Raw genomic sequence first — 227,186 nt, 5'->3', positions numbered from 1 at the left:
GCCACCCCGCCCGACCTCGGCTTTAGCAGGTGCCGGTACGGCGCATCCTGGCGGGCATGCTTTTCAGGCGTGAACCGTGTGCCCTCGACGAAATTCATCATCGCCACCGGGATATCGCGGAACTTGAGGCACGCACGCCTGACCGCTTCGGTATCGCGCCGCGCCAGCTCGGGATTGCGCGCTACCTGGCGGTGGGTGTAGCGGCCCATGAACGGGAAATCCAGCGCCCACCAGGCCAAGCCCAGCACCGGCACCCAGAACAGCTGCCGCTTGAGGAAGAAGCGCAGCAGCGGGATCCGCCGGTTGAACACCTTCTGCAGCACCAGGATGTCCACCCAGCTCTGGTGATTGGCCAGCACCAGATAGTGGCCGTCGACCTGCAGCCCCGGTGGGACCTGTACCTGGAAGCGGGTAGGCGTGAACCAGCCGAGCATGAGGGTGTTGACCCCGATCCAGCTTTCCGCCAATCCGGTCAGGAGCCGGTCGCACATCCGCTTCAGGCGCTTGCCCGGAAGCACTGCCTTCAGCAGCGCCGCAACGAACAATGGCACCGCGTGCACCAGCGTGTTGATTACAACCAGCGGCAGCACCACGGCCACCCGCAGCCAAATGAGCAATGACACCGGCGAATGGCCCCTGTGCAGTGAAGGACGGAAGCGTACCAAAACCGGCCACGCGGAACGCCCTGGCCCCGCCCGTTACAATGGGCACTCACTCAAATCCGAGGATACCCTTGGCCAAACCAAACTACTCATTCGAAAAACGCCAGCGCGAACTCGCGAAAAAGAAGAAAAAGGAAGCAAAGGCCGCGAAAAAGCAGTCTGATCGCGAAGCGGAAAACCCCGCCGACACGCCTGAGACCAACCAGTCCCGATAAGTCTGTTCGGGAAGGGAACGGGTCGCCAAATGTTGCGAACGGGCCGTTAAAGGTGGCCCATCTCCGCGCAGTGTTACCATCGAACACGGGCTCTTCGCCCCTCTTCATGGAACCCACCTTGCCCGGTTACGACACCAAGATCCTTACGGTCCCGATCGGTGACCACTCCTACCTCGTGCGCGTGCTGAGCGACAACCAGCAGTTCTCGGATCCGGACGGCCACGGCGACAAGCTTGGCATCTCGTCCGCACAGTGGAGCCTGTTCGGTCTGGTGTGGCCGGTAGGGCGTCTGCTGGCCGAGGCCATGGACACGGCGGATATCGCCGGCAAGCGCATTCTGGAACTGGGCTGCGGGATCGGGCTGTCCAGCCTGGTACTGCAACGCCGCGGCGCTGACGTGGTCGCTTCCGATATCCATCCGCTGGCCGAGCCTTTCCTGGCCTATAACTCGGCGCTCAACGAACTGCCTTCGGTGCACTTCCGCCAGCTTGACTGGGTGGAACCGCTGCCGAGCCTGGGCAAGTTCGACATGTTCATCGGCAGCGACGTGCTCTACGAACAGGAGCACTCCGCCCTGCTGGCCGGTGTCATCGAGCGCCACGCCAACGACCGCGCCGAAGTGGTATTGACCGACGCCCACCGCGGCCACGTGTCCGCCTTCACCCGGCAACTGTCCGCGCTGGGCTTCCAGGGCGAAGAGGAAATCCACGAGCTGGAAGACCAGAGCGGCAACGCCATCCGGGCCCGTTTACTGCGCTACCGCCGCGAAGCGCCGCCGCCGACCGGACACCTTGCCTGACTCGCCCCACTGCAGCGCCTGCGATGCAGTCTGCTGCCGCCTGACCGTGGTGCTGCAGCCGGGCGACAGCGTGCCCGCCCACCTCACCACGCAGGCGGATGACGGGCTGCAGGTGATGGCACGTGATGAGGAAGGCTGGTGCGTAGCCATCGACCCGGCCCGCATGCAGTGCCGGATCTATGACACCCGCCCCGAGAACTGCCGCCGCTTCGCCATGGCCGGCAACGATTGCCGCCAGGTCCGCGCCGACTACACGCGGCAGGGCGAGCAGGGCATCCCGCTGGTCATGTACTGAGAGGATGTACTGAGCGCGCGGCCTCAGGTGCAACCGCCGCAACAGGTGCTGCCGCCGGACACGTGCACGTCCGCCACGCCGAAATCGATGACGACCGCGCCCGGCTCCTTCTGCCGGTACTCCACCACCAGCGCGTCGCCGAAGCGTTCGCGCAGCTGTGCGATCAGCGGCAGCGGATCATGGTCGTTGACGAAGCGCATGCCCTCGCCCGGCTGCAATGCGTCCATCGCGCCGAAGATCGCCGCGTGGCGGAAGCGTTTGGCGATGCCGCGCGCGTCGAAGGGATGAATCTGGAGGGAAAGGGTGTCGATGGCTGCCATGGTGTTCCTGCTGGTTGGTGACCCGGCCAGCATCGCCCGGCCAGAGCGGCCGCACCTTGACCTGGGTCATCCACCCTGCACTTGGCAGCGCGGATAATGTCTCCGGGCTCCCGCGACGCCAGCCCGGCCGTCCCCCACCCCCTGTCCTGCAAGGAGCCGTACCATGCCTGTCCGATATACCAGCGTTTCCCGTTCCATCCTCGACGCCATCCATGACACCCCGCTGCTGGAGCTCGAGGAAGGAATTTTCGCCAAGTGCGAGTTCCTCAATCCCTCCGGCTCGATCAAGGCGCGGATCGCCACCTACATCATCGAGCGTGCAGAAAAGGAGGGTCTGATCAAGCCCGGCGACACCATCGTGGAGGCCACCAGCGGCAACACCGGCAATGCGTTCTCCATGGTGGCCGCGGTCAAGGGCTACCGCATGATCGTGGTCATGCCGGAAGGCCTGACCAGCGAGCGCGTGGCGATCTCGCGCGCGTACGGTGCCGAGGTGCTGCTGAGCGGCAACTTCCATGTCAACGAGGCGTTGGAGCGCGCCCGCGAGCTGGGCCAGCAGCCCGGGTTCTTCTTCCCGGGGCAGTTCGAATCGGAATGGAACGTGCAGGAGAACCGGGAGATCCTGGGCCCGGAGATCCTCGCCCAGCTGCCGCAGGGGCGCACGCCCGATGCGTTCGTGCACGGCGTGGGCACCGGCGGCACGCTGATTGGCGTCGGCCAGGCTTTCAAGGCGGCCAACCCCGATGTGCGCCTGTTCGCCATGGAGCCGTCCGAATCACGCACCCTGCTCTGCGGCGAGGTGGACCTGCACGGCATCGAAGGCATCTCCGATGGCTTCGTGCCCGGCATCTTCGCCCGCCACCGCGACCTGGTCAGCGACTTCCTCAGCGTCTCCAGCACCGATGCAGTGGCTGAAATGCGCAAGATCGCCCGTACCCGCGGCCTGCTGTGCGGACCCAGTTCCGGCGCACACCTGATCGCCGCCCGCCGCATCCGCGAACAGTTCCCCGAGCTGAAGACGGTGGTGACCATACTGGCCGACAAGGGCGAGAAGTACCTGCACGATTTCTACATGCAGCAGGACGGCGAGCCGGACTCCCCTCCCCTGCACTGACCGCCCCGTAGCCCCGGAGCCGGCGCCTGAACGGACCGCGCTCCCGGGCGCGCTGCCTACACGAATCAATCATGATGCGGCTGACAACATCGCCGCATGACCCAGATTCAGGATCACGCGCCAGGCGCGCTGTACTTCAATCCCGGCCATCCTCCCGTACCCACCGCACGGGCACGGGAGTGGGACATCGCGGTCAGCGATGGGCCGGTGATTGCCACTGCCATCCACGACGGCCACGGCCTGCGGCCTTCGTTGCGCCCGCTCGTGGCCTTGCCGGCGGCCGAGCGGCTGCGCGAGGAGGACCCGCTCACCGGTGTGTTCACCGAGGTAGGCGACGTACGCATCCAGGTACCGGCATCCCGTTTCGAGACCGACCTCAACCGTCCACGCGAGGGCGCCGTGTACGCGCGACCGGAAGACTGCTGGGGACTGGAGGTGTGGCGGACGTCCATGCCGGAAGAAGAAATTGAACGCTCCCTTGCCGCCTGGGACCGCTTCTACAACATGTTCGCCGAACTGGTGGATCGGCTGCTGGAGCGCTGGCAAGCGCTGCTGCTGGTCGACCTGCACAGCTACAACCATCGCCGCGATGGCGTCGACGGCCCCCATGCGCCCCAGCAGGGCAACCCCGATATAGAACTCGGCATCACTACCGCCGATCCGGACCGGTGGGGCAATGTGGTCGCACGGTTTTCCGAAGCGCTGCGCGCCCAGCCGGTCAGCGGCCGCAACCCCGACGTGCGAGCCAACGTACGCTTTCCCACGGGCGGCCACTTCCCCGAATGGGTCTATGCCCGCTGGGGTGCGCGGGTCTGCACCATCTCGCCCGAGTTCAAGAAGATCTTCATGGACGAGTGGACCGGCCAGGCCGACGTTGCCGCCCTGTATGACCTGCGCGCCGGCCTGCAAGCGGCGGTGGATGCCGTGCGTCCCAGCTTCCAGGCCCGCACATGAGCAGCGCCGCTTTGAGCAACCTCGCCTCCACGCAGCCGCTGCCGCCGGTCGCAGCCGAGGTGGACACCTCGCTGGCCGCCATCGATGCCGAACTCGACTGGCTGCTGGCGCTGACGCCGCTGGGCACGGATGCGCTCTGGGAAGCGTTCGAAGCCGCTGATCGCACCCGCGTGCCCGCGCTGCGCTATGCCGAACCCGTCCTTGACCTGGAAACCATGCGCAAGCGACTCGGCGAGCTGCCGGTTGAAAAGATCGAGTCCCCGCTGCTGGCCGGCGTGCTGCGCGAAAAACAGCGCGAACTTGAACGCATGATCGAACTGGTCCGCCTGCGCGGCACCGACGGGTTCGTGACCGCCAGCATCGATCTGTTCGGCGGCGTGGAAGCGGGCCTGCTGGAACTGGCCGAGCAGATCCTGGCCGATGTCGGTCCCAGTGAGCGGCTCACCGCGGATTGCGGCGTGGACGCCGTAGTGGCCGCGGTTGAAGACGAGGTGGCCTGGTATCGCGAACGGGCGCCGGACTTCGCGCTTGAAATCACCGTCGACGCCGATGTCGGCTCGCTGATGATGGTCTCGCACGGACGCCTGTACCTGGACGCCGACCTGCGCCTGCCCGGCGCGCGGGTGCAGCCGCTGGTGCAGCACGAAATCGGCACCCACATCGTCACCCGCTACAACGGCCTGCGCCAACCCATGCGCCAGTTGGCCGTGGGCCTGGCGAATTACGATCCGCTGCAGGAAGGCCTCGGCGTGCTGGCCGAGTACCTCGCCGGCTACCTGCCCGGCGAGCGCCTGCGCGTGCTGGCCGCCCGGGTGGTGGCGGCAGACCTGGCCATCCACGGCGAAGACATCCCGGTCATCTTCGCGCGCCTGCATGACACCCACGGCTTTGCCACCGATGACGCCTTCGACATCGCCGTGCGGGCGCTGCGCGGTGGCGGCCTGACCAAGGACGCGGTGTACCTGCGCGGCCTGTGCGACCTGCTCGACCACCTGCGCGCTGGTGGCGAATTCGAGTCGTTGTTCCGCGGCAAATTCGCCCTGTCACACCTGGTGGTGCTGGACCAGCTGGCAGAGGCCGGCTGGGCCGAACCGCCCGCATTGCTGCCGCGCTACGCCAGCGCCGACGGCTTTGAACAGATCCTCGACCGCTGCCGCAACATCCCGGTGCAGCGCCTCTTCCAATCCCACCCCACCCCGCCCCGGGAGCTGTGTGCATGAGCAACAAACCCCTCAAGCTCGGATTCGTCGTCAACGACGTCGCCACCGAGCAGGACAACTACACCACCATCCGCCTGGCGCGCACCGCGCTCAGGCTCGGCCACAGCGTGGCGCTGATCGGCCTGGACGGCTTCATCTACGACGCCAATGACACCGTGCGCGCGCTCGCCCATGTGCCGCGCATTGACGAGTACCCGGACGACGCCGCGCTGCTGGCCGAGATCCACGGCGGCGACGCCGCCACCGAACGCATCAACGTCGAGGAACTGGACGTGCTGATGCTGCGCAGCGATCCGGCCGAAGAAGTCGAGGATCGTCCGTGGGCACCCAACAGCGCGCTGCTCTTCGCGCAGCTGGTGACCCGGCGCGGGGTCATCGTGCTCAACGATCCCGCCAACCTCACCAACGCGTCCAACAAGACCTATTTCCAGCACTTTCCCAAAGAAGTCCGCCCGGCCACCTGCATCACCTGTAACGCCGACGAGATCAAGTCCTTCATTGCCGCCCACGACGGGCGCGGGGTCATCAAGCCGCTCCAGGGATCGGGCGGCCAGGGCGTGTTCGTGGTTGATGGCCACAGCGGCGCGAACCTCAACCAGATGATCGAAGCGGTCATCCGCGACGGTTACGCCATTGCCCAGGAATACCTGCCCAAGGCTGCCGACGGGGACCTGCGCCTGCTGACCCTCAACGGCCGTCCGCTGCAGGTGGATGGGCAATACGCCTGCATCCGCCGCTACAACGACAGTGGCGACGCGCGCAGCAACATCAGCGCCGGCGGAAAGTTCGAGCTGATGACGCCGGACGCGGACGCGCTGCGCGCGGCGGAGATCGTCGCCCCCAAGCTGATCCGCGACGGCATGTATTTCGCCGGCCTGGACATCGTCGGCGACAAGCTCATGGAAGTGAACGTGGATACGCCAGGCGGGCTCAACATGGCCGAAGACCTGGCCGGGGTCGATTTCAGCGGCCACATCATCGCCGACCTGGCCCGCAAGGTGCGCCTGCGTCGCCAATACAACGGCACCCTGACCAACCTTGAACTGGCAATGCTTTAGGAGCCGATGATGAAAAGCCATGAACCTGCCACCGTTCCTTCGGTGGACCTGCAGCGCTACCTGGGCACCTGGCATGAAATCGCGCGCCTGCCGATGCGCCACGAGCCGCGGGACTACCGCAACATCACCGCAACCTATTCGCTCAATGACAACGGCAAGGTCAAGGTAGTCAACCGCGCCGTCGATGGCGAAGGCGAGCCTCGCGGCCCCTGATCGCGAGGCCTATACCTACCTCGGCACCAATCGAAGGCCCTCCGGTAGGAGCGCGCCATGGCCGTTGTGCAGGATCAGCCGGTTACCAGCATTACTTTGCCGGTGTGTCGACCGCTCTCAAGGTAGGCGTGGGCGGCGGCGGCTTCCCGCAGCGGGAAGCTGCGGTCCACCACGGCGCGCACCTTGCCCGCTTCCACCCAGGGCCACACCACGCGTTCCACCTCGGCGGCGAGGCGGGCCTTCTCGTCGGCGCTGCGCGGGCGCAGCAGCGATCCGGTGATGACCGCCTGCTTGCGCATCACCGTGAATGCCGGCACCAGCAGATCATTGCCGCCCTGGGCGGCGATATAGACGATGCGCCCGCCGGTGTTGAGCGCCTTCAGGGTCGGCTCCAGGAACGGGCCGCCCACCATGTCCAACGCGACGTCCACGCCGCCGGCCTCGCGGGCCACCTCAGCAAAATCCTCGTTGGTGCTGTCGATGGCGATGTCCGCACCAAGCGCCCGCGCCGCCTCCGCCTTGTCCGCACCGCGGCCGGTGGCGATCACCCGCGCGCCAGCGGCCTTGGCCATCTGGATCGCGGCCACTCCGATGCCCGATGTCGCCCCGTGCACGAGCAGGGTCTCCCCGGCCTGAAGGCGGCCATGCTCAAAAACATTCGCATAGACCGTGAACAGCGTTTCCGGAAGCGCCGCGGCCTGCAATGGCTCCAGTCCCGACGGCATAGGCAGCACATGGCGTGCATCCACGGCCACGTATTCCGCATAGCCTCCGCCACCCAGCAGCGCGCAGACCCGGTCGCCCGCCTGCCAGCGGCCAGCGCCGTGCACCACTTCACCGGACACTTCCAGCCCCAAAGTTTGCGGCGCACCGGGCGGCGGCGCGTAGTTGCCGTCGCGCTGGACGATGTCGGGCCTGTTGACCCCGGCCGCCAGCACCCGGATCAGGATCTCCCCCGCCCGCGGCACCGGTCTGGCGACCTGCACCGGATGCAGCGCATCGGCAGGTCCCTTGCCGCCGCGAATGGCAATCGCCGTCATCAACTCGTTCATAAGCCTCTCCTGTGTCCCCCCATCATAGAAGCCACCTCGGGAATCTGGCGTACCCAAGCGCCGCGGGAACAGCCAGCACGCCTGGGCGCGCTCCTGCAATCGGGGTAGACATTAGTCCCGATTGGGACTAATGTTGGATCCATGACCGTTTCTGCTACCAAAGCGCCCCCGGTGCCAAACCGCGACCTCGCCGGTCCGGCGCTGCGGGCGTTCTTCAACATCACGCGGCTCTGGGGCTTGAGCACCGAGCAGGAGCGCCTTCTGCTTGGCAGTCCCGGCCGCTCCACCTTCTTCCGCTGGAAGCGTGATCTGGACGGCGCCCTGCCGCGCGATTCGCTGGAACGCATCAGCTACCTGCTCGGCATCTGGAAGGCACTGCAGGTGCTGTTCGCCAACCCGGCGCAGGCCGATGCCTGGGTCAAGCGCGCCAACCAGGCCCCGCTGTTCGGCGGACGCAGCGCGCTGGAGCGCATGCTCGGCGGCCAGGTATCGGACCTGTTCGTGGTTCGCCAGTACCTGGATGCCCAGCGCGGATGAATACGGCCGCCCTGCCCCGGCGCACGCGGGTGTCGTGGCGGCCCAGCTGGCGCATCGTGCCCAGCCGCTTCCCGCCGGTAGGCCTGTTCGACCGCATCGCTTCGCCGGACGATCTGGACGCCCTGTTCGAACTGGAAGGCATGACCAACCCGCGCCTGCGCCAGGAGCTGGGCGAGCTGTCGCTGGTGCCGCCGGAGCGGCGCATCAGCGGGCCGGGCACCACGCCGATCATGGCCGCCTTCACCCACCCCAGCCCGGACGGTTCACGCTTCTCCGATGGCACCTGGGGCGTGTACTACGCTGCCCGCGAGCGGGAAACGGCGATTGCCGAAACCGTGTTCCACCGCGCCCGGTTCCTGGCATTCACCGGTGAGCCGGCCTGCACCCTGCAGATGCGCTGCTACCTGGCCAATGTGAAAGGCATTTTCCACGACCTCCGCCGCGGCTGGCCGGAACTGCATGACCCGGACAGCTACGCTGCGAGCCAGGCGGCCGCGCGCCGCTGGCATGCCACGGGCAGCAACGGGATCGTGTACGACAGCGTGCGCCACCATGGCGGACAGTGCCTGGCGGTGTTCTACCCGGACCTCATTGCGCCGGCCGTGCAGGGCCCGCACCTGCACTACCACTGGGACGGCGAGCGCATCAGCCACTACAGCGTGGTCAACGAGGTCGTCGCCCTGCAGGACGACGCCTGACAGCCCCTCGGGTCAGGACTGCACGCGCACCCCGTCGGCGACGATCCGGTATTCCACCGGCTCGGCCGGGGCGCCGCTGCCGCTGTCGCCGGTGAAGTGCTCCACCTGCTCCGGGGTCAATTCCTTGCGCTCCAGCACCCCGTGCACCACGGCGCTGCCAGTGGTGTCCTTGGGCAGGAAGAAGGCGTGGTTGCCAAACATCACCCGGGCGGCCTGGCCTTCATGCTCGAGCATCATCCAGCAGCCCTTGGTCTGGCAGACCTCGGTGATGCGGCCGCTGAAGCTCTGTGGCTCACCTGCGTGGGCATCAAAGTCGGCGATGGCCGCGGAGACCAGCACCGCGGGGCCATCGGTGAAAGGCTCACCGTAAACAGCCGGCTCCGCCGCATGGGCGGACAGCGCAACAGCGGCAAGCAGGACGGCAGCAAACATGCGCATGGGGACTCCGTTGTGTTCTGGCAGAGCGGCAAAGATAGCGCAGCAGTCGCACCTGCGGTCATTGCTGCAGACCAATCCCGTTGCCAAACCATCAAGCGCGATCGCTGCGCAGGCCGCGATGCAGTGCGGCCACTTCCTCCTCAAGGAAGCCGGGCACGTCCGGCACCCGAACATCCGAGGGTTTGTTGCCATCCACTGCCAGTGCGGCCTGCCCCAACGCATCCCGCAGGGCCTGCAGCCCGCCCTGGCCGAACATGGACCGCGCTGCCTCGCGCCCGGCCTCCTCGTCCAGGCGCTCGACGGCCCAGCACGATGTCAACACCCGGAACGCCAATTCCTCCGTGGCCGCAATCGCCGGCCACAGCCGCTCAACCTCGCGACGCGGCTGGCGCGACGCGGTGGCCCCCTGCCGGTAGGCTTCCAGCAACACGAAACACCGGTGTTGCAGCTCGCGCCGTGCGTCACGCGCGGCATCACCAGCCACCGCGCCGTTGGCCAGCTGCGCGGCCACCGTTTCAATCGCGGTGAAGCTTCGCCTCAGCTGCTCGGGAATCAGCGCGGCCGAAGCCCGCGGCCAGGTCAGCTGGAACACCACCAGCGCCACCGCGCATCCCACCGCGGTATCCACGCCGCGCGCCAACAGGAAACTGCCCAGGTCAGGCACCGGCACCCCGCCCGTAGCCAGGGTCAGCGCCGCAGCGGTGATGAAGATCGCCGCGAGCGCGTAGTTGCGCAGGATCATCATCTCCACCGTGAACTGCAGCACCATGATCATGGCCACCAGCCACAGCCCTTCCGGATAGCGCCACAGCAGCGCCCCCGCCAGCAGCAGACCGATCCAGGTGCCCACCACGCGCTCGACGCTGCGCTGGACCATGTCCAGCCATTCCCGCCCCTGGTGCAGCATCAGCACTGCCGCCGCCACTGCCCAGTAGGCGCGATCCAGACCCAACAGCACGCCGATGCCACCGGCCGCCACTGCGGCCACGCCGACCCGCGCCACCACCAGCATCGACATGGACCGCAGCCGCAGGGATTCACGCAGCAGCGCCCGGGCATCCATGTGGCCAAGCGGTGCACGGGCCCGCTTGGCCACCAGCTCTGCCGGCGGCTCGCGCTCCAGTTCGCCCAGCTGGCGGGCCTGCACCGGCGCATCGTCGGGCAACGGCCTGTCTTCCGCCGCCGCTTCCATCGCGCTTGAGAACAGGCTGTTCAACGCACGCGTGCGCTGGCGCAATCCAGCCAGTGACGTGTCGGCCCCCGCATGCGCAGGCTGGAAACTCACCAGGGCATTCCAGGCATCGCTGAGCGCTTGCGCCGCCACTTGGCGCGCACCGCCTTCGCGGCCCGATCCGACCGCTTCCATATAGCCCGCCACCGAACGCGCCGCCGCCTTCACCGCCCGCTCCTCCGGTCCGCGCGGGCGCAGCAGCGCGCCACTCATATGCGCCAGCCAGGCGAACGCGCCGCCGCTGAGCACAAGCACGAACGCTTCAGCCGGATTGATGTGATCGGCAGGCATTGCCGTGGCCGCGGCGCCAGCCATCATGAACATGTACGCACCCGGCGGACCGATCCTCAGCGCATTGCCCAGCCAGGTGGAGAGCATCGCAATCAGCACCACCGTAGGCACCACCGCCCAGGGCACCGCCGACACCGCGTTGCCGACCCCCACCACCAGCGCGAACGCCAGCGCGATGATCCCCAGCTCCACCGCCCGGCTGCGGTAGGGCCGTCCGCGTCCATACAGCGCGGTGAAGCCGCCGGTTGCCGCCATCATCCCCGCGGAGATATCGCCAAGCAGCCAGCCCACCAGCACCGGAACACCCATGCACAGTCCCGAGCGGACCGCGAACGCCAACCGCGGCCGCGCCAGGGGACGCACGGTGACCATGCTGCGCAGCATGCCGCCGGACGTGGATTCATCCACGGTCGATGTCCTGGGCTCTCCCGTCATTCCCCCATCATGCAGCAGACCGGCGCGGCAACGTATCGCATCAGATGTCGATCACGACCTTGCCGAAGTGTTGACCGCTCTCCTGGTGCCGGAACGCGGCCACCAGCTCATCCAGCGGGAAGTGCCGGTCAAGGACCGGACGCACACCGCTGACTTCCAGCGCGCGCACCATGTCCTGCTGCTGGCGGCGGCTGCCCACCACCAGTGCTTCCAGCCGCAGGTGCCGTGCCAAGGCCAGGCCCAGCGGCAGCTGGCCCTCGGCGCCCGTGAGCACGCCGATCAGCGAGACGTGCCCGCCCACGCGGGCCGCCAGCATCGACTGCATCAGCGTATCCGGGCCGCCCACCTCGATCACGTGGTCCACGCCGCGGCCGTCCGTCATGCGGCGCACGGTCTGGCCCCATTCCTGGTCTTCGCGGTAGTTGATCAACTCGTCCGCACCCATCCCGCGCAGCCGCTCCAGCTTGGCGTCACTGGAGGAGGTGGCGATCACCCGGGCGCCGGCCATCTTCGCCAGCTGCAGCGCGAAGATCGATACGCCGCCGGTGCCTTGCACCAGCACGGTTTCGCCCGGCTTCAGGCGCCCGTTCTCGAACAGGGCGCGCCAGGCGGTGAGGCCGGAGGTGGTCAACGTTGCCGCCTCGGCGTGGCTCCAGCCTTCAGGGGCAAGGGTGAAGGCGGTTGCGGGCCTGGTCACCTGCTCGCGGGCATAGCCGTCGATACCATCACCCGGCACGCGGCCGAAACCTTCCGCCTGCGGCTCGCCATCCAGCCAGTCGGGGAAGAAGGTGCTGACCACGTGGTCACCGATGGCGAACTCCGTCACCCCATCGCCCACCGCGGTCACCTCACCGGCGCCGTCCGACATCGGGATGCGCCGCTCCTTCGGCCCCGTCACCCCGCTTACCACCAGGTAGTCGTGGAAGTTCAGCGAACTGGCGCGCAGGCGCACGGTGATCTCGCCCGGACCGGGTGGCACGGGCTCGCTGGTGCCGATGGATACGTGATCGAAGCCGCCACCGGCGGCAACGTGGATGGTCTTGATACTCATATATTGATCCTTGCAGTCATGTGTTTGTCGCCCGCTCGCGATCGGCCGCCGCCAGCGCCAGGATGCCCGCCTCGGCGAACGTGACCAGCGGGCGGGCGGCACGTTCCAGCGACTTCACCGATTTCGTCCCTTCCACCAGCCCGTCGATCCGGTTCATGCCGGAGAACGATGACATCATCAGCGTGATCGCGTAATAGAAGCCGGCGCGGATGGTCTTCGGCGACACATCCGGCAACGCTTCCCGCAGTGCGCGCATGAAGGCGCGCACGGTGCGCTGCATGTACTGGTCGAGCACCTGGTAATCACGCTCGGACTGGCTGGTCAGCGCTACAAGTCGCGCATAGTTCAACCAGCTGCGATCGCCGTGGGACAGCTCGAAATAGGGGTGGATGAAGGCACGCAACACACCGCCCACCGTCACCGGCCCGCCTGCCCCGCGCAGCTGTTCCAGCGCCTGTTCGCGCCGCTGCACGATCACGTCCAGACGGCGGTCGATCACCGCCTGGAACAGCTTTTCCTTGGAGCCGAAGTGATAGGACAGCAAGTTCAGCCGGACGCCTGCCAGTTCGGTGATGGCGCGGGTGGAAACGGCGTCGTAGCCGTGTTCGGCGAACAGTGCTTCCGCCGCATCCATGATGCGCTCGGGCGTGGTCACGCTTGGAGGGGACATGGGCTGGCCACTGCGGTTCTGCGGGGTGCCCGAGCGTAGGTCATTTGACCAAATAGGTCAATCGACCTATCCTGTTGATGTCGCCACGCCACACAGCAGGAGAGCCGCATGTCACCCAACGAAGTCTTTCTGGTATCCGCCAAGCGCACCCCGATCGGGTCGCTGCTCGGGCAGTTTTCGCATGTCCCCACCGTTGAACTGGGCGCAACCGCAATCCGTGCCGCGCTGGACGCGATCAAGCTCGATCCGGGCGAAGTGGACGAGGTCTACATGGGCAACGTGCTCACCGCCGGCGAAGGCCAGGCGCCCGCACGGCAGGCGGCCATGGCCGCGGGCATCCCCCTCAAGGCCGGTGCCACCACCATCAACAAGGTCTGCGGCTCCGGCCTGAAGGCCATCATGATCGCCCGCGACGGCATCCTTGCCGGCTCGGCGGACGTGGTGGTGGCCGGCGGCATGGAGAACATGACCCTGGCTCCGCATCTGGCACAGGTCCGTGGTGGCGTGCGTTTGGGTGATGCCGGTCTGGTCGATCACCTGATGCGCGACGGCCTGAACAACCCCGACGGCCGCGTGCTGGGCACCTTCTCCCAGGCGACCGCCGACGAGTACGGCTTCACCCGCGAGCAGCAGGACGAGTACGCCCGCGGCACCGTGCTGCGCACCCGCGAAGCCGTCCAGGCCGGCCGGCTGCAAGCCGAACTCACTCCGGTCGAGTACACCGACCGCAAGGGCGAGCGGCGTGTAATCGACACCGATGAAATGCCTGCCAGCATCGACCTGGACAAGCTGTCCTCGCTCAGGCCCGCCTTCAGTCCCGACGGCAGCATCACCGCCGCCAGCGCCTCGCGCTTCTGCGACGGTGCGGCCGCCACGGTGCTGATGAGCGCGGCTGCGGTGAAACGCCTGGGCGTCACGCCCCTGGTACGGGTGGTGGCGCACGCTACCCACTCCCAGGAGCCCGAACGGTTCACCACCGCCCCGGTGGGCGCGCTGCGCAAGCTTCTGCAGAAGACCGGCTGGAAGGTGGACGACGTGGACCTGTTCGAGATCAACGAAGCCATGGCCGCAGTGCCGATGGCGGTCATGAAGGACCTGGGCGTGCCGGCGGAGAAGATCAACGTCAACGGCGGCACCTTGGCAATCGGCCATCCGATCGGCGCCAGCGGCGCGCGCATTACCGCCACCCTTGTCCACGCCATGCAGGACCGCAAGGCCAAACGCGGCATCGCCACCCTGTGCATCGGCGGTGGCGAGGCCGTGGCCGTAGCCTTCGAATCAGTGGCTTGACCGGAGCCCGCCTCGTGACCACCCGCCGCCAATTCCTGCAGGGCTCGCTGGCCACCGCCGGCCTCGCCACCGCCGCCGGCGCATTGACCGGCGGCCCGGGCCTGGCTGCCATGCTGGGCCCGGGCGGCACCCGGCTCAGGCTGGAAACCGTGCTGTTTGAGCCCTCGCGCACACACAGCGCCAGCTTCGCGGCAGCCGCGGTGCGCCTGGGCCTTCCCACCCTTGGCATCGGCCACGACATCACCCCGGTCTGGCAGCAGCTGCTGCAGCTGTGGCGCACCGCGCCACGGCCTATCGGTGGGCTCACCAGCCTCACCCCGCTGCTACTGCTGGAACAGTCGGCCCGCGACCACGGGCTGCGGGTCGTATTCCGCAGCGAGCATCGCCCCGACGGGCGCGGCACCGTCACCCACTCGCTGCGGGGCGCCGAAGACATCCTGCACGCCTTCGATGCGGGCGTTGCCCACGGCGCCGACTACGGCGCCTGCATGGCCCACGCCATGGTCCGCTGCCCCGGTCACGGCGGTCGCCCACAGACCGCCCGACTGCAGAGCACCACCACCGCGAACAGGCGCGCCGACGCGGCCCCCCTGCATGCCTGGGTCATGGCGCCCCGCCCTGCATTCAAACAAGGATCCACCACATGAAACTTCCCCCTGACGTCAGCCAGGCCGACTTCGATGCCGCCATCGCAGAGTTCCGCAAGATTGTCGGCGAGGAGTGGGTATTTACCAGCGACGAGGACATCGCGCTGTATCGCGACGCCTACTCGCCCGTTTGGGACGAGGAGAGCGAACCGGTGCCATCCGGTGCCGTTGCGCCTGCCTCGACCGAAGAAGTGCAGGCCGTGGTGCGCATCGCCAATCGATACAAGCTGCCGTTGTTCCCCATTTCCACCGGCAAGAACCTTGGCTACGGCGGTTCGGCGCCCAACATGACCGGCACCTTCATCGTCGACCTCAAGCGCATGAACCGCGTCATCGAGGTCGACGACCGCAGGAACTTCTGCATCGTCGAGCCGGGCGTGTCGTACTTCGACCTGTACAAGCACATCCAGGAGCACGGCAAGCGGCTGATGATGGACGTGCCCGACCCGGGCTGGGGCAGCCCGCTCGGCAACGCGCTCGACCACGGCGTCGGCTACACATGGATGAACTACCGCGACCACTTCGGCTCGCACTGCGGCATGGAAGTGGTGTTGCCCGACGGCGAGATCATGCGCACCGGCATGGCCGCGGTTCCCGGGGCAGAGACCTGGGGCGAGAACAAGTACGGCTTCGGCGCCTACGTCGACGGCCTGTTTGCCCAGGCGAACTTCGGCATCGTCACGAAGATGGGCTTCTGGATGCAGCCGGCGCCCGACCATTACCTATGCACCATGGTCAAGGTGCCCCGATACCGCGACCTGATCCCGCTGATCGATGGCGTCAACCGCATGGAGGACCAGGGCCTGATCGGCCATCCGCGCTACAGCTGTCCCATGGATCCGCTGTGCATGCAGATCGAGCCGGAGGTCTACAAGCCCACGCCCGAGCTGATGGAACTGGTCACCCAGCCGGGCGGGGCCAGCGTGGAGGAATACGAGGCCTACGCCGACAAGCACGGGCTCGAATACTGGAATGTCCTGCTCAACTTCTATGGGCCGAAGGACACCGTCGAGGCCAGCTGGGCCTACGCGCAAAAGCTGTTTGGCGACATCCCCGGCGTGCAGTTCGAGCAAATCGAAAGCTACGCGGATCCGCTGCGCAACGAGGCGGCCACGTCCGGTGTCCGGCACAAGGTGGCGATCGGCGTGCCCGACATGTCCATCTTTTCGATCGGCGCCCGCTCCGACGCGATGCCCGAGCCTGGCGATGGCCATGTGTGGTTCTCCCCCATCATTGCCCGCTCCGGCGAGTCCTTCATACGCGCCCACGAAGTCTTCCGCAAAGCCGCACAGGAGCTGAAGATCACCTCGGCGCCCATCGGGGTCACCAACGTGCCGCAGACCTGGCAGTACCGCACCTACGTGTATCTATTCCCGGTGTTCGTCTCGCGCTCGGACAAGGCCCACAACAGCAAGGCCGTGCAGGACTTCTACGACCTGATCCGCATTGCCGCCGACCACGGGTGGACCGAGTACCGCACCGCGCCAGTGTTCCAGGACGCGGTGGCCGGAACCTACTCTTACAACAACAACATGCTGCTGCGCTTCCAGGAACAGCTGAAGGACGCGGCCGACCCGGAGGGCATCATCGCGCCCGGCCGGGGCGGGATCTGGCCGCGCCGCTATCGGGAGGGCGCGAAATGAGGACGCCTATGGTCACCCTAGCGCTGTTGTTGGCGGCGATGCTTTCCCTGGCCGCGTGTGCGGACAGTGACACCGCCAACGCGCCGCAGCCGGAGGCAGCGGCACCCGGCACACCCAAGACCGACATCGCCCCTGCTGCCGTCGCCACCGCCGCCGGTTCCCAACCGGCACCTCCTGCCAAGCAGGTTCCCGAGCACCTCCGTGGGGGCCAGCAGCTGTACGAGTACTGGTGCGCGGCCTGCCACGCCCGCGGTCCAGGACATCCGGGCACGCAGGCTCTGGAAGCGCGCTATGGCGACGCAATGCCCGGCACACTCGAGGACCGCACCAACCTCACGCCGGAATTCGTCGCGATCATCGTCCGCAACGGCATCTCGGTGATGCCGTTCTTCCGCAAGACCGAGATCAACGACGAGGAGTTGGCCGCCATCGGCGCCTACCTCTCGCACAACCCATCCGAGTAACCGGCCGCAAGGCCAGCAGGAGTAAATAATGATCCTGAAAGACAAAACCGCAATCGTCACCGGCGCAGGCTCCGGCCTGGGCCGCGGCATCGCCCTCAAGCTGGCGCAGGAAGGCGCCAACATCGTCATCGCAGACATTGACGACAAGGGTGGCAACCAAACCCTTGAGGCCATCACTGCAGCCGGCGGCAAGGCCACCCTGGTGGTGGGCGACGTGTCCGATCCCGAATACCACGTCGATCTGATCGCCCGCACCAAGGAGGCTTACGGCCGCCTGGACATCGCGGTCAACAACGCCGGCATCAGCCACGAGTTCCTTCCGGTCGCCGAACAGCCGATCGAGGTCTGGGACCGGGTGATCCGCATCAACCTGTCGGGCGTGTTCTACGGCGCCAGGGTGCAGATCCCGGCGATGCTCGAAAGCGGCGGCGGCGTGCTGGTGAACATGTCCAGCATTGCCGGCGCGATCGGCTTCCCCGGCCTGTCTCCCTACACCGCCGCCAAGCACGGCGTGGTCGGCCTGACCAAGAACATTGCCGTGGACTACGCGACGCAGGGCATCCGTGCCAACGCGGTCGGACCGGGCTTCATCAAGACCGAGCTGATCGACTTCGTCCCCGCCGAGCAGCGCGCCACCCTGGAAGAGGTACATGCCATGGGCCGGTTGGGTGAAGTGGAGGAAGTCGCCGAACTGGTCCTGTTCCTCGCCAGCCCGAACTCGAGCTTTATCACCGGCGCCTACTACCCCGTTGACGGCGGCATGCTCGCACGCTGAGCCTGCCTCTGGAGGAATCCATGATCCTGAAAGACAAACCCGCGATCGTCACCGGTTCGGGCTCCGGCCTGGGCCGCGGCATCGCCCTCAAGCTGGCGCAGGAAGGCGCCAATATCGTCATTGCAGACATCGACGAAAAGGGCGGAAACCAGACGCTGGAGGCCATCCGCGCCGCGGGTGGCAAGGCCATCTTCTTTCCCGGCGACGTGTCCGACCCCGAGTACCACGCCGGGCTGATCGCCCGCACCATTGAAGAGTTCGGCCGGCTGGACATCGCCGTCAACAATGCTGGTATCAGCCACGAGTTCCTGCCGACCGCCGAACAGCCGATCGAGGTCTGGGACCGGGTGATCCGCATCAACCTGTCGGGCATCTTCTACGGCGCGCGGCTGCAGATCCCGGCCATGCTGGAAAACGGCGGCGGGGTGATGGTCAACATGGCCAGCGTTGCCGGCGCGGCCGGCGTGCCCGGCCTCTCGCCCTACACCGCGGCCAAGCACGGCGTGGTCGGCCTGACCAAGAACATCGCGCTGGAATACGCCACCCAGGGCATCCGCGCCAACGCGGTTGGCCCCACCTACATCAACACCGACCTGATCGACTACGTGCCCGAGGAGCAGCGCCGCGAGCTCGCCAACGTGCCGCCCATGGGCCGCCTGGGCGAGGTGGAAGAAGTGGCCGAACTGGTGCTGTTCCTGGCCAGCCCGCGCTCGAGCTTCATCACCGGCGGCTACTACCCCATCGACGGCGGCGTGCTGGCGCGCTGAATGGCGCCATAACTGTCATCACCCTGTCATACGGGCAAGGTAGAGGGCCGCCCGTCGTAACACTAGTCTGAAGGGCCACCTTGCTTCGATGTGCCCATGCTGCTTCGTATCATCATCGTGCTCGCCGCCTGCCTCCTGGCGGCTGGTTTTTCCTCCTGGCCGGGAACGTCCGCCGCGCTCGCCACACAGCTGGTCGCGCCGGGCGGCACGTCGCCGCTGCTGCCACCCGGGCCGATCGACGCTGCGCTCGGGCGTCTGCCGGACCGCGAGGGGTACGTCACCAACCGCGACGGCGTTGACATGTTCTGGCGCGTGATCGACCCCGGCGCCTATGACCTGCAGCTGTCATGGCCGGAGGGCGACACCGTCGCCGACACCTTTCCCACCCTCGACTTCGACGTCCCCACCTCGCCCGCGGCAACGCCACGCGGCACCGTGGTGCTGCTGCACGGCTGGATGATGCACGGCGACTCAATGCTCCCTTGGGCACTGCGCCTGGGCGAAGCCGGCTACCGCACGGTCGCCATCGACCTGCGCAATCACGGCCGGTCGGGCCAGGCGCCTTCGGGTTACGGAACGCGTGAGGCGGACGACGTGGCCGACGTGGTGGCCGCATTGCGCCAGCGCGGTGAAATCGTCGGTCCGCTGCACCTGCTGGGCGTGTCGTATGGCGCCGCGACCGCGCTCTTCGCCGGCGCCAACCCGCAGATCGGTGCCGACAGCGTGGTTGCCATGGAGTCGTTCGCCGTGGCCGACGAGGCCATCCGCGACATGGTGCCGTACATGCTCACCGACGCGCCTGCCCCTCCCTCCGCCTGGTTCACCCGGCAGTGGATGAAGTGGCAGTTGAACGATGCCGCTCTCGACGCGGCCATCCTGCAGGCCGGCACCACGCTCGATCTGCCACTGGGCGGAGTCAGCGTCGTTGCTGCGCTCGCCAACGTCCCCTGCCCGCTGCTGGTGCATGGCGATGCTGATCGTCACGTCCCGGTCGAACACGGGCGCACCCTGGCCGCCTCGGCCCCGCACGCCCGCTATCTCGAGCTGCCGGGCGAAGACCACCTCAGCCTGCCGATGCAGCTCGACGCCCTGGCACCCGCCGTACTGGACTGGTTCGAACAACCGCACTGCCAGGCGGCAACGCGAACCGCATCCGTGCGCTGAGCCTTCGCAGCATCCGCGCTTCCCCGCTGGCCTGTTGATCCGCCGGACCACGTAATCTCCGGCGAACCAGACGCCGGTAGCAAGCCGATGAAGCGGTGTCCCTGTATGGCGATGACCGCCACCCCGATGACGACGGTCCGGCGCGGTTCCGCCGGGACTGCTCGGTGACCGGGGACGAGACCATCCCCATCCAGTTCATCGGCGTCTGGGACACGGTGGGCGCGCTCGGCATCCCGGTGCGCGGCCTGCGTTCGCTGACCGCCCACAAGTACCGCTTCCACGATGTCGAACTGAGCGGGTCGGTGCGCAACGCCGCCCATGCGCTCGCCATCGACGAGCGGCGGGCACCGTTTGAAGCCGCCCGCTGGGCGTTCAAGCCCAAGCCGGTCCGCTGCGCCCCGATCCGCTCGGCATGCTGCACAACTCCAAGACCGGGCTGTACCGCCTGACCGCGCCGGCAACGACCGCGTCATCGGCCTGGCCGCGCGCACGGATACCCAGCCTGACGAGGACACCATCCAGACCGACCCCACTCAGTCGCTCCACTCCAGCGTGCTGCAACGCTGGGACGCGGATCCGTCGTACCGGCCGAGAAACCTGCGCGACTACTTCAAGCTGGTAAACGCCCCCCGCGGCGGGCAGCTCTAGCCATCACTGGAACACCGGATCCAGCAGGCGGAACGTGCCGGCATCGGCATCCATTTCCACGTTGCCGCCCACCGGCACGATGAACTGTTGGCGGATGTGGCCGATCATCGCGCCGCGGTAAGCGGGAATGCCCAGCGGCCGGATGTGGTCATCGAGGATCTGCTCCAGCGTCAGCGAACCGTGTCCGCGCCCGGGAGTGCAGTCGGTGCACTCTCCGAAAATGAAGCCGGCGATCCGGTCCAGCGCACCCATCAGCTTCAATGTGCTGAACATGCGGTCCACCCGGTAGGGCGCTTCCGACACGTCCTCCAGGAACAGGATCTTGCCGTCGAAGTCCGGCATGTAAGGCGAGCCTGCCAACGCGGTCAGTACGGTCAGGTTGCCGCCAACCAACTCGCCCCGCGCCTTGCCACCGGCAATGGTGACGGTCCGGTTGCGGCGCTGCACCAGCTCATCGCCCGGATCATCAACATTGCGGTACTGCATCAGCTCGCGATCGAAGAACAGCCGCCGGAACTGGTCCGCGTTGAAACGGTTCCAGCTGCCCGATCCGTTCGGGCCGTGGAAGGTCACCAGCCCGGTCTTCGCCTGGATCGCGCAGTGCAATGCAGTCACGTCTGAGTAGCCCAGCAGCGCCTTGGGATTGGCACGGATCACGTCGTAGTCCAGCAGCGGCAGCAGGCGTGCTCCGCCTGAGCCGCCGCGTACGCATACCACTGCCCTGACCTCGCGATCGGCGAACATGGTGTTGATGTCGTCCGCGCGCCCGGCATCCAGCCCCGCCAGATGCCCGCGCCGGTCGCCATAGTGGCGGCCGGTCTTGACCCGGAAGCCCAGCGCCTCCAACACCTCCTGGGCCAGCTGCAGATTGAATGAATCGTCCACCGCCGACGAAGGGCTCACCAGCCCGACCGTGTCCCCGGGATTGAGCGCCACCGGCAACAATCGCCCGCCGCCGGGCACCGATGGCGTGCCTTGTGCTGCCGCCATTCCTCCCGTGCCCAGCGCTGGCAGCAATGCCGCAATCGCCGCACGCCCAATGAACTGACGCCTGTCCATCCACAACCCCCTGAAAGTCGATCACGCAGCCTAGCAATCGGCGCCGGCATCAACAACGCGCCGGTCCAGCAACGCCGGCAACCGTGACGGGATCGACCAGCCCGCGCAGCCAATCCGCACCGCCGCCTGCGCCACGCTATCCGCCCGCCCGTCGCCTGCCGGCCGGAATGGTCAGCATGATCGCCACGATCGCCGCCAGAACCATGGCCAGGTTGCAGGCCAGGGCGACGAACGCGGCCTCGCGCAGGGCGAGGTTGTCCTGGCGTCCGGCGAACGTGGTCAGCGCCTGCAGCCAGGGGACCCCGCCACCATCGCCCGACAGCGCGGTGAAGACAGCTGCGGAAATCGCCACTCCGAACGCCGCCCCCAGCGAGGACGCCATCTTGTAGATCCCCGCGCCTGCCCCGCCCTGCTCGGGTGGCAGGTTGGACATCGCCGCATCGGTGGACGGCGTGGCATAGAACGCCAGCCCCAGGCCGAACAGGGTGAAACCCACCAGCGCCAGTCCCCGGTAATGCTGCAGATACAGCTGGGTCGGCATCAGCAGCACGATCCCCAGCGCGGTGATCGAACAGCCCCACAGCATCGGCCGGCGCGGGCCGAAACGCTGCAGCAGCTTCTCGCCCACACGGATGAAGCCGATGATCGCCGCCGCATAGCCCAACGTCAGCAGGCCGGCCTGCTGCGCATCCATGCCACCGCCCCTCTGTACCAGCTGCAGTGACACCACCAGCGTGCCCGCGGCCCCGTTGACGAGGAAATTCGACAGTGTCGCACCGGTGTAGGTGCGGTTGCGGAACAGGTCGAAATCAACAAACGCATGCTGCGAGCGGCGCTCCACCACAAAAAACACCGCGCCCGCCACGCCCCCCGCCGCCATCAGGCCCAGCGCAGCCGGCGATGCCCAGCCCAGCGCGCTGCCCTGGATCACCAGCACCTGCAGCGCCAACAGCGCCACCATGAAGGCCAGCACTCCCGGCAGGTCGAACTTCCAGTCCTTCCGGACCGGCGCCCGACTTTCCGGCGTGCCGCGCAGCAGCCACAACCCGGCCACGCTCACCAGCACCGCCATCCAGAAGATCGAGCGCCAGCCGAAGTTCTCCGCCATCAGCCCGCCTACCAGCGAGCACAGCCCGGCACCGCCCCAGGTGCCGATGGACCACATCGATATCGCCCGCTGGCGCCCGGCGCCGTCCCAGCCGGCCTTCAGCAGCGCCAGGCTGGCCGGCATGATGCAAGCGGCCGACAGCCCCTGCAGCGCCCGCCCGCCCAGCAGCACCGGTGCGGCCAGGGAGCCGGCCGGCGTCATCGCCACCATCAGCGAGCCGGCGATGCCCAGCCCAAAGCCGATGCGCGTGATCCGCACCCGCCCCACCCGGTCGGCCAGCCCGCCCATCACCACCACGAAGATCCCCGCGAACAGCGACGTCAGCGCGACCGAAATGTTCATCGTGCCGGTGGCCAAGCCCAGGTCGGCCTGCAGCACCGGCGCGATGTTGAGCACCGTCTGGGCGAACAGCCAGAACGACATCACCCCCAGCACCAGCCCCGTCAACAGGCGATCGTCGCCCACCAGCGGCGCCGGCGCCGGGCCGTACATGGGCGCGGCAAAGGCGCTCATGCGCAGTCAGCCAGCGGATTCATCGTGCGCTCCCCATCTGGATGGAAATCGGCAGACCGGCTGGCATGGAACCGCAACCGGTCCAGACCAGCCGAGCATACCGGGGGAAAGCGTCGCGGGAGCATCAATGTGCCCACGTATTTCGCTCGCCTCAGCGGGCCCTGGCGAACAGCGCCGCCGACACCAGCCACGGCAGGGCGAAACAGGCAGGCACCTGGGCCAAGTCCAGCGTCGGGCATTCTGGTGCGGGACCTGCCAGCGACTGTACGGCGCCCCCTGAGGCCTGCAGGCAAAGGACTTCCCCAAGGTAAACAAGCGCATACTGCTGCACAGCAACTGCATTCGCAGTTCAGCGCCCCTGGCGCGCGGGAGGTTCCAATGAGCAAGAGCCTGAACCAGAAAAAAGATCAGAAGAAGAAACCGGCCAAGTCCATGAAAGAGAAGAAGGCCGACAAGCGCGAGAAGAAGCAGGCCAAGCCTTTCGCCCCGGTCTGATTCATGATTTGGCGTTGAACCCGGGCATCGCCGAGAACGCCCTCGCTTCGCCGGTCAGCGGGTCATCAAAGGCCAGCGAGCGGGCGAACAGCTGCAGCGGCCGGGCATGGTCATCCGCACCCTCTTCCTGCAGCTCCGGATAGAACCGGTCGTTGAGGATCGGCGCCCCCAACGCCGCCATGTGCACGCGCAGCTGGTGCTTGCGCCCGGTCACCGGCTGCAGGCGATAGCTCCAGGCCTGCGGCCCCCGCTCCAGCACATCGACCACGGTCTCGCTGTTGGCTTCCCCTGGCACTTCGCACACACGGAAAAATGGCTCGCCTCGCTCCAGCCGGCTGCGGTGTACGTACGGAAACTCCAGTCCGGGCAACGGCGGTGCCACCGCCAGGTATTCCCTGTGGACACGCCGTTCGCGAAACAGCGCCTGGTACTGCGAGCGCGTTTCAGGGTTGGCCGAAAACATCACCAGCCCCGCGGTGTCGCGGTCGATCCGGTGCAGCGGCACCAGGGCGTGGTTGTCGAAACGCTCTACCAGCCGGGTCAGCAATGTTTCCCGCACCCAGGCGCCGGTGGGCGCCACCGGCAGGAAATGGGGCTTCATCGCCACCACCAGGTGCGCATCGACATGCACTACGGCCTCGGCGAAGGGAACGGGCGGCTCGTTCTCCACTTCGCGGAAATAGTGGATCACTGCCCCCACCCGGTAGCGGGCGCCAATCTCCAGCGCGCGGCCTTCCGCATCCAGCACCCGGCCCCGCGCGAAGCGGTCGCGCCAGGTCTCCGGTGCGACCCTGGGAAAGTGCGCACACAGAGCATCAAACACGGTGGCCCACGGCCCGGGTGGCAGCTGGAACCGGCTGGCAGGAACACCGTCGAAGATGGGACGTGGGGCGGACTTCACGCTGAACAGCTTATCCCTGCGACATGCGCCCCGTCGCGCGCCCGGCGCCCGTTTCGTCCAGACTGTGCGTCCGTCGCTGGGCCGTGCCCGCCGCGACCCACTTCGGGGACCCCGTGAGAACTCCAGCAAGCCTGCTGACGCTGATTGAAGAAGGCGTCATCGACGAAGTCATCCGCCCGCTCAAGAGCGGCAAGGAAGCCGCGGTGTACCTGGTGCACTCCGGCGGCGAGGTCCGCTGCGCCAAGGTGTACAAGGACATGGCGCAGCGCAGCTTCCAGAAGCGTGCGCAGTATCAGGAAGGCCGCAAGTCACGCGGCAGCCGCGAGACCCGCGCCGTGGCCAGTGGCAGCCGCTACGGCCGCCGCCAGCAGGAAGCGGAATGGAAGAACGCCGAGGTCGACGCCCTCTATCAGCTGCGCGACGCCGGCGTGCGCGTACCGGAACCACACGGCTTCTTCCACGGCGTGCTGCTGATGGAGCTGGTCAGCGACGCGGGCGGATTTCCCGCACCGCGACTTGGCGAGGTGGACCTCAGTGAAGAGCAGGCCCGCGAATTCCATGCCGTCCTGGTGCGCCAGGTGGTGCAGATGCTGTGCTGCGGGCTGATCCACGGCGACCTGTCCGAGTACAACATCCTGGTCGATCCTGACGGGCCGGTGCTGATCGATTTCCCGCAGGTGGTCAACGCCGCCGGCAACAACTCCGCCCGCACGATGCTGCTGCGCGATGTCAACAATCTCACGGCCAGCCTCGGCCGCTGGGCACCCGAGCTGCTCGACACCTGGTATGGCGAAGAGATGTGGGCGCTGTTCGAGGCCGGCCAGCTGCAACCGGATACACCCCTGACCGGCCGCTTCACCTTCGACGAGAGCACCATTGACCTGGACGGCGTACGCGACGCGATCAACGATGCGCGCGAGCTGGCCCTGATCCGCCAGCAGGGCCGCGAGGCGGCGCTGGAAGAAGACTAGCGTTCGCCGGGGCGGTCATCAGCGATGGCACCGCCGCGACGCTCGACGAAGAAGTCGATCGGCTTGTAGCTGAAATTGTTGGACTGACCGGCCGAACATGCCGTCATGGCCACCACCATCGGCATCTCCGCGCGCAGCCGCACGAAATCCCCGGGCTTGCTCATCGGGGGCCGCACCGCGATCTGCCCGGTCTCGCCATCCACGGTGACGTGCATGAAGATGTTGAACGCGATCGGCACCCGGTCCACGCCGATTCCCCACGGCGCCAAGGCGGCAGCCAGGTTGCCCTCGCAGCCGGGACGCCCTTCCTTCTCGTCGTAGAGCAGCTCGAACATCCGCTTCGAGCACGGCGTCAGGGTGAAGTCGTGGCGACCGCAGGTGTCCTCCAGGATGGTGAACATCGGCCGGCTGCGGTTGGAATACAGCACGTCGCCGGTGGTCAGCCACAGCTTCGACGCGTAGTCGATCGAGCGCCCGGAGGAAAGGTATTCGGCCAGGTCGTCGCGCGCGAACGCGGTGAGATCACTCACCTGCTGGCCCATCGGATCGATCACCACCAGCTCGTCGCCGGCCTCCAGCTCCACCGCCCGGCCGGAGCACGGGTCAATGCGTTCAACCACCGTCTGCTTCATTGCGTCTTCCTTACCCGCAGCGGGCACTGCCAACCCTGTTCAACCGCCCGGCCACTGTACTGCAGCGCCTCGCTGGCCTGGCCGAAGTCGGCCAGGTTGGGATTGATCGAGCCTTGCAGCGCGGTGTCACGCTTGCGGATGGCCGTCTGCATCCTGGCGTAGCGACCATCGGCACGCAGTCGGGTGAACTGGCGGTGCGAGTTGAACACCAGCGCCGGGAAGCCGAACCGGCGGGCCTGCCGCGACGCACCCGGATGCAGGCCGATCACGAAGAATGGATGACCGGCCAGGCTCAGGCTGAAGTGCGGGCTCGCCGGATCGTTGCTCACATCCCCGGCCCACTTGGCACCCCGACGCACATCCAGATCGTGCAGCCGCTGCAGCTGCGACCACAGCAGGGCTTCGAAGCGCTGTTCATCTGTATCCGTGGGCCCGTCAAACACGGCCACGAAGGAATACAGCGTGTATTTGTCCGGCTCCGCCCTGTCCAGCATCCTCGCGAACGCGCCCAGACCTTCCAACAGCGGCGCGTCATTGCTGGCGTCGCCCAGGCGTCCGCATTCACGGATGCGTATTGAATCGCGCGAGAGCGCGGTCTTCGCGCCTACGCAGGGGAAAGCGTTATCGGCAATGAAGTCGCGCAGCATAACTGCGCGCGCGCCCGTGACCGGACAGGTGGCAGCGGGTGCATCGTCAAATGCATATGCATGCGTTTCGGCGGATGGTCGGGCTCTGGCAAGGGATCCCATTGAACGTCCTGCTCTGATTCGTCGAGCAGAACGGTACGGGCCCCGTCGAGAAGCCTGCGTGTAGGAGCTGAACGGCAGCTTCAGGGCAGCAGCGCGGTCCACTCCGGGGTGTCGAACTTTTCCCGCGCAAGCTTCACGGCGCGGCCCATCTCATCCGGGTGCAGCGAGGCCTGCTCCAGTCCGCCGTGACGGCTGCGAAACGTCTCGATCATCCGCTGGATCACCTCGGCCCGCGGCAGGCCGGTCTGGCTGCGCAGCGGATCCACGCGCTTGAGCGCGCTCTTGGTGCCCTTGTCGGACAGCTTCTCGCGGCCGATGCGCAGCACGTCCAGCATTTTCACCGCATCGATGTCATAGGCCATGGTCACGTGGTGCAGCACCGTCCCGCGGCGCCTGGCCTGGGCCGCACCGGCAATCTTGCCCGCGGGCGAGGTGATGTCGTTCAGCGGCACGTACCACGCTTTTACCCCCAGCCCGGCCAGGGCCTCGATCACCCACTCATCCATGTATGCATAGGCCTGCTCGAAATCCATGCCATGCACCAGCGACTCCGGTGCCACCACCGAATAGGTGATGGTGTTGCCCGGCTCGATGAACATGGCCCCGCCTCCGCTGATCCGGCGTACCACCTGGATCCCGTAGCGTTGCGCGGCTTCCATGTCCACCTCGTTGCGCAGCGACTGGAACCGGCCCATGACCACCGCCGAAGCGCCCCACTCCCACACCCTCAGCGTGGGTGGGCTGCGGCCGGCGGCCACTTCGTCCAGCATCACATCGTCCAGCGCCATGTGCAGTGCCGGCGCCTGCGGCTCCATGTGCACCAGGCGCCAATCGTGGTCCTGCCATTGCGTGCGGCTCATGCCTGGCCTCCGGTGCCCGCCGTGGTGTCTCCCAGCGCGCGGCGCACTGCCACCGCCACGCCTTCAGCGGTGATCCCGAACACTTGCGTGTCCGGGCCCAATGCCGCTTCAACGGCTGCGGTCAGCTCCGCCTGGCCCGTCTCGACCGGGAGGCCTTCGAGCGCCGCATCAATGGCGTCACGCGCACCGGGCGGCTCGAGGAAGAAATCCCCGCTCACCTGCACCGCAGTCATCCGCCCGGCGTCGATCACCAGGTCCACCACCACCAGCTTGCCGCCCGGCACCTTGTACTCGCCGTGGGCCGTCATGTCTGTCTTGTCCATCGGCGCAGTTTATCCGCAACGCCCGCGGCCCGGTGCGTCCGGCCGGCTTCGCGCCCTTCAGCATCCCGGCCTGCCGCGCGCCCATGGCGGCCCCAATGGGCAACAGGCAACCCACGCCCCTGCCCGATGGCAGGTGTCCGGCATCGGCCGCTTCGCCTAGGATGGCCCGGAATCCGCACCATCCCACCTGCCTTGAACCCTACCCACATCCAGCTCGTCGCCAGCGCCCTGTTCGCCGTGGCGATCATCCACACCTTCAGCACCAAGTACTTCCAGCGCCTTGCCCAGCGCCAGCCGGCCCACTCGGGCATCTGGCATCTGTTGGCCGAAGTGGAGGTGGTGTTCGGCTTCTGGGCCATGGTGTTCGTGGTGACCATGATGGCCATGGCGGGGCCGGCGGAAGCCACCACTTACGTCAATTCGCGCAACTTCACCGAGCCCATGTTTGTGTTCGCGATCATGGTGATCGCCGGCACCCGACCCATCGTCTGGCTGGCCAGCCAGCTGGTGGACGGCCTGGCGCGACTGCTGCCGTGGCGCAACGGACTGGAGTTCTGTTTCAGCGTGCTGGCGCTGGTGCCGCTGCTGGGTTCGTTCATTACCGAGCCGGCGGCCATGACCCTGGCCGCGATGCTGCTGGCCAGGCGTGTCTACCCGCTGAACATCTCGGACAGGGCGAAGTACGCCCTGCTGGGCACGCTGTTCGTCAATATCTCGATCGGCGGCGTGCTGACCCCGTTCGCTGCGCCGCCGGTGCTGATGGTGGCCGGCAAGTGGAACTGGGACCTGGCCTTCATGATGGTCAACTTCGGCTGGAAGGCCGCCCTGGCGGTGGTGATCAACGCCGCCCTGGTGGTGTTCGTATTCCGCAAGGAGCTGGGCCAGCTGCCATCCGGCGAAGACGGCACCCCCGGCCAAACCATGCCGATGTGGGTCGTTGCCCTGCACGTACTGTTCCTGCTGGGGCTGGTGGTATTCGCGCACCACCCGGCGATGTTCATGGGCGTCTTCCTGCTGTTCATGGGCACGGCCACTGCCTACAAGCAGTACCAGGACCGGCTGATCCTGCGCGAAGGCCTGCTGGTGGCATTCTTCCTCGCCGGGCTGGTGGTCCTCGGCGGCCAGCAGCAATGGTGGCTGCAGCCGCTGCTGCTGGACATGAGCCCCGACGCCGTGTTCTACGGCGCCGCCGCGCTCACCGCCATCACCGACAACGCCGCGCTCACCTACCTCGGTTCACTGGTGGAAGGGCTGAGCGACGAGTTCAAGTACATGCTGGTGGCCGGCGCCGTGGCAGGTGGCGGCCTGACCGTGATCGCCAACGCGCCCAACCCGGCCGGCATGTCGATCGTGCGCCGCTACTTCAAGGACCAGACCGTCAGCCCGCTCGGCCTGCTGGCCGCTGCGCTGCCGCCCACGCTCATCGCGATGGCGGCGTTCCGGCTGCTGTAAGCGCGGCGGGAACGAACCGCTCCGGGCTCAGGCCCCGCGCACGCGCGCCGTCAGCCCCTTCAGGAAAGCGCGCAGCAGCTGATCACCACAGGCACGGTAATTCTTGTGGCTTGGACTGCGAAACAGCGCCGACAGCTCCGGCTTGGACAGCGGGAAGCCGGCATCGGCGAACAGCTGGTGCATTTCGGCATCGTGCAGTTCGAACGCGACCCGCAGCTTCTTCAGCACCACGTTGTTGCTGACCCGCTTCTCCACCGGTCGCGCCGGCCGGCTGTCATCCCGGCCCCGCAGATGCACGATCAATCCGTCCAGGAAGTGCGCCAGCACCGCATCGTTGCAGTCCACATACCCCGGCTCCTCGTCCTTGAGCAGGAAGGCGCGCACCTCGTCCTTGTCCAGGGCAAGCCCCGGATCCACAAGGTGGGCAATTTCCACCACCTTCTGGTCGCTCAGGTCGAGCATGTAGCGGATGCTGCGCAGTACGTCGTTGTTGATCATGGTTTCTCGCGCCCGGGCGCCGTTGGGGGTGTGCATCATCGCTTCCATCCGCCCGCAATCCAAACCGCCACCGGCGGATCCCGGCCTGCCGCCATGGTCCGGGGCCACGGCGACTACAATTGCGCCTTTCCTTTTTGGCGCGCCCATGGCACCCAACTCCAAAATCTACAAAGCCGAGCTCCAGGTCACCGACATGGACCGGCAGTATTACGCCAGCCACAACCTCACCCTGGCCCAGCATCCGTCGGAAACCCCGGAGCGACTGATGGTGCGGCTGATCGCATTCGCCCTGTACGCCGATGAGCGACTGGAGTTCGGCCGCGGGCTGAGCGACACCGACGAGGCCGATCTGTGGCAGCGCGACTACACCGGCGAGATCGAGCGCTGGATTGATCTGGGCCAGCCCGATGAAACCCGGATCCGCAAGGCCTGCGCCCGTGCACGCCAGGTGGTGGTCGTGAACTACAGCGGCAACTCCGCTGCAATCTGGTGGACGAAGATCGAATCGTCGCTGTCACGGCTGAAGAACCTCACGGTGCTGGACCTTTCACCCGCGGATATCGAAGCCGCCATCGCCCTGCTGGAGCGCAGCATGCGCCTGACAGCAATGATCCAGGACGGCGAGCTGCAGCTGATGAGCAGTGAGATCAACGTGGCGATGACGCCAGAGGTACGGACCACGGGCTGACGGCCGGCAGGGTCATCGCCGGCGTCTCCGGTTAACCTTTCCGCATGACCGACTCATTGCCAACGTCCCCGCGGATCTGGGTGGATGCCGATGCCTGCCCCGGGCCCGTCAAGGACATGCTGTTCCGCGCCGCCGAGCGCGCGCAGGTAGCCGTCACCCTCATTGCCAACCAGTGGCTGCGCACCCCCGGTTCGCGCTACATCCGCGCGCTCCAGGTACAGGGCGGCTTTGACGCCGCGGACGATGCCATCGTCGAACGCGCCAGCGCCGGCGACCTGGTGGTCACCCAGGACATCCCGCTCGCTGCCCGCGTCCTGGAAAAAGGCGCCGAAGCCGTCAATCCCCACGGCGAGCGCTTCACCGCCGACAACATCGCCGAGCGCCTCTCCATCCGGAACTTCATGGAAGAACTGCGCGGCGCGGGCGTGCAGACCGGCGGCCACGGCGCCTTCAGCGCACGGGACCGGCAGGCCTTCGCGAACCAGCTGGACGGGTGGCTGGCGCGGCGCGGATAGCCACTCGGCCCAGAAGCCCACCCGCACAAACCGGTCAGGTACAGTTCCCCCCGTATCCCCCAGCTGACAACCCCACATGCACCTGCCCGACAACGAATTCGATCCCGACGACAACTTCGCCATCGGCCACGTTCCACACGTCGATATCGACGAGGACGCTGCCACCGAAACGCTGGTCTGGCAGTTCCTGCTGCTCATCAACCCCGGCGATGAGGAGACGGCGCTGCACCAGTTCTCCACCTACCAGGAGGCAGCCGCCAACGCCGACGGCGAGGAGTTCGAGCCGGCCTGGGCGCTGAAGGACATCATCGACTGGAAATCCGGATTCCAGGTCCGCACCGGCGAAACCGCCACTCTGGTGGAAAGCATCACCGAGCTTGTCTCGCGCTGGAACCTCGAACTCGACTGGGGCGTCGACGACCCGGACGACGATGACTTCCTCGCCGAGGCCACCCTCTTCAACCTGCTGCAGGCCGCCTACGAGGCGCTGCGCACATACGGCTACACCTTATGGGTGTGGGAAGCCGACTCCGACACCATCGCGGGCTGGATCACCCTGACCCGCGACAACGAGGCAATGCGCACCATCGCGCCGGCGCTGGGCATCAAGCTGGGATAGGCCGCTACACTGCTGCTCCCCTTTTTTGCGGCAGCCCCCATGTCCTCTCCTTACGCCCGGCCCGCCGCCGTGGAGCCGGCAACGATCCTGCTGCACAAGCCGGCCGGCTACGACACCATCAGTGGCCCCAACCCCGCGGCAGTGCTGGTGCAGCCCGACAGCCGCTGGGATGAGGATGCTTCCGGGGTACGCCTGCTGCAGCGCCACTTCAATCGCCTGACGCCGCTGATGCCGTTGGACGCCGAGGCCAGCGGCCTGATGGTGCTGACCCAGGACGGCCGTGTCTGGCGCCGGCTGAGCGAGGACCGCGACGACATCGAGCAGGAGTTCATCGTGGAGGTCGCCGGCGACATCGCGCCCTACGGCATGCACCGGCTCAACCATGGCCTCAGCTACGGCGGCCGCCCGCTGCCGCCCTGCAAGGTCAGCTGGCAGAACGAGATCCGCCTGCGCTTTGCCATCAAGGGCGTCCAGGGTGGGCAGCTGCGCGACATGTGCGCGCAGGTGGGGCTGGAAGTGGTCGCCATCCGCAGGATCCGGATTGGCCGGATACCACTGGCGAAAATGCCGCCCGGCGCCTGGCGCTACCTGCCGGTGGGCGAGCGCTTCTGAATCGTATGAATGGCCGCGGGTTGCGTTCACCGGCCACAACGGGCAAGCTTGTCCGCGCTGAGTTACAAGGTCACCAATCGAATCGTGGCCTGATGTTGTAGATTCTGTACCACTACACCGTTCACCCGCTTCTTCCTTGCAGCCAGCTTCTTGCCGCCACGCGGCTCTCAATCTTTTGCTCCAAGGAGAAACAACATGTCCGACAAACAGACCGGTACCGTGAAGTGGTTCAATGACGAGAAGGGCTTCGGCTTCATCACGCCGGAAAGCGGCCCCGACCTCTTCGTCCATTACAACTCGATCCAGTCCACGGGCTTCAAGAGCCTGCAGGAAGGCCAGCAGGTGTCCTTCGTGGCCGTCCAGGGCCAGAAAGGCATGCAGGCAGATCAGGTTGAAGTGATCTGACTCCAGGCAACGCCTGTTGACAGAAAAGCCCGGCTCACGCCGGGCTTTTTTCGTTTTGGCGCTGTGCACCGGCCTCAGATGGCCATCGCACCGGCTCCGTACGATAGGCTGGAACAGAAGCAACCCGTACACACTAAGGAGCGGGCTTTGAAAATCCAGTTGAATACCGACAACCACATCGACGGCACCGACGCACTGGAAGAGCGCGTCAACGCGATGATCGAGCAGCACCTTGGCCGCTACTTCCCCCGCCTGAGCCGGATCGAGGTGTTCCTCTCCGACACCAACTCGTTCAAGGGTGGCCCGGCCGACAAGCGCTGCGCCATCGAGGCACGGTTGAAGAACGACGATCCGCTCGGTGCCACCGAGGATGCCGAGGACATGGAGAAGGCCATCCGTGGCGCCTGCAACAAGATCAAGGCGCTGCTGGACACCCGCATCGAGAAGCAGCGCGGGTACTGACCGGGATCCATGCCTCAAAACACCGACAGGCCGGTCATCCGCGTAAAGCGGTGCAGCGCGTAGCGGCCGAGCTGCGAGTTGCCCTTTTCGTCCAGCCCCGGTGACCACACGCACAACCCCATCACGTGCGGCACCACGGCCACGATGCCGCCGCTGACCCCGCTCTTGGCGGGCAGCCCCACGTAGAACGCAAAATCGCCAGCCGCATCGTACGTGCCGGCCGTCATCATCATCGCGTTGATACGCGTGGCGCCCTCCGCGCTGGTCACCTGCTCGCCCGAGCAGGTGCACCGGCCCGCATCGGCCAGGTATTGGACGCTCCGGGCCAGGTCCACGCAATGCATCCGCAGCGAGCACTGCAGATAGTAGAAATCCAGCACGTCCTGCGGGTCGTTGTGCAGGTTGTCGTAGCTGCGGATGAAGTTGGCCAGCGCCACGTTGCGATAGCCGCTTTCGCGCTCGGAGCTCGCCAACTCCTCGTCCTCGCCAACGTCGGCATCTCCCGATCGCGCGCGCATGAACTCCAGCAGCGTTTTCTCCGGCTCATCGTAGTTGGACAGGATCACATCCGCCGACACCAGCGCACCGGCGTTCATGAACGGATTGCGGGGAATCCCCTGCTCGTGCTCAAGCTGGATCAGCGAGTTGAACGGATCACCAGACGGCTCGCGGTCCACGCGCTCCCACAGTTCATCGCCAATCGCTTTCAAGGCCAAGGTCAGGGTGTGGACCTTGGAAATACTCTGGATCGAGATTCGCTCGCGCGAATCCCCCACCTCATGGATCGTGCCGTCCAGCAGCGCCAACGCCATGCCGAAGCGGTCCTTGGGCACGTTGGCCAGCGAGGGAATGTAGTCCGCCACCTCGCCCTCGCCGAACCGCTGGCGCACCTCCTCGTTGATGGTGCCGAGGATGTCCTCGAAATCGAACCGGCTGACGTCGTAGGGATTGGGTGGGGGTTTGTGCATGCGCGGGTCCGCCTGGAATGGATGGCCCCACCCTATGCATCAGCCGGTCACCAACGCGTGGAGGTTGCTGACCGCGCCGTGCGGGAGCAGCCTACAGCGCGGACAGCGCTGCCCGGGCCAGCTCGATCGTCTGCTCCTCGCGCTGCGGCAGGATTTCCGCCATCCAGGCGTTGCTGGCCGCCATCAGTCCTGCGGCCCCGGAAAAGTCGTCCGGGAACGGCATCGATTCACCGTGGTAGGCGGTGACGCTGAACTGCAGGTTGCCATAGAGGACGTTGAGGTCTCCGGTGCCGACCTGCATGCGCGCCTGGTCGCCGACCCCGGGGACGTCGCGGAACCGGATTCCCGATGACGAACTGCCGCCCGCCGCACCCAACAGCACTTCGGCCGCGGCGGCGCCATCATCCCCAGTCCTGCCCGCGCCCTCGTTCTCGCGGATCTGCTCGCGCAGGGAGTCCATCGCCTCGTCGACCTCGGCCCCGCTCATTCCTGCGGTGGCGCTGGCGAAATACTTCGCCGCATCGGCGGCGTTTTCCGAAACCCGACTCACGTGGATGGTGGCATCCATGACTTGGCCATCGCTCTTCCACTCGTACAGGCACATGCCCATCGCTGCGTGCTGATCGATCTCGTCCACCGGCAGCCCGAACACGGTCGCCATGGTGTCCGCGGTGATCACGCTGCACGGTGTGTCCCGCAGCGAAGGATCGAACTTCGCCGTGGCGCTCGCCGACCCGCCCTGCCCACCGCCACCGGCGGCACTCGCCCCATCCCCGCCACACCCGGCCAGCATCAATGCCAGCGCCGCTGCCGAAGCGGCCGGAAAGAGGAGACGCGCCGCGGCCGTGTGGCCTGTGGGACGAAAAGATACCTGCATGACGTGAATCTCCTGGCACGATCGTTCGCGCGTTCAATGGGTATGGCTGGGGTGTCTGGCTCCCCCGGTATACGCCGAGCGACCGGGAGACCGGACACGGGCAGATGCGGAAGGCGCAGTCCGCGAAATCTCTGCTTGCGCTTCTTCGCCACAAGGGCCAAGCTGTGCGCGCTGAGTTTCAAGGTCACCCCACGAATCGTGGCCTGACGTCGTAGATTGCGTTCCACTACACCGGATACCCGCTTTTCCTCCTTGCAGCCAGCTTCTGCCGCCACGTGCGGCCCTCAATCTATTTGCTCCAAGGAGTTACAAAAATGTCCGAGAAACAGACCGGTACCGTGAAGTGGTTCAACGACGCCAAGGGCTTCGGGTTCATCACCCCGGAAAGCGGCCCTGACCTGTTCGTGCACTTCAACTCGATCCAGTCCTCAGGCTTCAAGAGCCTGCAGGAAGGCCAGCAGGTGTCCTTCGTGGCCGTCCAGGGCCAGAAAGGCATGCAGGCCGACCAGGTCGAAGTGATCTAAGACAGGCCAACGCCTGTTGCAGGAAAAGCCCGGCTCCGGCCGGGCTTTTTGCGTTTTGGGGGCTATCTCATGGATCGTGCCGTCCAGCCACGCCAGCGCCGCTCATAGCGCGGCAAAGAACCGAAGCATGTGCGCGGACGCATCCGGGCCTTGCGGATCGGCGTAGGTGCCGGCCGTGTCACCGCCAGCCCAGGCGTGGCCGGCGCCGTGGATGACCCAGTGCTCGGCGGCGATGCGCGCGTCGGCATTGCGGTGCACCGTGCGGGTAAAGCTGCGCCCGCCCGAGGCGATGTCGCGTTCAACGGTGGTGGACCGGGTCGCGGCATCCAGCCCCCCGCCACTGGCCAGGCTCTGCTCGATCACGCCGTGGCCATTGTCGGGATGCACGGTGGCGTCGCTGTCACCGTGAAAGACGATCGCCGGCACGCTCCGGGTGCCGCTGGCGGATGTGCACCGACCTGGTCCACCGCCCTTGCGCATGGCTGCGAATGCCGAAGGCATGTCGCTGGCCAGCCCGGTCGGCAGGCCGGAGTGCACTCCGATGGCGGCGTAGACATCCGGGTACGTGCTGGCCAGCACCGCGGCCATCGCCCCACCTGCTGACAAGCCCGCCACGTAGACGCGACCGGCATCGAGCCGGTGCGTGGCTACAAGCTGCCGGGTCAGTGCGGCCAGGATCTCCGGCTCGCCCTTGCCGCGCTGCTGGTCGCTGCCGCGGAACCAGTTCCAGCAGCGATTCTGGTTGCGTAGCGCAGACTGCGCGGGCCAGGCCACGACGTAGCCGTGCTCGTCCGCAAGCAGGTTCATGCGCGTGCCGCGGGCAAAGTCCTCCGGCGTCTGCGTGCAGCCATGCAGCATCACCAGCAGGGGCGCACCGGCGGTGTTCAGGCCCTCCGGAATGTGCAGCCGGTACTCCAGCTCGCCAGCATCACAGGAAAACCGACAGCGGGTATCACTGGCATCGCCAGCACCAGGGGCCCGGAATGGTGCCTCTGCGGGGGACGCCTCACCGTCATCGATCACCCGGAACTCGCCTTCAATACATGGCCCATTGGCGGCTGCATCACCAGTTCCGCTGCCCGCAGGGTGCGGCGACGCCTGGCCAGCGACGCCGCCAAGCGCTTGTTGAAGGGTGCGTGTCGCGGCCTGCAGGTCGCCGGTCTGCATCAAGCGCATCGCTTCGTGCATAACGTCTTTACGGGAAGTCATGGGGGATCCTGTTCAACGGATGCGGCCGGCCAGCGCGGCCTTGACCTTGGGGCTGGCCTGGAGCGCGCCGAGCACGGTGATCGATTCGATCGTCTCCAACGCCAGCTCCGGCGTAACGTCATCGGCGATCCGCACCAGTCCCAGAGCCTGGATCCGCAGGCGCTCTCCCGCGGCGCGCGCGGCCTCCAGCTCACGGCGGCCGTACTCCTGCAGCCCCATCACCAGGGTCCGGCGGGCGACCGTATGCCGCAGCACCTCCCCATGGGAAGCGAGCTGGTTGCGGATGGCGGTGCGGATGAGATCGGTGCGGTTGGAGTAGAAGCCTTCCTGCACCAGCAGGTCGATCTGGCCCAAATCGACCACCCCGAGGTTGATGGTGATCTTCTCGCTGTCGGCAACGGCACGCGGTCGTGGATCTGACATGTAATTGGCGTCCTGGATGATGAGCGGCATCCTAGCACCATCCATATGGATGGTTTATGAGTGCCGGCGATCACGTTATGCTTGCCGCTGACTCCCGGGGAGGCACGCACCATGCAAGGACCCAAGACCGCGGGGCTCGTAGCCCTGCTCACCGTGGCACTGGCCGGCGGATGCACCCCAGCGAACGATTCCGAACCCGCCAACGCAGTTGAACCGCAGCCGACGGCCATCACCGCCACCTCGACGGCAGATGATGCGCAACCTGCCGCGCTCACTGATGCCAACCTGGAAGCCTATGCCCGCGCACTTGCCAAGCAGGCCGAGATCATCCGCCGACCGGGTCGCGGCACGCACTACGGCGTCACCGTCAGCATCTACGACAGCGAAGGCGAGTCGGGCGATGTGCTGGAAGCAGCCGGCATGACGGTGGAGGAGTTCCACGCGGTGGACCGGCTGGTGGAGCCGGTGTTCACGACCCTCAACTTCCAGGGAGAAATCGGCCCGCCGCGCTCGATCAACCTGGAGGAAGCCTCGCCCGAGTGGAAGGAGCGCCTGGCGGGCGACCCCTTTACCAGCCTGCCGCCGGAATCAGCCGCCGCCCTGCGCCGCCACATGGATACGCTGGTACCGCTGTGGAGCGATATCGTGGGAATGACGGCGCAACACGGGCAATAACGTTTACCCGGCTCTACTGATCAGCCTTCCAGCACCCAGGCCAACGCTTCATCACGCTGCTTCGGCTTGAACACGCGGTAGCTCACGAACGGCAGTAGCGCACTCTCGATCCGCGTGCCCGCGCGCACCCAGGCCTGATCGGCCACCACCGCCACCCGCCCGAAGCTTCGCAGCTTGCCAAACAGCGGCATCGCCCGGGCGATATGAGAACCCAGCCCGGACACCTCGATCGCATCGAGGGAACGGGTTTCCACGAACACATGCACCTTGTCGTGGGCCGCCAGGCTGCCTTCCAGACGGTCCATCACCGCGGCCAGGTCGGCGCCGGTGACCTTGTATTCGACCGACACGGCAATAACGTCGTCAGGGCTCTGGATGAACTTGAGCATTGGGAACCTCCGCCTCTGCCGGGCTGTGGCTGAGTGCCCAGTCTACGACTTTGACACCACCCCAACGCCTTCTACGGCGCGGCATCAGGAAGACCGCGACCCACTGCCTTGTGATGCGGCGACGCAATTCCACCATTCACTCATCAGGTCAGCCATCTCGGAAACATTTGTGAGCTGCACGTTCAGGACAGCGCGAGATCGCAGCGATATCAACCCCGGCTCGGCTGGTTTTTCTAGTAAGTCCGAAAAAGATTCATCCGCGCTTTGCAATCGAGGATCGGTCTCTCTACCACCTTGGCAACAAAGGCACAATTCTCGTCAACGTACATGCTCCAGCGCGGATTATCCGATGACGCATTCGCCAATTTCTCCCTAGTATCGCCGGGATCAAATCCAGCACGGACCAGTGAATTTATTACTGTGTAGTAATCGAACCTGACCCCAGCCCCCAAAACCATCTCTATTTCTGTGATGCGATCATCTGTCAGCGAGGCCAAGCATGACAGCTCCTCAATGGGAGCTTCCTGCCCATACATTTCAACGTTTCCCAGCGGGCCACACTGACTGTCGCGAAACAAGATCCACGTTCTTTGCACGGACCTCAGCCCCTTCTTCTCTACGGTTCCGAGAGAGGCTAGCGCAGCTATGTATATTTCATTCAATTTGGAGTCGGAATCGGCGTATGTTGTCGCGGCACAGCTGATCAAGTCAGCCTGGCCACTATTATCGCAATCCGGCAATTCTTTCGACGAAACGGCAATCGGAAAGGCTCCTAAAATTAGAATCGCGAAGAAGCCCTTAAGCTTATTTCTTATTTCCAGCATTTGCATTTCACTCCCTCTTCAAAAAGCACTGCCTCCCGCTCCCTTCTCTTAATAAGCCCACCGAGATTCCTGCCTTCCCACACTCTCTTCATGGACCGGATTAGGCCGGGGACCTCCTCAGGCGCGCCGCTCCGCAACGCGTCTTGAATCTGTCCCATCTCAATCCTGGACGCTTTTCTCAAGCTCCCAGCGCCCCGATTGAACACCAATGAAAGCAGCGCCCCTTGGCAATGGGGATGTAAATTTATAACCTCTGGATATATATTGACTGTCTCTTGCGCATACCTTCTCTTCAGATCAAATGCGAAATTCAATGCACTTTCTCTAGATATTGAAATACCAGCCACGCTAGGCAACTGATCCGTTGCCTTTTCCTTAGTTAGCCCTGCCAACGCTGCCAGCGCTTCCACATCTTCTGGGGAGTAGTAGGACGCCAAATCAGATCTTATTCTTTCCGCCAGCTGATGACCCAAATCATACCCGTATCCAATGGTGACCCCGCTTGATGTGTTAGCTGCGGCGGGAACATAGGGAGTTTCCTCGTACCGCTCGTCTGAGAGCATCTCAAGGAATGATCGCTTAGACATAAGGAAAGTGCCCTTGCTTGTTTCCGCTTCATAGCTTTCCACGACGCATTCTTCAGGACACGACGACCCGAAGTTCTCGATAAAACCCACCGGATGGAAATGATGCACCACCGACTTGGGAGGAAACCCATGCCGCCCCGCAACATCCGGCCAAATAGCCAGATCACCGATACGCCCCTTCTCATGCTCCCAATCCTTGCGTAGCGTCTCGTCTTCAATCAGCTCATCGATCCTGCTCCAACGGTCCGACGGATCCGACCATTCGCTGGGATAGCGGATCACAAGGCGCGAAATTGCATCTGCCAGCCACTCGGTCTTCAGGGCGTTGCGCAGCTCCAGCGGGGTTATTTCCCGGTTGCCGTCGCTGTCGATGGCGCGACCCAAGGCGGCAAACAATGGGCTCTGTTCAATGTTGCGGGCGGCATTGTCGAACTCGTCGCGTTCCTGCGGCTGTGCACGTCCGCTGGCGGCCAGCTCGCGAGCGAACAGTTCCCGAGGCTCCAGCTCGGCGACATCGAAAATCTCGAAGCCGGGCCAGGCCCAAGGGGAACAGATCTCCACGTTGGCGTGTCCGCTCTCCCGCACCCAGCCGCGGGTCAGCTCTCCTGACGACGTGGGGGCATCAACCTGGAACCATCGCGTGCCATCGGCCTCTTTGAGCGACTCTTCTATTGCGGCGACGGGAATCACCCGGGAATACCCCACCGCCTCTCCTCCGGCATTGGCGGCCTGCAGGGGAAATTGCGACCAGGCACGGCCGGGCGGCGTGACCAGCGCCTGTTGGTCGGCGGTGCCGCGACTGACCCAAACTTCGCTCCCAGTCGGTGTCAGCAGCTTTCGGCGCGGATACGTGGCCTTATCGGTCAGGGCGTTGTACGCGCCCAGCGTGATCTCATTACCCTCTGCATTCACGGCGGCAATGAAGATCCTGCCGTCTCCGTAGGTGCGGGTGGCAACGTTGAAGTCCGCGGGCCGCTGGTCAACGATGGCCACCGTGCCCTTTCTGCCGATGACCCACCGGCCGTCACCATCACCAATTTGAACGACCGCCTCATCAGCCGCCAGCTCGATGTCCGGCGCGGAAGGCTGGACCAGGCGGGCACCCGGCCTGACATGCAGCAGGGTCTTCTGGCGTGCATCAAGCTGGGCGTCCCGGGACCGGCTTTGGGCAATGAAGCCCTCCAGGTCTTCGTGGGTGAACACGTCCACCTGGGCCAGCGGACGCCCAGTAGAGCATTGCGCCAGCGCATCCATGTCCAGATAGCGCTGGTATTCCCCCAGGTGCCCAACAATATCGCCAGCCTTGATCCCGACCGGCTCGGGCGGGATATAGACGCCGCCCTTGGCGTGAGGCTCACTGACCGGGTCGAGCCCTTCCCTTGAAGAGTCCGTCCCTTTGTAGACGTACATTCCGACCACATCGTCGGGATAGGTGGCCCCTCCTATGACCTCGGTGATCCGGTAGTAGCTGCTCCGCGCCGGGTTGGCCTCCCCAAGCTTCAGCTTGACCCCGCGCGGCGCGAACCCGGTGATCCGATGGTTGGCATCACGGATATTCATGCCGGTTCTACCGGACTCGGGAATGAACGGGTTCCGGCCACGATCACTGTCCACGGCGCGCTCTCCCACCAGATACACGGAGCCGTCCCAGAAGGCCGGTCGCTTGAGATCCGCGTCGGCTTTATAGGCGTTCCAGTTCCTAATGTGCATGTACAGGCTGAAAAACAGCAGGGATGGCTGGGCATCTGCTGCCGGGGTGCCCTCGCCATTTGCGCCGGCAGCCTGGGGCGCAGGCGGCAACTGCAACCGGTGCCTGACCAGCACGAATCCACGGGAATAAGTGGCGGCCGCGCAGCTGTCGTACTTGACTGTCGGGTAGTCCTCATCGATCCGGTAGGCGATCACCTGGCCGTCAGCGATGCAGCGTATGCCCCCATCCTGGGCCAGGCTTCTCCCCGTCTCCGCCCCGAAGTGGATCCCACCGTGCCATTGGCCGTTGTAGCCAATCGGGAAAAAGCCGTCTTCGGCTTGCGACAGCGCCTGGAAGTAGTCCTTTGCGTTGGCCTCGGCCGTTTGCGACTGGCCATTACCAGGGGCACCTGGTTTGGGAAAAGGAAAAAGCGTCCGGCTCAGCGGAGCCGGATGTTGCGAAGTGTCTGACATGAGGCGTCCTTGCCGATCATCCTGAGAAATCAAGCATCCGTTTTGGATTCAGCTTCACAATGCCGTCCGGAAGCGACATGCGGTGATCCCCGCCCGCCCCACCCTTGAACGGCCCCTGCGCCGCCTTCACCGTGAAATTCCCCGGGCACTCGAAGGTGATGTCCCCACCCTCCAGCGTCACCCTCGCCTGCCCGGCCTGCAGCACGATCTTCTCCTTGGCCAGCACATCGATGCGGTCATCCGTGGCGGTGACGGTGACGGACTGGTCTGCGAGCACCTCCAGCTCACCGGTATGCGCCTGCAGGCTGACCGGGCCGTTGGCGGCGATGGCGCGGATCGGGCCCGCGTGGGCGTAAAGGGCAACGTGCTGGCCGCTGACATTGGAGAAGGTCTGGCCGGCAGCAAGATGGGCATCCTGCTGGACGGTCAGGTGCAGTGCGCCGCCGGCAAAAGCGACGGCGCTCTTCTGGGTGGCGAAGGCGATGGATTCGGGCGACTCGGCGATCAGCTTCGCATCGGCGAAGCGCTCCACCGGGTCTTCACCCGGCTCGCGGCTGCCGGGGGCGGGCTTCATGGCGCTCTGGCCACCGACGCTGCCGCTGTAGCGGCCCTGCTCTTCCGGGTCGATGGCTTCGCGCAGGGCGGTCAGCTGTTCGTTGGCGCTGAACCCGGGCACCTGTTGCTGCTCCAGGGTCTCGTGCAGGGCTTCGGCGGTGCGCTCGGCACCCTTCAGCTGGGAAACGGCTTCACCGATATCCAGCTGGGTCGAGGCGCCTTCCGGCCGGGCGGTGGTGGAGAGCAGCAGGCCCTGGCCGGCGTGGACGTTGCCCCAGCCTTCGGTGGCCAGCTCAACGCCCTCCCCGCGCAACCCACCGCGGCTGCTGCCCTGGTGGCCAATCAGGTAGCCCAGCTCCAGCCGGCTGTCAGCCAGGCTGGTATGCAGGCGCGTGCGCAGCTGGCCGGGGGTATCGTCGATCACCCATTGTTGGGTGCCGGCGCCGTCGTGCGACTGTGTATGCAAGCCGCTGAGGGTGCCGGGATGGTTGTCGGCGCTATCTATACCGCCACCAAACGGCGGTGCAACCTCGCCGTTGTAGAGCTGGCCGGTGATGCGCGGCTGATCGATGTCGCCGTGGGCGAACTCCACCAGCACCTCCGCGCCGATGCGTGGCAGGAAGTGGCTACCCCAGTTTGGGCCGGCGATCCACTCGGCCACGGGCACCCAGGTGCCGCTGGTGTGGTCGCCGGGCGCGTGGCCGGGGTGGCTGCTTGCGGTGTCGGTCAGGCCGCCGGAGTTCGGGGCCGGGCCGCGCTGCCAGGCAAACTGGATACGCACCTGATGGTCGCGGTTGGGCGTCACCGCAGCATCGGGCAGGCCCACCACCCGCGCGGTCTGCGGGCCATGCGCCGTCGGGCGTGAACGCGGCAGGGGCGCAATCGGCACGCCGGCCGGAGCGGCCACAAAACGGTTGCGGTAGCTGCCCTGCTCCAGATCCGACGCGACCAGCAAAGCGGTGATGCCGGCGCCCAGGTTGTTCACGCCCACATGCACCACGTTGAGCGGTACGAAGCCGGCCCCCTCGTGCACGCTGTGCTGCACCAGCGAGTAGCCCACCCCCGCGGCCAGATCGCGCACGCTGCCGCTGCCCCCGTAGAGATCCTGCGCCAGCCGCAGCGCGTCCAGCCGGTGGCCGGCTTCGGCCTGGGCATGCGCATTGTCTTCAAAGCGGCCGTCACCCGACTGGGTGAATACCTCCAGCACCGGCAAGGTTCCGGCATCTGCCTCGGCCACGCCCGTGGTGCTCGCCAGCCGTTCGCTGTGCCAGCTGCCGACCTGGTTGCGGTTGGGCACCAGCTGGCGCCGGCGGGCAAACGCACTGATGGCGTCGTCGCGCTCGGTGGCATCGATGCGGTGGAACCGCAGCGCGCGACCCTCCGGCACCTCGGCCTGCTGGTCGAAGATCACCAGCGTATGGCCCGCTTCCGTATCGTCCTCGCCGTCCGCCTGGGCATGCTCGTAACGCCACGCCAGCCCAGCCTCGGACAGCAGGCGGGTAGCAAACTCCCAGTCGCTCTCACGGTACTGGGTGGTGATCGCGCGCACCGGCATGTGTCGGGTGACGTCGAAGCGCCAGTCAGCCTGCGGGTAGTCGGCAAACAGCTGCTCCAGCACCCCATGCAGATCAAGGTCCTGGAACACCAAGGCATTGCGGCGATGGGTGAGCAGCGCAGTCCACGGCTCGATCAGCAGCCGGTAGCGCGCCAAGCCGCCGTCGCCGCCCAGCGGTGCGACTGCGGTACACAGCCCGTGCCAGCGGCGCTTCTGCCCGCCGGCGCGGGTGAGCAGGAGCGTCAGCGGCTTGCCAAGCAGCTCATCGGGATCAAGGAATGCGCTGGTGGCCAGCACGTCAACCTCGAAGCGAAACGGCGCACACACCGCCTCGCTGCCTTCAAAGCGCTCGACTACCAACCCCTCGACCGGGGCATCCAGCTGGATCAGCCGTGCGTGCTGGGAGGGTGTGGCCAGGGCGGTAAGCGCCTGCTGGGCCATGGACCCAATGTCCGGGTACGTCCTTTGTACGGCCATCGGTGCATCCTGCAATCCGGAATGACAGACGGAAAGCGTGGGAGACGGGCAACGTCCTGTCAACCTCGCTGGGCGCGGGATCAATCTGTACACGCCGGCGGTCGCGGCCAGTCCGGGCAACGGAATACGCACCGCTTCACGCTCCCGCCCGCGCCAGGTCGGCATGCTGATCCGTCCCGGCCACGGCTCCAAAGTGGAGGACAACATGAACCGCTTGCATTACCAGGCCGCGCACTCGCCGCAGCCCCTCTCACCCGATCAGATCCCGGGCCAGGTGCCGAACCCAGGCCGGGATCCGGTACCCGACCAGCCCGTCGACCCGGTACCCGACCAGCCGATTGACCCGACGATTCCGCCGATCCGCGACCCGGTCCCACCCGACGCTCCAGACGACCACCCCATCCGCGATCCCGATCCGCATCCGCGGGACCCACCCCGGCGCTGAACCCTGCGTTCGACAATGGACGCCAGCGAACAGCTCCCCCCGGCGCCATGGGCTGCCACGGCCGATGACCTGGCCAACAGGCTCCGGACCGATCCCGAGGCCGGCCTGGACACGGCCGAAGCCACCCGGCGACTGGCCCTGCACGGCCCCAACGTGTTGGCCGGCACGCCCCCGGTGCCGGCCTGGCAACGCCTCCTGGCACAGTTCCGCGACCCGCTGGTCTTCCTGCTGATCATCGCCATCGTGATCTCGGCCGTGGCCTGGTGGGCGGAGGGCGCAACGGGCTGGCCGGTGGATGCGCTGGTGATCGCAGTAATCGTGGTGCTCAACGCCGTGCTGGGCTTCGTGCAGGAAGCCAAAGCGTCCAGCGCGGTGGCGGCGCTGGCGAAGATGACCCAGGTCACCTCGTCGGTGCTGCGCGACGGTATCGTGCAGCGCATCCCCAGCCGCGAGCTGGTGCCCGGCGATGTGCTGCTGCTGGCCGAAGGTGATGCCGTCGGCGCCGACGCGCGCCTGTTCCAGGTCGCCGTGCTGAGCGTGCAGGAGGCCTCGCTCACCGGCGAAAGCGCGCCGGTCACCAAGACCACTGCAGTGCTGCCCGCCGACACCACGCTGGCCGAACGCAGTTCGATGGCATTCAAGGGCACCTCGGTCGGCCAGGGCACCGGCCGCGGGCTGGTCACCGCCACCGGCATGGCCACGGAAATGGGCAGCATCGCCGGCATGCTCGATGCTTCAGAAAAGCAGCAGACCCCGCTGCAGCGCGAAGTCGGGCGCCTGAGCCGGATGCTGGGCATCGGCATGGTGGTGGTGGCCATGGTGGTGATGGCCACGCTGTTCGTGGTCGCCGACATCAACAACCTGCAGGGCGCGGTCACCGTCCTGCTGCTGGGCGTGGCGCTGGCGGTGGCGGCCGTGCCCGAGGGCCTGCCCGCGATCCTGTCGCTGGTGCTGGCGCTGGGCGTGCAGCGCATGGCGAAGCGGCGGGCGATCGTGAAGCGCCTGTCGTCGGTGGAAACGCTGGGCTCCGCCTCGGTGATCTGCACCGACAAGACCGGCACCCTGACCCGATCGGAAATGACCATCCAGCGGGTGGCAACCGCCTCCGGCATGGTCCACATCACCGGCGTGGGCTACGTGCCCGAGGGCGGGATGGTCGCCGACGGTGGTGCGGAGCCCTCCCCGGAACAGCGCGCCGAAGGCGCCCTGGTGCTGAGCGGCGGCAGCCTGGCCAACAACGCACAGCTGCGCCGCGGCGAAGACGGCACCTGGGAGATCCAGGGCGACCCGACCGAAGCCGCCTTCCTGGTCGCTGAACGCAAGCTCGGCCTGCACGAGCACCGCAGCAGCCGCTTCGACCAGGTGCGCGAGATCCCCTTCTCGTCCGAGCGCAAGATGATGTCGACCATCGAGATCGACCACGCGCAGGGCGACGCCCGGAGATTGATCGCCAAGGGCGCGCCCGACGTGCTGCTCGAGCGCTGCACCCATGTGCGGGTCGGCACGGAGGTGCTGGCACTGGACCCGGAGATGCGCACGCGCATCCTCGGCGACGTGGCGGCGATGGCCGGCGACGCGCTGCGCACGATTGGCGTCGCCGACCGCTCGCTGGCCCCGGGCGAAGAGGATGCCGCGGACGAGGAACTCGAGCGCGGGCTCGCCTGGGTCGGCACCGTTGGCATCATCGACCCGCCGCGCGAAGAGGCGGCGGTGGCCATCGCCGAGGCGCAGCGCGCCGGCATCCGCGTGGTGATGATCACCGGCGACCACCCCGATACCGCTGCGCGCATCGCTGTCGAGCTGGGCATCAGCGGCGACGGAGGCGCCCTGTCCGGCAACGACCTCGATGCGCTGGACGACGCCGGATTCGTCGACGCGGTGCGCCGCACTTCGGTGTTCGCGCGCGTCGCGCCGCGCCACAAACTGCGCATCGTCGACGCGCTGCAGGCCCGGGGCAACGTGGTGGCGATGACCGGCGACGGCATCAACGACGCGCCGGCGTTGAAATCGGCCGACATCGGCGTGGCAATGGGCATCACCGGCACCCAGGTGAGCAAGGAGGCGGCGGACATGATCCTGACCGACGACAACTTCGCCACCATCGTCGAGGCCGCCCGCGAAGGCCGCGGCATCTTCGACAACATCCGCAAGTTCCTGCGCTATCTGCTGTCGTCCAACATGGGCGAGGTCCTCACCGTGTTCCTGGGCGTGGTGCTGTCCGGCGTGATCGGCTTGGGCGGGGCCGACGACGCCCTGGTGCTGCCGCTGCTGGCAACCCAGATCCTGTGGATCAACCTGGTCACCGATACCGGACCGGCGTTGGCGATGGGCGTGGATCCGACCTCGGACAACGTCATGGCGCGCCCCCCGCGGCGCATGACCGATCGTGTGATCAACGGACGCATGTGGTCGGGCGTGCTACAGATCGGCCTGGTAATGGCGGTGGCCACTCTGCTGACGCTGGACATGTACCTGCCCGGCGGCATGATCCAGGGCGACCGCAGCCTGGACAACGCGCGCACCGCCGCCTTCACCACCCTGGTGTTCGCCCAGCTGTTCAACTGTTTCAACGCGCGCTCGGACACCACCAGTGCCTTCCACGCGCTGTTCACCAACGCCTGGTTGTGGGCAGCCATCGCCCTGTCGGCGCTGTTGCAGGTGGCGGTGGTTCACCTGCCCGCGCTCAACACCGCCTTCGGAACCGTGCCGCTTGATGGCGGCCAGTGGCTGGGATGTTTCGCCATGGGAAGCGCTGTGCTCTGGTATGACGAACTGCGCAAGCTGGTGCTGCGAAGCAGGGATGCGCGCGTAGCGGCCACCGGTAAGCGTTGATCAAGTGAAGCCGCGCCACGCGCCAACGCCGACAACCTGGTCGTCACCCTGCACATTGCCGGCAGGGTCCGCTCAGTCGTCCAAAATGCTCGTGATCAGGCCCGTCGCCAGCTGCACGAGGTAATAGGTGTCATCTTCCCGGTAGGGACGCACCCACTGGTACCCCTCCGGCGGTGGTGCCAGGTCGTAATACTGGTAATCGCGCACGTAGTAGCGGTCGGCCAGATACTCGCGCGGAACATACTCGCCACGCGCCCAACGGCGGTACCTGCGCTCATCCTTGCGCCACTCGCGTTCGGCCTCACGGCGGTCCTTGGCCGCCTCCCGCATCGCCTTGCGACGATCCTTTTCATACTCGCGCCGATCCTTCTCGTATTCGCGGATGGCTTCGCGGCGATCCTTCTCGTACTCGCGCTGCGCCTCCGCGTGTGCCTTGCGCATCTCTTTGCGAGGATCGTCGGCAAAAGCGCTGCCGGACAAGGCGAAGGTCGCCAGCGCACCTGCAATCAACAGCGTCTTCATGGCGTGCTCCAGGAAAGGGACAAGTCGACCTTAAGCGGCGGCGCCTGAACGGAACTGGAGCCCACCGCGGCGGATCATTAGCAACCCGATTACGCGCAGCTAACGGCCGGCGCGGTAGACCTTGTCTCCCGTCAACGCAACCACGAGGGCTACGTCATGAAGATCGTCACCAGCCTGAGCTTCCAAGGCCAATGCCGGGAAGCGTTCGAGTTCTACGCCCGTGTCCTGGGCGGAAAGATCACCGCCGCGTTCCCCTACGGCGAAGGCCCGTCGGACATGGAAGTGCCGGAGAAAATGAAGGACTGGATGATGCACTGCTGGCTGGAAGTCGGCGACCAGGCGCTGATGGGCGCCGACATGGACCTGGAATGGGCCCCCAACATCGAAAAACCCAAGAACGGCTTCGACGTCACCCTGCATACCGATGACATCGATCAAGCACGGCGCTGGTACCAGCAGCTCGCCGAAGGGGGCCGCGAGGCGATGCCCTTCGCCGAGACCTTCTGGTCGCCCGGCTATGGCGCCCTGGTGGACCGGTTCGGGGTGCCGTGGATGGTGAATACCATTCCGCAAGAGGGATGGCAGCCGGAGGAGATCATCGAGTAGATCCTCTCCAGCGCGCTTGCCAGGGCGTACGGGTCGAACACCTGTTCCACGCTGCTTTCCCTCTCCCCAGGCGACATCGCCGCGAACTGCTCCACTTCCGCCAGGGTCGGCTCAACCAGCGCGAAGGTGACCCGGAAACGGTAAGGAGGCTGCAGTCCAAGCGCGGCAGCCGCCGCGGCCATGTCAGGCTCGGGGATCCGGACCTGGAGCCGCTGGTCTACAGCCCGCCTACCGTACTCATTGCGCCAAAGGACCTGGCCGGGCGCGCCGGCCTTATCCAGCATCAGCACCGTCAGCTCATACCTGTGCGCATAGGAGCCGGATGTTCTCACGTGCACGTCAAAATCCCTGCCGTTCCCGTTGCGGAACCACCGCACGTCGGCCAACCGCTTGACGTCGGCAATGACTACCTCCGGATCGCCCGCCATCACCTCGCGCACGCGCTGTTCGCAGTTCTCGCGCGTGATCGCGGAGCCATCGAAGAACAGCGACTTGCGCTCCCTGACCTCCTCGCAGAGTGATTCATCCCTGTACTCGCGTGCCAGGGAGTACAGGCAGGTGGAACGCTTGTACGTCGTCTTCATCCCGGGCGGATTGAACAGCATCCCCGTCGAATATTCAGCCGGATCAATGCGCCGACAGCGCTCCACCTCGCTCGCCTTCACATCACATGCGTTGCAGCTGAACCCGGCCGCATCACCGGCGCCGGCCGCCAGCATCAACAAGAAAAGCATCGGTCGCACGGTCATCCCACGCTGGTCCGTCATCCACTGCCTCCTGGAACGCCCCCGGATTGAAGTCGCCGGCGAACCCGGGCGCATCAAGGGTCCCGTTTGAGCAGCGACGCCAGGCCGGCAAACGGCGTGGATGTTGACGCGGCAGGCGCGTCCTCTGCGTTGCCGGCGCCCACGCCGGTGTGATCAATCTGGCGCGAGTGCTCGTTGTCGTGGCAGTACACGCACAGCAGCTCCCAGTTGCTGCCGTCGGCCGGGTTGTCGTCGTGGTTGTGGTTGCGGTGGTGGACCGTCAGCTCGCGCAGATTGGCCCGGGTGAACTCCCGCGCGCAGCGGCCGCAGATCCACGGGTACATCTTCAGAGCGCGCTCGCGGTAACCCTTGGCGCGCTCGTCGGCGCTGCGCCGGGCTTCGGCGACGATGCGGTCGAGCTTGGCGTGATTGGGGGTGGTCATGGCGCAAGTCCAACTCCAGCAGCAGACAGCATATGCCTTGAAGCAGTCACCGCCCAATGCCCGTACGCACCCCGATTACGTAAGGCTAACGGCCAGACCAACTACGGTCGTCCGGCGAGCCCGCTTGGTATCTCAATTGGTCGTCGGAGCGCCCTGGACGAAGTCATAGCCGTTCTGCCAGGCGTCCTTGATGGAGACATCTCCGTTCGGGCCCTGGTACGTCCCGTTGGGCTCGGTCCGGTTCGGCAGCACGTTATCGCTCATGTGTTCGTAGAGTTCCTCGCCCAGCTCCGACAGGTCCACGCCGTGATCCTTCATCTCCTGGATCGCCTCCGCGATGTGCCCGTTCCTGATCATCTCCTTGATGTCGTTCTTCACCGTGGCCGAGGCACCGGAAATATCCAGCGCCTTTGACAGGACGGCCCCGATCGGGCCGGCCTTCGACAGGCCCTTGCCGACGCCGAAGTCAATCAGCTTGAACAGCGGGTCCATGATCTCGGCAGCCTTGTCCGCATCGTCCTTGACGCGGGTCAGGCCCGAATCAAGCGCCTCGAAGAACACACCGGTCATCTGGCCGAAGGCAGCTGCCATGGCACCCCGGTTGCGGCCGTACTTGTCCTCGAATGCGGCATCATCCAGGTTCGCCAGGTCGTCGCCGATCTCCATGAACCGGCCGTCGATATGACGCAACAGGCCCTCGGCGCTGTCGGGCAGCGGCGGCGTGAACAGCGTCATCTCCAGCACCTTGGAGTACTCGTTACGGGTGGTGCTGCCCAGGTCCTCGCCATGCGGGCCACCGTCGGCATTCAACGCCCTGTCCAGGAAGTCATCGTGCTCCTTGCTGGCCAGCACGGCGAGTTCTTCCTTGAACTGCACGTCATCGGTGAACTTGTCGAAGACATCCTGATTGGTCAGCGCGCTTGCGGTAGCGTCGAACAGGGCCTTCTGGAGCTGGGGCGGATAGTCGGGAACGGCCACCTGCGCGTGGTAGTAAACCGTCACGTCGTTCGCATTGGCGAGGATTTCTGACATCCCGCCAATGGTCACCAAGCTGTGGGTGTCACCGTCGCCGTAGTACTTCTGTATATCGAGAGCTTCGAACTGCCCCTTCATGGCCATTTCGACGAAGCTGTCGAGTTCCTGCTGGTCCATGTTGCCGAGGATCCGCGCCTGGTCATCCACCGGCATGCTCGCCAGCACGTGCGACGCGATCGCCACGGAGTTGTCGTTGCCCTCGGCCATCGCCGCGTTGAAGAACAGCTCCTGCACCTCCGGGGAGCTCTTGGCGAACAGATCGGACACCAGCGTCGGCCCGAACATGTTGCCGTCGCTGGTGTCGAGATCCAGGCTCTTGTACAGAGCGGTCATGTCCGCCTGGGTGAGATTGCCGTTCTTTTCCAGCGTCTCCAGTGCGGTGCGCAGATTGTCGACGGTGTTCTGGTAATAGCCGAGGGCATCGGCGTTGCCGCTCATGACCATGCCACCCTGGTCGTACGGATTCGCGGTTGCAGTGATCGAGAGCCGCATCAGGTCAGCCACCCGGTCTTCCCCGAGCGCACCGAAATACTCGGCCAACCACTCCGGGTCGTCCTTGTGGGCCTCGATCTGCTGGTTGAAGAACTGGGCCTGCGCTGCCTGGTCGCCGCCACCCCAGCGCTGCATGTGGATCATCGAAGCCGCGGCATCGCTACCCGAGGCCTCCGTGTCGCCTGCTGCGTAATTGCCAGCCTCGAAGACCGCATCGGACTTCTCGTCGAGCCGCGCGGCGGCGTCAAAGACGGGCCCACTGTTCTGCAGGTCGCTGGGCAGCGCCGGGGGCGCTTTCGCCGGCAGGTTCAGAGGGGACAGCAGGGAGGTGACACCGGTATGAAGGGTGATCGACATCGCGAAAGACCTCGTGGGCGGGCTGTCCCCACGGTATCCGCGGGCCGGGCGCCCCGAAAGCTGGGGCGAACCCTAAGGACCGCCGCCAGCGGACACATGTTCGGGGTGCCCGTTTCCCTCACAACTCAATACGGTGGCGCCCGACGCACCTTCTGCAAACGCGCGGCCTCGGCCCACCACGTCAGGTCATCCGCGAAGCGGGCAAAGCTGCGTTCGAGCGATTTGCCCGCCGCTTCCACAGGTTGGCCCTGGTCGTCCAAGGTCTTTGCAATCGGTCCGACTTCCACCGTGCTTGAGATCACCACCATGCCCATTTCCGACAGGGTGCCGTGCCAGGCGGCATTCGCGCGCGCACCGCCCAGGCGCCCGGCTGAATAGCTGACGATACCGGCGGGACGCCAGAACCACTCCTCCAGGAAGTGGTCGGTCAGGTTCTTCAGGCCCGGCTGCATGCCCCAGTTGTACTCGCCGGTGACGAACACGAAGCCATCGGCGCCGCGGATCTTGCCGGCCAGCGCTTCCATTGCCTCCGGTGCCTTGCCCTCCGGATATTCCTTGTACATGCGGTCCAGCATCGGCAGGTCGACCGCCCTGGCATCGATCAACTCGGCGTCGATGCCGCGCGCCTGAAGCGTGCGCACGCAATAGTTGGCCAGGCGAATGCCCATGCGGTCGGAACGATACGAGCCGTAGAACACCAGGATGCGTTGGGACATGAGCTTGCCTTCGAGGGGTGCGGTTTCTGCGCTGGATCATCACCAACCTGAGCTTCCAGGGCCAATGCCTGGAACCCGCAAGGTTGAACAGCGCAGGCTGTTGTTTAACTCTAGCCTCATAGAGTTAAACAAGTACGTTCGTTCCCGCACCCCCATCAAGGATTCATGCGTGCATGGAGGAGTTGGAAGCGTCAATGCTTCAATACACGCCGCGGGAGGATGAGCAGTGGACGCTCTCGCCGGTGGCGCAAATTGCCATCGCCCACGCCCAGTTCGGGACCATCCACCCCTTCGTGGACGGCAACGGCCGCGTCGGACGCCTGCTTATGCCAGTCATGTTGGCAGCAGAAGGCTATCCTGACAGAACCGAAGCAACGCAGGAATCGCGTATTTCATGCCGCGAAAATCCTCGCGCGGTTGGAGCGCGATTAGCCGGTTCCCTACTGAGGACTACCCAGCTCGTGTCTCAGCGGTCGGCGTTGCCGCCCGCTTCCACGATCAGGGCCGTTGTACGGACGTCGGTTACGCCCTCGATATCGCGCACGATCTGCGTTGCGCGATCGATCTGCATCTGCTCATCAACCTGTCCTGAAAGGGTGACGACGCCGTTAACAGTCTCGACCTCGATATCCAGGCCGGACACGTCGGAGTCGGCAAGCAGCGAGGACTTGACCTTGGTTGTGATCCAGGTGTCATCGACCGGCTGGTCGGAATCCGGGCCATCGCCCATGCGGTCAGCCGTGGTGCGATCCTCGACGGCTTCGCCAAAGGTCGTGTCCCGATCCGCGGGGGTCCCGGGCGCCGCGTCGCCGGTGGAGGGCATCGGCTGCGCGTCGCGCTCGGCGGGAGTCTCCATGCCTGTGCGGTCATCCACGTCGCGGTTGTCTGTGCAGCCCACAGAAAACGCCAGTGCAGACGTCAAGGCAATCGCGAGCGGCACGCGGGTCATCAGTGGCTTCATGTCTGGTGCTCCAACTGGGGGAGCAGGTAGTGTGAAACGGCCTCTGTACATGAGGCGTGACAGGCTCTGAGCCCGTTCAGCCATTGTTTTCCGAGCGCTTCAAGCCGGGGAGTAACCGCGTCCCGCCAGGCCTGCGCTCAGACCACTCGTCAGCGCTTTCCCTTCCCTTTTCCGCCGCGCTGGCCGGCACCCACGCAGTTGCTGACGCGCGGGAGAAGGCCGGCAGCTTCGCGGACACCTTTGGCGGCGGTGTTCGAGATCAGGCGGTGAGTTCGCCGCGCACTACGGTTGCGATGGTGCACGAGTTCGGCTTGGTCAGGAATACAGCGCCGCGTAGCCCTCGCGATCGACCTGGCTCAGGCCCATCCGGTCAAACTGCTCCCACATGCCCTGCCAGCGCGCAGCCTCGCGCCGCACCGGACCCACCAGGCGCGGGCAGGTGTCGGCGATGATCGCGTCCATCAGTTCCGTCGGCTGCGTGCCGCTGTAGCGGTACCAGAGCTCCGCGGCCTGCGCCGGATCATCGCGGCACAAGCTGGCGCCCTGCCCGACCAGCCCGACCACCGTCTCCACCACCTCCCCGTGCCGCGCCAGGAAGCCCGCGGAGGTGAACAGCTCCAGCGCCGAGAAGTTGTGCAGGCCCACCTCTCCGGTGGTGATGAAGTCCGCATCCAGCCCCGCCAGTTTCGCCTCCACGCCCTCGAAGTTGGCGAAGCACAGCCAGGCACCGTCGAAGCCGGCGCGCAGGTTGGCCAGGTGTTCGAAACCGGCCTCCTCGATCCGCACCTGGGCGGGATCGAACGCCGCGCCCCGGGCCGCGCACCAGCGCGACAGGATCTCCACCGCGATCGCATCGGTCACCCCGCCCGCGACCGGCGACGCCAGCCGCACCGCTTCGCCCCGCAGCAGGCGCTCGCCGGCTGCGCGCTGCAGCAGGATGCCGCCGTCCGTCTCGAAAAAGCAGCCCAGCGCCTTCAGGCCCGGGCGGTGCGCATCGATCATGTGCAGCGGCTCGTTGCAGGCAAAGGCCACCTTGCCCGCAACCGTCTCGGCCAAGCCGTCGTAATGGTCATCCGGAACCAGCAGCTCCAAGTCCAGACCCACATCGCGGTACCAGCCAAGCTCGATCCCCGCGATCAGCGGCAGGTGGTCGGGGTTGAGGAACCATTCAAGCGACAGCTGGAGTTTCATCGAGGGCATCAGTGCGGTTTGAAAGGGGGACGGATTGTCGCATGCAGCCCCAGTTGCGCGGGTGGAGAAGCAGCGGGGCTACTGAGCCCCCGCTGTCTGCAACAGCCTTGGGCAGCCCAGACTCCCCTGCCTGCGCTGCCTGCTTGATCTCACGCTTCGCTGAAGTTGAACCCGTATTGACGGTGATGGCGCAGCGTCAGCAGATGGATGCAGTCCCGATGGATGGCATACAACGCCAGATAATCGTCGAAGATGTACTCGCGCAGCTCGATGTCATCGCCCAACAGCTCGCGTACCGTTGACCATGCGGCGATCACTTCGGGCGCTTCAGGATGACGTGCGATGAACTCGCGCCCGATGCGCGGCGACTGCACCAATAAATCTGGCAAGACGTCATAGGCCTGGCCCAGCAGCTCCTGCGCTGCGGCGTCCGCGCCAACGCTGAGCAGGTACTCCACCGCCTCGTCCAGCCTTCTCTCGTACGCCGCAGCCAGGACGACTCGCATGCGTCAAGCGTCCGTCTTGCGTGCGGCTTTGGCCGCGTCCAGCCGCGTCTGCGAGCGCGCCCTGGCCTCTTCCATCGGGATGCCCGGGTTGCCCTTGCGGATACCCTGCAAGCCGGCGGCCACATCGTTCAGCAGGCCCAACTGGGCGTTGGCTCGCGCCAGCTTTTCGCGCTCCAACCGGTGGTAGTAGTCCAGCTTTCTGGCATCCACCAGCGCCACGTAGCTCTCGCCATTGCGGGTGATGATCTTTTCGTGGCCGGCCCGGACCTCCTCGGCCAGCCGGGTCAGGTCGGCCCGGGCCTTGTTGAAGGGTACGATGTCCTGCGAGGTGATTGCCATGGATAGCTCCGGTTAAACATGCACGAATACATTATTCTATCCCCTTATGCTTTGCCATCCAGACCTCACATCTCCGGAGTTGTCGCTTCCAGAATCCGCCGTGTCTGCTCGCGACGAGCCTCCCGGCCCTCATCGCGGTTCCGCATCGACTGCTGCGCTGCCCGGTGTTGCCGGCGAACATCATCTGGAATGACATCCATCTGACGCTGCCTCCGCATAAAGGCATGCTCGCCCGGTTGAAGCTGGCAGTTACGGCTGAGCGTCTGCATTTCGGCGCCCGAGTTCTTCAGCATCGAATCTGTCCTGCATCCAAGGCTGGCTGGCTGCCGCGGTAACGCTGCAGCCGGATTGGCACGCCGTCCAACCTTCGGCCAAGGGAACGTTCCGTTTGAGAGCAAATCTGGGCCGCCGCCTGACCTATGCTCGCCCGCCCAAGATCTACTACCACCACTGGCCCGTTACGCCCATCGGTAACACCCATTACCCGGACCCCAGCGACCCGCTGGCGCGATGGGTTCTGGCGGCGCGATTGGGATTGCTCCGAGGCGGCTTGTTCACGCCTGGCGATTTCTGATGCCACTTCTTCATACGCCGCCTCCATCTCGGTGACTAGCTGTTCAACGGGAACATCAAGTTCACGCGACACCAGATGGGATTGAACCTGGTACGAGTACCACGGGTAGATCAGGGCCACTGCGATGAAGACTACAAGACCGGTTACAAACCGCGTTTGCGCTGGGTCAACTTCACCCAAGGGGCTGCGGCGATGGCGGTCCCGGCGAAACCGGACGTTGCCCCAATCCCGACGGCCTTCATTTTCATCCATGTGCAGCCCCTATCTGCTCGAACATGAGCAAACCAACGATATCCGTGTGGCACTGGACCGATTCTAGCCAACATAAGTCGGCCGGACGGAGCGTCATACGGACGTCCGGCAAGCCTGCTACAGATCGCAGTTGGGCGACAACCGCACATCCCACCGCTGTGCTGCCCCCTGCATCCGAGCCAACATGGTGTCCAAGCTGCCCCACACCGGCAGGTCGCTGTCAGCGTCCTTCGGCTGCCTCAAGCAGACAAACTCATGGAACGCATGGTCCAGATCGGAAGGACCGTCTTCCACCGCCTCCCAATGCTCCATGCAAAGCGACGGCACACCGACCTGCTCGGCGACGAACTGACCATCGACCTCAAGGCAAAGCCGGACCTTGGCGTCCGCCTGCTCGTCCCAGCCCGTCAACCTCAGCTGGCCAAAGGTCTTGAAGTTGCCGCCATCGCGGTACATGTATTCAAAGATGCTGGTGCCGCCGCTCATTGCGTTCCTCCTTGCAGTTCGGCAACCCACACTAAGAACCGTGGGTCGCATCGGCTGCGATTCCAGTCAGAGCCCCAACGCGCTAACCTGGACCCGTTCGGATCAGGGGGAGCACATGGCAACTGGAACGCACTGGAGTCGTGAGGAAGTTGAAGCCTGCGTGGCCGACCACCTCAGAATGTTGACGCTAGAGCTCAACGGCCAGCGGTACAGCAAGACCGCACATGCCAATGCCCTCATGCGCCTGCTGAGTGGACGCAGTCGGCAGTCGGTGGAGTTCAAGCACGCCAACATCAGCGCAGTGATGGTTGAACTCGGCTATCCGTACATTGATGGCTATAAGCCGCGGGCCAACTACCAAGCGATGCTGCTCGAGGTCGTTGAAGAGCAGCTCGCACAGAACCCTGATATCCACACGGCCGTTGAGGCGGCTGTAATACGTCCTGCTGCGAGTGTGGAAGTGGAAGACCACATGAGCATCTGGGTACCGAGACCGAAAGTGGCACGGCTTAGGCAGGACCCACCCGACTACAAGCCCAACTTCTCCCCCGCTAAACGCGACTACCTCGCGCAGGAAGCGCGTAACCGCTCTCTTGGTCAAGCCGGGGAGCTTTTCACTGTCGAAATCGAAGCCCGACGGCTCCATGATCTAGGCAAGAAGAGCCTTGCCAATCGCGTAGAACACGTGGCCCGTACCCAAGGCGACGGGCTGGGCTATGACGTTCTTTCGTTCGAGCCTGACGGCCGTGAGCGCCTGATAGAAGTTAAGACCACCACGTTCGGCCAGCTGACCCCGTTCTACGTCACCCGGAACGAGGTAGCGCGCTCTGAGGTGGATTCTGAGGCTTACCACTTGTACCGCGTGTTCGATTTCCGAAATCGTCCGCGAGTGTTCGCGGTCCCCGGCGCCATCCCGGCTTCCTGCGACCTCCAAGTGGCTTCCTACTTGGCGCGGGTGATCAGCTAGCTGGGCTAGCTTACCGATTCACTCTGGGCATGAGACCCCTAAGGCCTATGCTTTAGCGGGCTGGCCTGTGCAGACCGTCGACTCATTCAGACCTGTCAACTTCCTTCCGAGCAGGGAATAATTTAATATACCCACCTCACAAGGCTTGACATTTCCCACGCCTCGTGACCCCACTATTGAGAACGCACCAACTATGCGCACGGCTGTCTCCCTTTTTACTGGCTGTGGAGGATCTGACACGGGTCTCGTAGCCGCTGGATTCGAGGTGTTGATGGCTAATGACATTCTTGCTTATGCAGCTGATGTTTACAAAGCTAATCTACCCGAGACTGATTACAAGCTCTGCAGTATCGAAGATGTTAAAAGCTTTCCCGCGGCTGACCTACTGGTCGGATGCTATCCGTGCCAAGGGTACAGTCAGGGCGGCGCACGCGAATCAGGTCGCGACATCAATTATTTGTTTGAAGAGTTTGGTCGCGCGCTCAGAACCATCCGGCCTAAGGCGTTCATTGTCGAGAACGTTTCAGGGCTAATACGTAGCGACAACAAGTCCCTGTTTAATCATCAGCTGCGAAACTTTCGACAAGCACGATACCGCGTGGATTGGAAATTAATGAACGCCGCCGACTTTGGTGTCGCACAAGAGCGCAGGCGAATCATAATTGTAGGAATTCGAAGCGATCTTGGCGTCAGGTATCAGTTCCCTGATGCAACTCACGGCCCTGGCACGAACGAAAGCTATACCACGATTCGTAAAGCACTCGCCGGACTGCCCGAGTGGCCTGAAGGAGAGTTCAACACCGAACCCTTCCACTGGTACTACATGTCGAGGAACCGCCGGCGAGGATGGGACGAATTGTCGAAGACCATTGTGAGCCGTTCACGACACATGCCACTGCATCCATGCAGTCCGGAGCTACGGCGCCTCGGACCCGACAAGTTTGAATTTTCATCTGACTTACCCGCCCGACGGTTCAGCTACCGGGAAGCGGCACTATTACAGGGCTTTGCCGCGGACATGAAGTTCCCTGAAACTTTCGGCATGCATTCTCGATACAAAGTCATCGGAAATGCCGTGCCCCCACCTCTTTTCGAAGCCGTCGCAAAAGCTTTGCCTGAAATTTGGTGATCATTAAACACTATTTGGAATCAAGCCGACAATTTTTAGCAGACTATCCTTCAGTTCATCCAGATCGCCATCTTTAACCAGCTTCTCAGCAACTAGAGACAACCTAATCCTATCGAAAACAAGCAACCCCCCTCTCCGGGAAGTTTCCCTGAGCGTCTCGTTCCCTAAAACAAATGGGGTAGTAAAAGCTTTGACAGGTGGAACAAGCCAAGCCGGATTGAACCATTTACGTATTTGATCAAGATTAGGCTCGTTGAGCTTGGTATCCCAGTCATTCCCGCACGCACATTGCCCAATAACGTAGAGATGTCCAGGTCTTGAGTCCAGCATGTTGGCCGTAACTATGAAGTCCACAGTCTCATCTTTGGTCACCGTGTAAGGAGGGTCTTCATCCAAGCCAGGCTCTGGACCCCACACCCACTCATGAGACCCCAGCTGCATGGAAGCAAGGGCCTCTTTAAATCTCGACTTTGGTGTCCGGGGCCAGCCCACGTGAATATTTTTAGCGAAACTTCCGAAATACGCAGCTACCAGATGACTTACGGATCTCTCGAAAGTTCTCGGCAGTGCCGTGTAAGGCTTTTTTACTATGGTGGGAGCCATTGTTATGGTAAGACAGAACTCATAGAAATAGCTTGCACTTTCTTCATAGACAATCTGATTGCCGACCACCCTAAACGGGTAAAAATCCCCCATAATTTCTTTTCTGCGCTGTATCTCTTCCGCTGCACCGCCAACAAGCTCTTCCTGCACTAAGTCGCGTTGATGCCACGCCGCCCTATCACCATAGGAGCTCGCCACAATCTCAGCATGGTCGTCTAGCTCCCCTGAGACAATTTCATCGAAGGCGGCATCATCAAAAACAGAAGATACCCCGCGAATAGCTGAGTATTCAATCTGATCGGCATCAGCTGAAATTGATGGCTCACGCGTGCGCAAAGCATAAGGCGTAGCCACAATTAATCACCGGCCTCCAAACCAGGCAAATCTAAATTTATTGATGAAGCCACTGATGCGACTTGAAGCTTCTTAAGAAGTGAGATGCTCAAGCTCGCCGTCTTCTCAGCAGGGGAGATCATGCTAGCGGCAACTTCGCGTGCGACCTCAACCTCATCCATTCTAGCCACTAGATCTCTAAGCACCTCTCGGACATTCGCAATCCCTAAGCGTAGCCTCTCATCAATATCCTGTGTAGCTGACCGAATCTCATCTACATTCTTCCCTTGTTCAACCAAGGTAAGAGTTTCTGGATTAACTAACATCGAAGCCAGAGTGCCAAGTTGGCGCGAATCATTTACAGCCGAGTTTCGGCCGATTTTTTTGTCGCCAAACATCGCTCTCATTAACACCCCACCCCTTTTAAGGTTAGAGTGTTCCAATGGGTTCGGCCTCGCGGTTCCGGATGCGATCTCAAGATAACGTTGGGTTGCCGCGTAACCAAGTATCGTATAAACCCATGAGAATGGATAATCGGTGACGCTCCCGCGCCCGCTCCGTAGGCTGTCACTTGGTCGGAACTCCCCCTCTTCCACTAGTTGATTTACAAGATAAAAACCTTGCAGGAGTCTTTCAATAGTCCGGTGCTGGTCTCCGATCATAACCGCAATATCGCGCACGGGAAGACCATGTTGGTCGACAACGTCAGCGACCCATGCCGCCTTCGCAAAAGAATCCCAGCTTTTTGAAGACGAGATGTGACGGACACCCAGATATGAAAGCAGTTCACGCTTAGAACCTTCACCGCTGAACACAATTACTGGAACAGGATCTAAAGCGGGGCGCCCTCGCAAACCCCATGCTTTAATGAAAGAGCTTGCTTTTTCCTTTTGTCGGTACGCGCGATCATCTCCGCTGAGCATCAAACAGGCTGCCAAGCGCCGATTTCCTTCGGCAACGACCAAGCCTTCTTTAGTGTCCCGAACCACTAACGGCTCAGCTTCAAAGTACCCATTCACAGACAGCGAACTCAACAAATCGTCGACACCAAAGGTGTTTACGATGTGATCCAAAACGTCGGCCTGATCCCGCACTTCGTTAGACAAGCCGCCGAATCTAGGATTATCAACGTCTAACAAGAGGTCGCGCAGTTGTGCATTAATTTTTTTGGGGCCGATTTTTCTTGTTTCGCTATTCGAACTCGGCGTAGACTTCTCTGCACTCTTAGCCACAAGACCTCCGATCTAATGCTTCAAAAATAATTGGTCCGCCCAACCCTCAAGTTAACTTGTTTCTCACATATTCCGCCGACACTCCCCACCCACGTCATACAGCGCATGGCTGACCTGCCCCAGTGAGTAGGTCTTGACCGCCTCCACCAGCGCCTCGAACACGTTGCGCCTCTCCCGCGCAATCTTCTGAAGATACCCCAATCCATGCCCGTTGCCACGCTCGGTGGCTGCGGCTGCATCGTCTTCCACCACGTGTTGGTGGTCGTCTCCCCTTCCGACACCAGCGGATTTCGGTTCGCCTGCCACAGCCCGACGCTCTTGATCTACTGCCCCTTCTCCCCTTCCGTTGAGCGGATCAGCTCAATCTCGGTAGCCCCTTCGCTTTCGCCGCCCTTGCCCAGGAAGGTGTTCACGCCCACCAGCGGCAGGCTGCCGTCGTGCTTCTTGTGCTCGTAGTACAGGCTCTCTTCTTGAATTTTGCCGCGCCCGCCGTCAGCCCCCCACGGGAAGCGTGACCTCAAACGAGCTCCCCAGCCCCTCACCATCGCTGCTAGCCACCACCGTCCCGCCATGCGCCTCGACCAGCTCGCGCACGATGGCCAGGCCGATGCCGAGGCCGCCGGGGCGCTGCACGGCGGCGGCGGCGTCCTGGTAGAACATGTCGAAGATATGAAGCAGTGTGTCGGCCGTCATGCCGATGCCGGTGTCGTGGATGCGGACCGTGAGTTCGCCGGGGGTCTGGGCCGCGGCCAGGTGGATGCGGCCGCCCTCCGGGGTGTACTTGGAGGCGTTGTGGAGCAGGTTGGTGAATACCTGCACCAGGCGGGTGTGGTCGGCGTGCAGGGGCATGGCATCGTCCGGCGGCAGTTCGACCACCAGCTGCTGCAGCCGGGATTCGATCGCCGGGCGGCAGGCGTCCACGGCGGTCTCCAACACCAGTGCAAGCCCGGTGTCCGCGCGCTCCAGGCTGAGCTTGCCACTGGCCATCCGCGATCCGTCCAGTAGATCGTCAACCAGGCGGGCGATGTGGACGACCTCTTCTTCGATGATGTCGCGCAGCTTGGTGAACCGGCTCAGGTCCCCGCGTGCCTCGCCCAACATTTCGGCCGCCAGCCTGATGGGCGAGAGTGGATTGCGCAGCTCGTGCGCGGCCGTCGCCATCGAGGTGAGCGCCTGCGCATGCGCCTGCTGTGCCTGCGCTTCCTGGGCCTGTGCATGCAGGGCGGATGTCACCAGCTGACTGTTGGCTTGCTGCAGGTCATCGCTGCGCGCCCGGGAGGCGTCCTGGCGGGTACGCCGGATGGCTGCGGCGTTCTCGGCGACGGCCTGGGCCCGCATTGCCGCCTGGACCAGTTTTTCATTGGCTTGGAGCACGTCGCTCTCGCTGCGCAGTGGCGTGCGGCCGCGCAGGGCGGCGAGTTCGGCCTGCAGTCCCGCAACCTCCGCGCGCAGCTTCACGGCGTCGGCCTCCAGCGCGGCCAGCGCCTGCTTCTTCGAGGCCGCGGGCACGTTCATACCTGCGCCGCGCCCGGTGACCCGGTCCCGGCCACGCGCGTGGGGCGGCCGCCGAGCAGGCCTTCGTGACTGGCCAGGCGCTCACCCAGCTGCAGACCCTGGGCATCGATGTCGAACAGTCGCAGGTCGTGCGAGTGCGCGCTGCCGCGGACCTTGACCACGGCGAGCACGCGCGCCAGCCGGCTCTCCACTTCGATGTAGCGCTGCACGATGATCGCATCGGTGAGGAAGGCGGTGCCGTAGGGGCTGAAGCTTAGTTCGTTGTAGCGATCCTCGAGCTCGGAGGTCATCAGTACCGTGGCGCCGGTGTCCGCAAGCGCGGACACCAGCCGCGACAGCGACTCGCGGAAGTCGTCGCGGAAGGCTGGCGCAATCGCAAGTTCGAAGCCCGACAGCGAATCGATCACCACGCGCGTCGCCTTCAACCGCTGCACTTCCTCGATCAGCAGCGTGGCGATCTCGTCGACCGACAGCGTCGTCGCGCGCGAATCGATGACCCCGACCCGCCCCTCCTCGATCAGGCCCGAGATGACCGCCCCCCGCGATTGCCGGGAACGCTGCTCGAAGGCCGCGATCACGCCGGTCTCTCCCTGGCGCGCGCCCTCGGCCAGGAATGCCGCGGCGAGGATGCTCTTGCCCGAGCCCGAGGGCCCGGCGACCAGCAGCGAATACCCGCGCGGCAGGCCGCCGCCCAGCATGTCGTCCAGGCCGGGCACGCCCACGCTGCGACGGTCCTGCAGCGGCGGGATCGTTCCGGTGACCAGCTCCGGCGCGACCAGCGGTGGGGGGAACACCTGCAGCCCGGCCTGGGTCATGCGGAACGTATGCAGTCCGGGTACGGTCGGCTGCCCGCGCATCTTCACGATCTCGAGCTTGCGCACCACGGAGTTGCGCTGCGCGCTCTGGCGCAGCCAGATCAGGCCGTCGGCTATGGTGAAGATCGGGTTGGGGTCGTTGTCGCTGAAATACTCCCCGAGCAGGAATGTAGTCGCCTCCCAGCTGGTCAGCAGGATCCCCAGCCGCTGGATGAATTCCTGCAGGGTCAAGAATGAGTCACCGTTGCCCTGCCCGGCCAGGATCACCGAGCGGAACGAATCCACGAACACGAAGCCGGGCGCGTGGGTGCGCACCTCCTGGACGATGCGCGCGAGCACCTTGTCCAGGTCGCCATTGGCGGCGTCGTCGGCGAGGTTGACGAAGCGGATCGATGAATTGATCCGTTCCGGATCGAAGAAGTCGAACTGCTGCTGGTAGCGCAGCATCTTCAGCGCGGGCTCACCGAGCACTGTGAAGTACAGCGCCGGCCGCTCCGGCGTGGCCATCGCGAACATCATCTGGTGCGCGAGCGTGGTCTTGCCCGTGCCCGGCGAGCCGGCGATGAGGTTGAAGGAGAACTCCGGAATGCCGCCCCCAAGGATGACATCGAGGCCTTTGACGCCGGTGGACAAGCGTCGGATGGTGGCGGGATGGCGGGTCATGGAGCGGTGTCCTGTCGGGTGAGGCCGGCGGACGGGACGTCCCAGACTGGCTGCAGCAATCGCTTGGTGAGCGATGCGCCAATCAAAGTGACCAGCAGGCGGTCGAAAGTTTTGAAGAGGGTGGTGATCGCGGCGATCGCATCGTCCGGCGATTGTCCGCCGACGGCGCGCGCCAGCAGGGGAAAAGCCCGGGGGCCGCTGTCCGCGTCCACGCTCCGCGCCTGTTCCAGCCACCGATGCTGCGCCGCTGCCACGTGCAGCGCGCGGTCGTACAGCGCGGACATGCCGCCCTGCCCGATGATGGGAACGAGCGCGCGCGTTACTTCGGCCCAGAGCGCGACCGTCCGCTCGCCGATGGCGTCGATGCCATGCCCTTCGGCGACGATGCGGCTCAGCACGCTGTCCACCTGGTGCACTTGGACTGGCATTGGCCACCTGATGCCCGCGTATGCGGGTCGCTTGCATGCTACGGCATGCCCGACAGGGGCACAAAGCCGGCGAACCGGCCCCGTGCATGGATCCGGCGCTTACATGTTGCGGCGATACTCCCCGCCCACGTCATAAAGCGCATGGCTGATCTGCCCCAGGCTGTGCGTCTTCACCGCCTCCACCAGCGACTCGAACACGTTGCGGCGCTCACGGGCGGTTTTCTGCAGATACCCCAATCCGTGACCGTTGCCGCGTTCGGTGGCGGCGGCTGCGTCGTCTTCCACCACATGGTGATGGTCGGTCTCGCCTTCCGGCGCCAGCGGGTTGCGGTTCTGCTGCCACAGGCCCACGTTCTCGATCTGCTGGCCCTTCTCGCTTTCGGTCGAGCGGATCAGCTCGATCTCGGTGGCCACTTCGCTTTCGCCGTCCTTGCCCAGGAAGGTGTTCACGCCCACCAGCGGCAGGCTGCCGTCGTGCTTCTTGTGTTCGTAGTACAGGCTCTCTTCCTGGATCTTGCCGCGCTGGTACATGGTGTCCATGGCGCCAAGCACGCCGCCGCGCTCGCTGATGGCTTCGAACTCCTTGTAGACGGCCTCTTCCACCATGTCGGTCAGGTAATCGACGGCGAAGCTGCCCTGCCAGGGGTTCTCGATGAAGTTCAGCCCCAGCTCCTTGTTGATGATCATCTGGATCGCCACGGCGCGGCGTACGCTCTCTTCGGTGGGCGTGGTGATGGCCTCGTCGTAGGCGTTGGTGTGCAGGCTGTTGGCGTTGTCGAACAGGGCGTACAGGGCCTGCAGGGTGGTGCGGATGTCGTTGAACTGGATTTCCTGCGCGTGCAGTGACCGGCCGCTGGTCTGGATGTGGTACTTCATCATCTGGCTGCGCTCATTGGCGCCATAGCGCTCGCGCATGGCGCGGGCCCAGATGCGGCGGGCCACGCGACCGATGACGGTGTACTCCGGGTCCATGCCGTTGGAGAAGAAGAAGCTCAGGTTGGGCGCGAAGTCGTCGATCTTCATGCCGCGCGCCAGGTAGTACTCCACGATGGTGAAGCCGTTGGAGAGGGTGAAGGCGAGCTGGCTGATCGGGTTCGCCCCGGCCTCGGCGATGTGATAGCCGGAGATCGACACCGAGTAGAAGTTGCGGACCTTGTTGTCCACGAAGTACTGCTGGATGTCGCCCATCATGCGCAGGGCGAACTCGGTGCTGAAGATGCAGGTGTTCTGGGCCTGGTCTTCCTTGAGGATGTCGGCCTGCACGGTGCCGCGCACGGTGGCGAGGGTTTCCGCCTTGATGCGGGCGTAGGTCTCCGCGTCCACCAGCTGGTCACCAGTCATGCCGAGGAAGGCCAGGCCGAGGCCGTCGTTGCTGGGCGGCAGTTCGCCGTTGTATTGCGGACGCTCGCTGCCTTCGAAGAATTTGTCGATCTTCTGCTGCGCCTCGGTCCAGCGCGCGTCGTCGGCCTTCAGGTACTTCTCCACCTGCTGGTCGATGGCGGTGTTCATGAACATCGCCAGGATCATCGGCGCGGGGCCGTTGATGGTCATGCTGACGCTGGTGGTGGGCGAGCACAGGTCGAAGCCGGAGTACAGCTTCTTCATGTCGTCGAGCGTGGGCACGTTGACGCCGGAGTTGCCGATCTTGCCGTAGATGTCCGGGCGCGGGGCCGGGTCTTCGCCGTACAGGGTGACGGAGTCGAACGCGGTCGAAAGGCGCGCGGCGGGCTGGCCCACGGACAGGTAATGGAAGCGGCGGTTGGTGCGCTCGGGCGTGCCCTCGCCGGCGAACATGCGGATGGGGTCTTCACCGGTGCGGCGGTAGGGGTACACGCCGCCGGTGTAGGGGTAGTAGCCGGGCAGGTTTTCCTTGCCGAGGAAGGTCAGCAGCTCGCCCCAGCTTTTGTAGCTGGGCGCGGCGATCTTGGGGATCGGCTGGTGGCTGAGGGATTCGCGGTAGTTCTCGACCTTGATGACCTTGTTGCGGACCTGGTATTCGGTGGTGTCGTCGGTGATGGATTTGAGGCGGGTTGGCCAGTCGCGCAGGTTGCGGAGGTTGTCGGGGGTGAGGGATTGGACGGCGTCGTTGTAGCGTTGGCGCAGGGTCAGGAGCGAGCGGTCGGGGGGTCCCGCGGCTTCGCGCGCATGGCGCGCTCCTACAGGGGCGGTGGTATCCGCCGAGGCAGGAGCAAGGAGGTCGTCGGGGTCGTAGAGGGCCAGCTGCTTGGGGAGGTTGGGGTCTTCGAGTTCCTTGAGGGACTGCCAGAAGGATTGGGCGCGGTCGGCGGCTTCGGCCTGCTTTTCGATGGAGGCGTTGATCGCCCTGCCCTGCTCGGCGATCTCGGCCAGGTAGCGCACGCGGGCGCCGGGGATCAGCACGGTGGCGCGCGGCTCCTTCAGGCTGGTGTCGATATCGGGCTGGAAGTTGCAGCGGCCGGCGGCTTCGGCCACGGCGGCCTTTTCCGGCAGCTTCTCGCGCAGCAGGCGGCACAGGTTGGCGAACATCCAGCTGATGCCGGGGTCGTTGAACTGGCTGGCGATGGTGGGATACACCGGCACGTCCTCATCGGCCATCTGGAAGGCGACGCGGTTGCGCTTCCACTGTTTGCGCACGTCGCGCAGCGCATCTTCGGCGCCGCGCTTGTCGTACTTGTTCAGCGCAATGAGCTCGGCGAAATCCAGCATGTCGATCTTTTCCAGCTGGCTGGCCGCGCCGTAGTCGCTGGTCATCACGTACATGGGGAAGTCGACCAGATCGACGATTTCCGAGTCGCTCTGGCCGATGCCGGCGGTTTCCACGATCACCAGGTCGTAGCCCAGGCTCTTGAGGAAGGCGATGCAGTCCTGCAGCACGGCGTTGGTGGCCACGTGCTGGCGGCGGGTGGCCATGGAGCGCATGTACACGCGGTGGCTGCGCAGCGAGTTCATGCGGATGCGGTCGCCCAGCAGCGCGCCGCCGGTGCGGCGACGGGTGGGATCAACCGAGATCACCGCCATGCGCATCTGCGGGAAGTTGGCCAGGAAGCGGTTGAGCAGCTCGTCGGTGACGCTGGATTTGCCGGCGCCGCCGGTGCCGGTGATGCCGATCACCGGGGCGGTCTGTTCGGCAGCGGCCCACTGCTTGCGCAGCATGGCCAGCTCGGCTTCGGAGTGCAGGCCGTCTTCCAGCGCGCTCAGCACGCGGCCGATGGCGATCTCGTCTTCCATCGCCGGCTTGGTGCTGGCGGGGGCGCGGGATTCGTCGGCGCGGGCAGCGCGGGCGTTGGACACGCGCTGTACGACATCCTCGATCATTTCCACCAGGCCCAGTTTCATGCCGTCGTTGGGGTGGTAGATGCGCTCGACGCCGTAGTCTTCCAGCTCGCGGATCTCCTCCGGGGTGATGGTGCCGCCACCGCCGCCCACCACGCGGATATGGCCGGCATCGCGCTCGCGCAGCATGTCGACCATGTACTTCATGTATTCCACGTGCCCGCCCTGGTAGCTGGAGAGCGCAATCGCGTCGGCGTCTTCCTGCAGGGCCGCCCGCACCACGTCTTCCACCGAGCGGTTGTGGCCCAGGTGGATCACCTCCGCACCCTGCGCCTGGATCAGGCGGCGCATGATGTTGATGGCGGCGTCGTGGCCGTCGAACAGGCTGGCGGCGGTGACGAAGCGCAGCGGAGTGGCCTCGGGCCGGGCGTCCGGAAGGGTCTGGGAGGCGGGTACGCTCATGGTGCAGGTCCAGAAAAATCGGGAATCCCCGATTGTATCGCGCCCCTGACGCCCCGCTCCCGTAGGAGCGTGCCACGCGCGCGAAACCGCGTGAATCATGGCGACGCAGCGTTGCCTCGGCTTCGACCCCCTGTAGGAGCGCGCCATGCGCGCGAAACCGCGTGAATCATGGCTGTGCGGCGATGCTTCGGCTTCGACCCCCCCGTAGGAGCGCGCCATGCGCGCGAAACCGCGTGAATCATGGCTGTGCGGCGATGCTTCGGCCGCCGCGCCGGGTCCGAGGCCTCGCGGCGCGATCAACGTCACGCGGTTTCGCGCGCATGGCGCGCTCCTACACGGAGTTGGCGGTACAGTCTGGAGTCTCGCATTCGAGGATCGGCCATGAAGCATCTCCGCCACTTGTTGGCCGCCGGCATTGCCGCGGCCCTGCTTTCTGCTTGCGGTAACACCGGCAACGACGACGTCGTAACAGTTCCCACCGACGCGCCGCCCGCGGCTACCCAGCCGGCCGAGACTGCGGCCCCGGTTGCCGACCGCGAAGCCCCGGTACGGGCAACCGAAGAAGCATTCCAGATCGAGGAACTGGCCGATTTCGACGCCCCGTGGGCGATGACATTCCTGCCGGACGGCCGCCTGCTGGTGACCGAAATGGCCGGCACCCTGCACCTGTTCGACCCCGACAGCGCCTCGACCGGCGAAATCACCGGCGTGCCCGCGGTCCAGCATGTGGCCCAGGGCGGCCTGGGCGACGTGGCGCTGCACCCGGGCTACGCCGACAACGGGCTGATCTACATCAGCTTCGTGGAAGCTGGCGATGGCGGGTTGATGGGCGCGGCGGTGGCGCGCGCGCGGCTGGCGCTGGACGATGCCGGCGGCGGCACGCTTGAAGACCTGGAGGTGATCTGGCGCCAGGAGCCGAAGAAGAGCGGCGACGGCCACTTCGGCTACCGCATCGCGTTCGATGACGACGGCATGCTGTGGGTGAGCTCAAGCGAGCGCAAGGAATTCGACCCGGCGCAGGACATGTCCGCCAACCTGGGCAAGATCGTGCGCCTGAACGACGACGGCACCCCGGCCGATGGCAACCCGTTCGCCGACCAGGGCGGCGTGGCCGCGCAGGTGTGGACGCTGGGCCACCGCAACATCCTCGGGCTGGCCTTCGACGCCGATGGCCGCCTATGGGCGCACGAAATGGGCCCCAAGGGCGGCGATGAGCTCAACCTGATCGTGAAGGGCGAGAACTACGGCTACCCGGAGGTCTCCAACGGCGTCCATTACGACGACACCGACATTCCGAACCACGACACCCGACCGGAATTCCGGGCACCGGTGATCACCTGGACCCCGGTGATTTCGCCGGCTGGCTTCGTCATCTACGACGGGGGCATGTTCACCGACTGGCAGGGCAGCGGCTTCATTGGCGGCCTGTCATCGATGTCGCTGGTACGCGTGGAGTTCGACGGCGACAGCGCCCGCGAGGCCGAGCGCTTTGACATGCAGCGGCGGATCCGCGAGGTGGAACAGGGTCCGGACGGGGCGCTGTGGCTGCTGGAGGACGGCACCCGCGAAGGCGGCGGCAAGCTGCTGAAGCTGACGCCGACGCAACCGGAAGCCTGATTTTCCAAGCGGGATTCTCCTGGTAGGAGCGCGCCACGCGCGCGAAGCCGCGTGAATCACGGCGACACCACGAGGTTTCGGCCCCAGCGCCCGGCCCGAAGCCCCACCGTGAGGCTTCGGCTCCCGCACCGGGTCCGAAGCCTCGCGGCGCGATTGATGTCACGCGGCTTCGCGCGCATGGCGCGCTCCTACAGGGGTTCCCGAAGCCTCGCGGCGCGATCAATGTCACGCGGTTTCGCGCGCGTGGCGCGCTCCTACGGGGGTTCCCGAAGCCTCGCGGCGCGGATTGGTGTCACGCGGTTTCGCGCGCGTGGCGTGCTCCTACTGGGTGGCCTTCCAGTAGCCGGTGGCGCGGATCCAGTCCTTCGGGACGTTCCGCTGCTCGGTCAGGGAAATCCGCATGCGACGGGCGCGGGCGGATTCGCAGGCGATCCACCAGAAGGTGTCGCCTTCGGGCGCAAGACCCGCGAGGGCCTCTTCCAGCAGGGTGCTGCTGGCCGGGGTAGCGCCGTTGCGGGGCAGCCAGGTGATATCGGCGTCCGCCTGGGTAACAAGCTGCTGGCGGTCGGCGTCTTCCGGGATCTCGATCAGGGCGGTGGCCTTTTGCCCGGCCGGCATTTCTTCCAGCCAACGGGCGATGGCGGGCAGCGCGCTTTCATCGGCCACCATCACGTAATGCTCGAAGTCAGGCGCCACCACGAACGAGCCGCGCGGGCCGCCGAATGCCAGCGGGTCACCGGGCTTTGCATTGCCCGCCCAGTTGCTGGCCGCGCCGTCGCCATGCAGCACGAAATCGATCGCCAGGGTACCGGCCGCCGTGTCGTAGTGGCGCGGGGTGTAGTCACGCGCGGGCGAAGGCGTCTTGCCCTCCGGGAACACCGGACCGTTGGGGCCGGCTGTAGGGGTGACGAATTCGCCTTCCGCGTTGGGGAAGAACACCTTGATGTGATCATCCGGAGACGCGCTGTGGAAGCCTTCCAGTTCCGGGCCGCCTACGACGATGCGGCGCATGTGCGGGGTGAGGTCGATCACCTCGCGCACTTCAACGCGGCGGAACACGAGGGGATGGCGAACGGTGCGGCTTTCGTGCTGGGTCATGGGGTGGGATCCATAGTGGAGATGTCGGTGGCGGCGCGGCGCAGGATCGCGGCGACGGCGGTGGTGCGGGCGCTGTCCCACTGCCCTTCGTGGCGGGACAGGGCCTGCTTGAGCGCCTCCATGCCGTCCCGCACCGGGGGGGGAACACCGACCTTGAGCAGGACCCGGGCGCTGTGCTCGGTGCGCAGGCGTGCCTGGACGATGGCTTCGGCGTTGGCGTCGATCCACGCCCGGCCCTGGGCGGTGAGCTCATGCAGCCGGCGCACGCCGTCCCTGCGGCTGCTCACCAGGCCGTCGGCCTGCAGCTGGGACAACGTGGGATACAGGGCGCCGGCGCTGGGCTGATAGTGGCCGCGGAAAATCCCGGAGATCAGCTGGATCAGCTCGTAACCGTGCCGGGGCCGGGATTGCAGCAGGCCCAGCAGCAGCAGGCGCAGGTCGCCGTGGGCGAGCACATGCGGCGTGCGCTGGCGCCGGGGACGCGGCTGGCTGGCGGCTTTGTCGAGCGTGGTTTGTGGCATAGGCAGGCGCTGGGGAGCGGCCGGAAACCGCGGCAGGCACAAAAAGATACATCTTTTAATGGCAAAAAGCTATATCTAATTGCCCGCCATGCGCCCTTGCCCGGCTTGTCCGCCACGCGGAACCGCTTGGAGAACGGCGCGCTCCCCGGCAATCCCCCCGGGGAGCGCGCCGTGGCCATCGTCAACCTATCGGCTGATCTTCTTGAAGGCGGTGAAGCCGAGGATGAAGAGCACGACCGCGATGATGATGGCGGCCCAGAACAGGAATTTGGCGATGCCCATGGCGGCGCCGGCCATGCCGGTGAAGCCGACGGCACCGGCGATCAGGCCGATGATGGCGAAAATGATGGCCCACTTGATCATGCGAAAGCTCCCTGGTGACGGACCGACCTGCGCGGCCGGCAACGGTTTCCAGTGTCGCGACAGGGATGTGGGCTGCAGGTGATGGCGGGCGCGTGGGGTGGAGTATCGCGGGCGTGGGGGCGCGGCCCCGGACTACGCGGTGCGCTGGCGGACCGCTTCGAACAGGGCGATGCCGGTGGCGACCGAGACGTTGAGGCTCTCGAAGCCACCGGGCATGGGAATGTTGACCAGGTGGTCGCAATGCTCGCGGGTGAGGCGGCGCATGCCGTCGCCCTCGCCGCCCAGCACCAGGGCCACGTTGCCGGTCAGGTCGGCCTTGTAGATGGCGGTGGTGGCATCGCCGGCCAGGCCGTGGATCCAGACGCCCTGCTTCTGCAGCTCGCGCAGGGTGCGGGCCAGGTTGGTCACCCGCACCACGGGGATGGTGTCGGCGGCGCCGGCGGAGGTCTTGCGCACGGTGGCGTTGACCTGCACGGCCTTGTCCTTGGGGATCACCACGGCGGTGGCGCCGGCGGCGGCGGCGCTGCGCAGGCAGGCGCCGAGGTTGTGCGGGTCCTGGATGCCGTCGAGCACCAGCACCAGCGCCTTGCCTTCGGCGGCTTCCACCAGCTCGCTTAGATCATTCTCGTCCCAGGTCTTCGCTGCCGCATAGCGTGCGGCAACGCCCTGGTGACGCAGGCCGCCGGCCACGCCATCCAGCGCCTGCTGGGTGACGCGGCGCACGTCGATGTCCTTGCGCTGGGCGTCGGATTCGATCTCGGCGATGCGCGGGTTCTTGGCACCGGCCTCGACCAGCACTTCGCGTACGTGTTCGGCGTCGTGTTCGATGGCGGCGGCAACGGCATTGATGCCGGCGATCCAGGCGTTCTGTTTGCTCATCCGCGAATTGTATCCCCATGTAGGAGCGCGCCACGCGCGCGTGGCGCGCTCCTACGGACGGGGCCGAGGCACAGCGGTGTTGGAACGATAGGCAGGCCAAGGCCGACGCGGGAGCCCGCGTCGGCCTCAGGTCAGTACGCTTTTTTCTGGCGCTTGGCGGGCTTGCCGCGTTCTACCAGGTCCTTGGGCGGCTTCGGGCCCTTCTTGCCCTGCGGCTCGCCCTCTTCCACCAGGGCGAAGTCGATCTTGCGCTCCTCCAGGCTGGCCTTGAGCACGCGCACGCGGGCGCGGTCGCCGAGGCGGTATTCGCGGCCGCGGCGGTCGCCGCTGAGGGTGCGGCGGATCGGATCGAAGCGGTAGAAGTCGTGCGGCAGCTGGGTCACGTGGACCAGGCCGTTGACCTTGGATTCGTCCAGCTCGATGAACAGTCCGAAGCTGGTGACGCCGCTGATCACGCCGTCAAACTCGCCGCCCACGTGCTCTTCCATCCACGCCGCGCGGTAACGATCGTCGACCTCGCGCGAGGCCTCGTCGGCACGCCGACCCTTCTCCGAGCTCTGCAGCGCCAGGCCGACCATTTCGCGATTGGTGTACTTGAAGCTGTGCGGCTTCTTGCCCGACAGCGCGTGCTTGATGGCCCGGTGCACCAGCAGGTCCGGGTAGCGGCGGATCGGCGAGGTGAAGTGAGCGTAGTGGTCCAGCGCCAGGCCGAAGTGACCGATGTTCTCCACCGAGTACACCGCCAGGCTCTGACTGCGCAGCAGCACGGATTCCAGCAGCGTGCCCTCGGGGCGCTCGCGCACGCGGTTGAGCAGCGCGGTGAAATCCTTCGGCCGCACCTTGGCCCACGTCGGCAGGCGCAGCTGGAATTCCTTGAGGAACTCCAGCAGGTCCAGGTACTTGGATTCGGGCGGCTTGTCGTGGATGCGGTATGGGGCCGGAATCTCGGTGTCGAGCAGGAACTTCGCCGCCTCCACGTTGGCTGCGATCATGCATTCCTCGATCAGCTTGTGGGCATCGTTGCGCACCAGCATGCCGGCCCGCACCACCTCGCCGGTGTTGTCCAGCTCGAAGCGCACCTCGGAGGTCTCGAATTCAATCGCGCCACGCTTCTGCCGCGCGCGCGCCAGCACCTTGTACAGCTTGTGCAGGTCACGTACCTGAGGCAGTACCGCACCCAGATCCTTCTGCGTCTGCGGATCTTCCTCGCCCACCGCGTCCCAGACCTGGGTGTAGGTCAGGCGCGCGTGCGAGTGCATCACCGCCTCGTAGAACTCGGACTCGTGCACGGTGCCGTCGCGGCCAACGCGCATGTCGCACACGAAGCACAGCCGGTCGACCTTGGGCTTGAGCGAGCAGATGCCGTTGGACAGGGTCTCGGGCAGCATCGGGATCACGAAGCCGGGGAAGTACACGCTGGTGGCGCGCAGCTGGGCTTCATCGTCCAGCGGCTGCTCCGGACGCACGTAGTGCGACACATCGGCGATGGCCACGATCAGGCGGAAGCCGTCACGATCGGCCTCACACCACACGGCATCGTCGAAGTCCTTGGCGTCCTCGCCGTCGATGGTCACCAGCGGCAGGTTGCGGATATCCCGCCGGCCACTGATATCGGCCTGGGACACTTCCACCGGCACCGCCGCGGCTTCGTCCAGGACTTCCTGCGGGAACTCATAGGGAAGGCCGTGGCCGTGGATGGCGGCTTCGACCACCAGCGACGGCTTGAGCACATCGCCCAGCACCGACAGCACGCGCCCGATCGGCGGGCGATGGGTATCCGGGGCATGCATGATTTCGCATACCACCAACTGGCCGTTTTCTGCGTTGTTGCGCTGATCCTGCGGGATCTGCACGTTGCGCAGGATCCGCTTGTCATCCGGCACGACAAAGCCGATGCCGGACTCCACATTGAAACGGCCGAGCAGGCGCGTGGCGCGACGCTCGAGCACTTCCACGATCACGCCTTCGCGGCGCCCGCGCGAGTCCACGCCGGACACGCTGGCCATCACCCGATCGCCGTGCATTGCCTTGCGCATTTCATACGGCGGCAGGAACAGGTCGTCGCCCGCGCCGGTGTCGGGACGCATGAAGCCGAAGCCGTCGGGGTTGGCAATCACCGTGCCGGCGATCAGCTCAACTTCACCGGCAGGCACGTGGCCGCCGCGGCGGTTACGCAGCAGCTGGCCATCGCGAACCATGGCGCCGAGGCGCTTTTCCAGCGCGTCGAAGCGGTCCGGCGCGGTGAGCCCGAGGATGTCGGCGATCTCCTCCGACTTGCGCGGGCCGTCGGCATCGGAAAGCGCTTGCAGGATCGCCTCGCGGCTGGGGATGGGGTTGGCATAACGGCCGGCCTCGCGCTCGGCGTGGGGGTCGTGAAAACCGCCTTTACCGCCGCGCGGCTGCGCAGCCGCCTGGGCTTTGCCGGAGCCGCCAGTTGCCGGCTTGCCGCCGGGGCCGGTGGCCGCGGACTCGGGCATCCAGGGCGGAAGCTTCTTGCCGCCGGAGCGCTTGGCGCCCGCCTTGGAACGTGGACCGCCGCCGGCGCTGCCGGGGGATTTGGTGCCGCGGCCGCTGCCGCGCTTGCTTGGTGGTTTTGACATTGGGCGGATGTTACACGTGAGCCGTTCAGGCCGGGGTGATCGCGTGTTGACATGAAGCCGGACAAGTGCCCACAAAAAAAGCCCCGCTTTCGCGAGGCTTTGTAATTTGTCGGGACCGGTAGTGCCCCGAAGTTTGACTCGTTGGTGCCCAGAAGAGGACTCGAACCTCCACAGGGTTGCCCCCGCTAGCACCTGAAGCTAGTGCGTCTACCAATTCCGCCACCTGGGCGAGTCAAGCCATGTATATTGCCGCCGCTTTCAGGGGTTGTCAACGCTTGAATGGCGGATCGAACCCGGGTCGTCGGTGAACAGCCCATCCACGCCTGCAGCAGTGAACGCAGCTGCTTCTGCACGGGCTCCCGCCATGCAGCGTGTGGCCGGCCCACCCTCGCAACGCAGCGCCGGTGGCAGGAAGTGATTCTCCGGCCGCAGCGTCCACACATGCACCGCCAACCCGGCGGCGTGGGCAGCCGGAACCAGCGGTGTGGGATCGGCCAGCGCGCCTTCTGCGGTCACCGGCAGCACGTAGCGCAGGTGCGGGGCCAGCACATCGGCGTAGGCGGCAATTTCCGCCAGGCCTTGGGGAGTGAGCATGCTCAGGTATGGCACCGGCATGCCCGCCTCCACCAGATCCTGTGGCGAGGAATCCGGTGCCCCCAGCAGCTGCACCAGGAACACGTTGTCCAGGCCGGCGGCATCCAGCAGCGCGCGCAGGCGCTTGAGATTGCCGACTTCAAACGACTGCACGCCGAACGGCGCGCGGCGCGCGTATTCGTGGCGGGCCAGCGTTTCCATCAGCGCCGCTTCCGGATCCAGCCCGCGGGCGTGCAGGTGGGTGGAATGCTTGATCTCCGGGACGATGCCGATGATGCGTCCGTGGCGGTTTGACGCCTCTGCGGCCAGTTCCACGATCTCGTCCAGCGTGGGCACGGTGTAGCGCCCATCGTGCGCGCTGCCGCGCAGTTCCGGCAGCCGCTCCACGGCGCGCAGCTGGCGCAGCTCTTCAAGGTCGAAGTCCTCGGCAAACCAGCCGTCCATCTCCGCCCCGTCCACGCTGCGGCGGGCGCGGCGGTCGGCGAACTCCGGGCGGCTGGTCACGTCGGTGGTGTCGCCCAGCCCGCTTTCGTGCCGCGACACCAGCACGCCGTCGCGGGTCATGACCAGGTCGGGCTCGATGAAGTCCGCACCGTCCTCGATCGCCCGCGCGTAAGCCGCGAGCGTGTGCTCGGGCAGCAGCGCGCTGGCGCCGCGGTGGGCGATGACGGCCGGACCGCCCTCGCCCGCCCGGATCGCAGCGTGCACGGTGGGATCCAGGCGGCTGGGATCATGCTCGGCGTGGGCGATCGACATGGCCACCAAGCATAGCGCCGCCAGTCCCACGCGCAGCTCAGAAACGGTACGCAAAGCGGACTCCGTAAGTGCGCGGGGCGCCCGGGATGTAGGTGGGGATGCCGAACAGCGCGCCGGTGTTGCCTGCATCGATCAGGTACTCCTCGTCGGCCAGGTTCTGGGCATAGGCCTGCAGGTCCCAGCCGTTGGCCAGGGCCACGCCGAGGTTGAGGTTCAACAGCCCGTACGCATCCTGTTCGATGCCCGGGGTGTTGTCATCCTCGAAGTAGACCTGCGAGCGCCAGGTGTAGCTGGGGCGCAGGTAGGCGCTGTGGCCGGCGCCAAACGGCACGCGCCAGTCCACGCCCAGGGCCACGGTGTGCTCAGGGGTGAGGCGGAAGCGGTTGCCGGCCAGCGCCTGCGGGTTGCCGTTGTCGTCGACGGCGTTGAAGCCGGCGTCGATCCAGCCGTAGTTGAAGAAGCCGCTGAAGGTATCGGTGAAGCGGTTGATGAGTGCCACTTCGACGCCCACGGCATGGGCGTTGCCGCCGTCGGCGGTGATGAAGAACGGCGGCGGGTTGGGGTTCTCCACCTGCGCCTGGAAGTTGCTGTAGTCGTAGTAGAAGGCGGCCGCGTCGTAGAGGAAGCGGCCGCTGTTGGCTTCGCCCTTCAGGCCCAGTTCGTAGCTCCACACGATCTCGGCATCGATCACCTCGGCGCCGTCGCCATCCACCTGGACCACGCTGGGCCGGCGCCCGCGCGACACGCTGGCATAGCCGTTGAGCTGGTCGCTGAAGCGATAGCTGGCTACGGCGCGGCCGACCACCGAGCTGAAATCGTCCGACGCGCTGATGCGCCCGGCCGTGGGCGCGAACATGGCGTTGGGGAACGCGACGCTGTCCGGGAAGCTGGGCAGGAACAAGCCCATCACGCTCGGCGCGCCGTGGAAATCGGATTGATAGCCCGAGGTGACCTTTTCTTGCGTGTAGCGCATGCCCAGGGTCAGATCCAGGCGGTCGCTGACCGACCAGGTGCCATCGGCGAATACCTCCAGCGCGCGCACGTCGCCGTGGTTGGAGTATTCCTCGGTATGCATGGGCTTGAGCGGCAGGACCGGCGGCAGGCCGAGCATCTGCTGCAGCGCCGGCGGCACTTCGATGAAGGCGAGGCTGGTGTTGGGCGTGCCGTCCGGGTTGAGCACCGGCACCACCGGCAGGCCGCCTCCGGTCATCCCGGATACCAGCGGCGAGAGCAGCGCGTAGAGGCTGCGCTCGTCGGTACTCAGGGGCACGCGCTGCGAGTTGGATTCATCGAACCAGCTGCCGCCGAGGAAGCCGCGGAAATTGCCGCCACCGTCGTAGTTGAAGCGCACTTCCTGGCTGAACTGACGGCCCTCGGCGATCTCGGCGAACTCCAGCAGGTAGGCCTGGGAACCGTCGCCATCGAACTCTTCGTGTGAATCGAAATCGCGCCAACCGGTGATGGTCGACAGGGTCCAGTCGTCGTTGAGGTGGAAGTCGCCAAGCAGGGTCGCGCCGCGGACGGTGCGGTCCAGGCCCAGATCCTCACCGCGGGTGAGGTCGGCGGGCGAGTTGTAGAAGTCGGTGCTGCCGCCGCGGGTAGGAATGTTGCCGCTGCGGAACGCGGTGCCCGGCGGGGTGTCTTTCTGGTAGTTGAGGATCAGGTCCAGCCCGGACCACTGGCCCAGGTCCAGCCGGAAGGCGGCACGCACGGCCTGGGTATCGCGGCCGTTGAGGTCGCCGCCGGAGAGGTTGTCGACGGCGCCGTCGCGGGCGTGGTGGAACACCGCCACCCGGCCGTACAGGCTGTCTTCGACCAGCGGCGTATTGATGTGCCCGCTGAAGTAGGTCTCGCCCAGGTTGCCGAAGCCACCGCGGACCGAGCCGCCGAACTCGTTGCGGGCCTTGTTCTGGATCAGGTGCACCGCGCCGATCTGCGCGCCACGCCCGAACAGCGTGCCCTGCGGACCGCGCAGCACTTCCACCCGCTCCATGTCGAACATTTCCACTACCGAGCCGCGCGAACGGCTGATGGAGACTCCATCCTGGAACACCGATACCCGCGGCTCGACCGTGGCATCGCCGCTGTCGGAGGTGATACCGCGGATCACAAAGCCCGGGTTGTTGGGGCTCTGCACCTGGGTCTGCAGGCCGGGCACGTAGCCGCCCAGCTGCTCGAAGCCGTCGATGCCCATGTTTTCCATGAACTCGCCGGAGAACGCGGTGATCGCGATCGGCACGTCCTGCACCTGCTGCTCGCGCTTCTGCGCGGTGACCACCATGCGGTCCAGCAGAACGGCCTCGCCCTGCGGGGCCGGATCCTGTGCGTGGCTGGTGCCGGCGACGGCCGCCAGGGCCAACGCCAGCGGCAGCGCCCTGCGGGCCGGCCAGCCCGCGCCAGGCGCGCACCGGGAATGGAGTGGATGGCGCACGACGGCGCCCACGCGTGAAGTTCGCAGCATCGCTTTTTGCCCTGTTTGGACGGATCCCCGCGACGCCGGTGTTCCGGCGCCTGTCCCGGGAGCCTCCCACCCGCGGGTTGCAGGGTGATGACGCCGCCGCCGTAGCGCGATGAGCGCAAGGGGCGCGGGGACAACCGCTGATGCGGTGACCCCGGCAGGCGCGATCAGCGGGCGGCCATTTCCCGCAGCCGCACGGGATCACGCAGCTCGATATGGTGGGGATGCTCGAAATAGAGCGTCCCCTCCTGTTTCAGGCGGCTGAAACTGCGGCTCACGGTTTCAATGGTCAGCCCGAGATGGTCCGCGATGTCGGCCCGGGTCATGGGCAGGTCCACGTGGTTCTCGCGGCCACCACGGCGAGACTGGCGTGAGCTGAGGTCCAGCAGGAACACCGACAGCCGCTCCACCGGCGTCATCCGCGCCAGGGTCATCTGGTACGAGCGGGTGACATCCAGCTCGCCGCAGGCGCGATCGAACAGGTTCTTCTCGAATTCCGGATAGCGCTCGCACAGGCTGCGCACGCCGGCGTTGCTGAAGGCGCACAGGGTGGATTCGGTCACCGCCTCCACCGTGCCGCGGTAGTGCGTGGCGTTGCTGAATCCGATGAAATCCCCTGGTAGCAGGAATGCAGCCACGAACCGCCGGCCATCCGGAAGCAGGCGCGTGTTGCGCATCATTCCGCTGACCACGGTGTGCACTTCCTTGCGCGGATCACCCTCGCGGGCCAGGACGCCCCCCGCAGGCAGGCGGATCTGGCCGCCCATCTCCTCCAGCGTCTGGGCCTCCTCCACCGGGATGACCGAACAGGCTGCAAGCTCGCGGGCGACGCAGCCGGCGCAGTCGCCACGCATGCGTTTGCGATGCACACAGCCGCTGGAGCGGTCAACGGTGACCGGCTCAGCGGATGGCGCTTCTGGACTGGGCTGGCTGGAGGTCATCGGGGTGCTCCTGAACAGCGGCCATGATACAGGGCCACCTCCGGACCGCGTCATTTTCCGGGATCCGTCGACCGTCGACTTGCGGCCGCCCTTGGGATGTAATCCCAGGCTGGTCCAGGCCGGTGGCTGCCGATGCGGTTCAACCCTGTTTTCGTTTCCTTCCCCGCTGCGGCAGTCGTTGTTTTTGCATTGGCAACGACCGCTCCTGTTTCTCAGGCTTCCGGCCTCTCCGCCACGAACACCTGGCCGGCCACCCTGGAAGCCGACGTACGGGCCTTCCATGCAGCGCTCGGGGATCGCCATCCGGGGCCGGTTGACCCGGAAAACCCGGATTTCCGCCGGCATCTGGACGAAGCACTGGAGCAAACGCTGGAACGGGTTCCGGACGTCCGCGACTACGGCGCTTACTGGTGGGCGCTGCGCGAATTCCGGGCCTCGTTCAACGATGGTCACGTGCAGCTGGGTCAAACCGGGACGGCGCCGCCGCTGACCATGCGCTGGCCGGGTTTCCTGGCCGGCCAGCGCGACGGCCACCACGAGGTGATGGTGCGCCTGGACGAAGCCGGCCTTCCGGTTGAAGGTGCGCGCCTGGTTGATTGCGAAGGTGTCGCCGCCAACGACATGGCCGAAGCAAGGCTGGGCCGGTTTTACGGCCGCTGGCAGCTTGCCGCCCAGCGCAAGGCACTGTCCGGACGGCTGTTCCTGGACCAGGGCAACCCGTGGCTGGCATCCCCGCGGGAGTGCCGGTTCGAACGCAATGGACAGGTCGATACGGTGCAGCTGCAGTGGCGGGCGCTGGGAGAAGGTGAGGCATCGACGATGCTGGCTGCGATGCGCGGCGCGCCGCCGTCAAAGACCGGAATCCGCCGCGTGGACGATGGCAACCTGCTGTGGATCTCCATGGCCGGCTTCAATGCGGATCCCGCATCGGAGGACCACGTCCTGCTGACAGCGCTGCTCGGGCAGCTGGAGGACGGCGCCCTGGTGTCCGCGGCACAGCGCGTGGTGCTGGACGTGCGCGGCAACAGCGGTGGTTCCTCGCACTGGAGCCGGGAGATCGCCTCGCGGATGTGGGGCGACGCGGCGATGGAAGCGGTCGCGGGCGGCTCGCATGCGGTCGACTGGCGGGTGTCGGAACGCAACCTGGCGGACATCCGCAGCTTTCGGGACATGCTGCTGGCGCAGGAGTCCCCGGATCCGGAGATGCTGCGCTGGAGCGGGATCATCCTGGACGGAATGACCGCGGCCCTGGAACGGGGCGAGGCGCTGTGGCGCCAGCCGAAAGCAGTCGACGAACCGGCGGACGAACCGGCGCCCGACCGCCCGCGCCGCCTGCGCGCGAACGCGGAGGTGATCGTGCTGACCGATTCGTCCTGCGCTTCGGCCTGCCTGGATGCACTTGACCTGTGGCTGCCCCTGGGCGCCATCCACGCCGGCGCCGAAACCTCGGCGGACACGGTGTACATGGAGGTCGGCGGCCAGAAGCTGCCCAGCGGCCTGTCGCGGATCGGCCTGCCGATGAAGGTCTACCGGGGTCGCCCCCGCGGCATCAACCAGCCCTATGTGCCCGTCTACCCGTTTCCGGGCCCGATGGGTGAGGCCGCCCTCGAGGCCTGGATCCGCTCCCTGCCTTCATCCGGCACAGGCTCCTGAGCCGCTGGCCGTGGCGTCGGTCAGGTGCTGCATCCGAAGCCCCACCGGACGAAGGAATTCACGCGGTTTCGCGCGCATGGCGCACTCCTACACGGGGTTGGTTATCGGCGTTGCCCGAACCCCCGTAGAATTCACCTCCCCCCATCCGTGCAGTCACGATGACCGATCCAGTCCGCACCTCCTTCCACGGCTTCGAGCAGATTCCGCTGCGCGAGTACGCCGAGCGCGCCTATCTCGACTACTCCATGTACGTGGTGCTCGACCGCGCCCTGCCCTTCATCGGCGACGGCCTGAAGCCGGTGCAGCGGCGGATCATCTTCGCCATGAGCGAGCTGAGCCTGGGCGCCGGGTCGAAGCCGAAGAAGTCGGCGCGGACCATTGGTGACGTAATCGGCAAGTACCACCCGCACGGCGACAGCGCCGCCTACGAGGCGATGGTGCTGATGGCCCAGCCGTTCTCCTACCGCTACCCGCTGGTGGACGGCCAGGGCAACTTCGGCTCCAGCGACGATCCGAAATCGTTCGCGGCCATGCGCTACACCGAGTCGCGCCTGACCCCGATCGCGGAGATGCTGCTGTCCGAGCTGGGCCACGGCACGGTGGACTGGACCCCGAACTTCGACGGCACCCTGCAGGAGCCGGGCTGGATGCCGGCCCGCCTGCCGCACCTGCTGCTCAACGGCACCACCGGCATTGCGGTCGGCATGGCCACCGACGTGCCGCCGCACAACCTGCGCGAGGTGGTCTCGGCCTGTATCCGCCTGCTGGATGATCCCGATGCCACCGTCGCCGACCTGTGCGAGCACGTGCGCGGCCCGGACTACCCCACCACCGCGGAGATCATCACCCCGCTGGCCGATCTGCAGTCCATCTACGAGACCGGCATCGGCTCCATCCGGGCCCGGGGTACGTGGGTGAAGGAAGGCCAGAACATCGTGGTGGACGCCCTGCCCCACCAGGTGTCACCGAGCAAGGTAATCGAGCAGATTGCCGCGCAGATGCGGGCCAAGAAGCTGCCGTGGCTGGAAGACATCCGCGACGAGTCCGACCATGCCAACCCGACCCGGGTGGTGCTGGTGCCGCGCTCGAACCGGGTGGACGCCGAGCAGCTGATGGGCCACCTGTTCGCCACCACCGATCTTGAGCGCAACTATCGCGCGAACTTCAACGTGATCGGCCTGGATGGCCGCCCGCAGGTGAAAAACCTGCGCATGCTGCTGACCGAATGGCTGCAGTTCCGCACGGTCACGGTGACCCGGCGCCTGGAGCACCGGCTGGAAAAGGTGGAGCGCCGCCTGCACCTGCTGGAGGGCCTGCTTGCCGCGTTCCTCAACCTGGACGAGGTGATCCACATCATCCGCACCGAGGATGAGCCCAAGCCGGTGCTGAAGGCGCGCTTCGAGCTGAGCGACGACCAGGTGGATTACATCCTGGAAACCAGGCTGCGCCAGCTGGCACGGCTTGAGGAAATGAAGATCCGCGGCGAGCAGGATGAGCTGGCCAAGGAGCGCGATCAGCTGGCCACCACCCTGGGCAGCAAAGCCAAGCTGAAGGCGCTGATCAAGAAAGAGCTGCTGGCCGATGCTGAGAAGCACGGCGACGACCGTCGCTCGCCGCTGGTGGCGCGCGGCGCCGCCCAGGCGCTGGACGAGACCGATCTGGTGCCCAACGAGCCGGTCACCATCGTCATGAGCAGGAAGGGCTGGGTGCGCGCGGCCAAGGGCCACGAGGTGGATCCGGCGTCCATGTCCTACCGCGAGGGCGACCAGCTGCAGGCTGCCGCGCGCGGGCGCAGCAACCAGGCAGTGGCGTTCCTGGATTCCAACGGGCGCAGCTATTCCACGCTGGCCCACACGCTGCCGTCGGCACGTGGCAATGGCGAACCGCTGACCGGGCGTTTTTCACCGGCAGCCGGCGCTTCGTTCCAGGCGCTGGTCAGCGGCGAAGCGGATGCCCGCTTCGTGCTGGCCTCTTCGCTCGGCTACGGCTTTGTCACCCGGTTTGCGAACCTGGTGGGCCGGCAGAAAGCCGGTAAAGCGATGCTGACGGTTTCCGAAGGCGCCGCCGTGCTGCAACCGATGGCGGTGGACGATGTGGAAACGGACCGGATCGTGGCCGTGACCAGCGCCGGTCACCTGCTGGCGTTCGCCGTGGCGGAGCTGCCGGAACTGGAGCGGGGCCGCGGCAACAAGATCATCGACATTCCACGTGCCAAACGCGGAACCGAACAGGTGATTGCGGTGGCCGTAGTGCCACCCACGGGCACGCTGCAGGTCCATTCCCGCCAGCGCATCATGAGCCTGTCATTCAAGGACCTTGAGACCTACCTCGGCACCCGCGCCTCCCGCGGCGGCCTGCTGCCGCGCGGCTGGCAGAATGTGGAAGGCCTGTCCGTGGAGGCCTGAGTGTCTATGGATGCCTGATTTCGCATCCACTGATGGCCGCCTCTTCTGTAGGAGCGCGCCATGCGCGCGAAGCCGCGTGACATTGGGCATTGGGACGTGGCTTCGGCCACCTCGCAACGACCGACGCCCGCCATGCCGCCACGATTCACGCGGCTTCGCGCGCATGGCGCGCTCCTACAACGGAGGTGTGGATTTTGGAACCTGATTTCTGGCACGAACGCTGGCAGGACGGGCGGATCGGCTTCCACCAGGATCGGCCGCTGCCGCTGCTGTGCAAGCACTGGCCGACGCTGGAATTGGCCCCCGGTAGCCGGGTGTTCGTGCCGCTGTGCGGCAAGTCCGTGGACATGGCCTGGCTGGCCGAACGCGGCCATCGGGTGCTGGGCGTGGAGTTGTCGGAGCTGGCGGTACGGCAGTTCTTCGACGAACGCGGGCTGACGCCTGCGACGCGCGAAAGCAGCTTCGGGATCCACTACAGCGCCGGTCCGTACGAACTGATCTACGGCGACGCGTTCGCCCTTGACGCTGAAGTGCTGGCCGATTGCTCAGCGGTGTACGACCGCGCCGCCCTGATCGCCCTGCCGCCGGACATGCGCGCGCGTTATGCCGATACGGCCTGGCGCCGCCTGCCAACCAGCTGCGACGGGCTGCTCATCACCTTGGAATATCCGCAGGGGCAGAAGGACGGCCCGCCTTTCTCAGTCGAGGAAGCGGAGGTACGCCGGCTGCTGGAGCGGGAATGGGATGTTTCCATGCTTGAGCGGCGCGACATCCTCGCCGATGAACCCCGCTTCCACGAGGCCGGCGTCACCGCCCTCCACACCACCGTCTACCGCACGCGCCGTCGCTGACGGTCGGCGTCGTGGCCGCCCCGCCCCCAAGCCGACATATGTAGGAGCGCGCCATGCGCGCGAAACCGCGTGACATTGGGCGTCGGGGTGGGCGTCGGTCGTTGCGAGGTGGCCGAAGCCACGTTCCAATGCCCAATGTCACGCGGCTTCGCGCGCATGGCGCGCTCCTACGGGCAACCCAGCTCCCGGCAGGCCGCCACGCCGGGCGATCACTCGTGGCCGGAGTCGTCGCCCATGCGCTTCTGCTGGTAGTTCTGCATGCCGACCATCTCGATCAGGCGCAACTGCTTTTCCAGCCAGTACGTGTGGTCTTCCTCGGTGTCGACCTGCTGCTTGACCAGGATTTCGCGGGTCACGTAATCACTATGCTTCTCGCACAGGGCAATGCCCTTGGCGAGGTTCTCGCGCACGCTGTATTCCAGGTCCAGGTCCTTGCGCAGCATTTCCTCGAGGGTCCCGCCCGGCTCGATCGGATCCGGGCGCATGTCCGGCTCGCCTTCCAGGAACAGGATCCGGCGCAGGATCGCATCCGCGTGCTCGGTTTCCTCTTCCATCTCGTGGTTGATGCGCTCGTAGAGCTCATTCAGCCCCAGGTCTTCGTAGCGGCGCGAGTGCAGGAAATACTGGTCGCGCGCGGCCAGCTCGCCGCGCAGCAGGAAGTTGAGGTAGTCGACGACTTCAGAATTACCCTTCATCGCGGGCTCCTTGGGATGTGGCGGGGGACCCACAGTATGCCGCTCCTCCGGCGCCGGTGCCGGGATGAGAAGCAGTTGCCTTTCGTCTCCCGTGCGCCGCTCAGCCGGCCATCACCCCCACGATCACCGCGTTGGCGATGTCGATGAAAAACCCGCACACCAGCGGCACGATCACGAACGCCCGCGGCGCGGCGCCGTATTCGCGGGTCACTGCGGTCATGTTGGCCATGGCGGTCGCGGTGGAGCCCAGCGCGATGCCGCCGAACGCCGCGCTGACCACCGCCGACTCGTAATCCCCGCCCATCGCCTTGAACACCACGAACACCGAGAACAGCACCACCAGGGTGATCTGCACCAGCATGGCCACCGTCATGAAGCCCAGAAGAGGCTCGAGCACCCAGAGCTGCAGCCCCATCAGCGCCATCACCAGGAACAGCCCCAGGCTGATGTCGGAGATCAGCGCGATCCCGGGCTGCATCGTCTCCAGCTTCCACATGCGCCGGCCATTGGGCGCGAACAGGTCGCCCAGCAGCCGCAGCAGGATGCCGGCCATAAGCGCGCCGACGAACCCCGGCAGCAGCATCCCCGCCTCGCTGATCAGGTGGCTGATGCCGTGGCCCAGCATCAGCGCGATGTTCAGCCAGAACAGCGCCAGCAGCACGCCGGTGTAGTCCAGGGTCGCGCGCGATTCGTCGCCGTAGAGCGTGCCGACCTCCAGGTCCGCATCGGCCGAAGGCATCACCGGGTGGCGCTTGATCAGCCAGCCGGCGATCGGCCCGCCGACCACGCAGGCGGCAATCATGCCGACCATGTTCGAGGCCAGCCCGATCTCGCCGGCATTGGCGATGCCCAGTTCCTCGACGAAGTGCGGGGTCCAGGCGACGGTGGTCCCCACTCCGCCGGTGAGCGAGATCGAGCCCACCATCAGCCCGGCCCGCAGGTCCATGCCGAACAGTCCCGCCAGCCCCATGCCCACCAGGTTCTGGAACACGATGTAGAAGCCGGCCAGTGCCAGCAGCACCACCAGCTTCCAGCCACCCTTGCGCAGCGAGGCGACGTTGGAGTTCAGCCCCAGGGCGGCGAAGAAGTACATCAGGAACATGTCGCGCGCGCCGAGCTCGAAGTTCACCTCCATGCCCATGCCGTAGTACAGCGCACACACCACCGCTGCGCACAGCACCCCGCCCACCACCGGCTCGGGGATGCTGTAGCGGCGCAGGGTAGCGACGCGGGCCGACAGGCCCTTGCCGACGAACAGCAGCAGGATCGCCAGGGTCACGCTTGGCAGCGCCTCCACCATGGTGACCTGCGGCAAGGCGGCGATGCCCGGGATGCGGGCCACGGCACTTTCGATCATGCGGCGTGCGTATATCGTTGTGGTGGAGGGATCCCCGACTGTACTGCAGGCCACCTGCGTGATCGCTGCATCCTGGCGGTGTAAGGTGCGCGCTCCTCCTTCAGCCGGTCCGCTCCATGCGCAAGTGGTTGCCACGAATCGCCGTCCTGTTGACTGCCCTGGTGCTGCTGGCATTGCTGGTGGTCTGGCTCGGTCTGCGCGCCAGCCTGCCAACGCTTGATGGCGAGCACGCCCTGCCCGGCCTCGCCGCCCCGGTGCAGGTGCAGCGCGACGCATTGGGCATCGTGACCATCGATGCCTCCAGCTCCACCGATGCCGCGCGCGCGCTCGGCTATGTGCATGCGCAGGAGCGCTGGTTCGAGATGGACCTGCTGCGGCGCAGCTCCGCCGGCGAACTGTCGGCGCTGTTCGGCCCGCTCGCACTGGATGCCGACCGCAAGGCGCGGCGCCACCGGCTGCGGGCGCGGATCGAAGCGGACCTGGATGCCATCGCCGGCGAGCACATGCCCCAGCTGCAGGCCTACGCCGATGGCGCCAATGCCGGCCTGGCCGGGCTCGGCACGCGGCCCTGGCCCTACCTGCTGCTGCGCCAGCAGCCGGAACCGTGGACGCCGGTGGATTCGATCCTGGCCGGCTATGCGATGTACTTCGACCTGCAGGGCGGCACCAACCGGCGCGAACTGCTGTGGTGGAAAATGGCTCCGCACCTGCCCCCGGCGCTGCGGCAACTGCTGGCCCACGACGGCAGCGAATGGGACGCGCCGCTGATGGGCCAGGCGCGCGGCAACGCGGTGTTGCCCGGTCCGGGCGAAGTGGACCTGCGCAGGCTGCCCGTTCCCGACGCGGACGCGCCCGCCGCCCTGTCCGACACCGGCACGCCGGGCAGCAACAACTTCGCCGTGGGCGGTGCGCTGACCGCCGATGGCCGCGCCATCGTTGCCGATGACATGCACCTGGGCCTGGGCGCGCCCAACATCTGGTTCCGGGCGCGGCTGCGCTGGCCGGATGAGCACGCGTCGCAAGGTCAGGTGGACGTGTCCGGCTTCACCCTGCCGGGCCTGCCGGCGGTGATCGTGGGCAGCAATGGTCACGTGGCGTGGGGCTTCACCAACAGCTATGGCGACTACATGGACTGGCGGCTGGACACCCCGTGCGCCAACGGGGAGCCTGCCGAGGACTGCGAGCCGGTGACGCGACACCTGGAGACCATCACCGTGTCGGGTGGCGATGAAGTGACGCTGGAGGTTCGCGAAACGGCGTGGGGTCCGGTGATGGAAACGCTGGATGACGGCCGCACGCTCAGCCTGCGCTGGGTGGCGCACCTGCCGGGCGCCATCAACCTCGGCCTGGTGGAACTGGCCAAGGCCGGTGATCTGGATGAAGCGCTGGCTGCGGCGGATCGTATCGCCGTTCCCACCCAGAACCTGGTGATTGGCGACAGTAACGGCCGCATCGCCTGGCGCCTGCTGGGACCGCTGCCGGTACGTGATGCCGGGTGTCCGCAACGCCTGCCGCTTTCAACGGGCACCTCCATGGATGGCATCGCTTCGGCGGCCTGCAGCCCATGGAACATCGCCACGGACCGATCCCCTTCCATCGTGGAGCCGGCCGATCACCGGCTGTGGACCGCCAACGCGCGGGTAGTGGACGGCGGGGCACTGGCCCTGGTGGGCGACGGCGGCTACGCCTTCGGCGCCCGCCAGCAGCAGATCCGCGACCTGCTGCTGGCCGGCGACACGTTCACCGAACAGGACCTGCTGGCGATCCAACTGGACATGCGGGCGCTGGTACTTGATCGCTGGTGGCGCCTGCTGGACGGACTGCCGCCGCACGATGACGCGCCCGCCCTGCTTGAGCTGGCCACCGCGGCTTCGGGCTGGAACGCGCGTGCGGAAATTAATTCGGTCAGCTACCGGATCGTGCGTGCGTGGCGCCTGGCCGTACACGCGCGCATTGCCGATGCCCTGACCGCCCCCGCGCAGGTGGCGCTGGGCGACGACTTCACCATGCCCGACCTGCCGCAGCTGGAGGGGATCGCCTGGCCACTGGTGACGGAGCGGCCGATGCACCTGCTTTCTCCGCGCTTCGTCAGCTGGCACGCGTTGTTCGAAGACGCCGCGCGCGAGGTGCGTGACGGGGTGGCGGCGCTGGGCCCGCTGGACAAGCGCAGCTGGGGTGAGCGCAATACCGCGCGCATCTGCCATCCCCTGGCTACTGCGGTACCGCTGGTCGGTCGGCGGATGCTGTGCATGCCCGCCGAGCCGCTGCCCGGCGACGGCATGATGCCGCGGGTGCAGGGGCCGTCGTTCGGCGCCTCGCAGCGGATGGTGGTGGCACCGGGGCACGAGGAAGACGGCATCGCCCACATGCCCGGTGGCCAGAGCGGCCATCCCCTGTCGCCGTTCTGGGGCGCCGGCCACGAAGACTGGGTCCACGGCCGCCCCACCCCGTTCCTCCCCGGTCCCGCCGAATACACCCTGACCCTGCACCCGTAGATCGGCCCTACGCGGCCGACGCGGGGAATGTACGGGGCCCGGACGAAATCGCGAATCCACGGGTCATCGGCGAAACACCGATCCGCGGACTCCCCCCGTAGGAGCGCGCCACGCGCGCGAAACCGCGTGACATCAATCCGCGCCGCGTGGCGCCGGTCAGATCACCCGGTCCGACGCTTCCCCGCGACCCCGGATTCACGCGGCTTCGCGCGCACGGCGCGCTCCTACATTAAACAGGCGTCGCGGACATTCAACAGGCGCGGCGGACATCTAATACGCGGCGGCGTGGACACCGGCGATGGCGCGCCCTGAAGGATCGGCAGAGCCATCAAAGGCGGCATCCCACGCGATCGCGGTGCTGCTGGAACACGCAATGGACTTACCGCCGGGGACCGTTTCCGCCGCGGCGCGGGTCGGGAAGCACTGCTCGAACAGGGTCCGATACCAGTACGCCTCCTTGCTCGCCGGCGGATTGACCGGGAAGCGCCGGTGCGCGGCGGCCAGTTCGCGGTCGCTGACCTGGGCCTCGGCATGCGCCTTCAACCCATCGATCCAACCGTAGCCGACGCCGTCGCTGAACTGCTCCTTCTGCCGCCACAGGATCTCCGGCGGCAGATAGCCCTCGAACGCCTGCCGCAGCAACCCCTTCTCCATCCGCTGCGGACCGTTCGACTGCCGGTGCACCATCTTCTGCGCCGCTTCCATGCGCATGGCGACGTCGAGGAATTCGATATCCAGGAACGGCACCCTTGCCTCCACGCCCCAGGCCATCATCGACTTGTTGGCACGCAGGCAATCATAGTTGTGCAGGGCGTCGAGCTTGCGCACCGTTTCTTCGTGGAACTGGCGCGCGTCGGGCGCCTTGTGGAAATAGAGGTACCCGCCGAAGGCCTCGTCACTGCCCTCGCCCGAGAGCACCATCTTCACTCCCATCGCCTTGATCCGCCGCGCCAGCAGGTACATCGGCGTGGAGGCGCGGATGCTGGTGACGTCGTAGGTTTCGATGTGGCGGATCACGTCGGGCAGCGCGTCCAGACCTTGCTGGAAGGTGTATTCGAAGCCGTGGTGCACGGTATCGATTGACTTGGCAGCCACCTCCGCCGCCGCGAGGTCGGGCGAGCCCTCCAGGCCAATCGCGAACGAATGCAGGCGCGGCCACCAGGCCTCGGAGCGGTCGTTGTCCTCGATCCTTCTGCGGGCAAACCGCGAGGCCACGGCCGCCACAAGCGACGAATCCAGACCGCCGGAAAGCAGCACCCCATAGGGTACGTCGCTCATCAGCTGCCGGTGCACGGCGGCCTCGAACGCTTCGCGCAGCTCGTCCGGCGAGACGTGCACGCCCTGCACGGCGCCGTAGTCGCGCCAGGGGCGATCGTAGTAGCGGCACAGTTCACCGCTGGCGCTGTCGTACCAGTGACCGGGTGGGAACTGGGCCACATCGGCGCAGGTATCCACCAGCGCCTTCATCTCCGACGCCACGCGCAGCCGGCCTTCGCGGTCATGTCCCCAGTACAGCGGCACCACGCCGATCGGGTCGCGGGCAATGATCGCCCGCCCCCGCTCCCGATCCCACAGGGCGAAGGCAAAGATGCCGTTGAGGCGGTCGATGAACGCGCCGGGCTCGCTTTCGCGGTAAAGCGCGTTGATCACCTCGCAGTCGGAAGCGGTCTGGAAGGAATAGTCCGCGCGCAGCTCGGCCTTGAGTTCGCGGTGGTTATAAACCTCACCGTTCACCGCCAGCACCAGGTTGCCGTCGGCGGATTTCAGCGGCTGCGCCCCACCCGCCGGATCCACGATGGCCAGCCGCTCGTGGACCAGGATCGCGCCCTCATCCACATGCACCCCGCTCCAGTCGGGACCGCGATGGCGCTGGCGTGCCGAGCATTCCAGCGCGTGCCGGCGCAGGCCGGCGATGTCGTCGCCCGGCTGCAGGTCGAATATCGAGAAGATCGAACACATTGAGATGGGGTCCTTGGCTATTGAGGGATACGCATAGCCCTCCCGGCTCAGGACAGACGCCGCGTTTTGCAGGTATGAAAAGCCCGCATCGGCGGCCGATGCGGGTGTCCTGATGTCCGGACGTGCCCCAATCCAGCATGTCGCCCCGGGATCCCTCACCGCCGGCGGCGCCTCTTCGTAGGAGCGCGCCATGCGCGCGAAGCCGCGTGACGTTGATCAGGGTGACGCTGCACCGGACATGTCGTTCTGCCCGAAGCTGACCCGCGAACCGCAATTCACGCGGCTTCGCGCGCATGGCGCGCTCCTACCGAGGCTTGCGTTCGCTCGTCACGGTGGCATCTCCATGTTGGCAGCGCAGGTGCCGGACCTACAGGAGGCGGCTAATCAGTGCCTGGTAGAGATCCGGCAGGGCTTCGAGGTCAGCGACGCGGATGTTTTCGTCGACCTGGTGGATGCTGGCGTTGATCGGGCCGATTTCGATGCATTGGGCGCCCAGGGGGGCGATAAAGCGGGCGTCGGAGGTGCCGCCGCCGGTGCTTTCCTCGGGCGCGGCACCGGCGAACTCCGTCAGCACTTCACGTGCGGCGGCGCGCAGCGGGCCTTCCGGGGTGAAGAACGGTTCGCCGCTGCGGTGCCAGCGCAGATCGTGGTCCAGGCCGCGGGCCGCCAGCAGCGCTTCGACTTCCGCCTCCAGCCGCGCCGCGTCCCAATGCGGGTTGTAGCGCAGGTTGAACGTGGCCTGCAGCTCACCCGGAATGACGTTGTCGGCGCCGGTGCCGGCGTGCACGTCGCTGATCTGCAGGCTGGTGGGCGGGAAGGTCTCGTAGCCGGCGTCCCATTCGCGTGCGGCCAGTTCGGCCAGCGCCGGGGCGGCCTGATGGATGGGGTTGCGGGCCTTGTCCGGATACGCGACATGACCCTGCACGCCGCGCACGGTGAGGTAGCCGGTCAGCGAGCCGCGCCGGCCGACCCGCATCAGGTCGCCCAGCTTCTCCTGCGAGGACGGCTCGCCGGTGATGCACCAGTCGATGCGCTGGCCGCGCTCGCGGAAGGTTTCGGCCACGCGGCGCACGCCGTCGATGGCTTCGCCCTCCTCGTCGGAAGTGAGCAGCAGGGCCAGGGTGCCCTTGTGGTCCGGGTGCGCAGCGACGAAACGCTCGGCAGCAACCACGAACGCGGCCACGCCGCTCTTCATGTCGGCGGCGCCGCGGCCGTAGAGCACACCGTCGCGGATTTCCGGTTTGAAGGGATCGCTGGTCCAGGCCTCTACCGGTCCCGTTGGCACGACGTCGGTGTGGCCGAGCAGCACGAGGACCGGGCCCCCGCCGCTGCCGTGGGTGGCCCAGAGGTTGTCGACTTGGCCGTAGCGCAGGTGTTCGCAGGCGAAGCCGGCGCGCTGCAGACGGTCGGCGATCAGGGGCTGGCAGCCGGCGTCGTCCGGCGTCACCGACGGACGGGAAATGAGGTCTTTCAGCAGTTCGAGGACGTCAGACATGTACAGGTTCCTTGTAGGAGCGCGCCATGCGCGCGATGCCGCGTGACACATGGCCCGGCGCGGGGCTTCCGTAACCGGGGTGGATCCGGAGACACCCCGCGACGCTTGAATTCACGCGGCTTCGCGCGCATGGCGCGCTCCTACGGGGGAGACGCCGGAGGTCGCACGTGGTGCGCTGGTCAGGTGATGTTGAAGCGCTCCTTGAAGCCGTTGTCGGAGAAGCGCTGGGTGACGTTGCCGTCGTCGGTCACTACTACCGGGCGGCGGATCAGCTGCGGGTACTCGCGCAGCAGCAGCTTCCACTCGGCATCGCTGGATGCGCCCTTGCGGTTGTCGGGCAGCTCGCGCCAGGTGGTGGATGACTTGTTGATCATGGCTTCGAAGCCGCCAAGCTTTCCGGCCCATTCGACCAGCACTTCCGGCGTGGGCTTGTTCTCACGGTAGTCGACGAATTCATGCTCCACGCCGAAACGGTCCAGCCACTTGCGTGCCTTGCGGCAGGTGTCGCAGTTCTTCAATCCGTAGATCGTTGTCACAGGTTTCTCCGGCAGTTCGATACCCCATTGTAGGAGGGTGTGGCTGCTGTCCTTGCCTGCCGCCCTGGGGGAAACTATGCGCATGACCACCTCTCTCAAGCTGTACCAGCGCCTGGTCAAGGCGGATCGTTCGAACCAGGAGCAGGGGCAGCAGTTGGCCACCGCCCGCAACGGCCTGCGCCAAGTGGCCGCCAGCACCCTGCAGGCCGTTGGCGACCAGGTGGTCAATGCAAAGACCGTGCTGCCGTGGCTGTTCGCATCGCTGGGCGTGCCTGCGGTGCTGATCGGCCTGCTGGTGCCGATCCGCGAGTCGGGTTCCATGCTCCCGCAGGCAGCGCTCACGCCGTGGATCAAGCGCCTGCGACCGCGGCGCTCGGCCTGGATCGCCGGCGCGGTTGGCCAGGCGATTGCGACCGCGCTGATGGCGTTCGCGGCGGCGGCGATGAAGGGGACCGCGGCGGGGGTGTTGATCCTGGGCGCGCTGGCGCTGTTCGCGCTGTCACGCTCGCTCTGCTCGCTGGCCGGCAAGGACGTCATGGGCGACACCGTGCCCAGGGGCGAACGCGGCCAGATCAACGGCGTCAGCACGATGCTGTCCGGCGCGCTTGCGGTCACTCTTGGCCTGGCGATCCGCATGTTTGGCGGCGACGACATCTCTCCGCTGGTGCTGGCGGCGCTTCTGGCCGTGGCCGCACTGGCGTGGGTGCTGGCCGCGGTGGTCTACGCAGGCGTGCGCGAGCCGGACGCCGCGGTGCCGGACACGGCCGATGACGGGCATGCGGGCTGGGTCCGTGCATCCTGGCGGCTGCTGCGCGAGGACCGGCCATTCCGCCGTTTCGTCTTCGCCCGCACCCTGCTGCTGGTCTCCGCGCTCAGCCCGCCGTTCGTGGTGGCGATGGCCGCGGGCGTTGGCGGCGTTGGGTTGGGAGGGCTGGGGCCGTTCGTGATCGCCCAGGGACTGGCCAGCCTGGTAGGCGGCAAGCCGTTCGGCAGGCTGGCAGATCGGTCATCGCGGCAATTGATGAGCTGGGGCGCCGGCATTGCTTCGGCCGTGCTGCTGGTGTTCCTGGCGGTGCTGGCGGTACCGGGCATGCGCGCGCAGTGGTGGCTGTATCCGGTGGTGTACCTGCTGCTGGTCCTGGTCCATACCGCGGTACGGGTGGCGCGCAAGACCTATGTGGTGGACATGGCCGAAGGCGATCGCCGCACCGAGTACGTGGCCGTTGCCAATACCTCCATGGGCGCGCTGCTGCTGGTGATCGGCGGGCTGTCGGGAGCCCTGGCCGCGCTGGGGCCGGAGGTTGCGCTGGTGTTCCTGGCGGTGCTGGGGCTGGCCGGCGTGCTGGTGGGGCGCAGTTTGCCGGAGGTCAGCCGCGCAGCTACGCGAGCCCGCGGAGCAGTTCGTTGACGGAGGTCTTGGCGCGGGTGCGGTCGTCGACCTGCTTGACGATGACTGCGCAGTAGAGGGAATGGCTGCCGTCTTCGGCCGGCAGGGAGCCGGCGACGACCACGCTGCCGGGCGGCACGTAGCCATAGCTGACCTCGCCGGTGGCGCGGTTGTAGATGCGGGTGCTCTGGCCGAGGAACACGCCCATGCCGATCACGCTGTTGCGGCCCACGACCACGCCTTCCACCACTTCCGAGCGCGCGCCGATGAAGCAGCTGTCCTCGATGATCGTCGGCGAAGCCTGCAGCGGTTCAAGCACGCCGCCGATGCCCGCGCCACCGGAGATGTGGCAGTGCTCGCCGATCTGGGCACAGGAGCCCACGGTGGCCCAGGTATCAACCATGGTGCCTTCGCCCACATAGGCGCCGATGTTGATGAAGCTCGGCATCAGCACCACGTCGCGCCCCAGGTGGCTGCCGCGACGGGCCACGGCGCCGGGCACCACGCGCACGCCCAGTTTGCGGAACCCGGCCTCGTCGAAGCCGGCGAAACGCGCCTCGATCTTGTCCCAGAACGGCGCGGGCCAGGATTCAACCAGGGACATCTCGTTGATGCGGAAATACAGCAGCACCGCCTTCTTCAGCCACTCGTTGACCTGCCAGCCGTGCGTGCCCTCGCCGGGTTCGGCAACCCGCAGGTAGCCGGCTTCCAGACCCACAAGGGCGTGCTCCACCGCAGGCCGCACGCTGCCGTCGATCTCCTCGGGGATCAGCGCGGTGCGCCGGGTGAATGCGGACTCGATGGTATGGCGGATGCCGGAGACGGTGTCGTCGGAAAAGTCGTAATGGGTCATGGGGGTCGTCTGGAATGTCAATCGAGGGGGAAGCCACTCCCGCGGGGCGGGAACGGCGGCTGTGTCGGGGGCAGGTCAGGCGGTGGCGTCTCCATCCAGGCTGGCCAGCAGCGCTTCGCGCAGCGCATGGCGGCGGGCTTCGTCCAGCGGCCGGTTCTGCTCGTCAGTGAGCTTGAACACGTCTTCGACCCGCTCGCCGAAAGTGGCGATGCGGGCGTCATGCACGCGCAGGCGCTGCTCGCGCAGCACGTGGGCTACGCCGGCCAGCAGACCGGGCCGGTCGGTGCAGACGAGGCTGAAGATGGTCTGGCTGCCGTCTGCGGTCTGGTCGAAGGCGATCTGCGGAACGATCCGGAAATGACGCAGGTGGCGCGGCTGGTTGCGCCGCGCGGGGCGCACATCCAGCGAACCGGCCAGCACCGTCGCCAGCTTGCGCTCGATCGCGGCCGGCTCGGGCATGAAGCGCGGATCGGTGGGCAGCACCTGGAACGTATCGAAGATGGTGCCATGCGGACCGTCCAGCGCGCGCGCCTGCTGGATGGCCAGGCCGCAGCGGTCCAGGGTGATGGCAATCGCGGTGAACAGGCCGTCGCGGTCGGGCGAGTGCACGAACACTTCCAGCGCCTGGGCGCCCTCGGCCAGGCGCCGCACCTTGATCACCGTGTCGCCCGGCCGGGTACCGCTCAGCGCCTTCGCCTGCCAGGCGGCCTGGTCCGGACGGCCGCGCAGGAACACCGCCTCCGGCATGCGCTCGAACAACGCATCGGCGCCTTCCATGCCCACGCCGTGCGCGGCCAGCAGCTCGCGGGCGTGGTCACGGGTTTCAGAGATGCGCTCGACGGCCGCCACCGGGTTTTCCAGCCCGCGCCGAAGCGCAAGGCGCGTGGCGGTACGCAGATCGGTCAGCAGCCGATCCTTCCACGCGTTCCACAACCGCGGCGAGGTACCGGCGATATCGGCGCAGGTAAGCAGATAGAGGTAATCCAGCCGTTCCCGGTCGGCTACTTCGGTAGCGAAGGCGTGGATGACCTGGGGATCGGAAATATCCAGCTTCTGCGCCGTGGTGGACATCAGCAGGTGCCGGCGCACCAGCCACTCCACCAGTGAAGCGTCCGCTTCGCCGAGGCCATGACCGAGGCAGAATTCGCGCGCGTCGACCGCGCCCAGTTCCGAATGATCGCCACCGCGGCCCTTGGCGATGTCGTGGAACAGGCCGGCCAGCAGCAGCAGTTCCGGCTTGCGCAGGTGCGGCCAGACCGCGTGTGCGGCGGTGAAGCGCGGGTCCGGCTCTTCCGCCGCAAACCCGGCGATATTGCGCAACACCGCCAGGGTGTGCTGATCGACGGTGTAGACGTGGAACAGGTCGAACTGCATGCGCCCGGTAACCTGGGCGTATTCCGGGATCCAGGCACCGAGTACGCCCAGTCGCGACAGACGCTCCAGGGTGCGCACCGGCGCGGGCCCGCGCAACAGCTTCAGGAACCGCTTGCGAAGGCCCGTTTTCGCATCGCGCCAGGTGGGCAGCGCGTGCAGAGATTCGGCCAGCGAGCGCTCGGTCTGCGAGTGCAGGCCGCGCACCTCCGGCAGCCCGGCCCAGACCGAGAACAGGTCGAACACCCGGCCCATGTCGTTGCCCGGCCAGACCTCGTCCCGGGCGGCCAGGTAACCGCGGCGGGTGGCGAACTCGTCGTCCAGCACCACCAGGTCGCCCTCGCCTTCCAGATGCTCCTCGAAGCGCTGGATCAGCCGTTCGCTGATCCGCAGCACCACCGCCGCGCTGCGGTAGAACTGCTGCATCATCTTTTCGACCAGCGCGTTATCGGCCTCATCCACGTGCGCCAGTCGCGCCGCCAGTGCTTTCTGGTGGTCGAAGCGCAGCCGCTCCTCGGCCTTGCCGGAGACCAGATGCAGACCGAAACGCAGCCGTGACAGCGTGCGCCGCTCGCGCTCCAGGGTGGCGTGTTCGTCCACGCCCAGCAGGCCCAGGGTGATCAGCTGCTCCATGCTGTGCGCATCCAGCACCCGCCGCGCCAGCCAGCGCAGCGTCTGCACATCGCGCAGGCCGCCAGGGCCGTCCTTGAGATTGGGCTCGAGGTTGTCGGCGGTGTCGCCGTAGCGGGCGTGGCGGCTTCGCTGCTCGGCCAGTTTGCCCGCGTAGTAGTCGGCCGCCGGCCAGGTGCGTTCGATCGAGATCGCATCGTTCAGCCGCCGCACTTCGACCAGGTTGGCCAGCAGCGGGCGCGCTTCCTGCAGCGAGGTCTGCACGGTGATGTCGGTGGCCGCCATGCCGGTGCACTCTTCCGCACTGCGCACCGCGTGTCCTACCGGCAGGCCGGCGTCCCAAAGCAGCGCAAACAGGCGCGCCAGCTCCTCGCGGCAGTCCATCGGCGAGCCGTCTTCGACCAGCGCAAGCAGATCGATATCCGATCCTGGGAACAGCTCCCCGCGGCCGTAACCGCCCACCGCGAACAGCGCCAGCGGCGCTTCGGCCGGGATGCAGCGGGCCCAGGCCTGGCGCACGTAGGCATCCACGGCGTTGACCCGCCCGGCCAGCAGGCGGTCGATGTCTTCACCGGAGTCGAACCGGCGGGCCAGCTCCGCATCGTGCTCGGCCAGCGAGGCGCGCGCCTCGGCGGCCCAGGCGGCGTCATCCACCTGCCTGCCGCCGTTGCCCGTGTGCGCAGGCGCGGCGGTCATCACCGTCAGAGGAAGGCTTCGTTGTCGTCGCCGGGGATGCGGGTGAGCACATCCACCCCGTCCGCGGTCACGGCGACCATGTGCTCCCACTGGGCCGAGAGCTTGCGGTCCTTGGTCACCACGGTCCAGCCGTCGGGCAGCAGCCGGGTGTGGCGCTTGCCCTCGTTGATCATCGGCTCGATGGTGAAGGTCATGCCTTCCTTCAGCACCAGGCCCTCGCCCGGGTTGCCGTAGTGCAGCACCTGTGGATCGTCGTGATAGACCTTGCCGATGCCGTGGCCGCAGTATTCGCGCACCACCGAGAACCGCTCGGCCTCGGCCACCTGCTGGATGGCGTGGCCCACGTCGCCCAGGGTCGCGCCCGGACGCACCGCGTGGATGCCGGCGAACATCGCCTTGCGAGTGGTATCCACCAGCCGGCGCGCCATCACCGAGGGCTCGCCTACGTAGTACATGCGGCTGGTATCGCCGTGCCAGCCGTCCTTGATCACGGTGACGTCGATATTGATGATGTCGCCGTCCTTGAGCACCTTCGGCCCGGGGATGCCGTGGCAGATCACATTGTTGGCTGAAATGCACGTGGCCTTCGGATAGCCGCGGTAGCCGACGTTGGCAGGCGTGGTGCCCTGCACGTTCACGATGTGCTCGTGGCAGATGCGGTCCAGCTCTTCCGTGCTCACACCGGGCTTCACGTGCGGCGCGATCATCTGCAGCACCTCGGCCGCCAGGCGGCCGGCCACGCGCATCTTCTCGATTTCTTCGGGGGTCTTGAGATTGATGGTCATTGGGACATTATCGCCGATCACGGAGCCCGTCTGGCGGGGGTGCCGTTCCAGGGCCTCCAGCGCCCCCAGCCGGCTCCCCATGCCTTCGGCCCCCGGGCCCGGGAAAGATTGCGCGAGGCGCCTTTTCCGCTATAATTGCCCGCTGGATTGTGCTTTATGGACAATTCCGCCCACGCCGGGCGTCACCGGTGAATACACACCCGCTGCAAACCCCCGTGCCGGGGTGCCCTCACTGGAGGGTTCGGACACGGAGGCAGCGGGGAGGCCCAACCCCGGAACCTTTCGCCCGCCCTGCGGGCGGACCGCCCATTCCCAACAGCCGCGGCGGCCCGGTTCCCCATCAGGAGTTCAAGCAATGCCCCAGATCACCATGCGCCAGATGCTGGAGGCCGGCGTTCACTTCGGCCACCAGACCCGCTACTGGAACCCCAAGATGGCTCCGTACATCTTTGGCGCCCGCGGCAAGATCCACATCATCAACCTCGAAAAGACCATGCCGCTGTTCAGCGACGCGATGAACTTCATCTCGTCGATCGCCCAGAAGCGCGGCATCGTGCTGTTCGTGGGCACCAAGCGCAGCGCGCGCGAAGCCATCAAGGAAGAAGCCGAGCGTTGCGGCATGCCGTTCATGACCCAGCGCTGGCTCGGCGGCACGCTGACCAACTTCGTCACCGTGAAGAAGTCGGTCGCCCGCCTGAAGGAGCTGGAAGCGTTCGAGACCGACGGCACCTTCGAGAAGCTGGTCAAGCACGAAGTGCTGGCCCTGCGCCGCGAACGCGACAAGCTGGAAGCTTCGCTGGGCGGTATCCAGGACATGCCGCGCCTGCCGGACGCGCTGTTCGTGATCGACATCGGCCACGAGAGCATCGCCATCAGCGAAGCGCGCAAGCTGGGCATCCCGGTGATTGCCGTGGTTGACACCAACTACGATCCGTCGCTGGTGGACTACGCCATCCCGGGCAACGACGACGCCATCCGCGCCGTGCAGCTGTACGGCCGCGCCGCCGCCGACGCCGTGCTGGAAGGCAAGGCTGCCGCGCCGAGCGCCGCCAGCGTGCGCGAAGAGGAATTCACCGAAGCCGCTGCACCGGCAAAGAAGGCCCCGAAGAAGAAGGCCGCTGCCGCTGAAGAGGCACCGGCGGAAGAGTCCACCAAGGAAGAGGCCGCACCGGCGGAGCAGCCCGTAGAAGCCAAGGCTGAAGCCGAAGCTGAAGCTCCCAAGGCCGAATAAGCGCCCTACTCCACCCATTTTCAGAGGACCCCCATGGAAATCACCGCATCACTGGTCAAGGAACTGCGCGAACGCACCGGCGCCGGCATGATGGAGTGCAAGAAGGCGCTCACCGAAACCAACGGCGACATCGACGCCGCCGCCGAAGCCCTGCGCAAGTCGGGCCTGGCCGCTGCTGACAAGAAGGCCAGCCGCGTGGCTGCCGAAGGCCGCATCGCCACCGCCCAGGAGGGCGGCAAGGCGGCGCTGGTCGAGATCAACTGCGAAACCGACTTCGTGGCCAAGGACGAGAACTTCCTCGCCTTCGCCGATGCCGTGGCCAAGGCCGCGCTGTCGGTGGACGGCGACGATGTCGAAGCCCTGAAGGACGTCAAGTTGGCGTCGGGCCAGACGGTCGAGGAAGCCCGTGCCTCGCTGATCGCCAAGATCGGCGAGAACGTCCAGGTGCGTCGCATTGCCCGCGTCGAGAGCAGCAACAACGTGGCCACCTACGTGCACGGCGGCCGCATTGGCGTCGTGGTCGAAGTCCAGGGCGGCGATGCCGATCTGGCCCGCGGCCTGGCCATGCACGTTGCCGCGATGAACCCCCCGCACAACAAGGCCGCCGACGTTCCCGCCTCCTTCATCGAGAAGGAAAAGGAAATCGAGATGGCCAAGATGTCGGACAAGGACCGCGCCAAGCCGGCCGAGATCCTGGAAAAGATCATCAGCGGCAAGATCAACAAGATCGTCAACGAAGTCACCCTGTACGGCCAGCCGTACGTGCTGGACACCAACGTGACGGTTGAAAAGGCCCTCAAGGCCGCTGGCGCCGACGTGATCGGCTTCCAGCGCCTGGAAGTTGGCGAAGGCATCGAGAAGGTGGTGGAAGACTACGCCGCCGAAGTGATGAAGCAGGCCGGCCTGGCCTGATCCAACGCTGTAAACGCTGTACTTGAAGGGCCGCGCACTCCGCGGCCCTTTTTGTTGTCCCACACGATAGAATCTTCGCGTTTGCCTGCCCCCCGCCCCGGAGTACACCTCATGTCCCAACTCGCCTTTCGCCGTGTCCTGCTCAAACTTTCCGGCGAGGCCCTGATGGGAGAAGAGGATTACGGGATTGATCCCAAGGTCATCGGCCGCCTTGCCCGCGAGGTCATGGAAGTGCAGCAGGCCGGTGCCGAAATCGCACTGGTGATCGGCGGAGGCAACATCTTCCGCGGCGCGGGCCTGGCCGCCAGCGGCATGGACCGGGTCACGGGCGATCACATGGGCATGCTGGCCACGGTCATCAACGCCCTGGCCATGCAGGACGCGCTTGAACAGCTCGGCGGCAGCGTGCGCGTGATGAGCGCCCTCAAGGTCAATGACATCTGCGAGGACTACATCCGCCGCCGCGCCATCCGCCACCTGGAAAAAGGCCGGATCGCGATCTTCGCCGCCGGTACCGGCAACCCGTTCTTCACCACCGACTCCGGTGCTGCGCTGCGCGCGATCGAGATCGGTGCCGACCTGCTGCTCAAGGCCACCAAGGTGGATGGCGTGTACGACGCCGACCCGGCCAAGCACCCCGATGCCAAGCGCTTCGACACCCTCACCTACGACGAGGTGCTGGCCCGCGACCTGCAGGTGATGGACACCGCCGCCTTCGCCCTGTGCCGCGACAGCGACATGCCGCTGCGCATCTTCGACATGGGCCAGCCCGGCCAGCTGCTGCGCATTCTCAAGGGCGAACAGATCGGCACGCTGGTGAAGGGCCGCAGCTGAAGCCCTTCGCACCCCTGCTGCAGCTATAATCCGGCGGTTACCCGTCACGAGATGGAGCCGTCGATGCTCAACGAAATCAAGAAAGATGCGCAGACTCGCATGAACAAGAGCATCGAGTCGCTGCGCCACGATCTGTCCAAGATCCGCACTGGCCGCGCCTCAACCGCCCTCCTTGACCAGCTGAAGGTCAACTACTACGGATCGGACATGCCGCTGTCGCAGGTGGCTACCGTAGCCGTCAGCGATGCCCGCACCCTGACCATCACCCCTTGGGAAAAGCAGATGGTCGGCCCGGTGGAAAAGGCGATCCTGGCCTCCGACCTGGGCCTTAACCCGAACACCTCCGGCACCACCATCCGCATCAACCTGCCCGCGCTGACCGAAGAGCGCCGTCGCGAGCTGGCCAAGGTGGTGAACAACGAAGGCGAGAACTCGAAGATCGCGATCCGCAACGTCCGCCGCGATGCCAACCAGCAGACCAAGGACCTGCTGAAGGAAAAGGAGATCAGCGAGGACGACGAGCGCCGCAGCGAGGAAGAGATCCAGAAGATCACCGATCAGGCGATCAAGGGCGTGGACGAAGTCGTCAAGGCCAAGGAAGAGGAACTGATGGCGGTCTGAGTGGTTGTCGAAACCACTGTGTCCATGCAGGTTCCCAATCCTCCCGCAGTCCCCAGCCACGTCGCCATCATCATGGATGGCAATGGCCGCTGGGCCGCACGTCGCCGGCGGCCGCGAATGATCGGCCACCGCGCCGGCGCGCGCGCAGTCAACGTGTGCATCGACTTCTGCCTGGAGCACGGCATCCGGGCGCTGACCCTGTTCGCGTTTTCCAGCGAGAACTGGGGCCGGCCCGCGGAAGAGGTCGGCGCGCTGATGAAGCTGTTCCTCAACGCGCTGGAACGCGAGGTCATCGAGCTGGAGCGGCGCGGGGTGCAGGTGCGCTTCATTGGCGAGCGCACCCGATTCAACGCCGCCATCCAGCAGCGCATGCAGGAAGCTGAAGCGCGCACCGCCCACAACCATCGCCTGCACCTGAATGTGGCTGCGAGCTATGGCGGACGCCAGGACATCGCCTCCGCTGCCCGCTCCCTGGCCGAGGATGTGGCTGCTGGGCGCCTGCAGCCCGGGCAGATCGACGAAGCCGCCATCGGCGCGCGCATGTCGCTGGCTGACCTGCCGCCCCCTGACCTGTTCATCCGCACCGGCGGCGAGCTGCGGGTCAGCAATTTCCTGCTCTGGCAGCTGGCATATACCGAGCTGTGGTTCACCGACACCTTGTGGCCTGATTTCGACGCTGCCACCCTGCAGCGGGCGCTGGACGACTACGCGGCGCGCGAGCGCCGCTACGGCCTGACCGCCGAGCAGATCGTCGCCAGGCAGGCCCTACCCGATACGAAGGACGCTTCTTCCGCATGACCAGGACCCGTGTAATCGCCGCCCTCGTGATGGCGCCGCTGGCAATCGCCGCAGTCCTGCTGCTGCCCACCCAGTGGCTGGTGGCATTGGCGGCCGTCGCCCTGCTGGGTGGACTGTGGGAATGGCTGCGCCTGGCCGGGGTGGATGACGGGATTGCCCGCGGCACCCTGCTGATCGCCAACCTGCTGCTGATTCTGGCCCTGGTCTGGGCCTCGGCCAGCGATCCCAATGGCTCGATGGTGCTGCTCAAGCTGTTCTGCGTGGCCGCGGTCATCGGGTGGCTGCTGGTGGCGATCTGGCTGCGCCATCCCGGGTTTGCCTCTGCGCCGGATGCGCGCTCGCGGGTCATCAAGCTGGCCGCCGGCACCCTGGTCATGGTGCCGGCCTGGTGTGCGGTTGGGCTGATCCACGCCGGCGAGCCGAACGGCAACCGCTGGCTGCTGCTTGCGCTGGCGATTGTCTGGGCGGCCGATACCGGCGCCTACTTCGCCGGCCGCAGCTTCGGCGGCAAGGTCTTCAAGGACCGCCGGCTGGCGCCACGCATCAGTCCCAACAAGACCATCGAAGGCCTGATCGGCGGCCTGGTGCTGGCGGTGCTGACGGGCGTGGCTTTCGCCCCGCTGGCCGGCGCTTCCACCGGCCAACTGCCGGCCGTGGCCCTGGTGGCGCTGTTGGCGGCCGGGTTCTCGGTAGTCGGTGACCTGTTCGAAAGCCTGCTCAAGCGCCATGCGGGGGTGAAGGATTCCGGCAACCTGATTCCCGGCCACGGCGGCCTGCTTGATCGCATGGACGGTGTGCTGGCAGCACTTCCGGTCTTTGCCGTGGGCCAGATCTGGCTGGGATTCTGAGCATGACGATGGCCAGCCTCCGCTCAATTGCCGTGCTTGGCGCCACCGGTTCGATCGGCGCATCCGCCCTGGACGTGATCGCCCGGCATCCGCAGCGGATGCGGGCTTCGATACTGGCCGCGGGCAGCAACGTGGACGCGCTGGTGGCACTGTGCGTTGAGCATCGCCCTGACCACGCGGTGATCGCGGATACGGCCCGCTTTGACGCCCTGAGAGATGGCCTGAGCGCCGCTGGGCTCTCCACCGTTGCCCACGCGGGCGGCCAGGCGCTTTCCGACCTGGTCGCCAGCGACGCCTGTGACACCGTGGTGGCCGCGATTGTTGGCGCCGCCGGGCTGGATTCCACCCTGGCAGCCGCAAGGGCCGGTAAGCGGCTGCTGCTGGCCAACAAGGAATCACTGGTGCTCGCCGGCGAACTGGTGATGGCCGCCGCACGCGAAGCCGGTGCCAGCGTGATTCCCATCGACAGCGAACACAGCGCTATTTTCCAGTGTCTGCCCGATGGGCGGATGCATCCGGGCGTGCGCGCGATCACCCTCACCGCTTCGGGCGGGCCGTTCCGCGGCCGCAGCCGGGCCGAGCTGGAAAGGGTTACGCCGGAGCAGGCCATCGCTCATCCCAAGTGGTCGATGGGCCCGAAGATTTCGGTGGACTCGGCCACGCTGATGAACAAGGGCCTGGAATTGATCGAGGCCCACCATCTGTTCGGCCTGCCGGCAGAGCGCATGGACGTGCTGGTGCACCCGCAGAGTCTGGTCCACGCGCTGGTGGAGTTCGACGACGGCTCCACCCTGGCGCAGATGGGGCTGCCGGATATGCGCACCGCGCTGGCGGTGGGCCTGGCCTGGCCGGAACGGATCGATTCAGGCGTCGGCAGGCTGGACCTGCTGGCCCAGGGCAAACTGGAATTCGAAGCGCCGGACGAGGCCACGTTCCCGTGCCTGGGCCTGGCCCGGCAGGCTCTGGAGAGCGGGGGCACCGCGCCGGCCACTCTCAATGCGGCCAATGAGGTTGCGGTATCGGCCTTCCTGGAGCGCAGGATCGGTTTCCTCGACATCGCCGCAGTGGTCACCGATGCGCTGACGGCGCTGCCCCGCGCACCGGCAGCCTCGCTGGAGGCCCTGTGCAATGCCGATGAACAGGCGCGCCGGGTCGCACACGCCGCCCTGCCCCGGTACGCTCCACCCTCGCCATGATCATTTCCCCCTCCAGCCACCCTGCTGAACGCGTGACTCTTCGCCCATGACTTCATTTTTCGGCTCCGTCTGGTGGCTGATCGTCAGCCTGGGCGTACTCGTGACCTTCCACGAGTTCGGCCATTACTGGGTCGCCCGGCGCAACGGGGTCAAGGTGCTGCGTTTTTCCATTGGCTTCGGCAGGCCGCTGTGGTCACGCCGCGGCCGCGACGGCACCGAATACGTGATCGCCGCCATCCCGCTGGGCGGCTACGTGAAGATGCTGGACGAGCGCGAGACGCCCGTTCCTGAAGAGGAAGCTTCGCAGGCGTTCAACCGCAAGTCGGTGTGGCAGCGCATTGCCATCGTCATTGCAGGCCCGGCGGCCAACCTGATCCTGTGCGTCGTCCTGCTGTGGGCGATGTTCGTGGTCGGCCGGCCCGACTACATGCCCGTGGCCGGCGTGGCCCAGGGGCTGGCCGCTGAAGCCGGCCTGGAGCGTGGCGACAGCATCCAGAGCGTGGGTGGGCGCCAGACGCCGACCTGGAACGAGGTGCAGCTCGCCCTGCTGCCCGCGGCGCTGGACCGCAGCGACGTGCAGCTGGAAGTGATCGACACCCATGGCAACCAGCGCACCCGCATTCTGCCCCTGTCACGCCTGCCGGCCGACATGGACGACCGCCACCTGCTGCCGTCGATCGGCCTGCTGCCCCGGCATCTGCTGCTGCCCGCGGTCATCGGCGGGATCCAGCCGGGTGCGCCAGCCGACGGACTGCTGGTCGAAGGCGACCGCATCACCGCCTTCGACTCGCACCGGATCGAAACCTTCGAGCAGATCGGCCCGCTGGTCCAGGAGCTGGGCGCGCAGGGCGGAAGCGCGATGGTGGAGGTTGAGCGCGAAGGCGAGCGGTTGGCGCTGGAGCTGACGCCTGAGCTGATGGAGGACCCGGAGCGCGGTGATTTCTGGGCGCTGGGCATCCATTCCGACCGCGGCCAGGTCCCGCCGAAGGACGCCATGCAGCGCTACGGCCCTGTCGCAGCGGTGCCGGCGGCGCTGCGCGAGACCGCGCACCTGACCGGCCAGCTGGTGGGTATGCTCGGGCGCGCGTTCAGCGGCCGGGTCGCGATCGAGAACACCGTGGCCGGGCCGATCACCATCGCCCGGGCCACCAACGCCTACGCCAGCCAGGGCGTGGCGTGGTACCTGACCATCCTTGCCCTGCTGTCGCTGAGCCTGGCCATCCTCAACCTGCTGCCGATCCCGCTGCTGGATGGCGGCCACCTCCTGTATTACCTTATCGAGTTGGTCAAGGGCAGCCCGTTAAGCGATCGTGCCATGGTCGCCGGGCAGTATGTTGGGCTCGCGCTGCTTGCCAGCCTGATGGGACTGGCGTTCTACAACGACATCCTGCAACTGGTCCAACGCTGACTTTCCTCCATTCAACGCCAACGCCGCGCCATCCAGGCAGCTGCGAGGCGCATTCAAGACGGACGTAATAGATGACGCGAAATCCCAGCCGCCACCTGCTCGCCCTCGCCCTTGCGGCGGCGATCGTGTCCCCTGCCGGGGCCCAGCAGACAGCAGAAGCGCCGCCATCCGTCCAAAGCCCGGCGGCCGGTGCATTCATTGCCAGCGACATCCGCGTGGATGGCCTGCAGCGCATCGGCGCCGGTACGGTATTCACCTACCTGCCGATTGAACGCGGCGACCAGGTCGACCAGACCCGCGTGGGCGAAGCCATCCGCGCGCTCTACCGCACCGGCTTCTTCGAGGACGTGCGCATGGGCCGCCAGGGCGACATCCTGGTGATCACGGTCACCGAGCGTCCGGCAATCAACCGCCTGACCCTGACCGGCAACAAGGACATCAAGACCGAAGACCTGATGCAAGGTCTGTCCGAAATCGGCCTGGCCGAAGGCGACACCTTCGACCGCCTGGCCCTGGATCGGGTGACCCAGGAGCTGACCCGCCAGTACAACAACCGCGGCAAGTACAACGTCCAGGTCACGCCCACGGTGTCCAACCTGGACCGCAACCGGGTGGACGTGACGATCAACGTCGACGAAGGTTCCGCGGCCAAGATCCGCCACATCAATATCGTCGGCAACGAGACCTACGACCAGGACACCCTGCGCGAAAACTGGGAGTCCGGCACCAGCAACTGGCTGAGCTGGTACCGCCGTGACGACCAGTATTCGCGTGAAAAGCTGGATGGTGACCGCGAGAAACTGCACAACTTCTACCTCGACCGCGGCCACCTGGACTTCAGCGAAGACAGCATCGAAGTGGCGATCAGCCCCGATCGCCAGGACATGTACATCACCTCCGGCATCACCGAGGGCGAGGTGTACACCGTGTCCGGAGTGGAAGTGGTCGGCGATACCGTCCTGCCGAAGGAAGATATCGAGTCGCGCCTGTTCATCCGCGAGGGACAGACCTTCTCGCGCGCCCTGCTGGAGCTGAGCTCGGACGCGATCATCGCCACCCTGAGCAACATCGGCTACGCCTTCGCCCAAGTGAACCCGATCCCCGAGGTCAACCGCGAGGACCGCACCGCCAAGATCGCCATGCAGGTGGTTCCGGGTCCGCGGGTGAACGTGCGCCGGATCGTATTCCGCGGCAACACCCGCACCTCCGATGAAGTCCTGCGCCGTGAGATGCGCCAGTTCGAAGGGTCCTGGTATTCGCAGGCGGCCATCGACCGTTCGCGCATCCGCCTGCAGCGTCTGGGCTTCTTCGAAACGGGCAGCGTCAGCGTGGAAACCGAACCGGTGCCGGGCAGCCCGGACGAGGTCGACGTGGTCTTCAGCGTGGCCGAAACCGCCTCGGGCAGCTTCGTGTTCGGCCTGGGGTATTCGCAGCTCGCCGGCGTGACCACCTCGATCCAGCTGTCGCAGAACAACTTCCTGGGCCGCGGCAACCGGGTCTCGATCGAGGCCAGCCGCAACCTGTACCTGCAGCGCTACGCGTTCTCCTACGTCAACCCCTACTTCACCGATGAGGGGCTGTCGATGGGCTACAACCTGTGGTGGCGCGAATTCGACAACTCCGAATTCAACACCGCCCAGTACTCCTCCACCAGCGCCGCCGGCCAGGTGTTCTTCGGCGTGCCGATCACCGAGCACGACAGCTTCTCGCTGCTGTTCGGCCTGGACCGCAACGAGATCTTTACCTGGCGCGGTGCCACCCCGGATTCGATCGTCGACTACGTCGACGCGTTCGGTTCGCGCACCTTCCACGCCTGGCGTACCGAGGTGGGCTGGGCCCGCGACACGCGCAACGATTTCCTGCAGCCCACGCGCGGTACCTACCAGCGCGTAGCCGCGGAAATCACCCTGCCCGGCTCGACCGCCGAGTACTACAAGCTCAGCTATGAATTCTCCAAGTACTGGCCGCTCAGTCGCGCCCTGGTGCTGAACACCCGCGCCGAAGTCGGCTACGGCGACAGCTACGGCAGCGATGTGACGCGCGATGTGTGTTACATCCCGGCGCCGGCCCCGACCCAGGACAATCCGTGGCCGCAGCCGCCGCCGCCAACCGATCCGTGTACGCCTGATGCGGACGATTACCTGCGCACGATCAGCGCCAGCGGCCTGCCGTTCTACGAGAATTTCTACGCCGGTGGTACCCGTTCGGTCCGCGGCTTCCGTGACAACACCCTGGGCCCGCGCGAGTCGGTGGCCGGAAGCAATTTCCTGCAGCCCCTGGGCGGTGCGCTGAAGACCGTCGGTTCGCTGGAGATGTACTTCCCCACCCTGCTCGATTCCCCAGCGGCGCGGATTTCCGCGTTCGTCGACTTCGGCAACGTGTACACCGATCTTGATGCCTTCGAGGCCAAGGACTTCCGTGTCTCGGCAGGTGTCGCGCTGATGTGGCGCGCACCGGTAGGCCCGATTTCGATCAGCTATGCCTATCCGCTGCGCAAGCAGGACGATGTGTTCGGTGGCGCTGGCGACCTGATCCGCCGCGGCGACGAGGTCGAGCGCCTGCAGTTCACCTTCGGTGGCGCGTTCTGATATCGCGCCGCCGTACGCAGGAGCAAGCATGGGCAAGCAGGGATACACGGCGGCGGAAATTGCCGCGCATACCGGGCTGGAACTTCGTGGAGACGACCGTGGGGACGACGCTGTCCGCATCGAGGGGGTCGCCTCGCTTGGTGCTGCGCAGCCGCACCAGCTGAGCTTCCTGGCCAATCCGCGCTATCGCGCGCAGCTCGAGCACAGCCGGGCCGGCGTGGTGATCCTGCAGCCGGAGCAGGCGGAGTCCTTCGCCGGCACCGCGCTGCTGGCGGCCGACCCGTACGTGGCCTATGCGCGCGCCGCGGCGCTGTTCGAACTGCGTGAAGCAACGGACCCCGGCGTCCATCCGACCGCCGTGGTGGATCCGTCCGCCAAGGTGGATCCGGGCGCCCACATCGGGCCGCACAGCTTTATTGGCGCGCGCACCACAATCGGGCCTGGCGCCGTGATCGGTCCCGGCTGCGTGGTGGGCGAGGACTGCGAAGTCGGCGCCGGCACGGAGCTGGTGGCGCGGGTCAGCCTGGTCAGGCGGGTGCGGATCGGTGCCCGCTGCGTGGTCCACCCCGGCGCCGTGATCGGCGCCGACGGCTTCGGCCTGGCCATGGAACAGGGCCAGTGGATCAAGGTACCGCAGCTGGGCGGGGTGCGGATTGGCGACGACTGCGAGATCGGTGCCAATACCACCATCGACCGCGGCGCCATCGACGACACCGTGCTGGAAGACAACGTACGCCTGGACAACCTGATCCAGATCGCCCACAACGTGCACGTGGGTGCACACACGGCCATGGCCGGCTGCGTGGGCGTGGCGGGTAGCACCAGGATCGGCCGCTACTGCATGCTGGCCGGCCAGGTCGGCGTGGCCGGGCATCTGGAGATCTGCGACCGGGTCACGGTGATGGCCAAGAGCATGATCTCGCATTCGATCACTGAACCGGGCGAGTATGCTTCCGGGATACCGGCGACGCCGGCACGCGAGTGGCGGCGGACTGCGGTACGCATCCGCCAGCTCGACACGCTTGCACAGCGCATCGCCGCCATTGAAAAGGGAAAAGAATGACCAAGGCTCCACCATCGCTGCCTCTGGACAGCAACGCCATCCGCGAGCTGCTGCCGCACCGCTACCCGTTCCTGCTGGTTGATCGGGTAGTGGAGGTGGAGCCGGGCCGCCGGGTGCTGTGCTTCAAGAATGTCAGCAGCAATGAAGGTTTTTTCCAGGGCCACTTCCCCAACCACCCGGTCATGCCGGGCGTGCTGGTGATCGAGGCCCTTGCGCAGGCCGGCGGGCTGCTGAGCCATCTCAGCCGCGACGAGGTCATCACCGACCGTATTTCCTACCTGGTGAAGGTGGACAAGGCCCGGTTCACCCACATGGTGGTCCCGGGCGACCGGCTGGATCTTGAAGTGGAGATCCGCCGCGAGATCCGCAACATGACCCTGTACGCCGGCACCGCCAGCGTGGACGGCCGCGAAGTCGCCTGCGCCGAGATCCTCTGTGCGGAGGTCGAGGCCTGACATGTCCGTTGCGGTACAGGTGCATCCGGCCGCCAGCGTGGATCCGTCCGCAAAGCTGGGGACCGGGGTTGAGGTGGGTGCCTTCACCCTGATCGGGCCGGAGGTCGAGATCGGCGACGGCACCCGCATCGGCTCGCACTGCAGCATCCTTGGCCCTACCCGGATCGGACGTGAGAACGTTTTCCACGGCCACGTGGCGATCGGCGGCGACCCCCAGGACAAGAAGTTCGCCGGGGAGACGGTGCGGCTGGAGATCGGCGATCGCAACGTGATCCGCGAATTCGCCACCATCAATCGGGGCACCGGCGGTGGCGGAGGCGTGACCCGGGTGGGCGATGACAACTGGCTGCTGGCCTACACCCACATTGCCCACGACTGCATCGTGGGCAGCCACTGCGTGTTCTCCAACAACGCCACCCTCGCCGGCCACGTTGAAATTGGCGATCACGTGATCCTCAGCGGGTTCGTCGGAGTCCACCAGTTCTGCCGGGTGGGCATGCATGCCTTCATCGGCATGGGCGCCTTCATCAACGGTGACGTGCCGCCATTCGTGATGGTGGCCCAGGAAGGTTACGGACGGCCACGCGGTATCAACAGCGAAGGCCTGAAGCGGCGCGGGTTTGATTCCGACCGCACCGCCGCGATCAAGCGCGCCTACCGCGCCCTGTACATGTCCGGTAGCGACCTGGCCCAGGCCCGGACCCGCCTGTCCGAGATGGCTGGCGAAAGCGAGGATGTGCGCGCGATGCTTGAGTTCATCGAGTCCGGCCAGCGCGCCCTGCTGCGATGAAGGCGCGTTTCGCCCTGGTGGCGGGCGAAGCCTCGGGCGACCTGCTGGGTGCCGGGCTGATCGCCGAGCTTTCGCAACGGTTTCCGGATGCCCTGTTTGCCGGCGTCGGCGGCGACGCCATGCGTCGTGCCGGCCTGGACGCCTGGCACGATTCGTCCGAACTGGCGGTCATGGGCCTGAGCGAGGTGCTCTCGCACCTGCCGCGCCTGCTGTCCCTGCGTCGCAGCCTGCACCGGCGGATGCGCACCTGGCAGCCGGACGCATTCATCGGCATCGATGCACCTGATTTCAACCTCGGTCTTGAACGCCGCCTCAAGCGTGACGGGCTGCGAACCGCGCACTACGTCAGCCCTTCGATCTGGGCCTGGCGCCGGGGCCGCGCACGCACGATCGGGCGCAGCGCCGACCGGGTGCTGTGCCTGTTTCCGATGGAGCCGGAAATCTATGCCGCGCACGGGGTGGACGCGCGTTTCGTGGGCCATCCGATGGCCGATGAAATGCCCCTCAACCCGGATCGTCGCGCCGCCCGCCAGCGGTTGGGTCTGGCCGGCGAAGGAACCGTGCTGGCGGTATTGCCGGGGTCCAGGCTGGGCGAAGTCGAACGACTGGGCGAGGTGTTCCTGCAGGCAGCCGCCTTGGTCGCCGCCCAGGTCCCGGGCCTGCGGATCGTGATCCCGGCCGCCAATCCCGGTTGCCGGCAGGCGCTGGAGGCGCAGGTGGCCGCCGCGAAGCTGCCCCCCGGTGCGGTCCTGCTGCTGGACGGGCAGTCCCGCGAAGCGATGGTGGCTGCGGACGTGGTGCTGCTGGCCTCCGGCACGGCCACGCTGGAAGCCATGCTGGCCAAGCGGCCGATGGTGGTGGGCTACCGGGTGGCCCGCGGCACCCAGGTGCTGGTGCGCGCCACCGGCCTGCTCAAGACCGACCGCTTTTCCCTGCCGAATGTACTGGCCGGCGAGACCCTGGTGCCCGAGCTGATCCAGGAGGACTGCACGCCGGACAAGCTCGCCCGGGCCGTCCTGGCCTGGCTGCGCGATCCGGCCGCGGTGGCGGCGCTGGAGCCGCGCTTCCGCGAGATCCACATGACCCTGCGCCGCGACGCTTCAGCGCGCGCGGCAGACGTTGTCGAGGCCCTGGTGGCGCGCCGATGAGCCTGCTGGTGGCCGGCGTTGACGAGGCGGGGCGCGGGCCACTCGCCGGCCCGGTCGTGGTCGCGGCGGTGATCCTGCGTCCGAATCACGGCATGGAAGGTCTGGATGACTCCAAGCGGCTGTCCGAGAAGCGCCGGGAAGCGCTGTACCCGCAGATTGTCGAATCCGCGCTGGCGTGGCGGGTGGAGTTCGTGGATATCGACGAAATCGACACCCTCAACATCCTCCAGGCCACGCTCATCGGCATGTGCCGGGCCCTGCGCGCGCTCTCCCCTGCGGCCCAGCTGGCCCGCATCGATGGCAACCAGCTGCCCCGTGACCTCCCGTGCCCGGCCGAGGCGGTGATTGGAGGCGATGCGCTGGAGCCATCGATCATGGCGGCGTCGATCCTGGCCAAGGTGTCCCGTGATCGGGCCATGCGCCAGCTGCATGAGCAGTTTCCCCAGTACGGCTTTGACCGGCACAAAGGCTACCCGAGTCCCCAGCACCTTGCGGCATTGCAGGCCCACGGCCCCTGTCCGCACCACCGGCGCAGCTACGCGCCTGTGCAGCTGTCGCTCATGCCGGAGCTTCGGGTCCGCTGATTTCCCCGGCCCCGCTGCCGAAGCCGCTATCTTCCAGCAACGATCCCGACCGCCTCGAACGCAGCTGGAAACACAACCGCAGCCCGTTGCAGGCGGTGATGTCAACCCTTGTCGACATCGGCCCGGACACCTACGCTGACCGGGCCGTGTCAGTCCGCTTTGTCCATCTCCACCTGCACAGCGAGTATTCGCTGGTTGATTCGACGATCCGCATTCCGGAGCTCGTCGAGCGTTGTGCTGCGCTGGGACAACCCGCTGTCGCAGTCACCGATCGCAACAATCTGTTCTCGCTGGTGGAGTTCCATTCCAGGGCGGAAGCCGCTGGCGTCAAGCCGATCGCCGGCGCCGATGTGATGGTGGCCAGCGGCACCGAGCCCGCATGGCCGGTGACCCTGCTGTGCCGCAGCCGGGAAGGCTATCTCAACCTGTCGCGCCTGCTCAGCCGCGGCTGGCTGGAAGGCCACCGCCATGACGGCGTGATCGTACGGCCGGAGTGGCTGCTGGAGCAGACCGGAGACCTGTTCGCCCTGGTTGGTCGCCACAGCGAGGCCGGGCGCCTGGCCGCCGCCGGCAAGCATGATTCCGCCCTTGAGTGGCTCGGCGAATGGCAGCAGGCCTTCGACGACCGCCTGCACCTGGAGCTGACCCGCACCGGGCGCGAGGGCGAGGAGCCGTTCAACGATTTCGCCCTGCACGCGGCCAGCGACCGCGGCCTGCCGATCATCGCCTCCAACGATGTGCGCTTCCTGGACGCCAACGGCTTTGATGCGCACGAGGCGCGCAGCTGCATCGCCACCGGCCGCGTGCTGGACGATCCGCGCCGCCCGCGCAACTACAGTCCCGAGCAGTACCTGAAATCGGCCGATGAGATGGCCGAGCTGTTCGCCGACCTGCCGGACGCGCTGGACAACACGGTGACCCTGGCCCAGCGCTGCAACTTCGAGCTGAGCCTGGGCAAGTACTACCTGCCAGCCTTCCCGGTGCCCGACGACCACACCCTGGAAAGCTGGATGCGCAGCCAGGCGCGCGAAGGGCTGGACCAGCGGCTGGCCAGCAATCCGATGGCCGAAGGCCACACCCGGGAGACGTATCTCGAGCGCCTCGACATCGAGCTGGGCGTCATCATCGAGATGGGCTTCCCCGGCTACTTCCTGATCGTGGCCGACTTCATCAACTGGGCCAAGGAACAGGGCATCCCGGTGGGTCCGGGCCGTGGTTCGGGCGCCGGCTCGCTGGTGGCCTGGGCGCTGGGCATCACCGATCTGGACCCGCTGCCCTACGACCTGCTGTTCGAACGCTTCCTCAACCCGGAACGCGTGTCGATGCCGGACTTCGACATCGACTTCTGCATGGACCGGCGCGACGAGGTGATCGATTACGTCGCCCGCAAGTACGGCCGCGACCGGGTCAGCCAGATCATCACCTACGGCACCATGGCCGCCAAGGCGGTGGTGCGCGACGTGGGCCGCGTGCTGGGCTACCCGTACGGCATGGTCGACGGCATCGCCAAGCTGGTGCCGATGACCCTGGGCGTGTCGCTGTCGGACGCGCTGGGCCGCACCGACAAGGGCCGCAAGGACGAGAACTGGCGTTCTGACGAACTGATTGCGCGCTACAACGACGAGGAGGACATACGCGACCTGCTCGACCTGGCGCTGCAGCTGGAAAACCTGACCCGCAACGCCGGCAAGCACGCCGGCGGCGTGGTGATCGCGCCGCGGCCGCTGAGCGACTTCTGCCCGCTGTTCGCCGAACACGACGAAGACGGACGCGGCAAGAACCCGGTTACCCAGTTCGACAAGGACGACGTGGAAGCGGTGGGCCTGGTGAAGTTCGACTTCCTGGGCCTGCGCACGCTGACCATCATCGACTGGGCGGTGAAGGCGATCAACGCGCGCCGCGAGACCTCGGGCGAAGAGTTGCTGGACATCTCGACCCTGCCGCTGGACGACGCGCCGACCTACGAGCTGTTTGCCCGCGGCGGCACGGTGGCGGTGTTCCAGTTCGAGTCGCGCGGCATGCGCGAGCTGCTCAAGCGCGCCCAGCCGGACCGGTTCGAGGACATCATCGCCCTGGCGGCGCTGTTCCGCCCCGGTCCACTGAACTCTGGGATGGACAAGGACTGGGTCGACCGCAAGCACGGCAATGCCGAGGTCACCTATCCGCACCCCGCACTGGAGCCGGTGCTCAGCCCCACCTACGGGGTGATCGTGTACCAGGAACAGGTGATGCAGATCGCCCAGGTCCTGGCCGGCTACTCGCTGGGCGGCGCCGACCTGCTGCGCCGGGCGATGGGCAAGAAGAACGCCACGGAGATGGCCAAGGAGCGCGCCAAGTTCGAGGCCGGCTCCGCCGCCAACGGCGTCGACCCGAAGGTCGCCACTTCGATCTTCGACCTGATGGAGCAGTTCGCCGAATACGGCTTCAACAAGTCGCACTCGGCGGCCTACGCGCTGGTGGCCTATCAGACCGCGTGGCTGAAGGTGCACTATCCGGCCGAATTCATGGCCGCAGTGCTGTCTTCGGACATGGACAACACGGAAAAGGTGGTGGGCTTCCTGGAAGAAGCCCGCGCACTGGGGCTGGAGGTCATGCCACCCGACGTCAACGCCTCCGCCCACATGTTCCAGGCCATCGACGCCAGGACCATCCGCTACGGCCTGGGCGCGGTGAAGGGCGTGGGCCGCGGCGTGTGCGAGGCCATCGCCGCCGCACGCGCCGGCGGCGAGCCATTCCGCGACATGCTGGATTTCTGCACCCGCGTGGATGCAGGCCGGCTCAACCGCCGCACCCTGGAAGCGCTGTCCCTGTCAGGGGCCCTGGATGCGCTGGACAGCAACCGCGCCTCGCTGATGCTGCAGGTGCCCGAAGCGCTCAAGGCCACCGAGCAGCTGGCACGCGAACGCAGTGCGGGGCAGGTATCGCTGTTTGGCGGCGGCGGAGACGACCACGCGCCGGCGCTGGAAATCAATCTGCCCCAAGCTGAGCCCTGGCCGCTGGGCCAGGTGCTCGCTGGCGAGCGCGACACCCTGGGCCACTACCTGAGTGGGCACCCGGTTGATCCGCACCGCGAAGAGCTGGAGGCGCTGGTCGGTACCGACCTGGGCAAGCTGGATGCGCTGTGGGCCACGCGTCCGGAAGGCCGCGGCGGCTGGCGGCCGGAAGTCACCGTGGTGGTGGCCGGTCTGGTCACCGGCATGCGCAAGCGCGGTGATTCGCAGGCTTTTGTACAGATCGAAGACGGCCGCGGCCGCCTGGAGTGTGCGTTCTTCTCCGAGGCGCTGCAGGAATACGCATCCTTGCTGACCCGCGACCGGATCCTGATCGTGGAGGGCGGGCTGCGCGAGGACGAATTCAGCGGCGGGTTCTCGCTGCGTGCCCAGCGCTGCTGGGATTTCCAGCAGATATGCCCGCAGATTTCCCGCCGCCTGGCGCTGCGCCTGGATCTGCGTGTGGCGGGGGTGCTCGACCGGCTGGAGAAGCTGCTCCAGCCCCAGCGTCCAGGCCAGACCCCGCTGCGCTGCGAGGTGCTGCTGGCCAGCGGTGCCTGCGGCGTGATCGACCTGAACGGCGAATCCAGCGTGCGCGTTGAAACCGACCTGCTAGGACAGCTGCGCGCTGATCCGGGCGTGCGCGCAGTCCGGGTGACCCTGGACCGGCCGTGGATCGACTGAGCCCGTCGCTGCACGGCACACACGCCACGGTACGGTGTCGCGACACCCGGTCGGATAGACTGTTGCGATCGTTTTACGGCCCGGTTACAGATGAATCCGAACTACCTCGATTTCGAACAGCCCATCGCCGACCTGGAAAGCAAAATCCAGGAACTGCGCCAAGCCAGCACCGGTCCGGAGGTCAACATCGACTCCGAACTGCGCACCCTGCAGGACAAGCTGCGCCGCCGCACCGCGCAGATCTTCCGCGACCTGAATCCATGGCAGGTGTCCCAGCTGGCACGTCATCCCGCTCGGCCCTACACCAGCGATTACATCCGCGTGATGTGCGATGAATTCGAAGAGCTGGCCGGCGACCGCGCCTATGCCGATGACCCGGCGATCATCGGCGGACTGGGCCGGATCGACGGCCGCCCGGTGATGATCATCGGCCATGAAAAAGGCCGCGACACCCGCGCCAAGGTGCGCCGCAACTTCGGCATGCCGCGCCCCGAGGGCTACCGCAAGGCGCTGCGTCTGATGAAGATGGCGGAACGCTTCAAGCTGCCGCTGCTGACCTTCATCGACACCCCGGGCGCCTATCCCGGCATCGGCGCGGAAGAGCGCGGCCAGTCCGAGGCCATTGCCCGCAACCTGATCGAAATGGCCGAGCTGTCAGTGCCGATCCTGTGCACCGTGATCGGTGAAGGCGGCTCCGGCGGTGCCCTGGCGATTGGCGTTGGCGACCGCACCCTGATGCTGGAATACAGCACCTACTCGGTGATCTCACCCGAGGGTTGCGCCTCGATCCTGTGGAAGGACGCCGACAAGAAACGCGAGGCCGCCGAACAGCTGGGTCTGACCGCAAAGCGTCTGCTCGGGCTGGGACTGGTGGACAAGGTGGTACGCGAACCGATTGGCGGCGCCCACCGCAACCCCGGCCAGACTGCCATCCGGCTCAAGGCGGTGCTGCTCAACCAGCTGGATGAGCTGGAAGCGTTTCCGGCCGCCCAGCTGCTGGAGCGGCGCTACCAGCGCCTGCGCGGCTACGGCGCCTACGAGGGGCGCTGAGCACACGCCCATGCTGTCGCCCCCACCCGTCGCCGGCCCGGTCCTGGTGGGTTACAGCGGCGGCATGGATTCCACGGTGCTGCTGCACCTGCTGGCCGCTGACAGCGCCACCCGGGCCCGGGGGCTGCGTGCGATCCATGTGCACCACGGCCTGCAGGCCCAGGCCGATGACTGGGCGGACCACTGCCGCGCAACCTGCGCAGCGCTTGATCTGCCTCTGACCATTGCCCGGGTCACGGTTGACCGCAACTCCGGCCAAGGCCTGGAAGCCGCCGCCCGCCAGGTCCGCTACCAGGCGTTCGAGGCCGCACTTGGCAAGGGTGGCATCCTCGCCCTGGCGCATCATCGCGATGACCAGGCCGAAACCTTCCTGCTGCGCGCCCTGCGCGGCTCCGGCGTGGAGGGCCTGCGAGCCATGCCCGCGTGGCGCAGGATCGGCCGCGGCTGGCTGTGGCGCCCGCTGCTTGAACATCCCCAGGCACAGTTGCTCGACTACGCCCGCGCCCACCGTTTGCACTGGGCGGACGACCCCAGCAACGCTGCCGGCGACCACGATCGCAACCATCTGCGCCTGCATGTGCTGCCCCTGCTGCGCCAGCGCTGGCCCCATGCCGCTGCCGCCCTGGCCCGCAGCGCAACGCTCGCGGGGGAGGCGGCAAGCCTGTTGGCCGGGGAAGACCAGGCAGGCCTGTCGGAGGTTTCCACCGCCGATCCCCAGGTGATCGGGGCCGACGCCCTGCTGCGCCACCCGCGCGAACGACGCGCCCGCATCCTGCGCGCCTGGCTGGCGCTGCTCGACCTGCCTCCCCTGCCTGCGCAAGGCGTGGCCCACCTTGAATCGGATCTGCTGTCAGCGCGCGCCGACGCCACGCCGGCCTTCGCATGGTCAGGTGCGCGGATCCGACGCTGGCGCAATCTGCTGCACGCCAGTGCGGAAGACTCTGCCCTGCCCTCCAACTACCGGGTCGGGTGGGACGGCCTTGAACCGCTGCACCTTCCCACCGGTGATCTCCTGCGCCTGGAGCGGATCGCTTCCGCCAGCGACCCAGGGGAAGAAGTCTGGCAGATGCAGGTCCACGCCCGCCAGGGCGGCGAGCGCATCGTCCTGCCCGGCCGCACCCATTCGCACGCGCTCAAGCACGTGCTGCAGGAACTGGACATCGCGCCCTGGGTGCGCGAGCGCCTGCCCCTGCTTTCAGCAAAAGACGGCAGCTTACTGGCCGCCGCCGATGTGGCGCTTTCCAGCAGCTTCAAGCAACAGCTTGGCCACGCCGGACTGCGGCTCACCTGGCAGCGCCAAGCCGTCAGCGGTTGAGCCGCGCGCGCTGGATGTCCTGCCCTGCCCCGTTTTACGTATGTTCCAGTAGAGGGCCGACACAGGCTCCTGCCGCCCACAGGCGTTCCACCCCTTGTACATGGCCAGGATCGGCCGGACGGGCCACGATACCCGGGTGCCTCTCCGCCCGGAGCATCGCGGCGCAACTTCCACCCGCAACCGGCCGCCCGCATGAATGATCGGTATCCGCTACCCGAAGCCGCAACGGCCTCCAAGGCTCCCCGCGGCCCTCACTCTGCTAAGTTATCCAACCCTTCCGCAGCACCCGGGTTGTCAGTGGCAGACGCCGATACAGCAGACACCGCGGCCGATGTCCGCGCCACGCCGCCTCCGGCGTTCAGTCCAGCCTCCGAATCATTCATGGACCCGGGCAACCCCATGGTCGAGTTCGGCCACCTGACCCACGTAGGCCTGCGCAGGGATCTGAATGAGGACACCTATTACGGTGACAGCGACCTGGGCCTGTGGCTGGTGGCCGATGGCATGGGCGGGCATGAATATGGCGAGGTTGCCAGCGCGCTGGCACGTGAAACCATCGTGCGCGAGATCCGCCAGGGCACACCACTGGAACAGGCGATCCGGATCGCGGATGAGGAGATCATCCGCGCTTCCCGCCAGCGTCACGACACCCTGCCCATGGGCACCACCGTGGTGGCTGCGCGGGTGCGCCAGAACCGCTTTGAAGTTGCCTGGGTGGGCGATAGTCGCGTGTACCTGTGGCACGGCGGCCGGCTGACCCAGCTCTCGCAGGACCACAGCTACGTCCAGGAACTGATCAGGCAGGGCACCATCAGCGTGGACCAGGCCCGGGACCATCCGCACCGGAACGTGGTGACCCAGGCCCTGGGCATCACCGACCCGAAGGCGCTGAACGTGGAAACCATGACCGGGGAATTGCTGCCTGGCATGCAGCTGCTGCTGTGCAGCGACGGCCTGACCGAAGAAGTGGACGATCCCAGCATTGCCCGAGTGCTGTCACACACCGAATGCAGCGCCCAGGAATGCGTTGACGGGCTGGTCGCAGCAGCCCTGGACAACGGCGGGTCGGACAATGTGACCGTGGTGCTGGTGCGGCGCAGCTGAGCGACGCACCCGGCCCGCCAGCACCTGGCCAGCGAGACCATCTCAGGCCGGTTCGGCCTCGCGCTCGACCATCTGGTCCGGTGTCTGCCAAAGATTGCGACCGGCGCGGGCGCTGATCGCTTCCACCCGGGCTGCATGCAGGGCCAGCTCCTCTTCCGTTGGCACCACCCGCGGCCTGGGGCCGGCTGGCGGCGCCGAACCCAGTGAAGCCACCGCCGCAGCCGGCTCGAACGCGGCAAAGCCGATCTCCCTCTGGCCCGCGGTCAGCGCCAGATACACCTCCGCCAGCAGCTGGGCGTCCAGCAGCGCGCCGTGCAGCTGCCTGTGGGCGTTGTCCACGCCCAGGCGCCGGCACAGGGCGTCGAGCGAGTTGCGCTGGCCGGGGTAGCGCTGGCGCGCAAGCTCCAGCGAGTCCAGCACCATGACCCGATCGGTCATGCAGCCGTGGCTGGCTCCCAGCCGGCCCAGCTCGGAATCAAGGAACCCGATATCGAACGCGGCGTTGTGGATCACCAGCTCGGCGCCATCCACGAAGGCGAGGAATTCGTCGACCACGTCTTCGAACAGGGGCTTGTCGGCCAGGAACTCGAGCGTGAGCCCGGTGACTTCCTGCGCCCCCTGCTCGAACTCACACCTGGGGTTGATGTACTGGTGCCACGTGCGCCCGGTGGGTCGGCGCTCGATCAGCTCGACGCAGCCGATCTCCACCACCCGGTTGCCCTTTCTCCACTCCAGGCCGGTGGTTTCCGTATCAAGGACGATCTGGCGGATGGATTCGGAACTGGTTGATTCTGTATTGGACATTGGATGACCCGGAGTCTTTCGCTCTATTGGATTGCGGCTGCGAGGTTGGCCTTGCAGCGTTCCGCCTGGTCGCGGGCCAGGGTATCGACGCGCTCGTTGTCAGGATCGCCGGAATGGCCCTTGACCCAGCGCCAGTCGATTTCGTGGCGTTGCGCGGCCGAATGCAGGCGCTGCCACAGGTCCTGGTTCTTGACCGGGGCGCCGGCAGCGGTGCGCCAGTTGCGGCGCAGCCAGTTCGGCATCCACTCGGTGATGCCCTTGCGCACGTATTGCGAATCGGTGTGGAGCACCACGTCACAGGGCTCGGACAGCGCTTCCAGCGCGCGGATCGCGGCCATCAGCTCCATGCGGTTGTTGGTGCTCTCGTCTTCCCCGCCTGCCAGCTCCTTTTCCCTCTGGCCATAGCGCAGCAGCGCGGCCCAGCCGCCCGGCCCGGGATTGCCCAGGCAGGCGCCATCGGTGTGGATCTGGACTTGTTTGAGGGTACTCATCCTGTACTCAATCCTTGCTGGAAATGGAGCTGGCGTACGCCGCCGGGCGTAGGCGTCAGCGGCATGGCGCGCTTTTCCGCACGCAGCGCATAGGCCGCGCGCAGGCCAGGTCCGCTGCCTGCCCCGGGGCGCGCCTGGATGCGCCAGATCGGGCCCACTCCCTGGGAGACCGGATCGGGCTCCAGCCCCACCCGACGCAGGCACCGACGCCAGGTCAGCGGTTCACTGGCGGGCAGACCGGCACCTTGCCAGCGCAGCCGATAGGGAGACAGCGGGTTCAGCGCGAACAGGTGCAGGCGCCCGCCCTCCACCAGCACCCTGGCGCATTCACCCAGGAGCTCCGCAAGCCCCTCTCCGGCAGGCACGTGCTGCAGCACCACCGTGGCGACCGATTCACTGGCCAGCGGAAGCGGCAGGCGACAGCGCACCTGGCCTTCCCAATCGCCGCCATTGGCCACCAGGCACAGGCCGCGACCGGGGCCGTCGGTCTTGACCGGACCCGGCGAAAACCACAGCCACGGCAGCGCCGGCCGCTCCGACAGCGTGCGTCGGATCAGCGGGATTTCGCTTTCGATCAGCGCCTGGCCGGGCTCGGAATCAAACCAGGAGCGGCGGGCGGCGGGTTGACCTGCTGGTAAATTCGCGGGCATGGTCCCCATTCTACTGGGTGCCGGGGAGCCGGTTCGCGATGCAAGCCACCCCTCTGAGGGCTTTGACCGACAACTACATCTGGACCATGGACGGGCTGGACGGGCACATGCTCGTGGTGGATCCCGGGGAGGCCGGTCCGGTGCTGGAAGAAGCCGCACGCAGCGGCCGGACGCCGGCCGCGATTCTGCTGACCCACCATCACCACGACCACGTTGGCGGCGTGCCGGCCCTGCTGGAGCGCTGGCCGGGGCTGCCGGTCTACGCTCCGGATGATGAGCGGATTCCCGACGCGACCATCCGGGTGGGCGATGGGGACACGATCCAACCCGGTCCGTGGCGCTTCGAAGTGATCACCGTACCGGGCCACACGCGCAGCCATATCGCCTTCCACGGCCACCGCACGTTGTTCTCCGGAGACACGTTATTCAGCCTGGGTTGCGGGCGCCTGTTCGAGGGTAGCCCGGCACAGATGCTCCAGTCGCTGGATCGCCTGGCCGCCTTGCCGCCGCAGACACTGGTCTGCTGCGGGCATGAATACACGCGCAGCAATGCCGCTTTCGCCTTGGCAGTAGAGCCGGGGAATGCGGAGCTGCGCGAACGCAGTGAGGAAGTCGAGCGCATGCGCGCCCAGGATCAGCCCACATTGCCGTCTACCCTCGCCCAGGAACTGGCCTGCAACCCGTTCCTGCGCATCGACGTGCCGCAGGTGCGCGCTGCCCTTGCCGGCCGGGTGGGCGCCGGCCAGGCCGAAGACCGCGTGGCCCTGTTTGCTGCGCTGCGTGCCTGGAAGGACACCTTCAGCGGATGACTGCCAGACGGACCCCTTATGCACGCCGGCTTGGTGCAGGAGTGCTTGCTGCCGCGCTGCTCGGCGCTCTTTGTGCGCTGCCTGCCTGGGCCGCCAGCACCCACGGCGCGGCCATGGGCTTGCAGATGCCGGCCATTGCCGGTTCCACCGGACACACAGCCGACGCCCTGCAGCCCATCACCCGCAGCGGACGGGACATCTACACCCAGTTCCGCGACGGGCTGTCGGACCAGGAATGCGCGGTGGACTCCAGCGACCGCTGGCGACAGCATTTCTCCCATGTCCCGCGTGATCTTGCCGAACGCCCGGAACGACTGCTGCCGCTGTTCGGCTACGTCGTCGATGCGTTACGCGAGTACCACCTGCCCACCGAATACGCGCTGATCCCGTTCGTCGAGAGCGGCTACCGGCCCGGCGCGCGCAGTCCATCCGGGCCGACCGGCCTGTGGCAGTTCATCACTGCCACCGCCCGCAACCACGAGGTCACGATCCGGCCCGGGTACGACGGCCGGCTCTCGCCGGTGGAGTCGACCACCGCCGCGGTGCGCTACCTGCGCACCCTGCATGGCATGTTCGCCGGCGACTGGCGGCTGGCCGTCATGGGCTACAACGCCGGTGAATACCGGATCTTCGGCGCACTGCGCAACGCCGGCCAGCGGGCCATGGATGCCGAACCCGAGAAGCTGTCCGTGCCACCCATCACCCGCGCCTACGTACGCAAGCTGCAGGCCCTGGCGTGCCTGCTGGTGGAGGCCGGAGAGCGCGAGGAGTGGCTGGAAGCGATCGACCAGACGGTGCCGGTGCTGACCGCCGCCTCGTTGCCGGCCAATGTGCGCCAGCTGGACACCTGGGCCAACCGCAGGGGCCTGGATCCCGCGCTGGTCAGGCACTTCAACCCGGTCTTTGCCAACGGCAACGTGGCCAGCGGCAACCGCGGCCAGTCGGTGCTGGCACCAGCCCCCGCCGAGCACGCCCTGGTTGCGCTGCGGGTGGATCCGGCGCCGATCACCCGGCTGCCCGAGGTGGCACCCGGCCGCCGGGCCAAGGAGGACGGCCCGATCTTCCTCGCTGATGCCAGCGACCTGGTCGAGGACGAGACAACTGGGGCCACCATGCCGCCGGCAATTACCCGGTCCGTGCCCCGGGTGCACACGGTGGCACGGGGCGAGTCGATCTGGCGCATCGCCCGTCACTATGGGCTGGGCGCGGCACAGTTGCTGCTGCGCAACGGGCTTGAGGCCAGCAGCGTGATCCAGCCCGGCATGGTGCTGCAGATCGACGAAGGCCGCCCCGGTGAACAGCCGCACATGGCAAACTAGTACGGTTGTTCAACCGCGAGATCACTATCCATGGGTTTTCTGAAAGGCAAGCGCGCCCTGATCACGGGCATCGCAAGTCAGCGTTCGATCGCCAATGGCATCGCCGAGGCGATGCACCGGGAAGGGGCCGAGCTGGCCTTCACTTACCAGAATGACAAGCTCAAAACGCGCGTGGAGGACGTCGCCTCGCGCCTGGGTGGCGGGCCTTCGTTCCCGCTTGATGTCACCGATGATGGCCAGATTGATGCCCTTTTCACCGACCTGGGCAAGCATTGGACCGACGGCTTCGACATCCTCGTCCACGCCATCGCATTCGCCCCGCGCGAAGCCATCGCAGGCGAGTTCCTGGACGGGCTTTCGCGCGAAGCGTTCGCGACGGCCCATGACATTTCCGCGTACTCCTTCGCGGCCCTGGCCAAGGGCGCCCGACCGCTGATGCAGGGCCGCAATGGCTCCATGCTCACGCTGACCTACCTGGGCGCCGTGCGTACACTGCCCAGCTACAACGTGATGGGTGTGGCCAAGGCCAGCCTGGAAGCGACCATGCGCTACCTGGCCTACAACCTGGGGCCCGAGGGCATCCGCGTGAACGCCATCTCGGCCGGGCCGATCAAGACCCTTGCCGCAGCCGGCATCGGCGGCTTCCGCAAGATCCTGGGCCACGTGGAAGCCGAGGCACCGCTGCGGCGCACGGTGAGCATCGAGGACGTTGGTAACGTTGCTGCGTTCCTGAGCTCGGACCTGGCAGCCGGGGTCACCGGCGAGGTCACCTACGTGGACGGCGGCTACAACATCGTCAGCATGACCGGAATCGAATGAGCTGGACGGGGCCATGCCCCTGACACTCCTGCAATAAAAAAGACCCGGGCTCGCACCCGGGTCTTTTTTTGCCTCCTGCGCCAGCAGGCGCGGGAGGCCGTTACGTGACCGCCCCGCTCAGAGCTGGGATTCGATCACCGTCACTTTCATCTGCTGGCGCAGGGCTCGCAGCACCGACTCCGCCGCATCGTTGCCGGCAGCCACCTGCAGTTGCTGGGCCAGCATGGCGCGCTCCTGCTCACTGGCGTCCTCGGGATTGCCCGGGTTCACCGCGGTCACTTCAAACACCACGATATGGCCGTCATCCAGCACCACCTTGCCGGGAGTGGTGCCACCCTCTGCCGGCGCTTCGGCGGAGAAGTAGGCTTCAACCGCGGCTGGATGCGGCACCGGCGTACCACGCGGCACGCCAGGCACTTCCTGCACGGCCAGCTCTTCTTCCTCGGCAATCCCGCTCAGCGAGGCACCCTGGCGCATGCGCTCGATCATGCCGTCAGCCTGGGCGATGGCGCGGTTGGTGGCGCGGTCCACGCGGATCGCGGTAATCACCTCGTCGCGGACCTCCTCCAGCGGGCGGGCGCGCTCAGGGGAATGTCCAGTCACGCGGATCAGGACGCTGTGGTTTGGGCCGATATCGATCGGATCGCTGACCGTCTGGTCCTCGATCAGGCTTTCCGTGAACGCAGCGCGCTGCAGCGCCGGATGGGCAATTACGCCCTCTCCTTCGCCACGGGCGAACGGCCCGGCCTGCTTCACCTCGAACCCGCCGATCGCCGCTGCGGGCGCCAGTGAGTTCGGATCGCGGTAGGCCTGATCCACCACGGTCCCCACCAGATTGCTGTAGGCACGCTCGCGTGCGCTGCCCGACAACTCCTCCAGCAGCTGGTCGCGCACGTCTTCAAACGCGACCGTGTCGCCGCCGCCCTGCACTTCGCGCAGCTGCAATACGTGCCAGCCGAAGTCGGTCCTGACCGGTCCGTGCACGTCGCCCGGCTCCATTTCGAACAGCGCCTGCTCGAACTCGGGCACCATTTCACCCGGCTGCACCCAACCCAGGTCACCGCCCATTTCGGCCGAACCGAAGTCCGCCGAATGCTCGCGGGCCAGCGCAGCGAAGTCCGCATCCGCAGCCGCGGCCTGCTCGGCCAGCTCGCGCGCCCGGGCTTCCGCTGCCTGCGACTCCGCGGTTGTGGCGTCGGCCGGCACTTCAATCAGGATGTGCGATGCCAGACGCTGTTCATCGCCAGCAAAGCGCGCGCGCTCGCTCGCAAAATGAGCCCGCAATTCTTCTTCCGTCGGCTCATCTTCGATCGCCAGGCCCGCGGCCTGCATTTCGATGTATTCGATGGTGACCGTCTCGGGCGCGCGATACTCGGCGCTGTTGGCCTGGTACCAGGCCTGGATCTCCTCGTCGCCAACCTCTTCCGCGTCGGGCTCGGGCGCCGGGATCACCGCAAAAGACACATCGCGGCGCTCGCCAAGCAGTACCAGCAACCGGTCGATCCTGGCCCGGGTCACGAATGCCGACTCGGCTACCTGCACCGGGATCAGCGACTGCTGCAGGCTCTCGCGGACCAGATTCTCGAATTGGGCCGGGCTCTGCGCCGGTACCTGCGACTGCAGTGCCACCTGGTAACGCTGCAGGTCGAACCGGCCATCCACCTGGAATGCGGGGATCTGCTGGATCTGCGCAGCGACCTGCGCATTGCCGACCGCAATGCCACGGCTGTCGGCAGTCAGCCTCAGCACGGTCTGGTCGATCAGCCCCTCAAGCACCTGGCGACGGCTCTCGATGGATTCGAAGCTGCGCGGATCATACGCGTCGCCCAGCTGGATGCGGCGCTGCTGCCGCTCCTGTTCGAATGCCCGCCGGAAGTCTTCGGCCTCGATAGTTTCGCTGCTCCACACCAGCTTGCGGACCGGCCACAGGTCGGGAGCGCCGCGCCACCACGAAGGCGGGGCTTCCACCTTGGCCGCGTAACTGGCGCCGCTCTGGAACAGGTACTGCTCCATCCCGAAGAAGGCGAACGGAATTGCCAGCAGGATCACGATTCCAATCGCGATCCAACCGGTCATCTTGTCTCTGAGTGCTTGCAGCATTGTATGTACAGACCCTGGAGGTAGCCGCGCATTTTAAACCGGATTGCACCACCGCAGGCGCTGGGCTGCTGGAGGGCACGATCATGCGCTGTGGATGAAAATCCTTAAAAGCAAAAACCCCTGCCGAAGCAGGGGTTTTTGGGTCGTAAATGGCGGAGCGGACGGGACTCGAACCCGCGACCTCCGGCGTGACAGGCCAGCATTCTAACCAACTGAACTACCGCTCCGCACTTGAAACCTTTTGAAGCCTGGCGTGGTGGGTGCTGAGGGTTTCGAACCCCCGACCCTCGCCTTGTAAGGGCGACGCTCTACCACTGAGCTAAGCACCCCGACTAAGACGATTAGTTTACAGCGTCTTTCAGAGCTTTGCCAGCCTTGAATGCAGGATTCTTTGCGGCCGGGATCTGGATCTCTTCGCCGGTGCGCGGGTTGCGGCCGGTACGTGCAGCGCGGTCGCGCACTTCGAAGGTGCCGAAGCCGGCGATGGCAACGCTGTCGCCGCGGCCGAGGGTGCTGGTAATGGTATCGAACACCGTATCCACGGCGCTGGTCGCGTCGGCGCGGGTAAGGCCAGCCTTGGCGGCCACGGCTTCGATGATGTCACTCTTCTTCGTCATGTCTTTCGTAACTCCTGATGCGACCCGGGTCGCGTTGATTTCGAACGGCCAAACGCTCGATGCGGAGCGGCCAACCCGCTGGATGAAGCCGCTGACAGGTGACTTTATACCAGTGCGCGCCATCGGCACGCAACCGAAAAATCCCACAACCGCGCCACTTTCAGCCTCCCTGCCACAGCCTCGCGCATGCGTCAATGCTTGCTGACGGGTGCCCTTTCACGCGCTTTTGCCGGCTTGGCGATCACGCCTTCCGCCGCCTTTGCCGCTCGCTGCGGCAGCGGTCGTTCCAACGCAATGTCGAGCACTTCCTCGATCCACTTCACCGGAATGATCTCCAGGTCTTCGGTCACGTTTTTCGGCAGATCAGTCAGGTCCTTGCGGTTGTCCTCGGGAATGATGACCGTACGGATGCCTCCGCGCAGGGCCGCCAGCAGCTTCTCTTTCAGCCCGCCGATCTCGGTCACCTTGCCACGCAGGGTGATCTCACCGGTCATGGCCACATCCGAGCGCACCGGGATCTTGGCCAGCATGGAGACCAGCGCCGTGGTGATGGCAATGCCTGCGCTCGGACCATCCTTCGGGGTCGCGCCATCCGGCACGTGCACGTGGATGTCGCGCTTCTGCAGCCATTCAATGTCAACGTCGATCTGATCCGCGCGCGCGCGCACGATGGAGTGCGCAGCGGATGCGGATTCCTTCATCACGTCGCCCAGCTGGCCGGTGAGGATCAGGTTGCCCTTGCCCTGCATGTGGGTAGCTTCGATCTGCAGCAGATCGCCGCCCACCTCGGTCCAGGCCAGGCCGGTGACCATGCCGACCTCGTTGTCCTGCTCTGCGCGGCCAAAGTCGAAGCGGCGCACGCCCAAGTACTTCTCCAGGTTCTTCGAAGTGACGCTGATCGCCTTGACCTTCTTCTTCGGACCGGCCAGCGCAATTTCCTTGACCACCTTGCGGCAGATCTTGGCGATCTCGCGCTCCAGGTTGCGCACGCCGGACTCGCGCGTGTAGTAGCGCACGATGTCGCGGATCGCACCTTCGGCAATCTTCAGCTCCTCTTCCTTCAGGCCGTTGGCCTTGAACTGCTTGCGCAGCAGGTAGCGCATCGCAATGTTGAGCTTCTCTTCCTCGGTGTAGCCGGGGATGCGGATCACTTCCATACGATCCAGCAGCGGGCCGGGGATGTTGAGCGAGTTGGCGGTGGCGATGAACATCACCTCCGACAGGTCCAGGTCCACCTCCAGGTAGTGATCGTTGAAGGCGTCGTTCTGCTCCGGGTCCAGCACCTCCAGCAGTGCCGAGGACGGATCGCCGCGGAAGTCCATCGACATCTTGTCGATCTCATCGAGCACGAACAGCGGGTTCTTGGTGCCGGCCTTGGTGAGGTTCTGCACGATGCGGCCCGGCATCGAACCCACGTAGGTGCGGCGGTGACCGCGGATCTCGGCCTCGTCGCGCACACCACCCAGGCTCATGCGCACGAACTTGCGGTTCGTGGCCTTGGCGATCGACTGGCCAAGCGAGGTCTTGCCCACGCCCGGCGGGCCGACCAGGCACAGGATCGCGCCCTTCATGTTCTTCACCCGGGTCTGCACGGCCAGGTATTCGAGGATCCTTTCCTTCACCTTCTCAAGGCCGTAGTGGTCGGCGTCCAGCACTTCCTGGGCTACGTTGAGGTCCTTGCGCACGCGGCTGCGCTTCTTCCACGGCACGCCGAGCACCCATTCCAGGTAGTTGCGCACCACCGCGGCCTCGGCCGACATGGGCGACATCTGCTTGAGCTTGTTGAACTCGCTCTTCGCCTTGGCCTCGACCTCCTTGGGCATGCCGGCCTCGGCAATCTTGCGGGCGATCTCTTCCATGTCGTTGGGCGCGTCGTCGATCTCGCCCAGCTCCTTCTGGATCGCCTTCATCTGCTCGTTGAGGTAGTACTCGCGCTGGCTCTTCTCCATCTGCCCCTTCACGCGGCCGCGGATGCGCTTTTCCATCTGCTGCACGTCGATCTCACCGTCCACCAGGCCCACCAAGGCCTCCAGGCGGTCACCGATCTCTGCTGTCTCCAGCAGCTTCTGCTTGTCGGCCAGGCGCACGCCCAGGTGCGCGGCGATCGTGTCGGCCAGGCGTCCCGGCTCGTCGATGCCCGAGACCGTCTGCAGCAGCTCCGGCGGCAGCTTGCGGCTGGTTTTCACATACTGCTCGAACAGGGTCATGAGCGAACGGGCAACCGCCTCGATCTCACGCGCCTCGCGCCCGTCGCTCGTCTCGATTTCGACGCCCTGTCCCACCAGGCTGCCATCGCGCTCGGTCACCTCGCTGATCGCAGCGCGGGACACGCCTTCCACCAGCACCTTGATGGTGCCGTCGGGCAGCTTCAGCAGTTGCAGCACCTGCGCCAGGGTGCCGGTGGCGTACACGTCGTCGGCGGCGGGGTCGTCCACATCGGCCGACTTCTGCGCCACCAACAGGATGCGCTTGTCGCCTTCCATGGCCATGTCCAGCGCACGGATGGACTTGTCCCGGCCAACGAACAGCGGGATCACCATGTGCGGAAACACCACGACGTCGCGCAGCGGCAGCACCGGCAGTTCAAGGATTTCGGTAGTGGGAGTGCTCATCAGGGCTCCGGAAATTCATGTTCAGGGCCGGCTTCATCCGGCATGCCTTCCGTTATGGGGCCCCCAGGGTAAGGATGCAAGCACCCCGCGCCCGTTCCTTCACCAACTGATCTGCCCTCTCTGGACTGTGTCCGGAAGGATCGAAACGCGAATACCACTTCGCTCCCCGCGGAGGTTGTCAGCGAACTTCGGACTATCGCGATCTTCCAGCGCTGGCCGGCTGTCCCGACCTGCACTTCTCCCATGGGTAGCTGCCCAGCTCTTCATTCCATTGGACGGGAACAATGGGATCCTCTTCCCGGCCGGAGAGGCAGAAATAGGCGCGGAAGCGCATGTTGTCCCGGCGCTCCCCCACGTCTGTATTCAGGAAAACCTCGTATCGCTTACCGGCCTGCAAAGCCTTGGCCTCAACGTCGGTGGCCATGTCTGGTTCGAGCCCGTACTCCAGGCACCCCCCCTGGGACAAGGCCGCTCCGTCCGGGGATCCGGCACTCGCCATCCATACGATTCTTGCCTCCGAGCCATCCGCATGAATCTCTGAAACGGAAATCAACGCCACGCGCAGGAGCTCCCTGTCGCCTGTTGGAACCTCGGCCGGCGAAAAACACGGCACGCCCTGCCTGTTCTCAACCTTCGCATCCCACATCTTCAGGCTGGCCTGGCAAGCCGTCGGCATGCTCAACACAATCAGCGCAGAGAGTATCCATTTCCAAGACCCGGAAAAGCTTTTTGTCATGGCAGGTTCCGCCTGTCGCTGGGACGCTCGATAAATTCAGCCAGTACCTGTTCGAACAATGCCAAGGCCTGGGGGTCGTTTCTGTGATTGGCCTCCGCGAGCATGCCAGGCAGGCCCTTGAACTTCAGGACGTAATAGTCAGCAAGGATGTTTCCCTGCGCCTCCATGTTGAAGTCGCCGAGCTTTTTACCGGGCTCAAGCTTGTACCTGTAGGAGAGTCCCATTCTCAGGGCTCCCCGCCACTTCACGGGATACCCGAGCTGATGCTGCCAAACGTGCGTCATTTCGTGCATGAGCCACATCTGATCGGAAAGAGTGGACGACGAAAAGTCTTCCTTGAAGTACTTCGGATTGAAGTAGATGTGCCCATTCGGAGCCATCGCCGTGTCGTCCGGCTGCAGTCCGAACCACAGGTATTCCTGGTTGTGGATCCGGACTTTTGAATAATCGATGGCGTCGCCAAATACCAGACGCGACATCGCGATCTCCCCCTGGGTCAGTCCCCGCGCCTCACCTTTGGGAGTCGTCACCTGGTGAACCGAAACTCCAAACCCTTCCGCACTGGTCGTCACTCCTTCCAATGCGATCTCGAGCGGATCCAATGACTCCGGGCAGTGATGGGCATGCGCGGGGCAGCACACCACATCTTCCGGATTCAAAACGACCTTGACGATCCGCTGTGGCGTTTGCGTGACCACGCGGGCCGTGTTCCCGGCATCATCCGTCCGCCCTTCAAGACAGGATCCATCCTCCAGGTGAAGGGCATAGGCGGTACCGCACAGCGCCCGCCCAGACCCGTCAACGAGACACAGCCCCTGATCGAACTCACCCACCGGGGCACTCGTCGCAGTCTCCTCAGCGGCATTGCGCAGTTTCGCAACTGCTGCTGCAACGCCTGCAACCGCCGCTGAAGATGCCAGCCCACCCGTTCCGCTCGCTCCCCCTCCACCCGCATCCACAAACACCCGCACCTGCTGCGCCGACAGCACCTTGCAGCCACAGGCCAGCGAGCTGCCGTGCAGGGCCACGGGCTGGCCGTCCACGATCAGGGTGGAGTCGCCGTCAACTATGGGAAAGGCGCCCTTGTGACTTGGGCAGGTGGCCTGGTCGTTGACCCGGGCCACGGGAATGCCGTCGATATCGGTGAACGGCGAGCCGGTGATGACGCTGCCGCCGCTGCTGGTCGGGTCCCCGACCACGATCCAGTTCCTTGCCATCATGCGCTCCTTGCACGATCGGCGGGCCCTGTGCCCGCCGTGGGAATCCTTCCTGCTATTCGGCCGAGGCCACCTTCTGCGAAGGCGGGTTCTGGTAGATGAGGTACGGCTCGGACTTGTGCTCGATCACCGACTCGTCCACTACCACCTTGCTCACGTTCTCAAGTGACGGCAGCTCGTACATGGTGTCCAGCAGCACCGATTCGACGATGGTGCGCAGCCCGCGCGCACCGGTCTTGCGCTTGATCGCCTTGCGCGCGATGGCGGCCAGGGCGTCCTCGCGGAACTCCAGTTCCGCGCCTTCCATCTCGAACAGCTTCTTGAACTGTTTGGTGATGGCGTTCTTCGGCTCGGTGAGGATCTTGATCAGTGCTTCCTCATCCAGTTCCTCGAGCGTGGCGACCACCGGCAGGCGGCCGACGAACTCGGGGATCAGGCCGAACTTGATCAGGTCTTCGGGCTCCACGTCGGCCAACACCTTGCCGGTGTCGGCCTTGCGCTCGCTGCTCCTGACCTTGGCCGAGAAACCGATGCCGCCACCGTCGCTGGTGCGCTGCTGGATGATCTTGTCCAGGCCGGCGAATGCGCCACCCACGATGAACAGGATGTTGCTGGTATCGACCTGCAGGAACTCCTGCTGCGGATGCTTGCGCCCACCCTGCGGCGGTACGCTGGCCATGGTGCCCTCGATCAGCTTGAGCAGCGCCTGCTGCACGCCTTCGCCGGACACGTCGCGGGTGATCGATGGGTTCTCGCTCTTGCGCGAGATCTTGTCGATCTCGTCGATGTACACGATGCCCTGCTGCGCCTTCTCGACGTCGTAGTCGCACTTCTGCAGCAGCTTCTGGATGATGTTCTCAACGTCCTCACCCACGTAACCGGCTTCGGTCAGCGTGGTGGCGTCGGCCATGGTGAACGGCACGTTGAGCATGCGGGCCAGGGTCTCGGCCAGCAGCGTCTTGCCCGAACCGGTGGGGCCGACCAGCAGGATGTTGGACTTGGCCAGTTCGACCTCGTCACTCTTCTGCCTGCTTTCGATGCGCTTGTAGTGGTTGTAGACAGCCACCGCCAAGGTGCGCTTTGCCCGCTTCTGGCCGATCACGTATTCGTCCAGCACCTCGAGGATTTCCTTCGGCTTGGGCAGCGAGCTGCGCGCCGACTGGGCCTTTTCCTCAAGCTCCTCGCGGATGATGTCGTTGCACAGCTCCACGCACTCATCACAGATGAACACGCTGGGGCCCGCAATCAGCTTGCGCACCTCGTGCTGGCTCTTTCCACAGAAAGAACAGTAGAGGATCTTGCTGCTGTCGCCGGAACGGCCCTGGGAGTCATTGCTCATGCGTTGCTTACCCGCTGGTACGGCGCCCTGTGGCGCTGGATCGATTTGAGAATAGCATAGCGATTACGCCACGCCAGCGCCGCACCGGCGCGCGGAAACCTGTTGTTTGCCGGTGCTTTACGCGTAGCACTGCCAGTACGCAGACAGACAGCTGGAGACATCTCAGCCAGGCTGGATGGTCTCTTCGGGACGACGCTCGAGCACTTCGTCGACCAGGCCGTACTCGCGCGCGCCCTCGGCGCTCTTGAAGTTGTCGCGCTCGGTATCGGCCGAGATGGTATCCATGCTCTGCCCGGTGTGGCGCGAGAGGATCTCGTTCAAGCGCTGCTTGAGCGAGAGGATCTCGCGGGCATGGATCTCGATGTCGGTGGCCTGGCCCTGGAAGCCGCCCAGCGGCTGGTGGATCATGATCCTGGAGTTCGGCAACGCGTAGCGCTTGCCCTTGGCACCGGCCGCCAGCAGCAGCGCGCCCATGCTGGCCGCCTGGCCGACGCAGATGGTGCTTACGTCCGGCTTGATGAACTGCATGGTGTCGTAGATCGCCAGCCCGGCGGTGACGATGCCGCCCGGCGAGTTGATGTACAGGCTGATGTCCTTCTCAGGATTCTCGGCCTCCAGGAACAGCAGCTGGGCGACGATCACGTTGGCCACGTGATCATCAACCGGACCAACCAGGAAGATCACCCGCTCCTTGAGCAAACGCGAATAGATGTCGTACGCGCGCTCTCCGCGGCTGGTCTGTTCGACCACCATCGGGACGAGGTTGAGGGCCTTGGGCTGGTTGATCATGCTGTCTGGTATCCGGCTTGGAAAGGCGGGGTTACCGCCGTGAAAGGAACGGTCACGCCTGCGGCGCGATCGCTTCCTGGAAGGTCAATTTCTCGTCGGTGTGCTGGGCGCGCTCGGCGATCCAGTCGATCACCTGCTCTTCCATCACCCGGTTCTGCAATCCTGTCATGAGTTGGGGGTCGTTGCGGTACAACTCAATGACCTGCTCCGGTTCCTCGTAGGTGGAAGCGATCAGGCGCAGGGTTTCATTCAGGCGCTTGGGGTCAAGCATCAGCTTGTTGGTGCGGGCGACTTCGCCTACCAGCAGGCCCATCAGAACGCGCCGACGCGCCACTTCCATGAACTGCTTGTGCGCGTCCGCTTCCAGGTCAGGCTCCTGGCGACCCTGGCGGCGGGCCTGCTGCAGCGCGTCCTCGGCCAGGGCACGGGCCTCGTTTTCAACCAGGCGCGGAGGCAGGTCCACATGCTCCCAGGTGGCCACCAGCTGCTCGCCAACTTCGCGGCGCAGGCGGCTCATCAGGGCGCCCTTGAGCTCGCGCTCCAGGTTGGTGCGGATTTCGGTGCGGAACTGCTCCAGTTCGCCCTTCTTCACACCGAAGCTCTTGATGAAGTCGGCATCGACCTCGGGCAGCATCTCTTCCGACACCCGCTCCACCTTCAGGTGGGCCTGGGCCATCTTGCCGGCCAGTTGCGACACGCGCCAGTCGGCCGGGAACTCGACCTCGACGGTCTTTTCCTCACCGGCGGACATGCCCACCAGCGCCTCTTCCAGCGCCGGCAGCATCGCACCCGAACCGATCACCAGCGTGCCCTTTTCGGAGCCTTCCGCCGGCAGGCGTTCGTCGCCGGCCTGCGACCAGGTCTCGATGTCCACCGCGTCACCCTCGGCGGCCGGACGGGTCACCGCGGTCCAGCTCCTGCGCTGCTGGCGCAGGTTGTCGATCATGCGGTCGATATCTTCGTCGGCGACTTCACCGGTATGACGGACCACGGACAGCTTGGAGACGTCGATCTCGCCGAAGTCCGGAACGACTTCGAAGGTGGCCACATAGGAGAACTCATCATCCCCTTCGGCGGGCTCGATGCGCGGGCTCCCGGCCACGCGCAGCTCATTGGCACGGATGGCGCCATCAAACTGCTCGCGCAGCAGGCGGTCCAGTACCTCGGCACGGACCTGCGCGCCAAAGCGCTGCTTGATCACGCTGGTAGGCACCTTGCCCGGCCGGAAGCCCTTGATGCGGGCGGTGCCGGCCATTTCGCGCAGGCGGCCGCCAACATCGCTTTCCAACTGTTCTGCCGGAACCTGGAAAGTCATCCGGCGCTCGAGATTGCCGGTGGATTCGACCGAAACTTGCATAACCACTCCTGCACCGCGGCCCTGGGCCGGGAATTTCATCGTTGTTGGGGTACCGGAACCGGGGTGGCGTAGCTCAGCCCGGGGTCCAGCGGAACGGGATATTGTGGCGGATTCGGGGGGCGGACGCTACAGGGTGGCGGGATCCGCGCGACTCGCGGAGGCCGGTCCACCCGCGCCTGGATGCGCCGTTCCTGCCTTGGGGATGGTGCGAAAGGGGGGACTCGAACCCCCACGGGGACTACCCGCCAGAACCTAAATCTGGTGCGTCTACCAATTCCGCCACTTTCGCGATCACGTGCCGATTCTACCTTCGCCACAACGAAAAACGCCCGGCTGTGCCGGGCGCCTTCGGAACTGGTGGGCCGTGATGGATTCGAACCATCGACCAGCGGATTAAGAGTCCGATGCTCTACCAACTGAGCTAACGGCCCGGGTAAATCGGGTGGCGCAGTGTAACGGCGCATTTCCCGGATGGCAATCGAAAAACACCGATGCCATGAAAAACTGGGGTGGCTGAGGGGATTCGAACCCCCGACCCCCGGAATCACAATCCGGTGCTCTAACCATCTGAGCTACAGCCACCACATCTGAAACACTTTACGAACCGCTTCGCGCCGCTGGATTGGCGCGCCCGGCAGGACTCGAACCTGCAACCACCGGCTTAGAAGGCCGGTGCTCTATCCGGTTGAGCTACGGGCGCCCGCGCCGGAATTGTCGCATCGACTCCCGTCCGTGGCGACCGGTGGTCGGGGTAGAGGGATTCGAACCCCCGACATCCTGCTCCCAAAGCAGGCGCGCTACCAGACTGCGCTATACCCCGGCGATGCCGAACGGTCCATTCCTGAATGTGCCGGCGACTTGCATCGTCGGCTCGGGAACCGCGTATTGTCCGGGGCGTGCGGGCCGGTGTCAATCAAGTTCCCGCCCTGTCCTGTTATGGGCGCCGCCATCAGGAATCCACCCCTTCACGTGTATCCTCTGCGCCAGCATCCATTCGAACAAATCAAAGAGGTATCCATGCGTAGCGGAAATCCCGCCCTCAAGGAATCCACATTCCTGGACCTGGGCAGCGGCACTGTCGTATCCCGTCCTGACCAGGTGATGACCCTCAACGGCACCGCCAACAAGACCGGCCTGCTGTTGCTGCTCGCCCTGCTCACCGCTGCCTGGGCATGGAGCCAGGCGTTGACCCCGACCGGCGAGCCCGCTCCGGGTCTCGGACTGTACATGTGGGGCGGCCTCATCGGCGGCTTCGTGCTGGCCCTGGTCACGGTGTTCAAGAAGGAATGGGCGCCGGTCACCGCGCCGCTGTACGCACTGGTCGAGGGCTTTTTCCTCGGCGCGATCTCGGCGATGTTCAACCACATGTACGAAGGCATTGTGATGCAGGCGGTGATGCTCACCTTCGCCACCCTGTTCGTCATGCTCTTCGCCTACCGCTCGGGGCTGATCAAGCCCACCGAGAAGTTCAAGATGGGCGTGGTGGCGGCCACCGGCGGGATCATGCTGGTGTACCTGGCCTCGATCGTGCTGGGCCTGTTCGGCATCAACATTCCGATGATCCACGAGTCGGGACTGATCGGGATCGGCTTCAGCCTGTTCGTGGTGGTGATCGCGGCTCTGAACCTGGTGCTGGACTTCGACCTGATCGAAACCGGGGTGGAACGCGGCGCGCCCAAATACATGGAGTGGTACGGCGCCTTCGCCCTGATGGTCACCCTGGTGTGGCTGTACATCGAGTTCCTGCGCCTGCTGGCCAAGCTGAACTCACGCAACTGACGGACTTCGCAGGCTTCATGAAAAAAGGGCGCCCCGGTGGCGCCCTTTTTTCGTCGCCGCACGGTAGGAGCGCGCCACCGCGTGACGTTGAGCGCCGCGGTGGCGCGCCGGTCCCGGCGTAGCGTCCGAAGCTTCTTCTTGCCGATAGGATTCACGCGGCTTCGCGCGCGTGGCGCGCTCCTACGGGATGCCGCGCTCCTGTGGAGTGGGGGCCGGCTTCGTCGGCCATAGCATGAATCCGATCGCCACCACCGCGAGGATCCAGCAGTAATAGACCTTCCCGGCCAGCGCCAGCGGCGAGACCGCCGCCAGCGAGGCCGCCAGCAGGATCTGCGCGCCGTACGGCAACACCCCCTGCATCACGCAGGCAAAGATATCCAGCACGCTCGCCGAGCGACGTGGGCTGATCCCGTGCTGCTCGGCGATATCCTTCGCAACGCTGCCGCTGATCAGGATCGCCACGGTGTTGTTGGCGGTGAACGCATCGGTGGTGGCCGACAGCGCCGCGATGCTGAACTCCCCCGTCCGCCGGCCGCGATGGCCGCGGGCGATGCGCGAGATCATCTGCGTCAGCCAGGCCAGCCCGCCGCTGGCTTTCATCAACGCGCTCAACCCGCCGATCAGCAGCGACAGCAGCAGGATCTCCACCATGCTGTCAAAGCCCATCCAGATATCGCCCACGTAGGCCACCGCGTCGTAGCCATCTCCCAGCACCAGCCCGAACACGCCTGCCAGCGCCAGGCCGATCGCCAGCACCACGAGCACGTCCAGGCCGGCCACCGCCAGCACCAGCACCACCAGATAAGGCAGCGCCAACCATGGCGAAATCCCCGCGCCCACATGCTCCACCGGAGCCGCATCCCCCATGAACAGCAGCAGGCCCATGGTGGCCAGCGCAGCTGGCATCGCGATCCGGAAGTTCTCCCGGAACTTGTCGCGCATCTGTGCACCCTGGGTGCGGGTCGCGGCGATGGTGGTATCCGAGATCACCGACAGGTTGTCCCCGAACATCGCCCCTCCGATCACCGCACCCACGACCAGCGCCCGATCGAACCCCGCAGCATCGGCCACGCCCAGTGCAATGGGCACCACCGCTGCGACGGTGCCCATCGAGGAGCCGATTGCAAGGGAGATGAAGCAGGCCAGCAGGAACAGGCCAGGCATGACCAGCGAAGCCGGCAATGCCCCCAGACCGAGCGCCACGACCGCATCCACCGCACCAATCGCATTGGATACATAGGCAAACGCCCCTGCCAGCAGGTAGATCAGGCACATCAGCACGATGTTGGAATCGCCCATGCCTTGCAGCAGCACTTCCACCGCCTTGATCCCGCGGAAGTGCGCCAGGCAGGCGGCCAGCGCCAGCGCCGGCAGGATCGCCACCGGCGCACGCAGCTGGTAGAAGCCCATCGGCTCGCCCTGGGCGGTGAAGTACAGGCCGGCTCCGAAAAACAGGGCCAGAAACAGCAGCAGCGGCGTGAGCGCCAGCGCGCTTGCGCGGGTGGTCATGGACAGGCGTTCCCCAAAGCGAAGGCACCGATTGTGATCGGCTTGGCCGCGCGCGTCACTGACCGCGCCGGGACACTCGCGTGCGAAAAATGGAACGTCGCCCCAACCGTGCCGGAGCGCAGCAGGCGTTCCGGCACGGCAGCATCAGGCTCAGAGCCGGCTGACGATGGCCTTGGCGTAGCCCATGGTGGTGCCGGTGCCGCCCAGGTCCGCGGTCAGCGAATCCTTGGCCTGCAGGGTGGCCACCATGGCCTGGCGCAGGCGCTCGGCCTGGTCGGGCATGCCCAGATGGTCAAGCATCTGTGCTGCGCCCAGCAGCAGCGCGCCCGGGTTGGCCTTGCCCTGCCCGGCGATGTCCGGGGCGGTGCCGTGCACGGCCTCGAAAATGGCAACCTCATGGCCGATGTTCGCGCCCGGGGTCAGGCCCAGGCCACCGATCAGACCGGCACACAGGTCGGAAACGATGTCGCCGAACAGGTTGGTGGTGACGATGACGTCGAACTGCTCCGGGCGCATCACCAGCTGCATGCAGGCGTTGTCGACGATCATCTCGCTGCACTCGATGTCCGGGTACTCGGCGGCCACCTCGCGCGCCACCTTCAGGAACAGGCCCGAAGTGGTCTTGAGGATGTTGGCCTTGTGCACCACGGTGACCTTCTTGCGGCCGGTGCTGCGGGCCAGTTCAAAGGCGTAGCGGACGATGCGGTCGGAACCCTTGCGGGTGACCTTCGAGGTCAGGGTCGCGGTCTCGCCGTCCTCGGTGATCTGCTGGCCTTCACCGATGTAGGCGCCTTCGGTGTTCTCACGCACGGTGATCAGATCAACCTCACCCGGGAAGCGGGCAAGGGTATTGGGGTAGCTCTTGGCCGGACGCACGTTGGCGTACAGGTCGAAATGGCGGCGCAGGGCGACGTTGATCGAGCTGAAGCCCTCGCCGACCGGCGTGGTCAGCGGGCTCTTGAGCGCAACCTTGTTGCGCTGGATCGACTCCAGGGTGGCCGCAGGCAGCAGTTCGCCGTGCTTTTCCATCGCGGCCAAGCCGGCGTCGGCCTCTTCATAGCTCAGGCCGAGATCCATCGCGTCGAGCACAAACAAGGTGGCATCCATGATTTCCGGGCCGATGCCGTCGCCGCGGATCACCGTGATTTTCTGGGACATTGGGGGGGATTTCCGTGCAGAAAGGCACCGCAGCGAGCCCACGGCGCGTGATTGAAAGTGAGCCGCCAATTATGCCGGAACGCCCGGACGCCTGCAGTGCGGGCCGGCTCAGTCGTGCGAATGTCCCGCAGGAGCCTCCGCCTCACCGCGTTCCAGCTGGTCAAGGAAGTCCACCGCGCGCCGCAGGTGCGGGATCACGATGGAGCCACCCACCACCAGGCCGATCGAGAAGGTTTCGAACAGCTCCTGGCGGGTGGCGCCAGCACCACGGCACTGGGCCACGTGATAGCTGATGCAGTCATCGCAGCGCAGCACCAGCGAAGCCACCAGGCCCAGCAGCTCCTTGGTCTTCACATCCAGCGCGCCGTCGGCATAGGCCTGGGTGTCCAGGGCGAAGAACCGGCGCACCACCTGGTTGGGCTCGTCCAGGATGCGCTTGTTCATGCGCTCACGGAAGGCGGTGAACTCGGCGACGCGGTCGCCCTCGGTCTCCGCGCTCATGCACCGTCCTGCGGCACATCGCCGGACAGCAGCGCGTCCAGCTTGCCGGCGCGGTGCAGCGCAATCATGTCGTCATAGCCGCCCACGTGGGCCTGGCCGAAAAAGATCTGCGGCACCGAGGTACGACCGGTCCGTTCGACCATGCGCTCGCGCTCGGCCGGGTCCTGGTCGATCCGCACCTCGGTCCACTCAAGGCCGCGTCCCTTGAGGAACTGCTTGGCCGCATTGCAGTAGGCGCAGATGGCGCTGGTATAGAGGGTGATGGGGGGCTGGGCGGCGGTCTGGGCGTTGTCCAAGGCAGGCTCCGGAAACTTGATACGGCGAAAGATGTCCAAAGTGTGGGTATGACCGGACGGTTTTTCCAGTGCGGGCTCGTACACTGCCGGCGCAGAGCCCCTCGCCGCGCCCTTGCAGATGAAGATTAACGGGTGATTCACTCGCTGCCCGGCCACGGGCGTCATCCTCCCTCAGTACCTTGAACCCCGGATCCGATTCGAACATAGATGCGCGCTTTCCTGATCGCCACCCTCCTCACCCTGGTCTTCGCCGGCAGCCATGCCGCGGCGCAGGACAACAGGCTGCCTGATATCGGCTCCTCGGCCGGCACGGTGCTCAGCCCCTCGCAGCAGGAGGAATATGGCGAAATGCTGCTGGCCCAGCTGCGCCACTACGACATGGTGCTGGAGGACCCGCTGGTCGATCACTGGCTGCGCACCACCGGCAACCGCCTGGCTTCGGCCAGCGACCAGCCGCGCCAGTCGTTCACCTTCTTCATGATGCGCGACCGCTCGATCAACGCCTTCGCCACCCTGGGCGGCTATATCGGCGTCAACGTCGGGCTGGTACTCACCGCGGAAACCGAAGATGAAGTGGCCGCGGTGATGTCGCACGAGATCGTCCACGTCACCCAGAACCACGTCCTGCGCAGCGTTGAGCGCGCGCAGCGCGACAGCATGCCGATGCTGTTGGCGATGCTTGGGGCGATTGCGCTGGCCGCCAGCACCGACAGCAGCTCTTCGGGCGATGCCGGCATGGCGGCGATCGCCTCGATCCAGGGCCTGGCCCTGCAGCGGCAGATCGATTACACCCGCTCCAACGAATCCGAAGCCGATCGCATCGGCATGCGCACCCTGGCCCGCAGCGGTTACGACGTGGACTCCATGGCCACCATGTTCGAGCGCATGCAGGCCGTTTCGCGCGTCAACCAGGGCACCGAACGCGAGCGCCTGCCGGACTACCTGCGTACCCACCCGGTCACCACCACCCGTATCGCCGAAGCGCGCCAGCGCGCGGAACAGTACGCAGGCCGCGGCAGCGTGGTGGCCACCACCTCCACGCCGGATGCGGTACTGACCGAACGCATCCGGATTCCCAGCGGCGACGTCACTGCGCCGGCGCCAGGACGTCCCAGCAATCCCCTGCTGCCAGGCAACATGCAGCTGCCCGCACTGCACCTGGGTGCGGCGGACCCGGTCATCTTCGGCTGGGCACGCGAGCGCATGCGCGTACTCAGTGCCAACACCATCCGCCAGGCCATTACCGAATATGAGGCTATGCGCCGCGCCGAGCCGCTCACCGACGCCCAGCGCTACGGCCTGGCCCTGGCGCGCATGCGCGCGGGCGAGGCCGCTCGCGCTGCCACCGAGTTCGCTGCCCTGCTGCAGGATCACCCGGGTGATCGCTGGCTGTCCCTTGGCTTGGCCGAGGCGCTGGCCAAATCGGGGCGTCTGGACGAAGCCGACGAGCGCTTTGAAAACATGGTCCGGCGCCTGCCCAACGACCGTGCCGTGGCCCTGGCCTATGCCGCCGTGCTGGTGGAGCGCGATACCCCGGAGGCCGGCGTCCGCGCCCAGGCGCTGTTGCGGCCCCTGCTGCGCTCGGCCGCGGACGATCCGGTGTTCCAGCGTACTTTCGCCCGCATCAGTGAGATCGCCGGCGATATGGTCCGGGCTGGCGAAGCCTGGGCCGAAGCCGCCTACCTGAGCGGCCGCGCCGAGCAGGCACTGGTCCAGCTCAACAACCTGCGCCAGCGCGATGACCTGGACTACTACGCACGGGCCCGGATCGACGCACGGATCGCCGCCATCACGCCGACGGTACTGGAACTGCAGCGCCAGGGGATTCGCGACGACGACCTGCGCCGCCGCTGATCCTCTGGACCCCAATGTCATGATGCGGTCACAAATCTGTCGTCTAATCCAGACTACGGTCAAGCAGGCAGGTTGTGACAAAACACATGCAGAAACGGATCCTGATCGTCGACGACGAGCCCGCCATCCGCGAGATGGTGGCTTTCGCTTTGCGCAAAGGCGAATACGAGCCGGTCCATGCGGGTGACGCCCGCCAGGCGCAGTCCGCAATCGCCGACAAGGTCCCCGACCTGATCCTGCTTGACTGGATGCTGCCCGGCACCAGCGGCCTTGAGCTGGCCCGGCGCTGGCGCCGCGACGAGCTGACCCGGGAGGTGCCCATCATCATGCTCACTGCCCGCGGTGAGGAAGACGACCGGGTTGGCGGACTGGAAGCCGGCGTGGACGACTATGTGGTCAAGCCTTTCTCCGCCCGCGAGCTGCTGGCCCGGATCCGCGCGGTCATGCGCCGCTCGCGCGAAGACGACGAGGATGGCAGCGTCAGCCTGGGCGGCCTGCGTATCGATGGCGCTGCCCACCGGGTATTTGCCAACGAGGAGCCGATCAACATCGGCCCTACGGAATTCCGCCTGCTGCACTTCTTCATGACCCACCCCGAGCGGGTCTACTCGCGCGCGCAGCTGCTTGATCACGTCTGGGGTGGCAGCGTGTACGTTGAGGAGCGCACCGTCGACGTGCATATCCGCCGCCTGCGCAAGACCCTGGAGCCGAGCGGCCTGTCGGGCATGGTGCAGACCGTGCGAGGCGCCGGTTACCGCTTCTCGACCGCTGTGTGATTCACCGCCTGGGCGCCTAGACTGATGGAGATGTCCGCCCATGCGCACCCTCCCTTGAGCAGGACCCTGGCCCGGCCGCTGGTCGTGCTGGCCGTTGCGTTGGCCCTGGGCCTTGTGCTCGGCCATCCCTGGCCGGCGCTGGCGATTGCCGCGCTGGGCCTGCTGGCCTGGCAGCAGCTGCGGTTGCGGCGGCTGGTGCGGCGCCTGGCTTCCCGCCAGCGCGTGGCCCTGGACCACGGCACCGACGCGTGGAGCGACCTGCAGCAGCTGCTGCACCGCAACCAGGATGAACAGCGCCATCGCGCCCAGCGGCTGGTGGAAATGCTGCGCGCCTACCGCGCCGCCGCGGCCGCCCTGCCCGACGCGGTGGTGGTGCTGGAGCGCAACACCCAGCGCGTGCAGTGGTTCAACGAAGCCGCCAGCGACCTGCTCGGCCTGCACTATCCCGAAGACATCCAGGCGCCACTCGGGGAACGCTTGCGGCCGCTGCCAATCGCCCACTGGCTGGCGGCCGGCCGCAACGCCGAGCCGTTGCTCGACGCGCCCTCCCCGGTCAGCCCTGGCATACGCCTGAGCCTGCGCCTGATCCCCTATTCCGACGAGCTGTGGCTGCTGGTGGCGCGCGACGTGACCAAGCTGATGCATCTGGAACACATCCGCCGCGACTTCGTGGCCAACGTTTCCCACGAACTGCGCACGCCACTGACCGTCATCCACGGCTACCTGGAGATGCTCGACCCTTCCGAACAGCCGGAGTGGGCGCCCATCCTGGTCGAGATGCAGCGCCAGTCGCAGCGCATGACCCAGCTGGTGGAAGACCTGCTCACCCTGTCGCGGCTCGAGTCACAGGACTCGATCAACGATGAGGTGGTTGCGCTGGATTCAACCCTGGCCACCCTGCGGCGCGAAGCCGAGGCACTCGGCAAGGGCCGGCACGTGATCAGCGTTGAAGACCGCGCGGGCGTGGACCTGCTCGGTTCACCGCGTGAGCTTCACAGCGCGTTCTCCAATCTGGTGTCCAACGCGGTGCGCTATACGCCTGCGGACGGGAGCATTTCGATCGTCATTGACCTGGATGAGGAAGGCGGGGTGATGCTGTCGGTGCGCGACAGCGGCTACGGCATCCCCGAATCACACCTGGAACGCCTGACCGAGCGCTTCTACCGTGTGTCCAGCAGTCGCTCGCGCGACCTGGGCGGCACCGGCCTGGGCCTGGCGATCGTCAAACACGTATTGCAGCTGCATCAGGCCCGGCTCGAGATCTCCAGCGAAGTCGGACAGGGCAGCCTGTTCACCTGCCGCTTCCCCGCGGGGCGCACCCTGCAGCGGACGGCGCCCGAGGATATCGACCCATGACTCCGCGCAACCCTGCATCCCGGCGCAAGGGCACGGCGTCGGCCCGTGACCCGGGGCGACGATCCGCACAGCCCGCCCAGGGGCCGGTCACCGAAGAGCAGGATCCGCTGGCCGATCCCGCGCTGTACCTGAATCGCGAACTGGCGCAGCTGGATTTCAACTTCCGGGTCCTGGCCCAGGCGCAGGACGAAAGCGTGCCGCTGCTGGAGCGGCTGCGTTTCCTGTGCATCTCCTGCACCAACCTGGACGAGTTCTTTGAAATCCGTGCCGCTGCCGTGCGTCACGCCGGCGAGCTTGGCCTGCCGGCGGGCACCGACGGCCTCGCCCCGGCCAATGCGCTGCGCCGCATCCATGAGCGCGCCTCGGAGCTGGTAGACGAACAATACGCATGCTGGAACGACGAGCTGCGCCCTGCGCTGACGGACGTGGGCGTGCGCATCATCGCCCGCAGTGAGTGGAACGCGCGCCACAGGCGCTGGCTGGCGGCGTACTTCCACAGCGAGATCATGCCCGTGCTCTCGCCGCTGGGGCTGGATCCAGCGCACCCCTTTCCGCGCATCCTCAACAAGTCGCTGAACGTGGTGGTCGTGCTGAAAGGCAAGGACGCGTTCGGCCGCATCGGCAACCTGGCCATCGTGCGCGCGCCGCGGTCACTGCCGCGCATCATCAAGCTGCCACCGCGTGTTTCGGGCGGTGAAGACGACTTCGTATTCCTGTCAGCGGTGCTGTCCGAGTTCGTCCACCACCTGTTTCCCGGCATGGAAGTCAAGGGTGCCTACCAGTTCCGGGTGACCCGCAACTCCGAGCTGATCATGGACGAGGACGAGGTGGAAAACCTCGCCCTGGCCCTGCGCGAGGAGCTGGCCGGCCGCGGCTACCAGCGACCCATGCGGCTGGAAATCGCCTCCGACTGCCCGCGACCGATCGTGCGCATCCTGCTGGAGAACTTCGGCCTGCCGGACAATGCGGTGTACCGCATCAAGGGCCCGGTCAACCTGAGCCGCGTGGTGCAGGTGTATGACCTGGTGCAGCGCCCGGAACTGAAGTATCCGGCGTTCCAGCCGCGCCAGCTGCCAGGCAGCGACGCCATGTTCGACCTGATCGCCGACGAGGACGTGCTGCTCCACCACCCGTTCGACAGCTTCAATCCGGTGCTGGAACTGATCAAACAGGCGGCCGAAGATCCGAACGTGCTGGCGATCAAGCAGACCCTTTACCGCACCGGCAAGGATTCTCCGATTGTCGAACACCTGGTCCAGGCTGCTCGCAACGGCAAGGACGTGACCGTGGTGGTGGAGCTGCTGGCGCGCTTTGATGAAGAAGCCAACCTGGGCCTGGCCGGACGCCTGCAGGAGGCCGGCGTACAGGTGGTCTACGGCGTGGTCGGCTTCAAGACCCACGCCAAGATGCTGCTGATCGTGCGCCGGGAAGGCCGCAAACTGCGCCGTTACGTGCATCTTGGCACCGGCAACTATCACCCGGCCAACGCCCGCGGCTATACCGACCTGGGGCTGATGACCGACCACCCCGGCATCGGCAGTGACGTGCATCAGATCTTCATGCAGCTGTCGGGGCTGGCACCTGCGATCGAGCTGCAGCACATGCTGCAATCGCCCTTCACCCTGCATCCCGGGGTACTGGACCGGATCGGGCGTGAAACGGAACATGCGCGTGCCGGCAGGCCTGCCCGCATCATCGCCAAGATGAACGCCCTCAACGAGCCGCGCGTGATCCGGGCGCTGTATGCCGCTTCGCAGGCGGGCGTACGGATCACCCTGATGGTACGCGGAGCCTGCACCCTGCGTCCCGGCGTGCCCGGCGTCTCCGACAATATCCGGGTGATTTCGATCGTCGGCCGTTTCCTTGAACACCATCGGGCGTACTGGTTTGCCAACGACGGCGACCCGGAGCTGTTCTGCGCCAGCGCCGACTGGCTGGAGCGCAACCTGCTGCGCCGGGTGGAGGCCTGTTTCCCGATCCTCTCTCCAGTCCTGGTGCAAAGGATTCACGAAGAAGTGCTGGACAACTACCTGGCCGACAACCTCGACGCCTGGGAACTGCAGGCCGATGGCAGCTACCGCAGGCTGGAACCGGAAGAAGGAGCCGCGCCCCACTCGGCGCAGATCTGGCTGCTGGAGAAAATCTGCGGATGAAGACCACCCGCTCCCTGGTGCTGCCCGGCGCGATCGCCCAGTCCATCCAGGAGGGCGACACCCTGGCCGCGATCGACATGGGCTCCAACAGCTTCCACATGATCGTGGCGCGGGTCACCCTGGGCCAACTGCGGGTGGTGGACCGCCTGCGCGAAACCGTGCGCCTGGGCGAAGGCCTGTACGGCAAGGGCCGGCTGCAGGTGGACGTGCGCGATCGCGCCCTGACCTGCCTGGAACGCTTCGGCCAGAGGATCCGCCGCGTTCCGCCACACCACGTGCGCGCCCTGGCGACCAACGCGGTGCGCCGCATGGCGGTGCCGCGGGACTTCCTGGTCCCGGCCGAATATGCACTGGGCCATGCGATCGAAGTGATTTCCGGACGCGAGGAAGCCCGCCTGATCTACCAGGGCGTATCCCACGTGCAGCCGCCCAAGCCGGGCGAGCGGCGGATGGTGATCGACATCGGCGGTGGTTCGACCGAGTGCATCATCGGCCGCGGCCTGGAGACGTTGGAGCGCGAGAGCCTGCAGGTCGGATGCATCTCCAGCACCCAGCGGTTCTTCCCCACCGGCAAGCTCACCCGGGAAAAATGGCAGAGCGCATTCAACGAGGTCGCGGCGGAGTTCCAGCAGTTTGCCTCGACCTTCCGCAGCATCGGCTGGCAGGAAACCCTGGGCTCGTCCGGTACCAACAAGGCCATCGGCGGAATATGCGCGGCCATGGGCCTGACCAAGGGCGCGGTGACGGCGGAGGCGCTGCCCGTCGTGCGCGACCGGCTGATCGACGCCGGGCATATCGATGCGCTGGACCTGCCGGGTCTGTCGGAGGATCGCCGCCCGGTCATCGCCGGCGGCCTGCTGGCACTGGAAGCGGCGTTCGCCGTGCTTGGACTGGAGCGCATGGCAATCAGCAAGGCCGCCATGCGCGAGGGCGTGCTGTACGACATGTTGGGCCGCGGCGGTGAACATGATCCACGCGAAGCGGCGATCCAGGCCCTCACCCAGCGTTACGGCATCGACGAAACCCAGGCAGCGCGCGTCCACGCCACTTCGCTGCGGCTATTTGACCAGGTGGCGGAAGAATGGCAGCTGGGCCCGGACGACCGGCTGATGCTGGGATGGGCCGCCCGCCTGCATGAGATCGGCCTGACCATCGCCCACAGCCAGCACCATGTGCACGGGGCCTACATCCTGGCGCACTCGGATATCCCGGGTTTCTCACAGCAGGAGCAGCGCTTCCTGGCGGCCCTGGTACAGAGTCACCGGCGCAAGGTCTCGCGCAGCGCCTTCGATATGCTGCCCGACCGCCTGCTGGATGCCGCGCTCCGCCTGGGCATGTTGCTGCGACTGGCGGCGCTGTTGCACCACTCCGGCGAAGACGAGTCGATGCCGCTGCCCAAGCTCATCGCCAACGGTCCGGCGCTGCGTCTGCAGGTAGACCCGGACTGGCTTGACGCACACCCGCTGCTGCGCGCCGACCTGGAAAGCGAGGCCGAGGACAGCCAGGGTCTGGGGATCGCACTGCGGCTTGTCTGACGCCTTTTCCGGGCGATCCGCCTCACTGATGGCGTCGTAGTATTCTGGCCGCATGCCGTCCGCGCAGCTTCCCGGAGATTACGCCGCATGAAGAAATTTCTGCCCTTCCTGATCCTGTTCACCGCCGCACTGGTGACCGCGTGCAGCACCGGGCCGGCGCGCCGGGTATCCGAACCGGCCGCCCGCATCCAGCAGCTGACCGTCGAAGCCGATGGCAGCTGGTCGATCGACCTGCGGGTGCAGAACTACAGCAGCATCGCCATGCGCTTTGATCACCTGCAGCTTGAAATGCAGGTCAACGGCGAGGCCGCTGGCAGCCTGCAAGCCAGTCCGCAGCTGCAGATCTCGCAGGAGTCGGCGGACGTGATCAGCGTCGACCTGATCCCCTCTGCGCAGGCGCGGCTGCTGCTGGCCGATACGCTGGCCGCGGGGCGTGGAGTGTCCTATTCCCTCCAGGGCAGCGCCAGCGCTGCGCCTGTCGATCGCGGCAGCGTTCGCGAATACCCGATCAAGCGCGAAGGCGTACTGAGTCCGATGCCCGGCCTGCCGGGCGTGCTGCGCTGACGGCGGCTGTCGTCCAGCCTGTTCCCCCCCTTCCCAGCCAACGGAATGCCATGTCCAGCTACAAAGCTCCCCTGACCGATATCCGCTTCGTCCTCCACGATGTGCTCAATGTGGAACCGCTGTTCCAGCGCCTCGGCCTGGGCGATGCGAGCCGCGATGTGGTGGATGCGATCCTCGAGGAAGGCGCGCGCTTCACCGAAGCCGTGCTGGCACCGCTCAACAGCGTGGGCGACGAGATCGGCTGCAGCTTCGACAAGGCCACCGGCGCGGTCACCACCCCGCCCGGCTTCCGCGAGGCCTATGAGCAATACGTCGACGGCGGCTGGCCGGCGCTCAACGCGCCGCCGGAGTTCGGCGGCCAGGGCCTGCCGCACACGTTGGGCATGTCGCTGAAGGAAATGATCGACGCCGCCAACCTGGCCTGGGGCAACTTCCCGCTGCTTTCGCACGGCGCGGTGGAGGCCCTGCTGCACCACGGTGACGACTGGCAGCAGGAAACCTTCCTCAAGCCGCTGGTGGACGGCCGCTGGACCGGCACCATGTGCCTGACCGAGCCGCACTGTGGCACCGATCTGGGCCTGCTCAAGACCCGTGCCGCGCCGAACGCGGACGGCAGCTACCAGATCAACGGCACCAAGATCTTCATCACCGCTGGCGAGCACGATTTCACCGACAACATCGTGCATCTGGTGCTGGCACGCCTGCCCGACGCGCCGGAAGGCTCGCGGGGCATTTCCCTGTTCGTGGTGCCCAAGCGCAAGGTGGACCAGGACGGCAACTCCGGTGAAGCCAACGGTGTGCGTTGCGGCGCGCTCGAACACAAGATGGGAATCCACGGTTCGGCCACCTGCGTGTTGAACCTCGACGACGCTCAGGGCTGGCTGGTGGGCGAACCCAACCGCGGCCTGATGGCGATGTTCACCATGATGAACTCCGCGCGCGTGGCCGTCGGCCTACAGGGCCTGGGCCTGTCGGAACGCGCCTACCAGAACGCCCTGGCCTATGCCCGTGAGCGGCTGCAGATGCGCTCGCTGTCCGGCCCCAAGGCACCGGACAAGCCCGCCGACCCGATCATCGTCCATCCCGACGTGCGCCGCATGCTGCTCACCTGCAAGGCGCTGGTGGAAGGCGGCCGCCTGCTCGGCACCCACGCCGGCACCCTGGTGGACACCATTGCCCACACCAGCGACGCAGCCGAGCGCGAGCAGGCCGACGCCCTGCTCGGCTTCCTCACCCCCATCGTCAAGGGCTGCCTGACCGAGTGGGGGATCGAGTGCACCTACAACGCCCTGCAGTGTTTCGGCGGCCACGGCTACATCGCCGAGCACGGCATGGAACAGCTGGCTCGCGACGCCCGCATCACCACGCTCTATGAAGGCACCACCGGCATCCAGGCGCTGGACCTGATGGGGCGCAAGACCATGCAGCTGGAGGCCGCCGGCCTGCGCCTGTTCCTGGGCATGATCGGTGAGTTCTGCAACGCCCATGCCGACGACGACGCCATGGCCGAGTTCATCGGTCCGCTGCAGGCGGCCGCGACCGAATGGCAGGCGCTCACCGGTGACATCGCCAAGCGTGCCGCCGGCAACCCGGAGGAAATCGGTGCGGCTTCCTGGGATTACCTGTTCTATTCCGGCTACGTGGCCCTGGCGTACTGGTGGGCCCGCAGCGTGGCCTCCGCCCGTGACAGCACCCAGCCCGAAAGCTTCAAGCAGTCCAAGCTGGAAACGGCACGTTTCTACTTCGCCCGGATCCTCCCGCGCACCCGGGCCCACAAGGCCGCGATCGAAAGCGGCGCCGACTCGCTGATGTCATTGGACTCCGTGGCCTTCTGAGCAATACCCACAGCGTCATAAATCGGGTATATGCTGTTTCCTTGATGAAGGACGACAGAGCGAAGCTTCGCCTGCTCCCCGCCGGACCTGGCACACCGGTCGCCAATGCTTCGCCGACAACACCCCTGGGACATCCTCAGATCGCGGCTCGCCCCCTGCCGTTGGGCAGCGTACGCCTGCTATCGCTGGATGCGCATGGCCGCGTACTCGACTGGATCAGCTGGCAGGACGCGGCCTGCCTCTACGCACGCGACGCCGTTACCTGGACCCTGGGTGAGCCCTGCCTGCGGGTGCACGGCGGCATCAACCGGATCACCGGCAGGCGCAGCACCCTGGCGCTGCACCCGATCATCGCCGCACGGGGCCACGCCTCCGGCGCCGCGCTCAACCCCACCCCTGCGCTGACCAACCCGGCCCTGTTCGCCCGCGACCAGCACCTGTGTCTGTACTGCGGCAGCGGTTATGCACGCAGCAAGCTCACCCGGGACCATGTGATCCCCCAATCCCAGGGCGGCCGCGACCTGTGGGAAAACGTGGTCACCGCCTGTTACCACTGCAACTCGCGCAAGGGCGGCCGCACCCCGGCCCAGGCCTCGATGCCGTTGCTGGCCGTGCCCTACCGGCCGAGCTGGATCGAACATCTGATCCTGTCCAACCGCAACATCCTCGCCGACCAGATGGCTTTCCTGAAGTCCCAGCTGCCCAGAAACCCGCGGCAACGGGGCTGATCCAGCCAGCGCACGGAGTCACCGGGTAGCCTGATCGTGAATCCGGCTAAACTCGGGACTTTCATCACGGTATCGCTGCAGCATGGCTTTGACTCTTGGTTTCACCAGCATGGACCAGGCCACGGAAACCGCGCTTGGCGCCGCGTTCTCCAAAGCCAGCGAAAGGTTCCCCGGGCGGTTCACGCTGACCGACAGCGACGCGGCCGACTACGTCATCATCGACATGGACAGCCTGTACGGCCCGATGGGGTGGCTGCGCCTGCATGCCGCCGGCAAGCATGTGATCGGACTGACCGCAGCTGCCCGGACCCAGGCCGACTTCCGCCTCGGCCGCCCGTTCGATACCGATGCCATGGCGCAGCTGCTGCAGGAGATCACCGACGCTGCCGGTCCTGCCGCAGATCCGCAAACGGAAGCCGAAGCAACCGTTGTCGAGGCAGTGGCAGAGGCCGAACCGGCCGCCCCAGCGGACCCCATTCCACTTGCCGTCCGGCTGGCGGTTCCCCCGGCCGCGGAAGAAACTGCTGCTGCAACTTCGACTCCAGCCGACGCTCCCGCTACGCGGGAACAGGCTCCCGATGTGCCCGACGTTGCGCCTGAACCCGAGCCGGAACCGCAGCCCGAACCCGAACCCGCCCCACCGCCGCGTGACCCGGTGTTCGCCGACTGGATGGCCCCCCACGCACTGCAGGGCCGCCTGCGCTTCAGCCGGGATAACGGCCCCGAACTGTGGATTGATGCCGATGCCCGCCAGTATCACGGACCCCAGCTGCTCAAGCCGCTGACCAGCTATTTCGAAGGCTCCGTCGGTCGCGCGGACTTCAGCCCCGTCGATGAAGCCACCTGGAACTCAGGCAGCGCCGCTGCCGGTCCCGCCCAGCCCCTGCAGCGCCTGCAGTGGCTCGGGGGCCTGCTGGCAGGCCAGGGCACGCTTTTGCCCGGGCATGACCCGGACGGCCGCTACCGGCTCACCAAGTGGCAGCAGACCGAACGCGAGTTCGCCCGCCACTTCCGCATCGCCACCGCCATGATGAAAGGCCCGGTCACGTTGGCCGAGATCGCCGAGGCCAGCGGCGCAGAAACGGACGAAGTGGCGGATTTCCTCAACGCCAACCTTGCAACGGGCTTTGCCGAATTCGTACCCGAACCGGAGCCCGAAGCCGAGGCGCCACCGCGCCCCACCGGCTTTTTCCGGCGCCTGCGCAGCAGATCCTGAACGCACTGCACCCCACGCCCCTGGGCGTCGCCTTGCCCCCCGCGACCCGGGGGGCGAAAATGCCTGCATGATCGACATCAAACGCTATCCGCGGCTTGCGCGGATTGATTCACCGGCCGACCTGCGCGGCTTCGACGAAGCCGAGCTCCCGCAGATCGCCGACGAACTGCGTGCCTACCTGATCGAATCGGTTGGAAAATCCGGCGGCCACTTCGGCGCCGGCCTGGGCGTGGTTGAACTGACCACCGCCCTGCACTGGCTTTACAACACGCCCGACGACCGCATCGTCTGGGACGTGGGCCACCAGTGCTATCCGCACAAGATCCTCACCGGCCGCCGCGACGCCATCCATACCGTCAAGCAGAAGGACGGCGTGGCGCCTTTCCCCAAGCGTGAGGAAAGCGAATTCGACACCTTCGGCGTCGGTCATTCCAGCACCTCGATTTCCGCCGCCCTGGGAATGGCGATTGCCAACGCCCAGGCCGGCAACGAGCGCAAGGTGATCGCCGTGATCGGCGACGGCGCGATGACCGCGGGCATGGCCTACGAGGCGCTCAACCACGCCGGCGGCATGGATACCGAGCCCGATGTTCTGGTGATCCTCAACGACAACCGCATGTCCATCTCCGAGGCGGTTGGCGGCCTGACCCGCATGCTCGGGCGCATGAGCGGCAGCAGCACCCTCAACGCCCTGCGCGAAGGTGGCAAGAAGCTGCTGGGCGACAAGAACAGCCCGTCCGCGCGCTTCGTCAAGCGCTGGGAAGGCCAGTGGAAAGGCATGTTCGTGCCGTCCACCCTGTTCGAGGAAATGGGCTTCCACTACACCGGCCCGATCGACGGCCACGATACGAAGGCGCTGGTAGGCGCGCTGCGCACGCTCAAGGGCCTGAAGGGTCCCCAGCTGCTGCACGTGATCACCACCAAGGGCAAGGGATTCGAACTGGCCGAGGACGACCAGATCGGCTACCACGCCGTCTCGCCGTTCGACCCGGCCAAGGGCGTGGTCTCCAAGCCTGGCGCAAAGAAACCCACCTACACCGATGTCTTTGGCGCGTGGCTGTGCGACATGGCCGCCGCCGACGACAGGCTGATGGCCATCACTCCGGCGATGCGCGAGGGCTCCGGTCTGGTCCGCTTCAGCAAGGAATACCCGGAGCGCTATTTCGACGTGGCGATCGCCGAACAGCACGCGGTCACCCTGGCCGCCGGCATGGCCACCGAGGGCGCCAAGCCGGTGGTGGCGATCTACTCCACCTTCCTGCAGCGCGGCTACGACCAGCTGGTACACGACGTGGCCATCCAGAACCTGGACGTGACTTTCGCCATTGATCGCGGCGGCGTGGTTGGCCCGGATGGTGCCACCCACGCCGGCAACCTGGACCTCAGCTTCCTGCGCTGCGTGCCCAACATGGTGCTCATGGCCCCGGCAGACGAAGACGAGTGCCGGAAGTTGCTGACCACCGGCTTCAGGCATCCAGGACCGGCCGCGGTGCGCTATCCCCGCGGCACCGGCCCCGGCGTCGAGATCCAGGGCAGCCTGGAAACCTTGCCGATCGGCAGGGCCCAGCTGCGCCACCAGGGCAGCCGCTTGGCCCTGCTCGCCTTCGGCGCCATCGTGCCGGCAGCAGAGCGCGTGGGCGCGGAACTTGGCCTGACCGTGGTCAACATGCGCTTCATCAAGCCGCTCGATCGCGACCTGCTTGTGGAACTGGCCAGGACGCACGAAGGTTTCGTCACCCTGGAAGACAATGTGGTGATGGGCGGCGCCGGCTCTGCCGTGGGCGAGCTGCTGCATGCCGAGGGCATCACCCTGCCCATGCTGCAGCTCGGTCTGCCCGACGCGTTCCAGCACCACGCCAGCCGCGAAGACCTGCTGGCGGAGGCCGGACTGGACGAAGCCGGCATCCGCGCCGCCGTGCTTGCCCGCTGGCCCGACCTGCAGCACCCCGGATCGCAGGCGCGCGCCGCCGTCGGCGGAGCCTGACGACCCCGCCGGAGCCGGATTAACGTTTCCGCCGCTGCGCAGGTTTATCATCTCCGGTTGTCCATCACCGCGCAGCCAGGGGGAAATGCGTGCGGACGCCACAGCGCTCCAAGGACAGGATCTCCACGCAGGCGCCACCGGGTGCGGAGCGGATGCAGCATGCGTTCGCCCGGCTTCCCTGGCGGACCTACCGCTATCGGATCCTTGGCATGGGCCTGGGCAGCGTGGGCATCGGTGCGGTGCTGCTGGAAAACGACGCGCCGCTGCCCCTGTGGCTGCTGTGGTTTTTCACCGGTATCCTCTGGCCGCACCTCGCCTTCCTGCTGGCCACCCGCAGCGCCGTTCCCTATCGCGTCGAGATACGCAACCTGCTGCTGGATTCGGCCCAGGTAGGCATATGGGTCCCTCTGCTGCAGTTCAACCTGCTGCCCAGCGTATTACTGCTGACCCTGGTCACGGTAGACAAGATCAACACCGGCATCCCGCGACTGTGGTTGTGGTCACTGCCGGCAATGCTGGGCGGACTGCTGGTCACCGGGCTGCTCACCGGTTTTGCCATCCAGCCGACCACCAGCATGTCCGTGATTGTGGCCAGTCTTCCCATGCTGATGATCCACACCATCGCAGTCAGCCTGGGAAGCAACCGCCTGGTCCACCGGATCCAGGACAAGAACCGCCAGCTGGACCAGCTCAGCCGTGTCGACATGCTCACTGGATTACACAACCGCCGCCACTGGCAGGACCTGGCCAGTCACGCGTTGCGACGGCACCAGCAAGCAGGCACGCCGGCAGTCCTGCTCGTGCTCGACCTGGACAATTTCAAGAGCTACAACGACCGCTACGGACACGGGTTCGGCGATGAAGTGTTGTGTTCGGTCGCCGAGGCGATCCGCATGCACACCGTGGCGATCGGCGAAGCCGGCCGCTACGGCGGCGACGAATTCACCGTGCTGCTGCCCGACATGGACCAGGACGCGGCCGGCCGTATCGCGGAGCTGATCCGCGCGCAGGTAGAGTCCATCTCCCTGCCGGCGGCGCCGGACGCACGGATAAGCATCAGCGTGGGCCTCGGCCGTGCAGCCATCGACTGTGCCAGTCTGGAGCAGTGGATCGAACGTGCCGACGCGGCCCTGTACCGGGCCAAGCGCGCCGGGCGCAACCGCGTTGCCGTGCAGCGGGACGCAATGGCCACAGGCACCGATCGCTAGAGCAACGTCGAAAGGTGCCCACTGCTCTGCACCGGGTTGCAAAGAAAAAGCGGCTCCGAGGAGTCCTCGTAAGCCGCTGTTTTCAAACTGGATATTGGTCGGGGTGGCCGGATTCGAACCGACGACCACTTGTCCCCCAGACAAGTGCGCTACCAGGCTGCGCTACACCCCGTTGATCGAAACATTATACCCGGATCAGCGCCGCAGAGTCTGCAGAACTTCTTCCAGTTCGGCCCGCACCTGGCGCAGGATCTGACCGCTCATCGAGGATTCCTGGCGGGCATCATCACCCTCCAGGCGCTGGCGGGCACCGCCGATGGTGTAGCCCTGTTCGTACAGCAGCCCGCGGATCTGCCGCACCATCAGCACATCATGACGCTGGTAGTAACGACGGTTGCCGCGGCGCTTCACCGGGTTCAGGCCCGGGAATTCGGTCTCCCAGTAGCGCAGCACGTGCGGCTTCACATCGCACAGCTCGCTGACTTCACCGATGGTGAAATAGCGCTTGGCGGGAATAGGCGGCAGCTCCCGGTTGCTTCCTGGATCAAGCATTGTCCTCTCCCGGCGTATACGCCTCGACCCGCTCCTTGAGCTTCTGCCCCGGACGGAAGGTGACCACCGTACGCGCGGAAATCGGAATTTCCTCGCCCGTCTTCGGGTTGCGGCCCGGACGCTCATTCTTGCGCCGCAGGTCGAAGTTGCCGAAGCCCGACAGCTTGACTTGGCGCCCCTGTTGCAGCGCTTCGCGCAGCACTTCGAAAAACGCGTCGACGAATTCCTTCGCCTCGCGCTTGTTCAGGCCGACTTCCTCGTACAGCCGTTCGGCCATTTGTGCCTTGGTCAGTGCCATGCCGCTTACCGGATCCTCAACTGCGAATGTGCGCGCCGTGTTCCTGCTGCAGTGCACGGGTCACACCCTGCACCACCTCTTCCACGTCACGCTCAGTCAGGGTGCGCGATTTTTCCTGAAGGATCAAGCCCATAGCAAGGCTCTTGAACCCGATTTCTACGCCCTTGCCCTGATAGACGTCAAACAGCCCAAGCCCGACCAGCAGCGGCCCTGCGACGGCGCGGATGGAAGCCTCCAGCGCAGCCCAGGTGACTTGCTCCGGAACCACGAAGGCCAGGTCGCGGCGGACCGAGGGGAAGCGTCCCAGCGACTGCACCTGTGGCAGCTCGCGGCGACGCAGCGCTTCCAGGTCCACCTCAAAGCTGATCACCGCATGGTCCAGGTCCAGCGCGCGCAGCAGGCGTGGATGCAGCTCGCCGATCCAGCCGATGCACTCGCCATCCCGGTAGACATCGGCCGAGCGGCCCGGGTGCCCGTGCGCTGCCTGCGAAGGACGGTATTCCAGCCGCGCACCTACGCACGCCGCCAGGCTGTCCAGATCGCCCTTCAGGTCGTGGAAGTCGACCGCGCGCGAATCTCCGCTCCACTGTTCAACCCGCGCATCGCCAATTGCCGCCGCGGCGATTCGTGGTGTTTCACCGGGCGCGCTGCCCGGACTGGAGGCGGCAAAGGCCCTGCCGATCTCGAACAGCCGGACCCGCGACTGCTGGCGGGCAGCGTTGCGGGCAAGCGCATCCACCAGGCCGGGCAGCAGCGCGGTGCGCATCACCCCCAGTTCCGCGCTGAGGGGGTTGGCCAAGGGCACGGCGCCTTCCTGCAGCTGCCAGCTGGCCAGCAGGTCCGCCTCCACGAAGGCGAAGTTCACGGCTTCAAGCCAATCACGCCCCACCATGTGGCGGCGCAGATCCGCCTCCGTCACGCACCCTTCGGAATCCGCAACCACCCGGGTCGCGCCGCTGGGCAGCGTGGTGGGCACGTTGTCATAGCCGTGGATGCGGGCAACTTCTTCGATCAGGTCTTCCTCGATCGCCAGGTCGAAGCGGCGGCTCGGGGGCGTGGCCAGCCAGCCTTCGCCGGTCTCTTCCACACTCATGCCAAGCGCGCGCAGGATGCGGCCCACTTCGGCATCTTCGACCTGTACGCCCAGCACTCGGGCCAGGCGCTCGCGCCGGAGCGGGATCGCCGGCGGCTTCGGCAGGTACTCGGGCAGCACTGCTTCGGTGACCGGCCCTGGAACCCCACCGGCCACCTCAAGGATCAGGCGTGTGGCGGCCTCCATCGCCGCACGAGGGAGCTCCGGATCCACCCCACGCTCGAACCGGTGTGCCGCATCGGTATGCAGACCCAGCCGACGGCTGCGCCCGGCAATCGCGGCAGGTGCAAAGTGGGCGGACTCGAGGAATACGTTGCGGGTGGTGTCGGTCACCCGGGTGTCCTGACCACCCATGAGTCCGGCCAGCGCCACGACGCGGTCGGCGTCGGTTACCGCCAGGAATTCGGGGTCCAGATCCACTTCACGCCCGTCCAGCAGCACCAGCTTCTCGCCGGCGCGAGCGCGGCGCACGCCCACCGGGCCCGTCAGCAGGTCGCGATCGAAGGCATGCATGGGCTGGCCCAGTTCCAGCATCACGTACTGGGTCACGTCGACCAGGAAGCTGACCGGGCGGATGCCACCGCGGCGCAGGCGCTCGGCCATCCACACCGGGGTGGCGACGCTGGCGTCCACGCCTTCGATCACCCGGCCCAGATAGCGCGGCGCATCGGCGCCGGCATGCAGTTCCACCTCAAGCGCCGACCCGCTGGCGGCGGGCACCGGCTCGGGATCAAACCCGGACACCGCGGCCCCGAACGCAGCGGCCACGTCAAAAGCCAAGCCGCGCAGGCCCAGGCAGTCGGCGCGGTTGGGGGTCAGGCCCAGCTCGATCACGTTGTCGGGCAGACCCAGATAATCGGCCAGCGGCGTGCCCACCGTCGCGTCTTCGGGCAGTTCCATCAAACCGGAAGCATCGGCATCCACGCCGAGCTCCTTGGCCGAGCACAGCATGCCGTTGGATTCGACGCCGCGCAGCTTGGCGCTTCTAATGGTGATCTCGCCCAGCTGGGCGCCCACCATGGCCAGCGGAGCCAGCAGGCCGGGACGGGCGTTGGGGGCGCCGCACACGATCTGCAGCGGTTCGCCCTGCCCGGCATCCACCTGGCACACCTGCAGGCGATCGGCCTGGGGATGCTTTTCACAGGACAGGATGCGGGCAACCACCAGCCCATCCAGCTCCTCGCCCAGCCGCTCCACTGCCTCGACCTCAAGGCCGATGGCGGTCAGCCGCTGCTCCAGCGCGGCGCTGTCGGCATCCAGGGAGACGTGTTGGCGCAGCCAGTTTTCCGAAAACTTCATCGTTCGTAATCCGTCGGGCGGGGCCTGCCCCGCCAATCCAGTTGATCCGATGCGCGCCCGGCGGGCGCCACCCGGTGGGCCATTGCGGTACTAGGCGAACTGCCTGAGGAATCGCACATCGTTCTCAAAGAACGCGCGCAGGTCGGTCACCCCGTAACGCAGCATCGCCAGCCGCTCCACGCCCATGCCGAAGGCAAAGCCGGTGTACTTCTCCGGATCGATGCCCACGTTGCGCAGCACGTTTGGATGCACCATCCCGCAGCCCAGCACCTCCAGCCAGCGGGTGGAACCATCAGGCTGCTGCCAAGCGATATCCACCTCTGCCGAAGGCTCGGTGAAAGGAAAGTAGCTGGGACGGAAACGCATCTCGAAATCGCGCTCGAAGAACGCCCGCACGAACTCGGCCAGGGTGCCCTTGAGGTCGGCGAAGTTGGCGCGCTCGTCCACCAGCAGGCCCTCGCACTGGTGGAACATCGGCGAGTGGGTCTGGTCGGAGTCGGAGCGGTACACCTTGCCCAGCGCGATCATGCGCAGCGGCGGCTTGTGTTCGCCCATGTAGCGCACCTGCACGCCCGAGGTATGGGTGCGCAGCACACGGCGCTCGCCGCTGCCGTCATCGGCGGTGTAGAAAGTGTCGTGCATCGCCCGCGCCGGATGGTGGGGCGGGAAGTTGAGCGCTTCGAAGTTGTGCCAGTCGTCCTCGATTTCAGGACCTTCTGCACGTTCGTAACCGAGCCGACCGAAGATGTCGGCGATGCGTTCGATGGTGCGGCTGATCGGGTGCACGCCACCACGTTCGGCGTCGCGCCCCGGCAGGGTCACATCGATCGCCTCGGTGGCCAGACGCGCGTCCAGCGCGGCGTCCTCGAGCACCTGGCGGCGTTCGGCCAGCGCCATGCCCAAGGCGTCACGGACCTTGTTGATCCCGGCGCCAGCGGCCTTGCGCTCACCAGCGGGCAGCGCGCCCAGCCCTTTCAGCAGCGCGGTCACGCTGCCCTGCTTGCCCAGCAACGCCACCCGCAGCGCTTCGAGCGCCTCGGGGGTCGACGCGGCGGCAATCTCCGCCAGCGCCTGCCGGTTGATCTGTTCGATATCAGCCATGGGCCCCATTACCCCCAACGCAAAAAACAATGGGGAAGGACTTGCGCCCTTCCCCATGCGTGTACATCGATGTCCGGTCGCGCCCGCCGTTCAAGGCGTGCGCGGCACGGGACACACTTACGCTGCGAGCGCGCCCTTCGCCTTCTCTGCCAGCGCGGCAAAACCGGACGCATCGTGCACGGCGATGTCCGCCAGCACCTTGCGGTCCAGGGTGATGCCAGCCTTGCCCAGGCCGTTCATGAAACGGCTGTAGCTCAGACCGTTGATGCGGGCCGCGGCGTTGATACGGACGATCCACAGCGAGCGGAAATTACGCTTCTTGTGCTTGCGGTGGATATAGGCGTACTGCTGGGCCTTGATCACAGCCTGGTTGGCAACGCGGAATACCTTGCGGCGTGCGTTGTAGTAACCCTTGGCCTGACTCAGGACCTTCTTGTGACGACGGCGGGCCTGAACACCGCGTTTGACTCGTGCCATTGTTCAGTCCTCCTCAGAGATACGGCAACATGCGGTCGAGACGACCACTGTCGGCTGCCGAGATGTGGTTCGTCCGGCGGAGGTTGCGCTTCCGCTTCGTCGTCATCTTGGTGAGGATGTGGCTGCGGTTGGCGTGGCCAGCCTTGTACTTGCCGGAAGCGGTCTTCCGGAAGCGTTTGGCCGCGCCCCGATGGGTCTTGATCTTGGGCATTTGGATGTCCTTTGGTCTCTTTCTGGCTGGGAGGCGGACGCTGCCGCACTTGGATGCCCCAGACCGGTTACAAGCCCCTGCTCCACAGGTGGAGCGATCCACAGCTGGAAACAGAGGCGGCTCACAGGATCGTGATCGCTCCGGCGAACCGGAGCCGACCATTATGCCGCGTCGCCGCGTGCCATGCAATCCGGATCCCGCAGGCCGACCCGGCGATGCCGGAACCCGCGGGCCGTCGGGGGCACAGCCCCGACCTACTTCTTTTTCGGAGCGATCATCATGACCATCTGGCGCCCTTCCATGCGCGGGCGCGACTCGATCACGATGTCTTCGCCAAGGTCGGCTTCGATCCGCTGCAGCATGCCGCGGCCGAGTTCCTGATGGCTCATTTCGCGGCCACGGAAACGGATGTTCACCTTGACCTTGTCGCCTTCTTCCAGGAAGCCGCGCATCTTGCGCATCTTGATCGCGTAGTCACCGGAATCGGTGACCGGGCGGAACTTGACTTCCTTGATCTCGACCTGCTTCTGCTTCTTTTTGGCCAGGTTGGCCTTTTTCTGCAGGTCGAACCGGAATTTGCCGTAATCCATGATCCGGCATACCGGGGGATCGGCGTTGGGCTGGATCTCAACCAGATCGAGTCCTTCTTCCTGCGCCTGGCCAAGGGCCTCGTCGCGCGAAAGTACGCCAATCATCTCGCCATCGGATCCAATTACGCGTACGCGGGGTACGCGGATGTCCTGATTTCTGCGATTCTGCTTGTCCGGGGTGCTGATATTGCAATCTCCAAGATCGATAAAGCCGGCCGCTCGTCAGCGTCCGGGACTGCCGGCGCGCGAAGCGCCGGTACACACATTATGCCTGCGCGAGCCCGTCACGGAGAAGTGAGGCAACGCCGGATATCGGCATGCTCCCAAGATCCTCCCCCGCCCTCGTGCGTACAGCAACCGCGCCATTTTCCTTTTCGCGGTCCCCCACCACGAGCAGGTACGGCACCCGCTGCAGTGTGTGCTCCCTGATCTTATAGCCGATTTTCTCGTTGCGCAAATCGGATTCGACCCGGAAGCCTTGATTCACAAGGGTTTTGCGCACCTCTTCCACGTGGTCGGCCTGGGCGTCGGTGATGTTCATCACCACCGCCTGCACCGGCGCCAGCCAGGCCGGATACGCACCGGCATGGTGTTCGATCAGGATGCCGATGAAGCGCTCCATCGAGCCAACGATGGCCCGATGCAGCATGACCGGCGTCTGCCGCTGGCTGTGCTCGTCTACGTACTCGGCGTCCAAGCGGCCCGGCATCATGAAATCGACCTGCACGGTGCCCAGCTGCCAGGTGCGGCCGATGGCGTCGCGCAGGTGGTACTCAACCTTGGGGCCGTAGAAAGCGCCCTCGCCGGGCAGTTCTTCCCACTCCACTCCGGCCGCGCCCAGGGCAGATCGCAGCGCCGCTTCCGCCTTGTCCCACTCGGCGTCATTGCCAAGGCGGGCCTCCGGGCGCAGCGCCAGCTTGACCTGCACCTCCTCAAATCCGAAGTCCGAGTACACCTTCATCGCCTGGGCGTGGAAGGCGGTGACCTCGGACTCGATCTGCTCCTCGGTGCAGAAGATATGGCCGTCGTCCTGGGTGAAGCCGCGCACGCGCAGGATCCCGTGCAGCGCTCCGGACGGCTCGTTGCGATGGCAGCTGCCGAACTCGCCGTAGCGGATCGGCAGGTCGCGGTAGCTGTGCAGGCCCTGGTTGAAAATCTGCACGTGGCCCGGGCAGTTCATGGGCTTGACCGCGTAGGTGCGCTTCTCCGATTCGGTGAAGAACATGTTCTCCTGGTAGTTGTCCCAGTGGCCGGATTTCTTCCACAGCGACACGTCCAGGATTTGCGGGCAGCGCACTTCGCCATAGCCGCTGTCGCGATAGACCTGGCGCATGTACTGCTCCACCGCCTGCCACAGCGCCCAGCCCTTCGGATGCCAGAACACCAGCCCGGGGGCCTCTTCCTGCAGGTGGAACAGCTCCTGCTGCTTGCCGATGCGGCGGTGGTCGCGCTTCTCGGCCTCCTCGATCCGCTGTACGTAGGCGTTGAGCTGCTTCTTGTCGGCCCACGCGGTGCCGTAGATGCGCTGCAGCTGCTCGTTCTTGGCATCGCCGCGCCAGTAGGCGCCGGAAATGCGCAGCAGCTTGAACACCTTGAGGAAGCGGGTGTTGGGCACGTGCGGGCCGCGGCACATGTCCACGTATTCCTGATGGTGGTACAGGCCCATCTGGGTGACTTCCGGGCCCATGTCCTCGATCAGGCGCAGCTTGTAATCCTCGCCCCGCTGGCTGAAGACCTCGATCGCTTCCTCGCGCGGGGTCATGCGCTTGATCACGTCGTAATTGGTATCGATCAGCTCGCGCATGCGCTGCTCGATCGCAGCCATGTCCTCGGGCGTGAACGGGCGCTCGTACCAGATATCGTAGTAGAAGCCATCGTCGATCACCGGCCCGATCACCATCTTGGCGTCCGGGTACAGCTGCTTGACCGCGTGCCCCACCAGGTGGGCGCTGGAGTGGCGGATGATTTCCACGCCCTCCTGGTCCTTCGGCGTGATGATCTGCAGCTGCGCGTCCTGGCTGATCAGGTCGCTGGCATCCACCAGCCGGCCATCAACCTTGCCGGCCACGGTGGCTTTGGCCAGGCCCGGACCGATGGATTCGGCCACCTGCATGACGCTGACAGGACCGTCGAACTCGCGCTTGCTGCCGTCTGGGAGGGTAATCGTGATCATGGGGAAAGCCTTCGGTGAATCAGTACCTGTAGGAGCGCGCCATGCGCGCGAAGCCGCGTGAAACCCGGCAGCATAAAAAAAGCGCCGCAAGGGCGCCGTTGGCGGATGGGCCCCGCGGTTCAATCAACACTGGTCGCTGGTAGTTGCCATGTCGCACACTCGGCCGGCGCTTCCGCGGGCCACCTTTCCAGTCTGGAAGAGTCAATTCAGCATGGTAGCGTAAGCCGCGATATAGCCGCCAGCGGGACGATCCTGCCGGCCATTTCCCACGATCACCGCTTGGAGCTCACCTCTCCATTGGGGTGACCGAAGGCGCGTGCAACTGCTGCAGATACCGCACCAGCTCAGAAAGCCGGGTCCCGGCCGAGCTTTTTACCAGGACGAGATCTCCCGGCTCCAAGAACTCCAGCAGCCGGACTTGAAGCGCTTCCACATCCGGGAACCAGTGGGAGGGGGCTTCACCCGCCATTGCCTCCTGCAAGTGGCTCATGTATTCACCGCAAAGCAACAGCAGATCCGGCTGGGCCGCACCTACCTCGGATGCCAAGGCGGCGTGCAGTTCTTCCGCCCTGGGCTCCAGCTCACGCATGTCACCAAGCACCAGCACCCTGCGCCCTTCCGGCAGCGGGGGCTCCGTATCACGTATCAGACGCAGCGCAGCGGCCATTGAAATGGGGTTTGCATTGTAGGCATCGTCGATGATCCGAAGAGGCTTGCCTTCTACTTCCAAATTGAGGATTTCACCCCTGCCAGGCAAAGCTGCGGCATGCGCCAGTCGGGATAGTGCTTTCTCCAAAGGGAGGCCCATTCCGGCAACTGCCGCCAGGCAGGCCAGGCTGTTTATCGCCATGTGCTCACCGGCCACACCCAGTACGTAGCGCACTTCCTGTCCTAGAATTCGGGCGTGAACCTCACCAGTAGCCGGACTGTGGTCCAAAAAACGCGCCTGGGCACCCGCGCTGCGACCAAAGCTGATCGTCCTGAGCCCGAAGCGCGCGGCCTGGGAGGCGAATATGCGCCACTGGGGCAAATCCCGGTTAAGCACTGCCAAGCTGCCCGGCAGCATGCCACTGAAGATCCTCGCTTTCCGTCGGGCAATCTCATCGACGTTGCCGTGATACCGCAGGTGTGCCTCGCCAACGTTGATGACCAAGGCGACGTCAGGCTGTGTCATCCGGGCACTTTCGCCCATCCGACCAATAGCGAGCTCCAGCACCGTAAAGGGCGCCCTCCAATCCATCGAGGCAAGGTTCCAGGCCACTCCCGGCGGCAGGTTGGCATTGTGTTGCGTCCGGTTGGTGGGACCATAGCCTTCAAGCACATCGGCAAGCATCCCCACCGTGGTTGTCTTTCCCGAACTGCCGGTCACCGCGAGCACTTTCCCGCTCATCTGCGAGCGCGCATAGGCCCCCAGACGCAGCACCGCCTGCTTGCGATTTTCCACCCGCAGCACGGGGAGCCTTTCGGCTACCTCGGCTTGCCGATCGTCTTCCATGATGACGCCTCCGGGAGGGTCCCGGAGGGTTGCCAGCACTGCGGGTTTCAGGCCAAGAGGCTGCTCGTCAAAACGCGAAACAACCAGCTGCCCGGGTGCCATCGAGGGCGCCCAGATACAGAGGCCGGTGGCTATCCAGTCCGGGGCCAGGGGCGCCCGCAACCAGGTTCCGCCGGTAGCAATCCGCACGGCCTCTTTCGTCCAGCCATGGGGTCTTCGGTCGTTTGCCCTCGCCAGCGTTCCCAAGTGGTCGACAACGGCCGTGGGGGGAACGTCTCCGGCCAGATATTCGATATGCCAGGATTCGCTTGGCACGGTCCAGCGCCATCCAAAACGGGGGGCATTGGCCTTGAGCCAGTCCATCCGTGCTGGATTCCCGGACCCGTGAATATCAACCGCGAGGCCCAGGCCATGTCGCGAGCTCCCAGGCACCATGACCGACGCGCGCCCGGGCTTCAGCCACCAGTGTTTTTCCTGCCAGGCAACAGGCTCCGCCCCCGCGACCGGCTGGTCCTGATAGTGCGCAAGGAAAACCCGCTCCTGTATCGCCAGAGGTCGATAGGTATCGTGGTAACAGGTTGGCTCAAGCAATACCCCGTCCGCCAACGCGGCAGCGCGCATGGCCGCCCACGCCTGTGCCGCCCGCCAATGCAACCATCCCCCGATGATCGGCTGCAGAAGAAGATCGTCGAGCTCACCGTTTTTTTGGCCTTGCAGGTCCGCAGGGAAGTGGGATTCTTCGTCACACGGCGCTCTCGTCGCTACAGGTCGAGAGACGTTGCCGACTGGGGATGTCAGCCACTTCCAATAAGCTACATACCCTGACAGATAATGCTCCACATCATCGATGCGCACCCTGAAGCCGTGGTGCCGGATGAAAAAGCCGTCGAGGATACGTTCCGGGTTACGGAAGAACATGGCCACTTCAGGCCAGAAGAATCCTGAGAGCAGGTAGCGCGCGCGCCACTCCAGTGCGTCCTGGAACTTGTCCAGGTCAAACCCGTCCAGCAGATGCGCATGTTCCGGGTCGGACTTGATCCTGTCGATCATCTTCCGCGCCGCCATCATCAATTCCAGCAGCGTCGGGAAGGTGGTGATGCGGGTGCGCACGAAATCCAGGTGATCGCGCACGTTGTCCAGACCGAACTGGTAGTAGCGCGGGTCCGAGCGGTACAGGGTCAACTCGTTGACGCAATACGACAGCCAGTGATCGTGCGCGCGCCAGTGCTCGGCGGCGATGAAGTGTTCGAACGCTTTTTCAACGGCAGACAGCCAGCGCGCATCACGCGTCAGGCCGTACAGACGCATCAGTCCAAACGCGGCCTCGCCGTCGTAGTAGATGATGCGATGCTCATTCTTGACCTGCAGGCTTGGCCAGTGGAGGACATGGACGAAGCTTCCGCTTGAAGCGTCCTGCATGTGCAGGACCCCCAATGCGAGCTTCTCCAGCAACGGAAGGTAGCGGCGGTCACCGGTCAGCTCGGTGTATTTGCTCAGGGCCAGCAGACACACGCCGTTGCCACCGAGCTTGACCTCATTGCCTGTATCAACGAGGAAAGCCGCCCGGGTTCCATCCAGCAGATCGGCCTCACGGATCAGGTCTTTGCACAGATGATCCAAGGCGCGACAGGCGGCGGCTTCGTGGCCGGGATCTCCGGTCAGCTCCCATCCCTCAAGCAACGCGTAGGTGGAACTGGCATGGCGCAGCGCGTTGTAGGTGGGGATGGCACGGTCAAAACAGGGGAAACAGCCATACTCGTAGCGCCCCTCCGCTTTGACTTGTCGCGCAAGGTAACCGGTGCTCCGGCGTATTACATCCAGATCAACCTCCGGCCCCCAATCCTTGATCCTGCGATAGCCGCGATTGCGGCCGGCGTGCTCGATCTCCTCAACCCCCTCGCCGTCGGTGAAGACTGCACGGGTGTCGAACAGCCACATCGGCTGTGACGGATCATCCGGCCAGGCCAGATCGCGTTGAAAGCGGCGGCGGGCATACACGCGCAGATTGTTGCTGTTGGGTGTCGCTACCGGCTGTTTGCTGTCATACAGCAGCGCGGCGCCGGCACATTCCTGGGCCAGGAGGGCCGTTTCCAGATCCGCATCGAACGCGATGCATCGCCGCCAGTAATTGCGTTTGGTCGCAGCAAGCTGCTTGCAGATATCTCCCCAGGTGGTGACCTGGACTGAGCAAGCGGCCTCCACCCGCAGCCAGCGTGGTTTGAGACCCCGGCGGTGCCAGCGCGCATGCAGCTCAGCGGCGCCGCTTTCCCAGGCTTCCGCGAAATTGCCGCCGCGGGCGGTAAACACGATGGCGCGTTCGGCTCCGCTGCTGCTGGCGAAAAACAGAACGCACGCATCGGGTCCAGCCAATCCGTCGGCCACGGACTTCTGCCAGATCCGCTCCATCACCTGCTTTGCCCGACCGAGCAGCGGCGCGAGCTCTGGCAAAGAAGCTGCTGCGGAGTCACTTGGCACCGGGAGGTGGTGACCCGCCGTGTCGCCTTCGGGATCGGGATCGGGATCGGTGGTCATGCTGGCACGGCCACTGGTCTTTCCATCATCGCTCCCGGAGCGCCTCTTGCGCGCGATTCAACGGCTTCATCAGGTAGTTCATCACCGTCTTGCTGCCCGTGTGGATGTCAGCCGTGGTCACCATGCCCGGGAATATCGCAAACGTGGCCCCGGCCTTGTTGACCAGATGATCTTTCCCAGTGCGGATATAGACCCGGTAATAGAAAACATCGGGACTGACCTCATCCTGGATCGTGTCGGGCGAGATCATGACGACTTCGCCTTCAAGGCCGCCATAGATGTGGTAATCGTAAGCGGTCACCTTCACCACCGCGCGCTGGCCGGGATGCAGGAACGCCACGTCCCGCGGTGAGATCCTCGTCTCGATCAGCAGCTGGTCATCCAGCGGCACGATCTCCATCAGCTTGCCATTGGGCGGAATAACGCCGCCGACGGTGGTGACCTCCACGTTCTTTACGATGCCCTTGACCGGAGACACGATCGTCGAACGTGCCAACGTGTCGGCGCGGCCACGGGTGACGGATTGCTGCTCGAGGACCTGGGCATTGGCACGGGCCAGCTCTTCGCGTGCGTTGACGATGTACTGGGTCCGCAGGTCGGTCAGCTTGTTCTGCAGCTCGGTTGCCTGCCGTCGCAGGCGCAGCAACTCAACGTCACTTGCGGCTCCTCGGGCCACCAGCGGCTCGGTGAGCCCGATCTCCTGGTTGACCAGTGACAGCGCGCGCCGGAGACCCTCGGAGCTTTCCCGCAGGCTTTCCCGCCGTGAGTGATACAGCGCGGTCTCGGACAGCACCAGATCGGGGTTTGTATGCAACTCGTCTGGAAATTCCAGCGTTTTGCCGGTTACCTCGGCCCGCAACCTGGCTGCGCTGGCAAGTGCAGCACGCATGCGTGATGCACTTTCGTCCACGGTGGCCTCCAATCGTGTGGGATCCAGGCTTGCCAGTACCTGGTCCGCTTCCACCAGGTCGCCCTCGCGCACATGGAGCCTGGCCACGATCCCGCCCTCCTGCGACTGGATCACCTGCTCGCGGGAAGTGGGGATGACTTTGCCCGGGCCCGTCGTCACCTCATCCAGCTCGAAGATGCTCGCCCACACCCCGAGGCAGATCAGGCACAGGACAAGCGCCCACACCACCCAGGACGCCAGCGGGGTGCGGCTTCGCTCCAGCCCCATCTCTGATCGGAGTCCGCCCAGGCTCATGCTTTACCCCCATCGCCAGGCCTGGTTTTACCCGTCGCACGACCTGGCTTGACCAGGACTTCCGCCGGCGAGCCGTCGCGCACGATCCGCCCCTGATCCACAACGATGATCCGGTCGACCCATTCAAGCACCGCCGGACGGTGGGTGGCCACCACCAGGGTGCGGGACTCCAGCCAGCCTTTCAGCCCCCGGATGAAGCGGCGTTCACTGCTCTCATCAAGCCACGCGGTTGGCTCGTCGAGCAGGAGCACGTTGGGCTCCCGGATCAGCGTGCGGGCCAGCAGCAGCAGCTGGCGCTGGCCTCCCGACAGCCCCCGCCCTCCTTCCTGCACCATGTGGTCCATCCCATCAGGCAGGGAGCGCACCACGGCAGACGCGCCACTCAGCGTCAGTGCGCGAACAAGCTCCTCGTCACTTGCATGCGGCAGGCCCATGGTCAGGTTGTCGCGGAGGGTCCCGTAGAACAATGCCGAGTGCTGATTGAGCAAGGCGATGTCGCGCCGGACATCCATGGGATCAAGCACGGACATCCGCAGCCCATCCAGCATCAGCTCACCTTCCTGCGGCAGTCGCATCCCGGCCAGCAGCTGCAGCAATGTGGATTTTCCCGCGCCGTTCCGCCCCAGCAGGGCCACTTTTTCGCCCGCAGCGATCCCCAGTTGCTCAACTGCGAGCACCTGTCGGCCGCCGTCCTCGTAGCTGAATTTCAGATTGCTGATCCGGTAATCACCCCGGAGCACCGAACGGTGCACACGGACAGAGCGCTCGGGCTGGTCCACGGGCCGCTTCATCAGCTCGTCCAGCCCTTCCCGCGCGACCTTGGCCTGCTGCCAGCGGGCCATGACGCCGGTCATCTGGCCCAGCGGCGCCACCATCCTGGAAGCAAGCATCGAACAGGCCACCAGCACGCCCACCGACAGCTCACCATCCATCACCGCGTATGCGCCCACGAGCACCACGGTGGTGTACACCAGCTGTTGCACCTCCTGGGTCCAGGCCGTCAAGGCACCGATCAGCCCGCGGGTTTTGACCCCGATGCCGGCAGTGGTCTCATTGATGTGGTTCCACTGGTTCTGGAACCTGGGTTCGGCGCGGAGCAGCTTGATGTCATCCAGGTTGTGCACGCTCTCCACCAGCATCGCGCTGCGGATGGATGCCTCCCGCATTCCCGCCCTGGACAGCTTTGCCAGCGGTCGTTGCGCGAGGAGTCCGGGCACAAGCAGCAGGGGCAGCGCGGCCAGCGGCACCAGCACCAGGTGCCCTCCAATCAGCCAGATCACGCCCAGGAACAGCAGGAAGAATGGCAGATCGGCAATGGCCCCGACGGTAGTCGAGGCCACCAGGTCGCGGATCTGCTCCAGCTCGCGCAGCTGGGCGATCAGGCTGCCCGTCGACCTTGGCTTCGCATCGTTGCGGATCCGCAAGGCATGCCCGAACACCCTGTCGGAAATCCGCAGATCTGCCCGCCTACCCGCAAGGTCGGAGATATGCGTGCGCAACACGCGCATCACGAAAGCAAACGTGAGGGCGATCAGCAGCCCGCCGAAGAGCACCCAGAGCGTTGGAATGGACTGGGCCGGGATCACCCGGTCATACACCTGCATGGTGTAAATGATCGCGGCCAGGGTGAGCACATTGGCCACCAGCGATGCGAGCATCACATCCAGGTAGCGTGGCCATTCCTTGAGCACGATGCCCACCAGCCAGTTGGCCTTCCAAGGCCGGATGTACTCGTCAACCCGGGCATCCGGTACCGCCGACTGGGGTTTCGCCAGCAGGACCCGGCGGATCCGCCGCACTGCTTCCTGGCGATCCACAGTGGTGGTCAATCCGCGATCACCGCTGAGCCGCAATACCACCTGTCCATCGGCATCGACCTGCTCGACAAGGCCGACCTGGCCATCTCCCAGATCGGCAATCATCGGCAGGCGCCACGGGTCCAGCATCTCCGGACTCAGCTGCTCGAATACCGCCACCAGCCCCAGCTGCCGGGCCATGTGCTGGACAACATCGTCCAGCTCCTGGTCCCGGCTGCGCCAGTCGGCTTCCACCCGCACACGCTCTTCCGAACCATCAATCCGGTAGTGCCGGGCGATCCCGAGCAACGCCTCCAGCCACGGCTCATGGCTGCCTTCCGGTGCTGTGGCGATGTCGTCCTTCATGGTGTCTCCAGGTCAAACGCCTGACGTGCGCGCCCGGCCGACAGGAGATGGCCCAACTGCGCGACCCACAGGTCATGGCGCGCGTTTTCCAGATCTTCCCGGGACTGTCCGATTTCCTGCTCTGCATTCAGCAGGTCAAGCGCATTGCGTGTACCCAGTGCCAGGTACTGCTCCCAGTAAAGATCCCTTGTTTCGGTGATGCTCGACACCCGCTGCTGCAGCACCCCCAGACGGCGCCCAAGCCCTTCGATCTGCTCGCGATAGGAATGCAGATCGTCCAGCGCAGCAAGACGCTCCGCCTGGACCCGCCCTTCCGCCGCTTCGACTGCGCTCGCTCCCGCCCTTGCCCGCGCCGACATCTCCCCGCCTTCGTACAACGAACCCCTTACAGAGAGGAACGTAGTGGTGTAGCTGTTCCTGCCGTACATATCCTCATAGCGGTCGCCGGCCTGCCCCAGCCGCCTGTTCGCATTGGCCTCCAGCGCCACGGTGGGGTAGCGCTGCGCACGAGCGTTGCGGTGGTCCGCATGGGCCGCTTCCCGCTGTGCCGACGCCACCTGCAGCGCCGGCAATCTTTCGATATCCGCGTCGGTAGAGGCCCACTGCAACGCCGCCTCCGGTGCGCTCGCAACCGGCGCCCCGCCACGGGCGCCTACATACGTGCCCAGCCGCGTACGCCATTGCCTCAGCTGGGAATCAACGGCCAGAAGCCGGGCACGAACGGCTTCCACCCGGGAGCGCGCCTGCAGCGGATCACTGCGCGTGGCCGCACCGGCCTCCGCGCGAAGCTCGGTGATCTCCACCACCTTTCCCAACGATTCCAGTTGTTCCTGGATCAGCGCGCGCAGCGCTTCATGACGATGGATTTCGATCAGCGCCTGCACTGTGCTTTCCAGCACCTCATCCACGGCCTGCAGCAACGCAGCCTGCTCACGCCGCTCCCCGGCACGCTCACGCTCCACCGCACTGGATGTTTTGCCGAAGTCGTACAGCATCTGGGTCAGGCCGACAGTCGCCACCTGACCGGTACCGAATTCGCCCTGTTCCCCGGCGGTCACCTCCGCCTGCACCCGTGGCCGGTACCCGGCCCGGGCTGCATCAATCAAGCTGGACTGCTGTTGCACCGTGGCCTGGGCTGCAAGCACGCTTGGATGCCGCGTGACCGCGATCCGGACAGCTTCATGCCACGTCAGCTCCGCCGCTGGCGCGGCCTCTGTTCCCACTTCTGATCCCGCCGGCGACACGCAAGAGCGCGATGGATCCGCGGGGGCTTCTATCAGGATGTTCCTTACGTCAGCGCTCTGGACCTGAAGGCCGGCGTGGACCGCCGAAACAAACAGCGACATACAGACGCCGCACAATACTGCCCTGCCCTTCAAACCCATCTCCTGCAACTGCCGGCCCGGGAACGTCCCTGTTCCAAAACCCCGGCAACAATGGTCACCACCGCTGGAAAGCCGGCCACCGCAGTGGCCGGCCCTCCGGAAGCTTCCATTGCGTCTGGAAGCCTTACAGGGGACTGCTGGCCTGCTGGCTCAGCAGCATATCCAGCTCATCCTCCTGACGCAGGACTGCGAGCTGCTCGATCTCCATCGCCACACCTGCGGAAGAGGCAGCCACATCGCCACTGTCCATGGTGAGGATTTCATCGCCGGCACCGCGTACCTGGAGTGGGGCTTCCTGGTTGGCTTCAGAGAGCATCTCCTCAACCTCACTACGGCCTTCCTCGGACGAAATCGCCTCGCTATCCACCGCTGTGCCATCAGCGTCGGCAATGATCGAATCCAGGTCGATCTCGGTCGCCAATACTCCGGCTCCCGACGGATCCACCGTCACCGTCAGCGTGCCCCCGGACACCGCACCGCTTGGATGCACCAGCTGGTACTCGAAGACATCCTGCGAGGCGTCGACGAAGTGATCCTGTTCAGCGTGTGGTGTGAAGGTATAGCCTCCCTCTGCGTTTACGGTCAGCGTGCCGTAGGTGCCATCCACCGTCACACTACCGGTGACGTCTACGAACTCCGTCCCGTTGAAGATTTGCAGCGTGGTGAAGCTGGAACCGGTGTCGTCATTGGCCAACAAGTTGCCCGTGGCGCTGGTAGCACTAGCCACCTCAAATTGATCGAGGTAAGTCACATCGACATCCGACGCGATATTGACCGTGACTCCCAACACGCTGCTACTAGTCGCACGGACACGGTAGACGCCTGCGGTAAAGGTGACATCAGAAAGATCAATTGACGCCACAACGCCGGACCCAATCAAGGAGCCATACGAATCCTGGGCAACAATTTCCCACTCTCCGGAGCTTGTCTGTCGCTCCAGGAACACTCCGCCGCTAGGCAGCAGCCCTAACAACAACGAAGCTTCAATACTTCCAGCCACCTCCATGTTGTCCGAAATGACGAACGTCTCGCTGGTGTAGGTCTGACCCCCAACCCCGACCAACGACCCGTTTGTGTCGGTGAAATAGTCTTCATCGACCACATTGGTCCATTCGACCGCGGCGTCGCCGACATCGTCGCCAGCACCAAACCCCATCGTTGCGGGCTCACCCGGGTTGTCGGGATCCCAGGTCATCTCGACGCTGTCGCTGTCGATCTGGACATACAGGGTCGCCGCAGCGGTATTACCAGTCTCCGGATCGAGCAGCGTGTACTCGAACTGCTCGACCTGGCCGATGCCCGACCCATCCGCATTGGGCTCGTAGATATAGGAGCCGTCGGAATTGATCGTCAGCGTCCCATGCGCCCCCGCGACATCCGTACCTCCGGCGCCGATCGACACTCCATTGACGCTCTGGACGACAGTGGTATCGGTGACCACGTCGCTGTCGCCGTCTCCATTCGCGTCGGTGATGACGTTGCCGGCCACAGAGACCGACTGGTAGTCGGCGTCGGTGAAGTCGTAGTCCGTACCGGCCACGACGAGGGAGCTGAGAATCGAAAGACCAACCCCTTCATAGGTGAGGAAGGCGCGATATTCGCCTGACTCAAGCTCCTGTTCGACGCCGTAGACGTCGCCGTCCAGCAACCCGATCGTGAGCAGCGACGCTTCCCCGGACCCTCCGATGTCGGTCCACAGGCCGGTGTCCTGATCCCACTTCTGGACAACTACCTGGTAGTCGCCCAGCAAGCTGAGATCGAGCAGCGCGTTGAAGGTGAATGTCAGGTCCTGGGCGTGTCCAGGCTCAACCTCGAAACTCAGGAAATTTGTGCCAAGCACAGTGGCCTGCAGGTCCAGATCCAGGAGCGAAACGCCTACACCGAGCAGGTAACTCACGCTGCCGTGATCGACGTCGTCGGTGGCAGGGGTGATGTTGACGCTTGCCGTTGCCACATCGTCGTACGCCTCGAGATCAGCGTCGGCGTCGGCGTCGGCATCGGCATCCGCATCGGCATCCGCATCTGCGTCGGCGTCCGCGTCGGCATCCGCGTCAGCATCGGCGTCGGCGTCGGCGTCCGCATCGGCGTCAGCATCCGCATCCGCATCCGCATCCGCATCCGCGTCGGCGTCAGCATCCGCATCGGCATCGGCATCGGCATCGGCATCGGCGTCAGCATCCGCATCCGCATCCGCGTCCGCGTCCGCGTCCGCATCGGCGTCGGCATCCGCGTCGGCGTCGGCGTCGGCGTCGGCGTCGGCGTCGGCGTCAGCATCCGCATCGGCGTCAGCATCCGCATCCGCATCCGCATCCGCATCCGCGTCGGCGTCAGCGTCAGCGTCGGCATCCGCGTCGGCATCGGCATCCGCGTCGGCGTCCGCATCCGCATCCGCATCCGCATCCGCATCAGCGTCCGCGTCCGCGTCCGCGTCAGCATCCGCATCCGCGTCGGCGTCGGCGTCGGCGTCGGCATCCGCGTCGGCGTCGGCGTCGGCGTCAGCGTCCGCATCGGCGTCGGCATCCGCATCGGCATCGGCGTCGGCGTCAGCGTCCGCATCAGCGTCCGCATCGGCGTCGGCATCCGCGTCGGCGTCCGCGTCGGCATCGGCATCGGCATCCGCATCCGCATCCGCATCCGCATCAGCGTCGGCATCCGCGTCGGCGTCGGCGTCGGCGTCGGCGTCGGCGTCAGCGTCCGCATCGGCGTCAGCATCCGCATCGGCGTCGGCATCCGCATCGGCGTCGGCATCCGCATCAGCGTCCGCGTCGGCGTCGGCGTCGGCATCCGCATCGGCATCGGCATCAGCGTCGGCATCCGCATCCGCATCAGCATCCGCGTCGGCGTCCGCATCGGCATCGGCATCGGCATCTGCATCTGCATCTGCATCTGCATCTGCATCCGCGTCCGCGTCAGCATCGGCATCTGCGTCGGCATCGGCATCTGCGTCCGCATCGGCGTCAGCGTCGGCGTCCGCATCCGCGTCGCCGTCATCTCCGAGATCGGGCGCCATGATGAAGGTGGGGGCAGACTCATTCCCAGCGTCGTCCGTCGCCGTGGCGGAAAGCGATTCACCACCCGTCATGGGCGGATCAAGCTCCACCGAGTAGTTACCCTCGGCGTCGGCCTGGCCCGTGGCGAGCACAGTCCCGTCTTCGTCGTAAATCGTGACCGTGGAGCCCGGTTCGGCCGAGCCGGAGACCGCATCACCTCCGGCGCTGATCTCGGCGGTCGGCGCATCAGGTGGCGTGGTATCGAGAACTGGCGCCGTGATGGACGTGGGGTCGGATTCGTTTCCGGCCTCATTCGTCGCCGTCACCGTCAACGTTTCACCGTCAGTCACGGCCGGATCCAGGGTCACTGAGAAGCTGCCATCGGCACCGGCCTCACCGGTAGCGATAACAGCGCCGTCTTCGTCATAGATGGTGACAGTCGTGCCAGGTTCCGCGGTACCACTGACGGTGTCACCGGCGTCGTTGATTTCCGCTGTTGGGGGAGCTGGGGTTGAAGGCGTGGGCGGGGGGACCGGGTTGGGCTGGCTGCGTCCGCCCCCTCCGCCGCCGCCGCCGCTTCCGGCAGCGGCAATCAGCAAGCCGGCGCCAAGAACTCCCAGAGCGATCGCGCCAGCATCCGACTTGTCCAAGGCTGCAGCTTCAGGTGCCATTGCTCCAGCGGCCGCGGGGTCGGCCACGAAGGCCCATTCGCCTGCAGCAGGGTCACCCTGCAACAGCCATGCACCGTTTTCGTCCTGCAGCACGAGGTCGCTCTGCTCTTCCTCGTCTTCAGAATAGAAGTTGGTGATCAGGATTCTTTCGCCCGCCTGTGTGATCAGCGCAAGATCGCGGCCGTTTTCACCGGTCCTCTCAACAGAACGGACCTGATTGCTGCTGAGGGGCAAAGTGACAACCGCCGCCTCCGCAAGCTCGATAGGTCCTTGCTGGGAGACCTCTTTGGTCTCACCGGTCGCTTTCACCACGATCGTTGCGTTCATCGCCGTCAATCTCCCTTTAGATCTGAATTTCGAGGCGAAGAGGCGATGTCCCCCTCACTCCGGCCGCGTCCACGCCGGTGCGGTATTTTATGAACGCAGCGATAACGAGTGATGCTGCTGCATTACGCGCACCACTTGAAGGACAGGTGTCACAGATCCGCTCTATTGCGGTTTGGTGACAGGGAAACCTGAACAACTCATCTTCTTGGTCCGGCGTCGCAGGTGGGGCTGATGAGGCTGCCCGAGGCGCGCGCACAAAAAACCCGGCGCGCTGGCCGGGCTATCTGTCTTCACTCAGAACCTGTTGTTGACAGGGACCTGAGTGGTGGGCGGTGAGGGTTTCGAACCCCCGACCCCTACCATGTCAAGGTAGTGCTCTACCACTGAGCTAACCGCCCGTATCGCCTTGCCGTCAGCTGACGGACAAGACCGGGAATTCTACCTTCCCCTTTCCATCCCGACAAGCGGGGAAGTGACCCTGCGGGTTCGGGTTGAATTCACGCGGCTTCGCGCGCATGGCGCGCTCCTACGCAAGCCGGCTGGGGCGGGTGGATCCTCCCAACGGTGGCGAGAGGCTTGGGGGACCTCACTTCAGCGACGCGTCCTTCAGCCGGCGGATCCGGTCGCGGACCTGGGCGGCCTCCTCGAATTCGAGGTCGCGGGCGTGGCGGTACATCTGCTGCTCCAGCTCCGCCAGCTTCACAGCAAGCTGTGCCGGCGCCATGGAGGCATAGTCCTCGACCTCCTCAGCCACCTGCTGACGCGATTTGCCCCGCCCGCGTTTCTCCAGCGCCGGCTCGGATCGCGCGCCCTCCATGACGTCCATCACCGCCCGGGCCACAGTCGTTGGGGTGATGCCGTGCTTTTCGTTGTACTCGACCTGGCGCTGCCGGCGGCGGTCGGTCTCCTCAATTGCCGCCTGCATCGACCGGGTGATCCGGTCGGCGTAGAGGATCGCCTTTCCGCGCACGTTGCGGGCGGCGCGGCCGATGGTCTGGATCAGCGAGCCGGTGGAGCGCAGGAAGCCCTCCTTGTCCGCGTCCAGGATCGCGACCAGCGACACCTCCGGCATGTCCAGGCCCTCGCGCAGCAGGTTGATCCCCACCACCACGTCGAACTCACCCAGGCGCAGGTCACGGATGATTTCCACCCGCTCCACCGTTTCGATGTCAGAGTGCAGGTAGCGCACCCGGACCCCGTGTTCGGCCAGGTATTCGGTGAGGTTCTCCGACATGCGCTTGGTGAGCGTGGTGATCAACACCCGGTCGCCCATAGCAACGCGCTTGTTTATCTCCGACAACACGTCATCAACCTGGGTTGCCACCGGACGGATCTCCACCTCCGGGTCGATCAGCCCCGTGGGCCGGACCACCAGTTCGGTGATCTCGTTCTCGGCGTGCTCAAGCTCATATTTACCCGGCGTGGCTGAAACAAAGATGGTCCGCGGCGCCCGCTCCTCCCACTCCTCGAAGCGCAGCGGGCGGTTGTCCAGCGCCGACGGCAGCCGGAAGCCGAATTCCACCAGCGTTTCCTTGCGCGAGCGGTCGCCCTTGAACATGGCCCCGATCTGCGGAACTGTTACGTGCGACTCGTCCACCACCAGCAAGGCATCCGCCGGCAGGTAGTCGAACAGCGTCGGCGGCGGCTCGCCCGGCAGGCTGCGGGTCATGTGCCGGGAGTAGTTCTCGATCCCGTTGCAGTACCCCACCTCGGCCATCATCTCCAGGTCGAACTGGGTGCGCTGCGACAGTCGCTGGGCTTCCACCAGCTTGTTCTGCGAGTACAGGAACTCCAGGTGTTCCTTCAGCTCCGCCTTGATCGTCTCGATCGCGTTGAGCACGCTCTCGCGGGTGCTGGCGTAATGTGTCTTGGGGTACACCGTGAAGCGCGGCACCCGGCGCTGCACCGCCCCGGTGAGCGGGTCGAACAGGCTGAGGGCCTCGATCTCCCCGTCGAACAGCTCGATCCGCAGCGCCTCCGCGTCCGACTCGGCCGGGTGCACATCGATCACCTCGCCCCGTACCCGATAGGTACCGCGGCGCAGTTCGATGTCGTTGCGGCTGTACTGCAGCTGGGTCAGGTGCCGGATCAACGCACGCTGGTCGATCCGCTCTCCCACGGACAGGATCAGGCGCATCTTCAGGTAATCGTCCGGATCGCCCAGGCCGTAGATCGCCGACACCGACGCCACGATCAGCGCATCCGGCCGCGACAGCAGCGCCTTGGTCGCCGCCAGCCGCATCTGCTCGATGTGGTCGTTGATCGAGCTGTCCTTCTCGATGTACGTGTCCGACGACGGCACGTAGGCCTCAGGCTGGTAGTAGTCGTAGTAGCTGACGAAATACTCCACCGCGTTGTGCGGGAAGAACTGCTTGAACTCCCCGTATAACTGCGCCGCCAGGGTCTTGTTGGGCGCCATCACCAGAGTCGGCCTCTGGACGCGCTGGATCACGTTGGCGATGGTGAACGTCTTGCCCGAGCCGGTCACCCCCAGCAGCGTCTGCTTCGCCAGGCCAGCCTCGAATCCCTCGGTCAGCTTCTCGATCGCCTGCGGCTGATCGCCGGCCGGCTCGAAGGGCGAGGCCAGCTGGAAGGGACGTGATTCGAGGTGGTCACTCATTGGCAAGGCGGCGCAGCAGGGGAAACCCCCAAGTCTAAACCCTCCTCATCAACGCCCCCTGACCACGCCCCGTAGGAGCGCCCCATGGGCGCGAAGCCGCGTGCCCCCTCAGTCCCAGCCCGACCCTGATTTCAGCAATCCCCCCCCTACCACCCAACGCCTCCTCCGGCGATGCCCAGCGCTGAACCCCGCCCCCAGACTGTTCCCAACCCTCCCGGAGCCGCCCCATGACCCGCAAGGACGCTGGTCTGACCCTTATCGAACTCCTCACCACGCTCCACCATCGCCGCTATCACCCTGACCATCGGCCTGCCCGCCTTCAGCGGCACCCTGGAGCGCACCCGCGTCTCCACCGCCATGCACCAGGTCAGCGCAGACCTGGCCATGGCCCGCAGCACCGCCATCATGCGCCGCGCCCAGGTCGTCGTCTGCCCGCGCACGGCCGACTACCGCTGCCGGAATGACAGCGACTGGGGCCAAGGCTGGATGGTGTTCACCGGTGAACGCCTGGCCGGCACCGTGGTGGTCAATAACCTCGGGCGGGTGCGGAGCGCCAGGCCGGCGCTGGAGACGCCCTGCCCGCGAGGCTGAACGGCATCCCCGACCAAGGTCCAAGCAGATTGCAGGGCCGTATCCAAATGAATACAACACCCGGGTGTACTTCACCCAGCGAGAGCGAGTTCTGGCAACTCTGCTCTGTGGCGGTGACAAGCGGACGCAGAGACTGGATATCCAGCGCGCGCAACACTTGGCGAAGGAGAACAAATCATGAACCCAGGAACGCTTCCCATTGACATGGCTGCCCACCTGGACAGCCCGGAAGCGATCGCCGAGTACCTGAACCAGGTGCTGGATGACGGTGACGGCAACGAGCTCCTGCGGGCGCTTGGTTACGTCGCAAGGGCGCGCGGGATGGCCCAGGTCGCACGGGATGCGGGACTGGGCCGCGAAAGCCTTTACAAGGCCCTGAGTCCAGGCGCCAAGCCACGTGCTGACACGCTGTTCCGCGTGATCCGCGCCCTCGGCGTCCGCCTGCACGTCGAAGTGGCTTGACCAACTGCCGCAATTCCTTAGAATGGCCGATCTCCCCGCCCGAATAGCTCAGCTGGTTAGAGCACTTGACTGTTAATCAGGGGGTCGCTGGTTCGAGTCCAGCTTCGGGCGCCAAAGATTTCAAGGGCTTGCGATGCAAATCGCGGGCCCTTTTTTCTTTGCCCCGTAACAGGGCACGTAACATTAGGCGAACCGGAGATCGACCTCCGGTTCCGACGGAAGCGGCGACGTACCTAGTAGCTCTTCGAACACAAGAGATACCGCAAGTCAAGACTGAACGCCGCCTTCTGGAAGCTCCCGTCTTTCCTGGCGCTTGGGACGCTTAGGGGTACTGCTGGCGAGCGTGCAAGACGGCGAGGATCTCCACGCTGATCGAGCCAACGCGGTAGACGAGCCAGTAGTTAGGGTGTGCCAGAAGCTCGCGCGTGCCTGCCACGCGCCCCGCGCGCCCAAGGTAGGGGTGATCGCTCAAGGGAAGCGGTGCGGCCTCGACCTGGTCTTTCAGAGCGCGGGCGGCGTAGGGGTTGTTGCTGGCGATGAAGGCGATGATCTCGGCGAGATCATGCCGAGCGGCCGACTGCCACTCGACCGGAAGCGTCATGCGCGGCGACGTTCGGCCGCGACGATGATCGCCTCCATCTCCGCCATCACCTGGTCATGTGGAATCGTCGGCCGCGTGTCGGCCATGGCGCGCTCGACCTTCGCCCGGAACCACCGATCGTAACTCTCGGCGGCCTCAGTGGTCTCGAACTCGGAAACGCGGGGATCAAGCTGTGTCATGGGTACAGCCTACTCCAAGTGGCGTGATGTCGCAGTACCATCACTCTTGGGCTCACTTGGCGGACCTGTCGGAATATTCTACGGTAGTCAGGAAAGGGGGCGCGGTGTCATTCATGAGGTACAGCACAGGTACAACCAGCAGATTTCACGCATCAACCCAAGTTGACGTAAGTTGATGATTCTTAATTGATTTCACTCTGCACAGGTTGATACACATCAACACTAAGAATCACTAACCTAGTGTTTTACAAGGAAACTGTTAATCAGGGGGTCGCTGGTTCGAGTCCAGCTTCGGGCGCCAAAGAATTCAAGGGCCTGCGATGCGAATCGCGGGCCCTTTTTGGTTCTTCGCGGAAGTCCGGGGAACACCCATGTCAGATGATAAAACCAGCCTCCCGTTCCGGGAGGGATTTCGCATGTTCGTGGCCCCGAAGCACTACTCAGTGTTTGCCCAGCAACCCGGAGCGGCCGATCACCTGGCGCCCTGTCTTGACGGGTTGGGGATCTGAGAAGTTGGTGAACGCCTCACCCAGCTCAGCCTCCCCTATGGCGTAGATACGATTGTGCCGCAGGCCGCCGATTCCCTCCTGCCAAGCAAGCAGCATGCGTTTTCCTATCTCCACGAAGCCCGGATGTTCGTCCATTGCTTCGCGGACCTTGGGGCCTACTTCGGCCATAGCCGTAGCAATCTTCTCGACGATCTCCACCTGGTCGCGCGCCGACAGTCCGAAAGCCGCGGTCAGGAAGGTCTGCAGATTCCGGCCAGGGTCCCAGGTCTTCTTACCCATCAACGAGATGCCCGGCGGATTCCTGGCGTAGTCCGGATAGGCGGCGGTTGTGATCATGTCGTAGGCCGGCGCCAGATGGACATCTTCTCGGCGGGTGTAACGCAGAGCCACGTTCTTGGCATGACAGTCGGCATTACGCAGGGCGTAGGTCAGCAGCAGCATGGTCGCCATTTCGCGGAAGACGCCCACCCGATTTGCGACTGGGACGTGATCGCGGACTGCTTTGGCGATGCGCTCCCAGGTGGTTTCGTACTTGGCGGCAGGGCGCAGACCCAGCAAGGTGCAGAAGTCCTCCATGCCCCAAAGGCGGGCACCGTTCTCGTCCACGTCGAAACGGTGGACGACCAAAGCCTGGCCGTCTCGGGATACTTCGGTCTCCGCGGCAGGCATCACACGGCGGGTTACCTGCATGCACAGGTGCTCGTTGAGGGACACGAACGGCAAGAGCCGGGATGATCCCTTGATGATGTGTTTGTGCGTGAGCAGCGTGGTCTTGGTGTGCGGGCCGGTGCCGGTCTTCACGGTCGCGTTGTCCAGGAACTTCGGCACAACGCCCGATACGCCGCTGGTGGCATGGCGGCGAACCAGCTCGGCGAAAGCCTCCTCGGAGTTGTCGCCTTGCAGCAAACCTGCGACGTCTACGGCTTGCGCAGGCACGTCCAGGCTTGCTCCCGACGGAGCTACCTGGATGCGTCCAATCATGTTGCGGCCGATGACCGACAGGAGCGCCATCGGACTGGCGCCAATGACCGGGCCAAATTGCTCCTGCAGCACCTGCAACAGGTACCCCTCGGGCAAGTTCATCTGAAAGACCGGGTGCAGAACGTCGTCCCAGATATAGGGTTCAGGCCGCACATGCATGGTCAGGGAGACGAAGTCATCCGTACCCACACCGTCGTGATAGATCATCGAACTCTTGAAGTCGCCTTCTGCTTCGAGCGTGGCAACCTCACGGCCGAGTACGTGGACGGACAGGCTCACTCGCCGCCCCCGCGCTCACGCCGAAGCTCGTCCAGCGAGCCGGAAGCACCGACTTCGACGAACTCCAGTTCCATGCCCAGCGCGGCCAGCACCGCCAGAAGTTTGCGGGAGCCGAACTCGGCCACTTTGCCGCGCTCGAAGCGGGACAGGGACTCCTGGGAAACACCCGCGCTGGCGGCAACGTACCCTTGCTTCAAGCCAAGGGAGCGCCGCCTCATAGCTACTGCCTCACCGAGCTCCAAGACTGTTTGCATTTGATCTATACATCAAATAATGGGGTGTTCCGTCGATTATTTGACATATACGTCTAAATTGCAACCCCGTGGCCCAACGCGTTTGCCGCCGCGCCAGAACTTCGTGCTCGCTCCATACGGCCACGTGCAAGTGCACAATCAAGCCGCAGCAGTAGGCGTATCGAGCCGAATGCGGTGAACTTGCGTCGACCATTCCCAGGCCAGAGCAAACCGTGTAGACCCGTGACAAGGCCTGCAAGAATATCCCAGGAAGCAGGTGGCCTCCGTTTGCAGTCGTGGGCAGCCCTGCGAGAAGTCAGGCGGGGCCAGGCGAGGAAACGCCCGACACGGACTTCAGGTTTTCCCGACGCCAACTCGCGACACATGCCGGTATGACGGCCTGAAAGCACAGCCTAACCTGCTCGCTCACCTGGCACGGAGCCGAGCATGGACCACAAGGAAGTGGGGCTTACACTGGTCGAACTGGTCACCACGATGGCGGTACTCGCGATCACCCTGTCGATCGCCGTGCCGTCGTTCGCTGCGTTGCTGCAAAGCAATCGCGAAACAACCACCTATCACCTGCTGACGACTTCACTGGCCTCCGCGCGGCTGAGCGCCGTGAAGGACAACGCGCCCGTGACGGTGTGCCCGAGCACCGATGGCCGCCGTTGCCGCAATGACACCATCTGGAGCGACGGCTGGATCATCTACCGCGATCCGGGGCGAGACCGGCAACCGGCTACCGATGACGCCGTACTCCAGCGCTTCGACGCTGTGCCCACGGGACTGCACTTGCGCAGCACCGCGGGTCGCTTGCGCGTGCGGTTCCTTCCGGGCGGCTGGGCGTATGGCAGCAATCTCAGCATCCACCTGTGCCGGACGGGGGACGACGGTCACCTTGGCAGCGTCATTGTCAACAACGGCGGGCGGCCGCGGACGAGTCGGCAGACGACTCCCGCCGCCTGCCCGTTCCGCAGTGACTGACTCGTCCTGCAAGCCTTGAGATTTGACCAGAAGATGTACGTCGACGCTGCCAGCACGATAGCCGCAGCGCGCACAGCAACCAGACCATCCGCATCTGCACCGCCGACCGACTGACCGGCGAGACCGTCATCAAAAACGTCGGCCGCGTGTGCTCCACACGGCCTAAGACAGGCGCGCCCCCGCACTGAAACGGACGAGCAGTGGCGCTACCAGCATCGGCTCACATCGGATGCCGTTCCCGAGTGAGTCTTCGTTCCGGACTGGTTGAGCGTCAGCGTGCCGCAAAGCTTGTCGCGGCTGTCCTGCCCCCCCTTCGGTACGGCTTCCACCGAGAAGGTGGAAGCCGTCAATGCCGGATCCGCTGCCAGCCGGATGGTATAGAAATCGTTGATCTCCGCCATGCAGGCGGTACTTGGCAGCGCCGCCCCCGCGTACGTGAGGTTGGTGGTGTGGTGACGCTCCATGAAGTGCGCGGCCTCCATCGCGCAGGCGGCGGCAGCCCCGCGCCTGGTCTTGGTTATGTGATTCATGTAACTGGGGTACGCGATAGCGGCAAGGATGGCGACGATGGCTACCGTCACCATCAGTTCGATCAGCGTGAAACCCACCGTTTTGGGGGACATTCGCATCATCACGCCTACTCCTTGCCAACCAGTTCATGCCAGCGGAGCCTGTTCGGCCCAAATCCCGAGGGCGGAATTGGCGCCCGGCCGCACTCCGCATCCGATCCGCAGACGTAAATCGAGTTCCCCACGCTCAGGCCCTGCGAAGGCATGCCGATCCCAAGGTCCACGGACGTGATGAAGCCCGCCTCACCATCGCTCGGGCTTCCCGCGATCCGGTCGTTGCCCTGACCGTCTCCATCAACGTCGATGAAGGTCATGGTGCCGCTGCCGCCCGGCGCGCGCGGATTGGTGCCAGTAAACACATCGACGGCATTCAGGTACCCCGTACCGCCTGAGTCACAACCGCTGCCCGGCTGCGGAATGATGCTGGAGAACCACAGCGCGTTCCCACGGACGAACGGAGCCGTTACCACGCGCTCTCCCTCCGTCGGCACGCCAAGATTCACATACCAGCCGCGCTTACCATCATCCAACGCCGACCACGACTCCCAGGCCCTGGCGGGGCGACCGAGCGAGTCAACACCGGTAATTGGAATCCCCCGCTCCTGAAGCTCAGCCTTGGTTATGGGAAATTTTTTTCCCGAATCAATCAGCGCATAGACAGACTGGGTCTGCGTATCGGTGAGGTCTCCGTTCGTGATGTAGGAGCCGGTCCCGAACAGTACGAAGGTCTGGTTGGAAACGAAGTCCCGGGCGAGCGCTACCGCCGCGGTGATCGGCTGGGGATTGCCGGAGGGGTCAGTTGCCCGGAAGATCGGAACGGCGGTTTTTCCGGATTCGTGTGCAATTCCCCACTTATCCACGCTCGTACTCTGGACGTCGAATTTCCAGACGTTACCCTTCAGGTCGCCGGCATACAGGACATCGGCCTTGCCGTCGCCATTGAGGTCCGCAGCGCGCACTTCTGCAAGCCCGTTACCACCACCCGAATCAACCGTGATCCTCTTGACCTCCGCACCGGTCCACGCGTTGTAAATGAACAGCGTCGCGCTTCCATTTTCGCTGTCGATTCCGTTGCCAATAAACGCCAGCGTCTCACCGTTGTTACCCTTCCTCACGAGCGGGGCTCCCAGCACATGCCCCATATTGCCGTCGCCGTTATCTCCCTGAAATGTTTCGTCCCAGCGCACCATGCTCGCGTTCGGCGTTTCCGCACTGGTGACGTCAAGCGCAAACACACCCTTGCCGCCGCGCCCCAAGCTGGCAACCAGGATATTCCTGTCACCACCCTGGTCCTTGGTGGTCACATCGATTCCACCGTCCACGAAGAAATGATGGGTGTAATCCTGGCTGCTCAGCATGGCCAGTTTTTCGAAGTCCAGCCCCGCCGGGACGTAAGAGAACAACGTGGTGCCGTCCGCGGCATCAACCCCATGCAGCATGCCGTCATTCGCCCCGATGAACAGGTGATCCGTCTCGGGAACGTAGAACGGCGACGAGTTAACGATGTCACCAATAGGAGAGGCTCGGCGACGGAGCATTCCAGGCGCGCTCCCCTCCCCAGCGCGGTTACCCATGATGTATTTGGCGTTCTGGGCACCCGTCACCACGTTCGGGGTGCCGACGTTTCTGGCCAAGTCATTTTCTTGACCAGATTCCCCAAGTGTCGGGAAATCCGTGCCTGATCCGTCCCACGTATATACCTCCCGTGCCTTGAACGCATCGGGATCCGCCAAGGCGACGGATGCCATGCTCCAGGCCGGCGGATCGTTGATCATGCCACCGGCGATACTGATTCCGACAACATCGCCGGACCACTCACCCGACGTATATGTTGCCTGGAACAGGTGCGAACCATTGTTGAGAGACGGCCCGTTCGATGCCACGTTGGACCCCGATGCGCGCCTGCTCGCAATCGCCGCCAGGCTGCCTTTCAGCGCCTCGGCGAACTCCTGCGGATTGGTAGCGGCAACAAAGCTTCCCCCGGTGTTTACTGCCGCATGCAGCATGTCGTCGATTCGCCGCGCCGACTCGGCGGTCCGCCAATCGCTGTTGCTAGTTGGTACGTCAATCGGATCATTGCCCGACTTACGCCACGGGTTTAGCCAGGGCAGCGATCCCTGCTCGATCATCTGCACATCGTCGGGAACCATGGTTCCCTGCAATCCGATGGAGACCGCAAAGGTCGTCAGATGTTGCCAGAAAGCCCCGTATTGACGCGTCGACGTAGAAGGCACGTTATTCGCCAGCCCGCCATCAGCCGGATCTCCGGGCCTCAAGTCGCGCTTCCAATAGTGCATCGCGATATCTGCAAGCGTATCTGCCTGTCCATCAGAGAAAGGCCGGGCAGCCTTGTACTGATACTTTTTCTGTCCGTCTGCCGACGTTATCTCCGGCCCGTCCCTACCGTCCGCATTGCCGACGCTTGAGAAGCCGCTATTGTCGTTCCAGTAGCCGTCCGAGGTTAAGATCGCGTAGTTCTGCCGGCAGCTGAGCTGAGCTGCTCCGGTCTCCGGGCCCCATGGGCCTTTGGCTCCGGCTTCATGTTCAAAGTAGTCACCGGTCCGCTGCAGGGCACCGTGAAGCGGCGTCCACCCGTTCGCATTAGCCCGATAAAGATAGTCAAACCAGTCTTCCCGGTTCTTCCCCTTGAACAGCCCACCGTCGTTCCCGACGACTGGAATCGGGTACGCCGGCAGGTTTCCAGAAACCGAGGAGGGGCCATTTCGGTTCCAGATCGAGTCGTAACCAACTCTGAAGTTTTCGCCAAGCTGGCCGAACGCTTCTGCGGCCCCCGCCTTCGCAACCTTTGCTCGTGTGCGATGGTATGAGTACCAAGTGGAGAAATTTGCTACTTCCGCGGACTCGTCACGGGTCGTCGTGGGAGTCTCATATTCACAGTTCCGCCAGTCATACTGGCTTGACGAGTAACAGCCCGCGCCCGCCACCCCTTCATTCGTACCGCTGACTTCCATGTATCGACTGCGCACAATCCTCAGGTCACTCGTGCCATCACCAATTACATTGACGACCTGGTAACGGTAGTACTGAGATCTATCCGTAAGATCGGAGGCTCCCTCAATGGGCACATAGAACGTGCGTTCGTTGTCCCGATCAAGATCACCCAGTTCATCGCCGCCAGACAGCAGGGTCGTATTGCTATACACGTTGCCAGGACCTTCACCACCACTGTGGCGAGTTCCATCATGCTGCATCCATGGCCGATAAGTTACTTGAGGATCGTAATGGAGCCTGTTGTAGTTGCTTGAACGACGACGGATTGAGTTCTCGCTGGGACCGACGCTGTTCGCATCGGTCATCAATGTCTCCGCCATGGAGCCCGAGTCATCGAGAATGAACATGATGTTCGGCGGAATCGACCCCGTCCCGGTTTGCAGCGGGTACTCCGGGAACGACGCGGCGTGCCCCGAGCCGCCAATGCAGACTGCCAAAAAGCCCATGGCGATCGCCAGGATCCGCTCTCTTCCAATCGTCGGCTTGCGTTTCATGAACTGGTTCCTCACGGGACTTCGTACAGGGACTGCAGCATGACGGCTGCGCCGTCCGGGGCCTTGCTGCGTACGGTGATTCGATACATCTGGGATTCTGGTTCGCATTCGGCCGCGGACATGTCGATCGACGCTGTACAGCTGGTATCCACGCCCATACCGAAATCTTCAACGACGTACTGGGCGCGAACTCCGTTGATGTCTTCGCTGGCCAGCTTGAAGCCGCTACCACCCGTTTCCCAGAATCCGTCCTGCTCCCATGGCGCCCTGGTAGGGTTTTTAACGGTGGGCTGGAAGCGTGCACAAACACCGTTGACGCAGCCGTTGGTCGGCGCGGTTGGTTTGGACGCGGCCCAGCCCTCCGCCTCACGCAGAACCGCTTCGGCAACATGGAACGTGTTGCTGCGGGCTGCGAGGTTACCGGCCATGCGCTCCTGCAAAAGCGTGCTTCGCAGCGACGCAAGCCCCAGCAGCGTCACCACGAGCAGGAGCAGCAGGACCACGATGAGGGAGGCGCCCCGCTGGGCGTTCCCGCGGCTCATAGCACGCCTTCCCGGTTCCGCAGCGCCACGACGTGGGCGGTCGTGCGGCTCAGCACGTCTCCATCCGTGCCCTCCAGATAACCGCCTCGCACCGCGCCATCGGTTCCCGTCGCGGTGAACTGGACCCTGACCGCATTGACCCGCGACCAGTCAGTGACGCCGGATGCGAGCTGCCAGGCGGTAGATCCCGTGGAACGATAAGCCAGGCTGAGATTACTGATGCCTTCGGCAATCTCTGCGGTGGTTTCGATAGAGGGAGTGCCGCCGGCAGGATCGTGGAGTAGTGTCGCGCGATACAGCGAGTCCCCACCCCGTCCGTTCTCCGCGACGTACCAGCGATACGACTGGATTCTCACGATCCGGGCGGGATTGGAACTGTAACGGCCATTGCATGCCGCGGGGTTCCCCCCGGGCGGGACGTACATGCAGTAGTCGTGGGGACTGTTGCCGTTGCTGCAATCGTATTCGGTTCGGAAACGCTGCGTGCAGTTCTGCGAGCTACCGCTGCCGTGGACGATCTTGAGCGAGCTTGACATGACGTTTGTCGCCTGGAATACCAGCGAAAACTCCTCATTACACACCATGAGCAGGTCGTCATTCGCGATGTCACCGACGTCAGTCACGTCCAGGTCGGCGCCCGGGTTGCTGTGATCGGTGACGTAGATCTCCCCTCCACCGGCAAGGTGCAGGTCAAGGGCGTCCGTCCCGGCCGCAATGGCTGTACCCGCAGGTGAAGCCGCCCCCGGGCCATAACCATGCAGTCCACTGAAGTAATCAGGCCACCAACCCGTTTCTCCCGATACCAGTTGGCTAACGGGCCTGGACCTGATCCCGCACGGATTGCCACCCGCCTCCCGGATGTCCCGGGCCATGATTTCGAACGCGGCGCGGGTGTTCTCTTGGATCCGGTTGAGCGTTTCCGTTGATGCATAAACCCGCTTGTTGGTCAGGAACAGGCCGCTGGCAGCCGCAACCACCACCAGCCCAAGCAGCAACGCAATCATCAGTTCGATCAAGGTCGCGCCGCGCTCGCGATGCGCGAGGCGAGAAAGGTTAATCTTCGGGATACGCTGGTATGGCATGTCAGAGCCTGCTCTCGGTCTCGATTTCAAGTTCGGTTTCGCCACCGGTCGCTCGGCTGTCATTCCAACGGATACCGGCAACACAAGAGTCGTGATCACACACCAACCGTCCGCGCGCATCAGGATCACCAAGACTTTTCTGCACTTGACCCAACCACGCGTTGAAGACGCCGTACTCCACCGTGTCGTCGGCGTTGGCGGCAGTTGCTTCGCGGGTCCAGGCATTTACGTTGAACTCGCCGTCCATCGCCCTTTGGCGCTCAAGTCGCAACGTGTCGTACAGGGAGTAGATGTGCACCACCGCCTGCGAGCGTGCCGCTGAACTGTTGCTGTTTTTCAGGGTCGTCGCGGACATCGCCGCCAGCCCGAGCAGGCCGATCGCCAACACCAACACGGCGATCAGAACCTCAAGTAATGAACTGCCGCCTTGGTGTCGGCGATCTGGGCGAAAGGTATGGAGGTGCATAGGCATTTCAATTGTCCGTTGGCGCGTCACAGGCAGTGGTTCCGTTACGCGTTGACACGGAAATACGGCTGACGACTGCGTGGATATCACGGGTATTGCGGTCTACGGGGACCTTGGAACTGCAAATACTGATTGCACCCTGCCGGTCACTGCCAACCCAGACCATCCCGTCAGCCGCGAACCTGATCCAGTCCGTTCCGCTGACGTTCGGGCTGGGGTTTACCGAGATACCGGAAGCGGTCAGGGTGATATCCCTCAACACGATATCTACGGCACCAACGTTCCGGCTTCCGTCGCGATCTGAGAAGACGATCAACCGTGACCAGTCACTGCCGTCGCAATCAGCACCGTCAGTTGAAGGACACAATACGACGCTCTCGCCGCGCCGGATGGCCTCCATGCGCGCCATCTGGAGCGCGGCTACCATGTCGTTGGCTGCACCCGCCAGGCGGTTGGAGTTGATAAGGGTGGTGAAACTGGGGGCCGCCAAGGTGGCCAAGATCGCCAATACCGCAACGGTCACCATCAATTCGATCAGCGTGAAGCCGCTCACGCTCCGCGGAACCGCGTGACTATGCCCGGACCCTGCTGTGACCATGTGCCCTCCCCGGCACTATCGACACGCTGAAGGTACGTGGTACGGGCTGGAGGCACCAGCTTTCCCCGACCAGTGGCCCGCGAGAAGGACCGAGCGGTGCCCACAGCACCTATGATTCACCCATGAACCACGCCGCCACCAGCCAACCCCTTGACGCCCTCTGGCAGGCTCCCGCCATTGTCTGGTCGATCCTGGCCGGGCTGTGCCTGGCATTGGTATTGACCTTTTCGCCGGGCGTGGAGGACAACCGGTTGGTGGTGTTCGGGCTGGCCTCGTTCCTGATCCAGTGGGTGATCCTGCTGACCCTGGGCAGCCTGTACGCGCTGCGCCGGCCGATTGGCAGGCTCAGCCCATACCGGGTGGCGCTGCTCGCGCTGCTGATGATGCTGGGCTGGACGTGGATCGTCACCGGCACCGCGCGGGGGCTGGTGGGTCCGGCCCTGCTGGGCAGCGGATCGGACTGGCTGGGGCCGATGGCCCGGGTGACGGGAATCGCGCTGGCAGTCGGCACCCTCGGCCTCGCCGCCTTCCACAACCACTGGCGTGCCCGCCAGGCGGCGGTCCGGGCCAAGCAGGCGGAGCTGGAGGCGCTGCAGGCACGCACGCACCCACACTTCCTGTTCAACAGCCTCAACACCGCGCTCGCTCTGCTGCACCAGCGACCGGATGAGGCGGAGCGCGTGCTGCTTGATCTTTCCGACCTGTTCCGCAGCGCCCTTGCCGGGCCGCGCTTCATCCCTCTTGCCGAAGAGCTTGACCTGGCGCGGCGCTACCTGGAGATCGAGAGCCTCCGGCTTGGTGCGCGCCTGAACGTGCGCTGGGACCTGCCTTCCCCCCTGCCCGAGGTGGACGTCCCGGCGCTATCGATCCAGCCGCTGGTCGAGAACGCGGTGCGCCATGGCATCGAGCCGCGCCGGGAAGGCGGACGCATCGACGTGATGCTGACTCACGCCGGGAACCACTTGCGGATCACCGTGCACAATGACCTGCCCACCGGGGTGGCAGTCGGCACGGGCAAAGGCCATGGTGTGGGCCAGCCTTCGGTCGCCAGCCGGATCGAGGCGATGACGGGCGGCCAGGGATCATTGACCACCTTGATTGAGGACGGGCGCTACGCAGCGACGATTACCGCTCCGTTGAGATCGCCCTCCACGCCTCAGGTCACCACCTCATAACAAGGCCGATACTGCCCAGAAATCTTCATCCGCCGCTGCTGCACAAACGCGCGCAGCAGCGCATCCAGGGCCTCCATCATGTCCTTGTCGCCATGGATCTTGAACGGTCCGTGCTCTTCCACCCGGCGCATGCCCTCTTCCTTCACGTTGCCGGCGACGATGCCGGAGAACGCGCGGCGCAGGTCGGCGGCCAGTGCGTAGGACTTGCGGCCGTGGTGCAGGTCCAGGCCGGCCATGGCCTCGTGGGTGGGGATGAAGGGCTGCTGGAATTCCAGCGGGATGTGCAGTGACCAGTTGAAGAAGAACGAGTCCTTGCGTTCGATCCGGCGCTGACGCACCTGGCGCACGCCCTGCACCATGCTGCGGGCCACCTGCTCCGGGTCGTCGATGATGATCTCGTAGAGCCCGGCGGCCTCTTCGCCCAGCGTGAGGCGAATGAACTGGTCGATCTGCTCGAAGTACGGCGCGGCCGAGGTGGGGCCGGTGAAGATGACCGGCATGGCCAGGCCCTGGTTCTCCTCGCGCAGCAGCAGGCCCAGCAGGTAGAGGATCTCCTCGGCGGTGCCGACGCCACCGGGGAACACGATCACACCGTGGCCGGTGCGCAGGAAGGCCTCCAGGCGCTTCTCGATGTCCGGCATGATCACCAGGTGGTTGACGATCGGATTGGGCGACTCAGCGGCGATGATGCCCGGCTCGGTGATGCCCAGATAGCGCGACTTGTAGCGCCGCTGCTTGGCGTGGGCCACGTTGGCGCCCTTCATCGGGCCCTTCATGGCGCCCGGGCCACAGCCGGTGCAGATATCAAAACCACGCAGCCCCAGCTCGTAGCCGACCAGTTTGGTGTAGTCGTACTCGGCGCGGGTGATGGAGTGGCCGCCCCAGCACACCACCAGGTTCGGCTCGCCCGGCTGCAATACGCGGGCGTTGCGCAGGTGGCCGAAGACCTCGTCGGTGATTTCCTCGGAGGTCCCGGGCGGGTGGCCCGCGTCCTCGTCACGCTCGATCGCGGTCCAGGCCAGGTCGCGGACCACGGCAAACAGCAGTTCGGCGATGCCCTGGATGATCTGGCCATCGACGAAGGCCATGGCCGGCGCGTCGGTCAGGTCCAGGCGCAGGCCGCGGTCGTGCTGCAGCACCTGGATGTCGAAAGTGGGATACAGCTCCTGCGCAGCGCGCGGGTCGTCGCTGGCGCTGCCGCTGGTCAGCACGGCCAGCGCGCAGCGGCGCAGCAGGTCGTGCAGGCCTCCGCGCGAGGCGTCCTTCAGCCGCGCCACTTCCTTGTGCGAGAGGATGTCCAGACCGCCATGGGGGTAGATGCGGGCGCTCTGTACCGGCACCGCCTTCGGCGCCTTCAATTCTTCGGTCATATCTTCCTGTTCTTGTCGTTTTATCCAGGCTGGAACTTTACGGTATTTGCCCCGGCAGGGGGCCCCACAAATAGAAACGGCCGGGACAAGCCCGGCCGTTTCCTTCAAGCGTGTTGCGTAGTGCAGGTCAGAACTTGTACTTCAGGCTCAGCATGACCGACCAGCGGGAAACGCCGGTGTTGATGCCATCACCGTTGTTTTCCTGGATGCCGGAACTGTCAGTGGAACCGGTGAAGTTGTAGACGTACTTGCCGGTTGCCGGGTCAATACCCGCGTAGTTGGCCACGCGACGGGTCGCGTAGAAGCCGTAGTCCTCGATCAGGCCCCAGTCCTTGTTGATCAGGTTGCCCACGTTCATCACGTCCAGGGCCACCTCGGCCTTGTGGCCGAAGAACATCGGGATCTCCTGGCTCACGCGCAGGTCGAAGGTGTTGGTCCAGCCCGCACGGTGCGAGTTGGCCGGCACCACGCCGCCCTGGTAGCTCTTCAGGTGCGGGTTCTGGTTGAGCCATTCGAAGAAGTCGGCTTCCATCTCCGCGCCGCCGGTGAACAGCACGTCACCCGGACCATTCGGAACGTAGAACAGGTCGTTGGTGTTGGCGCTGTCGCCGTTGACGTCGTTGTAGAAGATGTAGCTGTAAGGACGGCCGGCACGACCTTCATAGAACACGCCAACGCGGGTGTAGTTGTCGCCGAACAGCGCCTTCTGCCAGGTCAGCGAACCGGTGAAACGGTCCTTGATCGCGTAACGCGAGTTGTAGTCGACCGGCTGATTGGCCTGGAACACCATCTGGTTATTCCAGTTCGACGAGTTCTGCGAGCTGGTGGCCGGGCTGAACTCGGTGGCGTGGGTGTAGGTGTACCCCATCGACCAGCCCCACTCGTCCTGCATCGGCTTGGACAGCGCCAGGGTGAGCTGACGGGCCGAGCCTTCATCGGTGTTGCGGATCACGATGGCCTGGGCCACTTCCGGATGCTTGTTGGCACGGTTGCCCGCGCCTTCCTGGCCGTGGGTCATGCCAAAGCGACCGGCGTTGGTCGGGTCACGGCCCGCCTCGTTCCAGTAAATGGCACGGCCGTCCTGGCCAAACGCCGTCGGCGTACCCACGTCGATGCGGTCAAACCACAGCGCGTTCTTGTTCTTGGTCAGCAGCAGCTCGGCCGACGCCACCACGCCGTACCACGGCAGCTCGTGATCGAACGCCAGGTTGGCCTTCCAGATCGAAGGCAGGGCCAGGCCGGGCTCGATCATGTCGGCGGTGATCAGGGGCGGAGCAGCGCTGCCGGCCGGGATCGCCGGCGGCAGGTTCGGGCTGAACGCCGGAACGTTATCGTCACGCAGGTCGTAGGTGTCGAAGTTCAGGCCGGTGTTCGAGAACGGACCAGCCAGCCACACGTTCGGGTTGCCACCCTGGAACAGGCCCACGCCACCGCGCAGCTGGGTCGGACGATCACTGTCGAAGGTGTAGTTGAAGCCGAAGCGCGGCTGCCACAGCTTCTTGTCCACGGTGACCCTGTTGTCGTAGCCGTAGATGTCCAGCAGGCGCTGGTTGAAGATCGGGCTGTCGCCGAAGTCCGGCATGTCCACGCGCAGGCCGGCGGTCAGGGTCAGGTTGTAGTTGACCGCCCACGTGTCCTGCACGAACAGGCCGAGGTTGCGGAAGGTGTACGCGGCCGGGATGTCGCTGAAGTCGCCACCCGGACGCGGGGCGCGCAGGTCGTAACGGAACGCATTGCCGGCCTCGAACTCTTCCAGGCTGTCGAAGGTGTACACACCGTTCAGGTCGCGGCCGTAGAAGTTGAGGACGTCGTTGTCTTCGTAGTCGAAGCCGAACTTGAAGGTGTGGTCGCCCACATACCAGTTGGCAGCGCCGAACAGCGAGAGCTGCGACGTCTCGACCACGTTGATGTGGCGGTTGCGCTCGGTGCCGAGGTTCACCGTGCTCTGGCCCACGCCGCCGGCGTTGTTGATGATCACGCCCGGCAGGTTGGCGAACGGCGCGGCGACGGAATCATAGTCGCGCTGCGACACCTTGAACTCGGTGGACAGGTTGTCGCCCCAGTCGCTGAACAGCTCGAACATGTAGCTTTCGAAGTTCTTGTTCTGGTTGAACCAGTAGCTGCTCAGCGAGATGCTGCCGTTGCCGATGCCCGGAATGCGCGGCTCCACCTGCTCCATCTTGCTGTAGCGGAACGCGGCGCGGTGGTCGTCGCTGATGTTCCAGTCCAGCTTGATCGCGTACTCCTCGATGTCGGTCTTGCTGGACTCGGGGAGTTCGAAGGTGCCGGCGTCGAAACCGAACGACTGCGCGGCAGCCTGGATGCGGTCGATATGTGCATCGGTGATGTCGCCGCGGCCGTACGGGGTACCTGCCAGGCTGGTGCCCGGGGCGCTGCGGGTGAACTTCTCGTAGTTGGCGAAGAAGAACAGGCGGTCCTTGATCAGCGGACCACCGAAGGTCATGCCGTAGGTTTCTTCCTTGTCGAAGCCGTTGAAGTCGATGCCCTGCAGGTCGCTGCGCACCCAGTCGCCGTCGCGCAGGTTGTAGTACATCGTGCCGCTGAATTCGTTGGTGCCCGACTTGGTCACCGCGTTGACCACGGCGCCGGTGCCACCGGAGATGGTCACGTCGTAGTTGGCCAGGTCGATCTGGATTTCCTCGATCGCGTCCATCGACACCGGCTGGCGCTGGGTCGGCATGTTGTTGGCTTCGAGGCCGAACGGATCGCTGCTGCTGATGCCGTCGATGCGGATCACGTTGAAGCGCGAGTTCTGGCCACCGGCCGAAATCGCACCGTCTGCCTTGCTGATCTGGGAGATGCGCGGGTCCAGGCGGATGTAGTCCTGGATGTTGCGGGTGGCCGAAGGCAGCGCTTCGATGGTGCGCTGGTCAACGTTGGTGCCGGTACCCATCTTGGTGGAGCTGAAGATGTCGGAGCCCACGTAGGTACCGGTGGCCACCACGCGGTCCAGGGTGGTCACGTCACCCACCAGAATGGCGTTGACGGTGTTGACCTGGCTCAGGTTGAGGTACACATCGTCTTCGGTCCGGGTGCCCTCACCCGGCTTGGTGACGGTGACGGAGTAAGGACCACCCACGCGCAGGCCGCGGGCGTTGTAACGGCCACTGGCGTCCGTGCTAACACGACTGACCGTGCCGGACTCCGTGTGCAGGATGGTCACTTCGGCGCCAGCTACCGGCTGGCCATCGGAACCAACAACCTGTCCGCCAATACCAGCAGAGGTGCTCTGGGCAAACGCGGGAGCCGCGGCAAGCGCGACAATCAAACCGAGCGACAGCTTCGAGAGTCGGACGCGGTGCTTGGGAGTCATGTTCAATGGCCTCGATACGTACGTGGATGATTGCCGCGCAGTCCGGCGCGGCAGATGGGAAATCCATTGGGGGTGGGGAGACAGGCCGACGCGCGTTCGCGGGCCAGCCTGTTAACAAGAGATTAACACGGTAGCCGCCGTGTATGACAGCAATATGACGGTCTGCGAAGTACTGCAACCTGCTGGATGGCCGGCGATTTCATGCGGAATTCGAACAAGGTGCTGCAAGTGCTTGCACACAGGTCATCCGCGGCAGCAAGACCCCTACTACAGGCTTGATCCGGCGCCGCCCCAGATGCGGCCGCGATGCGCATTGCCGGCGGCTGAAAGCAGGTTCACGCAAGCCTGGGCGTACGCAGCGGGATCGGCCGCTTCGGGCCCTTCCCGATCCATGTAGGCCTGGGCCCGCAGCGGAGTGCGCATGGGGCCGGGGCGCAGCCCGCAGACCCGTACCGTGGTGCTGGCAAGCTCGCTGTGCAGCATGGGCACCAGCACCTCCAACCCGCCCTGGGCGATGCCGTAGCCACCCCAATAAGCCTGCGAGGTGCGCGCCGGATCGTCGATCGCAAACACCACCGCGCCGTCTTCGGACCGGCGCAGCAGCGGAAGGCAGGCCTGGGTCAGCCACCAACGGGCGGTGAGATTGACGTGGATGGCACGCGCGAAGGCGGCCGGGTCGGTGTGCTCCAGCGGTGTCAGTCCGGGAAAGTCCGCGGCGCAGTGGAGCACGCCATCCAGCTGGCCGAACGCTTCTTCAATCCGCCCGGCCATCTCGGCGTAGTCATCCGGACCCGCTCCCTCCAGGTCCAGCGGATACAGGGCCGCCTCCCCGCCGCTTTTGGCGATGGCATCGTGCACCCGGTTGAGCCGGGGCACCTTGCGCCCGAGCAGCACCAGCCTGGCACCCGCTGCGGCACAGGCCAGCGAGGCCTCGCGGCCCAGTCCGCCGTGCGCTCCAACCACCAGTACGACACGTCCGGCCAGCGGAGCCGCTTCGACCGGTGCAGAGGCGGAAGATGCCGTCGCGGTCACGGCTTGTCGATCTCCGCCACCATTCGGGCCAGTTCTCCGGATTCATGCAACTCAAGCGTGATATCGCTGCCGCCGATCAGCTCACCGTTGATGAACAGCTGCGGGAAGGTGGGCCAGTTGGAGTAGCGCGGCAGGTTGGCGCGGATTTCCGGATCCTCCAGCACGTTGACCGTATGCAGCTCCTGCACGCCGGACTGAAGGAGCGCCTGGGTCGCGCGGTTGGAAAACCCGCACATGGGGAACTGCGGGGTTCCCTTCATGAAAAGGACGATTGGGTGCTGCTCCACCTCGTCCCGGATGCGCTGCATGACTGCCATGAACAACTCCTGCGAAGCCGGTCGCGGGGGTTCCGGGACCGGCGTCACTGTCTGGGGGTTAGAATCCGGACCATTGTAATCCTTGCATCGGCCGCGCATGCCCTTCGAACTGCCAGCACTGCCTTACGAACGTACCGCTCTGGAACCGCACCTTTCGGGGGAGACCCTGGACCTGCATCACGGGCACCTGCAGCGTGGGCATCTGGAACGGCTGGATACGCTTGCCGCCGGCACCGTGTTTGCGGAGATGCCGCTGGAAGAGATCACCCGCAAGGCCCAGGGCGCGATGGCCGAATGCGCGGCCCAGGCCTGGGCGATGGGTCTTTACTGGAATGGCCTGAAGGCCTCAGCCGTTGACAGCGGCGGCGAGCCGGAAGGCAAGCTGGCCGACGCGATCAACACGGCGTTCGGCAGCCTGGCCGGGCTGCGAAAGCACTTCAACCAGGCCTCACTGCGGAACTTTGGCCCCGGCTGGGCCTGGCTGCTGCAGCGCACTGACGGACGCCTGGCGATCGCCGTCACCCCCCACTCGGTCACCCCGCTCACTGGACCGGACCGGGTTCTGCTGGCCTGCAGCCTTTGGGAACACGCCTACGTGCTGGACTACCGCGACGACCGCGGGAAATACCTGGAAGCGTTCTGGCAGCTGGTCGACTGGGACGCCGTCACCGGCCGGATGGCCTGACCGGGCTGGTACATGACCCGGCGCTACTGGATGACCCGTCCGTTGTAGGAGCGCGCCATGCGCGCGAAGCCGCGTGACATCGAGCAACGCGGTGGAGCTTCGGGAGCACCACCGGCACCGGTACCGAAATTACGCCGCGCGATCATGGATCACGCGGCTTCGCGCGCATGGCGCGCTCCTACAGGGAGGAGTCGTGCAGCGCGGCGATGACCGGGCTCGCCTGCGACTGGCGGCCGAGGGCGTCGCCGACGCGCTGCAGGGACGCCGCCAGGGTCTGCGGCACATCGGCGCGCAGCGTGGCGTGGCCCACCTTGCGGCCCGCACGTGCCTGTTTCCCATAGTCGTGCCAGTGGCCACCCGCCTCACGCAGCACCGGCGCCGGATCCGGCATGTCGCCGATCCAGTTGAGCATGCAGGAATGACCAATCGCGTCCGTCGCGCCCAGCGGCAGCCCCAGCACCGAGCGCAGATGGTTTTCGAACTGCGAAGTCTGCGCACCCTCGATCGTCCAGTGACCGGAGTTGTGCACCCGCGGCGCCATCTCGTTGGCCATCAGCCCGCTGCCGCAGCAGAACAGCTCCAGCGCGAACACGCCTACGTAGTCGAGCTCTTCCGCCAGCCGCCGCGCATAGCCGGATGCAGTCTCGGCCAACGCCGGATCAACCCCGGGCGCGGGTGCGAGGCTGGCTGACAGCACGCCGTCCACATGCCAGTTCCAGGTCAGCGGCCAGGTGCGGAACTCGCCGTCGCGCCCGCGCACCGCCACCACGCTCAGCTCGCGGTCGAAAGGCACGAAGGCTTCCAGGATCAGCCCGACCTTCTGCGCCTGCGTACCCAGTGCCTCCCAGGCCTGCGCAGCGTCGTCGGGGCCGTGGATGCGGAACTGGCCCTTGCCGTCATAACCAAGGCGCCGGGTCTTGAGAATGCATGGCGTGCCAATACGGGCAATCGCCGTGTCCAGCCCTTCGCGCGATGCCACGTCTTCAAACGCGGGCACTGGAATGTCCAGCTGCTGGAACAGGGTTTTCTCCGTCAGCCGGTCCTGGGCAGCAGCCAGCGCCTCCGGGTTGGGGAACACCTTGACCCGTTCGGCCAGGCGCCTGGCGGAGTCGGCCGGCACGTTTTCGAAATCAAACGTGGCCACGTCCACCTTGGCGGCGAAGTCGGCCAGCGCCGCCTGGTCATCGTAGCCGGCAGCAAGCTGGGGCACGATCTGTCCGGCACAGGCGTCGGCGGCCGGATCCAGCACCTGGAACCGCAGCCCCAGAGGCACCCCTGCCAGCGCAAGCATCCTGGCCAGCTGCCCGCCGCCCAGGATCCCCACCACCGGCCTTTTACCCTTGGTGGTCACTTGCGCGGATCGCTGTCGAGGACGACCGCCTCGGTCTGCCGGCGGCGGAAAGCATCCAGCGCTGCGGCGATGCGGGCATCGGTGCCGGCCACCATGGCAGCTGCAAACAGCGCGGCGTTGGCCGCCCCGGCCGCGCCAATGGAAAAGGTGGCCACCGGTACACCGGAGGGCATCTGCACGATGGACAGCAGCGAGTCCATTCCGTTGAGCGCCCGGGATTGCACTGGCACGCCCAGCACCGGCACCGCGGTCTTGGACGCCAGCATGCCGGGCAGATGGGCCGCCCCGCCGGCGCCGGCGATGATTGCGCGCAGGCCACGATCAGCAGCAGTGGCCGCGTAGTCGAACATGACATCGGGCGTGCGGTGCGCGGAAACCACCCGCACCTCGTGCGGCACGCCGAGCGCTTCGAGCTTCTCGACGGCGTGCTGCATCGTGTCCCAATCAGAACGCGAACCCATGACAACGCCAACAATCGGCGCTGCGGAATCTGCTGGCGTGGCTGACATGCGGTTCCTCGTCGGCAAAGCGCCATTTTAGCCGGTTCGGGCCGGGCCTGCGGCACAGGTGTTACGCTTTTCCCCAGCCCCTACATCTTTCGACAGAAAAGGTATTCATGGACCGCAAACTGCTGGACATCCTCGTCTGCCCGGCCACCCGCCAGTCGCTGTCCGTGCTTGAAAAGCACGGCATGCAGGCGCTCAACGCGGCGATCACGGCCGGCCAGGTGAACCGCTCCGACGACACTCCCGAAACCGTTCCGCTGCGCGAGGCGCTGGTGACCCGCGACCGCAAGCTGGTGTACCGCATCGACGAAGGCATCCCGGTGCTGCTGGCCGACGAGGCCATCCCCACTTCCAACGTGGCCGGCTTCACGGAAACCTGAGCCATGGCCCTGCAACCACCTCCTCAGGCCATGATCGAGGCCGATGTGGCTCGCGCATTGGCCGAGGACCTGGGCGATGGCGACGTGACCGCTGCCCTGCTGCCCGACACCGCGGACAGCGCCTATCTGCTGTGCAAGGAAGATGCGGTGGTCTGCGGCCGCCCCTGGTTCGAGGCCTGCCACCGGGCGCTTGATCCCGCGGTGCGGATCGACTGGCGGGTGGCCGAGGGAGACCGGGTATCGGCCGGCACCGTGCTGGCGACCCTTGAGGGGCGCGCCCGCGCCCTGGTCAGCGCCGAACGCACGGCACTGAATTTCATGCAGACGCTCAGCGGCACGGCCACCACCACCGCCGCCCATGTGGGCGCGGTGCGCGGCACCAAAGCCCGGATCCTGGACACGCGCAAGACCCTGCCCGGCCTGCGGCTGGCGCAGAAATATGCCGTGCAGGCTGGCGGTGGGTTCAACCACCGAATGGGGCTGTACGATGCGGTCATGCTGAAGGAAAACCATGTGCGCGTGGCCGGCTCAGTCAGCGCCGCCATTGCTCGCGCACGCGAGCTGCACCCTGCCCTTCCGCTGATCGTCGAGGTGGAAACCCTCGTGCAGCTGCGCGAAGCGCTGGAGGCAGGGTGCGATCGCATCCTGATCGACAACTTCGCCGCCGCCGACCGGCGCGAGGCAGTGCGGATCGCCGGCGGCGAGCCGTTCAGCGGAGGGATCCCGCTCGAGGTATCGGGCAACGTTGATCTGGACAGCCTGCGTGCGGTAGCCGGGGACGGTGTGGACTTCGTTTCCATCGGCGCGCTGACCAAGCATGTGCACGCCATTGATTTGTCCATGAAACTCGGCCCGCCACCGGCCTGAGCCGCCCGCTGGCCGTGTCCTATGGGCCACAATGGCGCCATGGAATGGATGACGCTGGCGATGATCCTGGGCGCCGCGGGCGCTGCTTTCTGGAGCGCCTCGCGCGCGGCCGCCGAGCGGGCCACTGAGCTGGGCCGCGACGCCTGCAAGCGTGCGGGGGTACAGCTGCTGGACCACAGCGTGCATGCGGAACGGCTGCGCGTGCGCCGGCGCGACGACGGGCGCCTGGGCCTCGAGTACAGCTTCCGCTTCTACTGGTCTGACGATGGCGTACAGCGCCACGTCGGCCGCATGGTCTTGCAGGGCGAGAAGCTGGTGGGGTTCAGCGGCCCCTTGCCCGGAACCGGAACCGGGGTCTGATCAGGCCCGCACGCGGAGCGCTGCACCCGGGCCTACTTCACCACGCGAAGGTGCCCGCGCTTGGGCGGCGTGGACTCTGGCCCCGGACCATCGCTACCACCATTGCCATTGCCGCCATCATCCGGCGATGACGGAGGCACGCCCTCGGGACCGGGTTGCGGGCCCCCCACGTCTTCCGGCAGCACCATCCCCTGTCCTGTTTCACGCGCATAGATGGCAATCACCGCCGCCATGGGCACGTCAACCGGCTGGCTGACCCCGCCAAAGCGGGCGGAAAAGCGCACCGAGTCATTGTCCATCTGCAGGCGCGCCACGGCACGCTCTGCCACGTTCAGCACCACCCTGCCGTCCTTGACGGAATGGAGAGGGACGCGCACGCCGGGCTGCTCCGCATCCACCAGCAGGTGGGGGGTCATGCCGTTGTCAGCGATCCATTCGTACAACGCCCGTAACAGGTACGGGCGGTGGCTGGTCATCGCCGGGAAGTCTTCTTCATTGCTCATGCGGCCAGTTTAACCGCTGCGGGCCCGCGGCGACCCCCGGGCTCAGCCCGGAAGCTCGTTGAGCTTGCGCTCGGCGGCGGTCAGGCTGCGCTCGAAGGCCGGGTTGCGGAACAGCCGGCCACCGTAATCCTCGATTGCCTTGCCATCCCTGGGCAAGGGAACGCCCAACGCAGGCAGTCGCCACACGATCGGCGCCATGGCGCAGTCGGCCAGGCTCATCTCGCCGTTGAGATAGAACTTGTGCGCCTTGAACAGCGGGACCGAGGCGGTCACCAGCTCTCTCAGCCGCTTGCGCGCGTCATCTGCTTCGCGCTTGGTGCCGCGCTGGATCTTCTGGATCTGCGGCACCCAGTCGTGCTCCAGGCGCAGCATGGCCAGGCGCAGGCGCGCCCGGGCCAGCGGTTCAATCGGCATCAGCGGCGGATGCGGGTAGCGCTCGTCCAGGTATTCGCAGACTACGCTGGCCGCGTACAGCACCATTTCCCGCTCCACCAGGGTGGGCACGGAATGGTAGGGATTGAGATCAATCAGGTCCTCGGGCGGATCCTGTGGATCCACGGAGATCAGGTCGTGGGTGACTCCCTTGACCGCCAGGACCAGGCGGACCCGATGGCACAGCACATCGTCATCGGATGAAAACAGGGTAAGCGCATTGCGCATACGTGGACTCGCAGCCGTCATTTGGCCCTCTCCAGTCGCCGGATTCCGCCGGCTACATCAGGCGCCGCCCACCCCTTGCGTGCGGTCGCCACGGTTCCCCGGGTTTTCATCCGCGTCTGCCGGGTACCGCGCAGAGCGCGCCCGGCAATGCGGACCCGGCATCCCAGCCGGATCCGCTGAACATCCTGCGGCTTACTTCACGTCCCGCCAGTACTCCTGCTTGAGCAACCAGGTCAGAAGCGTGAAGAACGCCAGGAACAGGAGGACCCAGACGCCGATGCCCTGGCGCTTGAGTGCCGCCGGCTCCGCGGCGTACTCGAGAAAAGCGGTGATGTCGCGGACGCTGCGCTGGAACTCCTCGGCGCTCTGGCTGCCAGGCTGGGCCAGCTCCAGACGCTCGATGGTCGGTGCGCCCATCTCGTCCGCCGGCCCCAGCACGGGCCGCTGCGGGCCCTGCAGGTTCCACAGCGGATTGGGCATGGACACATCAGGGAACCAGGTGTTGTTCCAGCCCAGCGCGCTCGAGTCATCCTGATAGAAGCTCATCAGGAAGGTATAGACCCAGTCCGGGCCGCCGATCTTGGAGCGCACGGTGAGCGACAGGTCTGGCGGGGCAACGCCGAACCATTCCGCAGCGCCGTCGGCCGGCATGGCCGAAACGATGTGCTCGCCGAACGGCGCGCCGGTGAAGTTGAGGTTTTCCATCACCTCTTCTTCGCTCAGTCCCAGGTCCTCAGCCATGCGCGAGTAGCGCAGGTGCTCCAAGGAATGACAGGCCGAGCAGTAGTTCATGAACAGCTTGGCGCCGCGCTGCAGCGACCCACGGTCACTCAGGTCGGTGCCCGACTGCATCAGCCCGGTCGAACCACCGGCCGCCAATGCAGAGAAGGACAGCAGCAGGCCGGCGAGGATCGCGGTCGTGCGGGCGAAGAGATTCTTAGTCATGTGTCGTCACCCGTTCCGGCACAGGCTTGGTGCTGTCCATCTTCGTCCATATCGGCATGGTGATGAAGAAAGCGAAGTAGTAGAAGGTCAGGATACGGCCAACGATGGTCTCGACCGGATCGGTACCGGGGCCGGCGCCGATCTTGCCCAGCCACACGAAGGTGATCGCAAACAGGCCAAGCAGCACCTTCGACATCAGGCCGCGGTAGCGGTAGGACTTGACCTTGGCCCGGTCAAGCCACGGCACCGCGAACAGGATCGCGATGGCACCGAACATGACCATCACGCCGCCGAGCTTGTCAGGAATCACCCGCAGCATCGCGTAGTACGGCGTGTAGTACCACACCGGCTTGATCAGCTCGGGGGTGACCATCGGATTGGCTTCAACGAAGTTGTCGTGCTCGATGAACCAGCCGCCGAACTCGGGCACGAAGAAGATCACGAACGCCGCCAGGAACAGCATCGCCGCGACGTAGAACGTGTCCTTGACCGTGTAGTACGGGTGGAACGGCACGCCATCCCTCGGAGCGGTCGGCGACCAGCGGTTGCCCTTCGGGCCCTGCTTGATCTCCACGCCGTCGGGGTTGTTGGAGCCGACCTCGTGCAGTGCGCCCAGGTGCAGCACCACCAGCAGCAGCAGCACCAGCGGCAGGGCGATCACGTGCAGGGCGAAGAAGCGGTTCAGGGTGGCATCGCTGGGCAGGTAGTCGCCCATGATCCACTCGACCAGGCCACCGCCGATGATCGGGATCGCGCCGAACAGCGAGATGATCACCTTCGCGCCCCAGAACGACATCTGGCCCCACGGCAGCACGTAGCCCAGGAACGCCTCGGCCATCAGCACCAGGTAGATCAGCATGCCGAGGATCCACACCAGCTCGCGCGGCTTCTGGTAACTGCCGTACATCAGCCCGCGGAACATGTGCAGGTACACGGCGATGAAGAAGAACGACGCTCCGGTGGAATGCATGTACCGGATCAGCCAGCCCCACTCCACGTCGCGCATGATGTATTCGACGGAGTGGAACGCCTCGGCGGCCGAGGGCTTGTAGTGCATCGTCAGGAAGATGCCGGTGACGATCTGGTTGACCAGGATCACCGTGGACAGCACGCCGAAGATGTACCAGATGTTGAAGTTCTTCGGTGCGTAGTACTCGGTCATGTGCTTGCGGTACATCGGCATCAGCGCCGGCGCCCGCTCGTTGACCCAGTCCATTACGCCATTGGCGCTACGGGTGAAGATGTTGGACATGTTCAAGCCGCTCCTTCAGGGTCGACGCCGACGACGATGGTGTTGTCATCGACATAGTGATGCGGAGGAACGACCAGGTTGGCCGGCGCCGGCATCCCGGCGTAGACGCGACCGGACATGTCGAACTTGGATTTGTGGCACGGGCAGAAATACCCGCCCTTCCAGTCGGCATCGAATGGCGCGGGGCCGATTTCGGCCACCATCTCCGGGGAGCAGCCCAGATGGGTGCAGATTCCCACCAGCACCAGCACCTCGGGGCGCAGCGAACGCAGCTCCGGGTCGCCTTCGAGCACGTAGTCGGGCTGCTGATCGGCGTTCTTTGACAGCGGATCGCTGAGCAGGCTGTCCAGGGTGGGCAGCAGATCCAGGATCTGCTGGGTGCGGCGTACCACCCACACCGGCTGGCCGCGCCACTCCACGATCATGCGCTGGCCCGTCTGCAGGCCGCTGATATCGACCGTCACCGGCGCACCGGCGGTCAACGCCCGCGCGCTGGGATTCCACGACTTGATGAACGGGATTGCCGCTGCGCCGACCCCGACCGCGCCGACCACTGCCGTGGTGGCGGTCAGGAACCTGCGCCTGCCCGTGTTGACTGGATCCTCGCCGCTGGCAGGATCGATCACCGCTTCATTGGCCATCCGGCACTCCGCAAACCTGATCGCTAGCTGTTGAAAATCGATTCAAGCGGCCCACCCGAACGTCGGACCGGCCGCCAAAGACAATGGAGTGTAACGGATGGCTGAATCGACCGACAATCTCTTGACAGCTGTCTGCATGCATGGGGCCGACCGGATCCGGTTTCAGTGAACACCGCTGGCGGAAGCCACCGCCAGCTGTCCGCGATAGCGCTCGGCCAGCACCGCCACCCGCTGCACATAGGTCTGCGTCTCACGATATGGCGGAACGCCACCGTGGCGGTCCACCGCGCCCTCGCCGGCGTTGTAGCCGGCCGAGGCCAGGGTCAGGTCGCCGTTGAAACGCCGCAGCAGCCAGGCCAGGTACTGCACCCCGCCGCGGATGTTCTGCGCCGGGTCGAAGGCATCGGTTACCCCGAACCGCGCCGCGGTGGCCGGCATCAACTGCATCAACCCCTGTGCACCCGCGCGGGAAAGCGCTTTGGGGTTGAACGCCGATTCGGCATGCATGACCGCACGCACGATGGCCTCTTCCACCCCGAACTCGCGCGCCGCGGCGGCCACTTCCGCATTGAAGGCATCGGTGTTCAGGCGCACGTTGGCGAAGCTCACCCCCGGGGATCCGCACGCGAAGCACTGCTCGATGAAGCTGTAGCTGATGGTGCGCATGGCCGTGGCGCCGCTCGCGGCAGCGCCGCGCGGCGGGGTGCTGCTGTAATGGCGCACGCCGTCCTTGACGTAGGAATAGACCTGTCCGCTGACCCGCCGTCCGCCTGCGCGGGCCGGTTGGGGAGGCGTCGCCGCGGCTGCCGGTTTACTGGTGGAAGATCCGCCCATGAACGTTGCCGGGGCGCTGCCCGAAGAGGCTGGAGAGGCTGCGTCGCGATTGGCGGTGGCGCTTGCTGCCGGAGCCGGCGTGGTGCGGGCCCGGGTGCGTTCTGGGCGGTAGCTGGCAGCGACCGTGCAGCTGGTGCCAGCGATCCGCTTGCTCACGTACTGGGACACGCCGTCGGCGCCAACGCATCGGTACAGGGTACCCGCCGCGGCCGGGAAGGCCGCGCACACGCACAACGCTGCAATGAGTCCCCTTACCCCTTTCATCGTCCGGAGTTTCCCCCGATTGGCGCGGCTTGCCAAGTGCAGGCCTCACAGACGTATATACCGCGCGCAAACGCGACCGATTAGACTATCCGGCCCTTGAACCGCCATCCGGCCCGGACTACCCGCCGCGCCCCGGAACCGCCATGACCACACCCCATGCCCCCGGCCAACAGGCCCTGACCGTCGCCGACCCTGCTCCGCTGGAGCACGCATCCGCGACCCCGCCGGTGCGCGGCAAGCTGTTCATCCAGACCCACGGCTGCCAGATGAACGAGTACGACTCGTCGCGCATGGCCGACGTGCTGGCCGCTGCCGAAGGGCTGGAGCTGACCGACAACGTCGAGGAAGCCGACGTGGTGCTGGTCAACACCTGCTCGATCCGCGAGAAGGCGCAGGAGAAGGTGTTCAGCCAGCTGGGCCGCTGGAAGTCGCTGAAAAAGGACGGAAAGCCGGTGCTGATTGGCGTGGGCGGCTGCGTGGCCTCGCAGGAAGGCGAAGCGATCATCAAGCGCGCGCCGTATGTGGACCTGGTGTTCGGGCCGCAGACCCTGCACCGGCTGCCGGAGCTGATCCGCGCCCGGCGCGAGCAGGACCGACCGCAGGTGGACATCAGCTTCCCCGAGATCGAGAAGTTCGACCGCCTGCCCGAGCCACGCGCCGATGGACCCAGCGCGTTCGTCTCGATCATGGAAGGCTGCAGCAAGTACTGCAGCTTCTGCGTGGTGCCCTACACCCGCGGCACCGAGATCAGCCGCCCGTTCGAGGACGTGCTGGTGGAAGTGATGCGCCTGGCCGACCAGGCCGTGCGCGAGGTCAACCTGCTGGGCCAGAACGTCAACGCCTACCGCGGTCCTATGGAAGGTACGGCGGAGGTGGCCGACCTTGGCCTGCTGATCCGCACCATCGCCGAGATCGACGGCATCGAGCGGATCCGTTTCACCACCTCGCACCCGCTGGAGTTTTCCGACTCGCTGGTGGAGGCCTACCGCGACGTGCCGCAGCTGGCCAACTACCTGCACCTGCCGGTGCAGTCGGGCAGCGACCGCGTCCTGTCGGCGATGAAGCGCGGTTACACGGCGCTCGAGTTCAAGCAGAAGATCCGCAAGCTGCGCGCGGTGCGGCCGGACATCTCGATTTCCTCGGACTTCATCGTCGGCTTCCCCGGCGAGACCGACGCCGACTTCGAAAAGACCATGAAGCTGATCCAGGACGTCGGCTTCGACCAGAGCTTCTCCTTCATCTACTCGCGCCGTCCGGGCACCCCGGCCGCCGATCTGCCCGATGAAGTGCCAGATGATGTGAAGCACGCCCGGCTCTCACGGCTTCAGGCGCACATCAACGAATACTCGGCCGGCATTTCGCGGGCGATGGTGGGCAGCGTGCAGCGGGTGCTGGTGACCGGTCCTTCGCGCAGGGATCCGAACGAGCTGACCGGCAAGACCGAGAACATGCGCTCGGTGAACTTCCCCGCCCCGGCGCGGCTGGTGGGCCAGTTTGTCGACGTGGTGATCACCGAAGCGCTGAGCAACTCGCTGCGCGGACGGGTGCAGCAGGTCGCCTGATTCGCGCTTGCCGTCTGATGCTCCTGGCCATCTGACCGCCTTGGCTGTCCGGCCGACTTTGTAGGAGCGCGCCATGCGCGCGAAACCGCATGACGATTGGCTGTGCGGGCCGGGGTCGGCCAGTGCACCGGGACCGACGCCACGCGGCAATGATCCTATTCACGCGGCTTCGCGCGCATGGCGCGCTCCTACCGGAGGCCGCGCAGGTAAATCCGACGTACGGGGTCTGCGCAAGTCAGCGGCACGTGGGTGGCGTCCCGCGAACCCGGTCGACCGCGTAGCAGGCGCATCCAGTCGACCGGGTGCATCCCGCAGAGGTGCCCGGCTCCGGCTCCGGCTCCGGTTCGACGCCCGGGTCAGTCCAGGCGCTTGCGGAACTGGCTGATCGCAACGGTCATGGTGACGGCAGTGAAAGCCACCAGCGCCAGTACTGCCGGCCACAGCTCCCAGATGCTGGCTCCGCGCAGCATGACCCCGCGGATCAGACGCAGGAACTGGGTCATCGGCAACAGCTCCGCGCCCCACTGCACCACGTCCGGCATGCCCGCGAAGGGGAACATGAAGCCGGAAATCAGGATCGACGGCAGGAACACCAGCATCGCCACCTGGATCGCCTGGAACTGGGTGCGGGTGCGCGTTGAAATCAACAGGCCGATCGACAGGTTGGCGAAGATCAGCAGGATCGCGGCGATGTACACATCCACCAGGCTGCCGCGCAGCGGAATGGAGAACAGCCAGAACCCCAACACCAGGATCAGCGTGGTCTGGATCAGGCCGATCACCGCATAGGGCAGCACCTTGCCGATCATCAACGCACTGCGGCTGAGCGGGGTGGCGATCAGCAGCTCCATGTTGCCGCGCTCGCGCTCGCGCACCGCGGCCATGGCGGTGAACATCATCATGGTCATGGTGAGGATGATGCCGATCAGCCCGGGCACGATGGTCACCGCCGAACGGCGCTCCGGGTTGTAAAAGCTCACCACCTCGATCTGCGACGCATGCGCCACCGGATGCACGCCATTGGGCCCCTCCAGCGGCATCTGCGCCAGCTGATTGGCCGCGGCCTGGACCACGGTGTCGGTGCCATCCACCATCACCTGCACCGCTGCGCGCCCATCGGCCAGGCGGCGCTCGTAATCGGGCGGAATGGCGATACCCACGCTGACCTCACCACGCCGCAGCATGTCCACCAACTGCTGCGGGCTGTGGGCAACCCGCTGCAGGTCAATCACGCCGGTCGCTGCCATGTCCATCACCGCGGCCCGGGAGGTGGCGGTACTGGCCTGGTCCACCACCGCGGCCTCCAGGTTGCGCGGGTTGAGGTTGATCGCATAGCCGAACAGCAGCAGGTCGATCACCGGGATCAGCACGATCATCACCACGCTGATCCGGTCGCGGCGCATCTGCCGCATCTCCTTCAACGCCACGGCCCACATCCGGCGCAGGTTCTTCATTCCTGCGCTCCTTCAGCCGCGCGCCCGTGGGTGGCGGCGACGAACACGTCTTCCAGGTTGGCCGCTACAAGCTCCACCTCGGCGTCCAGCCCGGCCTTGGACAGTGAGTCGCGAATGGCATCCACGCTGTCATGGCCGGGCGCGGACAGCACGCGCAGACTGTTGCCGATCTGCGCCGCACTGATCACCCCCGGCAGCGCGGCCAGCGCCTGCTGTGCGCGGCGCGGATGGCGCGCATGCACTTGCACGCTGCGCCCGGCCAGCTCGCCCGCCAGGTCCGCAGGCGCGCCGGCCGCCACCAACACGCCGCGGTCGAGGATCGCAATCCGGTGGCAGCGCTCGGCCTCGTCCATGTAATGGGTGGAAACCAGCAGGGTGGTTCCCGCATCGGCCAGTTCGAACAGCTTCTCCCAGAAGTCGCGGCGCGACTCCGGATCCACCGCGCTGGTCGGCTCGTCCAGGAACAGCAGCTCGGGTTCGTGGATCACCGCTGCCGCCAGCGCCAAGCGCTGCTTCTGCCCGCCGCTCATGGTTCCGGCCAGCTGTTTCTGGCGATCGTCGAAGTGATAGCGGTCAATGAGCTCATCCACCCGCCTGCGCGTGGCGGCGCGATCAAGCCCGTACACGGCGGCAAGGAACTCCAGGTTCTCGCGCACCGTGAGGTCTTCGAACAGCGAGAACTTCTGGGTCATGTAGCCGATCCGCAGACGCAGGGCCTCTGCCTGTTCGGGCACGCGCAGGCCCAGCACCTCGATCTCGCCATCGCTGGGCGTCAGCAGCCCGCACAGCATGCGGATGGTGGTGGACTTGCCGGATCCGTTCGGACCGAGGAAGCCGTACACGTTGGCGCGCGGCACGGTCAGGTCCACACCGTCCACGGCCACCAGGTCGCCGAAGCGCCGGGTCAGGCCGCGGGCCCGGATGGCCGGCGGGGCAGTTTCATCCCCGGCCTGCGACGGAGGCGTGCCGCCCATCATTGCGCCCGTTCCCCAGAGTTGAACTCGACCAGCACCGGCAGCCCGGCGGGAAGCCCACCCGCCGCCGGTTCCAGCTGCACCTCGGCCAGGTAGCCCAGCCGCGAAGCGTCATCGCCGGTCAGCGCGTAGTAAGGGGTGAAGGCGGGCTCGCTGCGGATCATCCGCACCTCGCCGGCGAAGGTCCGCCCGCTGCCTTCAAGGCGCACCCGGACGCGGTCGCCCACGCCCACCTGTTCGCGAATCGGCTGCGGCACGTGGATCCGGGCATAGGGCGCGTCGCCCACCAGCAGCACGGCCAGCGGCGCGCCGATCGGCGCCTGGTCACCGCTGCGGTACGGCAGGCTGTCCACCCGCCCTGCCCGCGGCGCGACCACGCTGAGCTTCTCCGCGGTGGCCTCTTCGGCCCGGAACCGCGCCTGCGCGGCCTGCAGCGCGGCGCTGGCCTGGGCCAGCTGCTCGGGGCGGGCGCCATTGAGCAATTCATCCAATGCCGCCTGCCCGGCGCGCACCTGCGCTTCTGCACTTTGTGCTGCAGCGCGGGCCGCATCCACATCGGCGGCGGAGACCAGCTGCTCGCTGCCCAGCGGCGCCAGGCGCTGGTAGCGGGCACGGGCGTCCCGCGCCTGGGCCTGGGCTGCGGCGAGGTTGGCTCGGGCTTGGGCGATGTCTTCTTCGCGCGGCCCCGCTTGCAGCTCCAGCAGCGCTTCGCGCCGCTGACTGGCTTCGGCCAGGCTGGCCACCAGGCGGGCATCGCCGCGGGTGCGTTCAAGGGTAAGCAGCGCGGCCCCTTCGGCCACCTGCTGGCCCTCGCGCACGTGGATGCCGATGATCCTTTCGCCCTCAGGGGCCGGCACGGTGATGCGGTCGTACTCCAGCGTGCCCAGCGCCTGCGGCCCGCTCTTGCTGCAACCAGCCAAGGTGAGCACGGCCAACAGGGCCAGCGCAGCGGCGCCATGCCGCAAGGGGATTGCAAAACTCATTCGGGAAGCTCCAGTCCGCGCTCGACCAGGGCAAGCGCGTGGTTTCGGATGTGGTGGATGTCCAGCGGCTGGCCTTCGAACAGCTGCTGCCAGATCGGCAGCCCGGCGGCCGGAAACAGGGTCAGCCCAACCAGCGAGACCATCAGCAGGCGGGGATCCAGCGCCGGGTTGAGGCGTCCTGCCTGCTGCTCCGCCGCGATCCTTGCCGTCAGGATGCGGGTGATCTCCGGTGCCATCCGGTTGACCAGCAGGTCGCGCAGGCTCCCGCCTTCGCTGACCACCTCGCGGATCCACAGGGCCGACAGCCACGGGTGCTCTTCCACCAGTGCACACAGATGGTGGATGAAGCCTTCCAGCACCTGGCGCAAGCTGGCATCGGGCATGCCGATGAGGCCGCCGCGCACCTGTTCAAAGACCGGCATCAGCCGCTCGGCGATGACTGCATCACGCAGGCCGGCGGCGTCATCGAAGTAGTAGTGCAACGCGGCGGGCGTCACCCCGGCCTGCGCGGCAATGTCCCGCAGGGTGGTGGCGGCGATGCCGCGGTGCACGTAGCAGTGCAGCGCGGCATCAAGGGCCAGCGCACGACGATCGATGTTGCCTGCGGGCCGCCCGGGCTGGCGGCTGGGCACCGCCTTGCCAGGTCGCACGGCACGGGGTCTGTCCGGTGGCTTTCTGTCCATGGGGCGATATTAATTGGATCGTCAATTAAAAGAGGAACCGGGGCTGAACCGGTGTCCCCACGCCCGCGCTGGCGCGGACGCCCATCGCGCGGTGCGCTACCCTTGCCGCCTATGGCCGAAACAACGCATCGCGACTTCACCCTCGACCCAGCCGACACCGAACGGCTGGCCAATCTTTCCGGTCCGTTCGACGGTCATTTGCGCCAGATCGAGCTGCGTCTGGGCGTGGAAATCGCCAACCGCGGCAATGTGTTCCGGGTCAGCGGACGCGACGCGGACGTCGTGGCCCGGACCGAGAAACTGCTGCGCGGCCTGTACGAGGAAGCCGCCACCGAAACCCTGGACAGCCACGCCATCAACGTACGCATGAGCCACTCGAACCTCGAGCTCCATCCCGAGGATTACGCGCCCCAGGAAGTCGCGGTGAAGGTCAAGCGCGGCACCGTGCGCGGGCGCGGCGCGAACCAGACCAGATACCTGCACTCCATTGCCACCCACGACATCAACTTCGGCGTCGGTCCGGCCGGCACCGGCAAGACCTTCCTCGCCGTGGCCATGGCCGTGGAGGCGCTGAACGAATCGAAAGTGCAGCGCCTGGTGCTGGTGCGCCCGGCGGTGGAGGCCGGCGAGAAGCTCGGCTTCCTGCCCGGCGATCTGAGCCAGAAGGTCGACCCCTATCTGCGCCCGCTCTACGACGCGCTGTACGAAATGCTGGGCGTGGAAAAAGTGCTCAAGCTGCTGGAGCGCAACGTGATCGAAATCGCCCCGCTGGCCTACATGCGCGGGCGCACCCTCAACGACGCGTTCGTGATCCTGGACGAAGCCCAGAACACCACCATCGAACAGATGAAGATGTTCCTGACCCGCCTGGGCTTCGGCTCCACTGCGGTAGTCACCGGCGACCTGACCCAGATCGACCTGCCCAAACAGGTGAAGTCCGGCCTGCGCGATGCGGTCGAAGTGCTGCACGATGTGGAAGGTGTGAGCTTCACCTTCTTCGAATCGCGTGACGTGGTCCGCCACCCGCTGGTGGCCCGCATCGTCAATGCCTACGAACAGCGCGACGCGCAGGACACCGGGACCGGCCCAGCGTCGTAGACTGTTCCTGGCTCCAGACAGGATGCAGACCGTGGCACTTCGCAGGCTTTTGGAATGGAGGGCGCAATGACCCTGGGGCCCGAGCGCCTGGACGTGGCGGTCGCCTACGCGATATCGCGCAAGGGCGTGCCTGCCGCGATCAGCTTCCGCAGGTGGGCCACCGCGGCGCTGGCCGGCCGCATCCGGGAAGCCGACCTGGCCATCCGCATCGTCGACGAACGCGAGGGTCGCGCCCTTAACCGCCACTATCGCGGCAAGGACTACGCCACCAACGTGCTCAGCTTCCCGGCAGAGCTGCCCGAAGGGCTGCCGGAAGATTTCCACATGCCGCTGCTGGGCGACCTGGTCATCTGCGCACCGGTGGTCGCCCGTGAGGCCCGCGAGCAGGGCAAATCGCCCGCTGCCCATTACGCCCACCTGACCGTGCACGGCACCCTGCACCTGCTTGGCTGGGATCACGACGACGACGTGGAAGCGGAGGCGATGGAACAGCTCGAGCGCGAGATCCTCGACGCGCTGGGTATTGCCGATCCCTATCTGGATGCCTGAAGCCACAGCGGCCGCGTGATGAACGACAGGTTCCGCGCTAGACTTCGCTGGTAGCCCCACTGGGCGTTCACGTTACCGAGATGGCAGAAGACGACAGTCGACCTTCACCGCAAGACACCCAAGACAAACGCCGCAGCTGGCTGGACCGCATCAGCTCGGCACTCTCTGGCGAGCCGACCACCCGGGAAGACCTGGTGGAAATACTGCGCGACGCCCAGGCCGGTGGCCTGATCCTTCCCGACACCCTTCTGACCATGGAAGGGGCGATGTCGATCTCGGAAATGACCGTGGGCGACGCCATGATCGCGCGCTCGCAGATGGTTTCCCTGCCCATCGACGCCAGCTATGAGGAAGTGATGTCGCTGGTGGTGGAGTCCGGCCACTCGCGTTTCCCGGTCCACGGTGAGGACAAGGACGAAGTGCTCGGCATCCTGCTGGCCAAGGACCTGCTGCGCGGTGCGTTGCCCGGTGCCGGATCGCCCGATATCCGCGCCCTGCTCCGTCCCGCGGTGCTGATTCCGGAATCCAAGCGCCTGGATATCCTGCTGCGCGAGTTCCGCCAGTCGCGCAACCACATGGCGATCGTGATCGACGAATACGGCGGCGTCGCCGGACTGATCACGATCGAGGACGTGCTGGAGGAAATCGTTGGCGAGATCGACGACGAGTACGACGAGGCCGATGATCCTGCCGCCCTGATCGCGGCCCAGGCCGACGGCCAGTACCTGGTCGACGCGCTGACCCCGATCGAGGACTTCAACGAGCGCTTCGGCTCGGACTTCGGCGACGACGAGTACGACACCATCGGCGGGCTGGTCACCGACGCGATCGGCCACCTGCCCGAAGCCGGCGAGGAGCTGACCCTGGGCCGCTTCGGCTTCCGCGTGGCGCGGGCGGATTCGCGTCGCCTGCATTCGCTGCATGTGAGCGTGCATCCGGAAGTGGAAGAGGCGTGAACAACCCTCAACGTCACGCGGCTTCGCGCGCATGGCGCGCTCCTACGATGTGGTCCCTGCTTCTGCTGTACCTGCTATCGTCGGCGGCCGTCGCGGCGCCGCGGATCGGCGTGGCCACGATGCAGCCCGGAGAGATCTTCTTCGAACGCTTCGGCCACAACGCGATTGTGGTGGATGACCCCGCCCTGGGCGAGCCGATCTCGTACAACTTCGGCTTCTTCGATATGGACGAGCCGGGATTCACCCGCAACTTCATCCGCGGGCACATGTACTACATGCTGGTGGCCATGCCCCTGTCGCAGGACCTGGCTTACTACCAGCAGGTGGGCCGGGGCGTGTCGATCCAGTGGATGGACCTGGCGCCTGACCAGGCCCGCGCCCTCGCCGCCCGGCTGGAAGAAAACGCCAGACCGGAGAACGCCCGCTACCGCTACGACTATTTCCTCGACAACTGCTCCACCCGCGTACGCGATGCCCTGGATGAGGCCCTGGACGGCCTGCTGGCGACCCAGCTGCAGGGCCGCTCGCGGGGCAATACCTATCGCGCCGACGCGGTGCGGCTGGCCTCCCCCACGCCGTGGATGTGGCTGGGCTTCGACATCGGCCTGGGACCTGCAGCCGACCGGCCCAACTCGCGCTGGCAGGAGGCCTTCGTTCCGATGCGCCTGGCAGAGGGCTTGCGCGATGTGCGCCTGGCGGACGGGCGCCCGCTGGTGGTGGAAGAGGCGGAGCTGGTGGCCCATCGGCTGCCGCCCGAACCTGCGGAGGCTCCGCGACACTGGTGGCCGTGGCTGCTGGCCGGGCTGATCGTGGCAGGCGCCATCACATGGACAGGCGCGCGGACACCGGCCCGGCTGGCGGCAGCAGCCCTGCCGTTCTGGATGGTCTGCACCCTGATCGGCGTACTGATCGCCTTCATCTGGTTCGGCACGGAGCACCGCTTCGGCTGGAACAACTACAACATCCTGCTGTTCAACCCGCTGTGCCTGCTGCTGCTGCCTGGCGCATGGCGTGTGATCCGCGGCCGCGCACCGGGCCGGCTGTTCGGCTGGGTCCTCGCGGCGATTGCGGCGTCCGGCGTGCTGGCACTGTTCCTCAACTGGATGCCGGTCCTGCCCCAGCGCAACATGCCCTGGATCTGCCTGCTGCTGCCGATCCACGCAGCCCTGTGGCTGACCCTCGGCCGCCAAGGTACTCGCACGCCCGTCCCTGCTTCATCGTAGGAGCGCGCCACGCGCGCGAAGCCGCGTGACGTCTGTTGTAGCTCCACGGGGGATTGTTCCGGAGCCTCGCGGGCGTGCCGGCGTGGCCATCCCGTTGGCGGCGATCGGGGGGAGGCAGGGTTCACGCGGCTTCGCGCGCGTGGCGCGCTCCTACTGGCCGGCCATCAGGCGCAGGATCTGGCCGATGAAATAGGCGATCACGGTGCCCGTGGCGTATCCCACGGTACCCAGCAGCACGCCCACCGGCGCCAGGGTGGGATGGAACGCCCCCGCCACCACCGGCGCCGACGCCGCAGCACCGATATTGCCCTGCGAACCCACCGCGAAATAGAACAGCGGTGCCTTTACCAGCCGCGCCGCGCCCCAGATGGTCAGCACGTGCACGGCCATCCAGATGCCGCCGATCAGCAGCAGCTCCGGCCGCTCGGCCAGGCGGAAGAAGTTCATCTGCATGCCGATGCACGCAATCAGGAAGTACAGGCACACGGTGCCGATCCTGGAGGCGCCGGTGTTCTCCAGCTGCCGTACCCGGGTGAAACTCAAGGCCAGACCGCCGAGGGTGGAAAGCACCACGATCCAGACAAAGTTCGAGTCCAGGCTGAAGCGGCTGGACCAGGGGAAGGTTTCGGCAAACCAGGCTGCCAGCGGGTTGGAAATCGCATGCGCCAGGGCAACGATCCCGAAGCCCACGCCGATGATCACCATCAGGTCGGTCAGGGTCGGGATGCGCGCATTGGCAGCCTCATAGGCGGCCATGCGATCACGCATCTCGTCGATCGCCGCGGTGTCCGCGCCGCTGCGCGCATCGATCTGCGTCGCCCGGTTGGCCAGGAACAGCAGCGTGGCCAGCCACAGGCTGGCAAAGGCCACGTCAACCACGGCGAACTGGCCGAACAGGGTGGCATCGACCTCATAGATCTCGCGGATGGCCACCATGTTGGCCCCGCCCCCGATCCAGCTGCCGGACAGCGCCGCCATGCCACGCCAGGTATCCCCGGCCACCGCCGCCGGCCAGAACCATTCCATCAGCTGGAAGCTGACGATGGCCCCGAACACGATGCCCAGCGTGCCGGCCACGAATACGAACAACAGCCGCGGCCCCAGCTTGAGCACGCCTTTCAGGTCCACCGACAGGGTCAGCAGCACCAGCGCCGCGGGCAGCAGCACCCGGCTGCCGAAGTAGTACAGCTGGCTCGCCTCGCCGTCGATCAGCCCGGCGGTGTTGTAGATCGCCGGTACGAAGTAGCACAGCAGCAGGGCCGGCACCCAGGCGAAGAATTTTTTCCAGAACGGCGTCGGACCGCTGGCCAGATAAAAAATGCCGCCCAGCGAGGCGGCGATCAGACCGAACACAACGATATCGTTGGTGATCAGCGCGGTGTTTGCAGCGGACTGGATCGCCATCGGCGAATGACTCCTGTGAAGCGGACAAAAAACCGCCCGGCACGGATGCCGGGCGGCGAGGTCGAACGATCAGTTACCGGTGTGCCGATCCAGCCAGGCCTTCACCGTCTCGTGCCAGAGCACGCTGTTGTTGGGCTTGAGCACCCAGTGGTTCTCATCGGGGAAATAAAGCAGCTGGGATTCAATCCCCTGCCGCTGCAGCGCGGTAAACGCAGAGAGGCTCTGGTCCACCGGCACCCGGTAGTCCTTCTGCCCTGCCACCACCAGCATCGGCACCTTCCAGTCACCGATGTGGCGTGCGGGGTTGTGACGCTCATAGGCTTCGGGCTTGTCATACACCGTGCCGCCGTGCTCCCACTCGGTGAACCACAGCTCCTCGGTCACCAGGCCCATCGAACGGGTGTCGAACACGCCGTTGTGGTTGACCAGGCACTTCCACGGCTCGTTCCACTGGCTGGCGACCCAGTTGACCATGTAGCCGCCGTAGCTGGCGCCGAGCGCACAGGCGCGATCGCCATCAAGGAAGTCGTACTCGCCCAGCGCGTACTCCCAGCCCTTCTGCAGGTCCACCAGCGGCTTGTCACCCCAGTCACCGCTGATCGCGTCGGTGAAGTCCTGGCCGTAGCCGGTGGAGCCGTGGAAATCGACCATCACCACCGCGTAGCCGGCGCCGGCGTAGGTCTGCGGGTTCCAGCGGTAGCTCCAGCCGTTGCCGAAGCTGCCCTGCGGACCGCCGTGGATCAGGAAGGCCACGGGATACTTGCGGCCTTCCTCGAAACCGGCGGGCTTGACCACCCAGCCGTACACGGTGGCGTTGTTGGCGCCGCGGAAGGAGAACTGCTCGTACTCGCCCATGCTCACGCCGTCGAGCATTTCAGTGGCGGTCGGGGTGATCTGGCGCAGCGCGCTGCCGTCCGCCTGGGCCACGTAGACCACGTCGCCGGTGGCCATGGAGTTGCGGCTCAGGGCCAGGGTGTCGCCGGCCAGGGTGAACGAGGTCACCGTGCCGTCGGAGACCAGTTCGGTCACCTCGCCACTGGCCACGTCCACCTGGAACAGCGGGTACTGACCGGTGTCCTGGGCGGAGACATACAGGGTGCTGCCATCGCTGGAAACCACCACGCTACCCGGCGAACGGTCCCAGTCCGGGGCGATTTCACGCCGCTCGCCGCTCGCCAGATCCAGGGCCATCAGCGCGTAGCGGTCCGCTTCAAAGCCGGCCCGGGCCATCGCCCGGTAATACAGGGTCCCGCCATCCGGGCTGAACACCGGACCCGTATCCACGGCCGGGTTGTCCGCCGTCAGGTTCACCGGCGTGCCGCTGCCGTCCACGTTGATCCGATACAGGTCGAAGTCGGTCGACCAGGCCTGCTCGGACCCTTCGATGGTCTTCACGCTGGCCACCAGGGTGGCGCCGTCGGGCGACCAGGCGTAGTCAGAAGCGCCGCCGAAAGGCTTGCCCGGAATATCGCCTGACAGTGCATGACTGAGCGACACCGCCCCGGTCACCGGGCCATCACCCTGCGGCACCTCGGCGGCGAACAGCTGGTTGCGGCGTCCGTCCTTCCACGTGTCCCAGTGGCGGACGAACAGCTGCTCGTACAGCACCCCGGTGGTCTTGCCATCCTCACGCTCATCGAGCCGCGCCTTCGTGCAGCCGAAGTCTGCGCCGCAATCCGGGAACACGTCCACGCTGAAGGCGAAGCTGTCACCTTGCGGCGACAGCTGCCAGGTGCCGATGCCCATGGCGAAATCGGTCAGCTGGCGCGGCTCACCGCCGCTGGCCGGCATGGCGTAAAGCTGCTGGCTGCCGTTCTTCGCACTCAGGAAATACAGCGTGTCGCCATCAGCAGAGAACGCCGGTGCGGACACGCTCCAGCCCTCCGGCGTGATCCGGTGCGGCGGACGCAGGTCGCGGGTGCGCAGATCGCGCAGGTACAGCGCGCTGCTGGCGCTGTCGGCTTCAAAGTCCACCGTGCGCTGCGAGAACACCAGCCGGCCGCCATCGGGCGACAGCGTGGGCGATGACACCCGCGGCATGCTGGCCAGATCGTGGCCTTCAAGGCCACGCTCCGCCATGGCCAGCGAAGGAACGGCTGCCAGCAGGCACAGCGGCAGCAAAGCGGTTCGCAGCTTCATGGAATCCTCCGGGTTCGGCAAAGCGCCGATGGTAGCCGATGCGGTTCACACGGTCTTGCGCCGGTGGTCATCGACATGATCAATACCTTCGAATTCGAAGGTGGTGACGCCCTTGCCCGGGCCGGAAGCTGGGGAACACTTCATCCTCAAGCCCAAGTACTCCGACTTCATGTCCACGCCGCTTCAAGGTACGGATACCCCGCGACTGCACGGTTCATCGGCCCAGGTGTTGATCCAGGAAGCCCAGCAGCCGCCGATAGAACTCGCGCCTGTGCTCCGCCACGAAAAAGCCATGCCCTTCCCGCGGGTAGTACAGGGTTTCGACGGGGACGCCCGCGCGCTTGAGGGCCCGCTCCATCCCGTGGCTGTGTCCGATCGGGGCAACCTGGTCCTCGCCACCCGCAGCCAGGAACACCGGCACCCTGACCTGACTGGCAAGGCGGTCCGGAGACAGCGCCGCAAGTTCGGCCGGGTCATCCCCCACCCAGTCCCGGGTCCATGTCCGGGCCCAGCGACCAATCCCGCGGTTCTCCCTGCTCATCCGGGGCAGGTCGTAGACCCCAACGTACCCGATCGCGCAACGGTACAGGTCGGGCTCCCGGGCAGCCCCCATCAACGCCGCATAGCCGCCGTAACTGGCTCCATAGATGCAGATGCGGTCGGCATCGCTGATCCCCTCTGCGATGGCCCAGCGGGTGGCGTCGGTCAGGTCATCCTGCATTGCCTGCCCCCACTGCCGGGCCCCGGCCTGCAGGAACGCGCGCCCATAATTGCCCGAACCCCGGAAGTTGACCCGCAGTACCGCGTATCCGGCGCCGGCCAGCAGCTGGGTGTCGGTATCGAACCCCCAGCTGTCAAAAACCCCGTAAGGGCCCCCATGGACCATCACCACCAGCGGCAATCCGGTTCCGTCCGATCCCTTCGGGATGGTCAGGAATCCGTGCAGGGGAAGTCCGTCGCGCGCCGGAATCTCCACGCCCCGCACAGGAGCCATGTCTTCCGGATTGATCTTCTCGCGCCGGGCAAGCAGGAAGTCGGCCTTCTTGTCGACAGTGTCGAACAGATAGAAACTGCCCGGATCCACATCGCTGCTGGCCAGCACCAGCTTCAACCTGCCATCCGCGGTGGCCGAGGGCACATCGATGCGGTAACCCGGGAATGCGGACTCCAGGCTCCGGTGCAGGCGCGCATCCGCTGATTCCTCATCGAAGAACGCGCTTCGCACCTCTCCCCCCAGATAGCGCACCCCGATCGGCGCGCCCCAGCCATCGCGATGGATCGGCGTGGGATCGACCACCTCATCCCGCTGGACCTGGCGACGCTCGCCGGTGGCCACGTCCAGCGCTTCGACCAGGTCCGGCCCTTCCGGCTGTTCAACCTGCAGGTAAACGGTTGAATCGTCATCGGAAAAGCCCAGCGGCGCCTCGACACGCCGGCTGCTGCGCTCGTCGTTGAACAGCACCCAGTCGCTGTTGTCATCCGACCGGTAGTAGAGCTGGCTGTGGTTGTCCGCGCCTGCTCCCTGGGCGAAGCGCACCTGGTTCCGGTTGTCCGTCAGGAAACGCGCCCGCTGCACCGGAGCACCGGTAACGCGTACCCGCCGCCCGGTATACACATCCATGCGCTCAACCCGGGTGTGGGGATCCCTGGCGAGAGGATGGACCGAGATCAGCACGTGCTGGTCGTCGTCGGGCAGCGGATCAACCAGGTATGCCGCCACGCTTTCTTCGCGCCTGCCTGTCCTGATCCTGGTGCCCGTCTGCTCAACCTGCACGCGCCAGCCCACCAGCAACTCACGGCGGCCGCCATCCGCGTCCATCGCGTACAGCTCACCGGTCGGCAGCGGATCATCCCGACTGCCAAAGCTCTCGGCGACCGACATCAATACCCGGTTGTCATTGACCCACCAGAAATTGTGGACGTGGGTCCCATTGCTGAAGCGGAAGGTAGCGGTGAGCTGGCCGTCGCTGCGGCGCATCACCGCCAGGCCGGTATGGTCTTCAACCGGCACTGTCATCGCAAAATACTCCCCCGACGGGGACAGCTTGATGTTGGTGAAACTGTCCGGCTCCACGAACTGGCCGATGTCCACTCTCGCTCCGGCGTGCGGTGACCCCAGTGCGCACAACAGCCCCAGCAGCAGCGCTGCTCCGATCTTCCCCATGCTCCTTCCCCCGTTCCCGTACCGGCGCGTCTGTCCGGCTGGCGGAACCAACTATCCCAAAGTCCGCTGCGACTGGGAAGGGAGGCAATTGCCTGTGCTGCTGGCGGGCGGCTACTAGCCCGGCATGTAATAGGTCGGCGCGCCCGGCCCCACCGGCAGGCCCATGCCGAATACCCACAGGAAGAACAGCGCTGTCCAGCCGATGAAGAACACCACCGAGTACGGCAGCATCATTGCGATCAGGGTGCCCACGCCGATGTCCTTCTGGTAGCGCGCGGCGAAGGCCAGGATCAGGCCGAAGTAGCTCATCATCGGGGTGATGATGTTGGTCACCGAGTCGCCAATGCGATACGCCGCCTGGATCACCTCGGGGCTGTAGCCGATCAGCATCAGCATGGGCACGAAGATCGGCGCAGTCACCGCCCACTGCGCCGAGGCCGAGCCCAGCGACAGGTTGATGATGGCGCAGATGATGATAAAGGGCAGGAACACCAGCGGCCCGGTCAGGCCGATCGCCTGCAGCGAGCTGGAACCTACCACCGCCACCACCTGGCCAAGCTGGGTCCAGTTGAAGAACGCTACGAACTGGGCGGCGAAGAACACCAGCACGATGTACAGGCCCATGGTGCTCATCGACTTGGCCATGGCGTCGATCACGTCGCGATCGTTGCGGAACGCCCCGGTCAGCGCACCATAGACGATGCCCGGGATGGCGAAGAACACCGCCACCAGCACCACGATCCCGGTCAGGAACGGGCGCAGGCTGGCCAGGGTGTCGTCTTCGATGCCGGGCAGGCGCAGCCAGCCACCCGAAGGCACCACCAGCAAAGCGATGCCGATGCTCACCGCCAGCGCCACCAAGCCGGCCCAGGCCAGCGCGCGCCGCTCCGCCGGACTGACCGGATCCATGCTGATCGATTCGGCGGTCTCATCCAACTTTGAGGGGTCGTAGGGCCCGAGTTTGGGCTCGACGATTTTCGCGGTCACGAACCAGCCCATTACGGTGACCAGGAAGGTGCTGATGATCATGAAGTACCAGTTGACCGCCGCGTGCACCTCGTAACCGGGATGGATCAGTTCAGCAGCTTCCTGGGTGATGCCGGCCAGCAGCGGGTCAACCGTGCCGATCAACAGATTCGCGCTGTAGCCACCGGACACGCCGGCGAACGCCGCCGCCAGCCCGGCCAGCGGGTGCCTTCCGAGCGCATGGAAGATCGCCGCCGCCAGCGGGATCACCACCACGTAGCCCATCTCCGAGGCGGTGTTGGACATCACTGCCGCGAACACCACCACCACGGTGACCAGGTTCTTCGGCGCGCCCAGCACCAGCAGTTTGATCGCCGCGGTCAGCAGGCCGGAACGCTCGGCAATGCCGACGCCCAGCATGGCCACCAGCACCGTGCCCAGCGGTACGAAGCCGGTGAAGTTGGTGACCAGGTTGGTGACGATCCGGCGCAGCCCTTCGGGGTCGAGCAGGCTGATCACCCGGATCATCCCGTCAACGGCACGTCCGTCGGTGCCTTCCGGACGCGGATCGGGAACGCTCACGCCCATCCAACCGAACACACCCGACAGCAGCAGGATCGCCAGCGCCAACAGGGCGAACAGAGTGACCGGATGCGGCAACAGGTTGCCCAGCCACTCCACCGTGTTCAGCAGTCGGGTGATCCAGTTGGGCTGCGCCTGGTCGGCGGCGGGGGTCTGATCCTTACGCGTCATCAAGGTTTCCGCTGAAAACACCAGCGGCGGAGTCTACTGGTAGCCGATCATCACCGACACCACCAGCGCCACGGAACCCGCCGCAAGCATCTTCAGGTACAGCGGCAGCACGAAGCGGACCCAGCGGTCGTAGGGAATCCCGGCAATGCCGAGGATGCTCATCAGGATCACGTTGGTCGGGAACAGCATGTTGGCGAAGCCGTCGCCGAACTGGAACGCCAGCACCGCCGTCTGCCGGCTGATGCCGACCAGGTCCGCCAGCGGCGCCATGATCGGCATGGTCACGAAGGCCTGGCCGCTGCCGGACGGAATGAAGAAGTTGATCACCAGCTGCACGAACATCATGCCCACCGCCCCCAGATGCGCCCCGAGCAGCGACAGCGGCGTGGCCAGCACATCCACGATGGTGTGCAGCACCACGCCCTCCTCCAGGATCAGCGCAATCGAGCGGGCAAAGCCGATCAGCAGCGCAGTCATTGCCAGCTCCGCGGCACCATCCCCGAACTGGCGCGCGGTGGCGTTGACGCCCAGCCCGCCGACCAGGCCGGTGAACAGCGCCAGGCCGATGAACAGTGCACCCAGCTCCACCAGGTACCAACCCTGCGTGGAGATGCCCCAGATCATCAGCCCCAGCGCCAGCATCGCCGCCAGCAGCAGCACGATCCGGCGCCCGTCGAGTGGCGGGTATTCGGACGGCGGCGCGTGCAGCGGCTCGATGCCCTTCATCAGGCTCGCGTTCGGGTCCTGCTGCACCTTGCGCGCGTAGCTCCACACGTGGTGCACGCCGATCGCCACGAACGGCACGAACAGTGCCAGCCGGAATTCCCAGCCCGAGGCCGGCTCCAGCCCTGACACATCCTGCGCCACGATCACGGTGAAGGGGTTCATGACCGCCACCCCGTAGCCGATGCCGTAGCCGCCGATCAGGATGCCCATGGCGGTGATCACGTCCATGCGCATCGCCAGGCACAGCGAAATCAGCATGGCCGCGAACGGTATGTACTCCTCGGCCACGCCGATGGTGCCCGAGCCGATCGCGAACACGCTCATGCCGATGATGATCAGCAGCTTCGGGCTGTGCCCCACCCGCTTCAGGGTCCAGCCCAGCACCGCGTCGATCAGCCCGCTGGCCCGCAGCACCGCCAGCGCCCCGCCGACGATCAGCACGAAAAAGATGATGTCCTGGGCCGCCGCCATCGCCCGCGGCACCACGGTGAACAGGGTCAGCGGCGACAGGTTTACCCGCTCTTCCGCGTCCTGGTAGGTACCGGGCACCACCACCGTGTTACCGGCATCGTTCACAGCGGTCTCGAACTGCCCCTGCGGCAGCAGCCAGGTGGCCACCAGGGCGGCGGCCATGATGGCGAACAGCAGCGCCAGGGTGTGCGGGATGCGGAGCAGACGGTTCATCAGCGGGTCCATGGGAAAACGGACGAAGTATAGGCGCACCCCCCCCAACTGATTTCGCCCCGGACTGTTGTAGGAGCGCGCCATGCGCGCGAAGCCGCGTGACCCATGGCGTTACCACGTGGCATCGGACCCGACGCCGTTACCAACTCTTCGCCACGGCGACAGATGTCACGCGGCTTCGCGCGCATGGCGCGCTCCTACTGGCAGCCTGTCACAATCCCGCCTCTTCCCAGCCATTCCCGGACCCCCGATGCTTCGCTG

At 65.7% G+C, this 227,186-nt stretch carries 197 protein-coding genes, 11 tRNA genes and 7 pseudogenes (1 of these 215 running past the window's edge); 87 read left to right on the top strand and 128 right to left on the bottom strand.

Annotated features, from left to right (window positions below; all coding sequences use genetic code 11):
* A protein-coding gene (locus ACW7G2_RS01075) for an acyltransferase (RefSeq protein ID WP_456971831.1) crosses the window boundary here: on the bottom strand, positions 1-623 show its 5' portion. 277 nt of this gene lie to the left of the window's left edge; only the first 623 of its 900 coding nucleotides appear in the window; its start codon is at positions 621-623; its stop codon lies off the left edge, out of view.
* Between the two features lie 110 nt (positions 624-733).
* Here ACW7G2_RS01075 and ACW7G2_RS01070 point away from each other — a divergent pair, with 110 nt between their 5' ends.
* The 3 genes from ACW7G2_RS01070 (at position 734) to ACW7G2_RS01060 (ending at position 1,971) form a co-directional block, all read left to right on the top strand.
* On the top strand, positions 734-877 hold the full coding sequence (locus ACW7G2_RS01070; protein ID WP_456971829.1) for a hypothetical protein: 144 nt from the start codon (positions 734-736) through the stop codon (positions 875-877).
* Between the two features lie 118 nt (positions 878-995).
* Positions 996-1,676 (top strand): class I SAM-dependent methyltransferase, encoded by a 681-nt coding sequence (locus ACW7G2_RS01065; protein ID WP_456971827.1) that lies wholly within the window; start codon positions 996-998, stop codon positions 1,674-1,676.
* On the top strand, positions 1,669-1,971 hold the full coding sequence (locus ACW7G2_RS01060; RefSeq protein ID WP_456971825.1) for a YkgJ family cysteine cluster protein: 303 nt from the start codon (positions 1,669-1,671) through the stop codon (positions 1,969-1,971). The genes ACW7G2_RS01065 and ACW7G2_RS01060 overlap by 8 nt, the downstream gene beginning before the upstream one ends.
* Positions 1,972-1,994: 23 nt before the next feature.
* Here the strand turns inward: ACW7G2_RS01060 and ACW7G2_RS01055 are convergent, their stop codons facing one another.
* The gene (locus ACW7G2_RS01055) at positions 1,995-2,291 is read right to left on the bottom strand and encodes a DUF2249 domain-containing protein (RefSeq protein WP_456971823.1); all 297 of its coding nucleotides are present in this window, start codon (positions 2,289-2,291) and stop codon (positions 1,995-1,997) included.
* 163 nt (positions 2,292-2,454) lie between these two features.
* Here ACW7G2_RS01055 and ACW7G2_RS01050 point away from each other — a divergent pair, with 163 nt between their 5' ends.
* The 5 genes and pseudogenes from ACW7G2_RS01050 to ACW7G2_RS01030 form a co-directional block, all read left to right on the top strand.
* Positions 2,455-3,405: a PLP-dependent cysteine synthase family protein gene (locus ACW7G2_RS01050; protein WP_456971821.1), complete on the top strand. Its 951-nt coding sequence runs from the start codon at positions 2,455-2,457 to the stop codon at positions 3,403-3,405.
* 96 nt (positions 3,406-3,501) lie between these two features.
* A complete protein-coding gene (locus tag ACW7G2_RS01045) occupies positions 3,502-4,359 on the top strand; it encodes an N-formylglutamate amidohydrolase (protein ID WP_456971819.1) in 858 nt (285 codons plus the stop codon).
* Positions 4,356-5,579, top strand: a complete 1,224-nt coding sequence (locus ACW7G2_RS01040; RefSeq protein ID WP_456971817.1) for a flavohemoglobin expression-modulating QEGLA motif protein — start codon at positions 4,356-4,358, stop codon at positions 5,577-5,579. The genes ACW7G2_RS01045 and ACW7G2_RS01040 overlap by 4 nt, the downstream gene beginning before the upstream one ends.
* Entirely contained in the window at positions 5,576-6,637 is a 1,062-nt protein-coding gene (locus tag ACW7G2_RS01035; protein ID WP_456971815.1) for an ATP-grasp domain-containing protein, read from the top strand. Before ACW7G2_RS01040 ends, ACW7G2_RS01035 begins: the two co-directional genes overlap by 4 nt.
* 9 nt (positions 6,638-6,646) lie before the next feature.
* A pseudogene (locus ACW7G2_RS01030) lies at positions 6,647-6,835 on the top strand (lipocalin family protein); the annotation flags it as partial.
* Between the two features lie 89 nt (positions 6,836-6,924).
* Here the strand turns inward: ACW7G2_RS01030 and ACW7G2_RS01025 are convergent.
* Positions 6,925-7,902 (bottom strand): NAD(P)H-quinone oxidoreductase, encoded by a 978-nt coding sequence (locus tag ACW7G2_RS01025; RefSeq protein ID WP_456971813.1) that lies wholly within the window; start codon positions 7,900-7,902, stop codon positions 6,925-6,927.
* Positions 7,903-8,043: 141 nt separating this feature from the next.
* Here ACW7G2_RS01025 and ACW7G2_RS01020 point away from each other — a divergent pair, with 141 nt between their 5' ends.
* Both ACW7G2_RS01020 and ACW7G2_RS01015 read left to right on the top strand, forming a co-directional pair.
* On the top strand, positions 8,044-8,439 hold the full coding sequence (locus ACW7G2_RS01020) for an MbcA/ParS/Xre antitoxin family protein (protein ID WP_456971811.1): 396 nt from the start codon (positions 8,044-8,046) through the stop codon (positions 8,437-8,439).
* The gene (locus ACW7G2_RS01015) at positions 8,436-9,137 is read left to right on the top strand and encodes an RES family NAD+ phosphorylase (protein ID WP_456971809.1); all 702 of its coding nucleotides are present in this window, start codon (positions 8,436-8,438) and stop codon (positions 9,135-9,137) included. The genes ACW7G2_RS01020 and ACW7G2_RS01015 overlap by 4 nt, the downstream gene beginning before the upstream one ends.
* Positions 9,138-9,149: 12 nt before the next feature.
* Here ACW7G2_RS01015 and ACW7G2_RS01010 read toward each other — a convergent pair whose 3' ends face one another.
* The 4 genes from ACW7G2_RS01010 to ACW7G2_RS00995 all read right to left on the bottom strand — a co-directional run bounded on the left by ACW7G2_RS01010 (position 9,150) and on the right by ACW7G2_RS00995 (position 13,253).
* Positions 9,150-9,569 carry a DUF4920 domain-containing protein gene (locus ACW7G2_RS01010; protein ID WP_456971807.1) on the bottom strand — a complete coding sequence of 140 codons (420 nt, stop codon included), beginning with the start codon at positions 9,567-9,569 and terminating at the stop codon, positions 9,150-9,152.
* A 97-nt stretch (positions 9,570-9,666) separates the two neighbouring features.
* On the bottom strand, positions 9,667-11,505 hold the full coding sequence (locus tag ACW7G2_RS01005) for an FUSC family protein (RefSeq protein ID WP_456971805.1): 1,839 nt from the start codon (positions 11,503-11,505) through the stop codon (positions 9,667-9,669).
* Positions 11,506-11,572: 67 nt separating this feature from the next.
* Positions 11,573-12,583, bottom strand: a complete 1,011-nt coding sequence (locus ACW7G2_RS01000) for a zinc-dependent alcohol dehydrogenase family protein (RefSeq protein WP_456971803.1) — start codon at positions 12,581-12,583, stop codon at positions 11,573-11,575.
* A 16-nt stretch (positions 12,584-12,599) separates the two neighbouring features.
* On the bottom strand, positions 12,600-13,253 hold the full coding sequence (locus ACW7G2_RS00995; protein WP_456971801.1) for a TetR/AcrR family transcriptional regulator: 654 nt from the start codon (positions 13,251-13,253) through the stop codon (positions 12,600-12,602).
* 108 nt (positions 13,254-13,361) lie between these two features.
* Here ACW7G2_RS00995 and ACW7G2_RS00990 point away from each other — a divergent pair, with 108 nt between their 5' ends.
* From ACW7G2_RS00990 to ACW7G2_RS00955, 8 genes are all read left to right on the top strand, one after another.
* Positions 13,362-14,543, top strand: a complete 1,182-nt coding sequence (locus tag ACW7G2_RS00990) for a thiolase family protein (protein WP_456971799.1) — start codon at positions 13,362-13,364, stop codon at positions 14,541-14,543.
* Between the two features lie 14 nt (positions 14,544-14,557).
* Positions 14,558-15,190, top strand: coding sequence for a hypothetical protein (locus tag ACW7G2_RS00985; protein ID WP_456971797.1), 633 nt, complete (start codon positions 14,558-14,560; stop codon positions 15,188-15,190).
* Positions 15,187-16,833, top strand: a complete 1,647-nt coding sequence (locus tag ACW7G2_RS00980) for an FAD-binding oxidoreductase (RefSeq protein WP_456971795.1) — start codon at positions 15,187-15,189, stop codon at positions 16,831-16,833. Before ACW7G2_RS00985 ends, ACW7G2_RS00980 begins: the two co-directional genes overlap by 4 nt.
* Complete coding sequence (locus tag ACW7G2_RS00975; RefSeq protein ID WP_456971793.1) at positions 16,830-17,297, top strand: c-type cytochrome; 468 nt, start codon at positions 16,830-16,832, stop codon at positions 17,295-17,297. The genes ACW7G2_RS00980 and ACW7G2_RS00975 overlap by 4 nt, the downstream gene beginning before the upstream one ends.
* Before the next feature lie 28 nt (positions 17,298-17,325).
* Complete coding sequence (locus ACW7G2_RS00970) at positions 17,326-18,072, top strand: SDR family NAD(P)-dependent oxidoreductase (RefSeq protein WP_456971791.1); 747 nt, start codon at positions 17,326-17,328, stop codon at positions 18,070-18,072.
* 20 nt (positions 18,073-18,092) lie between these two features.
* Positions 18,093-18,839: an SDR family NAD(P)-dependent oxidoreductase gene (locus ACW7G2_RS00965; RefSeq protein WP_456971789.1), complete on the top strand. Its 747-nt coding sequence runs from the start codon at positions 18,093-18,095 to the stop codon at positions 18,837-18,839.
* A gap of 96 nt (positions 18,840-18,935) precedes the next feature.
* Positions 18,936-20,003 carry an alpha/beta fold hydrolase gene (locus tag ACW7G2_RS00960; protein ID WP_456971787.1) on the top strand — a complete coding sequence of 356 codons (1,068 nt, stop codon included), beginning with the start codon at positions 18,936-18,938 and terminating at the stop codon, positions 20,001-20,003.
* Between the two features lie 95 nt (positions 20,004-20,098).
* Positions 20,099-20,452, top strand: a complete 354-nt coding sequence (locus ACW7G2_RS00955; RefSeq protein ID WP_456971785.1) for a phospholipase effector Tle1 domain-containing protein — start codon at positions 20,099-20,101, stop codon at positions 20,450-20,452.
* A 202-nt stretch (positions 20,453-20,654) separates the two neighbouring features.
* Here ACW7G2_RS00955 and ACW7G2_RS00950 read toward each other — a convergent pair whose 3' ends face one another.
* The 3 genes from ACW7G2_RS00950 to ACW7G2_RS00940 form a co-directional block, all read right to left on the bottom strand.
* A complete protein-coding gene (locus tag ACW7G2_RS00950) occupies positions 20,655-21,641 on the bottom strand; it encodes a S66 peptidase family protein (protein WP_456971783.1) in 987 nt (328 codons plus the stop codon).
* Positions 21,642-21,846: 205 nt separating this feature from the next.
* Complete coding sequence (locus tag ACW7G2_RS00945) at positions 21,847-23,331, bottom strand: MFS transporter (RefSeq protein WP_456971781.1); 1,485 nt, start codon at positions 23,329-23,331, stop codon at positions 21,847-21,849.
* A 496-nt stretch (positions 23,332-23,827) separates the two neighbouring features.
* Positions 23,828-24,736, bottom strand: coding sequence for a pseudouridine synthase (locus ACW7G2_RS00940; protein WP_456972214.1), 909 nt, complete (start codon positions 24,734-24,736; stop codon positions 23,828-23,830).
* 104 nt (positions 24,737-24,840) lie between these two features.
* Here ACW7G2_RS00940 and ACW7G2_RS00935 point away from each other — a divergent pair, with 104 nt between their 5' ends.
* Positions 24,841-25,698, top strand: coding sequence for a PA4780 family RIO1-like protein kinase (locus tag ACW7G2_RS00935; RefSeq protein WP_456971779.1), 858 nt, complete (start codon positions 24,841-24,843; stop codon positions 25,696-25,698).
* Here the strand turns inward: ACW7G2_RS00935 and ACW7G2_RS00930 are convergent.
* The 4 genes from ACW7G2_RS00930 to ACW7G2_RS00915 form a co-directional block, all read right to left on the bottom strand.
* Positions 25,695-26,330: a DUF1989 domain-containing protein gene (locus tag ACW7G2_RS00930; protein ID WP_456971777.1), complete on the bottom strand. Its 636-nt coding sequence runs from the start codon at positions 26,328-26,330 to the stop codon at positions 25,695-25,697. The genes ACW7G2_RS00935 and ACW7G2_RS00930 overlap by 4 nt on opposite strands.
* Positions 26,327-26,977 (bottom strand): guanitoxin biosynthesis heme-dependent pre-guanitoxin N-hydroxylase GntA, encoded by a 651-nt coding sequence (gene gntA, locus ACW7G2_RS00925; RefSeq protein WP_456971775.1) that lies wholly within the window; start codon positions 26,975-26,977, stop codon positions 26,327-26,329. Before gntA ends, ACW7G2_RS00930 begins: the two co-directional genes overlap by 4 nt.
* 182 nt (positions 26,978-27,159) lie before the next feature.
* The gene (locus tag ACW7G2_RS00920) at positions 27,160-27,939 is read right to left on the bottom strand and encodes a lipoate--protein ligase family protein (protein ID WP_456971773.1); all 780 of its coding nucleotides are present in this window, start codon (positions 27,937-27,939) and stop codon (positions 27,160-27,162) included.
* Entirely contained in the window at positions 27,936-28,262 is a 327-nt protein-coding gene (locus ACW7G2_RS00915) for a biotin--protein ligase (RefSeq protein ID WP_456971771.1), read from the bottom strand. The genes ACW7G2_RS00920 and ACW7G2_RS00915 overlap by 4 nt, the downstream gene beginning before the upstream one ends.
* A 192-nt stretch (positions 28,263-28,454) precedes the next feature.
* Here ACW7G2_RS00915 and ACW7G2_RS00910 point away from each other — a divergent pair, with 192 nt between their 5' ends.
* Positions 28,455-29,714, top strand: coding sequence for a putative Na+/H+ antiporter (locus ACW7G2_RS00910; protein WP_456971769.1), 1,260 nt, complete (start codon positions 28,455-28,457; stop codon positions 29,712-29,714).
* 27 nt (positions 29,715-29,741) lie between these two features.
* Here ACW7G2_RS00910 and ACW7G2_RS00905 read toward each other — a convergent pair whose 3' ends face one another.
* Complete coding sequence (locus ACW7G2_RS00905) at positions 29,742-30,212, bottom strand: DUF1456 family protein (protein WP_456972212.1); 471 nt, start codon at positions 30,210-30,212, stop codon at positions 29,742-29,744.
* A gap of 145 nt (positions 30,213-30,357) precedes the next feature.
* On the opposite strand from ACW7G2_RS00905, the gene ACW7G2_RS00900 reads away from it, so the two are divergent.
* From ACW7G2_RS00900 to ACW7G2_RS00875, 6 genes and pseudogenes are all read left to right on the top strand, one after another.
* Entirely contained in the window at positions 30,358-30,900 is a 543-nt protein-coding gene (locus ACW7G2_RS00900) for a YaeQ family protein (RefSeq protein WP_456971767.1), read from the top strand.
* A 44-nt stretch (positions 30,901-30,944) separates the two neighbouring features.
* Positions 30,945-31,415 carry a YaiI/YqxD family protein gene (locus ACW7G2_RS00895; RefSeq protein ID WP_456971765.1) on the top strand — a complete coding sequence of 157 codons (471 nt, stop codon included), beginning with the start codon at positions 30,945-30,947 and terminating at the stop codon, positions 31,413-31,415.
* Positions 31,416-31,497: 82 nt separating this feature from the next.
* A complete protein-coding gene (locus ACW7G2_RS00890) occupies positions 31,498-32,034 on the top strand; it encodes a DUF6630 family protein (protein ID WP_456972210.1) in 537 nt (178 codons plus the stop codon).
* A gap of 54 nt (positions 32,035-32,088) precedes the next feature.
* A pseudogene (locus ACW7G2_RS00885) lies at positions 32,089-32,646 on the top strand (pseudouridine synthase); the annotation flags it as partial.
* A gap of 195 nt (positions 32,647-32,841) precedes the next feature.
* Positions 32,842-33,051 (top strand): cold-shock protein, encoded by a 210-nt coding sequence (locus ACW7G2_RS00880; protein WP_343258732.1) that lies wholly within the window; start codon positions 32,842-32,844, stop codon positions 33,049-33,051.
* A 147-nt stretch (positions 33,052-33,198) separates the two neighbouring features.
* Complete coding sequence (locus ACW7G2_RS00875) at positions 33,199-33,513, top strand: HPF/RaiA family ribosome-associated protein (protein ID WP_456971763.1); 315 nt, start codon at positions 33,199-33,201, stop codon at positions 33,511-33,513.
* Between the two features lie 14 nt (positions 33,514-33,527).
* On the opposite strand, the gene ACW7G2_RS00870 is transcribed toward ACW7G2_RS00875, so the two are convergent.
* A complete protein-coding gene (locus ACW7G2_RS00870) occupies positions 33,528-34,481 on the bottom strand; it encodes a glutaminase (protein ID WP_456971761.1) in 954 nt (317 codons plus the stop codon).
* A 91-nt stretch (positions 34,482-34,572) separates the two neighbouring features.
* Positions 34,573-35,358: a hypothetical protein gene (locus tag ACW7G2_RS00865; protein WP_456971759.1), complete on the bottom strand. Its 786-nt coding sequence runs from the start codon at positions 35,356-35,358 to the stop codon at positions 34,573-34,575.
* 314 nt (positions 35,359-35,672) lie between these two features.
* On the opposite strand from ACW7G2_RS00865, the gene ACW7G2_RS00860 reads away from it, so the two are divergent.
* Positions 35,673-35,882 (top strand): cold-shock protein, encoded by a 210-nt coding sequence (locus ACW7G2_RS00860; RefSeq protein WP_456971757.1) that lies wholly within the window; start codon positions 35,673-35,675, stop codon positions 35,880-35,882.
* 102 nt (positions 35,883-35,984) lie between these two features.
* Here ACW7G2_RS00860 and ACW7G2_RS00855 read toward each other — a convergent pair whose 3' ends face one another.
* Together ACW7G2_RS00855 and ACW7G2_RS00850 are read right to left on the bottom strand one after the other, a co-directional pair.
* On the bottom strand, positions 35,985-37,091 hold the full coding sequence (locus ACW7G2_RS00855) for an extracellular catalytic domain type 1 short-chain-length polyhydroxyalkanoate depolymerase (RefSeq protein WP_456971755.1): 1,107 nt from the start codon (positions 37,089-37,091) through the stop codon (positions 35,985-35,987).
* A 12-nt stretch (positions 37,092-37,103) separates the two neighbouring features.
* Positions 37,104-37,544, bottom strand: coding sequence for a hypothetical protein (locus ACW7G2_RS00850; RefSeq protein ID WP_456971753.1), 441 nt, complete (start codon positions 37,542-37,544; stop codon positions 37,104-37,106).
* Positions 37,545-37,625: 81 nt separating this feature from the next.
* Here ACW7G2_RS00850 and ACW7G2_RS00845 point away from each other — a divergent pair, with 81 nt between their 5' ends.
* Positions 37,626-38,189: a hypothetical protein gene (locus ACW7G2_RS00845; protein ID WP_456971751.1), complete on the top strand. Its 564-nt coding sequence runs from the start codon at positions 37,626-37,628 to the stop codon at positions 38,187-38,189.
* Between the two features lie 20 nt (positions 38,190-38,209).
* Here the strand turns inward: ACW7G2_RS00845 and ACW7G2_RS00840 are convergent, their stop codons facing one another.
* The 4 genes from ACW7G2_RS00840 to ACW7G2_RS00825 all read right to left on the bottom strand — a co-directional run bounded on the left by ACW7G2_RS00840 (position 38,210) and on the right by ACW7G2_RS00825 (position 44,739).
* Complete coding sequence (locus tag ACW7G2_RS00840; RefSeq protein ID WP_456971749.1) at positions 38,210-38,578, bottom strand: STAS/SEC14 domain-containing protein; 369 nt, start codon at positions 38,576-38,578, stop codon at positions 38,210-38,212.
* Positions 38,579-38,811: 233 nt separating this feature from the next.
* Positions 38,812-39,408, bottom strand: coding sequence for a lysozyme inhibitor LprI family protein (locus ACW7G2_RS00835; RefSeq protein WP_456971747.1), 597 nt, complete (start codon positions 39,406-39,408; stop codon positions 38,812-38,814).
* The gene (locus ACW7G2_RS00830; RefSeq protein ID WP_456971745.1) at positions 39,390-42,152 is read right to left on the bottom strand and encodes a calcium-binding protein; all 2,763 of its coding nucleotides are present in this window, start codon (positions 42,150-42,152) and stop codon (positions 39,390-39,392) included. Before ACW7G2_RS00830 ends, ACW7G2_RS00835 begins: the two co-directional genes overlap by 19 nt.
* Before the next feature lie 16 nt (positions 42,153-42,168).
* On the bottom strand, positions 42,169-44,739 hold the full coding sequence (locus ACW7G2_RS00825; RefSeq protein ID WP_456971743.1) for a type VI secretion system Vgr family protein: 2,571 nt from the start codon (positions 44,737-44,739) through the stop codon (positions 42,169-42,171).
* Between the two features lie 163 nt (positions 44,740-44,902).
* Between ACW7G2_RS00825 and ACW7G2_RS00820 the strand changes: the two genes are divergently transcribed.
* On the top strand, positions 44,903-45,184 hold the full coding sequence (locus ACW7G2_RS00820; RefSeq protein WP_456971741.1) for a hypothetical protein: 282 nt from the start codon (positions 44,903-44,905) through the stop codon (positions 45,182-45,184).
* 15 nt (positions 45,185-45,199) lie between these two features.
* Positions 45,200-48,016, top strand: coding sequence for a cation-translocating P-type ATPase (locus ACW7G2_RS00815; RefSeq protein WP_456971739.1), 2,817 nt, complete (start codon positions 45,200-45,202; stop codon positions 48,014-48,016).
* A 72-nt stretch (positions 48,017-48,088) separates the two neighbouring features.
* Here the strand turns inward: ACW7G2_RS00815 and ACW7G2_RS00810 are convergent, their stop codons facing one another.
* A complete protein-coding gene (locus ACW7G2_RS00810; RefSeq protein WP_456971737.1) occupies positions 48,089-48,538 on the bottom strand; it encodes an RcnB family protein in 450 nt (149 codons plus the stop codon).
* A 156-nt stretch (positions 48,539-48,694) separates the two neighbouring features.
* Between ACW7G2_RS00810 and ACW7G2_RS00805 the strand changes: the two genes are divergently transcribed.
* Entirely contained in the window at positions 48,695-49,144 is a 450-nt protein-coding gene (locus ACW7G2_RS00805; protein ID WP_456971735.1) for a VOC family protein, read from the top strand.
* Here ACW7G2_RS00805 and ACW7G2_RS00800 read toward each other — a convergent pair.
* The 4 genes from ACW7G2_RS00800 to ACW7G2_RS00785 form a co-directional block, all read right to left on the bottom strand.
* Positions 49,054-49,863: a hypothetical protein gene (locus ACW7G2_RS00800; protein WP_456971733.1), complete on the bottom strand. Its 810-nt coding sequence runs from the start codon at positions 49,861-49,863 to the stop codon at positions 49,054-49,056. The two genes, ACW7G2_RS00805 and ACW7G2_RS00800, sit on opposite strands and share 91 nt — an antisense overlap.
* 101 nt (positions 49,864-49,964) lie before the next feature.
* The gene (locus ACW7G2_RS00795; protein ID WP_456971731.1) at positions 49,965-50,333 is read right to left on the bottom strand and encodes a YajD family HNH nuclease; all 369 of its coding nucleotides are present in this window, start codon (positions 50,331-50,333) and stop codon (positions 49,965-49,967) included.
* A gap of 132 nt (positions 50,334-50,465) precedes the next feature.
* The gene (locus ACW7G2_RS00790; RefSeq protein ID WP_456971729.1) at positions 50,466-52,217 is read right to left on the bottom strand and encodes a hypothetical protein; all 1,752 of its coding nucleotides are present in this window, start codon (positions 52,215-52,217) and stop codon (positions 50,466-50,468) included.
* A gap of 125 nt (positions 52,218-52,342) precedes the next feature.
* Positions 52,343-52,933: an NADPH-dependent FMN reductase gene (locus ACW7G2_RS00785; protein WP_456971727.1), complete on the bottom strand. Its 591-nt coding sequence runs from the start codon at positions 52,931-52,933 to the stop codon at positions 52,343-52,345.
* A 149-nt stretch (positions 52,934-53,082) separates the two neighbouring features.
* On the opposite strand from ACW7G2_RS00785, the pseudogene ACW7G2_RS00780 reads away from it, so the two are divergent.
* Positions 53,083-53,262: pseudogene (locus tag ACW7G2_RS00780) on the top strand (Fic family protein); the annotation flags it as partial.
* A 137-nt stretch (positions 53,263-53,399) separates the two neighbouring features.
* Here ACW7G2_RS00780 and ACW7G2_RS00775 read toward each other — a convergent pair.
* The 7 genes from ACW7G2_RS00775 to ACW7G2_RS00745 all read right to left on the bottom strand — a co-directional run bounded on the left by ACW7G2_RS00775 (position 53,400) and on the right by ACW7G2_RS00745 (position 57,242).
* Positions 53,400-53,894, bottom strand: coding sequence for a BON domain-containing protein (locus tag ACW7G2_RS00775; RefSeq protein ID WP_456971725.1), 495 nt, complete (start codon positions 53,892-53,894; stop codon positions 53,400-53,402).
* A 315-nt stretch (positions 53,895-54,209) separates the two neighbouring features.
* The gene (locus tag ACW7G2_RS00770) at positions 54,210-55,085 is read right to left on the bottom strand and encodes an ABC transporter substrate-binding protein (RefSeq protein ID WP_456971723.1); all 876 of its coding nucleotides are present in this window, start codon (positions 55,083-55,085) and stop codon (positions 54,210-54,212) included.
* A 149-nt stretch (positions 55,086-55,234) separates the two neighbouring features.
* The gene (locus ACW7G2_RS00765) at positions 55,235-55,591 is read right to left on the bottom strand and encodes a hypothetical protein (RefSeq protein ID WP_456971721.1); all 357 of its coding nucleotides are present in this window, start codon (positions 55,589-55,591) and stop codon (positions 55,235-55,237) included.
* A 3-nt stretch (positions 55,592-55,594) separates the two neighbouring features.
* The gene (locus ACW7G2_RS00760; RefSeq protein WP_456971719.1) at positions 55,595-55,930 is read right to left on the bottom strand and encodes a type II toxin-antitoxin system prevent-host-death family antitoxin; all 336 of its coding nucleotides are present in this window, start codon (positions 55,928-55,930) and stop codon (positions 55,595-55,597) included.
* 65 nt (positions 55,931-55,995) lie between these two features.
* Entirely contained in the window at positions 55,996-56,223 is a 228-nt protein-coding gene (locus ACW7G2_RS00755; RefSeq protein WP_456971717.1) for a hypothetical protein, read from the bottom strand.
* A complete protein-coding gene (locus ACW7G2_RS00750) occupies positions 56,217-56,756 on the bottom strand; it encodes a hypothetical protein (protein WP_456971715.1) in 540 nt (179 codons plus the stop codon). The genes ACW7G2_RS00755 and ACW7G2_RS00750 overlap by 7 nt, the downstream gene beginning before the upstream one ends.
* Positions 56,757-56,873: 117 nt before the next feature.
* Positions 56,874-57,242 (bottom strand): hypothetical protein, encoded by a 369-nt coding sequence (locus ACW7G2_RS00745; protein ID WP_456971713.1) that lies wholly within the window; start codon positions 57,240-57,242, stop codon positions 56,874-56,876.
* Positions 57,243-57,357: 115 nt separating this feature from the next.
* Here ACW7G2_RS00745 and ACW7G2_RS00740 point away from each other — a divergent pair, with 115 nt between their 5' ends.
* Both ACW7G2_RS00740 and ACW7G2_RS00735 read left to right on the top strand, forming a co-directional pair.
* A complete protein-coding gene (locus ACW7G2_RS00740; protein WP_456971711.1) occupies positions 57,358-58,209 on the top strand; it encodes a DUF3883 domain-containing protein in 852 nt (283 codons plus the stop codon).
* A gap of 193 nt (positions 58,210-58,402) precedes the next feature.
* Positions 58,403-59,338, top strand: a complete 936-nt coding sequence (locus ACW7G2_RS00735) for a DNA cytosine methyltransferase (RefSeq protein WP_456971708.1) — start codon at positions 58,403-58,405, stop codon at positions 59,336-59,338.
* 3 nt (positions 59,339-59,341) lie between these two features.
* Here ACW7G2_RS00735 and ACW7G2_RS00730 read toward each other — a convergent pair whose 3' ends face one another.
* From ACW7G2_RS00730 to ACW7G2_RS00700, 7 genes and pseudogenes are all read right to left on the bottom strand, one after another.
* Positions 59,342-60,295 (bottom strand): hypothetical protein, encoded by a 954-nt coding sequence (locus ACW7G2_RS00730; protein WP_456971706.1) that lies wholly within the window; start codon positions 60,293-60,295, stop codon positions 59,342-59,344.
* 2 nt (positions 60,296-60,297) lie between these two features.
* Entirely contained in the window at positions 60,298-61,506 is a 1,209-nt protein-coding gene (locus ACW7G2_RS00725) for a hypothetical protein (protein ID WP_456971704.1), read from the bottom strand.
* Positions 61,507-61,569: 63 nt separating this feature from the next.
* A pseudogene (locus ACW7G2_RS00720) lies at positions 61,570-61,991 on the bottom strand (methylmalonyl-CoA mutase family protein); the annotation flags it as partial.
* 7 nt (positions 61,992-61,998) lie between these two features.
* Positions 61,999-63,021, bottom strand: coding sequence for a sensor histidine kinase (locus ACW7G2_RS00715; RefSeq protein ID WP_456971703.1), 1,023 nt, complete (start codon positions 63,019-63,021; stop codon positions 61,999-62,001).
* Positions 63,018-64,499, bottom strand: coding sequence for an RAD55 family ATPase (locus ACW7G2_RS00710; protein ID WP_456971701.1), 1,482 nt, complete (start codon positions 64,497-64,499; stop codon positions 63,018-63,020). Before ACW7G2_RS00710 ends, ACW7G2_RS00715 begins: the two co-directional genes overlap by 4 nt.
* A complete protein-coding gene (locus ACW7G2_RS00705; protein ID WP_456971699.1) occupies positions 64,496-64,906 on the bottom strand; it encodes a hypothetical protein in 411 nt (136 codons plus the stop codon). The genes ACW7G2_RS00710 and ACW7G2_RS00705 overlap by 4 nt, the downstream gene beginning before the upstream one ends.
* Positions 64,907-65,026: 120 nt before the next feature.
* A complete protein-coding gene (locus ACW7G2_RS00700) occupies positions 65,027-68,641 on the bottom strand; it encodes a methylmalonyl-CoA mutase family protein (RefSeq protein WP_456971697.1) in 3,615 nt (1,204 codons plus the stop codon).
* A 381-nt stretch (positions 68,642-69,022) separates the two neighbouring features.
* Here ACW7G2_RS00700 and ACW7G2_RS00695 point away from each other — a divergent pair, with 381 nt between their 5' ends.
* The gene (locus ACW7G2_RS00695) at positions 69,023-70,258 is read left to right on the top strand and encodes a PQQ-dependent sugar dehydrogenase (RefSeq protein WP_456971695.1); all 1,236 of its coding nucleotides are present in this window, start codon (positions 69,023-69,025) and stop codon (positions 70,256-70,258) included.
* 321 nt (positions 70,259-70,579) lie between these two features.
* Here ACW7G2_RS00695 and ACW7G2_RS00690 read toward each other — a convergent pair whose 3' ends face one another.
* From ACW7G2_RS00690 to ACW7G2_RS00650, 9 genes are all read right to left on the bottom strand, one after another.
* On the bottom strand, positions 70,580-71,356 hold the full coding sequence (locus ACW7G2_RS00690; protein ID WP_456971693.1) for a siderophore-interacting protein: 777 nt from the start codon (positions 71,354-71,356) through the stop codon (positions 70,580-70,582).
* Positions 71,353-71,877: a PadR family transcriptional regulator gene (locus tag ACW7G2_RS00685; protein ID WP_456971691.1), complete on the bottom strand. Its 525-nt coding sequence runs from the start codon at positions 71,875-71,877 to the stop codon at positions 71,353-71,355. Before ACW7G2_RS00685 ends, ACW7G2_RS00690 begins: the two co-directional genes overlap by 4 nt.
* Before the next feature lie 186 nt (positions 71,878-72,063).
* On the bottom strand, positions 72,064-72,240 hold the full coding sequence (locus tag ACW7G2_RS00680) for a DUF1328 domain-containing protein (protein ID WP_343259324.1): 177 nt from the start codon (positions 72,238-72,240) through the stop codon (positions 72,064-72,066).
* A gap of 132 nt (positions 72,241-72,372) precedes the next feature.
* On the bottom strand, positions 72,373-73,119 hold the full coding sequence (gene rlmB / locus ACW7G2_RS00675; RefSeq protein WP_456971688.1) for a 23S rRNA (guanosine(2251)-2'-O)-methyltransferase RlmB: 747 nt from the start codon (positions 73,117-73,119) through the stop codon (positions 72,373-72,375).
* A 131-nt stretch (positions 73,120-73,250) separates the two neighbouring features.
* Positions 73,251-75,719, bottom strand: a complete 2,469-nt coding sequence (rnr, locus tag ACW7G2_RS00670; protein WP_456971686.1) for a ribonuclease R — start codon at positions 75,717-75,719, stop codon at positions 73,251-73,253.
* Between the two features lie 142 nt (positions 75,720-75,861).
* Positions 75,862-75,948, bottom strand: a tRNA-Leu gene (locus ACW7G2_RS00665).
* Positions 75,949-75,977: 29 nt separating this feature from the next.
* Positions 75,978-77,123 (bottom strand): glycerophosphodiester phosphodiesterase family protein, encoded by a 1,146-nt coding sequence (locus ACW7G2_RS00660; RefSeq protein WP_456971684.1) that lies wholly within the window; start codon positions 77,121-77,123, stop codon positions 75,978-75,980.
* On the bottom strand, positions 77,107-79,530 hold the full coding sequence (locus ACW7G2_RS00655; RefSeq protein ID WP_456971682.1) for a TonB-dependent receptor: 2,424 nt from the start codon (positions 79,528-79,530) through the stop codon (positions 77,107-77,109). Before ACW7G2_RS00655 ends, ACW7G2_RS00660 begins: the two co-directional genes overlap by 17 nt.
* A 164-nt stretch (positions 79,531-79,694) precedes the next feature.
* A complete protein-coding gene (locus tag ACW7G2_RS00650) occupies positions 79,695-80,468 on the bottom strand; it encodes a Crp/Fnr family transcriptional regulator (protein ID WP_456971680.1) in 774 nt (257 codons plus the stop codon).
* Between the two features lie 189 nt (positions 80,469-80,657).
* On the opposite strand from ACW7G2_RS00650, the gene ACW7G2_RS00645 reads away from it, so the two are divergent.
* The 3 genes from ACW7G2_RS00645 to ACW7G2_RS00635 all read left to right on the top strand — a co-directional run bounded on the left by ACW7G2_RS00645 (position 80,658) and on the right by ACW7G2_RS00635 (position 85,377).
* Positions 80,658-82,121: a hypothetical protein gene (locus tag ACW7G2_RS00645; RefSeq protein WP_456971678.1), complete on the top strand. Its 1,464-nt coding sequence runs from the start codon at positions 80,658-80,660 to the stop codon at positions 82,119-82,121.
* 158 nt (positions 82,122-82,279) lie between these two features.
* Complete coding sequence (parC, locus tag ACW7G2_RS00640; RefSeq protein WP_456971676.1) at positions 82,280-84,526, top strand: DNA topoisomerase IV subunit A; 2,247 nt, start codon at positions 82,280-82,282, stop codon at positions 84,524-84,526.
* A 194-nt stretch (positions 84,527-84,720) separates the two neighbouring features.
* Entirely contained in the window at positions 84,721-85,377 is a 657-nt protein-coding gene (locus ACW7G2_RS00635) for a thiopurine S-methyltransferase (protein ID WP_456971674.1), read from the top strand.
* A 209-nt stretch (positions 85,378-85,586) separates the two neighbouring features.
* Here ACW7G2_RS00635 and bfr read toward each other — a convergent pair whose 3' ends face one another.
* Both bfr and gltS read right to left on the bottom strand, forming a co-directional pair.
* Positions 85,587-86,072, bottom strand: a complete 486-nt coding sequence (gene bfr / locus ACW7G2_RS00630) for a bacterioferritin (RefSeq protein ID WP_456971672.1) — start codon at positions 86,070-86,072, stop codon at positions 85,587-85,589.
* A gap of 100 nt (positions 86,073-86,172) precedes the next feature.
* The gene (gene gltS / locus ACW7G2_RS00625) at positions 86,173-87,429 is read right to left on the bottom strand and encodes a sodium/glutamate symporter (protein WP_456971670.1); all 1,257 of its coding nucleotides are present in this window, start codon (positions 87,427-87,429) and stop codon (positions 86,173-86,175) included.
* 116 nt (positions 87,430-87,545) lie between these two features.
* Between gltS and ACW7G2_RS00620 the strand changes: the two genes are divergently transcribed.
* Complete coding sequence (locus tag ACW7G2_RS00620; RefSeq protein ID WP_456971668.1) at positions 87,546-89,924, top strand: penicillin acylase family protein; 2,379 nt, start codon at positions 87,546-87,548, stop codon at positions 89,922-89,924.
* A gap of 270 nt (positions 89,925-90,194) precedes the next feature.
* Here ACW7G2_RS00620 and asnB read toward each other — a convergent pair whose 3' ends face one another.
* The 3 genes from asnB to ACW7G2_RS00605 all read right to left on the bottom strand — a co-directional run bounded on the left by asnB (position 90,195) and on the right by ACW7G2_RS00605 (position 93,914).
* Positions 90,195-91,883, bottom strand: a complete 1,689-nt coding sequence (gene asnB, locus ACW7G2_RS00615) for an asparagine synthase B (RefSeq protein ID WP_456971666.1) — start codon at positions 91,881-91,883, stop codon at positions 90,195-90,197.
* Between the two features lie 367 nt (positions 91,884-92,250).
* On the bottom strand, positions 92,251-93,378 hold the full coding sequence (dapE, locus tag ACW7G2_RS00610) for a succinyl-diaminopimelate desuccinylase (RefSeq protein ID WP_456971664.1): 1,128 nt from the start codon (positions 93,376-93,378) through the stop codon (positions 92,251-92,253).
* A 179-nt stretch (positions 93,379-93,557) separates the two neighbouring features.
* A complete protein-coding gene (locus ACW7G2_RS00605) occupies positions 93,558-93,914 on the bottom strand; it encodes a Spx/MgsR family RNA polymerase-binding regulatory protein (protein ID WP_456971662.1) in 357 nt (118 codons plus the stop codon).
* An 82-nt stretch (positions 93,915-93,996) separates the two neighbouring features.
* Between ACW7G2_RS00605 and ACW7G2_RS00600 the strand changes: the two genes are divergently transcribed.
* Positions 93,997-95,322, top strand: coding sequence for an MFS transporter (locus tag ACW7G2_RS00600; RefSeq protein ID WP_456971660.1), 1,326 nt, complete (start codon positions 93,997-93,999; stop codon positions 95,320-95,322).
* Here ACW7G2_RS00600 and dapD read toward each other — a convergent pair.
* From dapD to map, 3 genes and pseudogenes are all read right to left on the bottom strand, one after another.
* Positions 95,294-96,103, bottom strand: a pseudogene (gene dapD, locus ACW7G2_RS00595) (2,3,4,5-tetrahydropyridine-2,6-dicarboxylate N-succinyltransferase); the annotation flags it as partial. The gene ACW7G2_RS00600 and the pseudogene dapD overlap by 29 nt on opposite strands.
* A gap of 126 nt (positions 96,104-96,229) precedes the next feature.
* The gene (gene glnD, locus ACW7G2_RS00590) at positions 96,230-98,851 is read right to left on the bottom strand and encodes a [protein-PII] uridylyltransferase (RefSeq protein WP_456971658.1); all 2,622 of its coding nucleotides are present in this window, start codon (positions 98,849-98,851) and stop codon (positions 96,230-96,232) included.
* Positions 98,852-98,856: 5 nt separating this feature from the next.
* Positions 98,857-99,636 (bottom strand): type I methionyl aminopeptidase, encoded by a 780-nt coding sequence (map, locus tag ACW7G2_RS00585; RefSeq protein ID WP_456971656.1) that lies wholly within the window; start codon positions 99,634-99,636, stop codon positions 98,857-98,859.
* A gap of 355 nt (positions 99,637-99,991) precedes the next feature.
* Here map and rpsB point away from each other — a divergent pair, with 355 nt between their 5' ends.
* The 18 genes and pseudogenes from rpsB (at position 99,992) to ACW7G2_RS00495 (ending at position 121,255) form a co-directional block, all read left to right on the top strand.
* Positions 99,992-100,867: a 30S ribosomal protein S2 gene (rpsB, locus tag ACW7G2_RS00580; RefSeq protein WP_456971654.1), complete on the top strand. Its 876-nt coding sequence runs from the start codon at positions 99,992-99,994 to the stop codon at positions 100,865-100,867.
* A gap of 33 nt (positions 100,868-100,900) precedes the next feature.
* On the top strand, positions 100,901-101,779 hold the full coding sequence (tsf, locus tag ACW7G2_RS00575) for a translation elongation factor Ts (protein WP_456971652.1): 879 nt from the start codon (positions 100,901-100,903) through the stop codon (positions 101,777-101,779).
* A 111-nt stretch (positions 101,780-101,890) separates the two neighbouring features.
* A complete protein-coding gene (pyrH, locus tag ACW7G2_RS00570) occupies positions 101,891-102,613 on the top strand; it encodes a UMP kinase (RefSeq protein ID WP_456971650.1) in 723 nt (240 codons plus the stop codon).
* Between the two features lie 63 nt (positions 102,614-102,676).
* Positions 102,677-103,234 carry a ribosome recycling factor gene (frr, locus tag ACW7G2_RS00565; protein WP_456971648.1) on the top strand — a complete coding sequence of 186 codons (558 nt, stop codon included), beginning with the start codon at positions 102,677-102,679 and terminating at the stop codon, positions 103,232-103,234.
* 24 nt (positions 103,235-103,258) lie between these two features.
* Positions 103,259-104,032, top strand: coding sequence for a polyprenyl diphosphate synthase (gene uppS, locus ACW7G2_RS00560; RefSeq protein WP_456971646.1), 774 nt, complete (start codon positions 103,259-103,261; stop codon positions 104,030-104,032).
* The gene (locus ACW7G2_RS00555; protein WP_456971644.1) at positions 104,029-104,880 is read left to right on the top strand and encodes a phosphatidate cytidylyltransferase; all 852 of its coding nucleotides are present in this window, start codon (positions 104,029-104,031) and stop codon (positions 104,878-104,880) included. The genes uppS and ACW7G2_RS00555 overlap by 4 nt, the downstream gene beginning before the upstream one ends.
* A gap of 2 nt (positions 104,881-104,882) precedes the next feature.
* The gene (locus ACW7G2_RS00550) at positions 104,883-106,076 is read left to right on the top strand and encodes a 1-deoxy-D-xylulose-5-phosphate reductoisomerase (RefSeq protein ID WP_456971642.1); all 1,194 of its coding nucleotides are present in this window, start codon (positions 104,883-104,885) and stop codon (positions 106,074-106,076) included.
* Between the two features lie 46 nt (positions 106,077-106,122).
* Entirely contained in the window at positions 106,123-107,484 is a 1,362-nt protein-coding gene (rseP, locus tag ACW7G2_RS00545; RefSeq protein ID WP_456971640.1) for an RIP metalloprotease RseP, read from the top strand.
* A 71-nt stretch (positions 107,485-107,555) separates the two neighbouring features.
* Complete coding sequence (bamA, locus tag ACW7G2_RS00540) at positions 107,556-110,072, top strand: outer membrane protein assembly factor BamA (protein WP_456971638.1); 2,517 nt, start codon at positions 107,556-107,558, stop codon at positions 110,070-110,072.
* A 28-nt stretch (positions 110,073-110,100) separates the two neighbouring features.
* A complete protein-coding gene (gene lpxD, locus ACW7G2_RS00535; RefSeq protein WP_456971636.1) occupies positions 110,101-111,135 on the top strand; it encodes a UDP-3-O-(3-hydroxymyristoyl)glucosamine N-acyltransferase in 1,035 nt (344 codons plus the stop codon).
* Positions 111,132-111,590 carry a 3-hydroxyacyl-ACP dehydratase FabZ gene (fabZ, locus tag ACW7G2_RS00530; RefSeq protein WP_456971634.1) on the top strand — a complete coding sequence of 153 codons (459 nt, stop codon included), beginning with the start codon at positions 111,132-111,134 and terminating at the stop codon, positions 111,588-111,590. The genes lpxD and fabZ overlap by 4 nt, the downstream gene beginning before the upstream one ends.
* Before the next feature lies 1 nt (position 111,591).
* Complete coding sequence (gene lpxA, locus ACW7G2_RS00525) at positions 111,592-112,380, top strand: acyl-ACP--UDP-N-acetylglucosamine O-acyltransferase (protein ID WP_456971632.1); 789 nt, start codon at positions 111,592-111,594, stop codon at positions 112,378-112,380.
* Positions 112,350-113,528: pseudogene (lpxB, locus tag ACW7G2_RS00520) on the top strand (lipid-A-disaccharide synthase); the annotation flags it as partial. The gene lpxA and the pseudogene lpxB, both read left to right, overlap by 31 nt.
* Positions 113,525-114,112, top strand: coding sequence for a ribonuclease HII (gene rnhB, locus ACW7G2_RS00515; protein ID WP_456971630.1), 588 nt, complete (start codon positions 113,525-113,527; stop codon positions 114,110-114,112). The pseudogene lpxB and the gene rnhB, both read left to right, overlap by 4 nt.
* Positions 114,113-114,210: 98 nt before the next feature.
* Positions 114,211-117,786 (top strand): DNA polymerase III subunit alpha, encoded by a 3,576-nt coding sequence (dnaE, locus tag ACW7G2_RS00510; RefSeq protein WP_456971628.1) that lies wholly within the window; start codon positions 114,211-114,213, stop codon positions 117,784-117,786.
* Positions 117,787-117,876: 90 nt separating this feature from the next.
* Positions 117,877-118,836, top strand: coding sequence for an acetyl-CoA carboxylase carboxyltransferase subunit alpha (locus ACW7G2_RS00505; protein ID WP_456971626.1), 960 nt, complete (start codon positions 117,877-117,879; stop codon positions 118,834-118,836).
* A gap of 10 nt (positions 118,837-118,846) precedes the next feature.
* The gene (gene tilS, locus ACW7G2_RS00500; protein ID WP_456971624.1) at positions 118,847-120,151 is read left to right on the top strand and encodes a tRNA lysidine(34) synthetase TilS; all 1,305 of its coding nucleotides are present in this window, start codon (positions 118,847-118,849) and stop codon (positions 120,149-120,151) included.
* Between the two features lie 399 nt (positions 120,152-120,550).
* Complete coding sequence (locus tag ACW7G2_RS00495) at positions 120,551-121,255, top strand: PP2C family protein-serine/threonine phosphatase (RefSeq protein WP_456972208.1); 705 nt, start codon at positions 120,551-120,553, stop codon at positions 121,253-121,255.
* Positions 121,256-121,297: 42 nt separating this feature from the next.
* Here the strand turns inward: ACW7G2_RS00495 and dnaQ are convergent, their stop codons facing one another.
* From dnaQ to ACW7G2_RS00480, 3 genes are read right to left on the bottom strand one after another with little or no spacing between them, the layout of a single operon-like run.
* A complete protein-coding gene (gene dnaQ / locus ACW7G2_RS00490; RefSeq protein ID WP_456972206.1) occupies positions 121,298-122,026 on the bottom strand; it encodes a DNA polymerase III subunit epsilon in 729 nt (242 codons plus the stop codon).
* A gap of 56 nt (positions 122,027-122,082) precedes the next feature.
* Positions 122,083-122,550 (bottom strand): ribonuclease HI, encoded by a 468-nt coding sequence (gene rnhA, locus ACW7G2_RS00485; protein WP_456971622.1) that lies wholly within the window; start codon positions 122,548-122,550, stop codon positions 122,083-122,085.
* A complete protein-coding gene (locus ACW7G2_RS00480; RefSeq protein WP_456971620.1) occupies positions 122,547-123,200 on the bottom strand; it encodes a hypothetical protein in 654 nt (217 codons plus the stop codon). The genes rnhA and ACW7G2_RS00480 overlap by 4 nt, the downstream gene beginning before the upstream one ends.
* Before the next feature lie 38 nt (positions 123,201-123,238).
* On the opposite strand from ACW7G2_RS00480, the gene gloB reads away from it, so the two are divergent.
* From gloB to ACW7G2_RS00465, 3 genes are read left to right on the top strand one after another with little or no spacing between them, the layout of a single operon-like run.
* Positions 123,239-124,009 (top strand): hydroxyacylglutathione hydrolase, encoded by a 771-nt coding sequence (gene gloB, locus ACW7G2_RS00475; RefSeq protein WP_456971618.1) that lies wholly within the window; start codon positions 123,239-123,241, stop codon positions 124,007-124,009.
* On the top strand, positions 124,006-125,328 hold the full coding sequence (locus tag ACW7G2_RS00470; RefSeq protein ID WP_456971616.1) for a transglycosylase SLT domain-containing protein: 1,323 nt from the start codon (positions 124,006-124,008) through the stop codon (positions 125,326-125,328). The genes gloB and ACW7G2_RS00470 overlap by 4 nt, the downstream gene beginning before the upstream one ends.
* Before the next feature lie 30 nt (positions 125,329-125,358).
* Entirely contained in the window at positions 125,359-126,147 is a 789-nt protein-coding gene (locus tag ACW7G2_RS00465) for an enoyl-ACP reductase FabI (protein WP_456971614.1), read from the top strand.
* 117 nt (positions 126,148-126,264) lie between these two features.
* Here ACW7G2_RS00465 and ACW7G2_RS00460 read toward each other — a convergent pair whose 3' ends face one another.
* The 15 genes from ACW7G2_RS00460 to ACW7G2_RS00390 all read right to left on the bottom strand — a co-directional run bounded on the left by ACW7G2_RS00460 (position 126,265) and on the right by ACW7G2_RS00390 (position 137,734).
* Complete coding sequence (locus ACW7G2_RS00460) at positions 126,265-128,247, bottom strand: SurA N-terminal domain-containing protein (RefSeq protein ID WP_456971612.1); 1,983 nt, start codon at positions 128,245-128,247, stop codon at positions 126,265-126,267.
* Between the two features lie 150 nt (positions 128,248-128,397).
* A tRNA-Asp gene (locus ACW7G2_RS00455) sits at positions 128,398-128,474 on the bottom strand.
* Positions 128,475-128,501: 27 nt separating this feature from the next.
* Positions 128,502-128,576 (bottom strand) — tRNA-Val (locus tag ACW7G2_RS00450).
* A 12-nt stretch (positions 128,577-128,588) separates the two neighbouring features.
* A complete protein-coding gene (locus ACW7G2_RS00445) occupies positions 128,589-128,864 on the bottom strand; it encodes an HU family DNA-binding protein (protein ID WP_343258166.1) in 276 nt (91 codons plus the stop codon).
* Between the two features lie 191 nt (positions 128,865-129,055).
* Positions 129,056-131,476, bottom strand: a complete 2,421-nt coding sequence (gene lon, locus ACW7G2_RS00440) for an endopeptidase La (RefSeq protein ID WP_456971610.1) — start codon at positions 131,474-131,476, stop codon at positions 129,056-129,058.
* Positions 131,477-131,669: 193 nt separating this feature from the next.
* A complete protein-coding gene (locus ACW7G2_RS00435) occupies positions 131,670-132,212 on the bottom strand; it encodes a hypothetical protein (RefSeq protein ID WP_456971608.1) in 543 nt (180 codons plus the stop codon).
* Entirely contained in the window at positions 132,209-133,429 is a 1,221-nt protein-coding gene (locus tag ACW7G2_RS00430) for a PAAR domain-containing protein (RefSeq protein WP_456971606.1), read from the bottom strand. Before ACW7G2_RS00430 ends, ACW7G2_RS00435 begins: the two co-directional genes overlap by 4 nt.
* Before the next feature lie 55 nt (positions 133,430-133,484).
* Complete coding sequence (clpX, locus tag ACW7G2_RS00425; protein WP_456971604.1) at positions 133,485-134,768, bottom strand: ATP-dependent Clp protease ATP-binding subunit ClpX; 1,284 nt, start codon at positions 134,766-134,768, stop codon at positions 133,485-133,487.
* A gap of 162 nt (positions 134,769-134,930) precedes the next feature.
* Positions 134,931-135,557, bottom strand: coding sequence for an ATP-dependent Clp endopeptidase proteolytic subunit ClpP (clpP, locus tag ACW7G2_RS00420; RefSeq protein ID WP_456971602.1), 627 nt, complete (start codon positions 135,555-135,557; stop codon positions 134,931-134,933).
* Positions 135,558-135,609: 52 nt separating this feature from the next.
* Positions 135,610-136,914, bottom strand: coding sequence for a trigger factor (gene tig / locus ACW7G2_RS00415; protein WP_456971600.1), 1,305 nt, complete (start codon positions 136,912-136,914; stop codon positions 135,610-135,612).
* A 203-nt stretch (positions 136,915-137,117) separates the two neighbouring features.
* Positions 137,118-137,203 (bottom strand) — tRNA-Leu (locus tag ACW7G2_RS00410).
* A 66-nt stretch (positions 137,204-137,269) separates the two neighbouring features.
* A tRNA-Lys gene (locus ACW7G2_RS00405) sits at positions 137,270-137,345 on the bottom strand.
* A 74-nt stretch (positions 137,346-137,419) separates the two neighbouring features.
* Positions 137,420-137,496, bottom strand: a tRNA-His gene (locus tag ACW7G2_RS00400).
* Between the two features lie 41 nt (positions 137,497-137,537).
* Positions 137,538-137,614 (bottom strand) — tRNA-Arg (locus ACW7G2_RS00395).
* A 43-nt stretch (positions 137,615-137,657) separates the two neighbouring features.
* Positions 137,658-137,734 (bottom strand) — tRNA-Pro (locus tag ACW7G2_RS00390).
* A 197-nt stretch (positions 137,735-137,931) separates the two neighbouring features.
* Between ACW7G2_RS00390 and ACW7G2_RS00385 the strand changes: the two genes are divergently transcribed.
* The gene (locus tag ACW7G2_RS00385; RefSeq protein ID WP_456971598.1) at positions 137,932-138,693 is read left to right on the top strand and encodes a Bax inhibitor-1/YccA family protein; all 762 of its coding nucleotides are present in this window, start codon (positions 137,932-137,934) and stop codon (positions 138,691-138,693) included.
* 180 nt (positions 138,694-138,873) lie between these two features.
* Here ACW7G2_RS00385 and ACW7G2_RS00380 read toward each other — a convergent pair whose 3' ends face one another.
* The 4 genes from ACW7G2_RS00380 to grxC form a co-directional block, all read right to left on the bottom strand.
* Positions 138,874-140,202 carry a Na+/H+ antiporter NhaC family protein gene (locus ACW7G2_RS00380; RefSeq protein WP_456971596.1) on the bottom strand — a complete coding sequence of 443 codons (1,329 nt, stop codon included), beginning with the start codon at positions 140,200-140,202 and terminating at the stop codon, positions 138,874-138,876.
* A gap of 150 nt (positions 140,203-140,352) precedes the next feature.
* Positions 140,353-141,360 (bottom strand): isocitrate dehydrogenase, encoded by a 1,008-nt coding sequence (locus tag ACW7G2_RS00375; RefSeq protein WP_456971594.1) that lies wholly within the window; start codon positions 141,358-141,360, stop codon positions 140,353-140,355.
* 108 nt (positions 141,361-141,468) lie between these two features.
* Complete coding sequence (locus ACW7G2_RS00370; RefSeq protein WP_456971592.1) at positions 141,469-141,861, bottom strand: carboxymuconolactone decarboxylase family protein; 393 nt, start codon at positions 141,859-141,861, stop codon at positions 141,469-141,471.
* Entirely contained in the window at positions 141,858-142,157 is a 300-nt protein-coding gene (grxC, locus tag ACW7G2_RS00365) for a glutaredoxin 3 (protein WP_456971590.1), read from the bottom strand. The genes ACW7G2_RS00370 and grxC overlap by 4 nt, the downstream gene beginning before the upstream one ends.
* Before the next feature lie 207 nt (positions 142,158-142,364).
* Here grxC and ACW7G2_RS00360 point away from each other — a divergent pair, with 207 nt between their 5' ends.
* The 11 genes from ACW7G2_RS00360 (at position 142,365) to ACW7G2_RS00310 (ending at position 157,366) form a co-directional block, all read left to right on the top strand.
* Positions 142,365-144,011, top strand: coding sequence for a M48 family metalloprotease (locus ACW7G2_RS00360; RefSeq protein WP_456971588.1), 1,647 nt, complete (start codon positions 142,365-142,367; stop codon positions 144,009-144,011).
* Between the two features lie 86 nt (positions 144,012-144,097).
* Entirely contained in the window at positions 144,098-144,787 is a 690-nt protein-coding gene (gene phoB / locus ACW7G2_RS00355) for a phosphate regulon transcriptional regulator PhoB (RefSeq protein WP_456971586.1), read from the top strand.
* A 30-nt stretch (positions 144,788-144,817) separates the two neighbouring features.
* Positions 144,818-146,143, top strand: coding sequence for a phosphate regulon sensor histidine kinase PhoR (phoR, locus tag ACW7G2_RS00350; RefSeq protein WP_456972204.1), 1,326 nt, complete (start codon positions 144,818-144,820; stop codon positions 146,141-146,143).
* Positions 146,140-148,296 (top strand): polyphosphate kinase 1, encoded by a 2,157-nt coding sequence (gene ppk1 / locus ACW7G2_RS00345; RefSeq protein WP_456971584.1) that lies wholly within the window; start codon positions 146,140-146,142, stop codon positions 148,294-148,296. The genes phoR and ppk1 overlap by 4 nt, the downstream gene beginning before the upstream one ends.
* A 20-nt stretch (positions 148,297-148,316) precedes the next feature.
* Positions 148,317-149,831 (top strand): Ppx/GppA phosphatase family protein, encoded by a 1,515-nt coding sequence (locus tag ACW7G2_RS00340; protein WP_456972202.1) that lies wholly within the window; start codon positions 148,317-148,319, stop codon positions 149,829-149,831.
* A gap of 87 nt (positions 149,832-149,918) precedes the next feature.
* Positions 149,919-150,395 carry an NDR1/HIN1-like protein gene (locus ACW7G2_RS00335; RefSeq protein ID WP_456971582.1) on the top strand — a complete coding sequence of 159 codons (477 nt, stop codon included), beginning with the start codon at positions 149,919-149,921 and terminating at the stop codon, positions 150,393-150,395.
* A gap of 50 nt (positions 150,396-150,445) precedes the next feature.
* Positions 150,446-152,230 (top strand): acyl-CoA dehydrogenase C-terminal domain-containing protein, encoded by a 1,785-nt coding sequence (locus tag ACW7G2_RS00330; RefSeq protein ID WP_456971580.1) that lies wholly within the window; start codon positions 150,446-150,448, stop codon positions 152,228-152,230.
* A gap of 44 nt (positions 152,231-152,274) precedes the next feature.
* Positions 152,275-152,958: an HNH endonuclease gene (locus ACW7G2_RS00325; RefSeq protein WP_456971578.1), complete on the top strand. Its 684-nt coding sequence runs from the start codon at positions 152,275-152,277 to the stop codon at positions 152,956-152,958.
* Between the two features lie 82 nt (positions 152,959-153,040).
* The gene (locus ACW7G2_RS00320; protein WP_456971576.1) at positions 153,041-154,174 is read left to right on the top strand and encodes a hypothetical protein; all 1,134 of its coding nucleotides are present in this window, start codon (positions 153,041-153,043) and stop codon (positions 154,172-154,174) included.
* A gap of 67 nt (positions 154,175-154,241) precedes the next feature.
* Positions 154,242-156,158: a 1-deoxy-D-xylulose-5-phosphate synthase gene (gene dxs, locus ACW7G2_RS00315; protein WP_456971574.1), complete on the top strand. Its 1,917-nt coding sequence runs from the start codon at positions 154,242-154,244 to the stop codon at positions 156,156-156,158.
* Between the two features lie 89 nt (positions 156,159-156,247).
* Positions 156,248-157,366, top strand: a complete 1,119-nt coding sequence (locus ACW7G2_RS00310; protein ID WP_456971572.1) for a diguanylate cyclase — start codon at positions 156,248-156,250, stop codon at positions 157,364-157,366.
* Between the two features lie 95 nt (positions 157,367-157,461).
* Here ACW7G2_RS00310 and ACW7G2_RS00305 read toward each other — a convergent pair.
* From ACW7G2_RS00305 to uvrB, 16 genes and pseudogenes are all read right to left on the bottom strand, one after another.
* A tRNA-Pro gene (locus ACW7G2_RS00305) sits at positions 157,462-157,538 on the bottom strand.
* A 23-nt stretch (positions 157,539-157,561) separates the two neighbouring features.
* On the bottom strand, positions 157,562-157,918 hold the full coding sequence (locus ACW7G2_RS00300; RefSeq protein WP_456971570.1) for a MerR family transcriptional regulator: 357 nt from the start codon (positions 157,916-157,918) through the stop codon (positions 157,562-157,564).
* Positions 157,918-158,216, bottom strand: a pseudogene (locus ACW7G2_RS00295) (integration host factor subunit alpha); the annotation flags it as partial. The pseudogene ACW7G2_RS00295 and the gene ACW7G2_RS00300, both read right to left, overlap by 1 nt.
* 16 nt (positions 158,217-158,232) lie before the next feature.
* On the bottom strand, positions 158,233-160,608 hold the full coding sequence (gene pheT, locus ACW7G2_RS00290; protein ID WP_456971568.1) for a phenylalanine--tRNA ligase subunit beta: 2,376 nt from the start codon (positions 160,606-160,608) through the stop codon (positions 158,233-158,235).
* Between the two features lie 90 nt (positions 160,609-160,698).
* Positions 160,699-161,709 carry a phenylalanine--tRNA ligase subunit alpha gene (gene pheS / locus ACW7G2_RS00285; protein ID WP_456971566.1) on the bottom strand — a complete coding sequence of 337 codons (1,011 nt, stop codon included), beginning with the start codon at positions 161,707-161,709 and terminating at the stop codon, positions 160,699-160,701.
* 117 nt (positions 161,710-161,826) lie between these two features.
* Positions 161,827-162,186, bottom strand: a complete 360-nt coding sequence (rplT, locus tag ACW7G2_RS00280) for a 50S ribosomal protein L20 (RefSeq protein ID WP_456971564.1) — start codon at positions 162,184-162,186, stop codon at positions 161,827-161,829.
* A gap of 13 nt (positions 162,187-162,199) precedes the next feature.
* Entirely contained in the window at positions 162,200-162,397 is a 198-nt protein-coding gene (rpmI, locus tag ACW7G2_RS00275) for a 50S ribosomal protein L35 (RefSeq protein ID WP_456971562.1), read from the bottom strand.
* 254 nt (positions 162,398-162,651) lie between these two features.
* The gene (infC, locus tag ACW7G2_RS00270; protein ID WP_456972200.1) at positions 162,652-163,173 is read right to left on the bottom strand and encodes a translation initiation factor IF-3; all 522 of its coding nucleotides are present in this window, start codon (positions 163,171-163,173) and stop codon (positions 162,652-162,654) included.
* 79 nt (positions 163,174-163,252) lie between these two features.
* Positions 163,253-165,160, bottom strand: a complete 1,908-nt coding sequence (gene thrS / locus ACW7G2_RS00265) for a threonine--tRNA ligase (protein ID WP_456971560.1) — start codon at positions 165,158-165,160, stop codon at positions 163,253-163,255.
* Between the two features lie 286 nt (positions 165,161-165,446).
* Positions 165,447-169,187 (bottom strand): Mur ligase family protein, encoded by a 3,741-nt coding sequence (locus tag ACW7G2_RS00260; protein WP_456971558.1) that lies wholly within the window; start codon positions 169,185-169,187, stop codon positions 165,447-165,449.
* A gap of 25 nt (positions 169,188-169,212) precedes the next feature.
* Positions 169,213-170,391 carry an HlyD family type I secretion periplasmic adaptor subunit gene (locus ACW7G2_RS00255; protein ID WP_456971556.1) on the bottom strand — a complete coding sequence of 393 codons (1,179 nt, stop codon included), beginning with the start codon at positions 170,389-170,391 and terminating at the stop codon, positions 169,213-169,215.
* Positions 170,388-172,553 (bottom strand): type I secretion system permease/ATPase, encoded by a 2,166-nt coding sequence (locus ACW7G2_RS00250; RefSeq protein ID WP_456971554.1) that lies wholly within the window; start codon positions 172,551-172,553, stop codon positions 170,388-170,390. The genes ACW7G2_RS00255 and ACW7G2_RS00250 overlap by 4 nt, the downstream gene beginning before the upstream one ends.
* Entirely contained in the window at positions 172,550-173,899 is a 1,350-nt protein-coding gene (locus ACW7G2_RS00245) for a TolC family protein (RefSeq protein ID WP_456971552.1), read from the bottom strand. Before ACW7G2_RS00245 ends, ACW7G2_RS00250 begins: the two co-directional genes overlap by 4 nt.
* A gap of 163 nt (positions 173,900-174,062) precedes the next feature.
* Positions 174,063-177,926 (bottom strand): BapA/Bap/LapF family large adhesin, encoded by a 3,864-nt coding sequence (locus ACW7G2_RS00240; RefSeq protein ID WP_456971550.1) that lies wholly within the window; start codon positions 177,924-177,926, stop codon positions 174,063-174,065.
* Positions 177,927-178,249: 323 nt separating this feature from the next.
* A tRNA-Val gene (locus tag ACW7G2_RS00235) sits at positions 178,250-178,324 on the bottom strand.
* A gap of 188 nt (positions 178,325-178,512) precedes the next feature.
* Positions 178,513-180,546 carry an excinuclease ABC subunit UvrB gene (uvrB, locus tag ACW7G2_RS00230; protein ID WP_456971548.1) on the bottom strand — a complete coding sequence of 678 codons (2,034 nt, stop codon included), beginning with the start codon at positions 180,544-180,546 and terminating at the stop codon, positions 178,513-178,515.
* A gap of 357 nt (positions 180,547-180,903) precedes the next feature.
* On the opposite strand from uvrB, the gene ACW7G2_RS00225 reads away from it, so the two are divergent.
* The 3 genes from ACW7G2_RS00225 (at position 180,904) to ACW7G2_RS00215 (ending at position 181,713) form a co-directional block, all read left to right on the top strand.
* Positions 180,904-181,137, top strand: a complete 234-nt coding sequence (locus ACW7G2_RS00225) for a GspH/FimT family protein (protein ID WP_456971546.1) — start codon at positions 180,904-180,906, stop codon at positions 181,135-181,137.
* Positions 181,138-181,314: 177 nt separating this feature from the next.
* Positions 181,315-181,599 carry an addiction module antidote protein gene (locus ACW7G2_RS00220; RefSeq protein WP_456971544.1) on the top strand — a complete coding sequence of 95 codons (285 nt, stop codon included), beginning with the start codon at positions 181,315-181,317 and terminating at the stop codon, positions 181,597-181,599.
* 37 nt (positions 181,600-181,636) lie between these two features.
* Positions 181,637-181,713 (top strand) — tRNA-Asn (locus tag ACW7G2_RS00215).
* Between the two features lie 208 nt (positions 181,714-181,921).
* On the opposite strand, the gene ACW7G2_RS00210 is transcribed toward ACW7G2_RS00215, so the two are convergent.
* The 4 genes from ACW7G2_RS00210 to ACW7G2_RS00195 all read right to left on the bottom strand — a co-directional run bounded on the left by ACW7G2_RS00210 (position 181,922) and on the right by ACW7G2_RS00195 (position 184,402).
* Entirely contained in the window at positions 181,922-182,200 is a 279-nt protein-coding gene (locus tag ACW7G2_RS00210; protein ID WP_456971542.1) for a type II toxin-antitoxin system RelE/ParE family toxin, read from the bottom strand.
* Positions 182,197-182,379, bottom strand: a complete 183-nt coding sequence (gene relB, locus ACW7G2_RS00205; protein WP_456971540.1) for a type II toxin-antitoxin system RelB family antitoxin — start codon at positions 182,377-182,379, stop codon at positions 182,197-182,199. The genes ACW7G2_RS00210 and relB overlap by 4 nt, the downstream gene beginning before the upstream one ends.
* 440 nt (positions 182,380-182,819) lie before the next feature.
* Positions 182,820-184,148: a type II toxin-antitoxin system HipA family toxin gene (locus ACW7G2_RS00200; protein WP_456971537.1), complete on the bottom strand. Its 1,329-nt coding sequence runs from the start codon at positions 184,146-184,148 to the stop codon at positions 182,820-182,822.
* Positions 184,145-184,402, bottom strand: a complete 258-nt coding sequence (locus ACW7G2_RS00195) for a helix-turn-helix domain-containing protein (protein WP_456971535.1) — start codon at positions 184,400-184,402, stop codon at positions 184,145-184,147. The genes ACW7G2_RS00200 and ACW7G2_RS00195 overlap by 4 nt, the downstream gene beginning before the upstream one ends.
* 426 nt (positions 184,403-184,828) lie before the next feature.
* Here ACW7G2_RS00195 and ACW7G2_RS00190 point away from each other — a divergent pair, with 426 nt between their 5' ends.
* Complete coding sequence (locus ACW7G2_RS00190; RefSeq protein ID WP_456971533.1) at positions 184,829-185,368, top strand: GspH/FimT family pseudopilin; 540 nt, start codon at positions 184,829-184,831, stop codon at positions 185,366-185,368.
* A gap of 206 nt (positions 185,369-185,574) precedes the next feature.
* Here the strand turns inward: ACW7G2_RS00190 and ACW7G2_RS00185 are convergent, their stop codons facing one another.
* Genes ACW7G2_RS00185 through ACW7G2_RS00160 form a run of 6 tightly spaced genes read right to left on the bottom strand, consistent with a single transcriptional unit; the run spans position 185,575 to position 192,086 of the window.
* Positions 185,575-186,000 (bottom strand): type IV pilin protein, encoded by a 426-nt coding sequence (locus tag ACW7G2_RS00185; RefSeq protein ID WP_456971531.1) that lies wholly within the window; start codon positions 185,998-186,000, stop codon positions 185,575-185,577.
* 5 nt (positions 186,001-186,005) lie between these two features.
* The gene (locus ACW7G2_RS00180; RefSeq protein ID WP_456971529.1) at positions 186,006-189,443 is read right to left on the bottom strand and encodes a pilus assembly protein; all 3,438 of its coding nucleotides are present in this window, start codon (positions 189,441-189,443) and stop codon (positions 186,006-186,008) included.
* Positions 189,444-189,454: 11 nt separating this feature from the next.
* Positions 189,455-189,985 (bottom strand): pilus assembly PilX family protein, encoded by a 531-nt coding sequence (locus ACW7G2_RS00175; protein ID WP_456971527.1) that lies wholly within the window; start codon positions 189,983-189,985, stop codon positions 189,455-189,457.
* Positions 189,982-191,067: a prepilin-type N-terminal cleavage/methylation domain-containing protein gene (locus tag ACW7G2_RS00170; RefSeq protein ID WP_456971525.1), complete on the bottom strand. Its 1,086-nt coding sequence runs from the start codon at positions 191,065-191,067 to the stop codon at positions 189,982-189,984. Before ACW7G2_RS00170 ends, ACW7G2_RS00175 begins: the two co-directional genes overlap by 4 nt.
* Before the next feature lies 1 nt (position 191,068).
* Positions 191,069-191,533 (bottom strand): type IV pilus modification protein PilV, encoded by a 465-nt coding sequence (gene pilV / locus ACW7G2_RS00165; protein ID WP_456971523.1) that lies wholly within the window; start codon positions 191,531-191,533, stop codon positions 191,069-191,071.
* A gap of 7 nt (positions 191,534-191,540) precedes the next feature.
* Positions 191,541-192,086, bottom strand: coding sequence for a GspH/FimT family pseudopilin (locus ACW7G2_RS00160; RefSeq protein WP_456971521.1), 546 nt, complete (start codon positions 192,084-192,086; stop codon positions 191,541-191,543).
* A 167-nt stretch (positions 192,087-192,253) separates the two neighbouring features.
* Here ACW7G2_RS00160 and ACW7G2_RS00155 point away from each other — a divergent pair, with 167 nt between their 5' ends.
* The gene (locus tag ACW7G2_RS00155) at positions 192,254-193,306 is read left to right on the top strand and encodes a sensor histidine kinase (RefSeq protein ID WP_456971519.1); all 1,053 of its coding nucleotides are present in this window, start codon (positions 192,254-192,256) and stop codon (positions 193,304-193,306) included.
* Here ACW7G2_RS00155 and ppnN read toward each other — a convergent pair.
* From ppnN to grxD, 4 genes are all read right to left on the bottom strand, one after another.
* The gene (ppnN, locus tag ACW7G2_RS00150) at positions 193,288-194,676 is read right to left on the bottom strand and encodes a nucleotide 5'-monophosphate nucleosidase PpnN (RefSeq protein WP_456971517.1); all 1,389 of its coding nucleotides are present in this window, start codon (positions 194,674-194,676) and stop codon (positions 193,288-193,290) included. The genes ACW7G2_RS00155 and ppnN overlap by 19 nt on opposite strands.
* Before the next feature lie 127 nt (positions 194,677-194,803).
* Entirely contained in the window at positions 194,804-198,010 is a 3,207-nt protein-coding gene (locus ACW7G2_RS00145; RefSeq protein WP_456971515.1) for a TonB-dependent receptor, read from the bottom strand.
* A 267-nt stretch (positions 198,011-198,277) separates the two neighbouring features.
* Positions 198,278-199,042 (bottom strand): SDR family NAD(P)-dependent oxidoreductase, encoded by a 765-nt coding sequence (locus tag ACW7G2_RS00140; protein ID WP_456971513.1) that lies wholly within the window; start codon positions 199,040-199,042, stop codon positions 198,278-198,280.
* Positions 199,039-199,359, bottom strand: coding sequence for a Grx4 family monothiol glutaredoxin (gene grxD, locus ACW7G2_RS00135; RefSeq protein ID WP_456971511.1), 321 nt, complete (start codon positions 199,357-199,359; stop codon positions 199,039-199,041). The genes ACW7G2_RS00140 and grxD overlap by 4 nt, the downstream gene beginning before the upstream one ends.
* 97 nt (positions 199,360-199,456) lie before the next feature.
* Here grxD and ACW7G2_RS00130 point away from each other — a divergent pair, with 97 nt between their 5' ends.
* Positions 199,457-200,044, top strand: coding sequence for a Fe-Mn family superoxide dismutase (locus ACW7G2_RS00130; RefSeq protein WP_456971509.1), 588 nt, complete (start codon positions 199,457-199,459; stop codon positions 200,042-200,044).
* Between the two features lie 178 nt (positions 200,045-200,222).
* Here the strand turns inward: ACW7G2_RS00130 and ACW7G2_RS00125 are convergent, their stop codons facing one another.
* Together ACW7G2_RS00125 and purE are read right to left on the bottom strand one after the other, a co-directional pair.
* Positions 200,223-201,395, bottom strand: coding sequence for a 5-(carboxyamino)imidazole ribonucleotide synthase (locus ACW7G2_RS00125; RefSeq protein WP_456971507.1), 1,173 nt, complete (start codon positions 201,393-201,395; stop codon positions 200,223-200,225).
* The gene (gene purE / locus ACW7G2_RS00120; RefSeq protein ID WP_456971505.1) at positions 201,392-201,904 is read right to left on the bottom strand and encodes a 5-(carboxyamino)imidazole ribonucleotide mutase; all 513 of its coding nucleotides are present in this window, start codon (positions 201,902-201,904) and stop codon (positions 201,392-201,394) included. The genes ACW7G2_RS00125 and purE overlap by 4 nt, the downstream gene beginning before the upstream one ends.
* A gap of 107 nt (positions 201,905-202,011) precedes the next feature.
* Between purE and ACW7G2_RS00115 the strand changes: the two genes are divergently transcribed.
* From ACW7G2_RS00115 to ACW7G2_RS00105, 3 genes are read left to right on the top strand one after another with little or no spacing between them, the layout of a single operon-like run.
* Positions 202,012-202,281, top strand: a complete 270-nt coding sequence (locus ACW7G2_RS00115; protein WP_456971503.1) for a Trm112 family protein — start codon at positions 202,012-202,014, stop codon at positions 202,279-202,281.
* A gap of 3 nt (positions 202,282-202,284) precedes the next feature.
* A complete protein-coding gene (gene nadC / locus ACW7G2_RS00110) occupies positions 202,285-203,148 on the top strand; it encodes a carboxylating nicotinate-nucleotide diphosphorylase (RefSeq protein WP_456971501.1) in 864 nt (287 codons plus the stop codon).
* A 39-nt stretch (positions 203,149-203,187) separates the two neighbouring features.
* Positions 203,188-203,508, top strand: a complete 321-nt coding sequence (locus tag ACW7G2_RS00105; protein WP_456971499.1) for a DUF3301 domain-containing protein — start codon at positions 203,188-203,190, stop codon at positions 203,506-203,508.
* Positions 203,509-203,540: 32 nt separating this feature from the next.
* On the opposite strand, the gene ACW7G2_RS00100 is transcribed toward ACW7G2_RS00105, so the two are convergent.
* The 6 genes from ACW7G2_RS00100 to ACW7G2_RS00075 form a co-directional block, all read right to left on the bottom strand.
* On the bottom strand, positions 203,541-204,011 hold the full coding sequence (locus ACW7G2_RS00100) for a ClpXP protease specificity-enhancing factor (protein ID WP_456971497.1): 471 nt from the start codon (positions 204,009-204,011) through the stop codon (positions 203,541-203,543).
* 42 nt (positions 204,012-204,053) lie between these two features.
* Positions 204,054-204,692, bottom strand: a complete 639-nt coding sequence (locus ACW7G2_RS00095) for a glutathione S-transferase N-terminal domain-containing protein (RefSeq protein ID WP_456971495.1) — start codon at positions 204,690-204,692, stop codon at positions 204,054-204,056.
* 171 nt (positions 204,693-204,863) lie between these two features.
* Entirely contained in the window at positions 204,864-205,616 is a 753-nt protein-coding gene (locus ACW7G2_RS00090) for a cytochrome c1 (RefSeq protein WP_456971493.1), read from the bottom strand.
* Positions 205,609-206,868: a cytochrome b gene (locus ACW7G2_RS00085; RefSeq protein ID WP_456971491.1), complete on the bottom strand. Its 1,260-nt coding sequence runs from the start codon at positions 206,866-206,868 to the stop codon at positions 205,609-205,611. Before ACW7G2_RS00085 ends, ACW7G2_RS00090 begins: the two co-directional genes overlap by 8 nt.
* A gap of 2 nt (positions 206,869-206,870) precedes the next feature.
* Complete coding sequence (gene petA, locus ACW7G2_RS00080) at positions 206,871-207,509, bottom strand: ubiquinol-cytochrome c reductase iron-sulfur subunit (protein WP_456971489.1); 639 nt, start codon at positions 207,507-207,509, stop codon at positions 206,871-206,873.
* A gap of 162 nt (positions 207,510-207,671) precedes the next feature.
* Entirely contained in the window at positions 207,672-208,607 is a 936-nt protein-coding gene (locus ACW7G2_RS00075; RefSeq protein ID WP_456971487.1) for a lytic transglycosylase domain-containing protein, read from the bottom strand.
* Positions 208,608-208,750: 143 nt separating this feature from the next.
* Between ACW7G2_RS00075 and miaB the strand changes: the two genes are divergently transcribed.
* Positions 208,751-210,169: a tRNA (N6-isopentenyl adenosine(37)-C2)-methylthiotransferase MiaB gene (miaB, locus tag ACW7G2_RS00070; RefSeq protein ID WP_456971485.1), complete on the top strand. Its 1,419-nt coding sequence runs from the start codon at positions 208,751-208,753 to the stop codon at positions 210,167-210,169.
* A gap of 356 nt (positions 210,170-210,525) precedes the next feature.
* Here miaB and ACW7G2_RS00065 read toward each other — a convergent pair whose 3' ends face one another.
* The 4 genes from ACW7G2_RS00065 to ACW7G2_RS00050 are packed head-to-tail and all read right to left on the bottom strand — an operon-like array spanning position 210,526 to position 214,230.
* A complete protein-coding gene (locus ACW7G2_RS00065) occupies positions 210,526-211,623 on the bottom strand; it encodes an ABC transporter permease (protein ID WP_456971482.1) in 1,098 nt (365 codons plus the stop codon).
* Entirely contained in the window at positions 211,620-212,546 is a 927-nt protein-coding gene (locus ACW7G2_RS00060) for an ABC transporter ATP-binding protein (RefSeq protein ID WP_456972198.1), read from the bottom strand. The genes ACW7G2_RS00065 and ACW7G2_RS00060 overlap by 4 nt, the downstream gene beginning before the upstream one ends.
* Before the next feature lie 50 nt (positions 212,547-212,596).
* Positions 212,597-213,580, bottom strand: coding sequence for an HlyD family secretion protein (locus ACW7G2_RS00055; RefSeq protein WP_456971480.1), 984 nt, complete (start codon positions 213,578-213,580; stop codon positions 212,597-212,599).
* Positions 213,577-214,230 carry a TetR/AcrR family transcriptional regulator gene (locus ACW7G2_RS00050; RefSeq protein WP_456971478.1) on the bottom strand — a complete coding sequence of 218 codons (654 nt, stop codon included), beginning with the start codon at positions 214,228-214,230 and terminating at the stop codon, positions 213,577-213,579. Before ACW7G2_RS00050 ends, ACW7G2_RS00055 begins: the two co-directional genes overlap by 4 nt.
* Positions 214,231-214,374: 144 nt before the next feature.
* On the opposite strand from ACW7G2_RS00050, the gene ACW7G2_RS00045 reads away from it, so the two are divergent.
* From ACW7G2_RS00045 to ACW7G2_RS00030, 4 genes are all read left to right on the top strand, one after another.
* Complete coding sequence (locus ACW7G2_RS00045; protein ID WP_456971476.1) at positions 214,375-215,361, top strand: PhoH family protein; 987 nt, start codon at positions 214,375-214,377, stop codon at positions 215,359-215,361.
* Positions 215,362-215,427: 66 nt separating this feature from the next.
* A complete protein-coding gene (gene ybeY, locus ACW7G2_RS00040) occupies positions 215,428-215,910 on the top strand; it encodes an rRNA maturation RNase YbeY (RefSeq protein WP_456971474.1) in 483 nt (160 codons plus the stop codon).
* Positions 215,911-215,990: 80 nt separating this feature from the next.
* Positions 215,991-216,866, top strand: a complete 876-nt coding sequence (locus tag ACW7G2_RS00035) for an HlyC/CorC family transporter (protein WP_456971472.1) — start codon at positions 215,991-215,993, stop codon at positions 216,864-216,866.
* Positions 216,867-216,913: 47 nt separating this feature from the next.
* Positions 216,914-218,089: a lipoprotein N-acyltransferase Lnb domain-containing protein gene (locus ACW7G2_RS00030; RefSeq protein ID WP_456971470.1), complete on the top strand. Its 1,176-nt coding sequence runs from the start codon at positions 216,914-216,916 to the stop codon at positions 218,087-218,089.
* Between the two features lie 150 nt (positions 218,090-218,239).
* Here ACW7G2_RS00030 and ACW7G2_RS00025 read toward each other — a convergent pair whose 3' ends face one another.
* From ACW7G2_RS00025 to ACW7G2_RS00005, 5 genes are all read right to left on the bottom strand, one after another.
* Positions 218,240-219,493, bottom strand: coding sequence for a DUF819 family protein (locus tag ACW7G2_RS00025; protein WP_456971468.1), 1,254 nt, complete (start codon positions 219,491-219,493; stop codon positions 218,240-218,242).
* Between the two features lie 69 nt (positions 219,494-219,562).
* On the bottom strand, positions 219,563-221,632 hold the full coding sequence (locus ACW7G2_RS00020; protein ID WP_456971466.1) for a prolyl oligopeptidase family serine peptidase: 2,070 nt from the start codon (positions 221,630-221,632) through the stop codon (positions 219,563-219,565).
* A gap of 214 nt (positions 221,633-221,846) precedes the next feature.
* Positions 221,847-223,796 carry an alpha/beta hydrolase family protein gene (locus tag ACW7G2_RS00015; protein ID WP_456971464.1) on the bottom strand — a complete coding sequence of 650 codons (1,950 nt, stop codon included), beginning with the start codon at positions 223,794-223,796 and terminating at the stop codon, positions 221,847-221,849.
* A gap of 114 nt (positions 223,797-223,910) precedes the next feature.
* The gene (locus ACW7G2_RS00010; protein ID WP_456971462.1) at positions 223,911-225,515 is read right to left on the bottom strand and encodes an AbgT family transporter; all 1,605 of its coding nucleotides are present in this window, start codon (positions 225,513-225,515) and stop codon (positions 223,911-223,913) included.
* A gap of 33 nt (positions 225,516-225,548) precedes the next feature.
* A complete protein-coding gene (locus ACW7G2_RS00005; RefSeq protein WP_456971460.1) occupies positions 225,549-226,925 on the bottom strand; it encodes a YfcC family protein in 1,377 nt (458 codons plus the stop codon).
* Positions 226,926-227,186 lie beyond the last annotated feature (261 nt).

Source organism: Luteimonas sp. A277 (assembly GCF_054052045.1).
The sequence above is the reverse complement of the archived record's forward strand: the minus strand, read 5'-3'. Positions and strand labels throughout refer to the sequence as shown.

Excerpts from the sequence above, each read along its gene's own strand:
- ACW7G2_RS00325 (WP_456971578.1), top strand. The coding sequence starts at position 152,275 with ATGAAGGACGACAGAGCGAAGCTTCGCCTGCTCCCCGCCGGACCTGGC.
- ACW7G2_RS00965 (WP_456971789.1), top strand. The coding sequence starts at position 18,093 with ATGATCCTGAAAGACAAACCCGCGATCGTCACCGGTTCGGGCTCCGGC.
- ACW7G2_RS00620 (WP_456971668.1), top strand. The coding sequence starts at position 87,546 with ATGCGCAAGTGGTTGCCACGAATCGCCGTCCTGTTGACTGCCCTGGTG.
- ACW7G2_RS00030 (WP_456971470.1), top strand. The coding sequence starts at position 216,914 with ATGTGGTCCCTGCTTCTGCTGTACCTGCTATCGTCGGCGGCCGTCGCG.
- ACW7G2_RS01045 (WP_456971819.1), top strand. The coding sequence starts at position 3,502 with ATGACCCAGATTCAGGATCACGCGCCAGGCGCGCTGTACTTCAATCCC.
- miaB (WP_456971485.1), top strand. The coding sequence starts at position 208,751 with ATGACCACACCCCATGCCCCCGGCCAACAGGCCCTGACCGTCGCCGAC.
- ACW7G2_RS01015 (WP_456971809.1), top strand. The coding sequence starts at position 8,436 with ATGAATACGGCCGCCCTGCCCCGGCGCACGCGGGTGTCGTGGCGGCCC.
- ACW7G2_RS00260 (WP_456971558.1), bottom strand. The coding sequence starts at position 169,187 with ATGACCACCGATCCCGATCCCGATCCCGAAGGCGACACGGCGGGTCAC.
- lon (WP_456971610.1), bottom strand. The coding sequence starts at position 131,476 with ATGAGCACTCCCACTACCGAAATCCTTGAACTGCCGGTGCTGCCGCTG.
- ACW7G2_RS00930 (WP_456971777.1), bottom strand. The coding sequence starts at position 26,330 with ATGAAGCAGACGGTGGTTGAACGCATTGACCCGTGCTCCGGCCGGGCG.
- gloB (WP_456971618.1), top strand. The coding sequence starts at position 123,239 with ATGCAAGCCACCCCTCTGAGGGCTTTGACCGACAACTACATCTGGACC.
- ACW7G2_RS00860 (WP_456971757.1), top strand. The coding sequence starts at position 35,673 with ATGTCCGAGAAACAGACCGGTACCGTGAAGTGGTTCAACGACGCCAAG.
- thrS (WP_456971560.1), bottom strand. The coding sequence starts at position 165,160 with ATGATCACGATTACCCTCCCAGACGGCAGCAAGCGCGAGTTCGACGGT.
- bamA (WP_456971638.1), top strand. The coding sequence starts at position 107,556 with ATGACGCGAAATCCCAGCCGCCACCTGCTCGCCCTCGCCCTTGCGGCG.
- ACW7G2_RS00105 (WP_456971499.1), top strand. The coding sequence starts at position 203,188 with ATGGAATGGATGACGCTGGCGATGATCCTGGGCGCCGCGGGCGCTGCT.
- frr (WP_456971648.1), top strand. The coding sequence starts at position 102,677 with ATGCTCAACGAAATCAAGAAAGATGCGCAGACTCGCATGAACAAGAGC.
- ACW7G2_RS00920 (WP_456971773.1), bottom strand. The coding sequence starts at position 27,939 with ATGAGCCGCACGCAATGGCAGGACCACGATTGGCGCCTGGTGCACATG.
- ACW7G2_RS00250 (WP_456971554.1), bottom strand. The coding sequence starts at position 172,553 with ATGAAGGACGACATCGCCACAGCACCGGAAGGCAGCCATGAGCCGTGG.
- ACW7G2_RS00495 (WP_456972208.1), top strand. The coding sequence starts at position 120,551 with ATGGTCGAGTTCGGCCACCTGACCCACGTAGGCCTGCGCAGGGATCTG.
- relB (WP_456971540.1), bottom strand. The coding sequence starts at position 182,379 with ATGACACAGCTTGATCCCCGCGTTTCCGAGTTCGAGACCACTGAGGCC.
- ACW7G2_RS00850 (WP_456971753.1), bottom strand. The coding sequence starts at position 37,544 with ATGCCGCTCATCATCCAGGACGCCAATTACATGTCAGATCCACGACCG.
- ACW7G2_RS00180 (WP_456971529.1), bottom strand. The coding sequence starts at position 189,443 with ATGAAACGCAAGCCGACGATTGGAAGAGAGCGGATCCTGGCGATCGCC.
- uvrB (WP_456971548.1), bottom strand. The coding sequence starts at position 180,546 with ATGAGTGACCACCTCGAATCACGTCCCTTCCAGCTGGCCTCGCCCTTC.
- pheT (WP_456971568.1), bottom strand. The coding sequence starts at position 160,608 with ATGAAGTTTTCGGAAAACTGGCTGCGCCAACACGTCTCCCTGGATGCC.
- ACW7G2_RS00855 (WP_456971755.1), bottom strand. The coding sequence starts at position 37,091 with ATGACTTCCCGTAAAGACGTTATGCACGAAGCGATGCGCTTGATGCAG.
- ACW7G2_RS00815 (WP_456971739.1), top strand. The coding sequence starts at position 45,200 with ATGGACGCCAGCGAACAGCTCCCCCCGGCGCCATGGGCTGCCACGGCC.
- bfr (WP_456971672.1), bottom strand. The coding sequence starts at position 86,072 with ATGAAGGGTAATTCTGAAGTCGTCGACTACCTCAACTTCCTGCTGCGC.
- ACW7G2_RS00755 (WP_456971717.1), bottom strand. The coding sequence starts at position 56,223 with ATGCTGAAGAACTCGGGCGCCGAAATGCAGACGCTCAGCCGTAACTGC.
- ACW7G2_RS00655 (WP_456971682.1), bottom strand. The coding sequence starts at position 79,530 with ATGCTGCGAACTTCACGCGTGGGCGCCGTCGTGCGCCATCCACTCCAT.
- ACW7G2_RS00175 (WP_456971527.1), bottom strand. The coding sequence starts at position 189,985 with ATGAGCCGCGGGAACGCCCAGCGGGGCGCCTCCCTCATCGTGGTCCTG.
- ACW7G2_RS00900 (WP_456971767.1), top strand. The coding sequence starts at position 30,358 with ATGGCACCCAACTCCAAAATCTACAAAGCCGAGCTCCAGGTCACCGAC.
- ACW7G2_RS00480 (WP_456971620.1), bottom strand. The coding sequence starts at position 123,200 with ATGCCCGCGAATTTACCAGCAGGTCAACCCGCCGCCCGCCGCTCCTGG.
- ACW7G2_RS00680 (WP_343259324.1), bottom strand. The coding sequence starts at position 72,240 with ATGATCAAGTGGGCCATCATTTTCGCCATCATCGGCCTGATCGCCGGT.
- ACW7G2_RS00950 (WP_456971783.1), bottom strand. The coding sequence starts at position 21,641 with ATGGCGGCAGCACAAGGCACGCCATCGGTGCCCGGCGGCGGGCGATTG.
- ACW7G2_RS00865 (WP_456971759.1), bottom strand. The coding sequence starts at position 35,358 with ATGCAGGTATCTTTTCGTCCCACAGGCCACACGGCCGCGGCGCGTCTC.
- ACW7G2_RS00195 (WP_456971535.1), bottom strand. The coding sequence starts at position 184,402 with ATGCAAACAGTCTTGGAGCTCGGTGAGGCAGTAGCTATGAGGCGGCGC.
- ACW7G2_RS00445 (WP_343258166.1), bottom strand. The coding sequence starts at position 128,864 with ATGACGAAGAAGAGTGACATCATCGAAGCCGTGGCCGCCAAGGCTGGC.
- rnr (WP_456971686.1), bottom strand. The coding sequence starts at position 75,719 with ATGTCAAAACCACCAAGCAAGCGCGGCAGCGGCCGCGGCACCAAATCC.
- pilV (WP_456971523.1), bottom strand. The coding sequence starts at position 191,533 with ATGCACCTCCATACCTTTCGCCCAGATCGCCGACACCAAGGCGGCAGT.
- ACW7G2_RS00155 (WP_456971519.1), top strand. The coding sequence starts at position 192,254 with ATGAACCACGCCGCCACCAGCCAACCCCTTGACGCCCTCTGGCAGGCT.
- ACW7G2_RS00320 (WP_456971576.1), top strand. The coding sequence starts at position 153,041 with ATGGCTTTGACTCTTGGTTTCACCAGCATGGACCAGGCCACGGAAACC.
- ACW7G2_RS00735 (WP_456971708.1), top strand. The coding sequence starts at position 58,403 with ATGCGCACGGCTGTCTCCCTTTTTACTGGCTGTGGAGGATCTGACACG.
- ACW7G2_RS00075 (WP_456971487.1), bottom strand. The coding sequence starts at position 208,607 with ATGAAAGGGGTAAGGGGACTCATTGCAGCGTTGTGCGTGTGCGCGGCC.
- ACW7G2_RS00015 (WP_456971464.1), bottom strand. The coding sequence starts at position 223,796 with ATGGGGAAGATCGGAGCAGCGCTGCTGCTGGGGCTGTTGTGCGCACTG.
- ACW7G2_RS00090 (WP_456971493.1), bottom strand. The coding sequence starts at position 205,616 with ATGACTAAGAATCTCTTCGCCCGCACGACCGCGATCCTCGCCGGCCTG.
- parC (WP_456971676.1), top strand. The coding sequence starts at position 82,280 with ATGACCGATCCAGTCCGCACCTCCTTCCACGGCTTCGAGCAGATTCCG.
- ACW7G2_RS00385 (WP_456971598.1), top strand. The coding sequence starts at position 137,932 with ATGCGTAGCGGAAATCCCGCCCTCAAGGAATCCACATTCCTGGACCTG.
- ACW7G2_RS00650 (WP_456971680.1), bottom strand. The coding sequence starts at position 80,468 with ATGACCTCCAGCCAGCCCAGTCCAGAAGCGCCATCCGCTGAGCCGGTC.
- ACW7G2_RS00100 (WP_456971497.1), bottom strand. The coding sequence starts at position 204,011 with ATGAGCAATGAAGAAGACTTCCCGGCGATGACCAGCCACCGCCCGTAC.
- ACW7G2_RS00800 (WP_456971733.1), bottom strand. The coding sequence starts at position 49,863 with ATGCTGGCGGCCGGCGCCGGTGATGCGGCCGGGTTCAGCTGCAACGCA.
- rplT (WP_456971564.1), bottom strand. The coding sequence starts at position 162,186 with ATGGCACGAGTCAAACGCGGTGTTCAGGCCCGCCGTCGTCACAAGAAG.
- ACW7G2_RS01025 (WP_456971813.1), bottom strand. The coding sequence starts at position 7,902 with ATGAACGAGTTGATGACGGCGATTGCCATTCGCGGCGGCAAGGGACCT.
- petA (WP_456971489.1), bottom strand. The coding sequence starts at position 207,509 with ATGGCCAATGAAGCGGTGATCGATCCTGCCAGCGGCGAGGATCCAGTC.
- ACW7G2_RS01050 (WP_456971821.1), top strand. The coding sequence starts at position 2,455 with ATGCCTGTCCGATATACCAGCGTTTCCCGTTCCATCCTCGACGCCATC.
- dxs (WP_456971574.1), top strand. The coding sequence starts at position 154,242 with ATGATCGACATCAAACGCTATCCGCGGCTTGCGCGGATTGATTCACCG.
- ACW7G2_RS00220 (WP_456971544.1), top strand. The coding sequence starts at position 181,315 with ATGAACCCAGGAACGCTTCCCATTGACATGGCTGCCCACCTGGACAGC.
- ACW7G2_RS00845 (WP_456971751.1), top strand. The coding sequence starts at position 37,626 with ATGCAAGGACCCAAGACCGCGGGGCTCGTAGCCCTGCTCACCGTGGCA.
- asnB (WP_456971666.1), bottom strand. The coding sequence starts at position 91,883 with ATGTGTTCGATCTTCTCGATATTCGACCTGCAGCCGGGCGACGACATC.
- dapE (WP_456971664.1), bottom strand. The coding sequence starts at position 93,378 with ATGTCTGACGTCCTCGAACTGCTGAAAGACCTCATTTCCCGTCCGTCG.
- ACW7G2_RS00805 (WP_456971735.1), top strand. The coding sequence starts at position 48,695 with ATGAAGATCGTCACCAGCCTGAGCTTCCAAGGCCAATGCCGGGAAGCG.
- tsf (WP_456971652.1), top strand. The coding sequence starts at position 100,901 with ATGGAAATCACCGCATCACTGGTCAAGGAACTGCGCGAACGCACCGGC.
- ACW7G2_RS00210 (WP_456971542.1), bottom strand. The coding sequence starts at position 182,200 with ATGACGCTTCCGGTCGAGTGGCAGTCGGCCGCTCGGCATGATCTCGCC.
- ACW7G2_RS00430 (WP_456971606.1), bottom strand. The coding sequence starts at position 133,429 with ATGGCAAGGAACTGGATCGTGGTCGGGGACCCGACCAGCAGCGGCGGC.
- ACW7G2_RS00715 (WP_456971703.1), bottom strand. The coding sequence starts at position 63,021 with ATGAACGTGCCCGCGGCCTCGAAGAAGCAGGCGCTGGCCGCGCTGGAG.
- ACW7G2_RS00695 (WP_456971695.1), top strand. The coding sequence starts at position 69,023 with ATGAAGCATCTCCGCCACTTGTTGGCCGCCGGCATTGCCGCGGCCCTG.
- ACW7G2_RS00825 (WP_456971743.1), bottom strand. The coding sequence starts at position 44,739 with ATGGCCGTACAAAGGACGTACCCGGACATTGGGTCCATGGCCCAGCAG.
- ACW7G2_RS00435 (WP_456971608.1), bottom strand. The coding sequence starts at position 132,212 with ATGACAAAAAGCTTTTCCGGGTCTTGGAAATGGATACTCTCTGCGCTG.
- ACW7G2_RS01010 (WP_456971807.1), bottom strand. The coding sequence starts at position 9,569 with ATGTTTGCTGCCGTCCTGCTTGCCGCTGTTGCGCTGTCCGCCCATGCG.
- ppk1 (WP_456971584.1), top strand. The coding sequence starts at position 146,140 with ATGACTCCGCGCAACCCTGCATCCCGGCGCAAGGGCACGGCGTCGGCC.
- ACW7G2_RS00225 (WP_456971546.1), top strand. The coding sequence starts at position 180,904 with ATGCACCAGGTCAGCGCAGACCTGGCCATGGCCCGCAGCACCGCCATC.
- ACW7G2_RS00240 (WP_456971550.1), bottom strand. The coding sequence starts at position 177,926 with ATGAACGCAACGATCGTGGTGAAAGCGACCGGTGAGACCAAAGAGGTC.
- ACW7G2_RS00505 (WP_456971626.1), top strand. The coding sequence starts at position 117,877 with ATGAATCCGAACTACCTCGATTTCGAACAGCCCATCGCCGACCTGGAA.
- ACW7G2_RS01020 (WP_456971811.1), top strand. The coding sequence starts at position 8,044 with ATGACCGTTTCTGCTACCAAAGCGCCCCCGGTGCCAAACCGCGACCTC.
- ACW7G2_RS00010 (WP_456971462.1), bottom strand. The coding sequence starts at position 225,515 with ATGACGCGTAAGGATCAGACCCCCGCCGCCGACCAGGCGCAGCCCAAC.
- ACW7G2_RS00795 (WP_456971731.1), bottom strand. The coding sequence starts at position 50,333 with ATGACCACCCCCAATCACGCCAAGCTCGACCGCATCGTCGCCGAAGCC.
- ACW7G2_RS00330 (WP_456971580.1), top strand. The coding sequence starts at position 150,446 with ATGTCCAGCTACAAAGCTCCCCTGACCGATATCCGCTTCGTCCTCCAC.
- ACW7G2_RS00775 (WP_456971725.1), bottom strand. The coding sequence starts at position 53,894 with ATGAAGCCACTGATGACCCGCGTGCCGCTCGCGATTGCCTTGACGTCT.
- purE (WP_456971505.1), bottom strand. The coding sequence starts at position 201,904 with ATGTCAGCCACGCCAGCAGATTCCGCAGCGCCGATTGTTGGCGTTGTC.
- lpxD (WP_456971636.1), top strand. The coding sequence starts at position 110,101 with ATGGGCAAGCAGGGATACACGGCGGCGGAAATTGCCGCGCATACCGGG.
- dnaE (WP_456971628.1), top strand. The coding sequence starts at position 114,211 with ATGTCAACCCTTGTCGACATCGGCCCGGACACCTACGCTGACCGGGCC.
- nadC (WP_456971501.1), top strand. The coding sequence starts at position 202,285 with ATGGCCCTGCAACCACCTCCTCAGGCCATGATCGAGGCCGATGTGGCT.
- pyrH (WP_456971650.1), top strand. The coding sequence starts at position 101,891 with ATGTCCCAACTCGCCTTTCGCCGTGTCCTGCTCAAACTTTCCGGCGAG.
- ACW7G2_RS00710 (WP_456971701.1), bottom strand. The coding sequence starts at position 64,499 with ATGACCCGCCATCCCGCCACCATCCGACGCTTGTCCACCGGCGTCAAA.
- gntA (WP_456971775.1), bottom strand. The coding sequence starts at position 26,977 with ATGCTGCGCGACTTCATTGCCGATAACGCTTTCCCCTGCGTAGGCGCG.
- ACW7G2_RS00870 (WP_456971761.1), bottom strand. The coding sequence starts at position 34,481 with ATGCACAAACCCCCACCCAATCCCTACGACGTCAGCCGGTTCGATTTC.
- ybeY (WP_456971474.1), top strand. The coding sequence starts at position 215,428 with ATGACCCTGGGGCCCGAGCGCCTGGACGTGGCGGTCGCCTACGCGATA.
- ACW7G2_RS00255 (WP_456971556.1), bottom strand. The coding sequence starts at position 170,391 with ATGAGCCTGGGCGGACTCCGATCAGAGATGGGGCTGGAGCGAAGCCGC.
- pheS (WP_456971566.1), bottom strand. The coding sequence starts at position 161,709 with ATGGCTGATATCGAACAGATCAACCGGCAGGCGCTGGCGGAGATTGCC.
- ACW7G2_RS00990 (WP_456971799.1), top strand. The coding sequence starts at position 13,362 with ATGTCACCCAACGAAGTCTTTCTGGTATCCGCCAAGCGCACCCCGATC.
- rpmI (WP_456971562.1), bottom strand. The coding sequence starts at position 162,397 with ATGCCCAAGATCAAGACCCATCGGGGCGCGGCCAAACGCTTCCGGAAG.
- ACW7G2_RS00840 (WP_456971749.1), bottom strand. The coding sequence starts at position 38,578 with ATGCTCAAGTTCATCCAGAGCCCTGACGACGTTATTGCCGTGTCGGTC.
- ACW7G2_RS00465 (WP_456971614.1), top strand. The coding sequence starts at position 125,359 with ATGGGTTTTCTGAAAGGCAAGCGCGCCCTGATCACGGGCATCGCAAGT.
- ACW7G2_RS01000 (WP_456971803.1), bottom strand. The coding sequence starts at position 12,583 with ATGAGTATCAAGACCATCCACGTTGCCGCCGGTGGCGGCTTCGATCAC.
- ACW7G2_RS00700 (WP_456971697.1), bottom strand. The coding sequence starts at position 68,641 with ATGAGCGTACCCGCCTCCCAGACCCTTCCGGACGCCCGGCCCGAGGCC.
- ACW7G2_RS00970 (WP_456971791.1), top strand. The coding sequence starts at position 17,326 with ATGATCCTGAAAGACAAAACCGCAATCGTCACCGGCGCAGGCTCCGGC.
- ACW7G2_RS00115 (WP_456971503.1), top strand. The coding sequence starts at position 202,012 with ATGGACCGCAAACTGCTGGACATCCTCGTCTGCCCGGCCACCCGCCAG.
- ACW7G2_RS00960 (WP_456971787.1), top strand. The coding sequence starts at position 18,936 with ATGCTGCTTCGTATCATCATCGTGCTCGCCGCCTGCCTCCTGGCGGCT.
- ACW7G2_RS00685 (WP_456971691.1), bottom strand. The coding sequence starts at position 71,877 with ATGCCACAAACCACGCTCGACAAAGCCGCCAGCCAGCCGCGTCCCCGG.
- ACW7G2_RS00835 (WP_456971747.1), bottom strand. The coding sequence starts at position 39,408 with ATGCAAATGCTGGAAATAAGAAATAAGCTTAAGGGCTTCTTCGCGATT.
- map (WP_456971656.1), bottom strand. The coding sequence starts at position 99,636 with ATGACCATCAATCTCAAGACCCCCGAAGAAATCGAGAAGATGCGCGTG.
- ACW7G2_RS00975 (WP_456971793.1), top strand. The coding sequence starts at position 16,830 with ATGAGGACGCCTATGGTCACCCTAGCGCTGTTGTTGGCGGCGATGCTT.
- ACW7G2_RS00740 (WP_456971711.1), top strand. The coding sequence starts at position 57,358 with ATGGCAACTGGAACGCACTGGAGTCGTGAGGAAGTTGAAGCCTGCGTG.
- ACW7G2_RS01035 (WP_456971815.1), top strand. The coding sequence starts at position 5,576 with ATGAGCAACAAACCCCTCAAGCTCGGATTCGTCGTCAACGACGTCGCC.
- ACW7G2_RS00360 (WP_456971588.1), top strand. The coding sequence starts at position 142,365 with ATGCGCGCTTTCCTGATCGCCACCCTCCTCACCCTGGTCTTCGCCGGC.
- ACW7G2_RS00190 (WP_456971533.1), top strand. The coding sequence starts at position 184,829 with ATGGACCACAAGGAAGTGGGGCTTACACTGGTCGAACTGGTCACCACG.
- ACW7G2_RS00810 (WP_456971737.1), bottom strand. The coding sequence starts at position 48,538 with ATGAAGACGCTGTTGATTGCAGGTGCGCTGGCGACCTTCGCCTTGTCC.
- ACW7G2_RS00185 (WP_456971531.1), bottom strand. The coding sequence starts at position 186,000 with ATGATGCGAATGTCCCCCAAAACGGTGGGTTTCACGCTGATCGAACTG.
- tilS (WP_456971624.1), top strand. The coding sequence starts at position 118,847 with ATGCTGTCGCCCCCACCCGTCGCCGGCCCGGTCCTGGTGGGTTACAGC.
- ACW7G2_RS00300 (WP_456971570.1), bottom strand. The coding sequence starts at position 157,918 with ATGCTTGATCCAGGAAGCAACCGGGAGCTGCCGCCTATTCCCGCCAAG.
- ACW7G2_RS00765 (WP_456971721.1), bottom strand. The coding sequence starts at position 55,591 with ATGCGAGTCGTCCTGGCTGCGGCGTACGAGAGAAGGCTGGACGAGGCG.
- ACW7G2_RS00130 (WP_456971509.1), top strand. The coding sequence starts at position 199,457 with ATGCCCTTCGAACTGCCAGCACTGCCTTACGAACGTACCGCTCTGGAA.
- ACW7G2_RS00045 (WP_456971476.1), top strand. The coding sequence starts at position 214,375 with ATGGCCGAAACAACGCATCGCGACTTCACCCTCGACCCAGCCGACACC.
- ACW7G2_RS00905 (WP_456972212.1), bottom strand. The coding sequence starts at position 30,212 with ATGATCAACAACGACGTACTGCGCAGCATCCGCTACATGCTCGACCTG.
- clpX (WP_456971604.1), bottom strand. The coding sequence starts at position 134,768 with ATGAGCAATGACTCCCAGGGCCGTTCCGGCGACAGCAGCAAGATCCTC.
- ACW7G2_RS00170 (WP_456971525.1), bottom strand. The coding sequence starts at position 191,067 with ATGCCATACCAGCGTATCCCGAAGATTAACCTTTCTCGCCTCGCGCAT.
- rnhB (WP_456971630.1), top strand. The coding sequence starts at position 113,525 with ATGAGCCTGCTGGTGGCCGGCGTTGACGAGGCGGGGCGCGGGCCACTC.
- tig (WP_456971600.1), bottom strand. The coding sequence starts at position 136,914 with ATGCAAGTTTCGGTCGAATCCACCGGCAATCTCGAGCGCCGGATGACT.
- ACW7G2_RS00880 (WP_343258732.1), top strand. The coding sequence starts at position 32,842 with ATGTCCGACAAACAGACCGGTACCGTGAAGTGGTTCAATGACGAGAAG.
- lpxA (WP_456971632.1), top strand. The coding sequence starts at position 111,592 with ATGTCCGTTGCGGTACAGGTGCATCCGGCCGCCAGCGTGGATCCGTCC.
- ACW7G2_RS00370 (WP_456971592.1), bottom strand. The coding sequence starts at position 141,861 with ATGAGCGCGGAGACCGAGGGCGACCGCGTCGCCGAGTTCACCGCCTTC.
- ACW7G2_RS00790 (WP_456971729.1), bottom strand. The coding sequence starts at position 52,217 with ATGTCGATCACCCTTCATACCGGTGTCACCTCCCTGCTGTCCCCTCTG.
- ACW7G2_RS00470 (WP_456971616.1), top strand. The coding sequence starts at position 124,006 with ATGACTGCCAGACGGACCCCTTATGCACGCCGGCTTGGTGCAGGAGTG.
- ACW7G2_RS00020 (WP_456971466.1), bottom strand. The coding sequence starts at position 221,632 with ATGAAGCTGCGAACCGCTTTGCTGCCGCTGTGCCTGCTGGCAGCCGTT.
- phoB (WP_456971586.1), top strand. The coding sequence starts at position 144,098 with ATGCAGAAACGGATCCTGATCGTCGACGACGAGCCCGCCATCCGCGAG.
- ACW7G2_RS00550 (WP_456971642.1), top strand. The coding sequence starts at position 104,883 with ATGACGATGGCCAGCCTCCGCTCAATTGCCGTGCTTGGCGCCACCGGT.
- ACW7G2_RS00055 (WP_456971480.1), bottom strand. The coding sequence starts at position 213,580 with ATGAGTTTTGCAATCCCCTTGCGGCATGGCGCCGCTGCGCTGGCCCTG.
- rpsB (WP_456971654.1), top strand. The coding sequence starts at position 99,992 with ATGCCCCAGATCACCATGCGCCAGATGCTGGAGGCCGGCGTTCACTTC.
- ACW7G2_RS00065 (WP_456971482.1), bottom strand. The coding sequence starts at position 211,623 with ATGAAGAACCTGCGCCGGATGTGGGCCGTGGCGTTGAAGGAGATGCGG.
- ACW7G2_RS00005 (WP_456971460.1), bottom strand. The coding sequence starts at position 226,925 with ATGAACCGTCTGCTCCGCATCCCGCACACCCTGGCGCTGCTGTTCGCC.
- ACW7G2_RS00085 (WP_456971491.1), bottom strand. The coding sequence starts at position 206,868 with ATGTCCAACATCTTCACCCGTAGCGCCAATGGCGTAATGGACTGGGTC.
- ACW7G2_RS00770 (WP_456971723.1), bottom strand. The coding sequence starts at position 55,085 with ATGAAACTCCAGCTGTCGCTTGAATGGTTCCTCAACCCCGACCACCTG.
- uppS (WP_456971646.1), top strand. The coding sequence starts at position 103,259 with ATGCAGGTTCCCAATCCTCCCGCAGTCCCCAGCCACGTCGCCATCATC.
- ACW7G2_RS00690 (WP_456971693.1), bottom strand. The coding sequence starts at position 71,356 with ATGACCCAGCACGAAAGCCGCACCGTTCGCCATCCCCTCGTGTTCCGC.
- ACW7G2_RS00035 (WP_456971472.1), top strand. The coding sequence starts at position 215,991 with ATGGCAGAAGACGACAGTCGACCTTCACCGCAAGACACCCAAGACAAA.
- ACW7G2_RS00095 (WP_456971495.1), bottom strand. The coding sequence starts at position 204,692 with ATGACGGCTGCGAGTCCACGTATGCGCAATGCGCTTACCCTGTTTTCA.
- ACW7G2_RS00025 (WP_456971468.1), bottom strand. The coding sequence starts at position 219,493 with ATGGCGATCCAGTCCGCTGCAAACACCGCGCTGATCACCAACGATATC.
- ACW7G2_RS00600 (WP_456971660.1), top strand. The coding sequence starts at position 93,997 with ATGACCACCTCTCTCAAGCTGTACCAGCGCCTGGTCAAGGCGGATCGT.
- rseP (WP_456971640.1), top strand. The coding sequence starts at position 106,123 with ATGACTTCATTTTTCGGCTCCGTCTGGTGGCTGATCGTCAGCCTGGGC.
- clpP (WP_456971602.1), bottom strand. The coding sequence starts at position 135,557 with ATGATCAACCAGCCCAAGGCCCTCAACCTCGTCCCGATGGTGGTCGAA.
- ACW7G2_RS00380 (WP_456971596.1), bottom strand. The coding sequence starts at position 140,202 with ATGACCACCCGCGCAAGCGCGCTGGCGCTCACGCCGCTGCTGCTGTTT.
- ppnN (WP_456971517.1), bottom strand. The coding sequence starts at position 194,676 with ATGACCGAAGAATTGAAGGCGCCGAAGGCGGTGCCGGTACAGAGCGCC.
- grxD (WP_456971511.1), bottom strand. The coding sequence starts at position 199,359 with ATGGCAGTCATGCAGCGCATCCGGGACGAGGTGGAGCAGCACCCAATC.
- ACW7G2_RS00145 (WP_456971515.1), bottom strand. The coding sequence starts at position 198,010 with ATGACTCCCAAGCACCGCGTCCGACTCTCGAAGCTGTCGCTCGGTTTG.
- ACW7G2_RS00745 (WP_456971713.1), bottom strand. The coding sequence starts at position 57,242 with ATGAGCGGCGGCACCAGCATCTTTGAATACATGTACCGCGATGGCGGC.
- ACW7G2_RS00785 (WP_456971727.1), bottom strand. The coding sequence starts at position 52,933 with ATGTCCCAACGCATCCTGGTGTTCTACGGCTCGTATCGTTCCGACCGC.
- ACW7G2_RS00980 (WP_456971795.1), top strand. The coding sequence starts at position 15,187 with ATGAAACTTCCCCCTGACGTCAGCCAGGCCGACTTCGATGCCGCCATC.
- ACW7G2_RS00945 (WP_456971781.1), bottom strand. The coding sequence starts at position 23,331 with ATGAGCGCCTTTGCCGCGCCCATGTACGGCCCGGCGCCGGCGCCGCTG.
- ACW7G2_RS00895 (WP_456971765.1), top strand. The coding sequence starts at position 30,945 with ATGACCGACTCATTGCCAACGTCCCCGCGGATCTGGGTGGATGCCGAT.
- ACW7G2_RS00830 (WP_456971745.1), bottom strand. The coding sequence starts at position 42,152 with ATGTCAGACACTTCGCAACATCCGGCTCCGCTGAGCCGGACGCTTTTT.
- ACW7G2_RS01040 (WP_456971817.1), top strand. The coding sequence starts at position 4,356 with ATGAGCAGCGCCGCTTTGAGCAACCTCGCCTCCACGCAGCCGCTGCCG.
- fabZ (WP_456971634.1), top strand. The coding sequence starts at position 111,132 with ATGACCAAGGCTCCACCATCGCTGCCTCTGGACAGCAACGCCATCCGC.
- rlmB (WP_456971688.1), bottom strand. The coding sequence starts at position 73,119 with ATGAGCAAACAGAACGCCTGGATCGCCGGCATCAATGCCGTTGCCGCC.
- ACW7G2_RS00995 (WP_456971801.1), bottom strand. The coding sequence starts at position 13,253 with ATGTCCCCTCCAAGCGTGACCACGCCCGAGCGCATCATGGATGCGGCG.
- glnD (WP_456971658.1), bottom strand. The coding sequence starts at position 98,851 with ATGACCGCCGCGCCTGCGCACACGGGCAACGGCGGCAGGCAGGTGGAT.
- ACW7G2_RS00750 (WP_456971715.1), bottom strand. The coding sequence starts at position 56,756 with ATGGATGAAAATGAAGGCCGTCGGGATTGGGGCAACGTCCGGTTTCGC.
- phoR (WP_456972204.1), top strand. The coding sequence starts at position 144,818 with ATGTCCGCCCATGCGCACCCTCCCTTGAGCAGGACCCTGGCCCGGCCG.
- ACW7G2_RS00245 (WP_456971552.1), bottom strand. The coding sequence starts at position 173,899 with ATGTCGCTGTTTGTTTCGGCGGTCCACGCCGGCCTTCAGGTCCAGAGC.
- ACW7G2_RS00820 (WP_456971741.1), top strand. The coding sequence starts at position 44,903 with ATGCTGATCCGTCCCGGCCACGGCTCCAAAGTGGAGGACAACATGAAC.
- ACW7G2_RS00335 (WP_456971582.1), top strand. The coding sequence starts at position 149,919 with ATGAAGAAATTTCTGCCCTTCCTGATCCTGTTCACCGCCGCACTGGTG.
- ACW7G2_RS00555 (WP_456971644.1), top strand. The coding sequence starts at position 104,029 with ATGACCAGGACCCGTGTAATCGCCGCCCTCGTGATGGCGCCGCTGGCA.
- ACW7G2_RS00760 (WP_456971719.1), bottom strand. The coding sequence starts at position 55,930 with ATGGCAATCACCTCGCAGGACATCGTACCCTTCAACAAGGCCCGGGCC.
- ACW7G2_RS00460 (WP_456971612.1), bottom strand. The coding sequence starts at position 128,247 with ATGCTGCAAGCACTCAGAGACAAGATGACCGGTTGGATCGCGATTGGA.
- ACW7G2_RS00375 (WP_456971594.1), bottom strand. The coding sequence starts at position 141,360 with ATGTCCCAGAAAATCACGGTGATCCGCGGCGACGGCATCGGCCCGGAA.
- ACW7G2_RS00915 (WP_456971771.1), bottom strand. The coding sequence starts at position 28,262 with ATGGACAAGACAGACATGACGGCCCACGGCGAGTACAAGGTGCCGGGC.
- rnhA (WP_456971622.1), bottom strand. The coding sequence starts at position 122,550 with ATGAGTACCCTCAAACAAGTCCAGATCCACACCGATGGCGCCTGCCTG.
- gltS (WP_456971670.1), bottom strand. The coding sequence starts at position 87,429 with ATGATCGAAAGTGCCGTGGCCCGCATCCCGGGCATCGCCGCCTTGCCG.
- ACW7G2_RS01055 (WP_456971823.1), bottom strand. The coding sequence starts at position 2,291 with ATGGCAGCCATCGACACCCTTTCCCTCCAGATTCATCCCTTCGACGCG.